This is a genomic window from Actinoplanes sp. NPDC089786 (assembly GCF_040684855.1).
GTDB lineage: Bacteria > Actinomycetota > Actinomycetes > Mycobacteriales > Micromonosporaceae > Actinoplanes.
Map to the genome: position 1 here is coordinate 398,335 of NZ_JBFBGU010000001.1, position 211,159 is coordinate 609,493.

General features: G+C 70.2%; 198 protein-coding genes, 3 tRNA genes, 1 other RNA gene, 2 pseudogenes and 1 riboswitch (1 of these 205 cut by a window edge). Of the genes and pseudogenes, 115 read left to right on the forward strand and 89 right to left on the reverse strand.

Annotated features, from left to right (window positions below):
- Positions 1-1,008: the 5' portion of a D-arabinono-1,4-lactone oxidase gene (locus AB0O15_RS01875; RefSeq protein ID WP_364312704.1), read on the reverse strand. 237 nt of this gene lie to the left of the window's left edge; 1,008 of the gene's 1,245 nt are visible here — the first part of the coding sequence; its start codon is at positions 1,006-1,008; the stop codon falls past the left edge of the window.
- A 9-nt stretch (positions 1,009-1,017) separates the two neighbouring features.
- Entirely contained in the window at positions 1,018-1,803 is a 786-nt protein-coding gene (locus tag AB0O15_RS01880; protein WP_364312706.1) for an NYN domain-containing protein, read from the reverse strand.
- 2 nt (positions 1,804-1,805) lie between these two features.
- Here AB0O15_RS01880 and AB0O15_RS01885 point away from each other — a divergent pair, with 2 nt between their 5' ends.
- Positions 1,806-2,156, forward strand: a complete 351-nt coding sequence (locus tag AB0O15_RS01885) for a nucleotide pyrophosphohydrolase (RefSeq protein ID WP_364316953.1) — start codon at positions 1,806-1,808, stop codon at positions 2,154-2,156.
- Positions 2,157-2,173: 17 nt separating this feature from the next.
- Here the strand turns inward: AB0O15_RS01885 and AB0O15_RS01890 are convergent, their stop codons facing one another.
- Both AB0O15_RS01890 and mgrA read right to left on the reverse strand, forming a co-directional pair.
- Positions 2,174-2,362: a hypothetical protein gene (locus AB0O15_RS01890; protein WP_364312709.1), complete on the reverse strand. Its 189-nt coding sequence runs from the start codon at positions 2,360-2,362 to the stop codon at positions 2,174-2,176.
- Positions 2,363-2,436: 74 nt separating this feature from the next.
- Positions 2,437-3,465 (reverse strand): L-glyceraldehyde 3-phosphate reductase, encoded by a 1,029-nt coding sequence (gene mgrA, locus AB0O15_RS01895; RefSeq protein WP_364312710.1) that lies wholly within the window; start codon positions 3,463-3,465, stop codon positions 2,437-2,439.
- An 89-nt stretch (positions 3,466-3,554) separates the two neighbouring features.
- On the opposite strand from mgrA, the gene AB0O15_RS01900 reads away from it, so the two are divergent.
- Both AB0O15_RS01900 and AB0O15_RS01905 read left to right on the forward strand, forming a co-directional pair.
- Positions 3,555-5,324 (forward strand): hypothetical protein, encoded by a 1,770-nt coding sequence (locus tag AB0O15_RS01900; RefSeq protein ID WP_364312711.1) that lies wholly within the window; start codon positions 3,555-3,557, stop codon positions 5,322-5,324.
- Between the two features lie 44 nt (positions 5,325-5,368).
- Positions 5,369-6,385 carry a serine hydrolase domain-containing protein gene (locus AB0O15_RS01905; RefSeq protein ID WP_364312712.1) on the forward strand — a complete coding sequence of 339 codons (1,017 nt, stop codon included), beginning with the start codon at positions 5,369-5,371 and terminating at the stop codon, positions 6,383-6,385.
- On the opposite strand, the gene AB0O15_RS01910 is transcribed toward AB0O15_RS01905, so the two are convergent.
- Positions 6,356-6,991: an AAA family ATPase gene (locus tag AB0O15_RS01910; protein WP_364316956.1), complete on the reverse strand. Its 636-nt coding sequence runs from the start codon at positions 6,989-6,991 to the stop codon at positions 6,356-6,358. The genes AB0O15_RS01905 and AB0O15_RS01910 overlap by 30 nt on opposite strands.
- A 25-nt stretch (positions 6,992-7,016) precedes the next feature.
- Between AB0O15_RS01910 and AB0O15_RS01915 the strand changes: the two genes are divergently transcribed.
- Positions 7,017-8,003: an alpha/beta hydrolase gene (locus AB0O15_RS01915; protein WP_364312714.1), complete on the forward strand. Its 987-nt coding sequence runs from the start codon at positions 7,017-7,019 to the stop codon at positions 8,001-8,003.
- Between the two features lie 289 nt (positions 8,004-8,292).
- Here AB0O15_RS01915 and AB0O15_RS01920 read toward each other — a convergent pair whose 3' ends face one another.
- Positions 8,293-8,664 carry a DoxX family protein gene (locus AB0O15_RS01920; RefSeq protein WP_364312716.1) on the reverse strand — a complete coding sequence of 124 codons (372 nt, stop codon included), beginning with the start codon at positions 8,662-8,664 and terminating at the stop codon, positions 8,293-8,295.
- 95 nt (positions 8,665-8,759) lie between these two features.
- Between AB0O15_RS01920 and AB0O15_RS01925 the strand changes: the two genes are divergently transcribed.
- The 7 genes from AB0O15_RS01925 to AB0O15_RS01955 all read left to right on the forward strand — a co-directional run bounded on the left by AB0O15_RS01925 (position 8,760) and on the right by AB0O15_RS01955 (position 15,898).
- Entirely contained in the window at positions 8,760-9,248 is a 489-nt protein-coding gene (locus tag AB0O15_RS01925; protein WP_364312719.1) for a MarR family winged helix-turn-helix transcriptional regulator, read from the forward strand.
- Positions 9,249-9,293: 45 nt separating this feature from the next.
- Positions 9,294-10,535 carry a ThuA domain-containing protein gene (locus tag AB0O15_RS01930; protein WP_364312721.1) on the forward strand — a complete coding sequence of 414 codons (1,242 nt, stop codon included), beginning with the start codon at positions 9,294-9,296 and terminating at the stop codon, positions 10,533-10,535.
- 200 nt (positions 10,536-10,735) lie between these two features.
- The gene (locus AB0O15_RS01935) at positions 10,736-12,127 is read left to right on the forward strand and encodes an Ig-like domain-containing protein (protein ID WP_364312724.1); all 1,392 of its coding nucleotides are present in this window, start codon (positions 10,736-10,738) and stop codon (positions 12,125-12,127) included.
- A gap of 5 nt (positions 12,128-12,132) precedes the next feature.
- Positions 12,133-13,530: an Ig-like domain-containing protein gene (locus tag AB0O15_RS01940; RefSeq protein WP_364312727.1), complete on the forward strand. Its 1,398-nt coding sequence runs from the start codon at positions 12,133-12,135 to the stop codon at positions 13,528-13,530.
- A complete protein-coding gene (locus AB0O15_RS01945) occupies positions 13,527-14,924 on the forward strand; it encodes an Ig-like domain-containing protein (protein ID WP_364312730.1) in 1,398 nt (465 codons plus the stop codon). The genes AB0O15_RS01940 and AB0O15_RS01945 overlap by 4 nt, the downstream gene beginning before the upstream one ends.
- A 21-nt stretch (positions 14,925-14,945) precedes the next feature.
- Complete coding sequence (locus AB0O15_RS01950; protein WP_364312733.1) at positions 14,946-15,449, forward strand: alpha/beta hydrolase; 504 nt, start codon at positions 14,946-14,948, stop codon at positions 15,447-15,449.
- Between the two features lie 2 nt (positions 15,450-15,451).
- A complete protein-coding gene (locus AB0O15_RS01955) occupies positions 15,452-15,898 on the forward strand; it encodes an HAD domain-containing protein (protein WP_364316959.1) in 447 nt (148 codons plus the stop codon).
- A 210-nt stretch (positions 15,899-16,108) separates the two neighbouring features.
- On the opposite strand, the gene AB0O15_RS01960 is transcribed toward AB0O15_RS01955, so the two are convergent.
- Together AB0O15_RS01960 and AB0O15_RS01965 are read right to left on the reverse strand one after the other, a co-directional pair.
- Complete coding sequence (locus tag AB0O15_RS01960; protein WP_364312735.1) at positions 16,109-18,673, reverse strand: family 78 glycoside hydrolase catalytic domain; 2,565 nt, start codon at positions 18,671-18,673, stop codon at positions 16,109-16,111.
- Positions 18,674-18,721: 48 nt separating this feature from the next.
- The gene (locus AB0O15_RS01965; protein WP_364312738.1) at positions 18,722-19,627 is read right to left on the reverse strand and encodes a DUF6282 family protein; all 906 of its coding nucleotides are present in this window, start codon (positions 19,625-19,627) and stop codon (positions 18,722-18,724) included.
- 267 nt (positions 19,628-19,894) lie between these two features.
- On the opposite strand from AB0O15_RS01965, the gene AB0O15_RS01970 reads away from it, so the two are divergent.
- Positions 19,895-20,017, forward strand: coding sequence for a hypothetical protein (locus tag AB0O15_RS01970; RefSeq protein WP_364312740.1), 123 nt, complete (start codon positions 19,895-19,897; stop codon positions 20,015-20,017).
- Between the two features lie 51 nt (positions 20,018-20,068).
- On the opposite strand, the gene AB0O15_RS01975 is transcribed toward AB0O15_RS01970, so the two are convergent.
- Positions 20,069-20,947, reverse strand: a complete 879-nt coding sequence (locus AB0O15_RS01975; protein ID WP_364312743.1) for a Ku protein — start codon at positions 20,945-20,947, stop codon at positions 20,069-20,071.
- Positions 20,948-21,011: 64 nt separating this feature from the next.
- Between AB0O15_RS01975 and AB0O15_RS01980 the strand changes: the two genes are divergently transcribed.
- From AB0O15_RS01980 to AB0O15_RS02000, 5 genes are all read left to right on the forward strand, one after another.
- Positions 21,012-21,560, forward strand: a complete 549-nt coding sequence (locus tag AB0O15_RS01980) for a TetR family transcriptional regulator (protein WP_364312746.1) — start codon at positions 21,012-21,014, stop codon at positions 21,558-21,560.
- A complete protein-coding gene (locus tag AB0O15_RS01985; RefSeq protein ID WP_364312748.1) occupies positions 21,557-21,904 on the forward strand; it encodes an SMR family transporter in 348 nt (115 codons plus the stop codon). Before AB0O15_RS01980 ends, AB0O15_RS01985 begins: the two co-directional genes overlap by 4 nt.
- On the forward strand, positions 21,901-22,227 hold the full coding sequence (locus tag AB0O15_RS01990; RefSeq protein ID WP_364312750.1) for a multidrug efflux SMR transporter: 327 nt from the start codon (positions 21,901-21,903) through the stop codon (positions 22,225-22,227). Before AB0O15_RS01985 ends, AB0O15_RS01990 begins: the two co-directional genes overlap by 4 nt.
- A 50-nt stretch (positions 22,228-22,277) precedes the next feature.
- Positions 22,278-23,381, forward strand: coding sequence for a pyridoxal-phosphate dependent enzyme (locus AB0O15_RS01995; protein WP_364312752.1), 1,104 nt, complete (start codon positions 22,278-22,280; stop codon positions 23,379-23,381).
- A 153-nt stretch (positions 23,382-23,534) separates the two neighbouring features.
- A complete protein-coding gene (locus AB0O15_RS02000; protein WP_364312755.1) occupies positions 23,535-23,693 on the forward strand; it encodes a hypothetical protein in 159 nt (52 codons plus the stop codon).
- Positions 23,694-23,740: 47 nt separating this feature from the next.
- Here the strand turns inward: AB0O15_RS02000 and AB0O15_RS02005 are convergent, their stop codons facing one another.
- The 5 genes from AB0O15_RS02005 to AB0O15_RS02025 form a co-directional block, all read right to left on the reverse strand.
- Positions 23,741-27,334 (reverse strand): family 78 glycoside hydrolase catalytic domain, encoded by a 3,594-nt coding sequence (locus tag AB0O15_RS02005; protein ID WP_364312758.1) that lies wholly within the window; start codon positions 27,332-27,334, stop codon positions 23,741-23,743.
- Between the two features lie 480 nt (positions 27,335-27,814).
- On the reverse strand, positions 27,815-28,810 hold the full coding sequence (locus tag AB0O15_RS02010; RefSeq protein WP_364312761.1) for an amidohydrolase family protein: 996 nt from the start codon (positions 28,808-28,810) through the stop codon (positions 27,815-27,817).
- Complete coding sequence (locus AB0O15_RS02015; protein ID WP_364312763.1) at positions 28,807-29,856, reverse strand: DUF1932 domain-containing protein; 1,050 nt, start codon at positions 29,854-29,856, stop codon at positions 28,807-28,809. The genes AB0O15_RS02010 and AB0O15_RS02015 overlap by 4 nt, the downstream gene beginning before the upstream one ends.
- Positions 29,853-31,430 carry a PrpF domain-containing protein gene (locus AB0O15_RS02020; protein ID WP_364312766.1) on the reverse strand — a complete coding sequence of 526 codons (1,578 nt, stop codon included), beginning with the start codon at positions 31,428-31,430 and terminating at the stop codon, positions 29,853-29,855. The genes AB0O15_RS02015 and AB0O15_RS02020 overlap by 4 nt, the downstream gene beginning before the upstream one ends.
- Positions 31,427-32,134, reverse strand: coding sequence for a 4-carboxy-4-hydroxy-2-oxoadipate aldolase/oxaloacetate decarboxylase (locus tag AB0O15_RS02025; protein WP_364312768.1), 708 nt, complete (start codon positions 32,132-32,134; stop codon positions 31,427-31,429). The genes AB0O15_RS02020 and AB0O15_RS02025 overlap by 4 nt, the downstream gene beginning before the upstream one ends.
- A gap of 129 nt (positions 32,135-32,263) precedes the next feature.
- Between AB0O15_RS02025 and AB0O15_RS02030 the strand changes: the two genes are divergently transcribed.
- From AB0O15_RS02030 to AB0O15_RS02080, 11 genes are all read left to right on the forward strand, one after another.
- Entirely contained in the window at positions 32,264-33,202 is a 939-nt protein-coding gene (locus AB0O15_RS02030; RefSeq protein ID WP_364312771.1) for an ABC transporter substrate-binding protein, read from the forward strand.
- Position 33,203: 1 nt separating this feature from the next.
- Positions 33,204-33,962, forward strand: a complete 759-nt coding sequence (locus AB0O15_RS02035; protein WP_364312774.1) for an ABC transporter permease — start codon at positions 33,204-33,206, stop codon at positions 33,960-33,962.
- Complete coding sequence (locus AB0O15_RS02040) at positions 33,959-34,726, forward strand: ABC transporter permease subunit (protein WP_364312777.1); 768 nt, start codon at positions 33,959-33,961, stop codon at positions 34,724-34,726. Before AB0O15_RS02035 ends, AB0O15_RS02040 begins: the two co-directional genes overlap by 4 nt.
- Positions 34,727-34,728: 2 nt before the next feature.
- On the forward strand, positions 34,729-35,508 hold the full coding sequence (locus AB0O15_RS02045; RefSeq protein WP_364312780.1) for an ABC transporter ATP-binding protein: 780 nt from the start codon (positions 34,729-34,731) through the stop codon (positions 35,506-35,508).
- 13 nt (positions 35,509-35,521) lie between these two features.
- Positions 35,522-36,154: a GntR family transcriptional regulator gene (locus tag AB0O15_RS02050; protein WP_364312783.1), complete on the forward strand. Its 633-nt coding sequence runs from the start codon at positions 35,522-35,524 to the stop codon at positions 36,152-36,154.
- 23 nt (positions 36,155-36,177) lie between these two features.
- Positions 36,178-36,561: a PPOX class F420-dependent oxidoreductase gene (locus tag AB0O15_RS02055; protein ID WP_364312785.1), complete on the forward strand. Its 384-nt coding sequence runs from the start codon at positions 36,178-36,180 to the stop codon at positions 36,559-36,561.
- Between the two features lie 177 nt (positions 36,562-36,738).
- Positions 36,739-37,446, forward strand: a complete 708-nt coding sequence (locus AB0O15_RS02060) for a 2-phosphosulfolactate phosphatase (RefSeq protein WP_364312788.1) — start codon at positions 36,739-36,741, stop codon at positions 37,444-37,446.
- A gap of 387 nt (positions 37,447-37,833) precedes the next feature.
- The gene (locus AB0O15_RS02065) at positions 37,834-39,228 is read left to right on the forward strand and encodes a M14 family zinc carboxypeptidase (protein ID WP_364312791.1); all 1,395 of its coding nucleotides are present in this window, start codon (positions 37,834-37,836) and stop codon (positions 39,226-39,228) included.
- 211 nt (positions 39,229-39,439) lie between these two features.
- Positions 39,440-40,570 carry an Ig-like domain-containing protein gene (locus AB0O15_RS02070; RefSeq protein ID WP_364312794.1) on the forward strand — a complete coding sequence of 377 codons (1,131 nt, stop codon included), beginning with the start codon at positions 39,440-39,442 and terminating at the stop codon, positions 40,568-40,570.
- A gap of 98 nt (positions 40,571-40,668) precedes the next feature.
- Positions 40,669-40,880: riboswitch (cobalamin riboswitch) on the forward strand.
- 134 nt (positions 40,881-41,014) lie between these two features.
- Positions 41,015-43,339, forward strand: coding sequence for a ribonucleoside-diphosphate reductase subunit alpha (locus AB0O15_RS02075; RefSeq protein ID WP_364316962.1), 2,325 nt, complete (start codon positions 41,015-41,017; stop codon positions 43,337-43,339).
- Between the two features lie 38 nt (positions 43,340-43,377).
- Entirely contained in the window at positions 43,378-44,373 is a 996-nt protein-coding gene (locus AB0O15_RS02080; RefSeq protein WP_364316965.1) for a ribonucleotide-diphosphate reductase subunit beta, read from the forward strand.
- Between the two features lie 28 nt (positions 44,374-44,401).
- Here AB0O15_RS02080 and AB0O15_RS02085 read toward each other — a convergent pair whose 3' ends face one another.
- The 3 genes from AB0O15_RS02085 to AB0O15_RS02095 all read right to left on the reverse strand — a co-directional run bounded on the left by AB0O15_RS02085 (position 44,402) and on the right by AB0O15_RS02095 (position 46,078).
- The gene (locus tag AB0O15_RS02085) at positions 44,402-44,968 is read right to left on the reverse strand and encodes a GNAT family N-acetyltransferase (protein WP_364312796.1); all 567 of its coding nucleotides are present in this window, start codon (positions 44,966-44,968) and stop codon (positions 44,402-44,404) included.
- The gene (locus tag AB0O15_RS02090) at positions 44,965-45,513 is read right to left on the reverse strand and encodes an N-acetyltransferase (protein WP_364312798.1); all 549 of its coding nucleotides are present in this window, start codon (positions 45,511-45,513) and stop codon (positions 44,965-44,967) included. The genes AB0O15_RS02085 and AB0O15_RS02090 overlap by 4 nt, the downstream gene beginning before the upstream one ends.
- A 325-nt stretch (positions 45,514-45,838) precedes the next feature.
- A complete protein-coding gene (locus AB0O15_RS02095) occupies positions 45,839-46,078 on the reverse strand; it encodes a hypothetical protein (RefSeq protein ID WP_364312801.1) in 240 nt (79 codons plus the stop codon).
- 139 nt (positions 46,079-46,217) lie between these two features.
- On the opposite strand from AB0O15_RS02095, the gene AB0O15_RS02100 reads away from it, so the two are divergent.
- Complete coding sequence (locus tag AB0O15_RS02100) at positions 46,218-47,057, forward strand: phosphoribosylaminoimidazolesuccinocarboxamide synthase (protein ID WP_364312803.1); 840 nt, start codon at positions 46,218-46,220, stop codon at positions 47,055-47,057.
- Here the strand turns inward: AB0O15_RS02100 and AB0O15_RS02105 are convergent.
- The 3 genes from AB0O15_RS02105 to AB0O15_RS02115 all read right to left on the reverse strand — a co-directional run bounded on the left by AB0O15_RS02105 (position 47,035) and on the right by AB0O15_RS02115 (position 47,910).
- Positions 47,035-47,325: a DUF3040 domain-containing protein gene (locus AB0O15_RS02105; protein ID WP_364312806.1), complete on the reverse strand. Its 291-nt coding sequence runs from the start codon at positions 47,323-47,325 to the stop codon at positions 47,035-47,037. The two genes, AB0O15_RS02100 and AB0O15_RS02105, sit on opposite strands and share 23 nt — an antisense overlap.
- A 91-nt stretch (positions 47,326-47,416) precedes the next feature.
- Complete coding sequence (locus tag AB0O15_RS02110) at positions 47,417-47,617, reverse strand: hypothetical protein (protein WP_364312809.1); 201 nt, start codon at positions 47,615-47,617, stop codon at positions 47,417-47,419.
- A complete protein-coding gene (locus tag AB0O15_RS02115) occupies positions 47,614-47,910 on the reverse strand; it encodes a hypothetical protein (protein WP_364312812.1) in 297 nt (98 codons plus the stop codon). Before AB0O15_RS02115 ends, AB0O15_RS02110 begins: the two co-directional genes overlap by 4 nt.
- A gap of 225 nt (positions 47,911-48,135) precedes the next feature.
- Here AB0O15_RS02115 and AB0O15_RS02120 point away from each other — a divergent pair, with 225 nt between their 5' ends.
- Positions 48,136-49,077: a helix-turn-helix transcriptional regulator gene (locus AB0O15_RS02120; RefSeq protein WP_364312814.1), complete on the forward strand. Its 942-nt coding sequence runs from the start codon at positions 48,136-48,138 to the stop codon at positions 49,075-49,077.
- A gap of 53 nt (positions 49,078-49,130) precedes the next feature.
- On the opposite strand, the gene AB0O15_RS02125 is transcribed toward AB0O15_RS02120, so the two are convergent.
- Entirely contained in the window at positions 49,131-49,370 is a 240-nt protein-coding gene (locus AB0O15_RS02125; RefSeq protein ID WP_364312817.1) for a DUF397 domain-containing protein, read from the reverse strand.
- Positions 49,371-49,623: 253 nt separating this feature from the next.
- On the opposite strand from AB0O15_RS02125, the gene AB0O15_RS02130 reads away from it, so the two are divergent.
- On the forward strand, positions 49,624-49,860 hold the full coding sequence (locus AB0O15_RS02130; RefSeq protein WP_364312819.1) for a hypothetical protein: 237 nt from the start codon (positions 49,624-49,626) through the stop codon (positions 49,858-49,860).
- On the forward strand, positions 49,838-50,191 hold the full coding sequence (locus AB0O15_RS02135; protein WP_364312821.1) for a hypothetical protein: 354 nt from the start codon (positions 49,838-49,840) through the stop codon (positions 50,189-50,191). The genes AB0O15_RS02130 and AB0O15_RS02135 overlap by 23 nt, the downstream gene beginning before the upstream one ends.
- Positions 50,192-50,390: 199 nt before the next feature.
- Here AB0O15_RS02135 and AB0O15_RS02140 read toward each other — a convergent pair whose 3' ends face one another.
- The 5 genes from AB0O15_RS02140 to AB0O15_RS02160 all read right to left on the reverse strand — a co-directional run bounded on the left by AB0O15_RS02140 (position 50,391) and on the right by AB0O15_RS02160 (position 55,627).
- Positions 50,391-50,675, reverse strand: coding sequence for a diguanylate cyclase (locus AB0O15_RS02140; RefSeq protein WP_364312824.1), 285 nt, complete (start codon positions 50,673-50,675; stop codon positions 50,391-50,393).
- Positions 50,676-50,805: 130 nt separating this feature from the next.
- Positions 50,806-52,410 (reverse strand): GGDEF domain-containing protein, encoded by a 1,605-nt coding sequence (locus AB0O15_RS02145; RefSeq protein ID WP_364312827.1) that lies wholly within the window; start codon positions 52,408-52,410, stop codon positions 50,806-50,808.
- Between the two features lie 198 nt (positions 52,411-52,608).
- On the reverse strand, positions 52,609-53,673 hold the full coding sequence (locus AB0O15_RS02150) for a nucleoside hydrolase (RefSeq protein ID WP_364312829.1): 1,065 nt from the start codon (positions 53,671-53,673) through the stop codon (positions 52,609-52,611).
- Positions 53,670-54,890 carry a hypothetical protein gene (locus tag AB0O15_RS02155; RefSeq protein WP_364312832.1) on the reverse strand — a complete coding sequence of 407 codons (1,221 nt, stop codon included), beginning with the start codon at positions 54,888-54,890 and terminating at the stop codon, positions 53,670-53,672. Before AB0O15_RS02155 ends, AB0O15_RS02150 begins: the two co-directional genes overlap by 4 nt.
- A gap of 8 nt (positions 54,891-54,898) precedes the next feature.
- A complete protein-coding gene (locus AB0O15_RS02160) occupies positions 54,899-55,627 on the reverse strand; it encodes a dienelactone hydrolase family protein (RefSeq protein ID WP_364312834.1) in 729 nt (242 codons plus the stop codon).
- Positions 55,628-55,714: 87 nt separating this feature from the next.
- On the opposite strand from AB0O15_RS02160, the gene AB0O15_RS02165 reads away from it, so the two are divergent.
- On the forward strand, positions 55,715-56,275 hold the full coding sequence (locus AB0O15_RS02165) for a helix-turn-helix domain-containing protein (protein ID WP_364312836.1): 561 nt from the start codon (positions 55,715-55,717) through the stop codon (positions 56,273-56,275).
- Between the two features lie 2,134 nt (positions 56,276-58,409).
- Here AB0O15_RS02165 and AB0O15_RS02170 read toward each other — a convergent pair.
- From AB0O15_RS02170 to AB0O15_RS02185, 4 genes are all read right to left on the reverse strand, one after another.
- Entirely contained in the window at positions 58,410-60,797 is a 2,388-nt protein-coding gene (locus AB0O15_RS02170; RefSeq protein WP_364312839.1) for a carboxypeptidase regulatory-like domain-containing protein, read from the reverse strand.
- Between the two features lie 117 nt (positions 60,798-60,914).
- Positions 60,915-61,352, reverse strand: coding sequence for a VOC family protein (locus AB0O15_RS02175; RefSeq protein WP_364312843.1), 438 nt, complete (start codon positions 61,350-61,352; stop codon positions 60,915-60,917).
- 39 nt (positions 61,353-61,391) lie between these two features.
- Positions 61,392-61,742: a hypothetical protein gene (locus AB0O15_RS02180; RefSeq protein ID WP_364316967.1), complete on the reverse strand. Its 351-nt coding sequence runs from the start codon at positions 61,740-61,742 to the stop codon at positions 61,392-61,394.
- Position 61,743: 1 nt separating this feature from the next.
- Positions 61,744-62,352: a UDP-N-acetylglucosamine 2-epimerase gene (locus tag AB0O15_RS02185; protein ID WP_364312846.1), complete on the reverse strand. Its 609-nt coding sequence runs from the start codon at positions 62,350-62,352 to the stop codon at positions 61,744-61,746.
- A 326-nt stretch (positions 62,353-62,678) separates the two neighbouring features.
- On the opposite strand from AB0O15_RS02185, the gene AB0O15_RS02190 reads away from it, so the two are divergent.
- From AB0O15_RS02190 to AB0O15_RS02200, 3 genes are read left to right on the forward strand one after another with little or no spacing between them, the layout of a single operon-like run.
- Positions 62,679-63,284, forward strand: a complete 606-nt coding sequence (locus AB0O15_RS02190; protein ID WP_364312848.1) for a hypothetical protein — start codon at positions 62,679-62,681, stop codon at positions 63,282-63,284.
- 22 nt (positions 63,285-63,306) lie between these two features.
- The gene (locus AB0O15_RS02195; RefSeq protein ID WP_364312851.1) at positions 63,307-65,205 is read left to right on the forward strand and encodes a flotillin family protein; all 1,899 of its coding nucleotides are present in this window, start codon (positions 63,307-63,309) and stop codon (positions 65,203-65,205) included.
- Positions 65,202-70,025, forward strand: a complete 4,824-nt coding sequence (locus AB0O15_RS02200; RefSeq protein WP_364312853.1) for a DNA repair ATPase — start codon at positions 65,202-65,204, stop codon at positions 70,023-70,025. The genes AB0O15_RS02195 and AB0O15_RS02200 overlap by 4 nt, the downstream gene beginning before the upstream one ends.
- Positions 70,026-70,038: 13 nt before the next feature.
- On the opposite strand, the gene AB0O15_RS02205 is transcribed toward AB0O15_RS02200, so the two are convergent.
- The 8 genes from AB0O15_RS02205 to AB0O15_RS02240 form a co-directional block, all read right to left on the reverse strand.
- Positions 70,039-70,740, reverse strand: a complete 702-nt coding sequence (locus AB0O15_RS02205) for a hypothetical protein (RefSeq protein ID WP_364312856.1) — start codon at positions 70,738-70,740, stop codon at positions 70,039-70,041.
- 93 nt (positions 70,741-70,833) lie between these two features.
- Positions 70,834-71,481, reverse strand: a complete 648-nt coding sequence (locus AB0O15_RS02210; RefSeq protein ID WP_364312858.1) for an ATP/GTP-binding protein — start codon at positions 71,479-71,481, stop codon at positions 70,834-70,836.
- Complete coding sequence (locus tag AB0O15_RS02215) at positions 71,459-71,893, reverse strand: DUF742 domain-containing protein (RefSeq protein ID WP_364312860.1); 435 nt, start codon at positions 71,891-71,893, stop codon at positions 71,459-71,461. The genes AB0O15_RS02210 and AB0O15_RS02215 overlap by 23 nt, the downstream gene beginning before the upstream one ends.
- Positions 71,890-72,360 carry a roadblock/LC7 domain-containing protein gene (locus tag AB0O15_RS02220; RefSeq protein WP_285686133.1) on the reverse strand — a complete coding sequence of 157 codons (471 nt, stop codon included), beginning with the start codon at positions 72,358-72,360 and terminating at the stop codon, positions 71,890-71,892. Before AB0O15_RS02220 ends, AB0O15_RS02215 begins: the two co-directional genes overlap by 4 nt.
- A complete protein-coding gene (locus AB0O15_RS02225) occupies positions 72,357-75,083 on the reverse strand; it encodes an ATP-binding protein (protein ID WP_364312862.1) in 2,727 nt (908 codons plus the stop codon). Before AB0O15_RS02225 ends, AB0O15_RS02220 begins: the two co-directional genes overlap by 4 nt.
- Entirely contained in the window at positions 75,070-76,182 is a 1,113-nt protein-coding gene (locus tag AB0O15_RS02230; protein ID WP_364312865.1) for a hypothetical protein, read from the reverse strand. The genes AB0O15_RS02225 and AB0O15_RS02230 overlap by 14 nt, the downstream gene beginning before the upstream one ends.
- Positions 76,183-76,533: 351 nt before the next feature.
- Positions 76,534-78,204, reverse strand: a complete 1,671-nt coding sequence (locus AB0O15_RS02235; protein WP_364312867.1) for a DUF885 domain-containing protein — start codon at positions 78,202-78,204, stop codon at positions 76,534-76,536.
- 10 nt (positions 78,205-78,214) lie between these two features.
- Positions 78,215-79,291: a PHP domain-containing protein gene (locus AB0O15_RS02240; protein ID WP_364312869.1), complete on the reverse strand. Its 1,077-nt coding sequence runs from the start codon at positions 79,289-79,291 to the stop codon at positions 78,215-78,217.
- 18 nt (positions 79,292-79,309) lie between these two features.
- On the opposite strand from AB0O15_RS02240, the gene mtnA reads away from it, so the two are divergent.
- The 3 genes from mtnA to AB0O15_RS02255 are packed head-to-tail and all read left to right on the forward strand — an operon-like array spanning position 79,310 to position 82,002.
- Entirely contained in the window at positions 79,310-80,278 is a 969-nt protein-coding gene (gene mtnA, locus AB0O15_RS02245) for an S-methyl-5-thioribose-1-phosphate isomerase (RefSeq protein ID WP_364312871.1), read from the forward strand.
- A 9-nt stretch (positions 80,279-80,287) separates the two neighbouring features.
- Positions 80,288-81,334: a hypothetical protein gene (locus AB0O15_RS02250; RefSeq protein WP_364312874.1), complete on the forward strand. Its 1,047-nt coding sequence runs from the start codon at positions 80,288-80,290 to the stop codon at positions 81,332-81,334.
- Between the two features lie 20 nt (positions 81,335-81,354).
- Positions 81,355-82,002, forward strand: a complete 648-nt coding sequence (locus AB0O15_RS02255) for a hypothetical protein (RefSeq protein ID WP_364312876.1) — start codon at positions 81,355-81,357, stop codon at positions 82,000-82,002.
- 225 nt (positions 82,003-82,227) lie between these two features.
- On the opposite strand, the gene AB0O15_RS02260 is transcribed toward AB0O15_RS02255, so the two are convergent.
- Together AB0O15_RS02260 and AB0O15_RS02265 are read right to left on the reverse strand one after the other, a co-directional pair.
- Entirely contained in the window at positions 82,228-82,812 is a 585-nt protein-coding gene (locus AB0O15_RS02260; protein WP_364312878.1) for a DinB family protein, read from the reverse strand.
- 32 nt (positions 82,813-82,844) lie between these two features.
- Entirely contained in the window at positions 82,845-83,816 is a 972-nt protein-coding gene (locus AB0O15_RS02265; protein WP_364312881.1) for a prephenate dehydrogenase/arogenate dehydrogenase family protein, read from the reverse strand.
- 88 nt (positions 83,817-83,904) lie between these two features.
- Here AB0O15_RS02265 and AB0O15_RS02270 point away from each other — a divergent pair, with 88 nt between their 5' ends.
- Positions 83,905-85,053 carry a hypothetical protein gene (locus tag AB0O15_RS02270; RefSeq protein ID WP_364312884.1) on the forward strand — a complete coding sequence of 383 codons (1,149 nt, stop codon included), beginning with the start codon at positions 83,905-83,907 and terminating at the stop codon, positions 85,051-85,053.
- A gap of 48 nt (positions 85,054-85,101) precedes the next feature.
- Here the strand turns inward: AB0O15_RS02270 and AB0O15_RS02275 are convergent, their stop codons facing one another.
- Positions 85,102-85,854: a M23 family metallopeptidase gene (locus AB0O15_RS02275; protein WP_364312886.1), complete on the reverse strand. Its 753-nt coding sequence runs from the start codon at positions 85,852-85,854 to the stop codon at positions 85,102-85,104.
- A 128-nt stretch (positions 85,855-85,982) separates the two neighbouring features.
- Here AB0O15_RS02275 and AB0O15_RS02280 point away from each other — a divergent pair, with 128 nt between their 5' ends.
- The 4 genes from AB0O15_RS02280 to AB0O15_RS02295 all read left to right on the forward strand — a co-directional run bounded on the left by AB0O15_RS02280 (position 85,983) and on the right by AB0O15_RS02295 (position 87,738).
- Positions 85,983-86,393 (forward strand): hypothetical protein, encoded by a 411-nt coding sequence (locus AB0O15_RS02280; RefSeq protein WP_364312889.1) that lies wholly within the window; start codon positions 85,983-85,985, stop codon positions 86,391-86,393.
- Between the two features lie 67 nt (positions 86,394-86,460).
- Positions 86,461-86,670 (forward strand): hypothetical protein, encoded by a 210-nt coding sequence (locus AB0O15_RS02285; protein ID WP_364312892.1) that lies wholly within the window; start codon positions 86,461-86,463, stop codon positions 86,668-86,670.
- 82 nt (positions 86,671-86,752) lie between these two features.
- Positions 86,753-87,289 carry a tRNA adenosine deaminase-associated protein gene (locus AB0O15_RS02290; RefSeq protein WP_364312895.1) on the forward strand — a complete coding sequence of 179 codons (537 nt, stop codon included), beginning with the start codon at positions 86,753-86,755 and terminating at the stop codon, positions 87,287-87,289.
- 26 nt (positions 87,290-87,315) lie between these two features.
- On the forward strand, positions 87,316-87,738 hold the full coding sequence (locus AB0O15_RS02295) for a nucleoside deaminase (RefSeq protein ID WP_364316970.1): 423 nt from the start codon (positions 87,316-87,318) through the stop codon (positions 87,736-87,738).
- Here the strand turns inward: AB0O15_RS02295 and deoD are convergent.
- Positions 87,710-88,435 carry a purine-nucleoside phosphorylase gene (deoD, locus tag AB0O15_RS02300; protein ID WP_364312898.1) on the reverse strand — a complete coding sequence of 242 codons (726 nt, stop codon included), beginning with the start codon at positions 88,433-88,435 and terminating at the stop codon, positions 87,710-87,712. The genes AB0O15_RS02295 and deoD overlap by 29 nt on opposite strands.
- Before the next feature lie 102 nt (positions 88,436-88,537).
- On the opposite strand from deoD, the gene AB0O15_RS02305 reads away from it, so the two are divergent.
- Positions 88,538-88,624 (forward strand) — tRNA-Ser (locus AB0O15_RS02305).
- 57 nt (positions 88,625-88,681) lie between these two features.
- Here AB0O15_RS02305 and AB0O15_RS02310 read toward each other — a convergent pair.
- A pseudogene (locus AB0O15_RS02310) lies at positions 88,682-89,525 on the reverse strand (LysR family transcriptional regulator).
- Positions 89,526-89,621: 96 nt separating this feature from the next.
- Between AB0O15_RS02310 and AB0O15_RS02315 the strand changes: the two are divergent.
- The 8 genes from AB0O15_RS02315 to AB0O15_RS02350 all read left to right on the forward strand — a co-directional run bounded on the left by AB0O15_RS02315 (position 89,622) and on the right by AB0O15_RS02350 (position 95,542).
- The gene (locus AB0O15_RS02315; RefSeq protein ID WP_364312901.1) at positions 89,622-90,347 is read left to right on the forward strand and encodes an SDR family oxidoreductase; all 726 of its coding nucleotides are present in this window, start codon (positions 89,622-89,624) and stop codon (positions 90,345-90,347) included.
- A 20-nt stretch (positions 90,348-90,367) separates the two neighbouring features.
- Complete coding sequence (locus AB0O15_RS02320) at positions 90,368-91,597, forward strand: SLC13 family permease (protein WP_364312904.1); 1,230 nt, start codon at positions 90,368-90,370, stop codon at positions 91,595-91,597.
- On the forward strand, positions 91,594-92,052 hold the full coding sequence (locus AB0O15_RS02325; protein ID WP_364312907.1) for a universal stress protein: 459 nt from the start codon (positions 91,594-91,596) through the stop codon (positions 92,050-92,052). Before AB0O15_RS02320 ends, AB0O15_RS02325 begins: the two co-directional genes overlap by 4 nt.
- 378 nt (positions 92,053-92,430) lie before the next feature.
- Positions 92,431-92,640 carry a hypothetical protein gene (locus tag AB0O15_RS02330; RefSeq protein ID WP_364312910.1) on the forward strand — a complete coding sequence of 70 codons (210 nt, stop codon included), beginning with the start codon at positions 92,431-92,433 and terminating at the stop codon, positions 92,638-92,640.
- Positions 92,641-92,753: 113 nt separating this feature from the next.
- A complete protein-coding gene (locus AB0O15_RS02335) occupies positions 92,754-93,242 on the forward strand; it encodes a DUF6886 family protein (RefSeq protein WP_364312913.1) in 489 nt (162 codons plus the stop codon).
- Positions 93,243-93,362: 120 nt separating this feature from the next.
- Entirely contained in the window at positions 93,363-93,704 is a 342-nt protein-coding gene (locus AB0O15_RS02340; protein WP_364312917.1) for an STAS domain-containing protein, read from the forward strand.
- Positions 93,705-93,743: 39 nt separating this feature from the next.
- Positions 93,744-94,319 (forward strand): helix-turn-helix domain-containing protein, encoded by a 576-nt coding sequence (locus tag AB0O15_RS02345; RefSeq protein WP_364312919.1) that lies wholly within the window; start codon positions 93,744-93,746, stop codon positions 94,317-94,319.
- Entirely contained in the window at positions 94,316-95,542 is a 1,227-nt protein-coding gene (locus tag AB0O15_RS02350; RefSeq protein ID WP_364312922.1) for an MFS transporter, read from the forward strand. Before AB0O15_RS02345 ends, AB0O15_RS02350 begins: the two co-directional genes overlap by 4 nt.
- Here the strand turns inward: AB0O15_RS02350 and AB0O15_RS02355 are convergent.
- A complete protein-coding gene (locus tag AB0O15_RS02355) occupies positions 95,492-96,442 on the reverse strand; it encodes a glycerophosphodiester phosphodiesterase family protein (protein ID WP_364312926.1) in 951 nt (316 codons plus the stop codon). The two genes, AB0O15_RS02350 and AB0O15_RS02355, sit on opposite strands and share 51 nt — an antisense overlap.
- Before the next feature lie 18 nt (positions 96,443-96,460).
- A complete protein-coding gene (locus AB0O15_RS02360) occupies positions 96,461-97,171 on the reverse strand; it encodes a hypothetical protein (protein WP_364312929.1) in 711 nt (236 codons plus the stop codon).
- 284 nt (positions 97,172-97,455) lie between these two features.
- On the opposite strand from AB0O15_RS02360, the gene AB0O15_RS02365 reads away from it, so the two are divergent.
- The 3 genes from AB0O15_RS02365 to AB0O15_RS02375 all read left to right on the forward strand — a co-directional run bounded on the left by AB0O15_RS02365 (position 97,456) and on the right by AB0O15_RS02375 (position 101,080).
- Positions 97,456-98,280 (forward strand): hypothetical protein, encoded by an 825-nt coding sequence (locus tag AB0O15_RS02365; protein WP_364312931.1) that lies wholly within the window; start codon positions 97,456-97,458, stop codon positions 98,278-98,280.
- Entirely contained in the window at positions 98,258-99,412 is a 1,155-nt protein-coding gene (locus AB0O15_RS02370; protein ID WP_364312934.1) for an XRE family transcriptional regulator, read from the forward strand. The genes AB0O15_RS02365 and AB0O15_RS02370 overlap by 23 nt, the downstream gene beginning before the upstream one ends.
- Before the next feature lie 1,482 nt (positions 99,413-100,894).
- Positions 100,895-101,080, forward strand: coding sequence for a hypothetical protein (locus AB0O15_RS02375; protein WP_364312937.1), 186 nt, complete (start codon positions 100,895-100,897; stop codon positions 101,078-101,080).
- A gap of 348 nt (positions 101,081-101,428) precedes the next feature.
- On the opposite strand, the gene AB0O15_RS02380 is transcribed toward AB0O15_RS02375, so the two are convergent.
- From AB0O15_RS02380 to AB0O15_RS02400, 5 genes are all read right to left on the reverse strand, one after another.
- The gene (locus tag AB0O15_RS02380; protein WP_364312940.1) at positions 101,429-102,022 is read right to left on the reverse strand and encodes a hypothetical protein; all 594 of its coding nucleotides are present in this window, start codon (positions 102,020-102,022) and stop codon (positions 101,429-101,431) included.
- A gap of 202 nt (positions 102,023-102,224) precedes the next feature.
- The gene (locus AB0O15_RS02385) at positions 102,225-102,536 is read right to left on the reverse strand and encodes a hypothetical protein (protein ID WP_364312941.1); all 312 of its coding nucleotides are present in this window, start codon (positions 102,534-102,536) and stop codon (positions 102,225-102,227) included.
- A 133-nt stretch (positions 102,537-102,669) separates the two neighbouring features.
- Positions 102,670-103,620, reverse strand: coding sequence for a UTRA domain-containing protein (locus tag AB0O15_RS02390; RefSeq protein WP_364312942.1), 951 nt, complete (start codon positions 103,618-103,620; stop codon positions 102,670-102,672).
- A gap of 4 nt (positions 103,621-103,624) precedes the next feature.
- A complete protein-coding gene (locus tag AB0O15_RS02395; protein WP_364312945.1) occupies positions 103,625-104,557 on the reverse strand; it encodes a DMT family transporter in 933 nt (310 codons plus the stop codon).
- 13 nt (positions 104,558-104,570) lie between these two features.
- Positions 104,571-105,353 carry a GntR family transcriptional regulator gene (locus AB0O15_RS02400; protein ID WP_364312948.1) on the reverse strand — a complete coding sequence of 261 codons (783 nt, stop codon included), beginning with the start codon at positions 105,351-105,353 and terminating at the stop codon, positions 104,571-104,573.
- A 158-nt stretch (positions 105,354-105,511) separates the two neighbouring features.
- Between AB0O15_RS02400 and AB0O15_RS02405 the strand changes: the two genes are divergently transcribed.
- From AB0O15_RS02405 to AB0O15_RS02440, 8 genes are all read left to right on the forward strand, one after another.
- Positions 105,512-105,751 (forward strand): DUF6284 family protein, encoded by a 240-nt coding sequence (locus AB0O15_RS02405; RefSeq protein ID WP_364312951.1) that lies wholly within the window; start codon positions 105,512-105,514, stop codon positions 105,749-105,751.
- Entirely contained in the window at positions 105,751-106,461 is a 711-nt protein-coding gene (locus tag AB0O15_RS02410) for a hypothetical protein (RefSeq protein ID WP_364312954.1), read from the forward strand. The genes AB0O15_RS02405 and AB0O15_RS02410 overlap by 1 nt, the downstream gene beginning before the upstream one ends.
- 67 nt (positions 106,462-106,528) lie before the next feature.
- Positions 106,529-108,670, forward strand: a complete 2,142-nt coding sequence (locus AB0O15_RS02415; protein WP_364312957.1) for a cell division protein FtsK — start codon at positions 106,529-106,531, stop codon at positions 108,668-108,670.
- A gap of 134 nt (positions 108,671-108,804) precedes the next feature.
- A complete protein-coding gene (locus tag AB0O15_RS02420; protein ID WP_364312960.1) occupies positions 108,805-109,077 on the forward strand; it encodes a hypothetical protein in 273 nt (90 codons plus the stop codon).
- Entirely contained in the window at positions 109,077-109,415 is a 339-nt protein-coding gene (locus tag AB0O15_RS02425) for a hypothetical protein (protein ID WP_364312962.1), read from the forward strand. The genes AB0O15_RS02420 and AB0O15_RS02425 overlap by 1 nt, the downstream gene beginning before the upstream one ends.
- Positions 109,416-109,449: 34 nt before the next feature.
- Entirely contained in the window at positions 109,450-111,402 is a 1,953-nt protein-coding gene (locus AB0O15_RS02430; RefSeq protein ID WP_364312965.1) for a DUF3987 domain-containing protein, read from the forward strand.
- A 149-nt stretch (positions 111,403-111,551) separates the two neighbouring features.
- Entirely contained in the window at positions 111,552-111,830 is a 279-nt protein-coding gene (locus tag AB0O15_RS02435; RefSeq protein ID WP_364312968.1) for a helix-turn-helix domain-containing protein, read from the forward strand.
- Between the two features lie 15 nt (positions 111,831-111,845).
- Positions 111,846-113,108: a tyrosine-type recombinase/integrase gene (locus AB0O15_RS02440; RefSeq protein ID WP_364312971.1), complete on the forward strand. Its 1,263-nt coding sequence runs from the start codon at positions 111,846-111,848 to the stop codon at positions 113,106-113,108.
- 86 nt (positions 113,109-113,194) lie between these two features.
- Here the strand turns inward: AB0O15_RS02440 and AB0O15_RS02445 are convergent.
- Positions 113,195-113,282 (reverse strand) — tRNA-Ser (locus tag AB0O15_RS02445).
- Positions 113,283-113,362: 80 nt separating this feature from the next.
- Between AB0O15_RS02445 and ffs the strand changes: the two genes are divergently transcribed.
- From ffs to AB0O15_RS02490, 9 genes are all read left to right on the forward strand, one after another.
- Positions 113,363-113,458, forward strand: an RNA gene (ffs, locus tag AB0O15_RS02450) — signal recognition particle sRNA small type.
- A 75-nt stretch (positions 113,459-113,533) separates the two neighbouring features.
- Entirely contained in the window at positions 113,534-116,977 is a 3,444-nt protein-coding gene (locus tag AB0O15_RS02455; protein WP_364312974.1) for a DNA polymerase III subunit gamma and tau, read from the forward strand.
- Positions 116,978-117,071: 94 nt separating this feature from the next.
- Entirely contained in the window at positions 117,072-117,371 is a 300-nt protein-coding gene (locus tag AB0O15_RS02460) for a YbaB/EbfC family nucleoid-associated protein (protein ID WP_364316973.1), read from the forward strand.
- Complete coding sequence (gene recR, locus AB0O15_RS02465) at positions 117,372-117,965, forward strand: recombination mediator RecR (RefSeq protein WP_364312977.1); 594 nt, start codon at positions 117,372-117,374, stop codon at positions 117,963-117,965.
- Positions 117,966-118,333: 368 nt separating this feature from the next.
- Positions 118,334-119,332 carry an ABC transporter permease gene (locus AB0O15_RS02470; protein ID WP_364312980.1) on the forward strand — a complete coding sequence of 333 codons (999 nt, stop codon included), beginning with the start codon at positions 118,334-118,336 and terminating at the stop codon, positions 119,330-119,332.
- A 70-nt stretch (positions 119,333-119,402) separates the two neighbouring features.
- Positions 119,403-121,160, forward strand: coding sequence for an ABC transporter substrate-binding protein (locus AB0O15_RS02475; protein ID WP_364312982.1), 1,758 nt, complete (start codon positions 119,403-119,405; stop codon positions 121,158-121,160).
- A 171-nt stretch (positions 121,161-121,331) separates the two neighbouring features.
- The gene (locus AB0O15_RS02480) at positions 121,332-122,345 is read left to right on the forward strand and encodes an ABC transporter permease (protein WP_364312984.1); all 1,014 of its coding nucleotides are present in this window, start codon (positions 121,332-121,334) and stop codon (positions 122,343-122,345) included.
- 1 nt (position 122,346) lies between these two features.
- Positions 122,347-123,387 (forward strand): ABC transporter ATP-binding protein, encoded by a 1,041-nt coding sequence (locus AB0O15_RS02485; protein ID WP_364312987.1) that lies wholly within the window; start codon positions 122,347-122,349, stop codon positions 123,385-123,387.
- A complete protein-coding gene (locus AB0O15_RS02490) occupies positions 123,387-124,433 on the forward strand; it encodes a dipeptide ABC transporter ATP-binding protein (protein ID WP_364312990.1) in 1,047 nt (348 codons plus the stop codon). Before AB0O15_RS02485 ends, AB0O15_RS02490 begins: the two co-directional genes overlap by 1 nt.
- On the opposite strand, the gene AB0O15_RS02495 is transcribed toward AB0O15_RS02490, so the two are convergent.
- The 5 genes and pseudogenes from AB0O15_RS02495 to AB0O15_RS02515 form a co-directional block, all read right to left on the reverse strand.
- Positions 124,420-125,910, reverse strand: coding sequence for a beta-N-acetylhexosaminidase (locus tag AB0O15_RS02495; RefSeq protein WP_364312993.1), 1,491 nt, complete (start codon positions 125,908-125,910; stop codon positions 124,420-124,422). The two genes, AB0O15_RS02490 and AB0O15_RS02495, sit on opposite strands and share 14 nt — an antisense overlap.
- Positions 125,911-125,945: 35 nt before the next feature.
- Positions 125,946-126,158, reverse strand: a pseudogene (locus AB0O15_RS02500) (hypothetical protein); the annotation flags it as partial.
- A gap of 29 nt (positions 126,159-126,187) precedes the next feature.
- Entirely contained in the window at positions 126,188-126,844 is a 657-nt protein-coding gene (locus AB0O15_RS02505) for an HNH endonuclease family protein (protein ID WP_364312996.1), read from the reverse strand.
- 155 nt (positions 126,845-126,999) lie between these two features.
- On the reverse strand, positions 127,000-128,748 hold the full coding sequence (gene leuA / locus AB0O15_RS02510) for a 2-isopropylmalate synthase (protein ID WP_364312998.1): 1,749 nt from the start codon (positions 128,746-128,748) through the stop codon (positions 127,000-127,002).
- Positions 128,749-128,887: 139 nt separating this feature from the next.
- Positions 128,888-129,691 (reverse strand): hypothetical protein, encoded by an 804-nt coding sequence (locus tag AB0O15_RS02515; protein ID WP_364313001.1) that lies wholly within the window; start codon positions 129,689-129,691, stop codon positions 128,888-128,890.
- Between the two features lie 162 nt (positions 129,692-129,853).
- Here AB0O15_RS02515 and AB0O15_RS02520 point away from each other — a divergent pair, with 162 nt between their 5' ends.
- The 3 genes from AB0O15_RS02520 (at position 129,854) to AB0O15_RS02530 (ending at position 132,806) form a co-directional block, all read left to right on the forward strand.
- A complete protein-coding gene (locus AB0O15_RS02520) occupies positions 129,854-131,119 on the forward strand; it encodes an aspartate kinase (protein WP_364313004.1) in 1,266 nt (421 codons plus the stop codon).
- A 7-nt stretch (positions 131,120-131,126) separates the two neighbouring features.
- Positions 131,127-132,185: an aspartate-semialdehyde dehydrogenase gene (locus AB0O15_RS02525; RefSeq protein ID WP_364313006.1), complete on the forward strand. Its 1,059-nt coding sequence runs from the start codon at positions 131,127-131,129 to the stop codon at positions 132,183-132,185.
- A 72-nt stretch (positions 132,186-132,257) separates the two neighbouring features.
- Positions 132,258-132,806, forward strand: a complete 549-nt coding sequence (locus AB0O15_RS02530; RefSeq protein ID WP_364313008.1) for a hypothetical protein — start codon at positions 132,258-132,260, stop codon at positions 132,804-132,806.
- An 8-nt stretch (positions 132,807-132,814) separates the two neighbouring features.
- On the opposite strand, the gene pyrE is transcribed toward AB0O15_RS02530, so the two are convergent.
- Positions 132,815-133,339, reverse strand: a complete 525-nt coding sequence (gene pyrE / locus AB0O15_RS02535; RefSeq protein ID WP_364313010.1) for an orotate phosphoribosyltransferase — start codon at positions 133,337-133,339, stop codon at positions 132,815-132,817.
- Positions 133,340-133,431: 92 nt separating this feature from the next.
- Here pyrE and AB0O15_RS02540 point away from each other — a divergent pair, with 92 nt between their 5' ends.
- From AB0O15_RS02540 to AB0O15_RS02550, 3 genes are all read left to right on the forward strand, one after another.
- Positions 133,432-134,592 (forward strand): FIST N-terminal domain-containing protein, encoded by a 1,161-nt coding sequence (locus AB0O15_RS02540; RefSeq protein WP_364313013.1) that lies wholly within the window; start codon positions 133,432-133,434, stop codon positions 134,590-134,592.
- Position 134,593: 1 nt separating this feature from the next.
- A complete protein-coding gene (locus tag AB0O15_RS02545) occupies positions 134,594-136,786 on the forward strand; it encodes an EAL domain-containing protein (RefSeq protein WP_364313016.1) in 2,193 nt (730 codons plus the stop codon).
- A 74-nt stretch (positions 136,787-136,860) separates the two neighbouring features.
- Positions 136,861-137,166 (forward strand): hypothetical protein, encoded by a 306-nt coding sequence (locus AB0O15_RS02550; RefSeq protein ID WP_364313019.1) that lies wholly within the window; start codon positions 136,861-136,863, stop codon positions 137,164-137,166.
- A 192-nt stretch (positions 137,167-137,358) separates the two neighbouring features.
- Here the strand turns inward: AB0O15_RS02550 and AB0O15_RS02555 are convergent, their stop codons facing one another.
- Positions 137,359-138,252, reverse strand: a complete 894-nt coding sequence (locus tag AB0O15_RS02555; RefSeq protein ID WP_364313022.1) for a glycoside hydrolase family 19 protein — start codon at positions 138,250-138,252, stop codon at positions 137,359-137,361.
- Positions 138,253-138,444: 192 nt separating this feature from the next.
- On the opposite strand from AB0O15_RS02555, the gene AB0O15_RS02560 reads away from it, so the two are divergent.
- A complete protein-coding gene (locus tag AB0O15_RS02560) occupies positions 138,445-139,734 on the forward strand; it encodes a methyl-accepting chemotaxis protein (RefSeq protein ID WP_364313024.1) in 1,290 nt (429 codons plus the stop codon).
- A 34-nt stretch (positions 139,735-139,768) separates the two neighbouring features.
- Here the strand turns inward: AB0O15_RS02560 and AB0O15_RS02565 are convergent, their stop codons facing one another.
- The gene (locus tag AB0O15_RS02565) at positions 139,769-140,467 is read right to left on the reverse strand and encodes a phytanoyl-CoA dioxygenase family protein (RefSeq protein ID WP_364313027.1); all 699 of its coding nucleotides are present in this window, start codon (positions 140,465-140,467) and stop codon (positions 139,769-139,771) included.
- 72 nt (positions 140,468-140,539) lie between these two features.
- On the opposite strand from AB0O15_RS02565, the gene AB0O15_RS02570 reads away from it, so the two are divergent.
- Genes AB0O15_RS02570 through AB0O15_RS02580 form a run of 3 tightly spaced genes read left to right on the forward strand, consistent with a single transcriptional unit; the run spans position 140,540 to position 142,437 of the window.
- Positions 140,540-141,442, forward strand: coding sequence for a GntR family transcriptional regulator (locus AB0O15_RS02570; RefSeq protein WP_364313030.1), 903 nt, complete (start codon positions 140,540-140,542; stop codon positions 141,440-141,442).
- Between the two features lie 16 nt (positions 141,443-141,458).
- On the forward strand, positions 141,459-141,629 hold the full coding sequence (locus AB0O15_RS02575; protein WP_364313033.1) for a CPBP family intramembrane glutamic endopeptidase: 171 nt from the start codon (positions 141,459-141,461) through the stop codon (positions 141,627-141,629).
- 46 nt (positions 141,630-141,675) lie between these two features.
- A complete protein-coding gene (locus AB0O15_RS02580; protein WP_364313036.1) occupies positions 141,676-142,437 on the forward strand; it encodes a tetratricopeptide repeat protein in 762 nt (253 codons plus the stop codon).
- Positions 142,438-142,489: 52 nt separating this feature from the next.
- Here AB0O15_RS02580 and AB0O15_RS02585 read toward each other — a convergent pair.
- Together AB0O15_RS02585 and AB0O15_RS02590 are read right to left on the reverse strand one after the other, a co-directional pair.
- Positions 142,490-142,563 (reverse strand) — tRNA-Pro (locus AB0O15_RS02585).
- A gap of 74 nt (positions 142,564-142,637) precedes the next feature.
- Positions 142,638-143,531 (reverse strand): metallophosphoesterase, encoded by an 894-nt coding sequence (locus tag AB0O15_RS02590; RefSeq protein ID WP_364313039.1) that lies wholly within the window; start codon positions 143,529-143,531, stop codon positions 142,638-142,640.
- A gap of 25 nt (positions 143,532-143,556) precedes the next feature.
- Here AB0O15_RS02590 and AB0O15_RS02595 point away from each other — a divergent pair, with 25 nt between their 5' ends.
- Positions 143,557-144,009, forward strand: a complete 453-nt coding sequence (locus AB0O15_RS02595; RefSeq protein WP_364313041.1) for a GatB/YqeY domain-containing protein — start codon at positions 143,557-143,559, stop codon at positions 144,007-144,009.
- Between the two features lie 65 nt (positions 144,010-144,074).
- Here AB0O15_RS02595 and AB0O15_RS02600 read toward each other — a convergent pair whose 3' ends face one another.
- Positions 144,075-146,492, reverse strand: coding sequence for a transglycosylase domain-containing protein (locus AB0O15_RS02600; RefSeq protein ID WP_364316976.1), 2,418 nt, complete (start codon positions 146,490-146,492; stop codon positions 144,075-144,077).
- A 319-nt stretch (positions 146,493-146,811) separates the two neighbouring features.
- Between AB0O15_RS02600 and AB0O15_RS02605 the strand changes: the two genes are divergently transcribed.
- The gene (locus AB0O15_RS02605; protein ID WP_364313044.1) at positions 146,812-147,114 is read left to right on the forward strand and encodes a WhiB family transcriptional regulator; all 303 of its coding nucleotides are present in this window, start codon (positions 146,812-146,814) and stop codon (positions 147,112-147,114) included.
- Between the two features lie 17 nt (positions 147,115-147,131).
- Here the strand turns inward: AB0O15_RS02605 and AB0O15_RS02610 are convergent, their stop codons facing one another.
- From AB0O15_RS02610 to AB0O15_RS02620, 3 genes are all read right to left on the reverse strand, one after another.
- The gene (locus AB0O15_RS02610; RefSeq protein ID WP_364313047.1) at positions 147,132-148,277 is read right to left on the reverse strand and encodes an ArsA family ATPase; all 1,146 of its coding nucleotides are present in this window, start codon (positions 148,275-148,277) and stop codon (positions 147,132-147,134) included.
- 25 nt (positions 148,278-148,302) lie between these two features.
- Positions 148,303-149,262, reverse strand: coding sequence for an ArsA-related P-loop ATPase (locus tag AB0O15_RS02615; RefSeq protein ID WP_364313049.1), 960 nt, complete (start codon positions 149,260-149,262; stop codon positions 148,303-148,305).
- Between the two features lie 68 nt (positions 149,263-149,330).
- Entirely contained in the window at positions 149,331-150,407 is a 1,077-nt protein-coding gene (locus tag AB0O15_RS02620) for a hypothetical protein (protein ID WP_364313052.1), read from the reverse strand.
- A 78-nt stretch (positions 150,408-150,485) separates the two neighbouring features.
- Here AB0O15_RS02620 and AB0O15_RS02625 point away from each other — a divergent pair, with 78 nt between their 5' ends.
- The 5 genes from AB0O15_RS02625 (at position 150,486) to AB0O15_RS02645 (ending at position 157,096) form a co-directional block, all read left to right on the forward strand.
- Positions 150,486-150,641 carry a DUF4177 domain-containing protein gene (locus AB0O15_RS02625; protein ID WP_185038204.1) on the forward strand — a complete coding sequence of 52 codons (156 nt, stop codon included), beginning with the start codon at positions 150,486-150,488 and terminating at the stop codon, positions 150,639-150,641.
- Between the two features lie 85 nt (positions 150,642-150,726).
- Complete coding sequence (locus tag AB0O15_RS02630) at positions 150,727-151,212, forward strand: RidA family protein (RefSeq protein ID WP_364313055.1); 486 nt, start codon at positions 150,727-150,729, stop codon at positions 151,210-151,212.
- Positions 151,213-151,315: 103 nt separating this feature from the next.
- Entirely contained in the window at positions 151,316-152,101 is a 786-nt protein-coding gene (locus AB0O15_RS02635; protein WP_364313058.1) for an MBL fold metallo-hydrolase, read from the forward strand.
- Entirely contained in the window at positions 152,098-155,745 is a 3,648-nt protein-coding gene (locus tag AB0O15_RS02640) for an adenylate/guanylate cyclase domain-containing protein (RefSeq protein WP_364313060.1), read from the forward strand. The genes AB0O15_RS02635 and AB0O15_RS02640 overlap by 4 nt, the downstream gene beginning before the upstream one ends.
- 31 nt (positions 155,746-155,776) lie before the next feature.
- On the forward strand, positions 155,777-157,096 hold the full coding sequence (locus tag AB0O15_RS02645; RefSeq protein WP_364313062.1) for a serine/threonine-protein kinase: 1,320 nt from the start codon (positions 155,777-155,779) through the stop codon (positions 157,094-157,096).
- Position 157,097: 1 nt separating this feature from the next.
- On the opposite strand, the gene AB0O15_RS02650 is transcribed toward AB0O15_RS02645, so the two are convergent.
- The 4 genes from AB0O15_RS02650 to AB0O15_RS02665 all read right to left on the reverse strand — a co-directional run bounded on the left by AB0O15_RS02650 (position 157,098) and on the right by AB0O15_RS02665 (position 161,981).
- Positions 157,098-157,496, reverse strand: coding sequence for a VOC family protein (locus AB0O15_RS02650; RefSeq protein WP_364313065.1), 399 nt, complete (start codon positions 157,494-157,496; stop codon positions 157,098-157,100).
- A 21-nt stretch (positions 157,497-157,517) separates the two neighbouring features.
- Positions 157,518-159,524 (reverse strand): biotin carboxylase N-terminal domain-containing protein, encoded by a 2,007-nt coding sequence (locus AB0O15_RS02655; RefSeq protein ID WP_364313068.1) that lies wholly within the window; start codon positions 159,522-159,524, stop codon positions 157,518-157,520.
- Between the two features lie 59 nt (positions 159,525-159,583).
- Positions 159,584-161,020, reverse strand: a complete 1,437-nt coding sequence (locus AB0O15_RS02660) for a carboxyl transferase domain-containing protein (protein WP_364313071.1) — start codon at positions 161,018-161,020, stop codon at positions 159,584-159,586.
- 283 nt (positions 161,021-161,303) lie between these two features.
- On the reverse strand, positions 161,304-161,981 hold the full coding sequence (locus AB0O15_RS02665; RefSeq protein ID WP_285686067.1) for a Crp/Fnr family transcriptional regulator: 678 nt from the start codon (positions 161,979-161,981) through the stop codon (positions 161,304-161,306).
- Between the two features lie 203 nt (positions 161,982-162,184).
- Here AB0O15_RS02665 and AB0O15_RS02670 point away from each other — a divergent pair, with 203 nt between their 5' ends.
- The 5 genes from AB0O15_RS02670 (at position 162,185) to AB0O15_RS02690 (ending at position 166,781) form a co-directional block, all read left to right on the forward strand.
- A complete protein-coding gene (locus AB0O15_RS02670; RefSeq protein WP_364313074.1) occupies positions 162,185-163,369 on the forward strand; it encodes a CapA family protein in 1,185 nt (394 codons plus the stop codon).
- A 35-nt stretch (positions 163,370-163,404) separates the two neighbouring features.
- A complete protein-coding gene (gene nth / locus AB0O15_RS02675; RefSeq protein WP_364313076.1) occupies positions 163,405-164,223 on the forward strand; it encodes an endonuclease III in 819 nt (272 codons plus the stop codon).
- A 131-nt stretch (positions 164,224-164,354) separates the two neighbouring features.
- Positions 164,355-164,912, forward strand: coding sequence for a TlpA disulfide reductase family protein (locus AB0O15_RS02680; protein ID WP_364316978.1), 558 nt, complete (start codon positions 164,355-164,357; stop codon positions 164,910-164,912).
- Positions 164,909-165,571 carry a CoA pyrophosphatase gene (locus AB0O15_RS02685; RefSeq protein ID WP_364313079.1) on the forward strand — a complete coding sequence of 221 codons (663 nt, stop codon included), beginning with the start codon at positions 164,909-164,911 and terminating at the stop codon, positions 165,569-165,571. The genes AB0O15_RS02680 and AB0O15_RS02685 overlap by 4 nt, the downstream gene beginning before the upstream one ends.
- Positions 165,572-165,602: 31 nt before the next feature.
- Entirely contained in the window at positions 165,603-166,781 is a 1,179-nt protein-coding gene (locus AB0O15_RS02690; RefSeq protein ID WP_364313081.1) for a MarP family serine protease, read from the forward strand.
- Between the two features lie 425 nt (positions 166,782-167,206).
- Here the strand turns inward: AB0O15_RS02690 and mycP are convergent, their stop codons facing one another.
- Both mycP and eccCa read right to left on the reverse strand, forming a co-directional pair.
- Positions 167,207-168,445, reverse strand: coding sequence for a type VII secretion-associated serine protease mycosin (gene mycP / locus AB0O15_RS02695; RefSeq protein WP_364313083.1), 1,239 nt, complete (start codon positions 168,443-168,445; stop codon positions 167,207-167,209).
- Positions 168,446-168,705: 260 nt separating this feature from the next.
- Positions 168,706-172,662: a type VII secretion protein EccCa gene (gene eccCa / locus AB0O15_RS02700; RefSeq protein WP_364313086.1), complete on the reverse strand. Its 3,957-nt coding sequence runs from the start codon at positions 172,660-172,662 to the stop codon at positions 168,706-168,708.
- 129 nt (positions 172,663-172,791) lie between these two features.
- On the opposite strand from eccCa, the gene eccD reads away from it, so the two are divergent.
- Positions 172,792-174,228: a type VII secretion integral membrane protein EccD gene (eccD, locus tag AB0O15_RS02705; RefSeq protein WP_364313088.1), complete on the forward strand. Its 1,437-nt coding sequence runs from the start codon at positions 172,792-172,794 to the stop codon at positions 174,226-174,228.
- A gap of 68 nt (positions 174,229-174,296) precedes the next feature.
- Here the strand turns inward: eccD and AB0O15_RS02710 are convergent, their stop codons facing one another.
- Together AB0O15_RS02710 and AB0O15_RS02715 are read right to left on the reverse strand one after the other, a co-directional pair.
- Positions 174,297-174,800, reverse strand: coding sequence for an inorganic diphosphatase (locus AB0O15_RS02710; protein WP_364313091.1), 504 nt, complete (start codon positions 174,798-174,800; stop codon positions 174,297-174,299).
- Positions 174,801-175,037: 237 nt separating this feature from the next.
- The gene (locus tag AB0O15_RS02715; protein ID WP_364313093.1) at positions 175,038-175,568 is read right to left on the reverse strand and encodes a hypothetical protein; all 531 of its coding nucleotides are present in this window, start codon (positions 175,566-175,568) and stop codon (positions 175,038-175,040) included.
- 114 nt (positions 175,569-175,682) lie between these two features.
- Between AB0O15_RS02715 and dacB the strand changes: the two genes are divergently transcribed.
- The 7 genes from dacB to AB0O15_RS02750 all read left to right on the forward strand — a co-directional run bounded on the left by dacB (position 175,683) and on the right by AB0O15_RS02750 (position 183,090).
- Positions 175,683-177,065, forward strand: a complete 1,383-nt coding sequence (dacB, locus tag AB0O15_RS02720; protein ID WP_364313096.1) for a D-alanyl-D-alanine carboxypeptidase/D-alanyl-D-alanine-endopeptidase — start codon at positions 175,683-175,685, stop codon at positions 177,063-177,065.
- 54 nt (positions 177,066-177,119) lie between these two features.
- Positions 177,120-178,178, forward strand: a complete 1,059-nt coding sequence (locus tag AB0O15_RS02725) for a zinc-dependent metalloprotease (RefSeq protein ID WP_364313099.1) — start codon at positions 177,120-177,122, stop codon at positions 178,176-178,178.
- Entirely contained in the window at positions 178,179-179,129 is a 951-nt protein-coding gene (gene tilS / locus AB0O15_RS02730; protein WP_364313102.1) for a tRNA lysidine(34) synthetase TilS, read from the forward strand. It abuts the gene before it with no gap.
- Between the two features lie 106 nt (positions 179,130-179,235).
- Positions 179,236-179,811 (forward strand): hypoxanthine phosphoribosyltransferase, encoded by a 576-nt coding sequence (hpt, locus tag AB0O15_RS02735; protein ID WP_364313105.1) that lies wholly within the window; start codon positions 179,236-179,238, stop codon positions 179,809-179,811.
- 224 nt (positions 179,812-180,035) lie between these two features.
- On the forward strand, positions 180,036-182,060 hold the full coding sequence (gene ftsH, locus AB0O15_RS02740) for an ATP-dependent zinc metalloprotease FtsH (protein ID WP_364313107.1): 2,025 nt from the start codon (positions 180,036-180,038) through the stop codon (positions 182,058-182,060).
- Positions 182,060-182,695, forward strand: a complete 636-nt coding sequence (folE, locus tag AB0O15_RS02745) for a GTP cyclohydrolase I FolE (protein ID WP_364316981.1) — start codon at positions 182,060-182,062, stop codon at positions 182,693-182,695. Before ftsH ends, folE begins: the two co-directional genes overlap by 1 nt.
- The gene (locus AB0O15_RS02750; RefSeq protein ID WP_364313110.1) at positions 182,692-183,090 is read left to right on the forward strand and encodes a RidA family protein; all 399 of its coding nucleotides are present in this window, start codon (positions 182,692-182,694) and stop codon (positions 183,088-183,090) included. Before folE ends, AB0O15_RS02750 begins: the two co-directional genes overlap by 4 nt.
- 20 nt (positions 183,091-183,110) lie before the next feature.
- Here AB0O15_RS02750 and AB0O15_RS02755 read toward each other — a convergent pair whose 3' ends face one another.
- From AB0O15_RS02755 to AB0O15_RS02765, 3 genes are read right to left on the reverse strand one after another with little or no spacing between them, the layout of a single operon-like run.
- Complete coding sequence (locus AB0O15_RS02755) at positions 183,111-183,371, reverse strand: hypothetical protein (RefSeq protein ID WP_364313112.1); 261 nt, start codon at positions 183,369-183,371, stop codon at positions 183,111-183,113.
- Positions 183,372-183,381: 10 nt separating this feature from the next.
- Positions 183,382-184,053: a hypothetical protein gene (locus AB0O15_RS02760; RefSeq protein ID WP_364313115.1), complete on the reverse strand. Its 672-nt coding sequence runs from the start codon at positions 184,051-184,053 to the stop codon at positions 183,382-183,384.
- Positions 184,050-186,269 (reverse strand): FtsK/SpoIIIE domain-containing protein, encoded by a 2,220-nt coding sequence (locus AB0O15_RS02765; RefSeq protein WP_364316984.1) that lies wholly within the window; start codon positions 186,267-186,269, stop codon positions 184,050-184,052. Before AB0O15_RS02765 ends, AB0O15_RS02760 begins: the two co-directional genes overlap by 4 nt.
- A 614-nt stretch (positions 186,270-186,883) precedes the next feature.
- On the opposite strand from AB0O15_RS02765, the gene AB0O15_RS02770 reads away from it, so the two are divergent.
- Positions 186,884-187,324 (forward strand): hypothetical protein, encoded by a 441-nt coding sequence (locus AB0O15_RS02770; RefSeq protein ID WP_364313117.1) that lies wholly within the window; start codon positions 186,884-186,886, stop codon positions 187,322-187,324.
- 3 nt (positions 187,325-187,327) lie between these two features.
- Here AB0O15_RS02770 and AB0O15_RS02775 read toward each other — a convergent pair whose 3' ends face one another.
- The 7 genes from AB0O15_RS02775 to AB0O15_RS02805 all read right to left on the reverse strand — a co-directional run bounded on the left by AB0O15_RS02775 (position 187,328) and on the right by AB0O15_RS02805 (position 196,018).
- Positions 187,328-187,843, reverse strand: coding sequence for a hypothetical protein (locus tag AB0O15_RS02775; protein ID WP_364313120.1), 516 nt, complete (start codon positions 187,841-187,843; stop codon positions 187,328-187,330).
- A 92-nt stretch (positions 187,844-187,935) separates the two neighbouring features.
- Positions 187,936-189,051 carry a M23 family metallopeptidase gene (locus AB0O15_RS02780; protein WP_364313123.1) on the reverse strand — a complete coding sequence of 372 codons (1,116 nt, stop codon included), beginning with the start codon at positions 189,049-189,051 and terminating at the stop codon, positions 187,936-187,938.
- A complete protein-coding gene (locus tag AB0O15_RS02785; RefSeq protein ID WP_364313126.1) occupies positions 189,048-189,533 on the reverse strand; it encodes a hypothetical protein in 486 nt (161 codons plus the stop codon). Before AB0O15_RS02785 ends, AB0O15_RS02780 begins: the two co-directional genes overlap by 4 nt.
- A gap of 69 nt (positions 189,534-189,602) precedes the next feature.
- Complete coding sequence (locus AB0O15_RS02790) at positions 189,603-191,546, reverse strand: MFS transporter (protein WP_364313129.1); 1,944 nt, start codon at positions 191,544-191,546, stop codon at positions 189,603-189,605.
- A 4-nt stretch (positions 191,547-191,550) separates the two neighbouring features.
- Entirely contained in the window at positions 191,551-195,318 is a 3,768-nt protein-coding gene (locus tag AB0O15_RS02795) for an ATP-binding protein (RefSeq protein ID WP_364313131.1), read from the reverse strand.
- 40 nt (positions 195,319-195,358) lie between these two features.
- Positions 195,359-195,721 carry a hypothetical protein gene (locus tag AB0O15_RS02800; protein WP_364313133.1) on the reverse strand — a complete coding sequence of 121 codons (363 nt, stop codon included), beginning with the start codon at positions 195,719-195,721 and terminating at the stop codon, positions 195,359-195,361.
- 3 nt (positions 195,722-195,724) lie between these two features.
- Positions 195,725-196,018, reverse strand: a complete 294-nt coding sequence (locus AB0O15_RS02805; protein WP_364313136.1) for a hypothetical protein — start codon at positions 196,016-196,018, stop codon at positions 195,725-195,727.
- A gap of 371 nt (positions 196,019-196,389) precedes the next feature.
- Between AB0O15_RS02805 and folP the strand changes: the two genes are divergently transcribed.
- From folP to AB0O15_RS02840, 7 genes are all read left to right on the forward strand, one after another.
- Positions 196,390-197,214 carry a dihydropteroate synthase gene (gene folP / locus AB0O15_RS02810; protein WP_364316986.1) on the forward strand — a complete coding sequence of 275 codons (825 nt, stop codon included), beginning with the start codon at positions 196,390-196,392 and terminating at the stop codon, positions 197,212-197,214.
- Complete coding sequence (gene folB, locus AB0O15_RS02815; RefSeq protein WP_364313139.1) at positions 197,211-197,588, forward strand: dihydroneopterin aldolase; 378 nt, start codon at positions 197,211-197,213, stop codon at positions 197,586-197,588. Before folP ends, folB begins: the two co-directional genes overlap by 4 nt.
- Entirely contained in the window at positions 197,585-198,112 is a 528-nt protein-coding gene (folK, locus tag AB0O15_RS02820) for a 2-amino-4-hydroxy-6-hydroxymethyldihydropteridine diphosphokinase (protein ID WP_364313142.1), read from the forward strand. Before folB ends, folK begins: the two co-directional genes overlap by 4 nt.
- A complete protein-coding gene (locus AB0O15_RS02825; RefSeq protein WP_364313145.1) occupies positions 198,109-198,633 on the forward strand; it encodes a DUF3180 domain-containing protein in 525 nt (174 codons plus the stop codon). Before folK ends, AB0O15_RS02825 begins: the two co-directional genes overlap by 4 nt.
- Positions 198,634-198,744: 111 nt before the next feature.
- Entirely contained in the window at positions 198,745-199,968 is a 1,224-nt protein-coding gene (locus tag AB0O15_RS02830; RefSeq protein WP_364313148.1) for an ABC transporter permease, read from the forward strand.
- A 16-nt stretch (positions 199,969-199,984) separates the two neighbouring features.
- On the forward strand, positions 199,985-200,266 hold the full coding sequence (locus tag AB0O15_RS02835) for a hypothetical protein (RefSeq protein WP_364313150.1): 282 nt from the start codon (positions 199,985-199,987) through the stop codon (positions 200,264-200,266).
- Positions 200,267-200,319: 53 nt separating this feature from the next.
- Positions 200,320-200,811, forward strand: a complete 492-nt coding sequence (locus AB0O15_RS02840; RefSeq protein WP_364313152.1) for a hypothetical protein — start codon at positions 200,320-200,322, stop codon at positions 200,809-200,811.
- A 258-nt stretch (positions 200,812-201,069) separates the two neighbouring features.
- Here AB0O15_RS02840 and AB0O15_RS02845 read toward each other — a convergent pair whose 3' ends face one another.
- The 4 genes from AB0O15_RS02845 to AB0O15_RS02860 form a co-directional block, all read right to left on the reverse strand.
- On the reverse strand, positions 201,070-202,101 hold the full coding sequence (locus AB0O15_RS02845) for an ABC transporter permease subunit (RefSeq protein ID WP_364313155.1): 1,032 nt from the start codon (positions 202,099-202,101) through the stop codon (positions 201,070-201,072).
- Positions 202,098-202,985 (reverse strand): ABC transporter ATP-binding protein, encoded by an 888-nt coding sequence (locus tag AB0O15_RS02850; protein ID WP_364313158.1) that lies wholly within the window; start codon positions 202,983-202,985, stop codon positions 202,098-202,100. Before AB0O15_RS02850 ends, AB0O15_RS02845 begins: the two co-directional genes overlap by 4 nt.
- Entirely contained in the window at positions 202,982-203,371 is a 390-nt protein-coding gene (locus tag AB0O15_RS02855; RefSeq protein WP_364313161.1) for a GntR family transcriptional regulator, read from the reverse strand. The genes AB0O15_RS02850 and AB0O15_RS02855 overlap by 4 nt, the downstream gene beginning before the upstream one ends.
- Before the next feature lie 72 nt (positions 203,372-203,443).
- Positions 203,444-204,442, reverse strand: coding sequence for an ATP-binding cassette domain-containing protein (locus AB0O15_RS02860; protein ID WP_364313163.1), 999 nt, complete (start codon positions 204,440-204,442; stop codon positions 203,444-203,446).
- A 2-nt stretch (positions 204,443-204,444) separates the two neighbouring features.
- Between AB0O15_RS02860 and AB0O15_RS02865 the strand changes: the two genes are divergently transcribed.
- The 4 genes from AB0O15_RS02865 (at position 204,445) to AB0O15_RS02880 (ending at position 209,198) form a co-directional block, all read left to right on the forward strand.
- Positions 204,445-205,164: an ABC transporter permease subunit gene (locus AB0O15_RS02865; protein ID WP_364313165.1), complete on the forward strand. Its 720-nt coding sequence runs from the start codon at positions 204,445-204,447 to the stop codon at positions 205,162-205,164.
- Positions 205,161-205,880: an ABC transporter permease gene (locus tag AB0O15_RS02870; RefSeq protein ID WP_364313168.1), complete on the forward strand. Its 720-nt coding sequence runs from the start codon at positions 205,161-205,163 to the stop codon at positions 205,878-205,880. The genes AB0O15_RS02865 and AB0O15_RS02870 overlap by 4 nt, the downstream gene beginning before the upstream one ends.
- A gap of 146 nt (positions 205,881-206,026) precedes the next feature.
- A complete protein-coding gene (locus tag AB0O15_RS02875) occupies positions 206,027-207,025 on the forward strand; it encodes a glycine betaine ABC transporter substrate-binding protein (RefSeq protein WP_364313170.1) in 999 nt (332 codons plus the stop codon).
- Positions 207,026-207,164: 139 nt separating this feature from the next.
- Entirely contained in the window at positions 207,165-209,198 is a 2,034-nt protein-coding gene (locus tag AB0O15_RS02880; RefSeq protein WP_364313173.1) for a hypothetical protein, read from the forward strand.
- Here the strand turns inward: AB0O15_RS02880 and AB0O15_RS02885 are convergent, their stop codons facing one another.
- Together AB0O15_RS02885 and AB0O15_RS02890 are read right to left on the reverse strand one after the other, a co-directional pair.
- The gene (locus AB0O15_RS02885; protein ID WP_364316989.1) at positions 209,199-210,323 is read right to left on the reverse strand and encodes an NADH-quinone oxidoreductase subunit D; all 1,125 of its coding nucleotides are present in this window, start codon (positions 210,321-210,323) and stop codon (positions 209,199-209,201) included.
- A gap of 14 nt (positions 210,324-210,337) precedes the next feature.
- On the reverse strand, positions 210,338-211,159 hold an 822-nt coding region (locus AB0O15_RS02890; RefSeq protein ID WP_364313176.1), incomplete at its 5' end, for an SAM-dependent methyltransferase.

The following is a 211,159-nucleotide window of genomic DNA, read 5'->3' on the forward strand; positions in this document are numbered from 1 at the left end:
ACTGTCCTGCTGGTAGTTCATGCTCAGCCACAGGTCGTCGGCGGCCACCGTGCGGATCTCGTTGACCTGCAGGACCGGGGCGATCTGGTCGCGGACCGAAGCCACCGCGTCGATCGCCGCCAGCGCGTGTGACCGGGGCACCATGTATTCCGACTGCAGTTCGGCGCCCGAGCTCGGGGTGAACTCCAGCTTGAAGTGGGGCAGGCGGGCGTGCCACGGGCCGGGGACGCCGCCCTGGTCGGTGGCGTTCGTCGGGTCCATGCCGGGGATCGGGCCGCGCTTGCCGTCGGCGGGAGCCGCGCCGAAGAACGGGCCGGCCGGCATCTCGTCGAGGCGCTTCACCCAGGCGTGGTTGATCGTGGTGGTGGCCCAGTTGGTGAACAGGCTGACGCTGTAACCGGCGCCCAGCACGGCGTCCAGGTGGTCGCCGAGCGAATCGCGCGTCAGGTCGTCGTACACGTACTGCCGGATCTCGAAGGCCGGGACGAGATCGAGGGTGAGCGCGGTGATCACGCCCAGCGCGCCCAGGCCGACGACCGAGCCGGCGAAGCCGGGCTCGCCCCGGCGCAGCACCACCCGCTCACCGTCGGCCCGGACCAGCTCGATCGACGAGACCGTGGCGGCCAGGTTCTGATGGCGCTCGCCGGAGCCGTGGGTGGCGGTCATGATCGCGCCGGCCACCGAGATGTGCGGCAGCGAGGCCGTGTTGTGCAGCGCGACGCCGGCCGCGTTCAGCTCGCCGACCAGGTCGCCGTACCGGATGCCGCCGTCGACCCGGACCTGGCTTTTGTCCGCGGCGATCTCGATGACGCGGGGCAGGTTCGCGAGCGAGACCAGGTCGCCGCCGGGCGCGTCGGCGATGCGGTTGAACGAGTGGCCGCTGCCCAGCACCCGGACGCGCTCGGCCCCGGCCACCAGCTTCTGCAGTTCGGCGACGGACGCGGGGCGATGCACCCGATCGGCCGCGAAGACGATGTTGCCGGCCCAGTTGGTGACTCGCTCGCTCATGCTGCCACGTTAGCTTTTTTCGGTACGGCGGCGCCGGTCCCGCACGTAGATGACCGCGTGCTTGCCCGAGCCGGCCTCCCGGCGGTCGAGGTCGAACAGCTTGATCGCGGTCACCAGGTCACTCAGCTTGCCGAACCCGTACGTGCGGGGGTCGAAGTCGGGGCTCTGCTTGGTGAGGATCTGCCCGACATGCGAGAGCATGGCCCAGCCGTCCTCGTCCGAGGCCGCCTCGACCGCGTTGCGCACCTGCTTCACCACGGACGGGCTGACCTTGGCCGGTTCCGGCGGCTCGGGCTGCGTCAACGGCTCCTGGAGGTTCTCGACGTAGATGAACTTGTCACACGCGGAGACGAACGCCTTGGGGGTCTTGCGCTCGCCGAAGCCGTAGACGATCAGCCCCGACTCCCGGATACGGGAGGCCAGGCGGGTGAAGTCGCTGTCGCTGGAGATGATGCAGAAGCCGTCGAACCGGTCCGCGTAGAGCAGATCCATCGCGTCGATGATCATGGCGGAGTCGGTGGAGTTCTTCCGGTGTGTGTACGCGAACTGCTGCATCGGCTGGATCGACTGGGCCAGCAGCTGGTCCTTCCAGCCTTTGAGGTTGGGCGCGGTCCAGTCGCCGTACGCCCGCTTGACGTGCGCGGTGCCGTACGTGGCGATTTCCGCCAGCAACGCTTCGACAATGCCCGGTTGGGCGTTGTCAGCATCGATGAGCACTGCCAGCTTGGCAGCATTGTCGTTGGTGGGTGCCAAAGCATTCCCTTGATCGAGGTGAGGAGCAGAAGTCGTTGTCATCGATCATCGAACTGACCGCACGCGTCCGCGTCTTCGCGCAGGAGCGTAACTGGGAACAGTTCCACACGCCGAAGAACCTGGCCATGGCCTTGGCCGGCGAGGTGGGCGAACTCCTGGCGGAGCTGCAGTGGCTCACGCCCGAACAGTCCGCGGCCGTGATGGCCGACAAAGATCTGGGTCCGAGAGTACGCGCGGAGATCGGCGACGTCACGATCTATCTCACGCGCCTGGCCGACGTCCTCGGCATCGACCTCGTCGAGGCCGCCCTGGACAAGCTGGCCGACTCGGCCCGCCGCTACACGGTCGAGGCCGCGCACGGCTCAGTGGCCAAGATCAGCCACGAGGACCACTGAGCAGGACGGCGTCGTGTCTAGTTCTGGTTCTGGTTCGCCGGCGGCTCGGTGTCCGGCCGGTTGGCCTTGGTTTCATTGATGCCCGCGTTGCTGCTGCCGTCCGGCGGGGTGTCCGAGCGCGGCGGCTTGTCCGTGGTGAACTCGCCGGACTCGGCCACGCCGGTGACGTGCTGGTCGGTGCTGGGGCCCGCGTTCTCGGTGGTCATGACCGGTCGGATACCCGCGAGCTCGGGGATGATGCACGGATGGTCACCGACTCGCGGCGCCGTGAGGTGGCGGGTCAGGCGTCGCTGGAGCCGGCCCAGAGGTTGATGCCGGACTCGGTGGCGTACTTGTCGATCTCGGCCAGCTCGTCGTCGCTGAACGAGGTGTTCCGCAGGGCCGCGACGTTCGCCTCGAGCTGCTTGACGCTGCTCGCGCCCAGCACCGTCGAGGTCATGCGCCTGTCGCGCAGCGCCCACGCGATGGCCAGCTGGGCCAGGGTCTGGCCGCGGCGCTCGGCGATGCTGTTCAAGGCCCGGATCTTATCCAGGTTGTCGTCGCTGAGCAGGTCGGTGGAGAGCGACTTGTCGGCGCCGGCGCGGGAGTCGGCCGGTACGCCGCTGAGGTAGCGGTCGGTCAGCATGCCCTGGGCCAGCGGGGAGAAGGCGATGCAGCCGGCGCCCTCGCGCTCCAGCGTGTCGAGCAGGCCGCCCTCGATCCAGCGGTTCAGCATCGAGTACGACGGCTGGTGGATCAGCAGCGGCGTGCCCAGGTCGCGCAGGATCGCGGCGGCCTCGGCGGTGCGTTCCGGCGAGTACGACGAGATGCCCACGTACAGCGCCTTGCCGGCCCGGACCGCCGCGTCGAGCGCGCCCATCGTCTCCTCCAGCGGAGTCTCCGGGTCGAAGCGGTGCGAATAGAAGATGTCCACGTAATCCAGGCCCATTCGCCGGAGCGACTGGTCCAGCGACGCGGTCAAGTACTTGCGGGAGCCGTGGTCACCGTACGGACCGGGCCACATGTCGTACCCGGCCTTGGTCGAGACAACCAGTTCGTCCCGGTACGGACGGAAGTCGGTGGCCAGGATCCGGCCGAAGTTCTCCTCCGCCGAGCCGTACGGCGGCCCGTAGTTGTTGGCCAGGTCGATGTGCGTGATGCCGAGGTCGAAGGCCCGGCGCAGGATCGCCCGCTGCGTCTCCAGCGGTTTGTCACCGCCGAAGTTGTGCCACAGGCCGAGCGACACGGCGGGCAGCTTGAGGCCGCTGCGACCGGTACGGCGGTATTCCATGGCGTCGTAGCGGGCGGGTTCGGCGGAATAAACGGTCATGCACCCCAGCCTGACGCATCTCGCCCCGCGCCACCCCGTAATCGATGACCAACGTCACGGATTTATGGACGAACGTGGGGTGGCCGATCATGGAAATCGCCAGTTGGATGACCTCCATCATGGACATGCTCAAGAAGCTCGCAACCGGGTTCACCGCCGGTATAAGCCTTGTGGCACTCGCCGTCCCCGCGAACGCGGCGGCCCTGGCTGAACCCCCAAAACCCCACAAGATGGGCATTGACCCGTTGTCACTCGACGACCCGGCGGCGATCCGTGCCGTCTACGGGCCGGCCGACAAATCGACCCAGAAGGCGGCCCGCGCCGCGGCCGACGACCCCACCGCCGACGCGCGGTGCGGCAACCCGGCGGCCGACCCGGTGCCGGACGGTGAGCCGATCGTCGTCACGATGGCGCCCGCGGCGCCGTTCACGGTCGGAAAGATCCCGGCCTCGATGTGGCGCAACCCGCCGGTCACCGACCCCACCTGGCGCCTCAACTTCGAGGGCCTGATGTGGATGAAGCCGCTCGCCCGCCGAGCGGCCCAGGACGGCCAGACCGAGTCGCTGAACGCGCTGATCCAGCAGGCGATCGCCTTCCACACCCAGAGCCCCGACCCGCAGACCAACGACTACGGCTGGGACGAGGGCACCGCCCTGCGCCGGCTGGAGACGCTGAACTGCCTGTTCGCGCTGGCCAAGCCACCCGTCACCCTGCTGATGTCCAGCATGACGGCCAACGTGAACGTGCTGTTCGGGTGGCGCTACTACGGCCCGCCCAACTACCCGGTGCACAACCACGGCCTGATGGCCAACCTCCAGCTCATCCGGGCCAGCGAACTGGTCGGCAACCGGCCGACCTGGGCCCAGAAGGGCGTCGACCGGATCGTCGACGAGGCGCCCGAATCATTCTCCAAGATGGGCATCTCGTTCGAGCAGTCGTCGGCCTACCAGGGCGGCAACGCGGTGCTGTGGGAGCAGGCCGCGGTCGCGCTGGAGGCTCGCGGCGACAACCCGGCCGCCGCCACGGCGATCCGCAAGACGGTCAACGACGCGCTCCGGGCGTACAGCTTCATGACCGAGCCGGACGGGATCATCCCGCAGATCGGTGACTCGGACGAGGTGGCCGGCCGGCCGCTCGACCTGAAGGCGAACCGCGGCCTGCTCGACACCGACGCCGGCTGGGCGATCGGCCGGTTCAAGAGCTGGACCGACCCGACCGTGCCGCATTACACGGTCCGCTTCGGCCCGCCCCGCCGGGCGCACGGCCACGAGGACCGCGCGGGCGGCCTGACCTGGTCGAACCAGGGCGTACGGATCCTGGTCGGCCCGGGCCGGTACAGCTACGACAAGACCGACATGTACTCGCAGTACCAGACCCGCGCGGACGGCCAGAACGTGGCGATCCCGAACGGCGGCACGGTGCAGGGCGGCACGTCGACCATCGCCAGCTCGTACTCGGAGACCAGTCACGTCTTCACGGTCACCGACACGGTGTACGGCACCCCGCACACCCGCGGCGTCACGGTCAACTCGGACGTGCCGCGCCTGGTGGTGTCGGACGCGTTCAGCGCCCAGTCGAAGTGGCGTCAGCAGTGGCACCTCGACCCCGAGTGGGTCAAGTCGTCCGGCAACGTCGGCGAGAACAAGGTCGTCTACCGGCACCCGACGTCGGGCAAGTTTCTGACTGTCACGACGACCGGAACCGTGGTCAGCCTGCTGCGCGGCAGCAACGACCCGCGGGGCCCGTACGGCTGGCACTTCCCGAAGTTCCAGGTCCGTGAGCCGGCCTGGCAGATGATGATCGACAACGTCTCGAACCGGACCGTCACCACGTTCTGGATCGCCGACGCGCCCGTCTGAGAAAGCGATCGCCGTCCCCTCGGCCGTCAGGTAGGACTGTCGCCATGCGTGAGCGTGTGGAACAGGCCATGAAAGCGACGGTCGAGGAGGGCGGCGCCGCCGTCTGCGTCATCGTCGACGGCGAACCGGTCGTCGACGCGTGGGCGGGCGACTGGGAACGGGACACGATCGTCAACGTCTACTCGACGACCAAGACGATGGCCGCCGCCACCGCCCTGCTCCTGGCCGACCGGGGCGAACTCGACGTCACGGCGCCGGTGGCCCGCTACTGGCCCGAGTTCGCCGCGGCCGGCAAGCAGGACGTGACCGTGGCCCAGGTGCTGAGCCACTCGTCCGGCCTGTCCGGCTGGCGCGAGCCGCTGGCCACCGCCGACCTGTACGACTGGGAGAAGGCCACCGGCCTGCTCGCGGCGCAGGAGCCGTGGTGGAAGCCGGGCACCGCCTCCGGTTATCACGCCGCCACCCAGGGCTACCTGATCGGCGAGGTCGTCCGCCGGATCACCGGCCGCACCCTCGGCACGGTGTTCCGCGAGGAGATCGCCGAACCGCTCGGCGCCGACTTCCACATCGGGCTGCCGGCCGCCGAGGACCACCGGGTGGCCGCCCTGATCCCGCCGGCCACCCCGATCAGCGGCTTCGAGCAGAGCGAGATCCAGGTGAACGCGGCCACCAACCCGCCCATCCCGGTGTCCGAGACGCAGACCCGGGCCTGGCGCGGCGCCGAGATCCCGGCCGCCAACGGCCACGGCAACGCCCGCTCGATCGCGACCGCGCTCACCGCCCTGACCACCGGAACCGTCATCTCCGAGGCCGGCGCCCGGCGCGCCCTCGAGGTGCAGGTCGAGGGCACCGACCTGGTGCTCGGCTTCCCGATCCGCTGGGGCCTGGGCTTCGCCGTCGGCGGCTTCAGCCCCGAGACGCTGGCCTGGGGCGGCAACGGTGGCTCGCTCGCGATCGCCGACCTGGGCGCACACAGCACCTTCGCCTACGTCACCAGCCGGATGGGCTCCGAGATCGTCGACACCCGGGCTCTAGGCGTCGCCATGGCCATGCGCGAGTGACGCCTTCTCGGCACAGCGCGGGCAGGTCACCGGGCACGGCGTCCGCGCTGCCTCCCGGTCCAGCCCGCTCACCCGCATGATCGTCGCCACGCTCCGCGCCAGACCGCTGCCCTCATCAAGAACAACCTCATCGGGTACGCCCAGCAGATCGCGTTCCACGTACCAATCACGCATGTCCTCCGTGGTGAACCCGCGGTCTCCCCGCGTCGCGTGCCGCCGCACGGTCTCCTCGAAGCTGATGTCCAGGTAGAAGACGTGGCCGGGCCCGGGATGCGTGGCGAGCAGGTCGAGCAGGGCGGCCCGGTACCGCGCGCCGTGGAGGATGCCTTCGAGCACCACGTGGTAGCCCAGGCCCAGCGCCGAGCGCACGGTCGCGGTGATGAAGGCGGGCGCCACCGCTCCCGGCTCGTCGTGCTCCCGCAGGATGATGCGGCGCAGGTGATCCTGCTCGACGAGAGCGCACCCACGCCCGTACCGCGAGCGCACCTCCCGCGCAGTTGTGGTCTTGCCGCTCCCGGAGTTCCCGCGAATCACCACGAGCGTCGGCGCGCCGGCCGTGGTGCTGGCACCCCCTTCGGAACGGGAGTCAGCACGATGTTCTCGCACCGGTTCCCGGCGGGATGCTCGACCCATGTCGATATCCACCTCTCGTCGCGGTTTCGTCAAGCTCGGCGCGGCCGTGGTCGCCGGTGTCGCGGTGGCCGGGCACACCCCGGCGGCCGCGGCCGGGCAACCACCTCTTTCCGACCTTCGCATCCGGACCGCTGCCGGCACGTTCGACGCGGTCGCGGCCGGACCACGACGCGGCCGTCCGGTGCTGCTGCTCCATGGCTTTCCCGAGTTCGGCATCGCCTGGGAGCACCAACTGCGCGGGCTCGCCGCGGCCGGTTATCGAGCGGTCGCGCCCGACCTGCGGGGCTACTCGCCGGGTGTCCGGCCGGTCGGCGTGGACCATTACCGGCTCGATCATGCCGTCACCGACGTCCGGGCGATGGCCGACGCACTCGGCTGGCGACGGTTCGACCTGGTGGGACATGACTGGGGTGCGGCGGTCGGCTGGGTCGCGGCGGCCCGGTACGCCCGGCGGGTGCGCAGCCTGACGGCGATGTCGGTGCCCCATCTGGGCGCGTTCGCCGAGGCGTTGCGGACCGACCCGGTGCAGCAGGAGGCCTCGCGCTACATGGCCGGCTTTCGGCGGCCGAGCCCGTTGCCGGAGAACGACATTCTCGCGGCCGGCCCGCCGAAGCTGCCCGGCGTGCCGGCGGAGAGATGCGCCGAGTACTTCCGCCGGCTCTCCGAACCGGGCGCCTTGACGGCCGCGCTGAACTGGTACCGGGCCAACGATTTCACCGGCTATGCGGAGCCGGTGACCGTGCCGACGTTGTTTCTCATGGGCGCGCTCGATCCGTTCGTGGCCCCGTCCGGCGTGCGGGCGACCCGTCGATGGGTCACGGGGCCGTTCCGGCTGGTGAGCCTCGACGGGGTCGGGCACAACGTTCCGGAGCAGGCCGCCGCGACGACGACCAGGCTGCTCCGGATTCACCTCGGCGACTGCGGTGGGCCGGGCGGCGCGGTGGCGGGGGCCGGCCGCGCCGCCCGGCGGGGGAGCGGGACCTGACGTCAGCCGTTGACCTTGGCCGCCGCGAAGGTGGCCGCCTGGCCGATCGCGCCGTTCGAGGTGTAGGACAGGCGGCCACCGGTGATGTTGCCGTTGCGCGCCCTGCGAGTAGCCGCCGATCACGAACTCGACGTCGGCGCAGTCGCCCGCGGCCGTCGTCTGGTGGCGCCGCCGCGGCGGCTGGACCAGAAGTCCAGCCACCGTTCCACCCCGGACGGCCGGGCGCCGGCGGACGTGCCGCCGGTCTCGGCGGCGGAGGCGAACGGGGTAGTGATCGCGCCGGCCAGGCTCAGAAGGCGTACGGCCCGAACCGGCCCCAGGCCACGACGGCCAGGAGCACCAGCAGGACGACGTTGCCGATGACCATCGGCGTCTCGCCGCGCCGGCCGTGCGTGATGATCGCGCCGAGCATGACGACGATCAGGCCGACCGCGGCGATCGGCACCAGGATCGGGGCGACCCCGAGCAGCGCGGGCAGCACCAGACCGAGCCCGCCGAGCAGGTCGGCCAGGCCGATCAGCTTGACCTGGCCGGCGCTGTAGCTGTCGACCCAGCCCATGTTCTCGCGGAGCTTCTCCTTCGGCTGCACCATTTTCGCCAGCCCGGATCCGACAAAGGCCAGCGCCAGCACCGCGGCGATGACCCAGAGCGCGACGTTCATGTATCTCTCCCGGCTCGAATTGACTTAACGTATGAAGTGAACCGTAGTGGTTCGTGACTTAACGGTGCAAGTGACCGATGAGCTAGCCTGGCCGGATGGAACCGCGCTGGCTGGACGACGACGAGCGGAAGACCTGGATCACCGTGGCCTCGGTGCTGACCCGCCTGCCCCAGAAGCTGGAGGCGCAGCTGCAGGCGGACGCCGGCCTGACGCTGTTCGAGTACCTCGTGATGTCGGTGCTCTCGATGCGCCCCGACCGCACCTTGCGGATGAGCGAGCTGGCCGAGATGGCCGAGGGCTCGCTGCCCCGGCTCTCCCAGGTGATCTCCCGGCTGGAGAAACGTGGTTGCGTACGCCGCGAACCCGACCCGGCCGACGGCCGCTACACCCTCGCGATCCTCACCGACGACGGGTACGACAAGGTCGTCACCGCCGCTCCCGGCCATGTCGAGACCGTGCGCAGCCTGATCTTCGACCCGCTCACCAAGGCCCAGCGCCGCCAGCTGGGCGACGTCAGCCGCCGCATCATGCACGCCGTCGACCCCGGGGCGCACTGCCTCAAGGCGGACTGGAAAATAAGTTAACAATTCCCTTGTGGAGGCATGCATCGACGTTTGATGATGAATGCCATGTCCCCTAAGATGCTCGTCCGGGCCGTCGCTCTGGCGTTGATGCTCGTGACCGGAATGGCCGTCCCCGCGGCCGCCGCCGAACCGTTCAAGGTGCTCGCCTTCTACAACGGCACCTGGGACGCCGCCCACATCGACTTCGACAAGGAGGCGAAGGAGCAGTTCCCCCGGCTCGCCGCCGCGAACGGCTTCACCTGGGAAGCCACCACCGACTGGAGCCGGCTGAGCGCGTCCGGCCTGGCCGCGTACAAGGTGATCATGTTCTTGGACGACGGCCCGCCGGCCGACCGCCGGGCCGCCTTCCAGACGTACATGCAGAACGGCGGCGCCTGGATGGGCTTCCACGTGAGCGCCTACACCGACAACGCCAACGCGTGGAGCTGGTACCACAACACGTTCCTGGGCTCCGGGAACTTCGCCACCAACACGTGGCTGCCGACGGCCGAGACGCTGCGCGTGGAGGACCGGTCGCACCCGTCGATGGCCGGGCTGCCCGCCACCTTCCCGAGCTCGGTCAGCGAGTGGTACTCGTGGAGCCGTGACCTGCGTCAGAACCCCGACATCGACATCCTGGCGTCGATCGACAGCTCCAGCTTCCCGGTCGGCACCAGCCAGCAGTGGACCAGCGGCTTCTATCCGCTGATCTGGACCAACCGCAACTACAAGATGCTGTACGCCAACTTCGGCCACAACGCGATGAACTACGACACGAACACCCGCACGTCGTCCACGTTCGCCAGCGCGCAGCAGAACCAGTTCCTGGTCAACGGCATCAAGTGGCTGGCCGGCGCCGACGGCGGGACCACACCGGCGCCCGACCCCGCGCCCTGGACGTCGATCACCACCGTGAACAGCGGCAAGTGCGTCGACGCGAGGTCCGCCGGCACGGTCAACGGCACCGCGATCCAGCAGTACGCCTGCAACGGCAGCAACGCGCAGCAGTACCAGCTGGCGCCGACCAGCGGAGGCTTCGTACGCATCAACAACCGTGGCAACAGCGCGCAGGTCCTCGACGTCAAGGACGTCTCCGCCGCCGACAACGCCCTGATCCAGACCTGGTCCTACGGCGGCGGCGCCAATCAGCAGTGGCAGCCGGTCGCCGAGCCCACCGGCGCCTACCACTTCGTCAACCGCAACAGCGGCAAGTGTCTCGACGTCCCCGCCGCCGCCACCGCCGACGGCGTCCAGCTGGTCCAGTACGCCTGCAACGGGTCGGCCGCGCAAAGCTTCCGGCTGCAATAACCAGATCAAGATCGAGGTCGTAGCGGGGTGGGTGGTGCAGACCGCTGCTCCCGCCGAGGGTCGCTTCGCTCCACGTGCGGGAGTGGTCACCCTCGAACCCCTCGAAACCGCCCGGGGGTTGCCGCTTCCGCCGCTTTCCTTTTCCGCGCAAGGGAAAGCGGGTCGCCTGTGGACGGAACGGTGCCGTATCATCCCCGCTCGTGAATACACGGGGATTCGCCTCTGTCGTTGTCTTGGCGGGGCTGCTCATCGCCGGCGCCGCCACCCCGGCGTCCGCCGCCGACGAACCACTGATCACGTCGACCGGCCTGGTCGACGGGCAATATCTCGGACTTCTCAACCAGCTGCACCCGATCGTCAGCGACGACGTGGCGCGGATGGACGTGCTGGTCGACGGCGCAAAACGCTGGGGCAGCACCGGGTGGCCGATCGCGAACTTCCGGGTGCCGTTCCGGCTCGCCGAGCAGGACCACGAGGTGAGCCTGACCCTGCGTGCGTTCGACGTGGACGGCGCCAGCGCCGAGGCCACCACCCGGGTGCGCGTGGACGTCCTGAGGCCGGTGCTGACCACCAATCCCGCCCGGGGCACCGTGATCCACGGCCGGACCGAGATCACCGTGCTTCCCGACGTCGACGACCTCGCCCAGGTCGTCATGACCGATGCGAGCGGCGCCGAGATCGCCCGGCGTACCGAGGCGCCCTGGGTCTTCTCCTGGGACGCGATCGGGAAGAGCGGCGACGTGCGCTTCATCGCCACCGACCGCGCCGGCAACGCCTCCGACATCTACCCCGCCCGCTACTCCGTCGACGACCAGGGCCCGGTGCTCTCCATGGCCTACGGCATCTACCAACGGCCGGGCCTGCAGTATCTCAACGCCGACGTCTCCGAGAAGTCGAAGGTGAAGCGCATCGAGTGGTACGTCGACGGCGCCTTCCGCGGCACCGGCACGCGGATCCGGACCGACCTCGGTACGAAGATCCGCACGGTTCCGGTCGAGACGCGTGCCTGGGACGAGTGGGACAACTACTCGGTCCAGAAGTTCGGCATCCGGCTCGACGCCTCCGCACCGGCCGTCACCGCGGCCAGTCCCGGCCAGAACGCGCTGGTCCGCGGCAGCAAGATCAGCGGCCGGATCACGGTCGCCGACCCGGCCGGCATCCTCCAGGTCGACATGCTGGGCTACCCGGTGGTTGTGGACCACCCGAGCACCTACTCGACCCGGCTGCCGGTCGGCCGCGACGGTGGATACACGTTCTTCTGGTACCTCCGGGACCGGCTGGGCAACGAGGGTTCCTTCCGCCGGACGGTGATCGTCGACAACACGCCGCCGAAGATCACCAAGGTGACCGCGCCGGCGAGCAACGCCAAGGTCCCCGCCACCGTGAAGACGACCGTGGCCGCGACCGACAAGAACGGCATCACCCGCGTCGAACTCCGGGTCAACGGCAAGCTGGTGCTCTCCGACGCGAAGGCGCCGTACAACCTGAACCTCAACGCCACCAAGTACGGCACGTCGTTCACGGTCGCCTTCTACGCGATCGACCGCGCCGGAAACATCGTCAGCACCTCTCGCCGCACCTGGAAGCGATAAGACACATGAAGACACGGGGATTCATCACGATCGTGGCCGTGGCCGGCCTGCTCGTCACGGCCGCCGCCACTCCGGCCGCCGCCGCGGACGCGCCGGTGGTCAGCGCGACCGGCCTCACCGACGGCGAGCTCGTCGGCCGGGTCAAGGACTTCACGCCGATCATCAGCGACGACGCCGTCCGGGTGCAGGTGGTGGTGCCGGGCCGGTTCTCCGCCACGGTGCCGTGGCCCAACTCGGCCGTGCGCGCCGAGTTCCCGGCCGACCTGGACGGCAAGGACGCCGACGTCACGGTCCGCGCCTTCAACGAGACCGGCGACAGCAGCGCGTTGACGACCCGGGTGCGCGTCGACGGGAAGGCGCCGAAGCTGTCCTTCCGTACCCCTCTTGACGGCGGCGTGGTCCACGGCCAGACCGCCCTCTACCTCACGCCGGACGCCGACGACGTGGCCGAGATCGTGATGAACGCGCCCGACGGCACCGAGCTGGCCCGCGTGACCTCGAAGCCGTGGGTGATCAACTACGACTTCACCGGCCACGACGGCCGCGTCACGTTCCGGGCGACGGACAAGCTCGGCAACGTCTCGGAGATCTACGAGGCCGCCTTCGTCGTGGACGAGCAGGGCCCGACCATCGCCCTGGCCGCGCCGCCGGTCACCCGGCCCGGCAAGCACTGGATCGGCGCCCGGGTCGACGACGCCACCAGTGTGGCCAAGATGGAGTGGCACATCGACGGCGCCCCGCGCGGCAACGCGGTCGCCGTCGAATACGACTTCGGCACCCAGATCCGCGCCGTCCCGGTCGAGATTCGCGCCTGGGACCCCTGGGGCAACGCCACCACCGAAACCTTCTCGATCCAGGTCGACAACACCGGCCCGGTCGTCACCCGGGTCAGCCCCGGCCACCTGGCCCTGGTCCGCGGCACCAGCCTGACCACCACGCTCACGGCCACCGACCCGGCCGGCCTCGACACCGCATACCTCAGCGCCCCGCTGAACGTCACCGGCCAGCGCACCGGCACCACGTTCTCGGCCCCGCTGAAGCTCGGCCGGGACGGCGCCACCTCGTTCACCTGGGTGGTCCGCGACTACGCGGGCAACCCGACCTCCTACTACCGCACCGTGGTCGTCGACAACACCCTGCCCAAGATCACCTCGGTGACCGCTCCGGCCAGTGGCGCCACGGTTCCCGCCACGGTCAAGACCGCGATGACGGCCACCGACCTGAACGGCATCGCCCGGGCCGAGCTGCGCGTCAACGGCACCCTGGTCCTGTCCGACTCGAAGGCGCCGTACAACCTGAACCTCGACGCCACCAAGTACGGCAAGTCGTTCACGGTCGCCTGGTACGCCCTGGACAAGGCCGGCAACCTGGTCAGCACCTCCCGGCGTACGTGGAAGCGATGATCCGCCGTCTCACCGCGGTCGTCGTCGCGGTCATGATGCTGACGGTCGGGTCCGCGACGCCCGCGTCCGCCGCCGACGAAGGGCCGGTCGTGCTCTCGACCGGCCTCACCGAGGGCCAGCTTGTCCCGGCGTGGTTCCGGCTGGACCCGGTCGTCAGCGGCGACATCGTCCGGGCGTACATCTTCGTCAACGGGTCGCTGCGGCGGACCGTCCCGAGGTGGCCTTCGACGAGCACCGGCGTTTACATGTACGAGAAGGACGGCCCGGAGGCGACCGTGCGCGTGCGGGTCGTCGACACGGAGGACCGCGTGGCCGACGCGACCACCCGGGTGCGGGTCGACGCGACGAAGCTGGCGATCGCCATCCAGCCGCCCGCGCGCACGATCGTGCACGGACCGACCACGATCACCGTGACACCGGACGCGGAGGACGTCGCCGAGATCGTCATGATGGCTGGCGGCGTTTCCGGCGAGGTGCTCGAGCGGCGTACCGAAGCGCCGTGGGTCTTTGAGCGCGACTTCACGGCGACGCCCGGCGACGTGCGCTTCCGGGCCGTCGATCGGGCCGGCAACTACACGTACCAGGACCCGACCTTCATCATCGACAACGAGGGCCCCTCGATCGGCCATGACGAATGGCTCTTCACGCGGCCGGGCCCCAATCACCTCAAGGCCGTGTTCCCCTGGCCGGGCGACGCCGTCCGCGTCGAGTGGTGGGTCGACGGCGTCCGGTGCGCGACCCAGGACGACGTGATCTGCGACTTCGGCACGACGATCCGCGTCGTCACGGCCGAGATCCGCGCCTGGGACCGGCTCGGCAACATGTCCAGCCGGGTGTTCCAGGTCCAGCTCGACAACACCGGCCCGAGAGCGTCGAGTGCCACCCCCACCCAGCGGACCCTGGTGCGCGGCACCTCGTTCACCAGCACCATCACGGCCGCCGACCAGACCGGGATCGAGTCGGTCTACGCGGACGGCCTCACCTATTGGGTCAAGGGCAACAACGGCGTCTACTCCCACGTGTTCAAGGTGCTGATCCAGGACGGCGTCTACGTGTACTCCTGGATGCTCCACGACAATCTCGGCAACAAGAGCGAACTCAACCGCATGGTGATCATGGACAACACCCGGCCGAGAATCACCAAGGTGACCGCCCCGGCGAGCGGCGCCAAGGTCCCCGCCACGGTCAAGACGTCGATGAGCGCGACCGACCTGAACGGCATCCAGCGCGTCGAGCTGCGCGTCAACGGCAAGCTGGTCCTCTCCGACACCAAGGCCCCGTACGCCCTGAACCTCAACGCCACCAGGTACGGCAAGTCCTTCACGGTCGCCTTCTACGCCATCGACCGGGCGGGCAACATCGTCAGCACCTCCCGCCGCACCTGGAAGCGCTGACCGCGATGGCCGGTGTGCCGCATGCTCTCTGGCGGCCACCGGCCGCAGCCGCCCCCGCGCCGCTGGTGCTGCTCGGCCACGGCGGCAGCGGCCACAAGCGAGATTACCGCCGACTGGCGCGCCACCATCGACGAGGTCGGCGCCTCGGGTGCCGTGGACACCGGCCGGCTGGCCTACATCGGCCTGTCCATGGGCGCACGGTTCGGCCTGCCCCTGGTCGCGGCCCTCAACGACCGTTTCCGCTGCGCCGTCTTCGGCAAGTTCGGCCTCCGGCAGAGCACCCTGATGCCGGCGGGCCTGGAGTCCGGCGCCCGGATCGAGAGAGACGCACGCCGGATCACCGCTCCCGTCCTGCTCCACGTCCAGGAGCAGGACGAACTCTTCCCGCTGGCCGGCCAGCTGGAGCTGTTCGACGCGTTCGGCTCCAGCGACAAGCAACTGGCTCGCTACCCTGGCCGACATGGTGAAACCGATCCCGCCGCGCCCCCGCGCTGGCGCGACTTCATCGCCCGCCACCTGACGTGACGCTGCTGTTTCTCGACGTCGATGGGACGATTCTGCCCTTCGGCGGAGGCGCACCCATCACGTCGCCGGAGCGCGGCGGCAACCCCCTGCTGGCGCGGCTCGACCCCGAGCAAGGGTCTCGGCTGGCGGCTCTCGGATGCGAGATCGTCTGGGCGACCACCTGGATGGGCGAGGCCAACGAGGTGCTGTCACCTCTGCTCGGGTTCGGGCCGCTCCCGGTGGTCGAGTGGTCAGACTCCGACGACGACCCGCGGCTGCACTGGAAGACCCGCGACCTGGCGCGATGGGCTGCGGGCCGGCCGTTCGTGTGGGTCGACGACGAGATCGGCGAGGCCGACCGGGCCTGGGTGGCGGCCCACCACCCGGCGCCGGCGCTGCTGCAGCGCGTCGACCCGGCGGTGGGCCTGACCGCGGCCGGCCTCGCGGCGATCAGGTCGTGGCTCCAGTAGCCCGGCCTGCACAGCGAGAGCTGCCTAGGCGCCGGGCTGGATCTCGCTCATGGTGCCGTCGGGGTTGAAGGTGTAGCGGCGCGGCGGGCCCATGTGGCGGACGAACTCCTCGAGGGCGGCCCGGCGGCCTGCTCGGCGCCGGCAGCACCGTGGCGTAGGTAACGTCCTCCGGCGGGTAGGTCTCGAACAGCGTCGAGCCGTCCGCCGCCGTCAGCCGGTGATCGTATGCGTTCCCGACCCCACCGTGGCCACGGTCGCGCCGACGCGGATCGTCGCCGTGACGTTGGTGGGGATGGTCGCGGTGACGCTGGTGCCCGACCAGGCGACCGTGATCGGGCCGGACTGGGTCCAGACCGTGCCGGAAGCGCTGGTCAGGGTGGTTCCGGTGGGTGGGGCGATCTCGACGGTACGGGCGGCGGGAGCCGTCGGGCGGACGCCGAGCAGGTCGGACAGGACCGACGTCAGGGCGGCGCTGCCCCAGCCGTGGGACATGCTGTCGCCGCGCTCCGGCGCCTCCCAGGACTCCCACGTGAAGGTGCCGCCCCGGGACAGGACGTTGGCCCAGCCCAGGGTGGACGGGTCGGTCAGCCGGGCGAGCGCCGCCCGGTCGCGGCCGGCCACATGCAGGGCCTCGATCAGGGTGTCGGCCGTCATCGGGCCCATCTGCAGCTTCAGGGACTCCAGGTGGTCGGCCAGCACGGGGTGGTCGGCGGCGGGCGCGACGCCGTACGCGATGGCGTAGGCGTTGGCGATCTGGGAGGCGTGGGTGCTCTGCGTGCCGTCCGCGGCGAGGCCGTCGATGTAGATGCCGTCGGGGCGGCGGAGGCGGCTGTTCACCGCCGCGGCGATCGCGTCGGCGTCCGTACGCAGAGCATCGATCTCGGTCTGCGGCCGGCCGAGCGCCGACGCCTGCTGGGCGGTGCTGCGCAGCACGTCGACGGCGAGGATGTTGACCGTGGTGCGGGCGACCGTGTCGGTGTCGTAGCCGTAGCGGTTGGGCCAGTCGATGATGCCGTACTGGTAGGCGCCGCTGCCGCCGTCGAGGCGGGTGACCAGGCCGGTCGCGGGGTCGACATAGCGGCGCACGTAGCCGGCGATGGCCGAGGACGCCCCAAACGCGTCGGCCAGCACGGCACGGTCGCCGGAGGCCTGGTAGTAGTCCCACACCCAGCCGGGGAACATCTCGGTGAAGTCGGGGATGTCCCGCTTGCCGTCGCCGTTGGGGTAGACCGCGTTCAGCCGGCCGTCCGGCCAGTAGCGCTGCTGCGACGCGATGAACTCGCGGATCGCCCGGGCCGTCGCGTTCCGGTCGCCCGAGCCGGCCATCAGGGCGCGGGAGATGTTCACCGCGTCGGCCAGGAACTGGCCCTTCTCCCGGGTCGGGGTGTCCAGGAACTGCTCCTGCGTGGAGTAGAGCGCGGACCGCCGCATCAGCTGGAAGACCGCGTTCAGGGTGGCATCCGAGCTGGTGAAGGTGGCCGACCGGGCGGGGTCGGCGTCGGTGTGCTGAACGACGCCCGAGATGTCCGCCGGCGACGACACCTGCAGGTAGCGGAAGCCTTCATAGGTGAAGGCCTCGAAGGTCTGGTCACCGTCGCGCTGGGTGTAGCGATAGGTCAGATCGGTGTCCTGGTTGGTGTCGGGGGTGTTGGCCACCGAGCCGTCGGCGTTGAGCACGAACCCGGCCACCAGGTCGACGACCCGCCCGGCCAGGCCGGACGCGAACGAGACCCGCGGCACGGCCGGGATGACCCGGCCGAAGTCGGCGACCACGGCGCCCGACGGCAACGTCGTCACCGACACGGGAGCAACGGAGGTGTGCGCGAGCCGTGTGCGTTGGGCCCGCAGCGGACCGGGCGACGCCACGACCGAGGGCGCGGTCCAGCCGGTGGCCGTGAACCCGGGTGACGCCCAGCCGGACGGGACGGGCAGGCCGTGCTCGATGTAGTCGCGCCCGTCCCCGTTGCGGTACGCCGCCGGCAGCCACGGCCCGCGGGCCACCAGCCAGGTCGCGTCGGTGCCGATCACCTGCCGCGAGCCGTCGGCGTGGTTCACCTCGAGCCGCGCGAGCAACCCGGGCGCACCGGCCGGACGGCCCTGCCCGGGCCCGTACCAGTGGTAGAGCACCCCGATCGCGGCCCGGCTGTCCGCCGCCAGGTCGGCCGTCACGTCGGTGACCTGGTAATACCCCTCGCCCGGGTACGCGAACGCCGGCCCGTCGTCGACCCGGCGCCCGTTGACGTACGCCTGGTACTGCTGCCCCGCCGACACGAAGAGCCGCGCCCGCACGACCCGGCTGCCCGTGACCCGGAACTCCTTGCGGGCCAGCGTGTAGTCGTCGGCCTCGGCCGTGGTCCGCCGGATCCACGAAGCCTGCCACTGGGTGTCCGGCAGCGCGGTGTCGAAGTACGCGTTCGACGACCACACCGACACCGCGTTGGCCCGGTCCCAGGTCCGCATCGCCCACCGATACGTGGCGCCGGGCGTGAGCGCCGGGCCGCCGTACGGCACGTAGGCGGTTTCCCGTGAAACGACCTTGCCGCTGTCCCACACCTGCGTCTGGGTGTTCCCGGTGAAGACCCTGATCTGGTACGCCGACTGCACCTCGCCGGGGTCGGCGTCGACCGGCAGCCAGCCGAACTGCGGCGCGCCCTCCACGCCCAGTGGATCGGCCCGATCGCCCACGGTCAGCCCGGTCGGCGCCTGCGGGGCGTGGTTGTCCACCGCGGGAGTCGGCGCCAGCAAGATCAGAATCGTGGCAATTCGGGCAATCATGCATTGAAATGTTTCACTCGAACGAGCGGTCTGTCAACGTCGCCGTGGTCAGCCGACGACGGCCAGGCGGCGGCTGTTCACCACGGCCATGGTGTGGATCTCGTCCTCGGTGAAGCCGTTGTCCAGAAGCCGGTCGGCGAGCAGGGCCAGGCCGTCCTCGACCGGCGGGTTGAACGGCTGCCCGAGGTCGCTGGAGAGCACCGAATGCTCGGGGCCGACCTCGCGGATGTGGGCGTACCACTGCTCCCAGGAGATCTTGCCGCTGTGCGGCGTGGTGAAGCAGCGCTCCATCAGCGCGCCGCGTTCGGCCAGCTCGCGCTGGGCTTCGACGGGAATGCGCTGCGAGGTGAACTCGGGGTGGGTGACCACGATCCGGCGTACGCCCGCGTCCGCCGCCGCCTCCACGGCCGCCTTGATCTCGGGCCCGGAGAGGTGCCCGGTCGCCAGCACCATGTCGTGCTTGGCGATCAGCGCCAGCACCTGCCGCAGCGCCGGCACGACCTGGCCGTCCTCGCCCACGACGTCGATCGCCGGCGCCATGATGCCCTGCTCGGCCAGGTCGTCCTGGAGCTGCGCCCACATCGGCGGCACGGCGCCCTCGGGGGCCTGGGCCCGGCTCTCCCGCTGGTTGCGGCAGTCCACGGTGGGCAGCCACACCACCCGGGCGCCCTGCCGGCCGGCGATCTCCACGGCCACCGGGTTGAGGCCGCCGACCGACGCGTTCAGGGTGATCGCCCCCAGCACGTCGACGCCGGGCACCGTGCCCCGGACCACCTCGGCGCGCTCGGCGGTCGGCACGTAGTGCGACTTGAGGACGAAGCCGGCCAGCCCGGTCTCGGCGCAGCGCTGGGCCAGCGTGACGTCGTCGACCAGGCGCTTCATCACGTCCGGGGCGACGTGCACGTGGGTGTCGTAGGCGCCGGCGGTGATCCGGCGCGCGGTTTCGGAGGGCACGGTTTCCCCTTCAGTTCTCATCGCGAGTTTCGCGCAGGGTACTGGTCACGTGGGCGAGGTGGAGCCGCACGCTCGTACGCGTCCTCCGACCTGACCGGATTGTTGGCAAGGCTGTTGACAAAAGTCAAGCGCGTACGACGTGGAGCACGGCCCGCTTCCGCCGCCTGGGACTGTCCGACCTGGACACCTACTTCGCCATGACCCGTGGGGTCGACGCCGAGCCGGCGCTCGAGCTGACCAAGTGGTTCGCGGGCGCTGCGGCTCGCGGTGGCGGCGGTGCCCGCGTCGAGGTTGTGGGTCAACCCCGACTGCGGCCTCAAGACCAGGGGGTACGCCGAGGTGGAGGCGTCGCTGCGCCACCTGGCCGCGGCGGCCGTGTCGTTGCGCTGACCTCTTGGCCCACAGGGCGGGGGCGGTTCAGGCGCCCGCCCTGTGGGGACCTCAGGCGGCCTTCTTCTTGGCTGTCGTCTTCTTGGCCGTCGTTTTCTTCGCGGCGGTGCTCTTCTTTTTGGTCGGCGTTGACTTGGCGGCGGCGCCACGGCGGGTCTTGGCCCGGTCCACGCTGGCCCGCAACGCCTCCATCAGGTCGGTCACGTCGGTGGCCTCGGGCGCCGGTTCGGCCACCGTGACCTCCTTGCCCTTCTTCTTCTCGGCGATCAGCTTCTGCACCCGGTCGGTGTAGCTGTCCCGGTAGTCCTTCGGCTTCCACTTGCCGGACATCGACTCGATGAGCTGCACGGCCATCTTCATCTCGGCCGGCTTGGCCGTCGCGGACGGGAGGCCGCCCAGTTCGTCCTCGGGCTCGCGGACCTCGTCGGCGAAGAACATCGTCTCGAGGACGAGCAGTTTGCCGTCGGGACGGATCGCCGCCAGGTATTCCTTGCCCCGCATCACCAGCGTGCCGATGGCGGCCCGGCCGACCTTGGCCATGGCGTCGCGGAGCAGCGCGTACGTCTTGGCCGACTCGTCGCTGCCGGGGGCGAGGTAGTAGCTCTTCTGGTAGAAGATCGGGTCGATCTCCTCGAGGTCGACGAAGGCGTGCAGGTCGAGGCTCTTGGACCGGCCGGGCGCCACCGAGTCCAGTTCCTCCTGCTCGAGCATGACCAGCTTGCCGCCGCCGGTGTCGGTGCCCTTGACGATGTCGGCGTAGTCGACCTCCTTCCCGGTGCGCTCGTTGACCCGCTGGTAGCGGATGCGATCGCTGGTGCCCTTCTCGTACTGGTGGAAGGACACCTCGTGCTCGTGGGTCGCCGAGTACATGCCGACGGGCACAGAGACCAGCCCGAACGTGATTGCCCCGGTCCAGATGGGTCGCGCCATGCCTACGTGATACCCGTCACCCGCGCGTTGAATACTTTACCTTCCGGAAGGTAAAGTTTGCCCGGTGAGGCAGAGTTCGAAGACCGTCATCCTCGACGCGGCGCTGGCCGTGGTCTCGGTTCCGGACGGCGCCGACATCACCCTCGACGCGGTGGCCCGCCAGGCCGGCCTGACCAAGCCGGGTCTGATGTACCACTTCCCGACCCGCGAGGCGCTCCTGCTGGCCATCATCGAGCACGCGGCCGGCCGGATGGAGGCCGCTATGCACGACCAGTTGCGCGCCTGGGGCGTGACCTTCGAGACCGCTTCCGCGGCGCAGCGGGTCGGCGCGTACGCGAAGGTCACCGCGACCGGCGACATCAGCCGGGCCGAATACGCGATCTTCACCGAGGCCGCCTACCGCCCCGCCCTGACCGAACCGTGGACGACCCGGATGGCCGCCTGGTTCGCGCTGCCCGACGACCTGCCCGCCGCCGAACGCGCCCGCCTCACCCTGGCCCGCCTCGCCGCCGACGGCCTGTGGGGCGCCGCCGCGACCGGTGTCTTCCCGCCCGCGCCCCGCGACCATGACGCGGTCCTGGCCCTCATTCACGATCTGACGGGTACGAAGTGAGCTGGCTTTTTCTGGCCGCGGCCATCGTGTCCGAGGTGAGCGGCAGCCTCGCCCTGCGCGCGGCGCTCGACCATCCGGCCTGGTACGCCTGGGTCGCCGTCGGCTACTCGGCGTCGTTCGTGCTGTTGGCCCTGGTGCTGCGCTGCGGCCTGCCGGTCGGCGTGGCCTACGGCATCTGGGCCGCCTGTGGCGTCGCGATCACCGCGGTGGCCGGCGCGTTCCTCTTCGACGACCCGCTCAACTGGACCATGGGCGCCGGCTTCGCCGCGATCATCGGCGGCGTCCTGCTCATCGAGATCGGGTCCCACCCCGCCCCGGCCGACTCCCCCGGAGATGGCGCATGAGCTGGCTCTTCCTGTCGTTCGCGATCGCGCTGGAGATCGGCTCGACGATGGCGCTGCGCGCGTCCGACGGCTTCCGCCGCCTGCGCTGGGTCGGCGTCTCGGTCGCCGGCTACATCGTCTCCTTCGGCCTGCTGTCCCTCGCTCTGAGCGAGGGCATCCCGCTGGGTGTCGCGTACGGCGTCTGGGCCGCCGTCGGCATCGCGGGCACCGCGATCATCGCCCGCTTCGCCTTCCAGGAGCCCCTGACCCGCACCATGGGCGCGGGCATCGCCCTGGTGATGGCCGGCGTCCTCCTGGTCGAGATCGGCAGTCACGCCGGATGAGTCGAGGTCGGGAGTCACCCCGGATGAGTCAAGATCGGCAGTCACCCCGGATGACCAGCCGGCTGAGTCTCGACCGCATCGAGCGTGCGGTGGACGTGATCGACCCGGTGTTCCTCGGCACCCCGGCGCTGCCGGCCCGGTCGCTCGGTGAACTGCTCGGGTGCACCCTGACACTCAAGGTCGAGACGCTCAACCCGGTGCGCAGCTTCAAGGGCCGGGGCACCGAGACCGTGGCCACCCGGGCCGGCGAGGCGGGCGCGTCGCGGATGGTCTGCGCCAGCGCCGGCAACCTCGGGCAGGCACTGTCCTACAGCGGCGCCCGTCGCGGAATGGCCGTCACTGTGGTGGCGAGCCACTCGGCCAACCCGCTCAAGCTGCGCCAGATCACCGCCTTCGGAGCCACGGTCGAGCTGACCGGCGAAGACATCGAGGACGCCCGGCTGCGAGCGCGAGCCCTCGCCACCGAGCAGGACATGTACCTCGTCGAGGACAGCCTCGACCTCGCGACCTGCGAGGGCGCCGCCACCATCGGCCTGGAGCTGCTGCGGAACGGTCCGCGGCCCGAGGTCGTGCTGGTCGCGCTGGGCGGCGGGGCGCTCGCCAGCGGAGTCGGTCACGTCGCGCGCAGTCTCGCCGACGACGTCGAGGTGATCGGCGTCCAGCCGCTGGGCGCCCCCGCGATGGCCCGGTCGTGGCAGCAGCGGACGGTGATCGAGACCGACTCCCTCGACACGATCGCCGACGGGGTGGCGGGACGCTGCCCGATCCCCGAGGTGCTCGACGATCTGCTGCTCGTGCTCGACGACGTCAGCCTCGTCCGCGAGGAGTCCATCAAGTCGGGCATGCGCCTGCTCTACGAACACGCCGGCCTGGTCGTCGAGCCGTCAGCCGCCCTCGGCATCGCCGCGCTGCTCGAGAACCCGGCGCGATTCGCCGGCCGGCGCGTGGCCACCATCATCTGTGGCAGCAACGTCGTCCCGGCCGACCACGCCCGCTGGGTCCTCGAACCGGCAAAACCGACATTTAACGCGCACACCGCCACCGCCCCCGCCCACAGGGTGGGCGAGAAATGTATCGCGCGGATCAGCGGAATCGACGGTTGTCCACAGTCGGATGGAGGCGAGGCTCATCACAGAACGCCTCGATCCAGGTGACGTCGCCGGGCTTTGCGGGTGCGGCTGCCCGTCCGTCGACTTCCGGCCGACTTCGGCCGGGGATGGAGGTGCGGGTCAACGCCTGGTGTCCGGGGCTCGGTGGACGGGCACCATCGTGGACGCGCGGCGGGGTGAGCTGCTCGGCGGCATCGAGTGGACCGGGGCCGGTTCCTCCCGGCGCACCTGCGCGTCGGCACCGAACCCAACGCCTTCGGCAAGGCGATCGACGAGCAGATCCGCTTCTGGCCCGCCGGCAGCGAGTGTCCGGCCGAGCTTCCGTCGCCCGATCGGCTCGATATCCGGCCGGCCTGACGAAACCGCCGGGGGCGGCGCTGCCCCCGGCGGTCATCGTGTGGTCGTCAGGCCGGGGTGGTGAAGGTGTAGCTGCCTGACGGGAGCGCGTACGACGAGCCGCCCAGCGGCACCGCTTGCGGCGGGGCCGTCACGGTGGCGCCGGGTACCCGTACCGTCGCCGTGGTGTTGGGTGGGATCGTCACGCGCAGGGTGAGCGTGCCGCCAGACCTGGACCACGCGCTGGCCGTCGGGCCGTAGGCCGTGGTCAGCTCCGACGATGCCGTGGTCAGGGTGCCGCCCGGCCGGGGCGCGATCAGGATGCGCTGGTAGCCGGGTGAGGCGGGCGCCACGCCGCCGATGGAGCGGTAGAGCCAGTCGCCGACCGAGCCGAGACCGTAGTGGTTGAAGGAGTTCATGCCGGGGTCCTGCAGCGACCCGTCGGTCCGGATACCGTCCCAGCGCTCCCAGATGGTGGTCGCGCCGCGGCTGTTCATATAGCCCCAGCCGGGGTATCCGGGCTGCTGAAGAACCTGGTACGCGGTGTCCAGGTGACCGTGCTCGGCGAGGACCGGCAGCAGGCCCTCGACGCCCATGAAACCGACCGACAGGTGGCCGCCCCGTTCCGCCACCTTCGCGGCCAGCCGATCGGCCACCGCCTGGATCCGGGCGGCCGGGACCAGCTCGAACGCGAGCGCCAGCACGTACCCGGTCTGGCTGTTGCTGCCCACCGTGCCGTCGGCGCGGACGAAGCGTGCGGTGAACGCGGCCGCGATCTGGTCGGCGAGCTGGCCATATCGGGAAGCGTCGGCGGTACGGCCGGTGGCCGCCGCCATCCGCGATACCAGGCGGGCCGACCAGCCGAAGTACGCCGTGCTGGTCAGATCGTTGGCGGTGCCGTCGTCGACGTTCAGCCAGTCGCCGAACGTGTCCTGGTTGCGGATCAGGTCGGCGCCGGCGGTGGACCGCAGGTATTCGACCCAGCGCACCATCGCGGGGTAGTGCTCGTCGACCACGCGCAGGTCGCCGTATCGCTGCCAGGTCTGGTAGGGCACGATCACGCCCGCGTCGCCCCAGCCCGCCTTGCCCGCCCCGCCCAGCACGTCCGGCGCGACGTCGGTGAACGCCCCGTCCGCGTGCTGGGCGTCGACCAGGTCGTCGGAGAACTTGTCCAGCAGCCCGTACGCGTCGAAATTGAACGTGGACGTGGCCGCGAACGCCGCGATGTCGCCGGTCCAGCCGAGCCGCTCGTCCCGCTGCGGGCAGTCGGTCGGCACCGAGAGCAGGTTGGAGCGGGCGCCCCACAGAATGTTGTGCTGCACCTGGTTGATCAGCGGATCCGAGGTGGTGAAGGTGCCGGTGGCGGCGCCCGCGGTCCAGGTCGCGAGCCCGGTCAGGGTGGCCGTCGTCGGCGCGGCGGGCAGGCCGGTCAGCTCCACGTACCGATAGCCGTGCACGGTGAACCGTGGCTCGAACACCTCGTCGGCGCCCGTCCCGGCCAGCGTGAACGTGTCGGTAACCTGGGCCGCCCGCAGGTTGGCGGTGTAGAGGGTGCCGTCGGCGTTCAGGATCTCGGCGTGCCGCACCGTCACCCGGGTGCCGGCTGCTCCGCGTACCCGCAGCCGGTTCCAGCCCGCGAAGTTCTGCCCGAGATCGAGCACGTAGACGCCGGGCTTGGGCTGGGTGATGGCGCGCGGCGTCAATTCCTGCTGTACGACCACACCGGGATCGACCGCGGCCACCAGCCGTGGCTTCGTGGCGGTGGACACGGTGACCGGCGCCCAGGCCGCGTCGTTGAAGCCGGGCGTGTTCCAGCCGGCGATGGCCAGGCGCGCGTCCTGGTCCTCACCCGCGTAGAGGTCGTCGGCGCGGATGTCGGCCGTCGATGTACGCCAGGACGAATCGCTGCTGATGGTCGACGACGTGCCGTCCGAGTACTGGATGACCAGCTGCGCCGAGTACCAGGGCGACGTGCCGTAGCGCTGGCTGCCCGCGAAGCCGATGTTCCCGCTGTACCAGCCGTTCCCGATGACCGCGCCGAGCGCGTTGCGCCCCTGCTTGATCGCGCCGGTGACGTCGTAGCCGCGGTATTGCAACCTCTTCGTGTAGTCGGTCCAGCCCGGGTCGAGCCGCTCGGCGCCGACCCGCGCGCCGTTCAGATAGGTGTCGTGCAGCCCGAGCGCCGTGGTGAACAGCCGCGCCCGTGCCACGGTCTTGGTGACATCAAAACCTTTGCGCAGGTACGGGGAAGCGTTCGGAACCGCCACCTGCGTGCCCCAGGGGCCGCCGCCGTAGGCCGCGGTGTTCTTCGCCGCCGGCCATGCGCTGTCGTTGAATCCCGGCTGCTCCCAGCCTGTTGGTCCGCTCTGAGAGGCTTTCCAGGTGGCGTCACTGACGATGCCGCCGATCTTGAGGAGCAGTCCGGCCGGGCTGGCCGTGGTGTTGGTCGCGGCGACCGCGATCGTGTTGGTTCCCGCGACCAGCTGCACCTCGGCGGTCTGGGCCCGCTTCCACGAGTCGTTGACCCGCGGCGAGCTGGTGACCGGCCGGCCGTTCACCCACACGTCGGCCGTGTCGTCCCCGGTCGCCGCGAGCGTCGCCCGGGTGGCGGTGGCGCTGGTGAACGTACGCCGGAAGTAACGCGTTCCGGCCGGCGCCTCGACCGCCGGATCGCCTTCCGGGTACCAGATCCACGACGCGCCGGTGACGTTGGCCGTGCCCGGCTTGCCGATGAAGTCCGCGGTCCAGCCGCCGGTCAGCCCCGTGTCGAAGCGGGCCGTGGCGCTCCAGCCGCTCGGCCGTCCCTGGCCGTCCCAGACGCGAACGCGCCACTGGTAGGTGGTGTTGGCCGTCAGCGCCGGACCCTTGTAGACCACATCGGACGACTGGGTGCTCGGCACGATGCCGCTGTCCCAGACGTCCGCCTCGCTGGCCTTGCCGATCTGCACCTGGTAGCGGGCCTGGGACTGGCCCGTGGTCGCGGTCTGCAGCCGCCACCCGAAGCGCGGCTGCGGCGCGTCGATGCCGACCGGGTTCGTGCGCCGCTCGGTGGTCAGCCCACCGACGGCGACGGGCGAGGCCGCGGCGGGATCCGGGCCGGTGACCGTCAGCCACGGCCCGATGCCGTACAGGCCCAGGTCGCGCGCCCCCGTGAAGGTGCCCGCGAGCTTCTCGTTGACGGCCTGGCTCGCCTGCCACTGACCGTCGGTGACGAACTCCTGGCCATTGATCCTGACCCGGCCGACCACCCCCGCCGGGCCGCCACCGTTGCGCGCCGCGATCACCAGGGTGTTGTCGCCGGCCATCAGGGAGCCGGCGAGATCCACATAGATCGCGGTACGCCACGAGTCGGCGCCGCGCTGGGAGCCGGCGAGCCAGGTGCCGTTGAGCCAGACGTCCACCGTGTCGTCACCGGTGACGACGAGCTGGGCGTCGGTGTAGGGGGCGGCCGGGGCGGTGAAGGTCCGTCGCAGGTAGCGGGTGGCGGCCGGGGCGTCGACGGTGGGGTCGCCCTCGTTGAACCAGATCCAGTGCGCGCCGGTGAGAGCGACCGGGGCGGTGACGGTCTTGGCCTGGGCCGCTTGAACCGGGGACGCGGCGAGGACCGGCAACAGGGAGACGATGGCTAGTAGGGACAGTCTGCGCAGGGCTGAGGGACCCATGCGGTTCCCCTCTCGGTGGTGAGAGTAGCGCCGATCGGCAACGTCAAATTGAAACGTTCAAAGTGACGTACTTCGATACTATGGACAACTTGTGATCCAGACAACACCCGATCCCGACTGCTTTGATATCTCTTGCCGCCTTTCCGCGGGACGGGCTGGCTGTCGTCGGCCGGGTCGCTGGGTGTGCACGTTTCATCGAGCTGACCCCGGCGCGCCGGTTACCACGGCCGCGGGGCGGTGGTAGGCGAGCGCGGAGTTGCGGTCCCGGATCCCGTCAGGGCCTGCCACTGCCCCGAGCGGTGGTTGGGCAGCGTGGTGTTGCGGTCCTGGATTCCGTCAGGGCCTACCGCTGCCGCGGGCGGTGGTTGGGCAGCGCGGTGTTGCGGTCCCGGATCCCCTCAGGAGCTACCACTGCCGCGAGCTACAGCCCGCCGCAACCGGGTCTGCTCGTACCGCTGGCTCCAGCCGTTGAATCGCCTTTCAGAGGGGAAGCCGGGGATACACGCGGCGGGCGTTCGAGGCGTACACCTGCTCCTGAACCTCCGGTGGCAGGTCGAGCGCCCGCACGTACCGCAAGGTGTCGTCGAAGTGGTGACCGCTGAGCGGGTCGATACCGCGCACCGCGCCCACCATCTCCGAGCCGAACAGGATGTTGCCCGGGTCGATGACCGAGAACAGCAGGTCGATGCCGGGCTGGTGGTAGACGCAGGTGTCGAAGAAGACGTTGCCGAGCAGCGAGTCCAGCGGCGGCCGGCCGAGCATGTCGGCCAGCCCGCGGAAACGCCCCCAGTGGTACGGCACCGCGCCGCCGCCGTGCGGGATGACGAACCGCAGGCCGGGGAACACCTTGAACAGGTCCGACTGCAGGAACTGCATGAACGCCGTGGTGTCCGCGTTCAGATAGTGCGACCCGGTGGCGTGGAAGTTGTCGTTGGTCACCGCCGACACGTGCACCATGGCCGGCACATCGAGCTCGACCATCGCCTCGTAGAGCGGGAACCAGCTCTCATCGGTGAGCGGCGCCGCCGTCCAGTGCCCGCCGCTCGGGTCGGGGTTGAGGTTGCAGCCGACAAAACCCAGTTCGGTCACGCAGCGGCGCAGTTCAGGGACGGAGCGAGCGATGGGTACGCCGGGAGACTGCGGCAGCTGACACACGCCCGCGAACCGGGTGGGGAACAGCCGCACCACCCGCGCGATCAGGTCGTTGCAGGCCCGGGTCCAGGCCAGGCTGACCGCCTCGTCGCCGAAGTGGTGCCCCATGGCCGAGGCGCGCGGCGAGAAGATCGTCAGGTCCACGCCGCGCTCGTCCATCAGGCGCAACTGGCTGCCCTCGACCGAAGAGCGAATGTCAAGGTCCGAGATCTCCGGGTACGCCGGGGGCGCCGAACCGTCGCGGAAGGCGTTCTGCTGAGCCGTACGCCAGGCGGTGTGCGCCTCCGGTGCGGTCGTGTAGTGACCGTGACAGTCGATAATCATTTCGCCTCCCCTTCATCCGGCTGACTTAGCTCGATCAGCAGGTCACGCGCCGCCGCCGCGATGCGCGGCTCAACTCCCAGCGACCGCAGCTGCTCGGTCGCCGCGGCCATCTCGTCGGCCCGCCGCCGGGCGTGCCGATGCGTCCCGTCCACCAGCCGTTCGATCGTCCGCTCGTCGAACCCGGCCAACTCAGCCGAGATGTTCCCGCGCAGCCAGTCACCGCATCCAGCCGCCTCGGCCGCTGCGAGCGCCTCCACCACGGCCGCCGCAAGTCCTTTGTAGAACACGCTGCGCAGCAGCTTGCGCCCGATCGCCGCCCCCGCCGGCCCGTCCTGAACCGTGATCACGGCCCCGAGCGGAGTCAACATCTCCGAGAAGCCCCGCACCGCGCTCCCGGACACGAGCATCGGCGTGCGCAAGCCTTTCCCGGGCACCGGAGACATCAGCGCGACGTCGACCACCCCGACCTCCCGAGGAGCGGCCAGCGAGGCAAGCGTCTCCTTGACGGAAGGCGCCGCGGTGTTGAGATCCGCCCAGATCGTGCCCGGCCGCAGCGCCCCGAGCGCCGCCAGCAATGCGGGCACAGCATCGTGCGAGCTGTTAACACTGAGGACAAGATCAGCGTCCCGAACCGCGTCGGCGTCGCTCGACCGCCCATCGACTCCCGCGGGTGGCGCGAGCAGAGGATCAAATCCACACACCGAAGCACCGGCTGTGACCAGGTCCCGAGCGATCTCCGAGCCCGCCTCGCCCAGCCCGAGCACCGCGATTCGGCCGGTCCCGAGAGAAAGAACGTTCTTTCTCTCACGGCCGTCCGTGCTCTCAGGCTCGCTCGTGTTCTCGCGGCCGTTCGTGCTCTTACGGCCGCTCGTGCTCTCACGCCCGCCCGCGCTCTCACGGCTGTCCGTGCCGTACGGGAAGAAGGTTTGCTGGATCGCGTGTTTGTGGGGGCCGGTCTCGATGTGGACGCCGGCGTCGAGGCAGACGTCGGCGGCGCCCGGGGCCGTCGTTGGTGTGCCGGCGTCGTCCATGGCTCGTCGAGTCATGCGACTTCCCCTGGGGTGCGCGGCCAGACCAGGCCATCCGACAACTTGCGTGCTGTCCTTACCACCGAGCTCTCCCGAAGGCGCGTCGCCGCCCCCAAGACATCAAGCGCAACCGTGACGTCGAACGTCCCACTTGGATGCTCAATCCGAACCGGTTGGTCACGGCCCGGTTTGTCACGGCCCGGTTGGTCACGGCCCGGTTCGCCACGGCCCAGTTCGCGAGGGCCATTTTCCTTGCGGTCTTGTTCGTGTGGGATGTGTTCGTCACGGCGCTGTTCGTTACGAAGGTGTCCGCTGCGGATGCGTTCGCTACGAACGTGTTCGTCACGGCCCTGTTCGTGAGGGGCGTGTTCGTCATGGCCCTGTTCGTGAGGGACGTGTTCGTCATGGCCCTGTTCGCGAGGGACGCGTTCGTTGCGGCCTCGTTCGTCGGGGATGTGTTCGTCACGGTCTTGTTCGTGGAGGACGTGTTCGTCTCGGCTTTGATCGTCACGGCGCTGGTCGTTGCGAACGTGTTCGTTGTGGGGGACGAACGCGTTCGTTCCGGGGGTGCGGATGGCGGCGGCGACCGAGACGGCCCCCAGGACGCCGATTGCGGTGTGCACGCGGTGTGGGATGAACGTGCGGGTGGTCACGGTGCCGTTGTTTCGCGGGGGTGACACGATGCTGATCTTGGGGACCGTCGTCTCGGCCACGTTTCCTAGGCCCATTGCTGGGCCGGCCTCCAACCGCAGCTCCTCGATGCGTTTCCGCAGCAAAGCGTCATCCTCGAGAGTGGACGGCGGTTCGTCGCCGGCTAGGCCCAGGTCGGCCGCGCGGACCAGCACCACCGGCATCCCGCCGTGCACGCAGGTCACGTCGAGGCCGGCGAAATGGTCCACGAGGCGGCCGGTGGGAAACAGCGGGGAGCCGTCGCCGGGGAAGGTCAGGTTGATCGGCGCGGCGGGAAACGGCGTGCCGGCCATGACCGTGTCGCCGGCGTAGGTGACTCGGCCGCCCGGCGTGCGGACCGTTGCCCGGGCGAACGCGTTCGTCGGGTTCAGCATCCGGATGCGCACGTCCGTGGTGTCGCCGGTCGGTCGGACCAGGCCGCGCTCGATGGCGAACGGCCCGACGCCGGCCAGCAGGTTGCCGCAGGTCTGGGCATCCGTGACGACCGGGCGGTCGGGGACGACCTGCAGGAAGAGATAGTCGACGTCGGCCGAGGGGCCGGTCGATGGCGAGACCACGGCGACCTTGCTGGTCAGGGGATGGCCGCCGCCGAGACCGTCGATCTGCCGCTCGTCCGGTGAGCCCATGATCCGCAACAGCACATCGTCGCGCTCGGCCGGGTCGGACGGCAGGTCTTCGGCGAGGAAGTACGCGCCTTTGGAACTGCCGCCGCGCATCTGCATGCAGCGCACACCGTCAGCCGCACCGGAAAACGGCGTCGGTGGAAGTGGAGCCGTGGCTGAGGCGGTGGACAGCGGCGTCGGTGGAAGTGGAGCCGTGGCGGTGGCCTGCGGTGACAACGGCGCGACCGACGTGGAGGTCTCCACCTGCGTTGCGGTGGCCGATGGGCGGGCCGTGGTCATGGTTGGTCGTGGTCGGGTGGGAGGCGGTCGACGTACTCGACGCCCAGGTCGGCCAGGAGGGGGCGGAGGTTGTACATGTCTACGCCGAGCACGCCGGCGGCCAGTTTCTCGCGCTTCTCGGCCTCGTTGGCCAGGCGCTTGGCGGCGGCCGCGGCCACGGTGGCGCCTCGGGTGGCGGGCAGGACGCACACGCCGTCGTCGTCGGCTATCACGATGTCGCCGCCCCGGACCAACTGGCCGGCGGCCACCACGGGGATGTTGACCGAGCCGGGGCTGGCCTTGACCGTGCCCTGGGCGTGCACCGCCCGCGACCACACCGGGAACTCCATGCCGCGCAGCGAGGTGATGTCCCGGACGCCGGCGTCGATGACCAGGCCCACGACGCCGCGGGCGACCAGGGAGGTGGCCAGCAGGTCGCCGAACATGCCGTCGGTGGACGGGGACGTCGTGGTCACCACGAGCACGTCGCCGGGGTGGCAGATCTCGACGGCCGCGTGGATCATGAGGTTGTCGCCGGGGTGGCAGGAGACCGTCACCGCCGAGCCGGCGATCGCGCTGCCGGGGAGGCGGGCCTCGATCGACGGGCCCAGCAGGCCGATCCGGCCGGCCGCCTCATGCGCGGCGGCCACCCCGGCGGTTCGAAGATCGGCGATCACCGATGGATCCGCCCGGTTCACCTCGCGTACGACGTAGTGAGTGGCCATCCCGTCAAGCTAAGCAGTGTCAACAAATGTGTCAACAATCGTGTATACCATTGGCTTCAATTTTGTCAACAATGTGTGTAAGGTGCGCACATCGGTTCTCCGTACGCCACCGTCCAAGGAGGATCCATCGTGCGCGCGAAACTTGCTCTTGTCGCGGCATTTACCCTGCTCACCGCCGCGTGCGGGGGTGGCGGCGGTGCCCAGACCACATCTGATGGCACGACCAAGGTGACGCTCGGGCTGATTCCGATCGTCGATGTCGCACCGGTCTATCTCGGCATCAAGAAGGGCTTCTTCGCCGAGCAGAAGCTCGAGCTCACCATCCAGACCGCCCAGGGCGGCGCCGCGCTCATCCCAGGCGTGGTCAGCCAGCAGTACCAGTTCGCCTTCAGCAACACCGCCTCGCTGCTGCTGGCCGGCTCCCAGGGCCTGCCGCTCAAGGTCGTGTCGGCCGGCAACGCGTCGACCGGCGTGGAGGACAAGGACTTCGGGGCCGTCCTGGTCAAGAAGGACAGCCCGATCAAGTCGGTGAAGGACCTGGCGGGCAAGCGGGTCGGGGTGAACACCCTGAAGAACATCAACACGCTGACCGTCAGCAACAGCGTGCGGGAAGCCGGCGCCGACCCGACGAAGATCACCTTCGTCGAGCTGCCGTTCCCGCAGATCCCGGCCGCGATCGAGAAGGGCGACATCGACGCCGGCCAGGTCGTCGAGCCGTTCCTGACGATCGGCAAGGAGCAGGGCCTCACGCCGATCGGCAACCCGCTGAACGGGCTGATGGTCGGCCTCTACTTCACCTCCGAGCAGTTCGCCGCGCAGAACCCGACGGCGGTCACCGGCTTCACCACGGCGATGAAGAAGTCGCTGGAGTACGCGAACGGCCATCCCGAGGAGGCCCGCGCCGTCCTCACCGACTACCTCAAGCTCGAGCCGGCCGTACAGCAGAAGCTGGTTCTTCCGAAGTGGCCGACCGAGATCGACCGGCCGGCCGTGCAGCGGCTGCTCGACATGGCCAAGAAGGACGGCCTGATCACCAAGGACCCCGACCTGACGAAGCTGATTCCCTGACATGAGGGTGCTGGCGCCTCTCGGCGGCGTGGCCATCCTGGTCGCCGCCGCCGAGATCCTGCCGCGCGCGGGCCTGGTCGACGATCGGTTCCTGCCGCCGTTCAGCACGACGGTCGCCGCCCTCGGCCGGCAGACCGTCGAGGGCGACTTCTGGCTGGCCCTCGGGCAGACCCTCGGCGGCTGGGCGCTCGGCCTGGCCATCGCCATGATCGCCGGGGTGGTGGCCGGCGTGCTGATCGGCAGCGTCCCGATCCTGCGCAAGCTCACCGCCTCGACGATCGAGTTCCTGCGGCCGATCCCGTCGGTCGCGCTGATTCCGCTGGTGGTGCTGATCTACGGCAGCCGGATCCAGTCGGCCCTGGTGCTGGTCGTCTATGCGGCGTTCTGGCAGGTGCTGGTGCAGGTGCTGTACGGCGTGGCGGACATCGACCCGGTGGTGCGTGACACCGCCCGGTCGTTCCGGTTCACCCGCTGGGGCGTCGTGCGCAACGTGGTCTGGCCGACCGCTCTGCCGTACGTGATGACGGGCTTCCGCCTCGCCGCCGCGGTCGCCCTGATCCTGGAGATCACCGCCGAACTGATCGTCGGGGTGCCCGGACTGGGCCGCTCGATCGGCGTGGCGCAGTCGTCCGGCGCCGTTCCCGACACGTACGCGCTGGTCCTGGTCGTGGGTCTGATCGGCGTCGCGGTCAACGTGGGCGCGCGGGCGGTCGAACGCGGCACCCTGCGCTGGCACACGAGCGTGCGGAGCGAAGCATGAAACGCCTGCTGTACGCGGCTGCGTTGCCGGTCGTGCTGGTGGCCGTCTGGTGGGTCGTCTCGGCGTACGCGCAGAGCTTTTTCTGGCCCCCCTTGCCGAGCGTCATCAAAGCCTTCCCGGCGACCTGGACCGCCGACCGGCTGGTCAACGACGTGCTGCCCAGCCTCGCGCGGCTCGCCATCGGCTACGCGATCGCGCTGGTCGGCGGCGTGGCCCTGGGCGTGGCGATCGGCTCGAACCGGACCCTGCGCGCGATGGCCGAGCCGGTGCTGGAGTTCTTCCGGGCCATCCCGCCGCCGGTGCTGATCCCGGTGATCGCGCTGTTCGCCGGCTACACCGGGTGGACCAACAAGGTCATCACGATCGCGCTGGGCTGCCTGTGGCCGATCCTGCTGAACACGGTGGACGGGGTCCGATCGGTGGACGAGGTGCTGCGTGACACCGCACGCTCGTACCGGCTGGGCCCGGCGGCCCGGCTCCAGCACGTGGTGCTGCGCGGCGCCAGCCCCCGCATCGTCACGGGCGCGCGCCAGGCCCTGTCGATCGGGGTGATCCTGATGGTGATCAGCGAGCTGTTCGGGGCCAACCGAGGGCTCGGCGCGTCGATCGTGCAGTTCCAGCGCGGGTTCCAGGTGCCCGAGATGTGGACCGGGATCATCCTGCTGGGCCTGCTCGGCGTCGTGTTGTCGGTGCTGTTCCGGCTGGTCGAGAACCGGACGCTGGCCTGGTACCACGGCCAGCGGCAGTTGGAACGGAAGGGATGAAGGTGCCTGACACCAACGCCGTCAGCCTCGACGTCGACGGGCTCGCCAAGACGTACACCGGCCACGGCCGGGACGTCGAGGCGATCCGCGACCTGACCTTCAAGGTGCAGCAGGGCGAGCTGCTGTGCGTGGTCGGCCCGTCCGGCGCCGGCAAGACCACGCTGCTCCGTTGCATCGCCGGGCTGCTCGACGCGACCGGCGGGCAGGTGCGACTGGACGGCGTGCCGGTCACCGGGCCGCCGGCCGGGATGGCGGTGGTCTTCCAGGAGTACGGGCGCAGCCTCTTCCCCTGGCTGACCGTACGCAAGAACGTGGAACTGCCGATCAGGTCTCGACCCGGCCACCGGCAGTCGGCCGACGCCGCCCTGGCCGCGGTCGGCCTGCTCGACAGCGCCGACGCGCACCCGTGGCAACTCTCCGGCGGCATGCAGCAGCGGGTGGCGATCGCGCGGGCCATCGCGTACGAGCCCAGCGTGCTGCTGATGGACGAGCCATTCGCCGCCGTCGACGCGCAGACCCGGGCCGACCTGGAAGATCTGGTACGCGCCCTGTGGCAGCGCCTCGGCATCACCATGGTGTTCGTCACCCACGACATCGACGAGTCGGTCTACCTGGGCCAGCGGGTGCTGGTGCTCTCCAACCGGCCGACCACGGTGCTGGCCGATGTACCCGTCGATCTCCCGGCCGAACGCACCCAGCTGGAGACGCGCTCCTCGCCGGCCTTCGCCGACATTCGTGCCCAGGTCTGGACGCTGGTTCAGCGGGCCAAGAACTCGTCTTGAATACGATCTCACCATGAGTGACGTCCTGTCGGAGTTGCGCGCGGCGATCCTGCGCGGGGAATACGCCCCCCGCCAGCGGCTGATCGAGAACGAGTTGGCCGAGCGCTTCTCCACGAGCCGCTTCGTGTTACGGAACGCGTTCACGAAGCTGGCCACCGAGGGGCTCGTCGAGCTTCAGCCCAACCGCGGCGCCCGGGTCCGGGAGATCTCCCTCGACGAGGCCATCGAGATCACCGAACTGCGCCGGGCCATCGAGGGGCTGGTCGCCGCCCGCGCCGCCGAGCGGGTCACCGACGAGGAGATCGCCTCGCTGCGCTCACTCGGCCAGGAGATGCAGTCGGCGGTCGGCCGATCGGACATGTTGCGCTATTCCGAGCTCAACGCCCAACTGCATTCCCGGGTACGCGCGATCGCCCGTCACACCTCGGCCAGCCGGATCATCGAGCAGCTGCACGGGCAGATGGTCCGCCACCAGTTCCGGCTCTCCCTGATGCCCGGCCGCCCGTTCACGTCCCTGCCGGAACACCTGGCCATCATCGAGGCCATCGCGTCCCGTGACGCCGCCGGCGCCGAGGAGGCCATGCGCACCCACCTGAGCAGCGTGCTGACGGCGCTGACGACGTTCGCCGCGATGCCGCACGCATGAGATGCACTCTGAAAGGGCCCACCATGATCGACCCGTCCGTACGTCGAGTCCTCGACGGCACCCCGATCGCTCACCTGGCCACCGTCGGGCCCGACGGCTCGCCCCACAGCGTCCCGATCTGGGTGGGCACCCACGACGACCACATCGTGTTCCTGACCGGCCCGGACTCCCGCAAAGCCCGCAACCTGCGCCACGACCCCCGGGTGGCGTTGTCGATCGCGCCGGCGGACGACCCGTTCACGCCGGTGGTCATCCGCGGCCGGGTGGTCGCCTGGCTGGACGGGGACGCGGGCTGGCAGGTCGTCGACCAGCTGGCCATGAAGTACATCGGAGCGCCCTACGCCCGCGACCAGGCTCGCGTCGTGGCCATGATCGAGCCGTCAAAGCAGACCGTCGGCATCGGCTGATCTTGAAATTTTCCACGCGTCCGCCACCCCCACCCCCACCCCCATGGGTGGGCGTGGAATGTAGCGCGCGATTGTGACGAACCGTGGCGTTATCCACAGGCGACCGGACCGACTCCCCCGAGCGATCCCGCCACGGTCCACCCGACCGAGCACGCGCCAGGTGAATAATCCCCAGTCGTGCAAAAGGGAAGAGTCCGTTTCGACTGGGGTCTGACCGGTGGTCGCGCGATCAGCACGGACGCCGACATCGTCGTAGTCGTGGACGTCCTGTCGTTCACCACATCAGTAACCGTCGCGCTGGACGCCGGGATGGTGGTTCTCCCGTACCGCTGGAACGACGAGACCGCCGCACGCTTCGCGCAGGACAAGAACGCGGCGCTGGCTGTGGGGCGGCGCGCGGCCGGCCCGCGCGACTTCAGCTTGTCGCCGGTCACTCTTCGCCAGTGGGGTACGCCCGGAGCACGCGTTGTCCTGCCTTCGCCGAACGGTTCGACGATCGCGCTGACCCTGGGCGCCGGCCACGCGAGGACGGTGGCCGCGTCCTTGCGCAACGCCGGCGCGGTCGCGAGGTGGATCTCCCGGCAGGGCGACGTGACAGTGGCCGTGGTCGCGGGCGGCGAGCACTGGCCGGACGGCACGCTGCGCCCTGCCGTCGAGGATCTCTGGGGCGCCGCCGCCGTCCTGCGTGGCCTCGACCTGACCGACGCCAGCCCGGAGGCGCGCACCGCGGCCGCCGCGCCGTCCGGCGACCTGGCCGGAACCGTCAGCGGCCGCGAGCTGATCGAGGGCGGCTTCCCGGACGACGTGGCGATCGCGGCCGAGTCCGGCCACAGCGACGTCGTGCCCGTGCTGACCGACGGCGAGTTCCACCCGGCCCTGGCGTGATGCATCGAGATGCTCAGAGCAAAGGTCCGAGGTGACGACCGGATCGGCCGCAGCCCGTCCAGGCCAGCGCGCCGACCAAGCCCCGCGGCAACGCGACCAGCCGAGGGGCGACCAGGCACTACGGTCCGTGCCGGCCATCCCGCATGGCGAGACATAGTGACGAGCATCTATCAACCAGATACGGCACGTGATTACCCGGTCACGAAAGGGCGGACGTTTGACCCGGTCGGGGGCTGCCGGGCGTACGGTCCAACGGGTTCGGCGGGATCTTGAGGGGATCACAATCGGACTCGGAGCGGTGTGCCGTCGCGGTTTCCGGCTTGACACGCGGGGCTCGCCGACGTGACCGTCTGGTCTCACGGGCGGACTCTTCGTAAGGATGGGCGGATGATCGACGCCCTCCCGGCCTGGCTCCTCGCCGAACTCACCACGGTTCCCCACTACGAGGCGTTTGCCGGGGTGGACGAGTTGCACGCCGGATTGCGCCGGATCGCCGAGCGCTACCCGGACGTGGCGACGCTCCGGCGCTGTGGCAGCTCACGGCAGGGAGACCCGCTCTGGTGCCTGACCGTGGACCGGCGGCCGGACGAGGCGCCCGGCTCGGTGCCCGAGGCGCTGGCGTTCGGGCTGCCCCACCCCAACGAGCCGATCGGCGGGCTGACCGCGCTGCATCTGGCCGAGCGGCTGTGCGCCGACGCCGGGTTACGGGAGCGGCTGGGCTTCCGGTGGCGGATCGTGGACTGTGCCGATCCGGACGGGCTGCGGCTGAACGAGGGCTGGCTGCGCGGGCCGTTCACCCGGGCGCACTACGCGCGGCACTTCTACCGCCCGGCGGGCCGGGACCAGGTCGAGTGGACGTTCCCGATCAACCACGAGGACGCGTACTTCGACGACCCGATCGCCGAGACGCAGGCGCTGATGCGGCTGATCGACGAGTACCGGCCGGCCCTGGTCGCGTCCCTGCACAACAGCGAGCTGGGCGGCGCGTACTACTGGCTCAGCCGGCCCGAGCCGGCCCTGCACCCGGTGCTCCAGGGAGTGCCGCAACACCTGGGCATCCCGCTCGACCGGGGTGAGCCCGAGGCGCCCGACCTGGTGGTGCTGGACGACGCCATCTACGAGGCGACGGCCCTGGCCAAGGTGTACGAGCGGACCATGGCGCGCGGCGAGCGGTGGGCGATCCGGGGCGGCAGCACCACCTGGTACGCCGACCGCTGGGGCGCCCTGATGCTGGTCAGCGAGCTGCCGTACTGGCACGACCCGCGGGCCGGGGACACCTCGCCGGCCGGCGTCACCTACCGTGACGCGCTGGCCGCGAACGCCGCCGAGCTGATCGACGTGGCCGACCTGCTGACCCGCACCCTGTCCGCCGTGGAGCACAACCTGCTCGCCCCGGACTCGCCGTTCTGGCGCGCCGCCCGGTTCTTCACCCGCTTCCTCGCCGAGGCCGGCCCGGCCCGCAAGGAGCGCAGCCTGCGGCCCACGGCGGACCGGCCGGCCACCGTTGCCGAGGCCACGTCGCTCGCCCTGAACGTGCACGAGTGGCGCCTGCGCTACGGCGGTGTCCTGCTGCGGGCGTTACGCGGCGAGGCGGCGGTGGGCAATGTCCGTGCGGCGGCCCGGTCGGCGCTGGCCGAGATCGAGCAGCGGTACGCGGACTGGCTCGTCGCCGACGCGCGGGCCGCCGAGCTGGCGCCGATCGAGATCCGCCGCCTGGTCGGGTCGCAGTACGCCGCCACGATCGCCGCGGCCGCCCACCTGAGCGGCACGCTGACCGGGTGAGCCGTTGATGGCACGAGTCTGCTGGCGCGCTCGGGCAACCGTCTGGCGGCGATCGGACGTCGCGCCGTGCCCGAAGAGGAAGCCGGGCGTCGCCCCATGATGCCGACTGTCGCCGGCTGCCGGAAAGTTGACTGATCGGCCAGCGCGTCGACTGTGGACGCTGTCCTAAAGTCAGGCGGCGGGACCGACGGCGACGAAGCGGGGGCGCAACGTGAAGGCACGGCGATGGACCGCGGCTACGGCCATGGGTCTGATGGTGGCGGCGGGAACGGCGACCCCGGCCGCGGCGGCCGGCACCCTGGTGTTCGGCACCGGGCTGCTCGAGGGCCAGCTGGTCGGCTCCAAGCAGTACATCTCGCCGACCTACGCCCCGACCGCCGTCCAGGTCGAGCTGCTGATCGACGGCGTGGTCCAGGTGCGCCAGGCGGTGAAGGACGGCCCGCTGCTGCTCCAGCCGGCCGTGGCACAGAACAATCTCGAGGTCTCGGTGACGGTCCGGGCCTACGACGCCCGGGGCGCCGGCGACCAGGCGTCCACCCGGGTCAAGGTCGACACCGATCCGCCGCAGGCGACCTTCTCGCCCGCGCTGACCGACGTCGTGCACGGGCCGACGACGATCACCGCCACGCCGGTCACCGACGATCTGACCGAGGTCGTCCTCTATGACACCGCGGGCAACGTGCTCGGCCGCCGCACCGAGGCGCCGTTCACGATCACCTGGGACGCCACCGGCAAGGACGGCCGGCTGCTGGTCAAGCTGGTCGACAAGGCCGGCAACACCGCGTCGGTGCAGACCCAGTTCCAGGTCGACGACCAGGGCCCGGTGGTCACCTCGATCGAGCCGGCCGAGCGGGCGCTGGTCCGCGGGGCCAACCTGAACACCACGGTCGCGGCGACCGACCTCTCGCTCCCGATCTCGGCCCAGCTCACCGGCGCGGCCGCCCCCGACACGGTTCCGCCCTATTCGGCCACCGTGCCGATCGGCGGCGACGGCGCTCGCGTGCTGACCTGGACGCTGACCGACCGCTGGGGCAACCGGTCGGTGACCCGGCGGATCGTGGTGGTCGACAACACCCTGCCGACGATCTCGATCACCGCGCCGGCGTCCGGCTCGCAGCTCTCCGGCATCTGGACCATCCCGGTGCGGGTGGCCGACCTGAACGGCATCGACCGCGTCGAGATGCGGGTCAACGGCCGGACCAAGGCCATCGACACCACGTCGCCGTTCTCGGTGAAGCTGAACACGCAGATCTACGGCGACACGTTCACCGTGGTCTTCTACGTCTTCGACAAGGCCGGCAACGTCGCGAGCACCAGCCCCCGCACGTACCGCAAGCTCTGAGCGGCGGCCGCCGACCAGCCGGCCGGCCCGGCGGTAAGCCGCCATGAACGACACGCCGCGCCACATGTTGTGTTGTGCTTCCGTCGAGTCCGCCATATATGGTGTTGCTCGCAGCTGGTTCGATCTTCCGTCCGGAGGGTCGAGGCAACAGGGAATCCGGTGTGAATCCGGAACTGCCCCGCAGCGGTGAGCAGGAACGACCGCCGTCATGAAGCACTGGGCTCCGGCCTGGGAAGCGACGGCCACTAGGTGACCCGGCGACGGGTCGTGCCCGCGAGTCCGAAGACCTGCCAGCGCGCCGCGCATGAGTGTGCGCGGCGGTCGAAGGCCGCGTGGGACGGCCGACGCCATCAGCCGGGCCGCGTCTCGCGGGGTTCCCCGGTGGCGTCCTCCTGCGCGTCCGACGGCCTCGGGGTTCGGGCTGAGGAGGGGGACATGACCGGGATGCGGGTTCGCAAACGCAACGGCGACCTGGAGACGGTGGACGTCAACAAGATCGTCAAGGCGGTCGAGCGGTGGGTCGCCGACCTGGACGAGGTGGACCCGCTGCGGGTCGCGACCAAAACCATCAGCGGCCTGTACGACGGCGCGACGACCGCCGAGCTGGACAAGTTGTCGATCCAGACGGCGGCCGAGCTGATCGGCGAGGAGCCGCAGTACTCGAGGCTGGCGGCGCGGCTGCTCACGGCGTACGTCGAGAAGGAAGTTCGTGGTCAGGGTGTGGCGAGCTTCTCCCAGTCGATCCGGTACGCCCACCAGCAGGGCCTGATCAGCGACAAGACGCTGACCTTCGTCACGCTGAACGCCCGCAAGCTGGACGACGCCGTGGACAACGCCGGTGACCTGCGGTTCGAATACTTCGGTGTGCGTACGGTGGCCGACCGCTACCTGCTGCGGCACCCGTCGACGCGGCTGGTGGTCGAGACGCCGCAGTACTGGCTGCTGCGCGTCGCCTGTGGCCTGTCGGAGACGCCGGCCGAGGCGATCGGCTTCTACCGGCTGATGTCCTCGCTGGCCTATCTGCCCAGCTCACCGACCCTGTTCAACTCGGGCACGTCGCACACGCAGATGTCGTCGTGCTTCCTGGTGGACTCGCCGCGCGACGAGCTCGACTCGATCTACGAGCGCTACCAGCAGGTGGCGAAGCTGTCCAAGTTCTCCGGCGGCATCGGCATCTCCTGGTCGCGGGTCCGCGGCCGGGGCGCGCTGATCCGGGGCACCAACGGCAGGTCGATCGGCATCGTCCCGTTCCTCAAGACGCTGGACGCCGGGGTGGCGGCGGTCAATCAGGGCGGCCGCCGCAAGGGCGCGGCCTGCGTCTACCTGGAGCCGTGGCACCCGGACATCGAGGAGTTCCTCGAGCTGCGCGACAACACCGGCGAGGACTCGCGCCGCACCCACAACCTCAACCTGGCCAACTGGATCCCGGACGAGTTCATGCGCCGCGTCGAGGCCGATGGCGAATGGTCGCTGATCGACCCGTCGGACGCGCCGGAGCTGCCGGACCTGTTCGGCGAGGCGTTCGACGAGGCCTACCGCGCCGCGGAGAAGAAGGCCGTCAAAACCGTCAAGGCCCGCGACCTGTACGGCCGGATGATGCGCACCCTGGCCCAGACCGGCAACGGCTGGATGACCTTCAAGGACCGCTCGAACCGCCTGTCCAACCAGACCGGCGCCCCGGGCAACACCATCCACCTGTCCAACCTGTGCACCGAGATCCTCGAGGTCAACTCCGACGCCGAGACCGCCGTGTGCAACCTCGGCTCGATCAACCTGGGCGCCCACGTGACCGCCGGCGGCGTCGACTGGGAGCGGCTGCGTGACACGGTCCGCACCGCGGTGGTGTTCCTGGACCGGGTCATCGACATCAACTACTACCCGTCGGATCAGGCGGCGGCGTCGAACCCGCGCTGGCGTCCGATCGGCCTGGGGCTGATGGGTCTGCAGGACGCGTTCTTCACGCTGCGGCTGCCGTTCGACTCGGCCGAGGCGAAGGAGTTGTCGACGCGCGTACAGGAGGAGATCTTCCTGACCGCCCTGGAGTCCTCGACCGCGCTGTCCGAGCGGTTCGGCCCCCACCCGGCCTTCGATGAGACCCGGGCCGCGAAGGGCGACCTGCACCACGAGCTGTGGGGCGCGCCGGCGACGCAGACCGAGCGATGGACGGCACTGAAGGCCCGGGTGGCCGAGCACGGTCTGCGTAACAGCCTGCTGATCGCGATCGCCCCGACGGCCACGATCGCGTCGATCGCCGGCTGCTACGAGTGCATCGAGCCGCAGGTGTCCAACCTGTTCAAGCGCGAGACCATGTCCGGCGAGTTCCTTCAGATCAACACCTATCTGGTACGCGAACTCAAGGCGCGCGGCCTCTGGACCCCGGCCATCCGTGAGCAGATCAGGCGGGCCGAGGGCTCGGTGCAGGGCCTCACCGACCTGCCCGGCGAGGTGCGCGAGCTGTTCCGTACCGCCTGGGAGCTGCCGCAGAAGGCGCTGATCGAGCTGGCCGCGGCCCGGCAGCCCTTCATCGACCAGTCGCAGTCGCTGAACCTGTTCCTGAGCTCGCCCACCATCGGCAAGCTCTCCTCGATGTACAACTTCGCCTGGAAAGCCGGGCTGAAGACCACGTACTACCTGCGGTCGCGGCCCGCGACCCGGATCCAGCAGGCCACCGTGTCGATCGCACCCGTCGTGCCGGTTCCGGCCGTCGACGAGGTCGAGGCCGTGGCCTGCTCCCTGGAGAACCCCGAGTCCTGTGAGGCCTGCCAGTGACCACCGTTCCTGCCCCGCGCGAGACCACCGACCAGCGGATGCTGCTGGACCCGGGCATGGACCTGACGCTGCGGCCGATGCGCTACCCGCACTTCTTCGACCGCTTCAAGGACGCCATCAAGAACACCTGGACCGTCGAGGAGGTCGACCTGCACTCCGACCTCGCCGATCTGGCCAAGCTCTCGCCGGCCGAGCAGCACCTGGTCTCGCGGCTGGTCGCGTTCTTCGCCACCGGCGACACCATCGTGGCCAACAACCTGGTGCTCAACCTCTATCAGCACGTCAACTCGCCCGAGGGCCGGCTCTACCTCTCGCGGCAGCTGTTCGAGGAGGCCGTCCATGTTCAGTTCTATCTGAACCTGCTGGACACCTACGTCCCCGACGAGAGGGAGCGGAACGAGGCGTTCGCCGCGGTCGAGAACATCCCCTCGATCGCCCGCAAGGCCGAGTTCTGCTTCAAGTGGATCGACTCGATCTTCGAGCTGCGCTCGTTGCGGACCCGCGAGGACCGGCGGGCGTTCCTGCTCAACCTGATCTGCTTCGCCGCCTGCATCGAGGGCCTGTTCTTCTACGGCGCGTTCGCGTACGTCTACTTCCTGCGCTCCCGGGGGCTGCTCAACGGCCTCGCCTCGGGCACCAACTGGGTGTTCCGCGACGAGTCGATGCACATGGCTTTCGCCTTCGACGTCGTCGACACGGTCCGCGCGGAAGAGCCGGACCTGTTCGACGCCGAGATGGAACAGCAGGTCAAGGACATGCTGGCCGAGGCCGTCGAGTGCGAGGTGCAGTTCGCCGCCGACCTGCTCGAGCAGGGCGTCTCCGGCATGTCCCTGACCGACATGCGGGAGTACCTGCAGCACGTCGCCGACCGCCGCCTCGGCGTCCTCGGCATCGACCCGATCTACGGCAGCAGGAACCCGTTCGCCTTCATGGAGCTGCAGGACGTGCAGGAGCTGTCCAACTTCTTCGAGCGGCGCGTCTCGGCCTACCAGGTCGGTGTCACCGGAAGCGTCAGCTTCGACGACGACTTCTGAGCCGCCTTGGTTGTGCGGCCGGCCGGGCTCACCGGCCGGCCGACGACCGTTCCAGGAAGGCCAGCTGTGCGGTCTTGTGGGGCAGCGTGACCTGGGCGTCGAAGACGAAACCGAGGCGCTTCCAGCGGCGCAGCGCGCGCTCGTTGCGGGCGTCCGGCTCGACCACGATCCGCTGCCGCGCCGGCACCTGGAATACGAAGCGCAACAGCGCCGCGGAGACCGTACCCGTGAAGTCCTGGATCTCTTTCTCGGCCGGGGCCAGGAAGAGGTGGATGCCGAAGTCGCCGGCCCGCACCGGGTAGTACTCGCCGATCGGATCGTGCTCGGGCTCGTAGGTCTGGAAGATGCCGATCGGTGTGCCGTCCAGCTCCATCAGGTAGGCGTGGTGGGTCTCCAGGCCGTCCAGGAACTCGTAGATCTCGCGGACCTCGTCGCGCGAGTTCTCGGTCATGCCCCAGAACTCGGCGCGCCGGGCGCTGACCCAGGCGTAGATCGTGTCCAGGTGTGCCGCCGGGTCGAGCCGGACCAGCTCGAACGTACCCAGACCGGGAAGTTCCTCGGTGTACACGCTCACGATGCTCTGCCGCTGCGTCATGACGCTCGTTCCGCTCGGTCATGACGCAGCGGGAGCGAGCGGACCAGCATCCGGTGTGGACGCCAGCCCGGGAACGGGACCACGTCGCCGACGTGTTCGAAGTGGCGGCTCTCCAGCGCGTGCCAGACCCGGGTGTTGGTGTCGGCGACGGCCATCGTCGTGCGTTCCTCGGTGCGGGCCGCAAGCAGCTCCACGATCATGCGTACGCCGAGGTCGGAGCGCCGCGCGCCGGGCAGCAGGAATGCCTCGCAGAGCGCGAACGTGCGGCCCCGCCACTCCTTCACCAGGGCCGGGTCGGCGTCGCCGAGGTCACGCCACCACAGCGTCTCGGGCGGCAGCGGGCAGCCCACGACCGCGCCGACGACCTCGCCGTTCGCGTAGCCGACCGCGGCCTGGAACCCGGGCGCCTCGGCGGTCCAGCGGAGCCGGTCCTCGGGCGACGGGTCACTGTGGTCGGTCAGGTGCAGGTCGCCGGCGTGGACCCGGCGGTAGACGGCGGCCAGCGTGGCCAGGTCGACCCGGTCGGTGATCTCTATGGTGCTCATGACAAGGCCTTCCCATGTCCGAGATTAGCTAAGGCTAACCTAAGACGAAGTCAGTAGGAAGGCGTCAGGGTGTACGTCACGGTGCCGGTGTAGGTGCCCGGCCTGGGCAGATAGTTGATCTTGCCGCGCATGGTGGGTTGATCGTGTCGGTGGTTGCGGCCACGGTGGCGCCGGCGATCTGCTCGGGCGCGGCCGAGAACCCGGCGTAGCCACCTTTGACCGTCACCGCCGTCGAGTTGTCCGATGCCCACCCCGATCGGCCGCCTTGAGAACCGAGATGGGTTCTGCTGAGCTGCGGCTTGGTAGCGGCTGGCGCTGACCGTGCTTACCGCGAGATGCCTGGGAACGCCTTGACGAGGATGTCGATCAGTTCCTGCGCGCGGGCGCGGTCGAGCTGAATGCTCTGACTGGACTTGGGCTGGCTCTTGCGGGTGTCGCTCCCGAAGGTGGAGAGATGCAGGACGCGGTCATCTCCTCCGCCGACAACAGCCCACTCGCAGTCGACGTCGGTCGAGTGCCGCTTGACGTTCTGGCTCGATGCTCGAAACGACCTGATGATCGCCATTGGTATCCCCCCAGTAGGAAGTCTGTCGCCGATTTTAGGATGAATGCCGGGGAGTCGGGCGCACGAGCGCCGAGCCGGGCGAGCCGACCACGTCAGCTAGTCTTCGGCCGACCCCACCTATCGATCGCTGGGAGAACTCGTGGAGCTGTTGCACTCGGGGAAAGTTCGGGACGTCTACTCGGACGGGGACGATCTTCTTCTGGTGGCCAGTGATCGGGTGTCGATTTTTGATGTTGTCCTGCCTACACCTATTCCCGACAAAGGGAAGATTCTCACCCAGCTGAGTCTCTGGTGGTTCGAGCAGCTCAAGGACGTCGCGCCGAATCATGTGCGGTCGGCGGGGGATGTGCCGGACGAGTGGCGGGGGCGGGCGGTTCGCTGCGAGCGGCTCCGGATGGTCATGGTGGAGTGCATCGCTCGGGGGTATCTGGCCGGCTCCGGGGTCAAGGACTATGCCAAGGAACGGGCCGTGGGGGGCAACCCGCTGCCGGACGGGCTGGTGGAAGGGTCACGGCTGCCTGAGCCGATCTTCACGCCCTCGACCAAGGTTGCGCCGGGGCAGGGGCATGACGAGACCGTCACGTACGACGCGGTGGTGGCCCAGGAAGGGCCGGACGTGGCGGCTGAGCTGCGGCGGATCACCATGGAGGTGTACCGGCTCGGGTCCGAGATCGCGAAGGAACGCGGGATCCTGATCCTGGACACCAAGATCGAGGTGGGGTTCGGGGAGCGCGGCCTCACGATCGCCGATGAGCTGCTTACGCCGGACTCGAGCCGGTTCATGCTCAGCGAGGACTGGCAGCCGGGCACCTCACTGCGGTACCTCGACAAGCAGTTCCTGCGGGACTGGGCGATCACCGAGCGCGCCGACTGGGACCGCACCGCGCCGGGGCCCGAGATCCCGGAAGCGGTGGTCGAGGCGACGCGTAACCGGTATGTCGAGGCCTACGAGCGCCTCACCGGGGATCGCTGGACCTGAACCGCTGGGTGCGGCCGGCGAGGGGGGCGCGCTTCTTGACCAGGTGTACGCCGTAAGCGGCGCCGACCACGGCCATGAAGAAGCCGGTCCAGCCGCCGAGCCAGATGCACACCGGCGCCAGCGTCCACAGCAGAACCGCCAGGGCCAGGCGCAGCCGTCGCCGGGGCGGGCGGGTCAGCTTGTCGATCCGGCGGTTGAACCGCGGGTCGCCGGCTCGCAGGCCCGCCACCAGACTGTCGAAGGACTGCTTCTCGTGTGGTTCCAGCACCTGACACCTCCACGATCAGAGCGCTGACGACATCGACTACCCGCGAGTCGGGGCGTCAAAACGTCAGACGCGCTCCAGCGGAGGGGTGAGACTAGCGCGCGTTCTCGGGCTCCCGAGTCGTCGTCGCGTGGGGGCGGGGCCAGCCGGCTCGCTTGCCGCAACCGGCGCAGCTGAGCTGGTCGCCGCAATGCGTGCACCAGTCGTTGGTGCGTCGCAGGTACCAGCCGAGGGCGACACCGGCCAGGAGGCTGGCCAGGCCGATGATGGCGGCGAGCGCCACCGCCCCGGTCACGCGGCGTTCCGCACTTCGGCGGGTACGCGCTTCACCAGCAGAGAACGGTTGTCGAGCGCCGGGTCCTCGTCGGCGCGCTTTTCCACGCAATCGGCGGTGAACGTGTCGACGCCGGTGCCGAGAGCGGCGCCGGGCCGATAGGTGACCGTGACGGCGCGCGCGGAGGCGGCCTCGATGACACCGGCCCGCCAGCCGTTGCGGTAGACCCACACGGGGTCGGCCTTGTGATAGGTGTCAGCCGGCAGAACATCCTGAGGGTCGCGCTCCGGCGGGGCGATGGTCGGAGTGGACATCGGGGAAGCCTCCAAGATCAAGTGCTTCAACGTCGGCGGGGGAGCACCTCGGTCGAGAAATCGAACTTTTCAGCACGCTGTGTCAGCAGGTCGATACGCGCCTGTCAGCTATCATGCTCGCGAACCAGTGCAATCGCAAGGCCGGATGCACGTGCATATGGCTCGTGCGAGTTCCATGAGATGGATGCATCGGACGGTTTCGTGCCGGACGATCACACCCCTAAGATGCGAAGGGACTGCGTGCCGGCAGCCCTCATCAATGGAGATCAAGAGGCGGGAAGTCACGTGACTGCGGAGGAGGCGCCGGGCAGCGGCCCGACCGTGCTGCGCATCCTTCTAGGTGCACAACTTCGGCGGCTGCGCGAAGGCAAGGCGATCACCCGCGAGGACGCGGGGTGGGAGATCCGCGCGTCCGGCTCCAAGATCAGCCGCATGGAACTCGGCCGGGTCAGCTTCAAGGAGCGTGACGTCGCCGACCTGCTGTCCCTCTACGGCGTCACCGATCTCAAGGAGCGCGAGGCGCTGCTGGGCCTGGCCCGGCAGGCCAACAACCCCGGCTGGTGGCACCACTTCGGCGACATCCTGCCCGGCTGGTTCCAGTCCTACCTCGGCCTGGAGGCCGCGGCGACGCTGATCCGCACGTACGAGATCCAGTTCGTGCCCGGCCTCTTGCAGACCCCGGAATACGCCCGCGCGGTCATCATGCTCGGCCACGCCGGTGCGAACGCCGACGAGATCGACCGTCGGGTGGAGCTCCGCCGGCAGCGGCAGATGGTTCTCAACCGGCCCATGCCACCGCAGATCTGGGCCGTGGTGGACGAGGCCGTGCTCCGCCGCCCGATCGGCGGCGTCGAGGTGATGAAGGCTCAGATCGAGGCCCTGATCGAAGCGGCCAAGCAGCCCAACGTACGGCTCCAGATCATCCCGTTCGACGCCGGCGGCCACGCCGCGGCGGGCGGACCGTTCTCGATCCTGCGTTTCCCGGAGCCCGAGCTGCCCGACGTGGTCTACGTCGAGCAGCTCACCAGCGCCATCTATCTCGACAAGCGCGAGGACGTCGATCAGTACGCCATCGCGATGGAACGCGTCTGCATCGACGCCGACCCGCCGAACCACACGCCGGAGATTCTCGAGAAGCTCCTGCACGAGGTCGGCCGGCCGGGCTGAGCCTGACCCCCGTCTGAGGCTGACCCGGGCGGCGGGACGAGCCTCAGCATGTCTCAGCGGGGGAGCAGGTTGTCGAAGTCGCCGTCGCGGACCCCGCCGATGAAGGCCTCGATCTCGGCGGGCGTGTAGATCAGAGCCGGGCCCTCAGGGTCCCGGGAGTTCCGCACGGCGACGCTGCCGTCCGGCAGGGCGGCGCATTCGACGCAGTTGCCGCTGGGGTTGCTTCGGCCGCTCTTCTGCCAGGTCACTCCAAGCAACTGGCTGGCCGACATGCCGTTGACCATGCGCGACATTTGTTACTCCCTACGTTGCCCTTCCGGCCGGGTCTCGGCCGGTGGTGGTACTACCCTCCGGCCCGATCAGGCGACAGGCTGTGCAGATGCACGTGCATTTGGCCTTGCGCTATCACGGGATTGTGAGCATGATAACGCACGCACCATTAGAAAAAAGGTCACCGAGGGTGACATCTTTAAGTGACCATACGGTCGCAGAACGACCTCAAGCGAGGCTCCTTGGCGGGGGCGTCCAAGCGGGAGGTAACAGAGCATGTGGGTCCCGAACATCGGTCCGGAGCTTCCTGACCCGTCCGATCCGCGTGCGACGGACCACGCGCGGAAGGGCAACCCAGCACTCTTGTATCGCGACGACCTGCTCATCGACGACTTCTACGCGGCCTCGTCCCGCGCGAGCGTCGTCACTCACCGTTTCGGCGGCGTACGCTACGCATTGATTCGGTCGACCCGTCGGAAGCAGGACGGTGGTGAGTCCGATCCGCACGCTTGAGGCCCTGCGCTGCATGTGGCACGGTCACCCGACCTCGTGGGTGGCCGAGTCGCCGGCGATGCGCGGCGGGCGGCTCCAGCCGGCTCTGCGCCGCCACCTGATCTGCGAGTTCGCCGAGACCGACTATTGCTACGGCATCGGCCCGCTGACCATCAAGCTGGACCGCATCGACTGGGACCGGCCGGTACCGTTCGAGGGCGACACGTGGCTCGAGGTCGAGGGCGTGCTCATCGATGGCTCGGGTCGCGAGGGCGCGCGCCGTGAGGTGCTCGTCCGGGCCCACTGCCTCCCGCCTCGCCCGATCCGCAAACGTCCGCGGCTCCGCCCCTGAGACCCCGGTCGGGCGGTCGGGTTCCCCCGTGCCAGGCCGCTCGACCGGCTTCAAACGATCATGAACGCCGTGAGTGCATTCTGCATCAACAGGGCGTGACCACCCGGGACAACCCGGCGGTGGGGCACCGAGGGTGACCAGCGACGGCCCGGCGTGAGTGCCCCGCCGGCCTTTCCGTCGCTCGTACTCGAAAAAGGGTCTAGGCCGCCGGCCGGAAGACCACCCGGTCGCGCCCGGCGTGCTTGGCCGCGTAGAGGTTGCGATCGGCCTCGGACAGCAGCTCCGGGAGCGACGACGAACCGCTCGCGACGCCGGCGCTGATGGTGACGGCCAGCTCGCCGGCGAGCAGGTGCCAGGGGTGGGCGGCGACGGCCCGGCGGATGTGATCGAGGCAGGTGGTGGCGTCCGCGGCCGCGACATCCGGCAGATCTGCCGCGCGGCCGTGGCCAGCTCGCCGGTCCTCATCAACATCGCCACGGCGCACAGCCGGGCCCGCTGCACCAGCAGCTCGTCGCCGAGCGCCAGCGCCTCCTGCTCCAGTCGGCGGGCGGTGGCGAGGGCCTCCGGGACGTCCCCGGGCGTACCGTCCTCGATCTCCAGCAGAGCGTCCATCGTCAGGCGGCCGTCGCAGCGTCTCGGTAGGAGCGATTCCGCAGGTCACGCGTCATGTTGAAGACCACCCGGTCGCGACCGGCGTGCTTGGCCGCATAGAGGTTGCGGTCGGCGATGGACAGCAGGACGGGCTGGGTCGGCGCGGGCGTCTCGGCCCGGGTCGCGACCCCGATGCTGACCGTGACCGGCAGCTCGCGGGTGATCGGTTGCCACGGGTGCGCGCCGATCGTCGCCCGGATCACCTCGAGCAGGCGGGCCGCGGCGAAAACCTCGATCTCCGGCAGCACCAGCAGGAACTCCTCGCCACCCATGCGCGCCACGAAGCCGTCGCCGCAGACCTCCGCCAACGACGTCTCCAGCAGCCGGGCCACCTCGATCAGCACCTGGTCGCCGACGTCGTGCGAGAGCTGGTCGTTGATCTGCTTGAAGTGGTCCAGGTCGACGATGGCCAGGGTGAGGTCCCCGTCCCGCTGGATCAGGGCGGGCAACTGCTCGTCGACGTACCGGCGGTTGCGCAGGCCGGTGAGCGGGTCGCGGCGCGCCTGCTCGCGGAACCGCTCCGCCTCCTCGCGGGCCTCGGCCGTCTCGTACATGGCCTGGCGGGTGCGCGCCTGCGCCTCCCGCTCGGCCGACCCCAGCGCGAGGTGGGCGGTGAAGAACTGCTTGTGCTCGGCGAACGCCAGGGCGAACTCACCGCGGGCGGCGTACAGCTCGGCCTGGTCCTGATGGACCCGCACCATGACGTGGCCGAGTTCCCGCTCCACGCAGATCGCCCGGCACTCGTCCAGCGTCGTCTGCGCGCGGTGCACGGCGCCCATGCCGCGCTGGGCCCGGGCCAGGGTGAGCAGGTACTGCGCCATTGAGTCGGCGTCCTCGAGCCGGCCGTCGCCATGCCGCCGGACACACTCCAGCAGGGTCTTCTCGGCCTGTGCGTACTGCCCGTTCTCGATCTCGATGGAGCCGATCGTGTCCAGGATCGTCGGGTGCAGCTCGAAGCCGTACGTGTCGGCCAGCGGGCGCAGCCGCTCGATGATCCGCTCGGCGCGGACCGGCTCGCCCATCAGGCACTCGGACCACGCGTAGTTGTTCAGCACCCAGAGCTCGAGCACCGGGTGGTGGAAGCGGCGGGCCGCGTCCTCGGCCTGCTCGTAGCGCTCCCGGGCCGCCGCCCGCGAGTCGACCAGGCCGAACGCGCCGCCCAGCCGGGCCAGGTGCCAGATGCGCATGAACGGGGTCGAGTCGTCGTCCAGGAGCTCGACCGCGAGCAGCGACTGCTCCAGGTTCTTCGAGTAGTCGCCGAGCAGCCGGTGGATGTTGGCCCAGACGAGATGGGTGCGGGCGAGCAGCTTCCGGGACTCGTTCTCCTCGGCCCAGCGGTGCACCGCCCAGATCCGGGTGGCCGCGCCGGCCAGGTCGCCGGCCCGCATGAGCACGGCGATCTGGCACAGCCGGGCGCGGTGCACGAGCAACTGGTCGCCGAGTTCGACGGCCCGCTGCTCGTATCCGTCGGCCAGGTCACGGGCCTCGATGGCGTCGAAGACCAGTTCGTCCTCGATCGCGAGGATGGCGGCCGAGAGCTCCTCCGCGTCCAGTGCGCGTTGCGACACGTTGCCATCCCCTCCTCTCGCACCTTCCCTTCGACCAGGGGAGGCGGGAGGTGAGGTTTCGGGCTGCGGCTTTTCCGCCATGCCGACCGCGAGGCTGCCGAGGATGGCGAGGTCGGTGGTGCGCGGGCGCACGATCGGAGCGGATGGGGTACGCCGACGAAGAAGCCGGCGTGACCCACACGCCGGCTCCGTCGCCGGTCACCCCCGGTGCCCCACCGCCGGGTTGTCCCGCGGGGAGACGCCGTTCAGCCCGTCGAGGAACATCTGCTCGAACGCGGCCCGGTCGGCCTCGGTCACCACGGTCACCGGGGTGCCGTGGGCAGTCTCGACGGTCCGCCCCGACTGCGCGCCGTCCTGGACGATCGCGATCCGGGCCGGCCGCGACGCCGTCACCACCGACGGATGCACCAGCGACACCGCGGCCAGGGCGTCCCACCAGAACATGATGTCCAGATCGATCAGCGCGGCCAGATCGGGCTGACTGGCGATCCGGTACGCGATGCGGGCGCCCGGCGCCCGGGCCGAGGCGCCGATCCGGGCCACGTACTCATCGGTGATCGGCACGAAGCGGGTCGCGTCGAGCGGCACCAGGTGGATGCTCCCCGGCCGGGCGCGGCGCAGCAGGTCGCGGGCGGCCGGCGGGTCCATCCACAGGTTGAACTCCTGCGAGTTGTCGAACCCGGGCAGCGCCGACCCGTAGAGGTTGCCGCCCACCGCGATCGCCCCGCCCATCAGCTGGACGCGCCCGATCCGCGCCGGCACGCCCGGGACGGCCAGCGCGTCGGCCACGTTGCTCATCGGTCCGGTCGCCAGCACGGTGATCGGGTGACGCGAGGTCAGCGCGGTGCGCGCGATCAGCTGGGCGGCGGTCAGCCGGGACGGCGGCGACGTGCGGCCGGCGTCGTCCAGCGCGCCGGTCAGCACGGTCTCGATGGTGGCGACCAGCTCGGGTGGCGCCGGGTGCACGCCCTCACCGGTGGCGCCGTCGGCCACCGGGATGTCCGGCCGCCCGCACTGCTCCAGCACGCTGTGCGCGTGGCGGCGGGCCCGTCCCGGCATCCCGAAACCGTCGTTGGCGACCGTCACCGCGCGCAGGTCGATCCGGCCGAGCTTGTGCTCCTCGCAGAGCAGCGCGAGCGTCGACGCGTCGTCGAAGTCCATGTCGCTGTCGTAGACCACGGCCGGCCGCTCCGGTGTCGCGGCCGTTGGCGTCACGACGGTCGGCACCAGGAACACACCCAGCAGCGCAAGCCCGCGAATCATCCGGGCAGGCTAGAAGGCCCCTGCTTCACGGATGCTTCATGCGCTGCGAGGTAGACCGCGCGTACCGCGAGGGTGCTTTCGACCTCGTCGAGGATCGGGGCGAAGAACTGGCGGCGGTTCTCGGTGTCGATCATCGAGGTGACGGCGAAGTACATGCTGCCGAAGCCGGCCAGCAGCGCCGCGTTGCGGAACAGCGCCGACGGCACGTCCGGGAACACCGGCGAATAGTGCGGCGGACCGCCGATCCACTGCTCGGCCGTCTCCGGGCTGACCACGAGCAGACCGACGATCAGGAAGAACGCGAACAGCCAGAGCCCGACCACCATCGCCTGGACCAGTTGCCGGGAGGCGAGCATGACCAGCAGGTTGCCGACCTGCCGGCTGTTCAGCGGCGGCGGGTGGGCCCCGCCGTCCGGCACCAGCTCACCGATCGGCAGGTGCTCGAGCGGGGTGTCCTTGCAGGCGGCCTCCAGCGTGGGCGTACTCAGATCCTGCTCGACCCGGCCGATCTCCTCGCGCAACCGACCGGCCGCGGCGAACACAGTGACCGCGGCGAACAGCGTGGGCACCCCGCTCAGCCGCCACCAGGAGAGCCGGTTCATGGCCTGCCACAGCTCGCCGGTGAAGAAGAAGAACAGCGTGACGAACAGCAGCATCGGCAGCGCCCGGCTCTGCAGCCGCACGGTGTTCCGCAGGTCCCGCACGGCGTGCCGGACCGCGCGTTCCAGCATCGGCAGGGCGCCGTAGGTGGTGGCCAGCCGGGACACCTCGAACAGCGCCACGAAGATGGCCAGGAAGGCGACGAACGCGCGCAGGAAGGTCGTGCTGCCCTCGGTGATCGCGCCGGCGTGCAGTTGCGGCGCCGACGCCCGATGCCAGACGGCCACGTCCAGCAGCGGGATCAGGAGCGGCATGATGCCGTACGCGACCACGACGGTGACCGCCATCCAGCGCGGGAACGTGGGCAGCCGCCGGAACCGGTTGAGCAGGATCCCGGCCACCACCCCGCCGACCAGCACCACCGCCACGGTGATGAACCGGCCGACCGGGCTCAGCTCGTCACGCAGCGGCCACAACAGTCCGGTGACCGCGACCAGCGCCAGGAACGGCACCATGCGCGGCAGGATGTGTCCGGTGAAGCTGTAGTCGGCGATCAGTTGCGGCAGCCCCTGCCGGATCAGCCAGCTCTCGGTGCGCCGTACCGTCGCGTCCGACACGTTCCCGCTCAGCCGGCCGGGTGGACGCGGTCGAGCAGCTCGAACAGCCTCATCCAGTGCCTCTTCTCGCCCTCTTCGTGGTACATCGCGGTGTCCGACATAGTGAAGCCGTGCGGCGCCCCCGGGTAAAGCTCCGAGGTGTAGGTGACCCCCGCGTCGTCCAGCGCGGCCTCCAGCGCCTTGATGTTGTCGGCGGTCATCGAGCGGTCGTTGTCGGCGTGCCCGAAGTACAGCTCGGTGCTCCCGGCCAGCGCCGCCACGTGCAGGTGCGGGCTGTCCGGCTGGTCGGTGACCACACCCCCGGCGTGGAAGCTGGCGACGGCCTTGATCCGGTCGGGGTGACCCTCGGCGGCCACGAGCGCGTTCCGCCCGCCCATGCAGTAGCCGACCGCCACCACCGCTTCTGTTCCCAGGGCGTCCAGGTAGGACTCCGTGTCGCTGATGACTTTGTCCCGGCTCAGGTCCTGAATCATCGGCATGACCGTCCCGAAGATCTCACCGCGCCGGTCCGGGTCGCTCATTCCGGCCAGGTCGACCAGCGGGGTGCGGCCGAAGCGATAGAACAGATTCGGTACGAGTACGGCGTAACCGCGCTCCGCGATGCGGTCGGCCATCTCCTCCAGCCGCGGCCGGAGCCCGAAGGCATCCATGAAGAGCAGCACGCCCGGGAACGGCCCGTCCCCCGGGGGTCGCACCAGGTAACTGTCCGCCACACCGTCGCGCGTCTGGATGTCCACCGAGAGGCCTCCTTGTGGTCTTTTCGTCGTTCGTCACGCTACCGCTGAACGGGGACTTATCCCCGTTAGCGTCGGTACGCTGTGTAGATGGCTGCCGTACGATTGCGCGCTGACGCGGAGCGCAACCGCATCGCCCTGCTCGCCGCCGCCCGCGAGGTGTTCAGCGAACACGGCCTGGAGGCGTCGCTGGACGAGATCGCCCGCCGCGCCGGCGTCGGCAATGCCACGCTGTACCGCCGTTTCCCCACCCGCCGCGACCTGATCGCCGCGGTCTTCGCCGACCGCAAGGCCACCCAGGTCGAGCTGGCCGAGCACGCGCTGGCCCAGCCCGACCCGTGGCCGGCGTTCGTAGGCTACGTGACCGCGTTGTGCGAGCTGCAGGCGGCGAACAAGGGCCTGGGCGAACTCCTGGTGGCGGTGAACTTCGACGGCGACGACCGCCTGGCCCAGCTCCGGGCGGCGTCCCAGCGCCGCGCGCGCGAGGTCATCCAGCGGGCCCAGGAGGCCGGCGCCCTACGAGCCGACTTCGACCTGGAAGACCTGTGGCGCCTCTTGATGGCCAACGCCGGCGTCATCCAGCGTTCCCCCGACCCCCAATCCTGGCGCCGCCAGCTGTCCCTCCTCCTGGACGGCCTGGCCACACGCTGACCGCCCTTGTTTCGACTCCCATCGCTGCACGAAGCGTAACGAATACCTGTGAACTTGCTGTGACCTTTCACTCCATGGTGGAGCCACCATTCCCGGCGAAACGGGCGCGGCGCCGGGGTGGGGGTCCCGGCGCCGCGCGCTCCTGGTGGGGCAAGCCTCCCTGTCCGTGATCAACCCAACGTCACGGCGTCGGTTGCTTCGCCGCCTTCCGTCTGCTGGTCGCTCAGCTCTTCGCCGGCTGCCCGTCTACCGGGTCGGCCCGCGCTTGTCGGCCGGTCAGTCGAGCTTCCCCTGTCCGAATCCCGGCCGGTCAGCCCAGCCGACATCCAGGTCACCCATGACACGACCGCCCGACACGGCCCGACCGGTCACAGTGGCCCGTCCAGTCAACGTGTTCCGCCCCGAGATCGCACCTCGGCCCACCAACTCTCACCGAACCCATCGCGCCACCTCGGAGCAACACGACCGCCCGCCGCCACCCACCACTCACCCGACGCGCCGCCGTCAGCCACCGCCGCGTGCCCACCGACGTTCCCAGCCGCATCCCGGCCGCTGCTCGACATGTGTTCGCGTCCGCCCGCGGGTGCTTCCCGGCCGCTCATCGGCGCCGATCGAGGCCACCCAGCGAGTGCCGCGCGCCCGGTGCGATCGGCGAGCATCCCGCTCCCGATCAACGCGGCGGCGCCGTCTGGTGACGCCGAGCGCGCGAAGTCCGCTGTGGCCGCCGCTTCCATTGCGGCGAAGCCATCCCCGGCCGCTCAACCCCAAGACGGAACGGCCGCCGAAAGACCCCTCCGAACACCAGGAATCCCGGAACAAGATGCGGCGGCAACCCGCTGTCCGCCTCGGACGCCTCACCACCCGAGCGAGGCGACAACGGGTCAGCTTCAGAGCCGGACGACATACATTCTCCGATCGCGGGGGGGTTACGACGGGAACCGAATCTTGACTCGCCCACACCCTCCACGGCGACACTTCAAGGCTTAATTTTCCTTGAAAAGCCTCTACGTAGCCGCCACATCCACACCAGGTTGCCAAACTCCCACCCGGTAACCCTCCGTTGTGGCCACCCCACCACCGCACCAAGACGCGTCCGCGCGACCGCGCCGATCAGCTAGGCACCTCCGTCGTCGCGCCGCGCCGCCGCGCCGATCAGCCAGGCGCCTCTGCGCCGACCGGCCGAGGCGCCTCCGCACCGCCGCCCAGATCCAGCGTTCCGCCGGGCGGCCGCGCAGATCGGCCGCCGTACCGCCGTACCGCCGCTGACCAGAGAGCTTCGGGTGGAAATCTGCTGCATCGCTCGCGCTAATCATGGATGGAGCTTCAGGCGCATCAGGCACCCGACCTGCCCGCTCGCCCTCCCTGCCGCCGCTCACTCTCCTACCGAGCCGCGCAGCAGCAGAGCCGCGGGCCATGTGCCGTCCGCCCCTACCACCCCCGCGAACAGTGGTAGAGCATCACGGCATTACGGCCCCGAATACCGTCAGGACCTACCACCGCCACGAACAGCGGCAGAGCATCACGGCATCGCGGCCCCGAATACCGTCAGGACCTACCACGACCGCAAACAGTGGTAGAGCAACACGGCACTGGCCGCCCGGAAACCGTCAGGACCTACCACCGTTGCTGGGCAGCCAGAGTGAGTGGCGGCAGCGAGGGTGAGCGGGCAGCCCGGGCGCATGGCAACCCAGCTCAGCCCACGATCAGCGCGAGGGCCGGCACCCAGCGAAACCAGGCACCGACGCGACGGCCGGCATCGACGCGAAACCAGGCACCGACGCGACGGCCGGCATCGACGCGAAACCAGGCACCGACGCGACGGCTGGCACCGACGCGAGATCAGGCACCGACGCGAGGGCCGGCACCCAGCGAGGCGGGCACCACCGCGGCCCGGCGGGCGCAGATGGCCGGACCTTCACCCTCAAAGCTGTCCAAAGCCCCGGCCTCGCAAAGCGCGAGCGAAAAACGAAAATCGCCCCGCGCACCGCCACCTGCCCCCGCCCTGTGGGTGGGCGTTGAATGTAGCCGTCAAATGTGACGATCCATGACGTTATCCACAGGCACTCGTAAACAAAGAGAAGGGGCGAGCCGCCGAAAACCCCCGGCGCCCCGCCCCTCAGCAAACCAATGTGGATCAGCGACCAACAACCAAATCCACCACCGTGCCACTCCGAGGAACCGGGATCTTCACCGCCGACCCCAAATCCACCGCGTCCACATAAAACCCTCGCTGGTCAACCCCAGCCTCATCGTCATAGACACTCCACCCGAGCTTGATCTGCTGCCCCGGCAGAACAGCCATGCGATACCCCCCGTCCGAAGCCTCAGAGCCGTCGAACTCAGCCAGCTGATCCCCGGTAGCCGCATTGAACGCCGTGAGATTCCAGCGCGCGGTGGGCAGCCCGGGCGCCACCGCCACGGTTCCGGTCACGGGCACACCGGGCTGCAGGGCGATGTCGTAGGCGGCGGTGGCCCCGGCGGTCACCGCGATGGCGGCGGCCTGGTTGCGGTTGGCCGTGTTGCCCGACCACTGGCGGGGGTGGGTGCCGGTGGTGAAGATGAGGGGCCATGCGTACGGCCCCAGGCGCCCGATCGTGTAGCGGCCCTTCTCGTCGGTTTCGACGTCGTTGGAGCCGCCGACCCGCAGGCCCCAGGCGCTGTACGCCACGTTGGCCCCGGGGAGGGGTGCGCCGTTTTCGTCGGTGACCGTGCCGGTGATGGCGCCTGCCTTGTCGAGGCGTACGTCGGGGGTTCTGGCGACTTTGCCGGGCTTGACGGTGATCTTCGCGGCGAGTTTCTGTTCGCCGGTGCCGCCGGTTGCCCCCAGCCACTGGTGGCCGTAGCCCTCGGGGGCGAAGACGAAGACCTGGTAGGTGCCGGGCGCAGCGGCTTTGGTGGTGATTTTGCCGGCGATGTTGGTGCATTCGCCGCCGCCGTCGCCTACGCCGCCGTTGGCCGGCTTGATCAGGACGAGGCAGGCGCGCCGCAGGGGTGTGCCGGTGGCGGCTTCGACGGCTGAGGCGGTGACCTTGCCGCCCAGGGTCAGCGGGACGGTTATGGCGGTGTTCTGGCCGGCGGTCAGGGTCACCTCGCGGGGCGCGTCGGCGGACAGGTAGAAGCTGCCGTCGGGGGTGCTGAAGCTGAGGTGGGCCGGGCCGGCGGCGAGGTCGTTGACGACCAGGTCGCCGGTGGCGGCGCAGTCGCTGGTGTCGGGGCCGGAGACCATGACGCAGACGCCGTCGACGGGGGCGCCGGTGGTGGCGTCGACGGGGTGCACGGTGAGGGTGGCGCCGGGGAGCCAGGTGTCGTCGACCGTGACGGCGTGGCCGGAGGCGACCGTGATCAGCTGGGCGTCGTCACGGGTGGTTTTGCCGTACGCCCATTGGGTTCGGTTGCTCTTCTCCTTGGTGAACGACACGGCGTAGCCGGCGGGGCGGACGCCGGGGATGGCCCAGGTGCCGTCGGCCTGGGTGACGGCTTCGCGGCCCTCGTCCCATTCGTCGCTCGCGACCTGGGCCCGCACGGTCACCCCGGCCACGGGGGCGCCGCCGGTGTCGACCAGCTTTCCGCTCAGCGAGCCGTTGGTGACCTGCCGGTCGTCGGCGACCGTGTGTTCGCTGCCGACCACGGTGAACGTGGTGGCCAGGGCCGGGTCGGTGGTCTCGTGCATCCACTGCAGGGTGTCGGAGCCGTCGGCCCGCCAAGCCACCTTCCAGCGGCCGGGCAGGAGCTGGGGGAAGGCCCAGGTGCCGTCCTCGGCGGTCCACTGGAGGGCGAGGGGGCTGTCGCCGCCGGGGCGGTAGAGGCCGACCTCGGCGTTGACCAGCGGCTCGCCGGTGGCCGTGGTGATCGTGCCGCCGAGCGAGCCGCTGGTCAGCAGCGTGTCGTCGGCCGTGGTGGTCTGGCCGGCACGGACCACGATGGTCTCGGCTTCGGCGGGGTCGGTCTTGCCGGGCCACCACTGCTGGACGGCGCCGCGCTGGAGGTCGAGCTTGTATTCGCCCTCGGGCAGGTCGATGGCGAACCGGCCGTTCTCGTCGGGGCTGGCCGACGAGACCGCCAGCGGGTCGTCGGCGCGGGTGATGGTCGCGGTGTATTCGACCGAGGGCTCGCCGTTCGGCTCGCGGACGGTGCCGGCCAGGGTGCCGACCGGCACCTGCTGCTCGTCGACGGTGAGCGTGGCGCCGTCGCCGAGCGTGAACGTGGTCGCGGCGTCGTAGGTGAGCTTGCGTTGCGCCCACTGGATGATGCCGTTGGTCTGGAAGACCAGACGGATCGGGCCGGCGGGTACGTTGCGGAAGGTGTACCGCCCCTGGGCGTCGGTGTTCCCGTCGCGCAGCCAGGTGTAGTCGTCGTCCCAGACCTGCACGTACGCGTCCCGGATGGGTGCGCCCGCGTCGGTCGTGTAGGTGCCGGTCATGGTGCCGCGCCCGGCGGCGAGGGCCGGGGCGGCGAGGACGCCCACGAGCATGAGGCCCGCGGACGCGGCAGCACAGAGGCGTGCCCGGAAGGCAAGGGTCATCGATGGTTCCTCGGTCGGAAGAGTGCATGGCCGACCAGAGGTCACACCCGTTGTGCACCCCCGTGCGCCATGCGGTGAGCGGATCATAGCCGCACGTCGATGGCCTGTGGGGGATGATCAACTGAGGCAGAACTCGTTGCCCTCGGGGTCGGTCATCACGAACCACGAGAACGGCCCCTGGGAGTGGCTCGACTGATATGCCGCGCCCCGGGCGACCAGCTTGTCGCGCTCGGCCTCGCGCTGCTCGTCGCCCACCCAGACATCCAGGTGTACGCGGTTCTTCACGGTCTTGGCCTCGGGCACGATCTGGAACAGCACGCGCTGGGGCCGGCCGTTGGGCAGTGGGTCGGGGTGACGGATGCCGGCCCCGATCGCCCACACCAGCACCCCGTTGTGGGTCTTGGTGTCTTCTTCCTTGGCCAGTCCTCGGCCGACGAGATCTCTGATCATCGCCTCGTCGGACGGCTCGACCTGCCAGCCGAGGGTCTCGGCCCACCAGTCGGCCTGGGTGTGTGGATCGGTGGAATCGACGACGACCTGGAAGTTGTAAGTCATCCCTCGAACCTAGCCAGCGGGTGTGACAGAAACCGCCGGTCAGTTCAGGTAGAGCCCGGGGAAGTAGCGGTCGATCGCGACCACGTCGTAGACCTGCCGGATGTGCGTGATCCGGCCATCCTCGACGGTCAGGAACTCGGCCACCCGGGCGGTGCCGAACGGCGCCACCAGATCGTAGATCAGGGCGGCGCCATCCGCGCGTCCGGCCTTGGCCACCACGGTCACCGAGTCGGCGAAGACGGCGACCCGATGCAGCGTCTGCACCAGTTCCTCGTCGTCGACCGGGGCGTCCAGGTTCCACTCGACGTCGACATCCGGCGCCAGCACCTGGCGTACGCCGTCCCGGTCGTCCCGGATCCACGAGTCGGTGTAGAAGTCGATCACGTCCATGTCAGCCACCGAACCGCACCGCCGCCGGGGGGACGGTCACCGGCATCGGCGCCGGCCGGGGTGCGAGCCCGGCCACCGAGGCGACGGCCTGCGCGGCCCGGCGCGGCGCGAGCGTGTCGTCGCCGCTGATCATCAGGTCGCCCGCCGGCACACCCTCGTCCAGCAGGTTCATCGCGTCGACCGGGTGGGCGACCAGATGCACCCGGGCCACCTGGGTGATCAGCCGAGCATCCGCTTCATCACCATCAACGGCGGAGTCGCTTCGTACGCCGGCGCCGAGATGGGCGACCGGGATGCCGCGCCACGCGGCGGCCAGCGCGGCGGACAGACCGGCCGGGTCGGACCCGGCGACCAGCACGGCGGTCGGCGCGCGGTTGGCCCACATCCGGTCGAAGCGGGCCAGCAGCGCGGCCGCCGGCCCGGCCGGCAGGGTGAGGTCGGCGACCAGGTCCAGGTCGGCGAACGCGGTGCCGACGGCGCCCGGGTCGGCGCCGGCCACGACCAGCACCGGGACCAGCAGGCCGGCCAGGCGCATGGCCTGGGCCACCGGTCCCAGCGCGGTCGCGGTCGCGGTCCGGCCGGCGACAACATGGATCTCGGGGAGCGCCATCGCGGTAACCGTCTCCTCAACCTCAGGGCTCGCACGACCTCCGGTGTCGCGTCACAGATCGGCCAAAACCTAGTCAGCTACTCTGCGTGAAACAAGGTCCGTGACCGAACGATCGCCAACACTGGCTCATCGGCCCAGCTCATCGCGCTCAACCAGGCGCAAACGCCGAGGATCTGCCCATCACGGTGAGTAGTGCATAGTCCGAACAGATGACCATTTGTGGTCGAGGGCGGGGCTGCGCGTGATTGACCCCGGCTGTCATCATCAGAGTCACCTCAGGGCGGGCGGCCCGGAGGACATCTCGGCAGGCGGGGGCGGGTTTGTCCATGCGTGGGTTCGTCGAGGCTGCGATCAGCTTCCCCACCGTGGTGTTCACGCCGTTGCTGATCGTGGTGATCGGCTACTGGATCGTCGTGATCGCCGGCGGCGCCGACCCCGACACCGATGTCGACAGCGGCGAAGCCGGGGACGGGCCGCTCGCGTTTGTGGGGCTGTCGGGCGTACCCATGTCGGTGGTCTTCTCGCTCCTGGTGTTGTTCGCCTGGTTCGGCAGCCTGGCCGGGGCGGAACTGCTGACCATCCCGCTCTGGATCGTCCTGGTCGCGGCCCTGGTCGCGGCGTTCATCATCACCCGCGTCCTGGTCGCGCTGCTGGCCCGCGTGTGGCCGAACGGACCGTCCGCCTCCCGCGCCGACTTCATCGGGCTCACCTGCGTGATCCGCACCGGCACGGTGACCCGCACCTTCGGCCAGGCCGAGGTGCACGCCCCGGACGGGTCGTCGGCGATCGTCCAGGTCCGCCAGACCGGCGCCGACACGCTCACCGCCGGCAGCCGAGCTCTGCTCTACGACGTCGATGTCGAGGGCGAATTCTTCTGGGTCGTCCCGGCCGATGTCGCGCTCCGGCCGGATGAGCCCGAAAACCCCCGCTGAACCGAAACAAAGGGAATAGCCCATGGATGTGATCACCACCGGCTTCGGCATCGTGGTCGCCGTAATCGTCCTCGTCGTCCTCGGCGTGCTGTTCTTCCTCAGCCGCATGTTCCGCAAAGTGGAGCAGGGCAAGGCCCTGATCGTGTCGAAGGTGCGCCGGGTGGACGTCACGTTCACCGGCGCGGTCGTGATGCCGGTTCTGCACAAGGCCGAGACCATGGACATCTCGGTGAAGACCATCGAGATCACCCGGACCGGGCGTGAGGGCCTGATCTGCAAGGACAACATCCGGGCGGACATCCGGATCACGTTCTTCGTGCGGGTCAACAAGACCACCGAGGACGTCATCAAGGTGGCCCAGGCGATCGGCACCGAGCGGGCCAGCAGCGAGTCCACGCTGCAGGAGCTGTTCAACGCCAAGTTCTCCGAGGCGCTCAAGACGGTCGGCAAGCAGCTCGACTTCGTCGACCTCTACACCCGGCGCAACGACTTCCGCGACCAGATCATCGACGTGATCGGCACCGACCTCAACGGCTACAGCCTGGAGGACGCGGCGATCGACTTCCTCGAGCAGACGCCGCTGAGCTCGCTCGACCCGAAGAACATCCTGGACGCGCAGGGCATCCGGAAGATCACCGAGCTGACCGCGATCGAGGCGGTGAAGACCAACGACTACCGGCGCAACGAGGAGAAGGAGATCACCCGCCAGGACGTCGACGCCAAGGAGACGATCCTCGAGCTCCAGCGCCGGCAGGCCGACGCGGAGATCAAGCAGCACCGCGAGATCGAGACCATGCGGGCCCGCGAATCGGCCGAGATCGAGCTGGTCCAGGCGCAGGAGCGGCTCAAGGCGCACGCCGCCGCGCTGCGCACCGACCAGGAGCTGGGCATCCAGCGGGAGAACCTGCAGCGTGAGGTCGCGGTGGCCGAGAAGAACCGCGAGCGGGTGATCGCCATCGAGACCGAGCGGATCGAGAAGGACCGCATGCTCGAGGTGGTCATCCGGCAGCGCGAGGTCGAGCTTTCCACGATCGCCAAGGACAAGGACCTGGAGACCGAGAAGCGGGCGATGGCCGAGGTGGTCCGGGAGCGGGTCGCGGTGGACAAGACCGTGGCCGAGCAGGAGGAGAACATCAAGCGCCTCCGGGTCGTCGAGGAGGCCGAGCGCACCCGCCAGGCGGTCATCATCGCGGCCGAGGCCGAGGCACAGGAACACCTGGTCAAGGACATCAAGGCGGCCGAGGCGGCGGAGACCGCGGCCGGCTTCAAGGCCCGCGAGGCGATCGTGCTGGCCGAGGCCCGGCAGCAGGCGGCCGAGCTGGACGCCCGCTCGAAGATCCGGCTGGCCGAGGGCACCCAGGCCGAGGCGGCCGCCGCCGGCCTGGCCGAGGTGCAGGTCAACGAACGCAACGCCGAGGCGATCGAGAAGGTCGGCCGGGCCGAGGCCACCGTGTCCCGCGAGAAGGCGCTGGCCCAGGCCGAAGGCCTGCGCGAGAAGCTCAAGGGCGAGGCCGAGGGCCTCACCGACAAGGCCGCCGCGATGGCCGCGCTGGACGACGCGTCCCGCGGGCACGAGGAGTACCGCCTGCGGCTGGAGATGGAGAAGGAGATCCGGCTGGCCGGCATCAACGTCCAGAAGGACATCGCCGAGCAGCAGGCCATGGTGGTCGCGGCCGGCCTGGCCAAGGCCGACATCGACATCGTCGGCGGCGACTCGGTCTTCTTCGACAAGCTGCTCGGCTCGATCACGATGGGCAAGAGCATCGACGCGCTGGTCGGCAACTCGACCGTGGCGACGACCCTGGTCGAGAACGGTGACCTGAGCAAGCTGGTGGGGTCCGCGACCACCGCCGACCTCAGCAACACCGCGCTGGCGGCCTACCTGGTGAAGCAGCTGCAGACGGAGAACGGCGAGAAGTGACCCTCGACGCCGGGACTTATGAGGTCCTCCAGAAAAGGCTCGGCGAACAGAGCGCTGAGCTGGCGCAGCGGGCCGAGGCCCTGAACGAGCGGCGGATCAGCACGTTCGGCGGTGCCGAGCTTCGGCTGCTCGGCACCGAGCGGATCCGCACCGAGAACAACTGCGTCCCGCGGGACGTGGCGCAGGTCGGCGGCGCGATGCTGTTCGGCTACAACGTGTTCATCGGCCTGCGCTCCGAGACCACTGTGGACGACGTGTTCGCCGTGCACGGGTTCTCCCGGGACGGCGACGCGTTCCGCTTCGAGCCGTCGTCGAGCCTGCCCGGGCTGCTCACCGATCCCGGGTTCCAGCGCGACTTCGGCGAGATGTACCGGTACTACCAGCAGGCCAAGCTCCTCCAGCTGCGCCGGCTGGAAGGGTTGCTGCTGGCCGTCTTCCAGACCGGGCCACGGGCCGACGACCTGCGCGTGCTGCGCTGGCGGGTGGACACCGGCGGCAAGGTGTCCTATCTGGACAACCGGGGCGAGCGCGACCACGTGTTCCCGCCGGCGCACGACTTCGAGTGGATCGAGACCACCCGCGAGCAGCACGTCCAGGGCAAGCACCCACACATCTCGATCGACGACGCGGTCTTCGTCGAGACGGTCGGCGGCACGCTGACCATCAAGGTGGAGAACAACACCTCGGACGGCGAGGGCATCTACTCGGAGCCGGTCGACGAGCCGTTGCAGAGCCTGGCCGACGCCGACGTCCGGTACACCCGGATCGGCCCGCTGATCCTGCTGAAAGTGTTGCCGTACAAGGAAACGACGTACCGCTACCTGGTCTTCAACACCCGGACCCGGGACGTGGTGCGGCTGGACGGGATCGGGCAGGCCTGCCAGCGGCTGCCCGAGGACCACGGGATCATCTTCCCCGGCGGCTACTACCTGGCCACCGGTGTGCACAAGACATTCGACGCGGACGTGTCCGATCTGGAGTTCGAGCGGACCCTCCGGTCGGTGAACGGCGAGGACGTGCTCTACGTCTTCCACGCGCGGGTGGCCGGGGCCTATCTGCTGCTGCCGTACAACATGATTCGTAAGCAGGTGGCGACGCCGATCCCGTGCCACGGGTACTCGCTGTTCGACGACGGGACCCTGGTCTGCTTCCGGGAGATGTCCGACGAGCCGGCCCGGGTGCACCCGATGCAGGTGTGGCGGACGCCGTTCGTCTCCGACACGTACGCGGCCCAGCAACCGGTCGGCACCGGCCCGCTGGAGCGGATCGGCAACGCCGAGCTGGTCCGGGGCATCTCCGAGTGCCTGTCGGTGGCACGGATGACCGACGAGATGGCGCCCTCCGGCCCGGTCTTCGAGGCGATGGTCGCGGCGTGCACCCGGATCTTCGACCACTACCACTGGCTCGGCGAGGCCGACCTCGGCGATCTGCGTACGCCGCTGTCCGAGGTCCGGGCCACGGCCGCGCAGGTGCTGGACGAGTTCGAGACCGTTCAGGAGCTGACCGCGCAGGCCGCGTCGTCCGTGCAGGATGAGGCCACCGAGGTCGAAAGCCTGATTCGCCGGGTACGCGGGGAGACGCCGACCGGCACCGACGGCTGGGTCGCCCAGCTGGCCGAACTGCGCCGGCACCAGGGCAAGCTGGTCGGTCTGCGCGAGATGCGGTTCGTCGACGTGGCCCGGCTCGACGAGCTGGCCGGCCAGGTCTCCGCCGAGGTGGACGCGACCGCCCAGCGCGCGGTCGACTTCTTCCAGCGGCCGGACGCGTTCACCGGCTACCAAAGGGTGGTCGACGACCTGGTGACCGAGGCGGGCGGCATCGCCACGGTGGCCGCGGCGGCGCCGGTGGCCGAGCGGGTCACCGAGCAGTCCGACGGACTCCAGGTGGTCACCGGGGTGATCGGCGGGCTGGACATCGCCGACGCCACCGTCCGGGTGGCCATCCTGGAACGCATCGGCGAGGTGCTCGGCGGCCTCAACCGGGCCCGCGCCACCCTGGACGCGCGCCGGCGTGAGCTGTCCGCGGTCGAGGGCCGGGCCGAGTTCGCGGCCGAGTTCGCCCTCCTCGGGCAGGCGGTCAGCAGCGCGCTGGCGACGGCCGACAGCCCGGAGAAGTGCGACGAGCAGCTGGCCCGCCTGATGCTCCAGATCGAGGCGCTGGAGACCAGGTTCGGGGACTTCGACGACTTTCTCGATCAGCTCGGGGCCAAGCGCACCGAGGTGTACGAGGCCATCGCCGGCCGTCGCCAGTCGCTGCTCGACGAGCGGGCGCGGCGGGCCGACCGGCTGGTCGACTCGGCCCGGCGGATCCTGGACGGCGTGCACCGGCGGGTCGCCTCGCTGGACAGCGTCGACGAGGTCAACACCTACTTCGCCAGCGACCCGATGGTGAGCAAGCTGCGCTCGCTGGCCGGCGAGCTGCGTACCCTCGGCGACTCGGTCCGCGCCGAGGAGCTGGACGGCCAGATCAAGGCCGCGCGGCAGGAGGCCGGGCGGGCCCTGCGCGACCGGCTCGACCTGTACACCGACGGCGGCAACACGATCCGGCTGGGCAAGCACGCGTTCGCGGTGAACACCCAGGCGATCGACCTGACCCTGGTTCCGGACGGGGAAAGGCTGGCCTTCGCGGTCACCGGCACCGACTACCGCGCGACCGTGCGGGACGCTGCGTTCGAGCTGACCAGGCCGTTCTGGGACCAGCCGCTGATCTCCGAGACGAAGACCATGTACCGGGCCGCGCATCTGGCGGCGGCGGTGTACGCGGCCGACCCGGCCGCGGCGGCCGCGGCGCTGCCCGAGGGCACGCTGCGCGATCTGGTGCGGCGGGCGGCCGAGGCGCGCTACGACGAGGGGTACGAGCGCGGCGTGCACGACGCCGACGCGGCCCTGATCCTGGGCGCCCTGATCCGGCTGCACGCCGGCGCCGGCCTGCTGCGGTACCGGCCGTCGGTCCGGGCCGCGGCCCAGCTGTTCTGGGCCTTCGGGACCACCGAGGAGCAGCGCCGGCTGTTGTCCGTGCGGGCGACGTCGCTGGTCCGGGCGCGGGACGCCTTCGGCGCCAGCGAGGCCCTGCGGGAGCTCCAGGCCGAGATCGGGGAGTACCTGGTCGAGGAGCTGGCCGCCGAGCCGGCCGGGTTCGTCACCGGCGCCGGCGCGCGCACCCTGCTGGATCGCTTCCACCGGGCGCTCGGCGGTGGCCAGGCGCCGGCCGCGCGGCAGTTCGCCGACGATCTGCGGACGCTGGAGGACGACCTCGATTCCCGCCGGAAGATCGTCGAGGCCTGGCTGACCGCGTTCCTGGCCGCCACCCCGGACGCGGGCGCCGAGGCCGATCTCCCCGAGGCGGTGGCGATCGAGCTGACCGGCACCGCGATCACCCGCTACGACTCGTCGGCGGCGACCACCGAGACGGTCACCGGCCTGCTCGGGGTGCATCCGACGATCAACGGCGGGTCGTTCACCGTACGGCTGGAAGACCTGCTCGCCGACGCGCGCGAGTTCCGGGAGGAGCGGGTGCCCGCCTACCGCGCTTACCAGAAGCAGCGGTCGGCTCTGGGCGCGGCCGAACGTGCCCGCCTCCGGCTGGACGAGTTCAAGCCGCGGGTGATGACCTCGTTCGTCCGCAACCGGCTGCTGGACGAGGTCTACCTCCCGCTGATCGGCGACAACCTGGCCCGGCAACTGGGCGCGGCGGGGGACGCGAAGCGTACCGATCAATCAGGTCTGCTGCTCTTGATCTCACCGCCCGGTTACGGCAAGACGACGCTGATGGAGTACGTCGCCGACCGCCTCGGGCTGGTCTTCGTCAAGGTCAACGGCCCCGCGCTGGGGCACGGGGTGACCTCGCTCGACCCGGCCGAGGCGCCCAACGCCACCGCGCGGCAGGAGGTCGAGAAGATCTCGTTCGCCCTGGAGATGGGCAACAACGTCCTGCTCTACCTGGACGACATCCAGCACACCTCACCCGAGCTGCTGCAGAAGTTCATCTCGCTCTGTGACGCGCAGCGGCGGATGGAGGGCGTCTGGGACGGCCGGACCCGCACCTACGACCTGCGGGGCAAGCGCTTCGCGGTGTGCATGGCGGGCAACCCGTACACCGAGACCGGGCAGCGCTTCCGGGTGCCGGACATGCTGGCCAACCGGGCCGACGTGTGGAACCTGGGCGACGTGCTGGCCGGCCGGGAAGACCTGTTCGAGCTGTCATACCTGGAGAACTCGCTCACCGCGAACCCGGTGCTCGCGCCGCTCTCCGCCCGCGACCGGGGTGACCTGCCGCTGCTCGTGCGGCTGGCCGAGGGTGACGACGCGGTCCGCCCGGACCAGCTGTCCCACCCGTACTCGGCCGCCGAGCTGGAACAGATCCTGTCGGTGCTGCGGAAGATGCGCCGGGTGCAGCGGGTCGTGCTGCGCAACAACCAGGCGTACATCGCCTCGGCCGGGCAGGCCGACTCCTCCCGGACCGAACCGCCGTTCCGCCTCCAGGGCTCGTACCGCAACATGACCAAGCTGGCCGAGCGGATCGTCCCGGTGATGAACAACGAGGAGCTCGAGGCGGTGATCGACGATCACTACCTGGGCGAGGCGCAGACGCTGACCACCGGCGCCGAGGCCAACCTGCTCAAGCTGGCCGAGTTGCGCGGGCGGCTGACCCCGGAGCAGGCCGCCCGCTGGGCCGACGTGAAGGCCGCCTACCTGCGTGAGCTGGCGCTGGGCGGGGCCGAGGACGACCCGATGACCCGGGCCGTGGGCGCGGTGGGCCTGCTCGCCGACCGGGTCGGCGGGGTCGAGGACGCGATCAGCAAGCTGCGTCCGCTCGACTGAGGCGTACGGCCGCCTACTGCCGGTCCTGCCGGAGCAGGGTCGGGTCGTCGCGGAGCAGGGCGGCCAGTCGCTTGGCCGCCTGCTCGGTCTCCTGGGTGTCGACGTCACGCAGCGGGATCGGCTCGGGCAGCGGTGTCAGGCCGCCGTTCTCGGGCTCGGGCTCGGGTTCGGGGGCGGCCTGGCGTGGCGGCGCGTACTGCGGCGGGACCCGCGGCGGCGGGGTGGGCGCGAACGGGCTGCGGAACTGGGCCGCGTCCAGGGTCTCGGTGTGGTCCTCGTCGTAGCCGGCCGGCTGCGGGTGGGGGTAGCCGCCGGGCATGTCGTAGCCCGTACCCGGGTCGTAGCGGTCTCGATCGTCGTAACTCACATGCGCCGTGCGGGGCTCGGGCGGCGGTGGGGCGACGGTGTGCTCCTCGGGATCGAGGTCGAAATCGGCGTGCCGGTGAGCGGCATCGCCGGCCCGCGCCGCCACCGACTGGTCCGCGGTGACCCGGACCGTGCCCTCCTCGACGTAGAAGTGGAGCAGCGTCGGGTCACCGACACCCTCGACCCCGACCGTCACCTCGAGCTTCGGGTTCCGGCCGACAACCGTGGCGATCGCCTCGACCAGTTCCTGCACCGCGAGTGGGGTGGCATCCGCCTCCCCGGTCGCCCGCCGACGCAGCTCGTCACGACGCGCGAGCTTGTCCAGCGCGTCGTCCAGTCCGCCTCGCACGACTCCGCCCCTCCGTCTGGGATCTGCCCGGTACAACTCTGCCCGTTCGAAGGCCGTTTTGGAAACCGCGAACCTGTGCGATCAGATGCACACTCAGTGAGAATTCATCTTGATCGACTTGTGCAGTGCCTGGTCGAGGACCACAAGCAGGGCGTCGCGCACCGAACCACGGAATCGTGCGTCAAAGGAGAGGACGGGCACGTCTTCCCGCACTGCGAGAGCCCAGCGCACCTCGTCGAGGTTGTAGGCCAGCTGACCGTCGAACGTGTTGACCCCGACGACGAACGGCAGACCGGCCCGCTCGAAGTAGTCGACGGCCGGATAGCAGTCGTCGATCCGGTTGGTGTCGACCACCACCAGGGCGCCGAGCGCACCCCGGATCAGGTCGTCCCACATGAACGCGAACCGGGACTGACCGGGCGTGCCGAACAGGTAGAGCTTCAGCGTCTTGTCGATCGTCACACAGCCGAAGTCCATCGCGATCGTGGTGGTCGTCTTGGACGTCGCCGGCCCCGGATCGTCCACGCCGATCGACTCCATGGTCATCTCGGCCTCGGTGGTCAGCGGCGAGATCTCCGAGATCGCGCCGACCGTGGTGGTCTTGCCGACACCGAAGCCACCGGCCACGATGATCTTGACGGGGACCGGAGGGGCGCTCCGCCGCTGCTCGTCGGGCACCCGCGCGGTGCCGACGATGCGGCTGTCCGGCAGGCCCGGCTCACGATATGGCTCGTAGTCCACGGATCACTCGCATGATGGTCTCGGGTTTCGGGAATTCGTGGTTCAGCACGTGCACCTCGAGCTGGCCGGCCGCCCGAAGGTCGCCGACGAGGATGCGGGTGACGCCGAGGTGCATGCGCAGGCGGGCCGAGATCTCCGCCACCGACAGCGGCTCGACGCACAGGGTCACGATGGCGCGCTTCTCCGGCGGCAGCCGGGTCGGCACGGCGCCCGGGTGGGCCGTGACCTGGGTCTCCATGCCGATGTCGGGGTCGGGACCGTCCACCCGCCCGGACGTGATGACGAACGGGCGCAGGGTGGAGTTGGAGTCACCGGCCTCGGTCGGCCGGGGTGACGGTTTCATCCGCAGGAACGGCCGTACCCCGGGCGCGGGCTCGCGTCCGGGGTGATCGGGGCCGCCCGGGTAGGTCATTGCTGAACGGCGTTTTTCAGTTCCGCGATCAGGCGGGGGCTGAGTGCGCCACCGGCCCGGGTGGCGAACAGCGTCATCTCGTACGCGAGCGTGCCCAGGTTGGCCGTGCGGTCGGCGATCACACCGAGCACCGAGCCGGCGCTGATCGCCGTGACCAGCAGGTAGCCGTCCTGCATGTCGATGATCACGCGGTTCAGGCTGCCCAGGTTGTACCAGCTCGCGGCGCCGCCGGAGAGGCTGGTCAGGCCGGAGACCACCGCGGCCAGGCGCTCGGCGTTGGGCCGGTCCTTGATCGCCGACATGGCCATCAGCAGGCCGTCGGAGGACACGGCGATGGCCTCGATCACCCCAGCGGTGCCGGACGTGAACGAGTCCAGCAACCAGTTGAAGGTTTTCGCCTCCGCACTGAGCTGCGAGTGCGCGTAGTCGCGACCGCTGTTGGTTTCGGTGCTATAGGGGGAAGTCATCGCGATTGTCCCTCGTGTTGGCTCTTCGACTCATTCAAGGCGAGTGCGACTCCGTACTCGAACTGCTCGACCAGGGCGCGCGCGGCGTCCGGGTCCAGGGGCTGGCGCGGCGAGGCGGCTGGCGTGTGGTTCTGCGGCTCGGGAGCCGGCAGCGAGGCGCCCGGGACCCGGCGGGCCAGCGGCGGGTTGCCGTCGGCCGACGGGGCGGTCATCCCGGCCTCGATGACGTCCCACTGCGCCCTGGTCACGCCGGCCTCGAAAGCCTCGAACGCGGCTCGGGCGGCGAGCGCGTCGTCGGTGGACGGCGGTGCGGCGGGCGTCTGGGGACCGGTGTCCTGCGGCAGCTGACTGCCCGGCACCCGCCGGCGCAGACCGTTGCCGTTGCCATTGCCGTTGCGGGCCGGCTGTTCCGGGCCGGTCCGCTGCCGGGGGATGGTGACCGGCTCGAACTGCTGCGGCTCGACCTGGTGCGGCTCGAACCGAGGTGGTGCGGCCGGCGGCGGGGGGACCGGCGCCGGGGTCATCTCGATCGGCACCGGCAGCAGCTCGGGCATCGCGGCCGGGTGCCGGCCGGCCACCGGGGTGCCGGCGTCGTAGGGCCGTCCCGGCTCGTCCCGGCCGTACGGCAGGTCGTCGACGATCTCGGCGTCGATCGGCGTGGCCGACGAGGTCAGCTCGGGGTGGGGCGAGGCGAACGCGTTCCAGGTCTGCGCGCTCTGCAGGGTCCGGGTCGCGCGGTCGAGCACGTTCGCGTCGAACGGCTGGAAGCTGCCCGGCGCCGATCGCCGGACGCCGCCGGCCAGCAGCGCCCCGAACTCGCTGGTCGGGCTGGTCACGATGGCCTGGATCGGCGTGCCCGGCGGCAGCGTCTCGGCCGCCGGGACCAGGTGGGCCGGGCGCAGGTCGATCCACGCGGTGACGCCGCCCTCGGGCGTGTCGGTCAGGGTGACCTCGATGCCGTGCCGGCGGGCCAGCCGGCCGACCACGAACAGGCCGAGCACCTCGGTCGGCGCCAGGTCGAGGCGCTCACGGCGGGTCAGCCGGGCGTTCTCCTCGGCCAGCCGCTCGGGGGCCAGGCCCAGGCCGTGGTCGACGATGGCCAGCCGGGCGCCGCCGCGCAGCTCGGCCGCGGTGACCATGACCTGGGTGTGCGGCGGGGAGAAGGCGGTGGCGTTCTCCATCAGCTCGGCCAGCAGCAGGGTCAGGTCGGCGACCAGGGCCGGCACGACCACGATCTCCTCGGGCACCTCGACCTCGACCCGGGTGTAGTCCTCGATCTCACCCAGGGCGAGCCGGACCACGTCGGAGAGCGGCAGCGGCGCCATGTGCTCGTTCGTGCCGGCGCCGCCGGAGAGCACCACCAGGCTGGACGCGTTCCGGCGCAACCGGCTGGACATGTGGTCCAGGCGGTAGAGCTCGCGCAGGCGGTCCGAGTCGGTCTCCCGGCGCTCCAGGTTGTCGATCAGCGCGAGCTGACGACCGACCAGGTTCTGCGTACGCCGGCCGACGTGCCCGAACATCTGCGCCACGTTGCGCCGGCCGCCGACCTGGCGCTCCACCAGCCGGACGGCGGTGGTCTGCACCCGGTCGAAGGCCCGGGCCAGGTCGCCGATCTCGTCCCGGGCCGCCACATCCACCGGGTCGAGCCGGATCGGTCTGGCCACCTCGGCCTCGTCGTCGGCGACCCGCTCGAGCTCGGTCTCGGCCGCCCGGGCGATGCGGTCGGCCGAGCTGGTCAGGCGCTGCAGCGGCCGGGCGACCGCGCGGGCCATCACGATGCTCAGGCCGAACACCATCAGCAGCAGCAGCAGCGACGCGCCACCGACCCAGTACGCGGTCCGCAGGGCGTCGTCCCGGTTCGTGGTCACGGCCGCGTTCACGTCGGCCGAGACCCGCTTCTCGACGAAGCCACCGAGCACGTTCACCGACTGCAGCGACCCGAACAGCGAGTCGCGGTTGAGCAGCCCGATCGCTTTGGCCGGGTCGGTCGCCGCCAGCGTCAGGAACTGCACGCCGACCCGGGACGACCAGGCGTCCTGGGCCGAGAGGTAGAGCTTGTACTGCGAGGGCGTGAAGAACACCTGCGCGGTGAGGATGTCGTTCTGGAGCCGGATCAGCAGCGACGCGAACAGCCCGACGAACTGCGGGTTGTTGGCGATCGCGGCGGTGGTCAGGTACGACGACGACTGGCTGATCAGGTCGTTGGTGCGCAGGGCGTAGTCGAGCGCGTAGAGCTGGCGGCCGACCGAGGTGGTCAGGTCGGCCTGGGTGCGCAGCTGGAGCCCGTCGATCAGCGGCTGCACCACCGCGTTGAAGTCCTGCACGAGCTTGTACGGGTCGGTCTTGCGGCTCAGGACCGCGGCGCGGGTGTCGTTCAGCCGTGCGGCGTTGGCCACCGCGCCCTTCATCGTGGCGTTCAGCGGCTTGTCGCGGCGGGTCAGCGCGGCCAGCTTGTCCTGCACCTTGGCGCTCTGTGCGACCAGGTCGGGACTCTGCACCAGGCCGAGGAAGTAGCCGGACGAGAGCAGGCGCTCCTCCTGGAGGTCCTGCACGGCCGAGCCGACCGCGTTGGCCAGCTCGACGGTGTCCTTGATCCGCTGGGCGTCGCGCGCGGCGTCGACCCGGTTGATCACGATGGGCACGGCCAGTGCGACCACGCCGAGCAGCGGTACGAGAACCAGCAGGGTCAGCTTGCCGAGGATGCGGAACTTACCGAAGAGCACCGGAACGCTCCCGCCGATCGGGCCCGGCCTGTGTGCCGTAAGGCGGCGCGGGATCATGGGCGTGGGCGGCGGCGAACGGGTCGCGGGCGCTCGGCAGCGAGTCGGCCAGGCTGACCGGCTCACGCTCGGGCACCGCGCGGCCCCGGCGCCGCCCGGTGGCGATCAGCAGCACGACGGCCAGCACCAGCAGCACGACCAGGGCGCCCATCACGATGGTTTCGATCCGCCGGCTGTCCAGCCGGTCCATCCGGCTGTCCAGCAGGCCGCGCATCTCGCGGACCAGCACACCGGAGAGGCTGGACAGCGAGGTCTGCAGCTGGCTCTGCGCGGTGGCCATCGCGGCCGCGTTCGGGGCGCTGCTGCCGCCGGGGCTGGCGCCGCGGATGAACGCCTCGACGCCGCGGCGGAACGCGTCCACCGTGGTCACCAGGCTGCCGCTGAGCGTGGTGCTCTCGGTGTCGTCGACCGCCGCCTGGAGGTTGTCGGTGAGCGAGGCGACGTTGGTGTTGACCGCCAGCACCGCCGCGCCGAACTGCGGCAGCAGCGCGGCCTGGGCCTGCGCCCGGGCCTGGGCCGAGCCGCTCGGGTTCTGCAGCATCAGCGCGAGGTCGCCCATCCGGCTCACCATGACGGTGGTGTTCGGCAGGTCGAGCGCGAACGCCTGCTGCAGGTGGGACAGGTCGTTGTCCGGGTCGCGGCTCAGCGTGGAGTTGTCGGCGACGCTCTTGAACAACGCCAGCGTCAGGTTGGTCACCTCGACATGGGCCTGGTAGATCTGCAGCGGCTGGCCGGTCACCGAGCTGAGCCGGTTGATCCGGTCGCGCAGGCCGGTCCACCGCTCGCGGGTGCCGAGGTCGTCACCGATCCGCTCGTCGATCGCGGCCATCCGGCTGACCGCCGTGGTCAGCGAGGCCGGCGCGGCCGTTACGCCCTGCATCGACGAGGACTGCGCCTCGGTCAGCGCGCTGACCAGCGGCGCCAGGCCGCCCAGGTATTCGACGCCCTGCTGTTCGCTCTGCGCGTCGTCACGCTCGCCGGCGTTCTGCTGCCAGGACCGGAAGAAAAGCGTGCCGGCCGGCGCCAGAATCAAGATCGTCAAAACGACCGCGAGCGCGGAGCGTAGACGCGACGGGCCATTTCCGTCCGATGCTGCCATTGCCTCTTCCTCCGCCACGGGCACTACTGAGCCGCCGCCCGGCCATCGATCACCCTCTGTAATCGCACAGACGCGCGGATCCGGGCCAATCTATCCCGAGAAATACTCAAGGGACCCCTTACCGCTGGTCAGTCTTGAATCGTCTGATCGGGGGATGCGCCGCGGGCAGGGTCGGTTGTATCGAGAGGAAAGGCATGGATATCGGTCAATTATTAGGCCGATAGTGACGGGATAACAGCGGAGAGTGCCGAAACTGCGGACGGTAACGCAGCGGACACAAAGTCCGTCGCGTTTCTAAATGCGAGAGAGGGCTTTTCTGAGTGGGTCGAGCCCGAGAACGCCCAGATTTAACGCGTCCTGATGGAAGGCTTTCAAGTCGAATTCGGAGCCTTTGCGGGCCTTGGCGTCGTCACGCGCCTGCAGCCAGATTCGCTCGCCCACCTTGTACGCCGGCGCCTGTCCCGGCCACCCCAGGTATCGGCGCCACTCGAAGCGCAGCACGTCCTCGTCGACCCGGCAGTGCGCCCGCATGAACTCCCAGCCCAGCTCCGGCGTCCAGCGCTCGCCCGGGTGGAAGCCGAACGGGTTGTCCCGGGGGATCTCCAGCTCCAGGTGCATGCCGATGTCCACGATCACCCGCAGCGCGCGCAGCGCCTGGCCGTCCAGCATGCCGAGCCGGTCGCCCGGGTCGGCGAGATAGCCGAGGTCGGCCATCAGCCGCTCGGAATACAGCGCCCAGCCCTCGCCGTGCCCGGAGCACCAGGCCAGCAGCCGCTGCCAGCGGTTCAGCCGGTCGGTCAGCAGCTGGACCCCGCCGACCTGGAGGTGATGGCCGGGCACGCCCTCGTGATAGACGGTCGACGTCTCGCGCCAGGTGGAGAACCGGGTCTGCCCGGCCGGCACCGCCCACCACATCCGGCCCGGGCGCGAGAAGTCCTCGGTCGGCGCGGTGTAGTAGATCGCCCCGTCCGAGGTCGGCGCCAGGCAGGCTTCGAGCTTCCGCAGCGGCGGCGCGATCTCGAAGTGGGTGCCCGCGAGCTCGTCCATCGCCTTGTGCGCGACCTGCTCCATCCACTCCCGGAACGCCTCCTTGCCCGGCACCCAGCGGGCCGGATCGGCGTCCAACGTGGTCACCGCGTCGTCGATGCTCGCGCCCGGTCCGGCGATCTCGGCCGCCACCGCGCGCATCTCGGTCTCCAGCCGGTGCAGCTCGTCGAAGCCCCAGGCGTACGTCTCGGCCAGGTCGATCTTCGCGCCCAGGAAGTACTGCGAGGCCAGCGCGTAGCGCTCCGGACCGGCGGCCTCCTTGTCCCGCCCGCGGGGCGCCATCTCGGCCCGGAGGAACTCGGCGAAGCCGGCCACCGACGCGGTCGCGGCCGTGGCCCCGCGGTCGATCTCGGCGCCCAGCGTGCCGCTCGCGCCGACCCGGCGGGCCAGGCCGCGGAAGAAGTCGTCCCGCTCCGGGTCGGCCCAGGCCTCGCACAGGTCGGCCGCGGCCAGCAACTGGGCCCGGGCGCTGACCTGGCCGGCCTCGGCCGCCTCGGTCAGCGTGCGCTGATATTCCTGCACCGCGCGGGGGAACGCCGCGAGCCGGGCGCTGATGTTGGCCGCCGCCTCCTCGCCCTGGGTCGGCATCAGGTCGAACACCTGCCGCAGGGCGGCCACGCCGTGCGAGATGACGCTGACCTCGCTGGCCGTGTAGCCGGCCTCGTAGCGGGACAGCTCCAGGCCGAGCCGCTCGAGCATGGCCTCCTTGGCGACCTGCTCGGTCTCGGACTCCGGGTCGATCAGGGTGAGCTCGGCGATGGTCCGCCGGGCCAGCTCGCCCTGGGCGGCGTAGCCCTCCGGCGACAGATCGTCCAATTTGTCGTCCTGGCCGGGAACACCGATGAAGGTGGCGCCGGTCGGGTTCAGCGGAGCCCAGGCGGCGATGTACCGGTCGGCAAGGTCAGCTACGTCTCCCACCGGCCCGACACTACCGCTCGTGCGACGCCGTCCAATCGAGCAGGCGCGACGTCGTCCAGGTGTTCACGACCCGTTCGACCGGTACGCCGCACAGCGCCGCCCGCTCGCAGCCGAACCGCAGCCAGTCCAGCTGGCCCGGGGCGTGCGCGTCGGTGTCGATGCTGAACAGGCAGCCGGCCTCGACCGCCGCGGTGAGCATCCGCTTCGGCGGGTCCAGCCGGTCCGGCCGGCAGTTGATCTCCACCGCCTTGCCGTGCTCGACCACCGCCGCCAGCACCTTGGCCAGGTCGAAGTCGCTCGGCGGCCGGGTCGGCGAGCGGCGGTGGGCCCGGTCGCCCTCGGCCTTCACGCCGGCCGCCGCCGCCGACACCTTGCGCCCGGTCATGTGCCCGAGGATGTCCAGATGGGGGTTCTCGATCGCCCGCAGCATCCGGCGGGTCATCCGCGGCGCCTCGTCGCGCAGCTTGCTGTGCACCGAGCCGACCACCACGTCGAGCCGGGCGAGCAGCGCGTCCTCCTGGTCGAGCGAGCCGTCGTCCAGGATGTCCACCTCGATGCCGGTGAGGATCCGGAAGCCCTCCGGTAGCGCGTCGTTCACCCGGGCCACCCGGTCGAGCTGCTGGCGGAGCCGGGCCGGCGACAGGCCGTGGGCCACCGTCAGCCGGGGCGAGTGATCGGTCAGCACCAGGTACTCGTGGCCCAGCTCGACCGCGGCCAGGGCCATCTCCTCGATCGGCGAACCGCCGTCCGACCAGTCCGAATGCGAGTGGCAGTCGCCCCGCAACGCCTCCCGCAGCTTCGCCGCCGCGCCCTGCAGGTCGGTGCCCTCGGTCGCCTCCATCCGGCGCAGATAGGCCGGGACGGTGCCGGCCAGCGACTCGCCCACGGCCAGCGCGGTCACGTCACCCACGCCCTTCAGCTTCGACAGCGTGCCCGAGGAGACCCGTTCGCGTAGTTCGTCCGGGGGCAGCGCGGCGATCGTCGCGGCGGCCGAGCGGAAGGCGCGCACGCGGTAGGTGGCCTCGTTGGCGCGTTCCAGCAGGAAGGCGATGCGGCGGAGGTCGGCGACCGGATCTCTGGCGGGCATGTCTGCAGAATAGGAGGCATGCGGACGATCGACTGGGTGGACGGCGCCATCGAGATCATCGACCAGACGGCGCTGCCGGCCGAGGAGCGGGTGCTGCGGCTGACCACCGTGCCCGAATTGATCACCGCGATCCAGACGCTGGCCGTGCGGGGCGCGCCCGCCCTGGGGGTGGCCGGCGCGCTCGGGGTCGCCCTGGCCGCCCGCCTCCATGCCGAAGATCCCGAAGATCTTGCTCTGTGCGTACGCGCGATAGAAAGCGCCCGGCCCACCGCGGTGAACCTGGCCCGCGGAGCGCGACGCACCGCCCAGCGACTGCCCGAGGGTCCGGGCGCCGCGCTCGCCGAGGCGTTGCGGGTGCGCGACGAGGAGATCGCCGCGTCCGAGGCGATGGCCACCCGGGGCGCCGACCTGATCACCGAGCTGTGCGGCCGCGCGCCGCGGATGCTGACCCACTGCAACACCGGCGGGCTGTGCGCCGTGGTCGGCGGGACGGCCCTCGGCGTGGTGCTCGAACTGCACCGGCGCGGAACGCTGCGGGACGTGCTGGCCAGCGAGACCCGGCCGCTGCTGCAGGGTGCCCGGCTGACCGCGTGGGAGCTGACCCGGGCCGGTGTCGACTTCCGGGTGGCGGTGGACGGGGCCGGGCCGTTCCTGATGGCCCGCGGCGAGGTGGACGCGGTGGTCGTGGGGGCCGACCGGATCTGCGCCAACGGCGACACGATCAACAAGATCGGCACGTACGCCCACGCGCTCGGCGCCCGCCGGGCCGGCCTCCCGTTCGTCGTGGTGGCGCCGGAGTCCACGATCGACCCGGACACCCCCGACGGCGGCGCGGTGGAGATCGAGGACCGGGCCGCCGCCGAGGTCAGCGCCGGATTCCCGGCCGCCAACCCGGCCTTCGACGTCACGCCGTACGACCTGATCACCGCGATCGTCACCGACAGGCGCGTAATCAGACCGGCCTCCGGCGAGCGCCCCGACGCGTAAAATCCGTACGTGACACGGGGATTGGCGGCGCTTCTCACGCTCACGGCCGGCCTCGCCGCACCGGCCTCCGCAGACACCACACCACCGGAATACCACTCCGTCACGTTCTCCCGGAGCACCGCCACCGTGGCCGGGCTGGAGACCGAGTTGCTCTCGGTCAGCGTGCGCCTGACCGACGACGACTCCGGTGTGGAGGTGCACCCGGGCCTCCCCGGCTGGGAGGGCTATTCGCCCGCCGTCCGGGTCGGCTCGCGCTGGGTCCACCTGACCCTCGGCTCCGGCACCCCGCGGGACGGCGTCTGGACCGGCGGCGTGGCGATCACCTCCGACTGGGCCACCGGCGCCTACCGGCCCGAGAGCGTGGTCGCCTACGACGTGGCCGGCAACACCCTCGAGACCGACCCGCGAACCGCCGGCGAGGTGCCGTCGATCGACGTGCACAGCTCGAACAAACCGCGGCTGACGCTCACTTTCACGCCGAGTCCGGCCACCGTGGACGCGCCGCTCACCCGGATCGTCCGGGTGGCTGACGGAACCACCGGCCGGCCGCTGGCCGGCGCGCCGATCGGCCTGGGCTACGACAACGTCTGCGCCGAAGACCCCAGCCGCACCCCGGCCGGGCACACCGACAGCGCCGGCGAGTTCCGGTCGACGCTGCCCGCCGCCACCTACGACCAGGGCCACTGTGCCTGGATCTCCGGCGACAACGTGCCCCGGCAGAACCCGACCCTGATCGCGCCGACCTTCCAGGCCCCGGCCTACCGCTGGTCGGTCACCGGTAAGCCGGCGCGGGCATCGGCCCCGGCCGGCACGAACGTCGCCGTGACCGGTTCGCTGGTGCCGATCGCGCCATTCGGCACGACGGTCCAGCTCCAGCGCCGCTACAGCGACAACACCTGGCACACCGTCAACACGGCGCGGACCGACGGCAACTCGCAGTACAGCACTCTCGCCACCCCACCGGGAGTGGCCACGTACACGTACCGTGTGTTCGTCCCCGCCATCGAGTCGCGCGCGGCGGGCACCTCGGCGACGTTCACCATCCGCGGCACCTAGAACGGGGAGGTTCTCCGGTCGTGCGACGGGCGTTTGTGGCGTTGACCCTGGTCCTGGTGACCGTTCTCGGCCTGGCGGCGCCGGCCCAGGCGGCCCCGGTGATTCGCTTGTGGAATCCGGGCTTCTTCTTCCCCGGTGACTTCGTCATGCAGGGGGTGACGGTGTCCGCCCCGGGCGTCCCGGTGGCCATCGGGTACGGCGACGAGTGCGCGACCGGCTCGGGCAGCTACGCCGCGGGCCACACCGACGAGCGGGGCGACTTCCGCATGACGTTCCCGGCCGGCCGCGACTACACCGGGGAGTTCTGCGCCTGGCTGACGGACGGCGACCCGGCCGCCCGCCTCGGCGAGGTCCGTGGCCACGTCGGCTACTACTACGTCCTGCAGGCCGCGCCGGCCCGGCGGGTGGTCCTGGCCGCCACGGATGTCGCCGTGGCCGGCGTCCTGCAACCGTTCCAGTCCGGCAAGGAGGTCCTCCTCCAGCGCCTCTACCGGGACGGGCAGTGGCGCACGGTCAACCAGGGCCGGACCGACACGACGGCCGGCTTCAGCGTGGTGGCCACCCCGCCGACCTCCGGCACCCACCGCTACCGCGTGGTGGCCGCGGAGGAACCGCACCGGGCCACCAACCACTCGCCCGAGTTCACCATCCGCAGCGTCGAGGCCTAGCCGCCGACCTCGGTCGCCAGCCGGACGGGATGTTTGGGGGTTGGCGCGAAGCGCCGGGAGGGTGACCACGCACGCAGAATGAAGGTCGCGCGGCTCTGTTTTGGCCGCGCCAGCGGCCTGGAGCCGGGTGGCCGGCCTCGGCGGGAGCGACGGTCAGAACCACCCACACAGCTACGACATCAAGCTCTTGATCTTGATGTGGATCGAGCCGAAAAGAGGGGCTCGTCAGGTTGTTGGTTGCGTCGCCGGCTTCCACGGCTTGACGAAGTCGTTGGCGGGCCAGCCCTCGGCCGCGGACATCAGGCTGTACGCGGTGGCGCCGTCGACCGTCTGCCGGATGATGTCGGCGTGCCCGGTGTGGTGGGCGTACTCCTCGATCAGGTGCATCAGTACCCAGCGGAGGCTCCAGTGGTCGTGGTCCTGCGGGTTCCACGGGACGCTCTTGTCGATCGGGATCTGGTGATCGAGGTCGAGGCCGGCGACGACCCGCGCGGTCTCGGCCGCCACCCGGTCGGTGAAGGCGAGGATGTCGTCCAGGGTCTCGCCCTCGGCCACGTCGAAGTGCTGGTCCCACTGGTGGGCGCCGGGGTAGGACGGCGGGCGCTGGAGGACCGTGTCGATCCAGCCCGCTTCGGTGTACGCGCAGTGCCGGATCACGCCGCCGACGCTCAGCTCGCTGGCGCTGGGAGTAGCCCGCAACTGCGAAGGGGTGAGGCCGTAGCCGGTGAGCTTGAGCAGGTAGCGCCGCTGCTCCAGGAAGGCCATCAGGCCGTCGCGCTCGTCGCTGACCGGACGGGTCTGACCAGGCATGTCGTGCTCCTTCGTCGTTGTTGAGGACAACGCTAGGGGCTATTGCGGTCAGTTTCCGGCCGCATGGCGATGACTTTTCGGCGCTCGCGGTCGATGCCGGTGACCCAGCCGCCGACCCGGCCCAGCCGCAGCAGCACGTCCTTGCGAACGGGCAGCTCGGCCTGCTCGCCGGGGACGGGTGGCCAGGCGGCGCGGGCGGCGCTGGCCGGTGCGAGCAGCGGGCCCAGGGCGGCCACCGGGTCCTTGGCGCTCAGTTCCGTACGCATCGCCTGCAAGCTCCGCAGCACCTGGTCGAGGGCCTCGGTCACGGCGGCCGCGTTACCGCCGCACATCGCCGCGATCAGCTCGGGCCGGGTCGCCGCCACCCGGGTGCCGTCCCGGAAGGACCCCGCGGCCAACGCGGCCGCGAGCGGGTCACCCTCGATCGCGCCGGTCAGGGCCGCGGCGAGCAGATGGGGTACGTGACTGACGCCGGCCACCACGCGATCGTGCTCGGCCGCCGTCGCCGGCACCACCCGCGCCCCCAGCCCGGTGATGATCTCGGCCAGGTCGAACCACTCGGCGGTCTCGGTCTCCGGCTCCAGGCAGAGCGCCCAGGCGCAGCCGACGAAAAGCCCCCGGTCGGCGGCCCGGAACCCGGACGTCTCCTTGCCCGCCATCGGGTGCCCGCCGACGAACCGCAGGTCGCCGGTCAGGTCGCGGACCGGCGCCTTGATCGACGTGACGTCGGTGACCAGCCCGCGGTAGCCGGTCATCTCGTCGAGCACCGAAGGCAGGGCGGGGAACGGCACGGCCAGCACGCACAGGTCGGTGTCCCGCACCGCGTCCCGGATGGTGCCCGCCACCTCCCAGCGGGAGCCGGATCGGGCGCGGGCGGCCGCGGTGCGCGCGGTGGCCCGGGTCGCCGGGTCGGCGTCGAAGCCCACCACCCGATGTCCGCCGGCGGCCAGCGCCTGGAGCACCGAGCCGCCGATCAGGCCGAGTCCCAGCACCGCGACGTTCACGAAGAGGCACTCTATCGGCCATCCGGCTGGTGGGGGATTAGTACGTTTCGCAGTAGAACGCAGCTTATCTTCGCGTTACTGTCACTTCGTGACTTACACGGGCAAATCTGTCAATCGGGGGATTATCGGCGCCGGGATTGTGGCGGCGCTGGTGGCCGCGGCCACCCCGGCGTGGGCGGCCCTGTCCGCGTCGCCGGACGTGCTGCCCGGCTTCAACGGGACGGTGCTGGCGGTGGCGTACTCGGGAAACACGCTCTACGCCGGCGGGGACTTCACCTCGGTCGTGGTCAAGGGAAAGACCATCGCCCGGAGCCGGCTCGCCGCGGTCGACGCGCGCACCGGTGAGTTGCTGAGCTGGGCGCCGTCCGCCGACGGGCGGGTCAAGGCGCTGGCCGTGAGCGGGTCGGCGGTCTACGCGGCCGGTGACTTCGGCGCGGTCAGCGGACAGACCCGCGACAGCCTCGCCAAGCTCGACGCCGTCACGGGGGCGGTCGGGAGCTTCGAGCACAGCGTCAGCGGCCGGCCGTACGCGCTGGCGGCCGGCTCCGGGCGACTCTACGTCGGTGGGGCGATCACCGCGGTGGACGGGCAGACCCGCACCCGCCTCGCCGCGTTCAGCCTGGGCCGCGGCGACCTCGACAGCACCTGGAAGCCGGCCGTCGACGACCAGGTCGAGACCATCGCGGCCACGACCGGCCGGATCTACGTCGGCGGCAAATTCCACAAGGTCAACAGCACGTCCGGGTACGACCGGCTGGTCGCGCTCGAGCCGGCCAAGGGCTCCGTCGTCACCGGGTTCAAGCCCAAGGCCTCGGTGATCACGTACGCGATCACGGCCGCACCGGACGGCGTCTACACCGCGCACGGCGGGCAGGGCGGCAAGGCGAACGCGTACTCGGCCGGCGGGACCCTCAAGTGGACGGCCACGTTCGACGGTGACGCGCAGGCCATCGCCTCGTACGGCAACACGGTCTACGTCGGCGGGCACTTCGACCGGGCCTGCAAGAGCGCGCGGACCGGCGACCACGGCGTCTGCCTGGACGGGTCGAACTCGCGGATCAAACTGGCCGCGCTGGCCCCGGCCGACGGGAAGCTGCAGTCCTGGACGGCCAACGGGAACGGCATCGAGGGCGTGCTGGCCATGGCCACCACCTCGAGCTTCGGCGCGATGGCCGCGGGCGGCGCCTTCACCACCATCAACGGCAAGTCGGTGAAGCGCCTCGCCCAGTTCAGCTGAAAGTCTTGGGCCGCACCTCTCGGGCGAGGGTGCGGCCCTCCTCTTCGATTACGGCTTGCAGTGGTTCTTCTTCTCCCAGGCCTTCACCGTGGCGACCGGGCTCTTGCCGCCCTTCTTGCGCCACGAGTCGAGGAAGGTGGCCGGCCAGACCACGCCGCGCCGGGTCTTCCAGTCGCCGGTCCGGGCGCACGGCGGCGAGATGCCGAAGTGCAGGTGGCAGACGTTGTTGGCGTTCCCGGTACGGCCGACCTGGCCGAGCAGCTGACCGGCGGTCACGCGTACGCCCGCCTTGATCGCGCTCTGCACCTTGCTGAAGTGGGAACCGTAGTAACGGACGCCGTCGTCGCCCAGCAGCGACACCGAGAGGCCGCCGTTGTTCGGGCCGTCCGGTGACCCCTTGACGTAGCTGTCCTTGCGGCTGACCTCGAGGACCACGCCGCTCGTGGCGGCCACCACCGACTCACCGCAGTCGGCGAAGATGTCCGTCGCCGGGTACTTGCCGTGGGTCGGGTGGTAGGCGACGTTCGACGCCTTGACCGGGAAGACGTACTTGACGTTCTTGGGCGTGGCCGGCGTCGACGTCTTGGCCTTGGGCTTCGGCGTCACCGACGGCTTGGCCGGGGTCGGCGACGGCGCCGTCAGGGCCGCGGGGGGATCGGCGGCGGCGGGCGACGACGGCTCCACGAAGATCGGCGTCGCGGCCGCCGGGGCGGTCTCGGTGCCGTCGCTCGCGGGAGCGCCGCAGCCGGCCAGCACGAGGGCCAGAGCGGTCAGTCCGGTGAGGGTACGGAGGCGAAACACCGCGCCATCCTGACAGAAGTCGTCCGATCCCGCTGCCCTGGTCATCCCGGCTAGTCTCATTCGGTATCGGCTCTCATCCGGCGTGCAGAGGCCGGGAGCGGCTCTCATTCGGCGTGAAGGGGTTTGGCATGGGCGAGCGGCACGGCATCTGGCCCGCGGCGCAACCGCCGCCGCCCGGGTGGCTGCCGGTCGGCGGCGACACCCCGCCGGCGCCGCCGCCCGGCCTCCCCGCCGGCGCGCCGCCACGCCCGGTCTACCGCGAACCCCACACGATCTCGGCCGCGCCGCTGCTGTCCGGCATGGCCGCCGCGATGGTGTGGTTCGCCGCCTTCGGCTTCCTCGGCCGCGACCTGGTCAGCTATGCCTGGTGGACGGTCGGCGCCGCGGTCGGCGCCTGGGCCGTCGCGCTCATCCTGAGCCTGCTCGGCGACCGCGGCGTGGCCACCGGGGTGGCGATCGTCTCGGGGCTGGGCCTGTCCATCGCGATGGGCTTCGTGACCCACCGATGGGTTACCACCCTCGACTGGCCGCTGTGGTGAATGTCCTGGTCTGGCGATACTTCTCATAGACGTACGGTGTGTTCATGGTGGCGCTGCGCACTTGGCCTTGACGAACATCGCCGCGCTCGGCAACCTCTGCCTCATGGCCTCTTCCCCACAGCGGCTTGACCCCGACCGGCGCCGCCGGCGGCTCGAACTGTTGGCGGCCCTCGCCGACGCCAAGGCCGCGCGTGAGTTCACCCAGCCCGAGCGGCTGCGCGGCGCCCGCATCCGCGAGTTGATCGCCAACCGGCGCCGCCGCCGCGTCGTTTCCTGACACTCATTCGGGGCGTGGTGCTTCGCGCCCGCGCGCGCACCCGATAGCTTTGTTCGCGCCAGGACATCGCAGTGGGGGAATCGTGTCGACTTTTGCTGCCGCCGTCGCCCGGGGCAAGAACGGTTGGACGGCATCCGAGATCGAGCTGAACGGCCTCGCTGACCTCGACGAGGTCGCCGACCGGCTGCTCGACGCCGAGCCGGAGGCCGAGGTCTCCCTGCTGTTCGTCGAGGCCGACGATCTGTACCTCGTGATCCTCCGCCTGGACGAGGGCGAAGACCTGCGGGTCTTCGGCTCGGACTCGGCCTTCGCCGAGGAGTCGCGCCTGGGCGCGATGCTGCTCGGCGACATCGAGGCGCCCGCGCTCGACATCGACGAGGTCGCCGAGCCGTCGTCCGGCGCCGAGGAGGACGAGGACGACGACGAGGACGACCCGCCGGTCGCCGACCCCGACGCCGACCCCGTGGGCGACACCGAGATCCTGACCGACCTGGGCCTCACCTCGTCGCGGCTGCTGGCCCTGTGCGCCCAGGAAGGACTGCTCCCGGCCGACGTCATCTCGTCGGTGGCCGAGAAGCTGGGGTTCGTGGACGAGCTGGAAGAGCTCCGCGAGGCGTGAGCAGCCGGCCGCTCCACCTCGCGTGGATGCGCCGCGCGCTCGAGGTGGCCGCGTCGTACCCCGAGGACGTCCCCGTCGGTGCGGTGGTCCTCGGTCCGGACGGCGCCGAGCTGGCGGCGGCCGGCAACGAACGGGAGGCGGCCGGCGACCCGACCGCGCACGCCGAGATCCTGGCCCTGCGCCGGGCCGCGGCCGCGCTGGGCACCCGGCGGCTCGAGGGCTGCACGCTGGTCGTGACGCTGGAGCCGTGCACGATGTGCGCCGGGGCGCTGGTCCTGGCCCGGGTGTCGACGCTGGTCTTCGGCGCCTGGGAACCGAAGACCGGCGCGGTGGGGTCGCTTTGGGACGTGGTGCGGGACCGGCGGCTCAACCACCGGCCCGCGGTCTACTCCGGGGTGCTGGAAGCGGAGTGCGGGGCCCTCATGCGGGAGTTCTTCCGGCGCCCGTGATGGTGTCGAGCCCGATCTGCACCATCGCCGAGAAGCCGGTCTCCCGCTGGGCCGACTCCATCGCCTCGCCGCGCTTGATGTGGTCGCTCACGGTCAGGATGGTCAGCGCCCGGGCCTTGTAGCGGGCCGCGATCGTGTAGATCGCCGCCGACTCCATCTCGACCGCCAGCACGCCGTAGTCGGCCAGCGTGTCGTAGAGGTCGGGGCGGTCGGTGTAGAAGGCGTCGGCGGCCAGGATCGGGCCGACCCGCATCGCGGTGCCCCGGCGTTCGGCGACCTCCACGGCCGTACGCAGCAGCGTGAAGTCCGCCACCGGCGCGTAGTCGACCAGCCCGTCGAACCGGACCCGGTTCATGTTCGAGTCGGTGGCCGAGCCGATCGCCGCCACCACGTCACCCAGCTGAAGCTCCTCGGCGAGCGCGCCGCACGACCCGATCCGGATCAGGTCGCGGACGCCGTACTCGTTGATCAGCTCATGGGTGTAGATCGACGCCGACGGCATGCCCATGCCCGACCCCTGCACCGACACCGGCACGCCCTGCCAGGTCCCGGTGAACCCGAGCATGCCCCGCACCTGCGTGTAGCACTTCGGGTCGTCCAGGAAGGTCTCGGCGATCCACTTGGCCCGCATCGGGTCCCCGGGCAGCAGGACCCGCTCCGCGATCTCGCCCGGCTGCGCCCCGATGTGCACGCTCATGCTTTTCCCTCCGTCGACGGTTCCCTCACCGCCGATCCTGCCAGCCACCGAGGTGCCAACCCGGCGGTGGGCCGGATCCGCCGGTCGGGTAATCTACTTCGCGGTGGTGTGTCCGAGCGGCCTAAGGAGCACGCCTCGAAAGCGTGTGAGGGTGCAAGCCCTCCAAGGGTTCAAATCCCTTCACCACCGCTCTTCACCCGAAGCGCCCGGCGACCCGCCGGGCGCTTCGTCGTTGTTGTCGTCCGGCTAGAGCCGGGTGGCGGTCCGGACCAGGGCGGCCAGGGCGCGGGATGTGCTGTGCGGCGGCCAGGCGATGACCGTGGTCACCTCGGGGGCGTCGGACACCGGCACGATGGCGTGGCCCTCGCTCAGGTAGGGGCGGACGCTCTCGGGCAGGACCACCACGGCCCGGCCGAAGGGAGATCAGTTGCAGCAGCTGGGCCTGGTCGTGGATCTCGGGGCCGGGGCCGGGCGGGTACGAGCCGTCCCGCCGGGGCCAGCGCGCCATCGGCAGGTCGGGCAGCGAGTCGACGTCGGCGATCCGCAACCGCGTTCGCGTGGTCAGCGGGTGTCCGGCCGGCAGCACCGCGACCTGGGTCTCGGTGTGCAGTTCCTCGACGTCCAGGCCGGTCGTGGAGTCGAAGGGGGTGTGCAGCAGGGCCACGTCGGCCCGGCCGTCGCGCAGCATCGCCTCCTGCTCGCCCACCCCGCACAGCACCACATCGACCGGGACCGCGCCGGGCTCGGCGGCGTACGCGTCGAGCAGCTTGGCCAGCAGCTCGCCGGCCGCCGCGGCCTTGGTCACCAGGACCAGGCCCGCGGCGCCACCGGGCTGGGCCCGGCGGGTGCGGCGCTCGGCCGCCGCCACCGCGTCGAGGGCGGCCCGGCCCTCGCGGAGCAGCACCTCGCCGGCCTCGGTGAGCGTGACCGACCGGCTGGTCCGCCGCAGCAGGGCCACGCCGAGCCGCCGTTCGAGCTGCCCGATGGCCCGGGACAGCGGCGGCTGCGCCATGCCGAGCCGCTGAGCCGCCCGCCCGAAGTGCAGCTCCTCGGCGACCGCGACGAAGTACCGCAGCTCCCGCGTCTCCATACCGGCCAATCTACTAGCGGATCGATACCCGGGGGATATTGATCCGTACCCAGACGGTGTTGGAGCCGTCACCGGGCCGCGGCCAGGCTTCCAGGCATGAGCGAATCCATCACCGCGCTGGTCACCGGCGCGAACAAGGGCATCGGGTACGAGATCGCGGCCGGCCTGGGCGCCCTCGGCTGGAGCGTCGGCGTCGGCGCCCGCGACGAGGAGCGCCGCGAGGAGGCGGTGGCGAAGCTGCGCGCGGCCGGCGTCGACGCGTTCGGCGTACCCCTGGACGTGACCGACCAGGCCACCGTGACGGCCGCCGCCGAGCTGATCGAGAAGCGCGCCGGCCGGCTCGACGTGCTGGTCAACAACGCGGCCATCACCGGCGGCATGCCGCAGGCGCCGACCGTAGTCGACCCGGCGACGGTGGCCCGGGTGGTCGACACCAACGTGATCGGCGTCGTCCGGGTCACCAACGCGATGTTGCCGCTGCTGCGGCGCTCGGCGTCGCCGCGGATCGTCAACATGTCGAGCAGCGTCGGCTCGCTGACCCGGCAGACCGGCCCGGACGATGTCACCGGCCCGATCTCCGGCGCCTACGCCCCGTCCAAGTCCTTCCTGACCGCCATGACCGTGCAGTACGCCAAGGAGCTCCACGACACGAACATCCTGGTCAACGCGGCCTGCCCGGGTTTCGTGGCGACCGACCTGAACGGCCACCGCGGCGTGCGCACCCCGCGGCAGGGCGCCGCGATCGCCATCCACCTGGCCACCCTCCCGGACGGCGGCCCGACCGGCGGGATCTTCGACGACCAGGGCGTTGTTCCGTGGTGATCGCTGGGTAAGGTCCCGCCGTGAGCACCCTGGTTTCGCTGTTACTGCTCGCCGGGGTGCTGGGTTTCGCGGTCGCGCGGCCCCGCGGGCTGCCCGAGGCCGTCGCCGCGGTGCCGGCTGCCGTGATTGCCGTGGTGGCGGGGCTGGTGCCGTGGCCGGACGCGTGGCGGGAGATCCGCGGCTTGGGCCCGACCGTCGGCTTCCTGGCGGCGGTGCTGCTCCTGGCCCATCTGGCCGACCGGGCCGGCGTCTTCCGGTGGGCGGGCGCGCTGGCCGCCCGGTCCAGCCGCGGGTCGCCGACGCGGCTGCTCGGCCTGGTCTTCGCGATCGCGGCCGTGGTGACCGCGGTGCTCAGCCTGGACGCGACCGTCGTGCTGCTCACGCCCGTGGTGTTCGCGACCGCGGCGCGCCTGAGGATCAGACCCAAGCCCCATGTGTACGCGTGCAGCCACCTCGCCAATTCGGCGTCCATCCTGCTGCCCGTCTCCAACCTCACCAACCTGCTGGCGATGGGCGCCGGCGGCCTGTCGTTCCCGCAGTTCGCCGGGCTGATGGCGGCGCCCTGGCTGGCCGTGGTGGCGGTCGAGTTCGCGATCCTGCGCTGGTTCTTCGCCGGCGACCTGCGGGTACGACGCGCGACGGAGCCGGCCGAGCTCGAGCCCGCGCCGCGGTACGCCCTGGTCGTGCTGGGCGTGACGCTGGCCGGGTTCGTGGTGGCCGGGCCGCTGGGCGTGCACCCGGCGTGGGTCGCGGCGCTCGGGGCGATCGCTCTGGGCGTACGGCAGAAAGGTCTGACGCCCCGATCGGTCCTGGCCGCCGCCAATCCGTGGTTCTGCCTTTTCGTGTTCGGTCTCGGCATCGTCGTGCTGGCGGCGGGCCGGAGCGGTTTCGGGCGGCTGATCGATCGGCTGGCGCCGCACCATTCCGGAATTCTGGGTCTGCTGGCGATGGCCGGATTGGCCGCGGTCCTCGCCAATCTGCTCAACAATCTGCCCGCGACGCTGATGTTGTTGCCGCTCGCCGCGCACAACACCGGTCTGGTTCTGGCGGTTTTGCTGGGCGCGAACATCGGGCCCAATCTGACCTATGTCGGTTCGCTGGCGACGCTGCTGTGGCGACAGATTCTGCACCGCCGCGGCGAACCGCCGGTCACCGGCGAATTCCTCCGGCTGGGTGCGCTTACGGTGCCGGCGTGTCTGCTCGTGGGGGTGGCGGCGCTGTGGCTCAGTCTGCGAGTGTCGGGCGCGTGAGGACGCTCGTGTGGCTCGCCGACGACACCTGGGAGGCGTGCGTTGACGCCGCGCGCGAGCAGGGCGGCGAGATCACCCTGCTGTACGTGGTGGACAGCGACACGATGGCCGCGCTGAGCGGCCGGGCCGGTCTGCTCGGCCGCAACTGGCCGGGTTCGCCGGCGCGGGACGGGCCGCCGGCCGCCGGCGACCCACCGGAGCCGGGCGGGGAACTGCTGGCCGAGGCGGCGGAGTCGGTGCTGACCGCGGCGGAGCGCCGGCTCGATCGCCAGTGCCGGCGGGTGACGCGCTGGGGCCGGCCCGAGCGTGAGGTGGTCGCGGCCTGCGCCGACGCCGATCTGCTGGTGCTGGCCCGGGACGGCGATCGTCTGGCCCTGGGCCCGCGCAGCCTGGGTCACGCGACCCGCTTCGTGGTCGACCACGCCCCTTGCTCAGTGCTGCTCGTCTGGCCCTAGTTCAGCGCAGGGTAGTGGCACGATCACGGTTCGACCTGGGCGGCGGACGTCCCACCTCACGGATTGTGAAAAATTGTGTCGGCCCCCGAATCCTCGTGACGGGGCTCTCAGGGAGCTCACAGCATGATCAAACGGGCCGCTGTCGTGTCGATGACGTGACGGTGCCGTTTCGTCCCGACGGATGCATTTTCGCGCGGCGCTTCGACCTGCGGTTACTACGAATAGTGACGACTCCGAGACTGCCCTAAGACATAGGCGTCCAGGCAAGATGTGGCGGCCAAATCCGACCTGTCGGCCGATGGTCCCTGACCTGGTGGTGAAGAAGTTTCACGAATCTGGCCCGGTCGCATTGGTCGATGTCTGTCTTAAAGTTGACCCGTGAGAGTTGAGCATCACTGGTGGAATGGTGACGTCCGGCTTGCACGGCGGGACGTCTTTGTCCGGACCGACGGCAGAGCCTGGGAAGTCGAAGCCCAGATGGGCGGACCCGAGGGGAGATCGAAGGTCCAGCAGTGTCCAGGAAAGGCTTCGGCCATGATCCTGGCGGACGCGTGGCGCGGTTCACGCTGGCAGTGGCGCAAGCTTTAGGCGCCGGATGCCGGGCTGAGCCTCCTGCTTGACCTCTTCTGGCTTGGCCCCAATACCTTGATCGGGCCGGATTCCCTTTGCGGAGTCCGGCCCGATTGCTTTAGGCAGGAACCATGCTGCCCGATCCCGGCCAGGTTCTGCATTTCTCGGAAGATCCGACGCTCACCCTTTTCCGGCCACACGTCGCACGGACGGCGCGCGAGGCCGAGGCGTACGTCTGGGCGGTCGACGCCGAGAACGCGCCGTCCTACTGGTTCCCGCGCGACTGCCCCCGGGTGTGTTCCTGGTCCCGGCCCCATCGCGTGCACGCCATCGAGTACGGCTGGCTGGACCGCCTGCGTACGGTCCGCCTCTACGCCTACCGCTTCGCGAGCGACGCGTTCCGCCCGTTCGGGACGCCGCACCCGCACGCCTGGGTGAGCACCGAGGAGGTGCGTCCGCTCGGCCCGCCCGACGAGGTCGGCGACCTCCTGGCCGCGCATGAGGCGGCCGGCGTCGAGTTGCGGCTGCTGGCGAATCTCTGGCCGCACCTGGACGCGGTGGCTGCGGGCGACCAGCGCTTCAGCGGCATCCGGCTGCGTAACGCCCATCCTCGGATCTGAGCCCATCCACGGAATCTGACGGACCGGACGAACGGACCTCGTGTCCGGCCGTGCCCGTTTGTGACGTTCTAGCCTGTATTGGCAGTGAACTGACCTGTCCGGAATCCGAAAGAGAATGGGATGTTGGCCACGATTTCCGACGACCGCTCCGACATAGCGGTGCTCAAACTGTCCGGCGAACTCGACGCCGAAACCACGGCCAAGCTGCATGCCACGCTGGCCGACCTGTTGGACCGGCCGGTGCCACGGATCGTGGTGGACCTGGCCGATCTCAAGTTCTGCGACTCCGTCGGGCTGAGCGCGTTCATCACCAGTAAACAGGTGATCGCGGCCCGCGGCGGCTGGCTCAGCTTCGCGTCGGTCAGCCCGTTCCTGGCCGGCCTGATGCAGACGGTGGGCCTGAGCCGCTACTTCGCCGTGTTCCCCACGGTCGAGGACGCGATCGCCGCCGCCGAGATCTGAGAGGTTGCTTTCACGAACGTGAGAGATTAGTTTCGAAAGATGCCTCTCACGAATCCCCTGGGCGATGTCCCGCTCACCGATCCGAAGGCGATGCGGGCGCTGGCCCACCCCGTACGCCTGGCGATCCTGAGTTTCCTGCAGCGCAGCGGCCCCGCGACCGCCACCGTGCTGGCGCCGCACGTGCAGGCCACACCCTCCGTAGTGAGCTGGCACCTGCGGCACCTGGCCGAGTTCGGCCTGGTCACCGATGCCGACCCGGCCGACGTGCCGGGCGACCGCCGGCAACGCTGGTGGGTCTCGGTGGGCCAGGGCTTCCGCTTCGAGGGCAGCCACGACCCGGCCGCCGAAATGCTCGCCGACCAGATGTACGCCACCGCGAACACCCAGGTCGAAGCCTGGATGGCCGAGGTACGCCCGACCCTGCCGGCGGAGTGGCTGCGGCACGCCGGCCCGTCCAACACCCGTGTGGCGCTCACCGCGGACGAACTGGCCGGCCTGGCCGACGCGATCGACACCCTGCTCGCCCCGTACGTGCACCGGGAGACGCCGCCCGACGGCGCGCGCCCGGTCCGGATCCTCCGGCACTACCTGCCGCTCGAGGAGGAGGACCGGTGAGCCGCTTCGGCAAGTACTGGGCCGGCCAGACCGTCTCCGAGTTCGGCGACCGGGTCAGCGAGCTCGCCCTGCCGCTGATCGCGGTGACCACGCTCGCCGCCACCCCGGTCGAGGTCGGCCTCCTGACCGCCGCGGTGTGGACGCCCAACCTGCTGTCGATCCTGATCGGCGCCTGGGTGGACGGCCAGGCCCACCGCCGGCGTCTGCTCATCATCGGCGACGTGATCAGCGCCGCCGCCATCCTCAGCCTCCCGTTCGCCTACTGGTTCGGCGTGGTCACGCTGGCGCAGCTGTTCGTGGTGGCGTTGCTGGCCGGCTTCGGCCAGGTGCTGTTCCAGGCGGCCGGCCCGTCGTTCTTCGTCAAGCTGGTCGACCGCGAGCGGTACGTCGACGCCAACAGCAAGCTCAGCACCAGCCGGTCCGCGTCCTTCGTGGCCGGCCCGGCGATCGGCGGCGTCCTCATCCAGGTGCTCACGGCCCCGGTGGCGATGCTCGCCGACGCACTGTCGTTCCTGGTCTCGGCGCTGTTCATCAGCCGGATCCGGGTCGAGCCGTCGGTGCCGGCCGCCTCGTCGTCAGCGCGGGACGGGCTCGCCTACGTGCGCCGGCACCCGTACCTGAGGTCGGCCCTGGCCTGCGTGACCACGATCAACTTCTTCACCTTCATCGCGCAGGCCCTGCTCGTCCTCTTCGCCAGCCGTGACCTGGGGCTCTCCGCCGGTCAGATCGGCCTCGCCTTCGGCCTCGGCTCGCTCGGTGGTCTGCTCGGCGCCGTCGTGGCCCCGCGGCTCTCCCGGCGGTACGGGGTGGGCCGCGGCGTGGTGGCCGGCGCCATCCTCTTCCCGGCCCCGATCGCCGTCCTGGCCCTGGCCCACGGGTCCGGCTGGTCGACGTTCGCGCTGCTGGCGGCGGCCGAGGCGCTGTCCGGGTTCGGCGTGATGATCTTCGACATCAACCTGAACGCGGTGCAGGCCGCGGTCACCGCCGACGAGATGCGCGGCCGGATGGTCGGCGTCTTCGGCACGATCAACTACGGCATCCGCCCGCTCGGCGCGGTCATCGGTGGCCTGCTCGGTTCGGCCGTCGGCGTACGCCCCGCGTTGCTCATCGCCGCGGCCGGCGGGGTGCTCGCCTGCCTGTGGTTGCTGCCCTCGCCGATCCCCAGGATCTTCCTACTGAGCGACGTCGATGAGGTCGACCCGGTTGCTCCACAACCAGCCTGACCAGCCGTCCGGAACATCCTTCAGGTCCTCGGGACGGTCCCAGCCCTCGGACCACGGCCCGTCGCCGGCGACCAGGATCACCCGGGTGTCGGCGGCGCGCATCCGCTCGACGAACCGGTTCGGCCAGCCCCAGAGGAACCGGCCGTAGCGTTGCGGCAGGTGCAACTCGGTGTGGCGGCAGGCGTCGGGCACGTGGCCGGTCCAGCCGATTCCTTCGTACGCGATCAGGCAGCTCTTCATCGTCTTCTTGGACGCGGCGCGTACCTGCGGCAGTCGTTCGGACACGGCGGCGACCGGCGCGTCCCCGCCGTACACGGAGATGGTCTTGAGGCGCTCTGGTTTCTCGCCCCGCAGCAGGTCGGCCAGGCGCGCGCCCTCGGTGGCGTCGTCGTTCTTCAGATCGATCAGCAGCTCGCGGTCCGGGAAGGCGGCGAGCACCTCCGGAACCGTGACCAGCAATCCGACGCCCTTGCCGCGTAACGGGAACGTGGCGCCATGGTCGGCCGTGTAGCCGTACCCCAGATCAAGCTTGCGCAGCTCGGCCAGCGAATGGTCCTTGATCGCGCCGGTGCCGTCGGTCCGGCACTCGAGCGTCGAGTCGTGGAAGACGACCAGCGCGCCGTCCCGCGACACCTGCAGGTCGAACTCGAGCATGTCGGCGCCGGCCGCGAACGCCGCCCGCATCGACGGCAGGGTGTTCTCGATGAACGCGTGGTCCGGCGGGTCGATCCGGGTCGCCGTGCAGGTGTCGTTGCCGACGCCGGCCAGCGGGAAGGTCTGCGCGATGCCACGGTGGGCCAGCAACCGAGGGTGGCCGGCGCCGCCGCCCGACCGGTTGCCGGCGTAGAGACCGGCAGCGAGCAGGACGACGACGCCCGGAATGACCCAACGTTTCTTCACGAGGACATTCTGGCGGTCCTACCAGGACCAGGGCCACCAGATGTTGTTCTTGAAGCCGGTCGACCACTGATGCTCGGCGCACGAGGCCTTCGTGGCGAACCGCTGCTCGTCCAGGATGGAGACGGTGCCCTCGTTGTAGGTGCCCAGGCCGAATCCGATTCCGGTGACCGTCATCTTCGGGTTCTTCGTGACCACCTCGGCGAAGGTCAGCGTCGCCGGGCCGCCCGCGGTCTTGTCGATGCCCTCGATCGTGTTGGCCGACGACGTCCACAGCTTGCCGTCGAGCACGTTCCACTCGGTGCGGAGCTGGCGCTGCGGGTTACCGCCGCCGATGTCCATCAGGTAGTAGTAGGGCTCGTAGATCAGGACGCCGTCGCCCTTGGGCGTGCGCACGTAGAGGTGGTAGGCCGGGAGCGCGGCGTCGTTGACACCCACGCCCTTCTTGTCGAGCTTCACCGTCTCGTACGTGACCTCCTGCACCGAGGAGGCGAGAACCGGCGAGAACGAGGTCTTCCACGAGACCTTGTCATTGACCTCGCCCGGCTGCGTGGTGAGCTGAACACCGTCGGCGACCAGCTTCGCCTTGCCGCCGGCCGTCTCCACCACCCCACTCGTGCTGGAGTGCTTGACGACCTTGCACGGCCGGTGGGTGGAGGCCTGGGCCGGAGCCGCCGCCCCCAGAACAGAAACCAGGGTGATACCTGCCGTTGCCGCAATCATTCGACGCATATGTCCAGTTTATCCCATTAGGGGCGGCGCCAAACACGACGAAGGCCGGACCCGATCGGGCCCGGCCTTCAGCGTCTGAACTGCTCGCTGAGTCAGTGCTGCTCAGTGGCGGAGGATACGAGATTCGAACTCGTGAGGGTGTAAACTCAACACGCTTTCCAAGTCTGTGGACCATCGTCTGGCGAAGATCAGCACCGTCCATGACCTGCGGCTACCGCTCCGCCTGGACACCGGTGAACGGCCCCGATCGACGGCGAATGAGACCACAACTGAGACCGCGACGGGTGTATCGGCAGATCGGGCGCGCCACGCAGGACGGCGCTGCCGAAAACTGCCGCACGGGTCTGGGCCCCGAAGAGTTGTGCGCCGGCGGCACGGCCTCGTTGGCCCGCCGGAGCGAACACTTGGCGCGCCGCAGACCAAACGTGCAGGCCGTTAACTTTCTGCCTGATAATATCCAGGCCATGGCTAACGAGGACGTCGAACGCATCCGGGAAGCACTGCTCCCCCTCTGCGAGCCCTTGCATGATGTCTTCACCTGGGCCGATCAGAGGCGTCGTAAGGCGTTCCCTGAATTGGTCGATGACGCCGAGTACCGCTGGTTTGTTACACATTCGGTGCGAGCCATGGCTCACCTACGCCTGGGAACGACCAGGACAGCGCCCTGGAGCTTGGCGGGGAACCACGCCCGCAACGGAGAACTCTGGCTCACCGATGGCGGATACAGCGTTCGCATCCTTCATGCAGTGCGCGACTCTGACGTGCCTCCGCCTGGCAGCACCCTCGCCAGGCAGGCGTACTACCGCAACCAGCCACTTTTCGAGATGGATCCCCAAACCAGGCTCTTCGGCCCCGCCGACGACAGACTGCTCTTCATCTGGCGCATCGACCCGAAGACGAGCGTGCCGGCCTTCAGGGTCGTCCGCCCTGTCGGAAACTGGAAGTGGGGCGACCATGCACAAACTGACATCGACTTCGTGCTTCCAGAGACCGCTGAGGATCTTGCTGCCCTAAGCTTCGAGCCATCGGATGAAGAGATGGAACTCGACATCCCAAACGAAGAAGAGACGGAAGGCGGAGCAGGCAATGCTGGCGGCAGCGCCGGGTGAGCGACTGAAGACTTTGCGTGACATTCTCGGCCTGACGCAGATACAGCTGGCCGAAGTGTCGGGTGTGAGCCAGCCGTGGATCTCAGACGTCGAGACATCCACAAGAGACGCCGCCGCCGACAAGCTTGCCCAGATCGCAGAGGCTACTGGGACACCGCTTACCTTCTTTAGCGTCCGACCATCATCCGTTCCACTCGATAGCCTCCGCTTTAGAAAGAATTCTGCGGCGAGGAAGAGTACGACTCGGCGAGTTCATGCCATTTACGGCGAGAGCTATCGGGTAACTGAAGATCTCATAGAGCTTGAGAACTATCCTACTCCATCGCTGCCGTTCGCTACCGGTGACGATCCATTAAAAGATGAGGCCGTAGAGCAATTCGCATCAGAAGCTCGTGAGGCGCTCAGGCTTGCTCCCGATAAGCCTATCCCGCATCTGACGCGTGCTCTCGAAAGAGCAGGCATTGCCGTTGCGCCGATGGTCCTGCCAGATGCAGACGGCGAAGAGCACACAGCGGTTGGACACTTTGGCGTCTCATACTGGGCAGGCAAGGGTGCTACAGCCCTAATTGGATACTTCCCCGGATATCAGGGCGACCGCGATCGGTTCACGTTGGCGCACGAGTTGGGCCATGTTGTGCTGCATACGTTCCGTCCACGGCTTCCTCTGCCTCAAGCCGAGGCCGAAGCCAACCGATTCGCGACAGCCCTCTTAATTCCACTGAGCCGCGCCGAGGCAGAGCTTTCCGATTCTTTGTCATTGACGGATTATGCTCGCCTGAAGTCGACATGGGGCGTCTCCATGCAGGCCATCATCATGAGAGGCAGCGCGCTTGGGGCGGTAGGCGAGACAAGAAAGAAGTCACTGTTTGTTCAGCTATCAGCAAAGGGCTGGCGGAAGATAGAGCCAGTCACGGTCGGACACGAGGAACCCAAGCTGGTTTGGACTCTCTTAAGCCGGAGATTCGGCGACCGACCATACATGCGGGGTGCAGAGAAGCTCGCTATTCACCCGACTGTGCTGAGGTCAATCGCTCCAACGCCTCTCACCAAAGACTCGGCGAACCAAATTTTTCCAAGTGGCCAACCACCGTCGGGCAAGATCGTGGAGTTTCGGAAACGCCACTCGGGCTGACTAATCATCCAGTCCGCGTAATCGACCGGAAGTCCGAAGATGCCATGCCATCTCACGCCGTCCGGCGATCTTTTTCGCGGTGTCGTGGACGAGGTCCTGAGACGTCGGCGGCTGGCGGCAGGCCAAGCCCTGGTCCGGCCGGCACGAGCGGCCTCCCTTCAATCTGTGCAGAAACCAGCACCGGCCTTCAAGACCGTGCACTGCGCGCTGCGGCTGTCATGGCGTGGGCCTCAGCCTTTTCGCCCGTTTTGCGGGGACTGCGAGCAGCGCAGACTCTCGAAACCCGCAGCGCGTTCGGCCGCATGTGGGCAGCAGCGGTACACGTCTTCAACCGCAGCGCACTTCCAGGCCTGGTTGGAGGACGTTCCGTCCATACGGCTTTCGTCCCACCTTCCGTGACTGATCGATTCCCGGCGTTAGATCAACAATCCATAGCCGCAAGTCAGAAGCTTCTAGGCCGAGCTAGGCAGCGGCCGTCAGTCAAGTGCTGTACCTCTGTGCTGTACGGGCAGCAGACCCATCAACCTTCTTGCCGACGCCATAGCCGGCGGCGAGGCATGGTCAAGGACAGCGCTGGCCTCGTAAAGTCACCTTCTGTGACCTCGAACCTAGTGTTTCCCGAGCCGGCTCATGAACGGCTCAACTGGCTCGCAGCCGGAGAGCCACAAGTTAATTGGTATTTGGAGTGCAGCCACCCAGAGGCGCAGCGCGGGCGCCAGCAGATCAATGACTGGTATGAAAAGTTTAATGACCCGGACGGTCACTTCCGAGCACGACTACGGAGTCAGGTAGACGAAGAGCACTCTGGTGCCATTGACGAACTGTTCATATACGATCGGCTTTCCACGCGTTTCCTCGTCACCTACGAGGAAGACAACGTTGGGCCGGATTTCCGACTGTACGGCGACGGGGTTCTTGTTGGATCGGTCGAAGTGTTCTCATTGTTCATGCGCTCAGATTGGGCAGCCGAGCAAAGACGTGAGCACATCATCACTCGCGCGCTCAACGACAACATCCAACTTCAGTCCTGGTTTCTGCGGTTCGAGATAGTGAACTGGAGCAATAGCCCCTCCACCAACTCCATCGTGACTTGGACTCGACAACAGATAGCATCCCTTCCAGCGCCTGAGACCGTCGGTACACGTCTCGCCGAAGCTCCTCATGCCACTTACCAAGATCGCGCTGTAACTCTGAATTTCACATTCATCCCTAGGCGTGCAACGAAACCTCCGGCAGCCACCGACCGGATTGTCGGAGTCGGTGGAATAATCGGTGGCTTCGGCAACTCTCAAGGGCGGCTTCGGAGAGCTCTGGACAAAAAGGCGGGTGGGCGCTACGACTTGCGAGGGGCACCCTTCGCGATTACCGTTGGAGTCCACGACCCGTTTTGCTCCGTCGATGACGTTGAAGGTGCGCTCTACGGGAGTGAGCGAGTAATCGTCAACATCGGCGACGGTTCCGTCACGCCGAACCTCGGGCTCGATGGCTTCTTTTCGCCGTCACGAAAGTTCGCTAGAGGAAAGAACACTCGCGTTTCCGACGTGTACGGGCTCCTGCCGTGGTCACCGTGGGATCCAGAGGATGCCCGCTTCATTAGGTTGGAAAATCCCTTTGCCGAAAGGCCGTTCGGTACCAGCGTCCTACCCGTCATTGCAGGCATCGGTGTGACCAACGCTGATGAACGCGGCCTAACTCTGGGGTGGGTACCTGAACGCCCACACTTCTAGCCCGCGCGTTGTGCCGGGCTGCTTGCGACCCATTCCAGAGATTGAAGACCCTCCGGAGGCTTGTCAGGCCGATCGTTGGTTCTCGCAAGAACATATTGCCCTTCGCACCGTCCGCTGCGCAGGGGACACGTCTACCGCACCGTCCGGCAGCGGGCCGGCAGGCCGGGCCTTGGTCTGGCCGACGCGAGCGGCCCCAGTTAAGGAGCCGCTCAAGGCCGAAGCGAAAGGACTCATAGCCTTGAGCGTTCTGCGAGACGGAGCCGGCGAACGAAGCGGCACGGACTACAGTTCAATTCCGGCCCTGACTCTCGCTCAAGTTAACTGCGTCGATATCTAGGGCTCTCCGAATCAGGTTGGCTTGAGGACCGATTACCATCGCCGCGTTGAGCCCAACCGAATAGACGTTGAAGCGCGCCCAGTCCCGAACGGATTGGGGCATTCCCGCAAGCCACCTTCTTTTGTCCTCATCCAGGTGGAACATCTCTCCATACGCCACCGCGAAGAAGAAATCGATTGCGGCGTAGGTCACCCCGTTAATGTTGAAAACCTCAACGCCTCGCTTGACGAGGCTCCACTGCTTGCGGTTGTTTTGGCAAATATTCTTTAGGTTCTCGTCGGATAATCTCTGGTACAGGAGATTGTGGACGGATTCGAAGTGAACCGACTCGTCATTAAGTAAAAAGGGTCGGAGATCCATGAGGAAAGAGCGGTAATCCTCTTCGTCCGGCGCGGAAAGTTCGAAGAAGTGCCGACGTCCGCCTAAATTAGTCTTGTATGCAATTCGAGGGATCCCGTGTGCGAATATGCGACGCTTCTTCATCTTCTCGGTTTGCTCGATGAAGAGTCGGAACACTTCCTCAGGACTTCGAGAGTCTTTGGGCATGCCCTCATTTCACCACCACAAGTTTGCCCGCGCGAGCGACTATCTACCCGCTTCCTCGTTGACCTCCGTCCAACCTCCACGGAGCAGACGGAGTCCGGCTGGGGGAAGGTCGAGCACCCTTCGGCTGACCGACCTTGCCAGGCAGGCCCTGTCTGCTCAGCACGCCTAGGCGAAGAGTCGCGGGTGTACAGCATTCGAATCTTCAAGGCGGAGTGCCGGGCAGGAGCCATCGGCCCGGCTCAGTTTGCAGGTTCCTCTTCTCCAGGGCTGTGAGTAGTTCGGCCATCACTGAACGCTGCTCGGGTGGGCTTGCGTTGTTGGCGGCGGCGACGATCTGTTCCCGCTGTTGAGCTGGAAGGTTCCACTCCAGCAGGACATCGAGCAGGTCGGACGAGTGGCATTGGAGGTCCACGAAGCCTTCGTCGCCCCACGGTGTCAGGCTTACGGCGTCGAGGTGTTGGTCGCCGATTTGCACGCCGATGGGTGTGTCCTCGGGCAGTGCAATGAGCTGCATTATGAGCGCGTTTCGCATCATTAGCGTCGACCCTAACTCGCCTTGGCGCATCGATTACGGTTCGTCAATCGTCTCCGACCCGAGGCATGTCAGGCGGTTTTGGACTGTCGGCTGAGCAGTGGCGGACGACGGGCTAATCGTCCACAGTCATTTCGTAATCGAGGACAGTGAGGTCGGCTCGGATCGTGAAGCGTGTGACTTCGAATGGTCGGCCGTGGTTGTCGTAGCTGGTGTGCAGGATTTCCAGCACTGGCACGCCTGGCGGGATCTTCAAGCTTGCGGACTCGGCCGGCGTCGGCAGGCGGGTTGTGACTTGCTCTCGGATGCGGGCGATGTCGTAGCCCAGTTCTTCGAAGCGGGAGTAGAGAGAGCCGCGTCCGAGTGCTTTGGTCGCGACGTGCGAGTCGCTGCCAGCGACGCTGATCGGAATGTACGTGGTGCCGTTCTGGACGGGCTCGTCGTCGGCGTAGTACCGATTTTCGCGGCAGACGACCATGGTGTGCGGGTCGATCAACAGCCTGCCGGCGACGTCAGGCGGTGCCGGCTGCTGGGTGACGGAGCGGCATTCGGCGTGGGGAGTTCGGCCTTGGCGGCTGACTTCCATCCGGAAAGGCGACGCCCCAGTGTCTTCACGCATCCGGCGGGAGTACCGCTGCGCTCCGAGTCGCCGTAGCGCCGGACGATTGCTGACGAAGGTGTCGTACAGCCACCTGGCGAACTGGGTCCATTGGGTTGCCTCGGCGCGGGCCTGAATGTCGCCAGGTGCGGACCAGCTCTGCCGGGCGAAGTCGGCGATCTGCGCCCGGTTGGCATCGAGTACCTGCATCGCCGCGGTGAGTGGGGTTCTGTCGCCGGGCTCGTCTTCGACATCTTCGGTCACCAGCTCCGCGAGCATGCCGTTGGCGGACAGCGCCGTGTCGACCGCGTCGGCGAACTCCGAACTGGGTTGCTTCCGGCCGATCTCGATGTCCCACAGGTAGGTATGGGAGTAGTGCATGCGCGTTGCCAGCTCCCGCAGCGACAGGCCGCGATCATGGCGAAGATCCTTCAAGAGGTGCGGAAACCGGGGGTCCACCTTGACCATCGGGTTACTTCCCTGGGCGGGTCGAGGTGTCGGTTTCGGTGTGGCTGGGTGCCTCGGTGGGCGCTCGGCTGGTCCGGCGTTGGACCAGGGCGACGCCGCCGAGGACGACGATCATTCCCGCGATCATCGGCAGAGTCACCCTCTCGTTGACGACCAAGGCACCGAGACCAACGGCGACGAGCGGCAGCAGGTATGTCGTGGTGGACGCGACAGTCGGCCCCTCGTCGCCGATCAGCCGGTAGTTGAGGACGTAGGCGAGGCCGGTTCCGAAGATGCCGAGGATGATCAGGCTTCCGACCGCGTCGAGACGCCAATGCGGTGCGACCAGGCCGCCAAACGGTAGGGCGAACAGCATCAGAACTGCGCCGGCCGCGAGTTGCGATGCGGACAGCATGATGGGCGGGATTCCTTTGTTGGTAAGGAATTTGCCCATGTAGACGTACGAAACTCCGTAGCTGGCCGACGCCGCCAGGATCGCCACGCCTCCCCAACTGGCGATCTCATTGGCGGACTCCCACGGGGTGAAGATGAGCACCGTGCCCGCGAATCCGAGCGCGAGGCCGATCCCGCGTCGCCAGCTCACGGAGCGGTCGGTACCCGCGAGGAACGCCACGAGCACCGTCCAGAGCGGGGTAGTGGCGTTGATGACACCCGCGACGTTCGACCCGACGGTGCGTTCGCCGATGCCGAAGAGCGTGTAGGGGATCGCGTTAGCGACCAGCGCCGCGACGAACAGGTGCACCCACGTCATGCGGCCGGTCGGGAAACGCATGCCGCGCGCGAGCGCGATCGGGGCGAGAACCAACGCGCCGAGGGTGAGCCTGACGAGCACGATCTGCGTCGGGGTAAAGCCGCGTAAGGCGAGCTTGATCCAGAGGAATCCGGACCCCCAGAGCAGGGCGAGTAGGGCGAGCCTGGCCAGGCTGCTGCGGCTCATCAGGTGCCTCTCGTCAGTCTTCGACGGGCATGTCATAGTCCAGGCCGTTGAGGTCGCCGCGCATGACGAACCTGGTGACCTCGAAAGGCCGGCGCTGCTCGTCGAAGCCAGTGTGCAGGACCTCGATGACGGGTACGCCGGGCGGCATGCCGAGGCCTGCCATCTCGTCCGGGTTGGGCATCCGCGCGGAGATCTCCTCCCGGATGCGGGCGATGGTGTAGCCGAGTTCTTCGAAGCGGGCGTAGATGCTGCCCTTGCCGAGCGTCTTCGCCGAGGCGAGCGGCGAGTCGCCGGCCACCTCGACGGGGATGTAGGTGACGCCGACCTGCACGGGTTCGTCGTCGGCGAAATACCAGTTCTCGCGACGTACGACCGTGGCGTTATCGGAGTCGAGACCGAGGCGCTCGGCCACATCTTCGGGAGCCTGCTCCTTGGTCACGGAGCGGCATTCGGTCTTCGGCGTACGGCCTTGCTTGGTGACCTCGATGCGGAACGGCGACAGGCCGGTCTCGCCGCGTAGACGCCGTGAGTAGCGGTTCGAGCCCAGGCGCATGAGCGGCTGTTGCGGGCGCACGAAGACGCCGCGTCCGTGCTGGGCGACGACCAGGCCCTCACCTTGCAAAATGCTGATCGCCTCACGGGCGGTGTTGCGCGCCGTGCCGTACTGCGCAGCAAGGTCGCGCTCGGAGGGCAGCTTCGCGCCGCTGGCCAGGTCGCCGCGTTCGATGCTGGCGCGCAGGTCATCGGCTATGCGGCGGCTCGGAAGTCGCTTGTCGGATTCGGGCTCCTGCTTCATGGGCTCTGCCTGTCCTTGTCTGGGGATAGGTCCCTCTCGCCCAGCGTATCGCAACTGGCTCAAGCCAGCTCTTGACAGAGATCACCTTGCGCTCCAAACTGGCTCAAGCCAGTCAGCTGGCTCAAGCCAGTTGAACCGTTGATGCAGGGGAGCTTTGCGTGCAGACCCATCTGTTCACCCAGGACGGCCCCACACCGGACGACCTCGCCGAGATCGAGCGCGAGATGCCGCTCATCGAAGCCGGCATTGATCTGGTTGACGCCGAGATCCGCATGTTGACCGCCAACGGAGGACCGTCGCCGCTGGACTGGCGGCGACTGCGCCGGGCCGAGGCCCGCGTTACCCGCATCGCCGCCGAACTGGCCGCGCGTCCCATCGACTTCAAGGCGGTGGCGTGATGCGCAAGCCGTACGTGTCGGGCCGTGGCTGGGCCTACATCGGTGCCGCTCTTGGTGGCTCGGTCTCGATCGCCGCAAACGTCGCTCACTCCTACGTCCCGCCCATCTACGGTTCGGCCGACTGGACGCCGCAGACCGGGGCGGTGATCGGCTCGGTGTTCTGGCCGGTAGCCCTGTTCGTCGCCACCGAGATCCTTGCTCGTGTCCCATGGCCGACTGGGCGCCGCTGGATGGCTTTGCGCTTTCTCGGCCTGCTGCCCGTCGCCCTGGTCGCCGCGATCGTGTCGTACAAGCACGGTTCCGGTCTGCTCCGGTTCTACGGCGAGGACGTGCTCACCGCGCACCTCGGTCCGCTCGCTGTCGATGGCCTGATGGTCATGGCGTCGGCCGCGCTGCTGGCCACCGCCCGACCCGCCGCCGCGCTCGCTACCTCGGTTGCGTCGGCCGTGTCACCCGTCCCGAAACCGGTTGCTGCGCCGGTGAACGCAGCCGAGAAGACGCCCGCCAAGCGTGTCACCCCGCGTCCGGCGTCGGCCGAAAAAGTCGCCAAGGTTGCCGCCAAGATGCCCGGCGCACCGGTCGCGCAGATCGCCGCCAAGGCCGGAGTCAGCGAGAGCACCGCGCGCCGATACCTACCTGCTCCTGCCGCCACCGTGGCGTCACCATCCGCCCCGGTTCCTGCGGAAACGCCTGCTCTCGCCGCCGCCTGATCCCAACCAACGGTTCCTGTTCGTCGCCGCCCTCGTGATCGCCGCCTGAGACCGGAGGACCGACACCGTGAACACCCCCAACCCGAACCCCGAAAACTTCGACTGGAACGCCGCCGAGGCCGACGTGACTGACGCCAACGTGGTGAACCTGGACGCCGAGCGGACCCGCCGCACGGCCGCCGAGTCGAGCACGCACTTCGAGGTGGCCCTGGACGAGACCGCGACTCGTGGCGGGATGCCTGTCGACGCTCCGCCGGTCGGGCCGTCCGGGCGACGCCCGATCGTGCCGGCCAACTGGTCGACATGGCCGAACATCCGGCACAGCCTCGTGCAGGCCGCCGAACTGACCGCCTACCGCGCCGGCTTCCACGCGTTGCGTTCGCCTTGGTACGCCACCCTCGCCACCTTCTGGGCCGTCGTCGGAGTGTTCCGGCTGGCCGGCCGCCAGCTCAAGTGGTGGTGGGTCACCGAGCAGTACGGGCTCCGGCAGGCTGCCGCTGACGCCAACGACCCGCAGATGTGGCTCAAGTTGCACCGTGAGGTCAAGGCCACCCGCATGTGGCGCGCCCTGGTCCTGCTCGCCGAGCTGCTGACCGCAGCGATCGGCGGGCCGATCCTGTACGCGACCGCGCCCACCTGGGCTCTCGGTCTCTGCCTCGCTGCCGTGGTCTTCTTTCTGGCCCACATCGGCCGCCCGGAAGACCGGCGCATCATCACCCCCGCGACCGTCGCGGGCCGGTTCCGCCGGGTCAACCCGGACATCATCCTGCGCGCCTACTACGCCGCTGGTCTCGGTCACCCGGACAAGCCGCACCAGCAAGTGAGCTTCGGCTCGACCATGGCCCGCGACGCGTCCGGCACCGGCTCTCAGGTGTCGATCGATCTGCCGTACGGCAAGACGTTCGACGACGCGGTCAAAGCCCGCGGTGCCGTCGCCTCCGGCCTGGACGTCGCGGTGTCGCAGGTGTTCATCACCCGCGATCCCAGCTCGCACCGTCGGCACACGTTGTGGGTCGCCGACCGCGACCCGCTCGCCCAGGGCGCCGGGCGTACGCCGCTGCTGCGCGGCAAGGCCACCGACATCTGGCAGGCCGCCCCGTTCGGGCTGGACGAGCGCGGTAACAAGGTGTCCATCGCCCTGATGTGGACGTCGATGCTGATCGGCGCGCAGCCGAGGCAGGGCAAGACGTTCGCCGCCCGCACACTCGCTCTCTACGCCGCGCTTGACCCGTACGTGAAGCTCACCGTCCTGGACGGTGGCGGCAAGCCGGACTGGCGCAAGTTCGCCCTCGTGGCCGACCGGTGCTCGTTCGGGCTGGCGATGACCCGTGACGGCGACCCGGCCGAGATCGTGTTGGAGGCGCTGCGGGAGATCAAGGCCGACGTGCAGGACCGTTACGAGCGGCTGTCGGCACTGCCGGTCGACGTGTGCCCCGAGGGCAAGCTCACTCGGGAGATTGCCCGTGATCCGAAGTACCGGATGCCGGTGCGGATGGTCGTCCTGGACGAGTTCCAGGAGTACTTCGACCTCGGCGAGGTGTCCAAGGAGATCGCCGGTCTGCTGGTCTACCTGGTCAAGGTCGCGCCGGCCGCCGGGATCATCTTTGTCGACGCCACCCAGCGCCCGTCCGGTGTCGGGACGGGACAGGTCGCCCAGCAGTTCATCTCCTACCGCGACAACCACCAGGTCCGCTTCGCCCTGCGCACCGGCTCGTGGCAGGTATCCGACCTGGTGATGGGCTCCGGCGCGTACTCCGAAGGCCACGACAGCTCGACCCTGCTGCCCACCTACAAGGGCGTCGGAATCCTGCGCGGCGCGTCCGACCACACCCCGACCGTGCGGACCTACCTCGCCGACCAAGAGGACGCCGAGAAGATCCTCATCGCCGCCCGCAAGCTGCGCGAGGCCGCCGGAACCCTGGCCGGCATGGCCGCCGGTGAGGACATCGTCCGGGAGTCCCGCGACGTGCTCGCCGACGTCCGGTCGATGTTCGAAGCGTCCGAGCGCGGGTTGCAGTGGGAGGACATCGCGGCCCGTCTCGCCGACCGGCTCGCTGAGCACTACGCCGACGTCACGGCCGAGTCGGTCTCGGCTCAGGTCCGATCGTTCGGTGTACGCAGCGTAGACGTCAAGCGTGCCGGTAAGGCCCTCAAGGGAGCCAAGGCCGACGACATCGACACCGCGATCAGCCGCCGCAAAGCCGCCTGACGGTCGCGGTCCACCCGCGACCGGTCGCGTTACCGCGACCCGACCCGCGACCGGCCTGGTCAGCACACTCTTTGACCGGTCGCGGGTCGCGCCGCCAGCCCTTCACACCCAGAAATCGTCCCAGGAGGCTTTCCGTGCCTGCCCTCGCCGCGACCGCAACCCCCGAAACCACCCTCACCGGCCTACTCGCACTCGCTCTCCTGCTGATCACGCTCGGTTACGCGCTGGGATGTTGGCTCTGGCCGTTCGGAGTCTGCCGCCGCTGCAAGGGCAGCGGCAAGCGCCGCTCACCGTTCGGCCGCGCGTTCGGGCTGTGTCGCCGCTGCGGCGGCGACGGCCGCCGCCTGCGGGTCGGCCGCCGGATCATCAACAGCCTGCGGGAGCTGCACGACAAGGGCACCCGCTGATGGCCGCCCGGACCGTGCGCCGATTCCACCGCACCGGCACCCCACACACCGACTGGTGCGCCCGCGATCACCGCTGCGGCATCAACGAGCACCGCTCCGCCGACCTCATCGCCGCCGCCCTCGGCGGGCGGGCCGTTATCACACGCGTCCGCGCCGGAGATACCGAGTACGCCGAGATCCGCGCCCGGATCCCGTTGCACAGCAACGAAAACGCCGCTCGATGGCAACTCGCCGCAGCCCTACGCCTGATGCGACACCTGCTCGACACGGTCGCCGTCCGACCTGGCGCGCTGCGGTCCCGGACTGAACGGCTCGCCCTCGGCACCGCACGACGCTGATCGCCCTACTCCCGAGACCCAAGAAGGAGGCCACGTGACCCACGTTGCCGCGTTTGACCTGGCCGCCGAGCAGGCCGTCATCGGTGCCGCCCTACTCGCCCCCGACCTGATGGCCGATCTGGCGGCCACTCTCGCCCCGAGCGATTTCTGGCGTCCGGCGCACGCGGTTCTGTGGGAGTCGATGTGCGCCATGCACGCCGCCGGTACGCCCACCGATCCGATCACCGTCACCGCGCACCTTGCCGAGGCTGGCGACCTAGGCAGGTTTGGCGGTGCCCCGTACCTGCACACGCTGACCGCCGAGGTGCCCTCGGCCGCGAACGCCGGGCACTACGCGGGCATCGTGGCCGGGCACGCCAAGCGCCGCAAGGTCGCCAACCTCGGCACCCAGCTCGCCGACCTCGCCACCTCCGGCGCCGACCCGGCCGAGGTGGTCGCGACCGGCCGCGCCCTGCTCGACAACGCAGACACCCCCGGCGGCTGGACGCCGCTGATCCCGCTCGGCCGTGGCCGGCACCTGCCGCCGTTCCCCGCCGAGCTGCTACCCGGCTGGCTCGCCGAGCAGGTGTTCGCGGTGGCCGAGTTCACCCAAACCCCGGTCGACCTTGCCGGGAGTATCGCCCTGGCGTGCCTGTCCACCGCCGCCGGTGGCCGCGCCGAGGTGGAGGTACGCGGCTCGTGGCGCGAACCCACCAACCTCTACACCGTCGTCGTCCTACCGCCCGGCTCCCGCAAGTCGGCCGTGTTCGCCGCGATGGTCGCGCCGATCCTGGCCGCCGAAAAGAGCCTGATCGAGCGAAGCGCACCAGCCATCATCGAAGCCGAACTGGCGTCGAAGGTCGCCGGTAAGACGGCCGAGAAAGCCGCTCTCGCAGCCGCGAACGCTGACCCGTCCGGGCGGGACACGTTGATCGCCGAGGCGACGGCCGCCGCGATGAACGCCGAAGCCATCACGGTGCCGGTCAAGCCCGTCCTGATTGCTGACGACGTGACCAGCGAGACCGCCACCTCATGGCTCGCCGCGCAAGGTGGCCGGCTGGCCGTGCTCTCCCCGGAAGGCGGGATCTTCGCCACCATCGCGGGCCGGTACTCCGGCACCCCGAACCTCGAAGTGTTCCTGAAAGGCCACGCCGGGGACATGCTCCGGGTTGGCCGCCAGTCCCGCGATACCGAGCACGTCGACAAACCCGCGCTCACCATGGGTTTGGCCGTGCAGCCGGAGATCCTGCGCGACATCGCGAACATGCCCGGCTTCCGCGGCCTGGGCCTGCTCGCCCGAATCCTGTTCGCCCTGCCGGAGAACACCGTCGGCCGCCGCAAGATCGGAGCCGACCCGATCCCTTCCCCGGTCGCCGCCGACTACCTGGCGAAGCTGCACGCCCTGGTCCTCACCCTCGCCGAGTGGACCGATCCGGCCGTGCTGGTCCTCACCCCGGACGCCAACACGCGCGTGCTGGACATTGAACGCGCGGTAGAGCCGAGGCTCGCTCCGGGCGGGGCGTGGGCGCATGTCGTGGACTGGGGATCGAAGTACACCGGGGCCGTGGTCCGGATCGCCGGGCTGATCCACCTCGCCGAGCACCTGCGCGACGGGTGGGGACACCCAGTCGATGCCCACACGGTCGAACGGGCGGCGATGATCGGCGACTACTACGCCGCGCACGCCCTGGCCGCGTTCGACGACATGGGAGCCGATCAGAGCACTCGCAACGCCCGGCACGTGCTCGCCTGGATCGAACGCACCACTACAACGGCGTTCACCAAACGGGAGCTGTTCCGAGCTGTGCAGTCCAGCCAGCTCAAGACGATGGCTGACCTCGACCCCGTGCTCGCCGTCCTGGAAGCCCACGGCTACCTGCGCCAGCTCGACCCGCCCGCACCCAAACGGGCCGGGGGCCGGCCGCCCTCGCCGAGCTACCTCGTGCACCCCGACGTCCACCGACCCGCTGCGACCGTGCACTCCATCACCGCGCGGCGGTCCGCGTGAAGGCCCTGACAGAACTGACACAACTGACACAACCCCACCGCGACCGAGGTTCTGTCAGTTCTGTCAGTTGTGTCAGGCCCGCTTCCGGCAGGAGCCCGCCTCCCCATGGCGACCTTCGGCCGGCACACCGGATCGCTCCACGGCGACGAATGGCGCTCACCGCGCCGATGAGAAACCGCTCCCAGCAACATCGCTCGTATCGGAATGGGGAAGCCGAAGTGGAAACGCAGAGCATGGACTTCGTTTACACCGTCGCCGAGGCTGCCCGGCACCTCAAGATTGGCCGGACCGCCATGTACGAACTCGTGATGAGTGGACAGATCCGTTCGGTCACCATCGGTCGATCTCGCCGCATTCCCGCCAGTTGTATCGCCGAATATCTATCGCACTTGCTGGACCAGCCCGCAGATTTCCCCACTGCCGCCTGATCGAAGGAAACGACAATGCCTCGCAAGCCAAACGGAGCATCCAGCATCTACCAGGGAACTGACGGTTCGTGGCACGGCCGAGTAACGGTCGGCATCAAGGACGATGGCACCTCGGACCGCCGTCACGTGCGGGGCAAGTCGGAGGCGATCGTCACGCGGAAGGTGCGTGCCCTGGAACGGGAGCGCGACGCCGGGACAGTGCGCAAGGCGGGTCAGACTTGGACAGTGGCCAAGTGGCTGACGTACTGGCTGGACAACATCGCCGTCCCGCCGAACGTGCGCGAGAACACTCATGATGGGTACCGCGTCGCCGTCAACGTGCACCTGATTCCCGGCCTCGGTGCGCACCGCCTGGAGCGGCTGCAACCCGAGCACATCGAGAAGCTGACGCAGAAGATGCAGAAGAACGGCAGTGCACCGGCAACCGCGCACCAAGCACACCGGACGATTCGAACGGCACTCAACGAGGCGATGCGCCGTGGTCACATCGGGCGTAACCCGGCCACCCTTGCGAAATCGCCGACCTTGACCGACAAGGAAATCGAGCCGTACAGCGTGGATGAGATTCAACGACTGTTGACCAGTGTTTCCGAGCGCCGTAATCGGGCGCGGTGGGCCATGGCCTTGGCGCTCGGCATGCGTCAAGGAGAGGTACTCGGACTCAAGTGGGAAGACGTCGACCTGAGTAACTTCTCGCTCCGCGTGCGTCGTGGCCGGCTACGTCCCAAATACGCGCACGGATGCGCGCAGCAGCCGTGCGGGCGCAAGGCGGGTTATTGCCCCAACCGGAAGAGGACTCGGGCCGACACGAACGACACAAAGTCTCGGGCTGGCCGACGCAGCATCGGACTACCTCCCGAGATCGCCGAGCTGCTGGAACTGCACAGAGTCGAGCAGGAGGCCGAGCGCAAGACGGCAGCTCAACTATGGGAAGAGGGGGAATGGGTCTTCGCGACCCCGATCGGTCGTCCCCTGAACCCGAACACGGACTACCACGATTGGAAGCAGATTCTCCGCGATGCCGGACTCCGTGACGGCCGCCTTCACGACGCCCGGCACACTGCCGCGACCGTGCTCCTCATCCTCCAGGTCCACGAGCGCGCCACGATGGGCGTCATGGGCTGGGCCACCACGAGCATGGCCGCCCGCTATCAGCACCTGACCGACCCGATCCGGGCAGACATAGCCAAGCGGGTCGGTGGACTCATCTGGAAGCCAGCCGAGCGCGCGTCGACGGACCCGCCGGGGGAGCAGGACAGCGGCTCAGAGGCCGCCTGACGGCCAACTGAGACCAAAATTGAGACCACTAACGCAGAAGGGTCGATCCCATGAGGGGTCGACCCTAGCGTTTTGCCTGCTCAGGCTGGCGGAGGATACGAGATTCGAACTCGTGAGGGTGTAAACCCAACACGCTTTCCAAGCGTGCGCCCTAGGCCACTAGGCGAATCCTCCGTACGCCAGGATACAGACCGTCGCAGCCCGGTTTCGTGGGAGGGCTGCGCGGGTGCGTGTCGGCGTTGGGTAAGCTGGCTGGCAGCCCCTCGTGCGGCGTCATCTTGTGAACCTCCCCAGGGCCGGAAGGCAGCAAGGATAAGCGAGCTCTGGCGGGTGCACGGGGGGTCCTTTCGTGTCGCCACCCGGGCACGTTTGTTTCTGTCACACCCTCGGCGGACAATGGCGCGGTCGTCGAGGAAGGGGCAGGCGTGGCACTCGCGCTCTACCGCAAGTACCGTCCGCGGACCTTCGCCGAGGTCATCGGTCAGGAGCATGTCACCGAGCCGCTGTCGCAGGCGCTGCGCAGCGGGCGGCTCCATCACGCCTATCTCTTCTCCGGGCCCCGCGGCTGCGGCAAGACCTCCAGCGCGCGCATCCTGGCCCGGTCGCTGAACTGTGAGCAGGGTCCCACCCCCGAACCGTGCGGGGTGTGCGCGTCCTGCCGGTCGCTGATGAACGACGGCACCGGGTCGATCGACGTCATCGAGATCGACGCGGCCAGCCACGGTGGTGTGGACGACGCCCGTGAGTTGCGCGAGAAGGCGTTCTTCGCGCCGGCCAGCAGCCGCTACAAGATCTACGTCATCGACGAGGCCCACATGGTCTCGTCGGCCGGCTTCAACGCGTTGCTCAAGCTGGTCGAAGAGCCACCGGAATACGTCAAGTTCATCTTCGCCACGACCGAGCCCGAGAAGGTGCTCGGCACGATCCGGTCGCGGACCCATCACTACCCGTTCCGGCTGATCCCGCCGGCCGTGCTCCGGCCGTACCTTCAGCAACTCACCGAGGCCGAGGGCGTCCATGTCGACCCGGCGGTCCTGCCCCTGGTCGTCCGGGCCGGCGGCGGCAGCGCGCGTGACTCGCTCTCCGTGCTCGACCAGCTCATCGCCGGCGCCGGCCCCGAGGGCGTCAGCTACCCGCGCGCGGTCGCCCTGCTCGGCGTGACCGACGTCGCGCTGATCGACGAGATGTGCGACGCGCTGGCCGCGGGCGACGGCGCGGCGGCCTACGCCACCATCGACCGGGTCGCCGAGGCCGGCCACGACCCGCGCCGCTTCGCGTCCGACCTGCTCGAACGCTTTCGCGACCTGATCATCCTGCAGCAGGTCCCCGACGCCATCACCAAGGGCCTCATCGACGGCCCGGCCGACCAGCTCGAGGCGATGGGCGCCCAGGCCACCCGGCTCGGCCCGGCTCAGCTCTCCCGCAGCGCCGACATCGTGCACAACGGACTGGTCGAGATGCGCGGCACGACCGCGCCCCGGCTGCTCCTCGAGCTGATCACCGCCCGCATGCTGCTCCCCGGCGCCGACGACTCCCACGGCGCGCTGCTCCAACGCCTGGAGCGCATGGAGCGGCGGCTGACGCTCAGTTCCGAGGTACGCCCGGACGACACGACTTCGTCGCTCCCCGACGCCAGTGCCGGTGGCGGTGTCCAGGCCGTCGCCCCGGGCTCGAGCGGTGGCATCTCCGCCGCCCGAGCCGCCGCGGCCGCCGCGGCCCGCCGCGCCCCCGCCGGCGGCCTCGCCGCAGGCCAACGCCCCGCCTCTCCCGAGCCCACGCCGGCCGCCGCCTCTGTTTCTCCCGCGGCCGTGTCAGCTCCGCCCGCGGCCGGCCCTGCGTTTCCCGAGCCGGCCGCTCCGGTCTCTCCCGCGCCGCCCTCCGGGGCCGTCGCGCCGGTCAGCGAGCCCGAGCCGACGGGTTCCTCGGTGGCGTCCGGGGGGCCCGCCTCGCCGTCGGCGCTTGCTGATCCCTCCGCGGCATCTGCGACACCCGCGGTCTCGTCGGCCGCGCCTGCTTTGGCCGCTCGTGCTTCGACCGGGGCCGTGGCTTCCGCTGCGCCTGCGTCGGCTTCCCCGCGGCCGACGTCGGCGCCTCCCGCGCGCCCGGCCACCGCCGCCTACGACGAGGACGAGTGGCCGGAGGAACCCCCGCCCTACGACGATGAGCCCACGCCTGCCTCGCGCCCGGTGCCGCCGCAGGCCGCGCGTACCTCGGGCGGCGCTCAGCCGCCGAACCGTCCCGACCCCGGCGCGATCCTCCCCGACGCGCCCGACGACGGCGTGGAGCCGGTCTCCTCCGGCGCCCCCGGCCAGTTGACCGCCGCGGCGGTCCGCGAGGTGTGGCCCGAGATCATCACCACGGTCAGCCGCCAGAGCAAGAAGCTGGCCGCCTTGGCCTCCGGCGCCACCGTCCGCGATCTCGAGGGCCAGACGGTGGTCCTGACGTTCCGCTTCCCGGCCCACGCCAAGATGGTCGCCGACCAGCCTCAGCTGCTGGCCGACGCCCTCTACGAGGCGTTGGGCGGCCGCTGGCAGATCCGCTGCGAGGTGGCCGGCGAGGCCGGCGCCATCCCCCAGCCCGGCGGCAACCCCAACCGCGGCCCGGCCCAGCAGGGCCCGCCGCAGCAGGGCCCGCCCCAGACCGGTCCGTCCCGCAACGGCCCCGCCCCACGCGAGCAGTCCGCCCAGCCGACCCGCCAACGCGAGTCCCCACCGAGGCGCTCACCGCAACCGTCCTCGGACGACAGCGACGACTGGCCTGACCCGGCCCGCCCCGCCACCCCGCAGCCCGCCGCCACCCGGCCGGAGCAACCCGCCACCACCGGCAGCGCCTCGCCCCAGGCGCCCGGCGCCCCGGTCGGCGCTCACCCACGGCCGGTCGGCGCCGATGGCAGCCTCCATGCGGAGGCGTCCGTCACCCGTGCCGGCGCGCAACCGCAGGCTGCCAACACCCCTGCCGACGCCCGTTCGGCACGCCAATCCCATGACGGCGCTTCGTCGGCACGCCCAACTCATGACGGCGCCCAGCCGAACACGCCAGACGTTCGCGCCGCGAGCAGTGCCCCAGCCGGCGAGCAGCCGGGAGCGGCCAGCTCCGCGTCTACGTCCGACGACGACTGGCCCGAGCCGGCCCGCCCGGCCACCCCCACGGCCCAGCCGAGCGCGACCCCTTCCACCACGGACGCCGACGACGACGGCTGGCCCGAGACCGCTCGCCCCGGTGGCGGCGCGGCGCCCGCCCCCGCCCCACCGGCTGACGAGGCGTGGCCGGTGCCGGCCCGCCTTGGCGGCGTACCCACTCAACCCCCGCCACCCGACCCACCAAGGCCAACCACCGCCCCGGCAACCCCCGCGGCGGCCGCCCCCCAGCAGCCCGCACCGCCTTCCCGCTCGAGCGGCCTGGCCGCCGCCCGAGCCGCCGCCGCGGGTCCCACTGCGGGCAGCGCGGCCACCGGCGCCACTTCTCAGCCGTCCGCAGCCAACCGCCCGGCGACCCAGACCCGCCCGGCGACCCAGGCCCGCCCGGCCGACCAGGCATCGCGCCCCAACGCCGCCCCCGCCGCGGCCACACCGGACGCCCGCCCCACGGCGAGCCCGGGCCTGGCCGCCGCCCGTGCCGCCGCGGCCGCCGGTGCCAGTCGCCAGGGCGCCCCGAAGACCGCCTGGTCCGACGGCTCACCGACCGAGGAAGCACCCTTCGACCCGGAGTTCGACGACTCGGCCAAGCCGTTCGACGGGTTCGACCCGGGCGACGAGCCGCTGGACGAGGTCATCGACGAGAAGAGCGCACGCCAGAACAGCGAGCAACAGGCCATGGACCTGCTGCGCGAGGCGTTCGGCGCCGAGAAGATCGGCGAAACCCAGGGCTGACCCCGGCGGTGGTGCTGCAGGGACCACTACGCTGGACGGGACTTTGAGCCGACTGAGTAGGAGCAACGCGATGCGCCCCGGTGGACAGCCGAACATGCAGCAGCTGATGAAGCAGGCGCAGAAGATGCAGCAGGAGATGGAGAAGGCGCAGGCCGAGCTGGCCGACGCCGAGCTGACCGGCACGGCCGGCGGCGGGCTGGTGTCCGTCGTGGTCACCGGCCTGGGTGAGTTCAAGTCGATCAAGATCGACCCCAAGGCGGTGGACCCGGAGGATGTCGAGACGCTGGAAGATCTGGTGCTCGCCGCCCTGCACAACGCGGCCGAGGCGCAGCGTGAGCTGACCAGCCAGAAGATGGGGCCGGCCGCGGGCGGGCTCTCGCTCCCGGGGTTCTAGGTGTACGAAGGCGCCATCCAGGATCTGATCGACGAGCTGGGCCGGCTGCCGGGCGTGGGCCCGAAGTCGGCTCAGCGGATCGCTTTCCACATCCTGTCCGCCGACCCGGCCGACGTGAACCGGCTGGCCACCACGCTCCGCAAGGTCAAGGAGCTGGTGCGCTTCTGCACGACCTGCTTCAACGTGGCCGAGTCGGAGCAGTGCCGGGTGTGCCGCGACCCGCGCCGTGGCGGCGAGGTGCTGTGTGTGGTCGAGGAGCCGAAGGACGTGGTGGCGATCGAGCGGACCGGCGAGTTCCGCGGCCGCTACCACGTGCTCGGCGGCGCGATCAATCCGCTGGAGGGCATCGGCCCGGACAACCTGCGGATCCGGGAGCTGATGGTCCGGCTGGGCACCGGTGAGATCAAGGAGCTGATCCTGGCCACCGACCCGAACACCGAGGGTGAGGCCACGGCCACCTACCTGGCGCTCATGGTGAAGCCGATGGGCATCGCGGTGACCCGGTTGGCAAGCGGGCTTCCGGTTGGTGGTGACTTGGAGTACGCCGACGAGATCACCCTGGGCCGGGCCTTCGAAGGTCGGCGTGCGGTGTAGGTGTCCTGTTGGGGCCGTTGATCACAAAGTGCCGAAACGCACCTCGGCGATACGACTGTGCGTTACCGTGAGTTCGCGGAGGGCTTTGTCACGCTGCCGTCACGGCCCGGCCAGGAAACGATAAACGGACCGAAAGCCTATTGACCGATGGACGGGATTACGTGAGCGTTCCTCTCACGGCGGCGGCGTAACCCGTCCGCTGGTTCGTGTCCGCATCGACGACCATCCTTGTCGAGGCGGTCCGCACCACCCCACGTACGCGAACAACCGATCGGTTGCCCGCGCTGCGGGGCCGGTCGATCTCGCGGCTTCGTGCCGTGACGGCGGCGGCGCCGTGGCCGGTGGCCGGGGAGAGGACCGGAAGCTTCATGGTCGTTGGACCCGGCACGGTCTCAGACCAGATCCCGCTGGCGCCCGATCCCGCGCCCGGCGGCGCGATCGTGACCAAGCAGATCGAGGGCCGTTCGCTCGGCCGCATCGCCTGGAACCGCCTGAAGCGCGACAAGGTCGCGATGGGCGGTGGCATCGTTGTCATCCTGCTGATCCTGGTCGCGATCTTCGCGCCGCTGCTGGCCGACTGGTTCGGCTCGCCGCCCAACGAGTTCCACCAGGACCTGATCGACACCAACACGCTGGCCCCCAAGGGCGGCACCGGCATCTCGTCCGAGCACCTCTTCGGCGTCGAGCCGCAGAACGGCCGGGACATCTTCAGCCGGATCGTCTACGGCGCCCGGATCTCGCTGCTGATCGCGTTCTTCGCCACGCTGCTGTCCACCCTGATCGGCACGACGCTCGGCGTGATCGCCGGCTTCTTCGGCGGCTGGGTCGACACGATCATCAGCCGCGCGATGGACGTCTTCCTGGCCTTCCCGCTGCTGGTCTTCTCGATCGCGCTGGTCGGCGTGGTGCCCGACAACGCGTTCGGGTTCACCGGCGACGGGCTGCGGATCTTCCTGCTGATCTTCATCATCGGCTTCTTCAGCTGGCCGTATATCGGCCGGATCGTCCGTGGTCAGACCCTGTCGCTGCGCGAGCGTGAGTTCGTCGACGCGGCCCGCAGCCTGGGCGCACGGTCGCCGCGCATCATCTTCAAGGAGATGCTGCCCAACCTGATCGCGCCGATCCTGATCTACGCCACGCTGCTGATCCCGACGAACATCCTGTTCGAGGCCGCGCTGTCGTTCCTCGGCGTGGGTGTGCGCCCGCCGACGGCCAGCTGGGGCGGCATGCTCTCGGACGCGTCCAGGTTCTACACGATCTGGCACTTCATGTTCTTCCCGGGCATGGCCATCTTCATCACCGTGCTTGCCTTCAACCTCTTCGGTGACGGCCTGCGAGACGCCCTCGACCCCAAGGGCCGGCGCTGATGCGCCACATGACTTCTACTCCAGCCAGGCGGTCCGGACCCGGACCGTCCCACCAGGGAGGTTGCTACAAGTGATCCGCAAGAACAGGGTGCTGGCGGCCGCGACGGCCGTCCTGGCACTCGGATTGACCGGCGCGTGCGGCGGCGGTTCTGACGATGATTCGGACGGCGGCACGACTTCCGCGAAGCCGGAGTTCAATGCTGCTCTGACCAAGGTGTTCAACCCTTCTGACAAGAAGGGCGGCACGATTCGCATGGCGAACTCGGGGGACTGGGACACCCTAGACCCGGGCGAGACCTACTACGGCTACTCGTGGAACCTGCTCCGGCTGTACGGCCGCAGCCTGCTCACCTTCAAGGTGCAGCCGGGCAAGGTCGGCAACGAGCTGACTCCCGACCTCGCCGAGGGCGTCGGCACGCCGTCGGACGGCGGCAAGACCTGGACGTACAAGATCCGGGCCGGCATCAAGTACGAGGACGGCACCGTCATCAAGGCGGCCGACGTCAAGTACGCCGTGCTGCGCTCGATCGACAAGGAGACGTTCCCGAACGGCCCCGCGTACTTCGAGCAGTTCCTGAACCTGCCGGCCGGCTACAAGGGCCCGTACAAGTCGAAGGGCGTGAACACCGACTCGGCGATCACCACCCCGGATGACACGACGGTCGTCTTCCACCTGAAGCAGGCCTTCGGTGGCTTCGACTACCTGGCCGCGCTGTCGCAGACGGTTCCGGTGCCGGAGGCCAAGGACACCGGCGCCAACTACAAGCAGCACGTCGTCTCGTCCGGTCCGTACATGTTCGACACGAACAACCTGGGCAAGGACTTCGCGCTCAAGCGGAACCCGAACTGGGACCAGGCCAGCGACCCGGTCCGTAAGGCGCTGCCGGACCGCTTCGAGGTCCAGCTGAACGTCAACGCCGACGACCTGGACAACCGGCTTCTCTCCGGTGACCTGGACATCGACGTGGTGGGCACCGGCGTGCAGCCGGCCGCTCTGGGCCGCGTGGTCGGCGACCCGACGGTGAAGGCCAGCACGGACAACGCGTCGCTCGCCCGCCTCTGGTACACCTCGATCAACGGCAACGTCGCGCCGTTCGACAAGGCCGACTGCCGCAAGGCCGTGGAGTTCGCCGCCGACAAGACCGGCTACCAGACCGCGTACGGCGGCCCGCTGGCCGGTGGCGACGTCGCGACCACGCTGATGCCGCCGATCGTTCCCGGTTACCAGAAGTTCGACCTGTACCCGTCGCAGGACGGCAAGGGTGACGTCGAGAAGGCCAAGGCGGCCCTGGCCGCGTGTGGCCAGCCGGCCGGCTTCGAGACCAACATCGCCTACCGGGCCGAGCGTCCGAAGGAGAAGGCGGCCGCCGAGTCGCTGCAGCAGTCGCTGGGCCGGGTCGGCATCAAGCTCACGCTGAAGCCGTTCCCGCAGGGTGACTACTTCTCCCAGTACGCCGGCAACCCGCCGTACGCGAAGAGCAACAAGCTCGGTCTGATCGTGAACGGCTGGGGCGCCGACTGGAACGACGGTTTCGGCTTCCTGTCGCAGATCGTGGACAGCCGGGTCATCCGGGAGACCGGTGGCTCGTCCAACACGAGTGTCCGGGACCCGGACGTCGACAAGATGCTCGACGCCGCGATCGCGAACACCGACACGGCCGCTCGTGAGAAGGCCTGGGGCGAGATCGACAAGAAGGTCATGGAGGACGCTTACATCCTCCCCGGCGTCTACGCGAAGTCGCTGCTCATCCGCCCGAAGAAGCTGACCAACGTGTTCGTCAGCGAGGCGTACAACATGTACGACTACACCGCGCTCGGCGTGGCCTGATCCAGGCCGGAACACACCTGACAGGTAGGTGAAGGCAGCAGACGGCCGGTCCGGGGATGTCCTCGGGCCGGCCGTCCAGCCGAGCACCGATGAGATTTATTCACGACGGTGGAGACCGAGTTGCAGCACTTTCGCATGTCGCTAGTCAAGGAAGGTCGTGAATAAACCTCAGTGATCACGTACATCATCAGGCGCCTTTTCGCGGCCGTCCTGCTGCTCTTCATCGTCAGCGCCGCCACGTTCTCGATCTTCTACCTGTTCCCGCGGCTCGTCGGTGGGACGCCGGAGACGCTGGCCACCCGCTACGTCGGCCGGGCGGCGACGCCCGAGACGGTCACGCTGATCGCCCACAAGCTGGGCTTCTACGAGCCGATCTGGGTCCAGTACGGGCGCTGGATCAAGGGCATCTTCGTGGGCGCCGACTACAACATCGGCTCGAGCCTGGAGCACTGCCCGGCGCCCTGCTTCGGTTATTCGTTCATCACCCACCAGCCGGTCTGGCCCGACCTGCTGGACCGCCTGCCGGTGACCCTGTCGCTGGCGATCGGCGCGGCCATCCTGTGGCTGCTCCTCGGACTGTCCGCCGGCACCATCTCGGCGCTGCGCCGCGGGTCCCTGCTGGACCGCGTCGCGATGGGCATCTCGCTGGCCGGCGTCTCGCTGCCGATCTTCTTCACCGGCCTGATCGGCCTGCTGGTCTTCAGCTACACCCTGAACTGGACGGCGGACGGCGGCAGTTACACGCCGTTCACCGAGAATCCCGGCGAATGGTTCTATTCGCTGCTGCTGCCATGGGTCGTGCTCGCTTTCCAGTTCTCCGCCCAGTACGCCCGGCTGACCCGGGCCGGCATGTTGGAGACGTTGAGTGAGGACTACATCCGGACGGCGCGCGCGAAGGGACTGAAGGAACGCGACGTCAACGTGCGACATGGTCTGCGCGCGGCGCTCACCCCGATCCTGACCATCTTCGGTCTCGACTTCGGCCTGCTGCTCGGCGGCGCGGTGCTGACCGAGACGGTCTTCTCCCTGCCCGGCCTGGGCAAGTACGCGATCGACGCGATCACCAACAACGACCTGCCGAAGGTGCTCGGCGTGACGTTGATGGCGGCGTTCTTCGTGGTCATCGCGAACCTGGTCGTCGACCTGCTCTACGCGGTCGTCGACCCGAGAGTGAGGGTGGGCTGACATGACCGACCAGACACAGCCATTCCTCGAGGTCAAAGACCTGAAGATCCACTTCCCGACCGACGACGGTGTGGTGAAGAGCGTCGACGGCCTGACCTTCTCGGTCGAGCGCGGCAAGACGCTGGGCATCGTCGGCGAGTCCGGCTCGGGCAAGTCGGTGACCAGCCTCGGCATCATGGGGCTCTACAACAAGCGCAACTCGAAGATCTCCGGCCAGATCTGGCTGGACGGCGAGGACGTGGTCAGCAGCGACGACGAGACGGTTCGCAAGCTGCGCGGCAACAAGATGTCGATGATCTTCCAGGACCCGCTGTCCTCGATGCACCCGTACTACACGGTGGGCCAGCAGATCGTCGAGGCGTACCGGGTCCATCACAGCGTCTCCAAGAGCGTGGCCCGCAAGCACGCCGTGGACATGCTGGGCCGGGTCGGCATCCCGCAGCCCGACCGCCGGGTGGACGACTACCCGCACCAGTTCTCCGGCGGTATGCGGCAGCGCGCGATGATCGCCATGTCGCTGGTCAACGACCCGCAGCTGCTGATCGCGGACGAGCCGACCACCGCCCTGGACGTGACCGTGCAGGCGCAGATCCTCGACCTGATGCACGACCTGCAGTCGGAGTTCAACTCCGCGCTGATCGTGATCACCCACGACCTGGGCGTGGTGGCCGAGCTGGCCGACGACGTGCTGGTCATGTACGGCGGCCGGTGCATCGAGTTCGCCGATGCCACCACGATCTTCGACCGGCCGGAGCACCCGTACACCTGGGGTCTGCTCGGATCCATGCCCCGCATGGACCGTCCGCAGATCGACCGGCTGGTTCCCATCCCGGGTCTGCCGCCGTCGCTGATCAACCTGCCGACGGGCTGCTCGTTCCACCCGCGCTGCCAGTTCGAGCCGCGCACCGGCGGACTCGGCTCGACCACGATGCCGGAGCTGAGCCCGGCCGGTGGCAGCAAGCACCTGGTCCGTTGTCACATCCCCACCGGTGAGCGGCAGCGGATCTGGTCCGACGAGGTCAAGCCGAGGCTGGAGGCGTGATGAGCGACAAGAAGACCGCGCTTCTGTCGGTGCGGGGCCTGGAGAAGCACTTCCCGATCACCAAGGGCCTGCTGCGGCGCAAGGTCGGCGCGGTGCGCGCGGTCGACGGCATCGACTTCGAGGTCTACAAGGGCGAGACGCTGGGCCTGGTCGGCGAGTCCGGCTGTGGCAAGTCGACCACCGGCCGGCTGCTGACCCGCCTGCTGGAGCCGACCGGCGGCAAGGTCGAGTTCGACGGCCGGGACATCACGCACCTGGGACAGGGCCGGCTGCGGCCGATGCGCCGGGACATGCAGATGATCTTCCAGGACCCGTTCTCGTCGCTGAACCCGCGGCACACGGTCGGCACGATCGTCGGGGCGCCGTTCCGGATCCAGAACGTGAAGACCGAGCACGGCGTCAAGCGCGCGGTTCAAGACCTGCTCAAGCTGGTGGGCCTGAACCCGGAGCACTACAACCGCTACCCGCACGAGTTCTCCGGCGGCCAGCGGCAGCGCATCGGCATCGCCCGGACGCTGGCGCTGCGGCCCAAGATGATCGTCGCCGACGAGCCGGTGTCCGCGCTCGACGTGTCGATCCAGGCTCAGGTCGTCAACCTGCTCGACGACCTGCAGAACGAGTTCGGCCTGACCTACGTGTTCATCGCGCACGACCTGTCCGTGGTGCGGCACATCTCCGACCGGGTGGCCGTGATGTACCTCGGCAAGGTGGTCGAGATCGCCGACCGGGAGTCGCTCTACAGCAACCCGCGCCACCCGTACACGGTGGCTCTGCTCTCGGCCGTGCCGGTGCCCGACCCGCGCCGGCGGGACCGCCTCCAGCGCGAGCGGGTGCTGCTGACCGGTGACGTGCCGAGCCCGATCAACCCGCCGTCCGGCTGCCGGTTCCGCACCCGCTGCTGGAAGGCGCAGGACATCTGCGCGACCGAGGAGCCGCCGCTGGTTCCGCGTCTGGACGACCCCGACTCCCACCAGACCGCGTGTCATTTCCCGGTGGCGGAGGGCGAGGCCGTCCAAGGACGGAAGACGGCTCTTACTCCCAGCTGATCTGCGGGGACGGGTAGAAGTCGACGCCGCGTGCGGTCCACTGTGGGCCGTGCGCGGCCAGCCGCGACCGGAACGACTCCCAGTCGTGTGTCGAGGCCGGCGACCAGGCGAGCTCGGCGATCGCGGCCAGCCTCGGGAACGCCATGAACTCGATGTCGTCGATGCTGCGCAGCGTCTCCGACCAGAGGGCGGCCTCAACCCCCAGAACCGCTGATTCGGGTACGCCGGTCAGGTGCGTTCCGGGATCCCAGTCGTACGCGGTCCGCACCTCGATCAGACCGGCCCAGGTCAGGCCGAGCCGGGTGTTCCGGTCGTACTTCATGTCGAGGTAGGCCTTGTTGGCCGGCGACATCACCACGCGCGTGCCGTTCGCCACCGCGCCGGCCAGGACCGGGTTGCTGCGCGTCGTGCCCCAGTACTGGGCGACGGAGGAGTGCGCGGCGGGGGACTGGGCGATCTCGTTCCACCCGTACGCCGTCTTGCCGTACTTGGCGACCAGCGGGATCACCCGGTTCTGGAACGTCAGGTAGTCGGCCGGCGGGGTGGCGTGCGCCTCGTCGCCGCCGATGTGGATGTACGGCCCGGGGGTGATGGCGGCGAGCTCGCGGATCACGTCCTCGACGAACCGGTAGGTGGTTTCCGACGAGATGCACAGCGAGCTGTAGCCGACCGCGGTGTCGGTGCGGGGCGGCGGCGCGACCCCGTCACAGGTCAGCTCGGGATAGGCGACCTGGGCGGCGTTGACGTGTCCGGGCATGTCGATCTCGGGCACGATGGTGACGAACCGGGCCGCCGCGTACGCGACCAGGTCGGCGTACTGCGCCTTGGTGAGGAAGCCGCCGCCGACCCCGTCCACGCCGGTGCCCGCGGCCCCGCCGATCTCGGTGAGCCGGGGCCAGCCGTCGATCTGGATCCGCCAGCCCTGGTCGTCGCTGAGGTGCAGGTGCAGATAATTGATCTTCAGGCGGCGGATCTCGTCGATGTACTTCTTGACCTCGTCCGGGGTGTGGAAGTGCCGGGCCAGGTCGAGGTGGGAGCCGCGGTAGGCGAACCGCGGCCGGTCCTGGACGGTCCCGCCGGCGATGGCCCGGCCCTCGCGCAGCTGCAGCAGCGTCTGGGTTCCGTTGAAGAGCGCTTCCGGGTTGCCGCCGGTGACCTCGACGCCGCTCCGGTTGACGGTCAGCTGGTAGCCGTCGCCCAGACCGCCGGCGATCCTCAGCGAGATCTTCCGGGCGGCCGGCGCCGCGGAGGTCGTCACCGGGAGCGTCAGCCCGGTGGCGGCGGCGAGGTCCGACGCCAGCAGGGTGCCGACCGCCGGGGTCCGGGTCTGGATCACGGTGTTGCGGTCGAGGTGGAAGTCAGCGCCGCTGGGAACCGCGGAGACGGGCGCCGGGATGACATCGCCGAAGGTGGATGCCGACAGAACGGGCACCGGAGCCGCCAGGAGGGCGGCGGTCAGAATCTGAGGCAGGGCCATGCCCGACGCTACATCGAGGACTGTAAATAAAGCTACTACTCCGGGCGGTGCAGCAGCGCCACCGCGAAGTCGTGCAGCACGTCGGCGTCGGCCGCGTCGGCCAGCTTCACCTTGCCGCCGGTCACGTGGTACCACTCAGCGGCGTCCTTGTACTGCACGGTCAGCGTCACGTCCTGGCCGGACACCTCGCTGATCAGCGTCACCTCGCCGGTGATCACGCCGACCTCATCGGTCATCACGCCGCCCGGCGCGTTCAGATCGCTGCGCTTGCCCGCCATCAGCACTCCTTGAGCATCGTGCTCAGCGCCTTCTTCTCGGCGCTGGTCACCGTCAGCTTCCAGTAGCTCTTCACCGTGATCCAGTCCCCGGCGTAGCCGCACCACTCGGCCTTGACCGAAGGCTTCCACGTCGATGGATCCTGATCGCCCTTACCCCGGTTCGAGGTCTGCGACACCGCCACCAGCTGGGGACGTTCCAGGTCGTTGGCGAAATCGCCGCGCCGATCCTTGGTCCACGCCGCCGCGCCCGAACGCCACGCGTTGGCCAGCGGCACCATGTGGTCGATGTCGACCAGGGTGGGCTTGGTCAGGACCTTGCCGTCGTAGCTGCTCGTCCAGGTGCCGCCGACCACGTTGCAGCCGGAGAACTTCACCTTGCGGCCGTCCCGCTTGAGGACCGAGTCGCGGACGTCGCAGTTCTTTCCGGTGTCGCGCCAGTGCGGGAACTCGTCCCGGGTGTAGCCGCGCATCGATCCGGCCTTGGCCTCCTTGAGGCCGGCGAGCAGCTTCGCGGGGTTGCCGCTGGTGCTGCCGCCGGCCTCGCCACCGCCCGGAGTCGTCGTCGTGGGAGCGGGCTCGAGGGGAACCACTTCACAGCCGGTGGTGAGGGTCGCTGCCGCGATCAGGACAAGAGCGAGGGGGGTACGTGTGAGCACCCCCCAAGCCTAGGAGGGTTGTGCCCGTTTCTCGCCCTGGAGAGCGGGGTGTCCGCTTTGTGTGGCGCGCCGTCGTTCAGTGGTAGCCAAGATCAGTGGTAGCCAAGACCGGCATCCGAGGCCCGGATGGCGCGCTCGGCTACCACTCGGAGGGGTTAGCGGACCCGGTTGACCGCGCTCGTCACGGCCTTGATCGAGGCGGTGACGATGTTCGCGTCCAGTCCGACGCCCCACACCGTGGTCTCGCCGACCTCGCACTCCACGTACGCGGCGGCCTGCGCGTCTCCACCGGAGGACAGTGCGTGCTCGGCGTAGTCGTGCACCCGGACCTGGATGCCCAGCGGCTGGAGCGCCTGCACGTACGCGTCGATCGGGCCGTTGCCCACCCCGGTGAGCGTCTTCTCCTCGCCCCGGTCGGTCACCGTGACGTCGATCTCGACCTTGCCGTCCACCGTGGCCGTCGTGTAGCGCTGCATGACGATCCGCGCGAAGGCCTGGTGATCGGGGAGGTACTCGCCGGCGAAGATGTCGTACATCGCCTGCGGGCCGACCTCGCCACCCTCGCTGTCGGTGACCCGTTGCACCACGCCGGAGAACTCGATCTGCAGCCGTCGCGGCAGGTCGAACTTGTGCTCCTCCTTCATGATGTACGCCACGCCGCCCTTGCCGGACTGCGAGTTGACCCGGATGACCGCCTCGTACGTGCGGCCCACATCCTTCGGGTCGATCGGCAGGTAGGGCACGCCCCAGGTGAAGTCGTCCACCGGCGTCCCGGCCGTCTCGGCGTCCTTGGCCAGCGCGGTCAGGCCCTTGTTGATCGCGTCCTGGTGCGAGCCGGAGAAGGCGGTGTAGACCAGGTCGCCCACGTACGGGTGCCGCTCGTGCACCGGCAGTTGGTTGCAGTACTCGACGGCCCGCTTGATGTCGTCGATGTCCGAGAAGTCGATCATCGGGTCGACGCCCTGGGAGAACAGGTTGAGGCCCAGCGTGACCAGGTCGACGTTGCCGGTCCGCTCGCCGTTGCCGAAGAGGCAGCCCTCGACCCGGTCGGCGCCGGCCAGCACGCCCAGCTCGGCCGCGGCCACCGCGCAGCCGCGGTCGTTGTGCGGGTGCAGGCTCAGCACCACCGACTCGCGGCGGGGCAGGTTGCGGTGCATCCACTCGATGGAGTCGGCGTACACGTTGGGGGTGGCCATCTCGACCGTGGCCGGCAGGTTGATGATCAGCGGCCGGTCGGGCGTCGGATCGATCACGTCGATGACCGCCGAGCAGACCTCGAGCGCGTAGTCCAGTTCGGTGCCGGTGTACGACTCGGGGCTGTACTCGTAGAAGATCTCGGTGTCCGGCGTGTGGATCTCGGCGTACTTCTGGCACAGCCGCGCGCCCGTGGTCGCGATGTCGGTGATGCCGGCCTTGTCCAGGCCGAACACCACCCGGCGCTGCAGCGTCGAGGTCGAGTTGTAGAAGTGCACGATGGCCCGCTTGGCGCCGCGGATCGACTCGAAGGTGCGGTCGATCAGGTGCTCGCGACATTGGGTCAGCACCTGGATGGTGACGTCGTCCGGGATCAGGTCCTGCTCGATGAGCTGGCGGACGAAGTCGAAGTCGGTCTGGCTGGCGGCCGGGAAGCCGACCTCGATCTCCTTGTAGCCCATCTGCACCAGCAGCGTGAACATGCGCCGCTTGCGTTCGGGGGACATCGGGTCGATCAGGGCCTGGTTGCCGTCGCGCAGGTCGACCGCGCACCAGCGCGGGGCCTTCTCGATGCGTTGCGAAGGCCATTGCCGATCGGGCAGCTCCACCGCGAACTGCTGGTGGTAGGCCTGGTAGCGCTGGAACGGCATCGCGCTCGGGCGTTGGCGGGCGATGGCGTCGTCAGTCACGACTGAGTCGTTCGAAGACATGGGATGTGCTCCTGCGAAAAGGGGAACGGACCTAGGGCGGCCGCGCGCACATCAACTCCGCGACGAGGTGTCGGCCTAGAAACGGGCCTCGTCGCGGCAGCGAAGGAGAAGTGCGTTCCACATGTCGTCGGAAACACTATCAGCCTTGCGGCTGAGCGCTAGGGGCGATGGATCCGTTCGAGGGATCGACGGTGGGCGCGGGCGGCGGACTCTTGGTGCCGAGCGGCTCGCCGCCGGTCAGCGGGCCGGGCAGGTCGATCCGCGGCGGCGCGGCCGCGACGCTGACCAGGGTGAGCATGCCGAAGTCGACCCGGGCCGCGGTGAGCAGGCCGTTGTCGGCGTAGCAGTAGATGCCGACGTCGACCGGCGGCTTGAGCGCGGCCGAGATGCCGTCCACCGCGTAGCACGCGCCCTGCGCCGCCGGACCCTGCGTGGCCAGCGGCTTCGCGGCCACCACGGACAGCGGCGACTGCCGGTCCTGGAAGACGCTCAGCCACTGCCGGAAGATCCGCTCCACCCCGGGGTCGAACTCCCGGGGCAGGCGCTTGTCCGGATCGGCGACCCGGACGCAGGAGGGGTTGATCGGGTTGCTCGCCGACGGCATCGCGCATTGGAAGACGCCCTCGGGGGTCTGCACGACGGACACGTCCGCGGCGCCGCCGAGCGCGCCGCCGGGGATGTCCACCCGCCACGAGCCGTCGGTGGCGACCGTGGCCACCACCGAGCGGGCACCCTGGCCGTCGCCGGGGTCGTAGTCGTAGAGCGCGGAGTAACGGTGGTCCTGGGCCAGCGCCGCGCGCGCCGCCAGCTCGCTGCGCGCGGCCGAGGTGTCGGTGATGACGTCGTCGCTCGGCTCCGGCGACGGGCCGGCCGCGGGCGCGTCGGACCCACAGCCCGCGGCCAGAAGGGTCAGCAGGACGACGGGTACCAGGCGTGGACGCACCGAGACATTCTCGCCTCTGTGCCGCACATCGGTCGCGGTCCGCCGCCGGGCGTGTCGCGGCGCACAGGCCGGATTCTGGGATCGCCATCCAGCGTGATTCTGAGTTCCCACTAAGCTGGTCCGCGTCCGTTCCCGCCCCATGCTGAGAGGAAGTCCGCGGCCGTGGCCCTGGTGGTGCAGAAATACGGCGGTTCGTCCGTCGCCACGGCGGAACGCATCAAGCGGGTGGCGGAACGGATCGTGTCCGCCCGCAAGGCCGGCGACGACGTCGTCGTGGTGGTCTCCGCGATGGGTGACACCACCGACGAGCTGATGGACCTGGCCAACCAGGTCAGCCCGCTCCCGCCCGGCCGCGAGCTCGACATGCTGCTGACCGCCGGCGAGCGCATCTCGATGGCGTTGCTGGCGATGGCGATCCACAACCTGGGCTATGAGGCCCGGTCGTACACCGGCTCGCAGGCCGGCGTGCTGACCACCTCGGTGCACGGCAAGGCCCGCATCATCGACGTCACGCCCGGCCGGCTGCGCACCGCGCTGGACGAGGGCGCGATCGCGATCGTGGCCGGCTTCCAGGGCGTGTCACAGGACACCAAGGACATCACCACGCTGGGCCGCGGCGGTTCCGACACCACGGCGGTCGCGCTGGCCGCGGCGCTGCGGGCCGACGTCTGCGAGATCTACACCGACGTGGACGGTGTGTTCACCGCCGACCCGCGGATCGTGCCGAACGCGCGACACATCAAGAAGATCACCTACGAGGAGATGCTCGAGCTGGCCGCCGGCGGGGCGAAGGTGCTGATGCTGCGCTGCGTCGAGTACGCGCGGCGCTTCGGCGTCCCGATCCACGTACGCTCGTCGTACTCACTCAAGCCCGGCACCATGGTCACCGGATCGATGGAGGACCCTTCCGTGGAACAGGCGCTGATCACCGGGGTCGCCCACGACCGCAGCGAGGCCAAGATCACGATCGTCGGGGTGCCCGACGAGCCGGGTGCCGCCGGCCGGATCTTCGAGACCGTCGCCTCGGCCGAGATCAACATCGACATGATCGTGCAGAACGTGTCCACCGAGGGCACCGGCCGCACCGACATCTCGTTCACGTTGCCCAAGGCCGACGGCCCGACCGCGATGGCCGCGCTCAACAAGATCCAGGGCCAGATCAAGTTCAAGAGCCTGCTGTTCGACGACCACGTCGGCAAGGTCTCGCTGATCGGCGCCGGCATGAGGTCACACCCGGGTGTGGCCGCCTCCTTCTTCGCCTGCATCGGCGCCGCCGGCGTCAACATCGAGATGATCTCCACGTCCGAGATCCGGGTCTCGGTGGTGTGCCGCGACAGCGACCTCGACAACGCCGTCCGCGCCGTGCACGACCAGTTCGAGCTGGGCGGCGACGAGCAGGCGGTCGTCTACGCCGGCACCGGACGTTAGCCCGGCGATGGCGAAGCAGCCCACGCTCGCCGTCGTCGGAGCCACCGGCTCCGTCGGCACGGTGATGCGTGAGCTGCTCTCCTCCCGGCGCAACGTGTGGGGCGAGATCCGGCTGATCGCATCGGCCCGCTCGGCCGGCAAGTCGTTGCGCTGCCGCGGCGAAGACCTCTCGGTCGTCGAGCTGACGCCCGAGGCGTTCGACGGCGTCGACGTGGCCATGTTCGACGTGCCCGACGCGGTGTCACTGGAGTGGGCGCCGATCGCGGTCGAGCGCGGCGTCACCGTGGTCGACAACTCGGCCGCCTTCCGCATGCACCCCGACGTCCCGCTGGTCGTGCCCGAGGTCAACCAGGACGCGATGCGCCGCCGGCCGCGCGGCATCATCAGCAACGCCAACTGCACCACGATGGCGATGATCATGGCGATCGCGCCGCTGCACCAGGAGTACGGCCTGCGCGAGCTGGTCCTGGCGTCCTACCAGGCGGTGTCCGGGGCCGGGCAGATCGGCGTCGACGTCCTGCACGACCAGCTGATGAAGGTGGCCGGCGACCGCACGCTCGGCTCCCGCCCCGGCAACGTGCGGCAGGCGGTCGGCGACGACCTCGGCCCGTTCCCGGCCCCCCTGGCGCTCAACGTGGTGCCCTGGTCGGGTGATCTGGCCGCGAACGGCTGGTCGTCCGAGGAGCTGAAGATGCGCAACGAGTCGCGCAAGATCCTCGGTCTGCCCGCCCTCAAGGTCTCCGCCACCTGCGTCCGGGTCCCGGTGGTGACCGGCCACTCGGTCGCGGTGCACGCGGTCTTCGGCTCCGAGCTGACCGCCGAGGACGCCCGCGCGGTGCTGCGCAACGCCCCCGGCGTGATCCTGGTCGACGACCCGGCCGCGGGCGAGTTCCCGATGCCGATCGACGCCGTCGGCACCGACCCGTCCTGGGTCGGCCGGATCCGCCGGGCGATGGACGACCCCCGGGCGCTCGACATGTTCATCACCGGCGACAACATGCGCAAGGGCGCGGCGCTCAACACGGTGCAGATCGCCGAGCTGCTGGCCGCGGAGGCCGCCGCCTAACGCTCAAGTGCTCGGGGTGCGCGTCGATCCTTACGGCCGCAGATTCTGAACACCCCCCGAGGAGACCCACCGATGGCTTGCCCGAACTGCGGCACCGGCGTCAGCGTCGGCGCGCCCTGCCCGGCCTGCGGCTTCACGTCCCCGGCCCCGGCGGCCGACCAGTTCGGCGGCCCGATGCCGTCCGGCCTGACCGGCTACACCCCGCCCCCGACCGCAGCCCAGCTCTACCCCGAGCCGGCCCCCGCCTACAGCGCGCCGCCACCGCCGCCCGGCCACCCCGCGGCCTACTCGGCTCAGGGCTACCCGGCTCAGGGCTACGCGCCCGGTTACCCGCCGCCGCCCGGCAACTACCCGGTCGGCGTGCCGTACAACGCCTACTTCGCGCCGCAGGCCGACGTCGGCAACGGCTTCAGCATCGCCGGCATCGTGCTGGGCGTCATCGCGCTGGTCGTCTGCCCGCTGCTCTTCGGCCTGGCCGGCGTGGCCATGGCGCAACGCGCCCACAGGCGGGGCGAGAGCCTGTCGAAGGTGTCCTTCGGCGTGGCGATCGGCGGGCTCGTGGTCGGCATCATCGGCACGATCGTCCTGAGGGCGACCACGAGCCTCTACGACTTCAGCTGACGCCCCGGTCAGACCGCCGCGTCGAGGGCGGCTCGGTTGAGCAGGGCCCGCAACGTGATCCCGTGCTCGGCCAGCGCCTCGCCGCCGCCTTCCTGCCGGTCGATCACGCACAGCGCGTGGTCCACGTGTGCGCCCAGCTTCCGCAGCTCGCCGGTGGAGATCACCACCTGGCCACCCGAGGTCACCACGTCCTCGACCACCAGCACCCGCCGCCCGGCCACCTCCGCGCCCTCGGAGAGCCGGGCGGTGCCGTACTGCTTGGCCTGCTTGCGGACGAACGCGCAGGGCAACCCGGCGTGCCGGGCGACGGCGGTGACCACCGCGATGCCGCCCATCTCGAGGCCGGCCAGCACCTCGGTGCCGCCCGGGATGAGCGCCGCCATCTGCTCGGCCAGCTGGTCGAGCAGCACCGGGTCGGACTCGAACTGGTACTTGTCGAAGTATTCGGTCGCCGCGCGGCCGCTGCGCAACGTGAACGTGCCGGTCAGCCGGGCAACGCGGTTAACCTGCCGCGCCAGGTCGGAGTCAGTCACAAGGTGACAGCCTGTCAGGTCAGCCCCAGGGGAATCACGGCACCCCAGCCGCAACCGCTCAGCAACCGTGGGTACCCGCCGATCAGAAGATCATGCAGACACCGCACCGCTGGTTCGGCGCCGGTCACAGCATCGCCGCGGACAGCGCCAAGGCGGGCGCCGAGGCGGCGGCATCCGCGGTCGGTGGGCGTACCCCCGCGGTGGTTTTCGTCTTCGCCTCACACCAACATGACCTGCCGGCGCTGCTGATGGCCGTCCGCGACGAGGCCGGACCGAACGCGCTGGTGGTGGGCGCGTCCACGCTCGGCGAGCTGGCCTACGACGGCGCGAGCGCGGGCGGGGTGTCGGTGGCCGCGCTGGGCGGTGAGGGCTTCACCGTACGGGCGAAGGTCGCCCACATCGGCGACGCCGGGCACCGCCGGGCCGGGGCCGAGGCGGCCGAGGCGATGGCCGGCGTGACCAGTCCGCACAGCGTGCTCATCCTGCTCGCCGACGGGCTGTCCGGCGACCCGCACGAGGTGGTCCGGGGCGCGTACTCGGTGCTCGGCGCCGCGGTGCCGCTGGTCGGGGGCTTCGCCGGCGGCGGGTCGGACAAGTCCCGGACGTTCCAGTTCATCGGCGACACGGTCTACACCGACGCGGTCGTGGGCGTCGCGCTGGGCTCGGACGCCCCGATCGGCATCGGCGTCGCGCACGGCTGGCACCGGGTCGAGCCACCGATGATCATCACCAGCAGCCGGGGCGGCCGGATCTTCGAGCTGGACGACGAGCCCGCGCTGGACGTGCTGCTGCGCCGCAACGACCTGGCCGGCCAGCGGGCCGCCGACCTGTTCCACGGGGTGGACGCGCTCCAGGCGCTCGGCCTGTCCCGGCGCAACGGGGAGGACATCCGGGTGATTCACGACGGCGACGACGCCGACCGGTCCATCCTGGGCATGTCCGACGTTCCGCAGGGCGCGCTGTGCTGGCTGATGGAGGCCGACCACGACGCGCTGATCCGGGGCGCGACCGACTCGTGCCGGGAAGCTCTGGACGGCCTCGGCGGGAAGGTGCCGCTGGGCGTGCTCGCCTTCGACTGCGGCGCGCGGCGAGGCCGGCTCGGACCCGACGGCATGCAGGAGGAGATGGCCGCGATGCGCTCCGCTCTGGGCAGCACGCCGTACGCCGGCTTCTACACCGCCGGGGAGATCGCCCGGGTCCGCGGCGCCCTCGGCACCCACCACCTGACCCTCGTCACCCTGGCGCTGGCCTGACATGTCCCACTCGTCGTCACATCAGCTCACCGAGTTCTTCTCGGTGGTCAACGCGGCCGCCGACGAGGAGACCGCCGTCGCCGCCGCCGTGGAGCGGGCCGCCGAGATGGTCGAGGCCGAGGTCGCCGCCGTGGTGCTGGCCGACCAGGTCCGCGGCGCCTGGGGCTTCGGGACGGAGGTGCCGTCGGCCGGGCTGCTCCGCGCCGACAAACGGCTGGGCGTGCCCGCCCTGGGCGCGCTGCACACCTGCTACACCGCGCTCGGCGAGGACAAGAAGCACGGCGCGCTGATGGTCGGCCGGCTCAGCGCCGAGTTCAGCCCCGAGGAACGGCACGTGCTGCAGGGCATGGCCCAGGTGCTCGGCCTGGCGCTGCGCGGCATCCGGGTGCTCTCCGACGAGCGCAACCTGCGCGCCGACTCGGAACGCGTGGCTCAGGTCGCGCGGACCAAGCAGATGCTGGTGGAGACGCTGCTGACGATCCAGCGGACCATCTCCAACCGGCGCCCGCTGCCGGAGATCCTGGACGCGGTGACCAGCGGCGCCGCGGCCCTGCTGGGCGCCGACTCGGTGGCGCTGATGCTGGCCGAGGAGGGCCGGGCGCGGCGGCTGACCGTGGCGTCCACGGCCGGCACACCCGAGGCGTCCACCCACGACGGCGATGCCCGCGAGGCGATGGCCGGTGGCCAGGTGGTGATCCGCCCGCTCGCCCGGGACGCCGTGATCGCCGCCCCGGTGCAGGTCACCGGCGAGATGACGGGAAGCCTGGTGGCCCGGCTGCCCGGACCGGTCGAGCGGCACGCCGAGCACCGCGAGCAGCTGGCCGCGTTCGCCCAGCAGGTGAGCGTGGCGCTGACCGACGCCCGTACCGCCGAAGCCGCTCACGAAGCGCACCATGATCCGGTCACCGGCCTGCCCAACCGGGGCCTGTTCCTGAAGATCTTCAACCGGGTGCTGGCGTCGCGGGACGTGGCGACCGACCCGACCAGCGTGCTCTTCGTCGACCTGGACCGGTTCAAGGCGGTCAACGACAGCCTCGGCCACGAGGCCGGCGACCAGTTGCTGGCCGCGGTGGCCGGTCGGATCCGCGGCTGCGTCCGGGCCAGCGACACCACCGCCCGGCTCGGCGGCGACGAGTTCGCGGTGCTGCTGCACGATTCGCCGATGGACGCCGCGACCGGCGTCGCCGAGCGGATCGTCCAGGCCGTGAAGGACCCGTTCCGGTTGGCCGGGCGGGACATCTTCATCGGGGCCAGCGTCGGCGTGGCCATCTCGCGGGAGACCGCCGAGCACTCCGACGTGCTGCTGAACAACGCGGACGTGGCGATGTACCGGGCCAAGAAGGAGGGCCCGGGCAAGGTCATCGTGTACGAGCCGTACATGCACACCGAGGCCCTCAACTATCTGAGCCTGCGCGGCGACCTGCAGAAGGCCCTGGACGCGGGCGAGTTCGCGCTGCAGTACCAGCCGCTGATCCGCCTGGCCACCGGCGAGGTGACCGGGGTCGAGGCGCTGATCCGCTGGCACAGCCCCGGTCGTGGCCTGGTCAGCCCGGTCGACTTCATCCCGATCGCCGAGGAGTCGGGCCTGATCGTGGAGATCGGCCAGTGGGTGCTGGAGACCGCCGCGGCCCAGGTCGCCACCTGGCGCCGGACGTTCCCCGACCTGACCCTGAACGTGAATGTCTCCGGCCTCCAGCTGGTCAACCCGCGCTTCGCCGACGACGTGATGCGCGCGCTGGCCCTGGCCGGCCTGCCGTCCAGCGCGGTCACCCTGGAGCTCACCGAGTCGGTGCTGATGAGCGAGCCCGATCTGGCCCGGTCGTCGCTGGCCGCGCTGCGTACGCTCGGGGTTCAGCTCTCGATCGACGACTTCGGCACCGGCTACTCGTCGCTGGCGTACCTCCGCGAACTGCCGGTCGACGAGCTCAAGATCGACCGTGCCTTCATCGCCCGCGCCGAACTCACCGCCGAAGACCTGGCCCTGGTCCGCACGATCGTGCAGCTCGGCCAGATCCTGGGCCTGCGGGTGGTCGCCGAGGGCATCGAGAACGCCGCCCAGCTCGAGGCCCTGCGCTCGCTCAGTTGCGCCTGCGGCCAGGGCTACCACCTCTGCCGCCCCGCCGACGCGGCCGACCTACCACCGTTCCTCGAGCGCGCAAGCCTCCGTCACCCGAACGCGTCACTCATGGCTTAGTTACGGCCGGTTCTGTCGGGTTTCGCGTATTTTGCACGTCAATGGGAGATTCGCTGCTCTCGAGAGGACGGACCATGACACCCTTCGCGCTGCTGTTCCTCCTGGCCCTCGCCGGCTCCTCCTGCTTCGCCATCGGCCGCGCCCTGGGCCGCGGTGAACGCTACGAGAAGGGCTACCGGGCCGGCTTCCGCGACGGCGAGACGGGTTCCCTGGCCCGCGCCGCCCGCCTGATCTCACTCAACGAACGCCCGGCGATCGCGCCCGCGGTCGAGTCCATGATGCTCCCGGCCTCCTACGCGGTCCCCCAGCAACTGCCCCCGCAGCGCGCCGCGGCGCCCGCGGTGGTGGGGGTTCCGGCCCGTCCGCAGCTCGCGCTCTAACCCTTGGGAAGTACGCCGAACACCCGGTCCCGCCATCTCGGCGGCCTGACCGCAACTCCAGGCCGTCCCCCGCCATCCGGCCCGGTGGGTCGTCACCCCAAGACCAAGGACAAAGTCATCGAGAGGGGTACGGCCGCCGCCCGGCCGTACCCCTCTCGGCCCCTCTTCCGTGTTGAAGCCTGTGGGTGGTGATCAGCAGTACAGGTTGCCGCCCGGGTCGACGCCGAGCAGTTGCGTGAAGCGCAGGTAGGAGTTGACCCGGCTCTGCACCTGGGCCGGGTTGCCGCCGTCGCACTCGCGCGACCCGTTGATGCTGCGGATCGTGCCGCCGAAGCCGGAGCCGCCGGTGATCGCCTGATGCGCGGTCATCGTGTTCGGGCCGTTCTGGCTCATCCAGTACCAGAAGGCGGTCTGGAAGGTGATCGACGTGTCGGTCTTGACCAGGTCGGGGAAGTGCAGCAGGTCGACGCCGAGGTAGTCGCCGGCCGCCTTGTAGTTGTAGTTCCAGCTCAGCTGGATCGGACCGCGGCCGTGGTAGGCCGTCGGGCCGGCCGGGCAGCCGTACGGCCGGCTGAGGTCGCAGTACTCGCCCCAGGGTTGGTGTTCCTCGGCGTACTGCAGCTGGCCCGACTCGTGGTCGATGTTGGCCAGGAACGCCGCCACCTCGCGCTTGCGGGTGGTGTCGTCGCCGGCGGCGAAGGCCGGAAAGTGGCCGGCCGCGTCGACCAGGCCGGCGTACGTGTAGATCGGCAGCCGGTTGGGGAAGTTCTGCTCGAACTGGGTCTGGCTCAGCGGGAAGCCGCCGGCCGGGGGCGGGTCCTCACCGCCGCCGCCACCGCACGCGCCCTGGTCGGCCCAGACGTCCCACTGGCCGCTGTGCGTGGCCGGGCTGTCGTTCTGGGTCCACCACTTGGCGCGGTAGTTGTGGCCGCTCTGCGAGGCGACGTTGTCGGCGACGTACACCTGGGAAGCGTTCCAGGCCGCGGCGCAGGCCGCGGCGGCTTGGGAGGCGGTCATCGGGACGAGGGCCGCGGCAGCGCCGGCAAGAGCAACGCCGAAGCACGCGAGCAGACGGTTCTTGCGCATGGGGGGATCAGCACCTTCAGGCTGGGGGGCCGTGAGGACACATTGAGCCAACCCGATGTCTGAGGCTGCGTCAACTACTGTTAGGAAACTTCAAGGAATGAACAAAGCTCCCGTTTTGCACCCTCCGAACGCGCCGATGGGAGACCGCGGAGACGAAGTAGGGATGGTGACCCGATCCCGAAAGGTGCAGTGATGTCGGCACTTGCCCGCCTGATCCCCGACGTGCCGCTCTCCGACCACGCCTTCGACGCCCGGCACCGGGTGCTCCGGGTGCTGCTCTGGGTGCACGTCCCGGTGATCCTGGTGATCGGCTTCTTCGCCGGCCAGCTCAGCCCCGGTCACCACGCCCCGCTGCTGCTCACCGTCCTCGGCGGCGTGATGGTCTGCGGCGTGATCGCCGGCCTGGCCGCCTCGCAGCGCGGCCGCGCCATCTCGACCAGCGTCGGCTTCCTGCTCGCGGCGGACGCCCTGGTGCACGCCGGCGGCGGCATGATCGACCTGCACTTCCACTTCTTCGTGGTGATCGCACTGATCGGCCTCTACCAGGACTGGCTGGCCTTCGCGCTGGCCGTCCTGCTGGTCGCCGGCCACCACTTCGGCATCGGCCTGCTCGCCCCGGGCCTGGTCTTCGGCGAGCACGGCGACCACAGCGCCGGCGCGGTGTTCAACCGGGCCCTGCTGCACGCCGGCTTCGTGCTGGCCATGTCCGCCGCGCAGATCACCTACTGGTACTTCGACGCCGCCGTCCGCCGCGAGAACGAGGCGCGCCAGACCCAGCTGGCCGAGGAGAGCGCCACCCAGCTGCGCGAGGCCGCCGAGCAGGCGAGCCGCCGCGAGGAGTCGGCCCGGGCCGAGGCGCGGGCCCAGCTCGAACGCTCCGAGCAGATGGCCGTACGCCTGGAGGACGTGCTCCAGCGCACCAGCGCGACCGGCGCCCGCCTCCGCACCGACGCCGACGAGGCGCTCGGCGGCTTCGAGTCGGCCCTGTCCGACGTCACCCGCACCGTCACGCACGCCAGCGACCAGGTCACCACCACCCTGAGCGACGCCGACGCCGCCCTCAAGTCCCTGGAGGAGCTGCGTACGTCGGTCGCCGACATCGCCACCATCGCCAACCTGATCCAGGCCGTCGCCGACCAGACCAACCTGCTCGCCCTGAACGCCACCATCGAGGCGGCCCGGGCCGGCGAGGTCGGCAAGGGCTTCGCGGTCGTCGCCGGCGAGGTCAAGCAGCTGGCCGGCCAGACCGCCACCGCCACCGCCCGCATCGAGGCCACGCTCGCCGAGGTGACCACGGGCGCGGCCGCGGTCGGAACCGCCGTCAGCGGCATGACCAGCCGGCTCGGCGCGGTCGCCGACGCCCAGCGGCTGGCCGCCTCGGTCATGGACGAGCAGGTCGCCATGGCCGCCCACACCCGAAGCCTGGTCACGTCGGCCGCCGACCAGGTCGCCAACTCGGCGTCCGAGGTCTCCATCCGCTGACCCCGCTCCTGACCTGCGTCCGCGCGGAGGATGTCTAAAGCTTGTCGATAATCTCGACGAGCATCATGCGCGGCGTGGGGTCGGCGTTGGGGGCGGCCGCGTGGAGGGTGCGCGGGTGCATGAGGACGACGTCGCCGGGGGCGCCGGTCAGTTCGCGCACGGTGACCGGGATCCCGTCGAGGACGGCCGTGTCGCCGACCGCTCGCCGGCCCCGCAAGACCTCGCCCAGCCACGGGTGGGCGTCGGCCAGCGCCGTCCGCACCTCGCCGGACGCCCAGACGCCGGTGCGGGCGATGTGCCGGTTGACCAGCTCGTGCGAGCCCTCCAGCACGACTGTGCCACCGCCCCGCGGGCTGGCCGGGAGCAGGAACGTGAAGACCGTGACCCCGGGCAAGGCGGGTTCCGGCCGCCACGAGTCGAGATGCCAGCCGGTGGTGGGCACGCTCCAGCCGTCGCCGGGAAACGTGATCAGCGGCAGGCCCCAGGCCTTCGGACGCTGCCACGCGCCGAGCAGGTCGTCGAGGGCGGCGACCACGGCGGGCGCGGCCATCGCGGCGAAGGCCCCGGAGCGGCGCAGCGCCTGCAGATGGCGGGGCCGCTCGACGGTCCAGGTCTCCGGCCGGTCCGGCCGCAACCCGTGGCGATCGGCCAGGAACGCCCAGAATCGTTCGCGCATGGCCGCCACGTCGGCCTCGGGAACGGCGCCGGGCAGGTGGCGCAGGGCGAAGGTCATCGTCCTTGCGTACGCCCCGGGGTGGCGAGACCACCAGCGGATTCTTGTCGTCCTATGACATAGAGTGATCAGATGAGCGAGCTGACCGTCGACTCGACGTCGGCCACGCCGGTCTACCGGCAGATCGTCGAGCAGATCCGCTACCTGGTCGAGGGCGGTGGTCTGCGGCCGGGTGATCGCCTTCCGCCGGTCCGCCGGCTCGCCGACAATCTGGGCGTCAACCGGAACACCGTCGCCAAGGCGTACTCGATGCTCCGGGAACTGCGGCTGATCGAGACCAAGGGCGCGTCGGGGACGACGATCGCCGGCCGTCCGCCACGCGCGCGGGCCGATCTGCGGGAGGCGGTCCTGGAGGCGGTGCGCGGCGGGATGACCCCCGAGGCGGTTCGCGACGCCGCGTACGCCATCGCTCAGCAAGCCGGGTCCGATGTGCGGGCGGTCTTCGCCGAGTGCAACGAAGAGCGCGCGTCGGCCTTCGCCAAGGAGCTTTCCGACCGGCTGTACGCCGACGTGCGCCCGAGCCTGCTCACCGAGCTGGACGCCGCGACGGCCGATGCCGAGCTGGTCATCACCACGTTCTTCCACCTGGCCGAGGTCCGGCGCTGGGCGCATGCGGCCGGTCGCGAGATCGAGACCGTGGCGATCGTGGTGGCGCCACACATCCGGACCCTGATGAAGGTGGCCGAGCTGCCCGAGGGGGCCCGGGTCGGCGTCCGCTACTCCACCCTCCACCAGGCCGAGCAGGTGCGGGACTGGCTGGCCGCGGCCGGTCGGGCCGAGGTGGTCGTGGTGCCCTACGCGGCCGCCGAGCCCCGTCCCGACCTGGCGGTGCTCGTCGTCCCGAGCGAGGAGCCGGCCCTGGCCGCGGTGGCCGGGCCGGACACCGAAGTGGTCGAGTTCGGCAACGTCCTGGACGAGGGATCGATCCAGATGGTCGGCACGGTTCTCGACGACCTTCGTAGCCGCCCCGTTTGACCTAGGACAAGATGGCTTGATCTTCGCCCTGATGCACGGCCTCAACGCGGTGTTCGTGACCGCGCTGGTCGTCGGCCTGGTCGCCGCCGAACTGCGCCGGCGCAGCGGTTCGGTCTGGCCCGGCGTCGTGGTCCACGTCACCAACAACCTGATCGGCCAGGGCCTGGTCCTGTTCCTGGCGAGCTGAGGGGAAACAAGCCCCGTCCGGCGCCCGGGGTGCGACGCTGAGCCACATGGGTGGCGGGACAACAACCAGGGAAGTCGTCGACGCGCGTACGCTGCTCGACCGGTCCTTCGAACTCGGCCGGTCCGGCCGCCACGAGGAAGCCGTGGTCACCTGCCGGGAAGCCATCGCGGCCTACCGCCGGGAGGCCGAGGTCAAGATCGTGGTCCACGAGCCCGGCCTCGCCCTGACCCTGATGGGCCTGGCCCTGTCGTTGCAGAGCCTGGCGCTGTGGTCGATCGCGCTGGACGCCCGCGGCGAGGCCGTGAAGGCCGACCTGGAAGCGGTGGCCGTCCACCGCCAGCTGATCGAGCTCAACCCCGCGACCGACCGGTCGAGCTTCGCGTCGGCCCTCGACCGCCTTTCCGCCCTCCTGGCCGAGCAGGGCGACCACGATCAGGCACTGATCGCGTGCCAGGAGGCCGTCGCGCAGTACCGCCAGGTAGCCGACCTGCCGTCACTCGCCCACGCGCTCTACCACGTCGCGGTGCGGCTGGGCGCGGTCGACCGCCACGACGAGGCGCTGGCGGCGTGCACCGAGGCCATCGGCTACTTCCGCGAGCTGGACCCGGCCGAGTACCTCCCCGAGCTGGCCGACGCCCTCCACAACGGCGCCGCCGAGCTGTACGAGCTGGGCCGGTACGACGAGGGCCTGGCCGCCATCAACGAGGCCATCACCCTGCGCCGCCACCGGCCCGACGACGACGGCGGCGCCAAGCTCGCCAAGTCGCTGCGCGTGCGGGCGGTCATCGTGGCGAAACTGAACCACTAGCACCGAACGAACAAGGGCCGGTCTTCATGAGAAGACCGGCCCTGCATGCGCGTCGGGGTGGCCGGATTTGAACCGACGGCCTCTTCGTCCCGAACGAAGCGCGCTACCAAGCTGCGCCACACCCCGCAACGTGCTGAGCAATAGTATCCGACGCCCCGCCCAGGGTGAAACCGGTATACCGCTCCGGACGAAACCGCAGGTCAGCGCGGTATCAAGGTGAGCACGGTGGCTTCCGGGCGGCAGGCGAAGCGGATCGGGGCGGTGGGGTGGGTGCCCAGGCCGGCCGAGACGTGCAGCCAGCTGTCGGTTCCGGGCCAGCGGTGCAGGCCGCGGGCCATGTGGTGGGGGAGGTCGCAGTTGGTGGTCAGGGCGCCGTAGCCGGGGACGCGGACCTGGCCGCCGTGGGTGTGGCCGGCCAGCAGGAGGCTGAAGCCGTCTTGGGCCATCGGGGCGAGGACCCGGCTGGCGGGGGTGTGGGTGACGCCGATGTGCAGGTCGGCGCCGCGGGAGACGTGGCCGGAGACCGACGGGTAGTCGTCGCGCTCGACGTGCGGGTCGTCGACGCCGGCCAGCTCGACCGAGCGGCCGCCGGCCTTGATCACGGTGCGGGCGTTGTTCAGGTTGATCCACCCGGCGCCGGTGAAGGCGTCCCGCAGGTCCTCCCACGGCAGGTCGACGCCCTGCACGTACTCGCGCTCGGACAGCAGGTACCGCAGCGGGTTCTTCCAGATCGGGCCGCGGTAGTCGTTGCTGCCGAAGACGAACGCGCCGGGCACGTCGAAGAACGGATCGAGGGCGTTGAGTACGCCGGGGACGCCGCCGGGCGACGACAGGTTGTCGCCGGTCACCACCACCAGGTCGGGGTCGGTGCCGCGCAGCGCCGCCACCCAGGCCTGCTTGCGCCGCTGCTCGGGCATCATGTGCAGGTCCGAGAGGTGCAGGATGCGCAGCGGCTCGGCATCCGGTTCGAGCACGGGCACGTCGAAGCGCCGCAACGTGAACAGGTTACGCTCGACCAGCGACGCGTACGCGAAGGTGGCGCCCCCGAGGGCGGTGAGACCGGCGGCCAGCGAAATTACGGTGCGCTTACGCATGAGGGCAAGGGTAGTTTCTCGGTTCATGGGATCGCTCAAGGACCGCCTGAACTCCGACCTCCGCTCCGCCATGAAGGGGCGGGACGAACTCACCACCTCGACCCTGCGCCTGGCCATGGCCGCCGTGCAGACCGCCGAGGTCGCCGGGGACGCGGCGCGGGACCTGTCCGACGACGAGGTCACCGCCGTGCTGACCAAGGAGGCGAAGAAGCGGCGCGAGGCGTCGGCCGCGTTCGCCAAGGCCGGTCGTGGTGACCAGGCGGCGCGAGAGAGCGCCGAGGGCGAGATCCTCGACCGCTACCTGCCGAAGCAGCTGTCCGACGAGGAGATCGCCGAGATCGTGGCCGGCGCGCTGGCCGCGGGCGGCTTCACCGGCAAGGGGCAGATGGGCCCGGCGATGAAGGCGGCCCAGGCGGCGGTCGCCGGCCGGGCCGAGGGCGGCCGGGTGGCCGCCGCGGTCCGCCAGCGGCTCGGCTGAGGTTCGCCGGCAGCTGGGCTGAGACGAACGAACCCCCAGGGCGAGTGCCCTGGGGGTTCGGCCGATCAGTTACGTCTCGGTGGGTTCTGACCGCCCGGTGGGGCGGGACCCCCGTTCGGCGGCAGCGTCACGCCGCCCTTGCCGTTGCTCACCTCGATGCCGATCGGGCTGCCCTTGATCGACTGGCCGCTCGGGTTGGTGCCCGCGGCGGTGCCGGCCGGGCACTTCGAGTCGACCTGGCCGCCGACCACGTACGGGTCGAAGTCGGCGCCGGCCAGGCGGGACTTCGCCTCACCGATCGACGAACACTCGACGTTCGGCACGCGGCGCTGGTCGCCGACCGTGAGTTTCTTGTTCCCCGGTTTCTTGAAGCCCTTCGACGGTTTGCCCTTCATGTAGTCGGCCACGGTCTTGTACACTGCGGGGTTGATGACGTCGTGGCTGATCCGGTCGTTGTGGTTGGCCCAGTCCGGATTGACCTCGTAGCCCGCCACCACGATCGACGTGGTGCCGACGATCAGCGAGGCGGTCTTGGCCGAGTCGGTGGTGCCGGACTTGCCGAACACCGGGTGGCCGACGTCGCGGCGGACGTTGCCCGCGGTGGCGCCCTTGCAACGGCCGAGGTACGACTGGTCGCCGACCGGGCAGCGGGCGGCGTCCAGGGCCGATCGGGCCACCTCGGCCGACGTCGCCCGGGTGCAGTGCGGCTTGCCGACGTCGATCTTCTGGCCGCGCTGGGTCTTGATCTCCTGCACCGGGGTCGGCTCGCAGTACATGCCGTCGCCGGCCAGGGTGGCGTACGCGTTGGCCATCTCGAGTGGCGTGGACGAGGAGACGCCGAGCGTGAACGCGCCCCAGTCGTGGGCGTATTCCTTGTTGTTGGCCAGGCGGGCGTCGTTAGCGGCGCGGAACTGCACGCCGAAGCGCTTGGCCACGTCGACCACGTTCTCGGCGCCGACCCGTTCCTCCAGCGGCACGAAGAACGTGTTGCGGGAGGTGCCGAAGCCGGTCCACATGTTCGTCGGGCCGGCGTCCGCCCCACCGGCGTTCTTCGGGCAGTACTTGTTCGTGCCGGGGCAGGCGGCCGGGCTGCCGTACTGGACGATGTAGTTGGTCTTGGCCACCGGACCGGCGTTGATCGTGGTGCCGAGCGGCATGCCCTTCTCCAGGGCGGCGACCATGGTGAACATCTTGAACACCGAGCCGCCCTGGTAACCGGTGATGTCGCCGCCGCCACTGAACAGCGGGTTCACCGTGTTGGGGGCGCTGCCCCGGAGGCCCTTTTTCTTCTTCTTGGGGTCGGAGGACAGCTTGTTCTGCGGCTTGGCCGGATCGTCCAGCTTGAACTTGCGGTTGGCGGCCAGGAACTTGACCTGGCCGGTGCCGGGCTGGATGCCGGCCAGCAGCACCGCGTTCTGGTTGGTGTCCCTGATCTTCTCGGTGGCCCGCTTACGCGCCTGGTCCTGCGCCTTGGTGTCGAGCGAGGTGACGATGCGGTAGCCGCCGCTCTTGAGCTGGCGCTCCCGGTCGTAGTTGTTGACGCCGAACGCCGGCTGGCTGTTCCACCAGCGGTAGAAGTAGTCGCAGAAGAAGCCCCAGCTGTTGGTGCGCACCGACGTGCAGCCGTTGCCGACCCGCTTGATGTTGGTCGGGATCTTGGTGGCGATCGCGTCGGTGTATTCCTTGGGCGTGATGTAGGCCATGTCGCGCATGTTGCCGAGCACCCAGGTGCGGCGGTCCTTGGCCTGCGGGTAACCGGTCTTGGTGGTCGGGTCGAACGCGGACGGCGCCTTGACCATGCCGGCCAGCAGCGCCGACTCGGCCACGGTGAGCTTGCTGGCCCGCTTGCCGAAGTAGACCTGGCTGGCCGCGGCGATGCCGTACGCCCCGCTGCCGAACGGCGCCGTGTTCAGGTACCGCTCGAGGATCTGCTGCTTGGTCATCTCCTTCTCGACCTGCAGCGCGTACTTCATCTCGTTGACCTTGCGCTTCGGGGTGTCCTTGGTCGCGTCGACGACCTCCTGCGGGCTGGTCGCCGTGTAGGCCAGCGACATCCGCACGTACTGCATCGTCAGCGTGGACGCGCCCTGCTGGGACTTGCCGGTGTTGTTGTTCACGAAGGCACGCGCGACGCCCTTGACATCGACGCCCTTGTGCTTGAAGAACTGGTGGTCCTCGGCGGCGACAATCGCGTCCTGCATGTTCTGCGCGATGTCCTTGAGCCGGACGTCGCTGCGGAACTCGTCGTACATCGCGGCGATCTGGGTCTTGCCGTCGCTCGCGTAGACCCGGCTGACCTGTGGCGCGGTCGCGGTCTTGAGCGTGCTCGGGAGCTGGGCGAAGGTGTCGCTGCCGGCCTTGGCGGCCAGCCCGGACATCGCCACCGCCGGGAACGCGGCAGCCGCGACCACCACCCCGGCCAGCAGACCGCAGATGAGCAGCGAGGTCGCGTTGGCGAAGATGTTGTGATCGCGTCGGCGCATCCAGGAACTCACGCGCACAAGTTACCTGACCGGTGCACGCGTCTGCTCGGCGAGAAGGTCACGGTTCGCCGAGAGTGATTCTGCACGCTCAGCGCGCCATCCGCTCCGTTTTCCCCCAAGACGTTCACCCAGATGGTGCGATCGGCTGACCGGACTTGCCCGACTGTGCCCACCTATGCCGATTTTGAGGGTGAACGTTGCGTAATCGCCCGACTACAGAGCATGATGGTCCGGCGAGCTATCGCACGACGTCAGCGCGGCTTGGGGGACACATGAGCCCGCAGACGTCAGGGGGTAAAGCAAGGGGGGACGTTTACAGATGGGAATGATCAGCGACTGGCCCAGCATGGCGGCGTGTCAGAGCGGCGACCCGGACGCGCTGTTCGTGCAGGGTGCCGAGCAGAACGTGGCGAAGAGGATCTGCCGCAGCTGCCCGGTTCGCTACGAGTGCCTCGCCGACGCGCTGGACAACCGCATCGAATTCGGGGTCTGGGGCGGGATGACCGAGCGGGAACGCCGCGCGCTGCTGCGCCGGCACCCGCACGTGGCGAGCTGGCGGAAGATGTTCGAGGCCGCGCTCAAGGAGAAGAACGCCGACAAGGTGCTGGTCTCGGCACGCTGACCTGAACCATCAGGGGTTCATGGCCGCCCGGTCGTGGCCAGGGCCGCGCCGATCGTGCGCAGCCCGTCGACATCGTGCACGTCGGCGGGCTGGGCCACGATCGCGGCCGTGGGCACGACCGGGAACGCGTCGGTGAACGTCGCGGCCACCCGGGTCTCGCGCTCGGTCTGCCGCAGCAGCGTGGCGTGGATCCGGAGCGCGTCGGCGGTGACCTCGTTGCCTTCGGTCGCGTCGAGAGCCGCCGCGGCCCGCTCGGCCTCGTCGGCGCTCAGGCCGGGCAGCTCGGACCGGTGCACCCGGTTCAGCACCAGGCCGGCCAGCGGCATCCGCTCGGCGACCAGCCGCTCGGCGAAGTAGGCGGCCTCTCGCAGCGCGTCCCGTTCCGGGGTCGCGACCAGCAGGAACGCGGTCTGTGGGTCTTGCAGGATTCGGTACGTCTCGTCGGCCCGCTGCCGGAACCCGCCGAACATCGAGTCGAGCGCGGCCACAAAACCCGACAGGTCGGTCAGCAGCTGGGCGCCCAGGATCTTCTGCACTGCCCGCGAGAACAGCCCGAAAGACGCCGTGACCAGCGAGAACATGCTCCGGCCGCCGGTTCGGGCGGGCGCCAGCAGCAGCCGCAGCATGCGCCCGTCGAGGAAGCGGGAGAGCCGGGCCGGCGCGTCCAGGAAGTCGAGCGCCGAGCGCGACGGCGGCGTGTCGACCACGATCAGGTCCCACTCGTCGGTGGCCCGGAGCTGGCCCAGCTTCTCCATCGCCATGTACTCCTGAGTACCGGCGAAGGTCGAGCTCATCGCCTGGTAGAAGGGGTTGGCGAAGATCTCCGCGGCCCGCTGCGGCGTGGTGTGCTCCTGGACCACGTCGTCGAAGGTCCGCTTCATGTCGAGCATCATCGCGTGCAGCTCGCCGCCGCTGGCCTCGGTGTCGATGCCCTTGACCTGCCGAGGCGTGTTGTCCAGCTCGGTCAGGCCCATCGACTGCGCCAGCCGGCGGGCCGGGTCGATGGTCAGCACCACGGTGCGCCGGCCGTGCACCTCGGCGGCGCGTACGCCGATCGCGGCGGCGGTCGTGGTCTTGCCGACACCGCCGGAACCGCAACACACCACGATCTTGGTGACGGGATCGGCCAGCACCGCGTCGAGGTCGAGGCGCGCAACGGTCACCACCCGAGCGTAACCAGTCCGGTCGTCAGGCACCCATCAACGCCTCGGCCAGTGCGTCCAGGCCGGCCCGGTCGACCCCACGGGCGAGCAGCGACAGCTCGACCATCGGCAGACCCAGCTCGGCCAGCTCGCCGCGCAGCGACTCCTCCAGCCCACGGCGGGTCAGATGGGCCTTGGCCTCGTCCTGGAGCACCGCGACGGTGCCCGCGTCGGTGGCCAGCCCGGCCGCGGTCAGCCCGCGCTTCAGCTCGGCCTTGGTGACTTTGCCCTCAGTGAGCAGAGGCGGGCGTACGGCGTTCAGAATGACCCGGCCGACCGGGATGTCCAGGGTGCGCAGCTCGGCGATCGCGTCCAGGGTCTCCTGGACCGGCATCTCCTCGAGCAGGGTCACCACGTGCACCGACGTGATCGGCGAGCGCAGCAGGGACGCCACGCCCTCGCTCTGGTTCTTGATCGGGCCCATCTTGGCCAGCCGCGCGGTCTCCGCGGTCACGTTCAGGAAGCGGCCGATGCGCCCGGTCGGCGGCGCGTCGAGCACCACCGCGTCGTACACCCGGCGGCCGTCCCGCGACCTCGTCGTGGACTCCTTGACCTTGCCGGTGAGCAGCACGTCCCGCAGGCCGGGGGCGATCGTGGTGGCGAAGTCGATCGCGCCCACCTTGCGCAGCGCCCGCCCGGCCGCGCCCAGTCGGTAGAACATCTCGAGGTACTCGAGCAACGCTTCCTCGGCGTCCACGGCCAGCGCCCGCACCTCGCCGCCACCCGGCACGCTGGCGATCCGCAGCTCTTTGTAGGGCAGCGGCTCGACGCCGAACAGCTGAGCGATGCCCTGCCGGCCCTCGACCTCGACGAGCAGGACCTTGCGCCCGCCCTCGGCCAGGCCGAGCGCGAGCGCGGCCGCCACGCTGGTCTTCCCGGTCCCGCCCTTGCCGGTCACCACGTGCAGGCGAGCCGGCCAGCGCGAGGTCCGCAGTTGGTCACCCATGGTTCGAGAGTACGGCGAGGCTGTGCTTACCCAATCAAGGATGTAACCCCGATGTGAGCGCGCTCAAGTCAGCCCTTGATCTCGCAGACCAGCCAACCCGATTTCCGTACGGTCGTGAAGGTCAGCGTCTGCTCGGCCGTCTTCTCGTCCTCGGTCGCCATGGTGAGCTGAACCGACACCGTGGCGCGCTCGTCGGTCCGCCCGTCCACGGCCGGCTCGTCCCAGCGGAAGGTCGGCGCGTCGTACTCGGCGGCGTAGCCCTTGATCTGTTCGACCTTGGCGGTCAGCTTGTCCTTGTCGCGCGCCTCGCGGCAGACCAGCTCACCGGCCGCGCCCGGGTCCTGGCGGGTGTAGACCGCGGTGAGGAACTCGTTCACCGCGGTGGCCGGGTCGGGTGCCCCGCCGGTGTCGCTGTCCCGCAGCAGCAGGTAGGCCGAGGCCGCGCCGCCACCACAGAGCAGCAGCGTGGTGGTCAGCGTCACCGAGATCCACAGCCCGTTGCGCCGGCGGCGGTCGCTGTCCTCGGCCTTGAGCGGCACCTCCCACGGCGGGGCCGCCGGCACCGGCACCGCGGCCGCGCCCAGCAGCGACGGGATCTGCACCTCGGCCGGCGGCGAGTGCTCGAACGAGAGGTGCTCGGGCGGCACGTACTGCCACTCGCCGGGCTTCTCGTGCCGCGCGTGCCACGGCCCGCTCGGCACCGGCTGGTGCCACACGGTCGGCGCCTCGCCGCCGGGCACGGCCGGGAGCTGGGTGGTGTCGTCCGTGCGTACCGCCGGCATCTGTTCGGTCTGGTCGGACACCGCGGGCAGCAACTGGGTGCCGGCGTCGCTCGAAGCGGCGGGCTCGCTGGGTTCGGCCGCCGCACCAGGTTCGGCCGATGCGCCAGGCTCAGACGCGCCAGACTCGTCGGCGAAGGCGCCCGGCGGCGGGTACGGAGCCTCGATGGCGTCCGGACCCGCATCGATGAAGTCCGCCCCGTAGGAAGCCAGGGCGGACTTGTGCGGCGGTTCCGGAGCGGGCACCGGCTCGGGCGGCGGGATCGGCTGAGGCGGATCGGAGTCCGGAGCCGGGACCGGCACGGGCTCCGGATGACTGGGCGCCGCCGTCATCTCGGGCCCGTCGTCCTCGGTCTCGTGTGACATCGCGCTCAGCCTAACCAAATCGGGACTCGCGCGAGCCCTAAGCTGTCGCGGTACCCGAATCGAAGGAGCACATCGACGATGCAGAAGTGGGAGTACGTGACCGTGCCTCTGCTGGTGCACGCCACCAAGCAGATTCTCGACAACTGGGGTGAGGACGGCTGGGAACTGGTCCAGGTCGTGCCCGGTCCCAATCCCGAGCAGCTGGTCGCGTACATGAAGAGGCCCAAGTCATGACCGACCGCACCGAGCCGCACACGCCGGCGGCGGCCGGCGGCGCCGCACGCGAGGGCCGGAAGGGCATGACAAAGGACGGCACAGCATGACCGTTCCGGTCAGCGGGGAGGGCGGGGCGGCGATCTACGCCCGCCTGGCCGAGCTGGGCCTGACCCTGCCACAGGTGGTGCCGCCACTGGCCGCGTACGTGCCGGCCGTGCAGTCCGGCAACTACGTCTACGTCTCCGGCCAGCTGCCGATGGTCGAGGGCACGCTGGCCGCGACCGGCAAGGTCGGCGCCGAGGTCTCGGCCGAGGAGGCGACCGGCCTGGCCCAGATCTGCGGGCTGAACGCGCTGGCCGCGATCGACGCGCTGGTCGGCCTGGGCCGCGTGGTGAAGATCGTGAAGATCACCGGGTTCGTGGCGTCCGCGCCCGGGTTCACCGGGCAACCGGGCGTCGTCAACGGCGCCTCCGAGCTGTTCGGGAACGTGCTCGGCGAGCTGGGCCGGCATGCCCGGAGCGCGGTCGGCGTCGCGGAGCTCCCGCTCGGCGCTCCGGTCGAGGTGGAGGTCATCGCCGAGGTGGCCTGAGCGGGCAGGTCCGTGTGCGTTTGTGCACGAGACCTGACCGAAAGTGACCGGATCGCACATCCGGTCCCTGCCACGTGGCACGAAGCGACGTACCATCCGTGACGTGGGTCGTGCTGCTCAGGAGGGTCTGCCCGGCTGGGTGACGCTGGTGCGCGCGCCCAATCCGGGCCCGATGACGCTGGATGGCACCAACACCTGGGTGTTGCGTGCGCCGGGGGCCACCGACGCGGTGGTGATCGACCCCGGTCCGCGCGACGACGGTCACCTCGCGAGGCTGGCCGAGCACACCCCGGTGAGCACGATTCTGATCACGCACGGCCACGGTGACCACGTGGAGGGCGCCGCCAAGCTGTCCCGGCTGCTCGGCGGCGCTCCGGTCCGGGCGGCCGACCCCCGGCTCTGCGTGAACGGCGAGCCGCTGACGCCGGGCCGGCTGTCGCTGGCCGGGCTCGACCTCGAGGTGCTGGCCACGCCCGGGCACACCGCCGACTCGGTGTGCTTCGTGACCGAGGACGCGGTGTTCACCGGCGACACGATCCTGGGCCGGGGCACCACGGTCGTCGCCCACCCGGACGGCGACCTCGGCGCCTACCTCGACAGCCTGACCGTGCTCACCGCGTACCCGAGGATGTTGCTGCCGGGGCACGGCCCGGCGCAGGACGACTGCGCCCGGGTGGCACGGGCCTATCTCGCGCATCGGCGTGAGCGGCTGGCGCAGGTGCGCGCGGCGATTGCGGAGGGTGCCGACACTCCGCAGGCGATTGTCAACTCTGTGTATCGAGACATCGACCCGAAAGTACGGTTTGCGGCGGAGATGTCCACCCGGGCTCAGCTCGAATATCTGAGGCGGGAATCACAACCGGGTGCGCAACAGTTGGACCCGCTGTGACTTGTCCCGTGTGTGGAACCGTCGCCGTTCCCGGTGCCCGTTTCTGCCACAACTGCGGCGCCGCCCTGCCCGCCGCGGCCACCCTGCCGGCGGCCGAGCGGCGGATCGTCACCGTACTGTTCGGCGACCTCTCCGACTTCACCTCCTGGTCCGAAGACCTCGACCCGGAGCGGGTCGGCGCGGTCACCGACCGGGTGCTGGCCGCGCTCGCGGGCGCCGTCAAGACCTTCGGCGGCCACGTCGACAAGCTCACCGGCGACGGGATCATGGCCGTGTTCGGCGCGCCGGTGGCCCACGAGGACGACGCCGAGCGGGCCGTCCGCGCCGCGCTGAGCATGCAGCGCGCGGTCCGCCGGGTGCTGGACGACGAGCGCGGCGGCGGCGCCCCGCTGGGCCTGCGCGTCGGGCTGAACACCGGCGAGGTGGTGGCCGGCATCCAGGCGTCCATCGAGTACACCGTCATCGGCGACACCGTGAACACCGCCGCCCGGCTGGCCGACGCCGCCGCGGTCGGCGGGGTCTACGCCGGTGCCCGCACCACCGGGGCCACCCGGCACGTGGCGGCCTGGCGGCAGCTGCGCCCGCTGCGGCTGAAGGGCAAGCGTGAGCCGGTGCCCGCGTTCGAGCTGCTCGGCCTGCACGACGCGCCCGGCATGCGCTCCGGCGTGGGCGACGAGGCGCCGTTCGTGGGCCGGGAGACCGAGCTGGGCCGGGTGTCCGGGCGGCTGTCCGAGGCGATCGACACGCTCACCCCCCGGGTCATGGTGATGACGGCCGAGGCCGGGATCGGCAAGACCCGGTTCGCGACCGAGATCAAACGCCTGGCCGCCGGGTACGACGTGAGCAGCCACGGCCGGTTCGCGGCACACACCGGCGCCCGGGTGCTGCGGGTGCGCTGCCGCGCGTTCGGCGAGCGCCGCCGCTTCGCGCCGCTGGCCGACCTGGTCCGCAAGTCGGCCGGACTACCCAAGGACGTGACCGCCACGATCACCCGCCCGGTGGTCGAGGAGCGGCTGAAGAAGCTGGTCAACCGGCTGGGCCGAGACGGCGAGCCGGCCCGGGTGGACATCGACCGGCTGCTCGGGCTGCTCGGCTACGGCGAGGCGCCGACCGTCCCGGTGGGCCCCAACGCCACCGCCGACTGGGCGCCCAGCGGCAAGCGCACCGACGCCGAGGCGATCTCGATCGCGGTCGCCGACCTGCTCAACGCGCTGGCCACCGAGGCGCCGCTGGTGGTGATCGTGGACGACCTGCATGACGCCACGGCCACCACGGTCGACGCGCTCGGGATGACCCTGGCCCGGCTCGACGGCCCGGTGGTGGTGCTGCTGCTCGGGCGGCCCGAGCTGGTGCGTACGGCCGGCGCGCTGACCCGCCTCTCCGAGGCCGAGGTGCACACGCTGCCGTCGCTGCGCGGCGCCGACGCCGCCCGGCTGCTCACCTCGTACCTGAACGGCGGCAAGCTGCCCCAGCCCGACGCGGACCGGCTGCTCGCCACCGCCCAGGGCAACCCGTTCTACCTGGCCGAGCTGGTCACGCTGCTGATCGAGCGCGGCGCGCTGATCCCCGCGGTGGGCGCCAACGCGGCCGGCAAGTGGCAGCTGGCCGCCGGCTCGATGGGCAGCCAGCTGCTCTCCCGCGACCTGGCCGCGGTGCTCGCCGCCCGCATCGACGCGCTGCCGGCCGAGCCACGCTCGGTGCTGCGGGACGCGGCGGTGGTGGGTGACACGGTGCCGACCGGCGTGGTCGAGGCCCTGCGTGAGCGCCGCGCCGCCAGCGACGCCCGGCCCGGCGCGGTCGCCGCCGTCGAGCTCGAGCGCGCGGTCGACGAGCTGCTGCAACGCCGCATGCTGCACCGGGTTCGCGGCGGGTTCGCGTTCACCACGCCGCTGATGCGCGAGGGCGCGTACGCCGGGATCGGCAAGGCCGAGCTGGCCGACAAGCACGCCTACCTGGCCCGCTGGGCGGCGCCGGAGTCGGTCACCGAGCTGGGCTACGACGCGGCCGGCCGGCTCAGCCTGACCGAGAACGAGCGGGACGCCTTCGTGGCCACCCACGCCGAATGCGCGGTCGAGCTGGCCGACCAGGTCCGCCTGCGCGCCGACGCCCCGGCCCGGCAGGTCGGCCCGCTCGGCATGAACGCGCTCAGCCGGCTGGCCCGGCGGGCCCTGGCCAACGTGGAGCCGGGCGCCACGATCGAGTACGGCGAACGGGCCACCGCCCTGGCCAAGGGTGACCTGCCGGTCGCCGACCAGCTGGTCCAGGCCCGGGCGTTGCTGCGGCTGGGCCGGGCCGACGAGGCTCTGGCGTACGGCGAGAAGATCGCCGGGGTGGCCGACGACGACCCGGTCGCGCGGGCCGAGGCGCTGCTCGTGGCCGGCCGCGCGCACGAGGCGCTCGGCGACATGCCACGGGCCACGGTGTCCTGGCAGCGGGCGCTGGACGTCGCCACCGAGGCCGAGCTGGCGCCGGAGCGGGCCAACGCGATGCGCCGGCTGGGCATGGCCGACTTCCTGGCCGGGCGGCTCAGCCAGGCCAGTAGCCGGTTCGCGGCCGCCTACCAGGTGACGCTGGCCGCGGGCGACCGGCACGGCCAGGCCTGGGCGCTGCAGAACCTGGCCTGGGTCACCACCACCCGCGGCGACTTCACCGGCACCGACGCCGTCCTGGGCCGGGCTGCGCGGCTCTTCGCCGAGCTGGGCGATCCGGTCGGGCGCTCCTGGCTGCGCGGCACCACCGCGTTCGCCCGGCTGCTCTCCGGCCGGCTGACCGAGGCGCGCCGGCTGGCCCAGGTTTTCCTGCCCTTCGGCGAGCGGGTCGGTGAGGGCTGGGCGGTGGGCACGCTTCGTGCGGTCGAGGCGTACGCGGCCAGCGAACTGGGCGACCTCGGTGAGGCGGACCAGGAGGCGCGCCGCGCGTACAAGGAGTTCAGCGCGGTCTCCGACGACTGGGGGCGTGGCCTGGCGCTGGTGGTGCGGGGCGCGATCGCCCGCGGCCTCGGCGAGTGGGACCACGCCGCCGACCTGTTGACCGACGCGCTGGGTTACGCCGACCGCACCGGGCACCCGCTGCTGCTCGGCATGGCCGGGACGATCCGCGGCTTCGTCCACCTGCACCGGGGTGACACGGCGGCGGCCGAGGCCGATGCCCGCCGGGTGATGAGCGCGGTCGAGCCACACAATCCGCTCGCGCCCGCGCAGGTGGGGCCGCGGGTGCTGCTGGCCGAGGCGCGGCTGCGGGCCGGTGACGCGTCCACCGCGGTCGGGCTGCTGGCGCCGATCGCGAGTGACACGGGCACGCCGTCCCTGCTGTTCTCGCGGCGGCAGGCGCTGGCCTCGTACGCATCGGCCCTGTTGGCCGAAGGCCGGGGTGACGCCGCGCTGACCTGGATCGTCCGGGCCCGCGAGGTGAACGCGGAAGACGTCCGCAGCAGCGTGGTGGCGGCCGGGGTGCACGCGAGGGTGCTGGCGGCGGCCGGTTGTCTCGACGAGGCCCGGGTGGCCGCCGACGAAGCGGTCCTGCTCGCCCGCTCGACCGAACAGGCAGGTGAACGCCTCGCGGCGGAGGAATTGCGAGACGCTCTCGCCCTGCCGCTGACCGGTCCGGCCGAATCAGTTGTCCTTACCTCTGACGTGCCTGGATGATCTCAGCCGCTCCTGGGTTATTTTCATAGCCGTGACGGACACCCCGCCTGGCGCCCTGCCCACACCCTATGTGCCAGGCATGTCCGGATTGTCGGTCATGGCCCGCGGCGGATACGCCACTGTCTACAAAGCCACTCAGGATTCGGTCGGCCGCGAGGTCGCGATCAAGGTCGAGAACCGCACCCTGGACAACCCCCGTGATCAGGCCCGGTTCCTGCGCGAGGCGCGCGCGGCCGGTCGCATGTCCTCGCATCCACACGTGGTCGACCTGTTCGACGTCGGTGTCACGGTCGACCAACACCCCTACCTCATCATGGAACTGTGCGACGGCTCGTACCTCGACCGCATGCGCGTCTCGCCGCTCGGCGCGGTCGAGGCCCGCGACCTCGGCGTCAAGATCGCCGACGCGCTGGTCCACTCGCACGCCAACGGGGTGCTGCACCGCGACGTGAAGCCGGCCAACATCCTCTACTCCCACTTCAACCCGGCCGTGCTCGCCGACTTCGGGCTGGCCGTGCTGGGCGAGATGCGCGACTCGTCGGTCACCCTCGAGGTGCTGACCCCGGCGTACGCGCCGCCGGAGATGTTCCGCCACGACACCCCGTCCGGCGCGGTCGACGTCTACGCGCTCTGCGCCACCCTGTACGCGGTGATGAAGGGCCACCCGCCGCGCTGGGAGGGCGACCGCAGCCCCAGCCTGATCACGTTGATGGACCTGTTCAACCGGCCCATCCCCGACCTGCCGCACATCCCGCAGTCGATGACCGACGTGCTGCGCTACGGCATGACCAACGACCCGCGCGCCCGGCCCACCGCCGAGCAGCTGCGCGAGATGCTCGGCGGCCTCCAGCTCGCCCCCGGCGGCACCCCGCCCGTGCCGCCGACCCTGTACCGCTCGGCCCACAGCTTCGGCACGCCCCGCCCGGTCCCGCCGACCAGCCAGACCCAGCCCGACGAGACACCCACCGTCAACACCGAACGCAAGAAGCGCAGGTGGTTCCTCGGCGGCTTCGGCGTGTTCCTGCTGGTCGCCGTCGCCCTGGCGGGCGCCTGGCTGGCGTCGTCGGCGCCACCCGCCGGCGTGCGCACCCTGGCCGGCAAGCTCCGCGTCCCGGTCTCCTCGGCCTCACCGATCGGCTGGCGCACCTACGCCACCGGCCGCCTCCCGGCCGGCGTCGACCCCGCGAACCGAGCGGCCGTGACCGGCGACGAAACAGTGCGCGAGGTGTGCAGCGTCCGATCGTTCCGCCGCGCGACCGAGGTGACCGACCTGCACGGCTGGTCCTTCGCCGTGCGCCCACCCACCGGCGACGACCGCACCTTCCACTGCCTGGCGGCGCCGAACCGCTGAATCAGTTGTCGTTCGCTCCGAGGAGGTCCCAGCGGTTTCCGGCCAGGTCGAGGAAGACGGCGACGCGACCGTAAGGCTCGGTACGCGGTGCGCGAACGAACGTGACACCGGCCTCGGTCATCCTCCGGTACGTCGCGTCGAAGTCGTCGGCCCGGAGGAAGAACCCGACCCGGCCGGCGGTCTGGTGGCCGGCGGCGGCACGCTGGTGCTCGCCGTCGGCGCGGGCAAGAAGGATTCCGGTCTGCGCCCCGGGAGGGCGAACCACCACCCAGCGCTTCGGCCGTCCGTCGTTGGTCAGCGACGGCGTGTCCTCGACCAGGTCGAAACCGAGCACCCCGGTGAAGAAGGCGATGGCCGGGTCGTAGTCGTCGACGATCAGGGCAACCAGGTCGATCTGCACCCCGAGAGCGTACGAATGGATCTACTCGGGGTCGAGGACGGCCAGCAGTTCGCCGGTGTCCACTTCGGCGCCGGGGTGCACCGGGACTGACGCGACGACCCCCGCGGACGGGGCGTGCACGGGATGCTCCAGCTTCATCGCCTCCAGGGTCAGGAGCAGTTCGCCGGCGCGTACTCGCTGGCCCGGCACCACCAGGACGCGCCGCACGGCGCCCGGCAGCGGGGCGATCAGCGAACCCTCGGCCGCCTCGGGGGCGGGCAGCGGGAACCGTGGCACCTCGCGCAGCGTGACCGAACCCTCGGGGCTGTCCACGTAGGACACCTCGCCCACCCGGTGCACGTGGAAGGTCAGCCGGATGCCGCTCACGTCCAGTGCCACCTTGTCGCGGGAGGCGTACACGACCGTGGTCGGCGGGTGGTCGTCGATCGTCGGCTCCTGCCCCAGCCCGGCCAGGTCGAGCTCCTCCGGGTCGACCGCACGCACCCACCAGCCGGCCAGCTCACCGTGCCGGTTCATCCGGTAGCCCACCTCGACCGGGCCTGCCGGGCCGTCGTAGACCGAGGTCTGCGAGCCGGAGGGCACGTTGCGCCAGCCGCTGGGCAGGGAGTGGAGCACGCGGGCGGACGAGCGGCGACCGGCGGCGCCGGCCAGGGCGGCGGCCAGGCAGGAGATGCGTACGGCGTCGACCGACGAGAGCAGCGGCGCGAAGACCTCGGGGTGCCGGTCGAGGAAGCCGGTGTCCACCTCGCCCATCCGGAACGACGGGTGCCGCAGCACCCGGACCAGCAGGTCGCGGTTGGTCACGACGCCGTGCAGCTGGGCCCGGGCGAGCGCCGAGCCGAGCATCCGGGCCGCCTCGGGCCGGGTCGGCGCCCACGCCACCAGCTTGGCCAGCATCGGGTCGTGGTGCGCGCCGACCACCGAGCCGTCGGTGACCCCGGCGTCGAGGCGGAGGCCGGGCTGTGGCAGCGGGCGGAACGAGCCGGCCACGTCGGGGACGGCGAAGCGGTGCAGGGTTCCGGCCGCGGGCAGCCACGCGTACGCCGGGTCCTCGGCGCAGATCCGCACCTCGATCGCGTGCCCGCGGATCGGCGGCGGGCCGGGCATCGGCAGCGGGCCGCCCTCGGCGATCAGGAACTGGAGCCGGACCAGGTCGTACCCGGAGACGCACTCGGTGATCGCGTGCTCCACCTGAAGGCTCGGGGTCAGCTCGAGGAAGTGGAAGTCGCCGGCCGCGTCGAGCAGGAACTCGACCGTGCCGACGCCGACGAAGCCGAGCACCTTGACGCTGACGATCGCCGCGCGGCACAGCTCCTCGCGCAGCGCCGGGTCCACCGCCGGGGACGGTGTCTCCTCGACGATCTTCTGGTAGCGGCGCTGCACCGAGCACTCCCGTTCGCCGAACGGGACCACGTTGCCGTGCGCGTCGGCCAGGATCGGGATCTCGATGTGCCGGGCGTCCTCGACGTACGGCTCGCAGAACACGTCCGAGCCGACCTCCTGGCGGGTGGTGGCGACCGCCTCGGCCAGCGTGACCCTGTCGCGGACCACGCGCATGCCGGTGCCGCCACCGCCGATGGCCGGCTTGATCAGCACCGGGAAGTCAGTGACCTGCGCCGGGTCGGTGTGCGTGGGCAGCACCCGTACGCCCGCCTCGGCGACCCTCGCCTTGCTCTCGATCTTGCTGTGCAGCGTGCCCAGGATCTTGGCCGGCGGGCCCACCCAGATCATCCCGGCGTCCACGACCGCGGCGGCGAAGTCCGGATCCTCGGCCATCACACCGTTGCCCGGATGCACCGCGTTGGCGCCGGCGCGGCGGGCCGCGGCGATGATCAGATCGCCGCGGAGGTAGGTCGACGACGGCGAGTTGCCGGGCAGGTGGACGGCGTAGTCGGCCTCCGTCACATGCGGCGCGTCGGCGTCGGCATCGGAGTAGACGGCAACCGTCTCGATGCCGACCAGGCGGCAGGTGGCGAACACCCGGCGGGCGATCTCACCACGGTGGGCCACCAACAGACGTCGGATCACTGCTTCAGAGTCTCCTTAGTGCATTGCGGCGGAGCCGCCTTCGGCGGCACAGCTCGCTTTCAGGGTCTGAACACGCCCACGTGCTCGGCACCCTGCACGGCCGCGCTGTGCACGGCGGAAAGGCAGAGACCAAGCACCGTACGCGTGTCGCGGGGGTCGATGACGCCGTCGTCCGGAAGCTTGCGCCGCTGGTCCGGCTCCTCGGCGGGTCGTTCCACCGGCCAGCTGAAGAGGAACCGTGGCTCGTACGCCCGACCGTAGATGCCGCCCAGCTGCTCGGCCGGTGTCCCGCCGATCATCAGCGTCAGGTGCGGCACGGCCGACTTGGCCACCGCGTGCACCAGCGGCGCGCCGTGCCGGACGTCGGCCGCCTCCCGGTCCTCCACCTGGGCGTCGCCGGTGTACTGCACGAAGAGCAGGGTGGTGTCGGTGGCGTTGGCGAGCTGGATGAAGTGCACGGCCTTCTGGGTCTCGGCCGGGGTGAACGTGCCGCCGAGGTTGGCCACCACGCCGATCGGGTAGCCGTGCAGCTCGCCCCAGCCGGTCACCACCGCGGTGCCCTGGGTTGGCTTGAACTCGTCGAAGTCGCTGTCGTCGAGGATCCGGGCGAGCACCTCGCGCGGGTCGAAGGCGTCCGCCCCGCCCATGGTGAGCAGGGCGTCGGCGTCGTAGCGGGGCGGGCGCGGGGGAGTGGTGCGCGGTGCGGGGCCGCGCTTGCGCCAGTTGAAGCGGCGTACGCACTGACGGGCCAGCCGCAGGCCGTCCCGCTCGTCCTCGGCGAGCTGATCGGCCGGTCCGGTGACACCGGCCGGCACGGTCGGGGCGCTGCGCACCTCGGAGCCACGGCCGTTGGTGGTGGCGCGTACCGGCTGGGGGTGGATCGTCAGCACCTTGGCGTGCCCACGCACCATGATCGTGTAGTCGGAGAGCGCCGGCAGGTAGGCGGCGTCACCCGTGGTCGCGCCGAACACCACGCAGACGGTCGGCACCCGGTCGGCGGTGAGCTGGCTGAGGTCGCGGGCGATGGCGCCGCCCGGCGGTGGGCCCGCCGGGGCGGCCGCGCCGGTCGATTCGACCAGGTTGACCAGGGGCAGCCGGTTGACCGCGGCGATCCGGGCGGCGCGACGGATCTTCTCCACCGTGTACGGGTTGACGGCGCCCCCGTCCACCGTCGGATCGTTGGCGATCACCACGCACTCGACGCCCTCGACCACGCCGATGCCGGTCACCACGCTGGCGCCGACCGGATAGCCGGAGCCCCAGGCCGCCACCGGGGAGAGTTCCAGGAACGGGCTGTCCCGGTCGAGCAGCATCTCGACCCGCTCGCGGGGCAGCAGCTTGCCCCGGGCATGATGCCGCGTCACCCACTTCTCGCCGCCACCGGCGCGGGCCTCGTCCAGCGCCGCCTCGAGCTCCGCCAGGCGCTCGAGCATCGCGGACCTGCCCTGCAGGAAAGCGGGAGTACGCGGGTCGATCGCGGACTCAAGGACGGTCACGTGCTCACCCCGCTGTGCCCGCCGGCCCGTGCGTTGCTCAAGTCCGCGCCCTCTCGCTGTGGTGTCGTGCCTCTCGACCACCTCCACAACGAACATCCGACCAGGTGCGACACGGATCTTGACGTCCTTCTCCCGGGTGGCCTTCCGGCCGGCCGGGCCCGTCTCCGAGCGGCCAGGCACATCTTCCGGCGGAAGGGCCGTCCGGGCACATCTTCCGGCGGGAGGGCGTCCGGGCATGCGAAAGGGCCGCCCGGGCGGGCGGCCCTTTGTCAGCTGTTCGGGGTCAGACGCGCGCGCGACGCGCGAGACGCTCCGGGTCGAGGATGATCACGCTCTTGCCGTCGAGCCGCAACCAGGCGCGCGAGGCGAAGTCGGCCAGGGCCTTGTTCACCGTCTCGCGGGAGGCGCCGACCAGCTGGGCCAGCTCTTCCTGGGTGAGGTCGTGGGTGACCCGCAGGACGCCGCCGTCCCGGGTGCCGAACCGGCCGGCCATCTGGAGCAGGTTCTTCGCCACCCGGCCGGGCACATCGGTGAAGATCAGATCGGCCAGGGCGTCGTTCGTCCGGCGCAACCGGCGGGCGAGCACACGCAGTAACTGCTCGGCGATCTCGGGCCGGTTGTTCAGCCACGGACGCAGCGACGACTTCTTCAGCCGGGCCAGCCGGGTGTCGGTCACCGCGGTCGCGGTCGCCGTTCGCGGACCCGGGTCGAACAGGGACAGCTCGCCGAGCATGTCGGACGGGCCCATGATCGAGACGAGATTCTGCCGGCCGTCGGCCGCACGGCGTCCCAGCTTGATCTTGCCGGAGAGCACGATGTAAAGGCTGTCGCCCGCCTCGCCCTCGTTGAAGACGATGTCGCCCTTGCGGACCTCGATCGTGTCCATCTCCTTGGCGAGCGCCTCGGCCGCCTCCGGGTCAACGCCCTGGAAGATCCCGCTGCGCGCCAGCACCTCATCCATCGCCGCACCTCCACCTGCGCGTTTGCCCGCGCTCGATCAGTCTAGGCGCACGCGTGCCGGAAACGGGCGGGCACCCCTTGATCCAGATCCCGCAGCGTAACCGCTACGGGCCGTCTCGCTCGAAAATCCGTCGCTCTCGGTGATTGATTGTCGGCTGAACGACCGTCGTCCGTAGTCGCCCCCTGACGGTATCGTCGCCGTCGATGAATGCCCACCCCCGGACCGGTCTGTTCGGCCGTCCCGTCCTGACGGCGACGATCGTGGTCGCGGTGCTGGCCGGCGCGGGTATCGGCGGGGTTGCTCTGGCCAATCGCGACAAATCGGACCCGCCGCAGTGGCAGTCCGCGCCCGCCGCCGCGCCCTCCTCCGTACCGAAGAAGAGCCCTGCGCCCAAGGGGCAGGAAGAGGAGCCGGCCGCCGCCGACGCGATCTCGATGTCGGCCACCGGGGACATCATCATGGGCAGCGCGCCCAACAAGCTGCCGGCCCGGGGCGGTGACGGCTTCTTCGACTCGGTCCGCGACGGGCTGAAGGCCGACCTGGTCATGGGCAACCTGGAACAGCCGCTGACCGGCGACACCGGTTCCTCCAAATGCGGGTCGCCGCCCCGGGCCAACTGCTTCGCGTTCCGGGCTCCGCCGTCGTATGCGAAGCATCTGAAAGAGGCCGGCTTCCAGCTGCTGAACACGGCCAACAACCACTCCAACGACTACGGGCGGCAGGGCTACAAGAACACCGCCCAGGCGCTCGAGGACGCCGGGCTCAAGCACACCGGGGCCCAGGGTCAGATCACCGTGGCCGAGGTCAAGGGCGTCAAGGTGGCGGCGGTGGGCTTCTCCTCGTACGCCGGGGCGAACAACCTGAACGACCTCGACGCCGCGCGTGAGGTGGTCGCCAAGGCCGCCGAACAGGCCGATCTGGTCGTCGTGCAGGTGCACATGGGCGCCGAGGGCTCGGACAAGAACCACGTGCGCTCCGGGCACGAGCTGTTCTTCGGCGAGGACCGCGGCGACCCCAAGGCGTTCAGCCGGGCGGTCATCGACGCCGGCGCCGACGTGGTGGTCGGGCACGGTCCACACGTGCTGCGCGGCATGGAGTTCTACAAGGACCGGCTGATCGCCTACAGCCTGGGCAACTTCGCCGGCGGCGGCAAGACGCTGTCCAACACCGGGGTGCTCAAGTACGGCGCCATCCTGCACGTCTCGCTGAAGCCGGACGGTTCGTGGGCCGGCGGCAAGGTGGTCTCCACCTTCATGAGCCCGGTCGGGGTGCCGACCGCGGACGAGGACGGTAAGTCCCGCGATCTGATCGCCGACCTGTCCGCCGACGACTTCGGCGACACCGCGGCGAAGATCGGTGAGGACGGATCGATCTCGCCGCCGGGGTGAGTCGGCCTGTCGTACCGGCGACGTACTCTTTGTCGGTGACTCCGTCCCCTGCCGCTGTCCTGGCCCGCGCGGCCAAGCGTTTCGCCGGTGAGACGCCGATCGGGCGCAAGCGCCGGGCCCGCAAGATGGCTCGCGAGCTGGCCGAGACACATCCCGACGCGCATTGCGAGCTCGACTTCACCAACCCGCTCGAGCTGGCCGTCGCCACCATCCTCTCCGCGCAGACCACCGATGTCCGGGTCAACGAGGTCACGCCGCGGGTGTTCAAGCGCTACCTGACGCCGGCCGACTACGCGTCGGCCGAGCGCAGCGAGATGGAAGAGATCCTCCGGCCCACCGGGTTCTTCCGGGCCAAGACCGACTCGCTGATCAAGCTGGGCCAGGCGCTGGTCGAGCGGTACGACTCGGTGCTCCCCGCCAAGCTCGACGACCTGGTCAGCCTGCCCGGCATCGGGCGCAAGACGGCCAACGTGATCCTCGGCAACGCGTTCGACGTCCCCGGCATCACCGTCGACACCCACTTCCGGCGGCTGACCAACCGGTTCGGCTGGGTTCACGAGGACGACCCCGTCAAGATCGAGTTCGCGGTCGCCGACCTGATCGAGAAGCGCGACTGGACCATGCTGTCGCACCGGGTGATCTTCCACGGGCGGCGGGTGTGCCACGCCCGCAAGCCGGCCTGCGGGGCCTGCACGCTGGCGCCGATGTGCCCGTCGTACGGCACCGGCCCGACCGACGCGGCCGGCGCGGCCCGGCTGCTCAAGGGTCCGCGGGCCCGCGACCTGGCCAGCCACGCCGGCGTCGACCCCGACCTGGTCCCGGCGGCCGCGATCGTCACCCCGGAGGCCCCGTGAGGCGTGGTCCGGCCCTCCCGGCGCCGCGACCGGCCTCTTCCGCCCGTCGTGCGCCGCGACCGTCCGTACCCTCGATCTCTCCTGGTCCTTCGCCTGCAAGCCGCGGGCTGACGTGGCTGGCCGTGCCCCTGGTGCTGGCGTTGGCGGCGTGCACCTCGCCGCCCGAGACCTCGGCCACGGCCGCCCCCGAGACCCCGTCGCCGTTCGCTGACTGTGCCGCGTTGACCGCGCCGCCTGCCTCGGCGACCCCCTCCTCTTCCTCGGCCGCGACCTCCCCCCTGCCTGATTTGTCGCTCCCGTGCTTCACCGGCGGACAACAGGTGGCATTGAACGATTTGCGCGGACCAGCCGTCATCAACATGTGGGCGTCGTGGTGCGGGCCGTGTCGCGACGAACTGCCGGTCGTGCAGAAGCTGGCCGATCGGGCCGGCGGGCGGCTGCACGTCCTGGGGGTCGATGTGGGTGACAGCCGTGCGGCGGCCGCGTCGTTCGGTGAGGGCCGCTCGGTCACCATGCCCACGCTGTACGACCGGGACCGCCGCCTGCTCACCGCCCTGGGCCGGGCGAACCTGCCGGTCACCGTGTTCGTCGACGCGGCCGGCCGCACCAACGTGCACCCGCTGCCGGTGGACGCCCGCACGCTGTCCGAGCTGGTCCGCACCCACACCGGTGTGACGGTGGCGCCGTGACCGGGCTGCCCGGCTGGTGGGAGCCGTTGCGGAGCCGGGCGGCGACGCTGCGTACCGAAGACTTCACCACCCTGCGCGCACCGCACGGCGAAGGGCGACCCAGCGCCGTGCTCGTGCTGCTCGGCGAAGACCGACCCGGCGAACCCGACCTGCTCGTGCTGCAACGGGCCGCGACCATGCGCAACCACGCCGGTCAGCCCGCCTTCCCGGGCGGCGCCTCCGACCCCGGCGACGCCGACCCGGCCGCCACCGCGCTGCGCGAGGCCCACGAGGAGGTCGGGCTCGACCCGGCCACCGCCACCGTGGTCGCGCGGCTGCCCGAGCTGTACATCCCGGTCAGCGGTTTCGTGGTGACGCCGGTGCTGGCCTGGTGGCACGCACCCCATCCGGTGCGCCCGTGCCAGCCCGCCGAGGTCGCCCGGGTCGAACGGCTGCCCGTGGCCGAGCTGGTCGACCCGGCCAACCGGCTGCGCATCCGCCATCCGAGCGGCTGGATCGGCCCGGCCTTCCTGGTCCGCGACATGCTCGTCTGGGGTTTCACCGCCGGTGTCACCTCGACCCTGCTCGACCTGGCCGGCTGGAGCCGGCCGTGGGACACCGACCGGGTCGAGGACCTGCCCGCGGAGGTCTCGCCGGTCCCCGATCAGGTGGTCCCGTGAGCGAGTGGTCCGTCACTTCTACGCTGAGTTGGTGCATGTGGTCGACGCGATCCTGATCCTGCTGATGCTGGTCTTCGCGATCAGCGGATACCGGCAGGGTTTCGTCATCGGTGCCCTGTCCTTCGGCGGCTTCTTCAGCGGCGCGCTGATCGGCCTTCAGGTCGGCCCGCTGATCGCCAACCAGTTCGCGGACGGCGCGGTCCGCGTCGTGGTGTCGCTGGTCTCCATCTTCGCCCTGGCCGTGCTCGGTCAGACCCTGGCCGGCTGGTTCGGCACCAAGCTGCGCCGGTCGATGACCAGCAAGCCGGTGCAGCGGCTGGACGACGCCGGCGGTGCCCTGGTCTCGCTGGTCGCCGTCCTGCTGGTGGCCTGGCTGGTGGCCATCCCGTTGAAGTCGACGTCGTTGCCGTGGCTCAACCGCGAGGTCCGCAGCAGCTCGGTCCTCGACGCCATCAACGGCCTGATGCCGCAGGAGGCGCAGGCGCTGTCCTCGGCCCTGCGGTCCACCCTCGACACCAACGGTTTCCCCGAGGTCTTCAGCGGCCTCGCCCCGACCAACGCCCGCGAGGTCGCCGAGCCCGACCCGGCCCTGGCCAAGTCCGGCGTGGTCGTCAACAGCAAGCGCTCGGTCCTCAAGATCCTCGGCACCGCGCCCAGCTGCTCGCGCCGCATCGAAGGCTCCGGTTTCGTGTACGCCGACGAACGCGTGATGACCAACGCGCACGTGGTCGCCGGCACCCGCGAGATCGAGGTCGAGACGTCGAACGGCCGCCTCGACGGCACCGTCGTCGTCTACGATTCGAAACGCGACCTGGCCGTCATCTACGTCCCCGGCCTGCGGGCGCCCCGCCTCAGCTTCGTGGACAAGCCGGCCGCCACCGGCCAGAGCGCGATCGTGCTGGGCTACCCCTTGGACGGCCCCTACGACGCCCAGTCGGCCCGGGTCAGCGACGTCGGCAACGTGCCCGGCCCCGACATCTACGAGGCCGGCGAGGTGAACCGCGAGATCTACACGATCCGGGCCCTGGTCCGCAGCGGCAACTCGGGCGGCCCCTTGGTCTCCACCAACGGCCGCGTCCTCGGCGTGATCTTCGCCGCGGCCGCCGACGACCGCAAGATCGGCTTCGCCGTAACCGCCCGCGAGGCCGCCGGCGTAGCCCAAACCGGCCGCGACCGCACCCGAGGCGTCCGCACCGGGGATTGCGCCTGATCCCCACCAAGTTCAAATTCAAGGTCAAGCGCCGGTCGTAGCGGGGTGGTGGGTGCAGACCGCAGCTCCCGCCGAGGGTCGCTCCGCTCCACCTGCGTAAGTGGTTGCGCCCCGCCGCCCCGCCGCCCGCCGCCCCGCCGCCCGCCGTGTCCCGCCGTCAGTGGTAGCCCAGCGCGGCTTCGGAGCCGGGGATACCGCCTTGCTCTACCACTGGCAGGCCGCGAGCCACGACGGCTCGCGGCGGCGGCAAGCAGGGCGAGTCGGCACCCCGGCCGCATGGTGCACCCAGGGCCGCAGCCAGGGTCGGCCCGCACTCGCCCCGCACACAGAAACCGACGGGGCGGCCGCGCACCCAGCGCATCAACCCGCCGCCCGGACACTCCCACAACGGTCTCCCCGCGCAAATAGGGCGGAGTGGCGGGCAGCTAGGTGACTGTGGCGAAGCGGCGGATTATGAGGAAGGCGACGCCGGCGGAGAGGGCGAAGAAGGCGGCCGCCGCCCACCAGCCTCGGGACTTCTGCTCGTCGTCGGCGGGCGGGGCGGCCACGACGCCGCCGGCGTTCTTGCCCGGGGCTCGATTGTTGTTTCGGGCCGCGTCGCCGGCGAGCTTGTTCGGGGCCGACTGGGCCGAGCCGGAGACCTTGGCGGCGCCCAGGCGGGCCACCCCGGGCGGCGGCGACGTGTCGAGCGGGTTGCCCGCCACCTCGGGAATCTCCGCGGTCAGCGCGCCGGTCGGGTCGATCAGGCCGAAGCCGTACTTGTCGTCGCGGCCCTCGGGGCCCCGGTCACGGGCGGTCTTGATGATGCGGTTGACCACCTCGCCGGCCGGCATCGTGGGCCAGCGGGAACGGATCAGCGCCGCCGTCGCCGACACCATCGGCGCCGCGAAGCTGGTGCCCTGCACGTTCCAGTAGCCGCCGCGCCCGGCGCCGACCAGCTTGGTCGCGGGGGCGGTCACCACCGTCTCGGCCCCGGTGATCGAGCCGGACCAGAGCACGTCGCCGGAGCGTTCCATGCCGGCCACAGCGAGCACGCCGGGCTCGCGAGCGGGGTACCACACCCCGGTCGACGACGAGGCGCTCGCGTTGCCGGTGCAGGCGACCACCACGACATCTTTGGCGAAGGCGTAGTCGATGGCCGCGGCCAGCGCCGCGCTGCTGCCGCTGCCGCCCAGGGACAGGTTGATCACGCGGGCGCCGTGGTCGACGGCCCAGCGGACGCCCTTGGCCACGATCAGCGCGTCGTCATAGCGATTTTCCTGGTCGAGGACGCGGACCGGGAGGATCTTGGCCTTGGGGGCGATGCCCACCACGCCGGCGTCGTCGTCCTTGCCGGCGATCAGCGCCGAGACCGTGGTGCCGTGGCCGACCAGGTCGGTGTCGCCGTCGCCCTTGGTGTCGACCAGGTCGAGGCCGGGCAGCACCTGGCCCTGCAGGTCGACGTGCTTGGAGTCGACCCCCGAGTCGATCACCGCGACCGTGACACCGGCGCCCTGCGACCAGTTCCAGGCGCCGGCCACGTTGAGCGTCCGCAGGTGCCATTGCTGGGCGCGGATCGAATCTTCGGTGATCGGCCGTGGGGCGGCCTGGGCCACCGTGGCGGGCAGCCCGATCGCGGCGACCACACCGGCGAACAGCCCGGCCAGCGCCCGAAGGTCTACCAAAGCGCACCACCGCGCGCGGGGCAGGGCGAAGGACGACGTGCGAGGAAACGGCCCTGGGAGGAGGTGCTCGCTGCGCTCACGGGTCGACGATGCCTATCTGGAGAGGTGAACAGGGTCGGTCGATGCAGGGAGATTACTCCGAAAAAGCAGGGTGCGGCTGAGGTGTGGACAACTCAATCGCACCGTTCGTCCGATCGCCCCAGGACCAGTCCCAAATTCGGCCCAGATGAGGCGCCCGGGAGGCGAATATGGGACAGGTTCTAGTAAGGCGGTTGGTGGGCCAGCTGGACCAGGCGTACTCCTTCACGCCGGGTGATGAGGCGGCCACGTCCTGCTGGCATCGGGACGGCCTTGACCGGGCCGATGAGCGCGCCCTCGTCGGTCGGCCCGGACATCACCAGGCCGGGCGACGACAGCTCGCGCAGCCGCTGGATGATCGGCTCGTAGAGCGCCCGGCTGGCGCCACCGGCCCGCCGGGTGACCACCAGGTGCAGGCCGACGTCGCGGGCCTGCGGGAGGTAGGGCAGCAGCGGGGTGAGCGGGTTGGTCGGGCCGGAGACGACCAGGTCGTAGTCGTCGACCAGCACGAACAGCTCCGGTCCGGTCCACCACGAGCGTTCCCGCAGCTGCTGCGCGGTCACGTCGGGGCCGGGCAGCCGACGTTCCATGTAGCCCGCCACCGACTCGATCAGCTCCAGCGTCTTCTGGGCCTGCATGCCGTACCCGATCCGGTGTTCGGTCTCGGGCAGGTCCATCAGGCTGCGCCGGTAGTCGACCAGGATGATCCGGGCCTCCTCGGGCTGGAACCGGTGCATCACGGTGCTGGCCATGGCCCGCAGGAACGACGACTTGCCACACTCGGCGTCGCCGAACAGCAGGAAGTGCGGGTCGGTGGCGAAGTCGATCTCCACCTGGGACAGGTCCTGCTCGGACAGCCCGATCGGCAGGCGCAGGCCGGTGCTGCGGTTCAGGTCCATCGCGGTGTACGGGTACGAGTCGGGCAACATCCGCACCCGCGGCGCCAGCGGGCCACGCCAGTTGGTCGCGATCTCCTTGACCAGCTCGGACGTCTCGCCGATGGTGCTGAGCTCCGCGCGTACGGTCAAAAGGTGGTAGCTCTTGTTCTTGTCGGTCGGGTGTTCGGTGATGCCACGGCCGGCCTGTTCCGGCACGTTGACGGCGGCGCGGCGGTTGATGTTGGAGTCGCTGGGGTCGCCCAGCCGCAGCTCGAGCTGGGAGCCGAAGAGGTCGCGGATGGCCGGCCGGAAGTCCATCCAGCGGCTGGCGGTGGCCACCACGTGGACGCCGTAGGACAGGCCGCGGGTGGCGATGTCGGTGATCACGCCTTCCAGCTCGTCGAAGTCCTTGCGTAGCGTGGTCCAGCCGTCGACCACCAGGAAGACGTCGCCGAACGGGTCGGCCGCCACCGCGGACGGGTTCGCCCGCCGCCGCCGGTAGGACGCCATCGAGTCGACGCCCATCTCGGCGAACCGCTGCTCCCGGTCGGTCAGCACGGTCAGGACCTCGCCGACGGTCCGGCGCACACCCACCAGGTCGGTGCGCGCGCTGACACCGCCCACATGCGGCAGATCCCGGAGTACGCCGAGAGCGCCGCCACCGAAGTCGAGGCAGTACACCTGCGCCTCGGCCGGCGTATGGGTGAGCGCCAGCCCGGTGATGAGTGTCCGCAGCGCCGCCGACTTGCCGGACTGGGTCGCCCCGACCACGGCCAGGTGCCCGGCCGCGCCGCCGAGCTGGATCCACATCGCGTCGCGTCGCTGCTCACGCGGCTTGTCGATGAGCGCGATCGGCACCTGCAGGGCGCCGTGCAGCTCGGGGTTGGCGAACGACAGGCCGCGCACCGGGTCGACCACGACCGGTCCGAGCAGCTCGTCGAGCACCGAGGACTGGTTCAGCGGCGGCAGCCACACCTGGTGGGCCGGTGGTCCCTGGCCGGCCAGCCGGGCCACCATCACGTCCATCACGCTCTCGCCGGCCGGGGTGTTCTCCTCGGGCTTCGGCTCGACCGGTTTGACGGTTTTCGGCACCGGCACGTAATGGGTCGAATAGGACAGTACTTGGGGTGCGGCGCTGGCCCCGGTCGCGCCGGGGCCGCGGCTGCCGGGCCTGCGGTAGGTGCCGGAGACGTACGCCGCCTTGAACCGGACCAGCGGCTCGGTGCCGAACTTGAGGTAGCCGTGGCCGGGCGAGCGCGGCAGCTCGTACGCGTCGGGCACCCCGAGCACCGCCCGCGATTCGAGCGCGGAGAAGGTTCGCAGACCGATGCGGTACGAGAGATGCGTGTCCAGTCCCCGCAGCCGCCCCTCCTCGAGGCGCTGGCTGGCCAGCAGCAGGTGGACGCCGAGCGACCGCCCGAGACGTCCGATCTGGACGAAGAGGTCGATGAAGTCCGGTTTGGCGGACAGCAGCTCGGAGAACTCGTCACAGATCACCAGCAGCGACGGCAACGGCGGCAGGGCCGAGCCACTGGCCCGCGCCTTCTCGTAGTCGCGCAGGCTGGCGAAGTTCCCGGACTTCCGCAGCAGCTCCTGCCGGCGCAGCATCTCGCCGTCGATCGCGTCCACCATGCGGTCGACCAGCGGCAGCTCGTCGGCCAGGTTGGTGATCACGGCGGCGGTGTGCGGCAGCCGGTCGAGCGAGGCGAAGGTCGCGCCGCCCTTGAAGTCGACCAGCACGAAGTTCAGCGTCTCGGACGAGTGCGTGCCGGCCAGCGCCAGCACCAGCGTGCGCAGCAGCTCGGACTTGCCCGACCCGGTGGCGCCGATCAGCAGGCCGTGCGGGCCCATGCCGTCCTGGGCGGACTCCTTCAGGTCCAGTTCGATCGGGCCGCCATCACCGCCGATTCCGATGGGTACGCGCAGCTTGTCCCGGTTGGGCCGGGGCTGCCAGCTCTGCCCGACGCTGAAGGTCTCCAGGTCGGCGATGCCGAGCAGCTCGGTCAGGCCCATCTCGGCGGCCAGCGGGGTGTCCGGCGACTTCGAGGCGGCGGCCAGCCGGTAGGGCGCGAGCCGCCGGGCGATCGCCTCGGCGTCCGGTTCGCTCAGCCGGTCGGGCAGGCCGACCTCGGCGGCGTGCTCGGTGGCGTACGTGTGGAGGGCACGCCTCCCGGCACCCGCCCGGACCTCCAGCACGAGCAGCGACCGGTCGAGCAGCTTGGGTGGGGTTTCGTCGAGATCGAGCACGGTGACGCCGTCGATGCCGTCGTCGAGTTGGGTCGCGCCGCGCAGGTCGACCCCGTCGAGCACGATGATCACGTGTGGGGTGGTGGTGCCGATCGCGGCCGGGCTGAACCGCGGCCGGTTGCCGATCACGTCCTCGATCATCCGCTCGAGGTCGGGGCCTGAGCTGGCCACCATCCGCACCTGGCCGAGCGCGTCGGTCCGGGACGGGTGCAGGTTGTGCGGCAGCCACTTGACCCACTCCCAGGCGGCCCGCCGCTCCGGCCCGGCGGCCACCGCGATCAGCAGGTCGTCGGGGGCGTGGAAGACCGCCAGCTGGGCCAGCACCGCCCGGGTCAGCGCCCGCGCCTCGGCGTCCGGCCCGCGCATGAAGACCCGGGCGAAACCGCGCAGGGAGACCGCCACCGGCAGCTCCGGGACCACGGAGTACGCGTCCAGGAAGCGCCGCAGCGCCCCCGCCGTCATCGGCTCCAGGTCTTCCAGCGGCCGGGTCACCGGCGGAACCAGCGGCGTGGCCAGGGTCTGCGGCCCGACCGCCAGCCGGACCACCCCGAAATCGGGATCACTCGGGCGGCGTTCCCACACCCGGTGGCTGCCCGCGGTCGACCAGAGCTGACCCGGCTCCGGGTGCCGGTAGTAGAGGCCGGTGCGTTGCTTGCCCGCCGTCTCGCGGACCCGGCGCCGCAGGTTGGCCAGGTGGCGCAGGTATTCCCGGCGGGCGGCCATCATCTCGGCCTTCTTCGGCGAGCCGTTGCTGCCGAAGGAGGTGGCCAGCATCGCCAGCGAGGACACCCCGAACAGCCCACCGACCACGTAGGACATCGCGCCGCCGCTGCCCCGGCCCATCATCATGGCCATGGCGACGGACCCGCCCAGCATCGGCAGCGCCATCAGCGCCTGCTGCCAGCGCCGGCCACCGTCCTGCGGAATCTCCGGCGGCGCGTCGACGGCCAGCTCACCGGTCGGAATCTCCGGCGCCGGTCGTCGCGCGGACCGTTTGATCACGGTCGTACTCATGGCGGGCTGTCCCTTTCCTCCCCGTCACCCGCGGCAGAACGTCATCCACAGGCGGGCATCGCGCCGCGCCCAGGATAGGTAAAGTCCCCTCCGTTCCGCAGCACCGCTGCCTGTCGATGGGTTTCATTCATGAGTGTCGGTCTGGCGCGAATCACGATCAGCGCTCCGCAACGTCGCGTCGATGTGGCGCTGCCCGAGCATGTCCCGCTCGCCGAGCTGCTGCCCGAGGTGCTGCGCCACGCCGGCGAGGGCCTGGCCGACGACGGCGAGCGCCACGGCGGCTGGCTGCTCCGGCGCACCGACGGCGTGCCCCTGGCCACCGCGCAGGGCCTGTTTCCCCAGGGTGTGCGCGACGGCGAGGTGCTCCATCTGGTGCCCGCCCGCGACGACTGGCCCGAGCTCGAGTACGACGACGTGGTCGAGGCGATCGCCGATGGCGCCCGCCGCCGCGGCACGGTCTGGACGCCCGCCTCGACCCGCACGGCGACCGTGCTCAGCGGCGCCCTGCTGCTCGGCCTGGGCCTGATCGCGGTGCTCGCGGCCGGTCCGGCGTGGGCCGGTTCGGCCTATGTGGGGCTCGGCGTCGGCCTGCTTCTCGCGCTCGCCGGGGTGACGGCTTCTCGGGCGTACGGGGACGCGCGAGCCGGCACGGCCCTCGGCGCGTGTGCGATGCCGTACGCGTTCGCCGGCGGCGCCGTCCTCGTCTCGTCCGGCGCCGGCGACCGCGTGGGCATGTTCGCCCTGCTCCCGTGGCTGGGCGGGGCCGAGCTGCTGACCGGCTCGGTGGCGTTGCTGCTGGTCGCGGCGCTCGGCGGCATCGGGGTGGCGGCCGGCCTGCGGGTCTTCGCCGCCGGTGGCCTGGTCGGCCTGCTCGCCGCGGCGACCGCGCTGATCAGCATCTGGTCGTCCGCCGCGGCCGGCGCCGCGGTGCTGATCTCGATCCTGGTCTGCGGCATCGGCCTGATCCCGCTGCTCGCGATCCGGTTCGGCAAGGTGCCGATGCCGCCGGTCACGCTGCCCACCGGCAGCGGCGCCGAGGGCTTCACCGCGGCACAGACCGCGGGCGCCGCCGACCTGGCCCGCGAGCGTCCCGACCGGGCGACCGTGTTCGCGGCGGTGACCCGCACCGAGGAGCTGCTGGCCGGCATGCTGCTCGGCCACGCGATCCTGGCCGCCGGGGCGTTCGTCGTGCTGGCCAGTGCCGGCAGCCTCTCGGCCCGCATCCTCACCACGGTGGCGGCGGCCGCGCTGCTGCTGCGCTCACGCCTGTTCGTGACCCTGCGGCAGCGGGTGCCACTGATCTGCGCGGGCATGTTCGGGGTGGCCGCCCTCGGCGTCGACCTGCTGACCGGCGCCAGCACCCCGGTGCGCCTGGGCGTCAGCGCCGCCGCGGTCATCCTCGCGTTGTCCACGATGGCGGCGGGCGCCACCTATTCCCGCAAACCGCCGTCGCCCTACCTCGGCCGCGCCGCCGACCTGGTCGACACCCTGGTCGTGGTCTCGGTGATCCCGGTCGCCTGCGCGGTGGCCGGCCTCTACGACGCGGTCACCAACATCTCCTTCTGACCGCCCTGATGCCGACGGCCGGCCTTCCGCGCTGCGGAGGCCGGCCGTCCGGGCTGAGTTTGGGCTGGTCAGTGGCCGTCGGGGCCATGTTCGAGGGCTTCGGCGCGCTTGAACGACGCGCGGATCTCCTCTTCGGCCTCGACGCGGCCGGTCCAGGTGGCGCCCTCGACCGACTTACCGGGCTCGAGGTCCTTGTACACCGTGAAGAAGTGCTGGATCTCCATGCGGTCGAACTCACCCAGGTGGTGGATGTCGCGCAGATGTTCCTGGCGCGGGTCTTCATAGGGGACGCAGAGGACCTTGTCGTCGCGGCCCTTCTCGTCGGTCATCCGGTACATGCCGATCGCCCGGGCGCGGACCAGGCAGCCGGGGAACGTCGGTTCCTGGATCAGGACCAGGGCGTCGAGCGGATCGCCATCCTGACCGAGGGTGCCCTCGATGAAGCCGTAGTCGGCCGGGTACTGCGTCGCGGTGAACAGTGTGCGGTCCAGCCGGATGCGGCCGGTCTTGTGGTCGACCTCGTACTTGTTGCGCTGACCCTTGGGGATCTCAACCAGAACGTCGAAATCCATGCTGTGCTCCCTCGGTCGTCTTGCCGGGCGTGTGTAAGCCCTATCACGATGCGCGCGGGCGAACTCGCGCTCGGCAAGATCCGCGCGCCGCGATGTGCGGGATTTCAGTAGTCTCCCCTAAGTCTGACGCCGCGAACGAGGGAGGGGCCGGTGGGGAGGGAAGACTCACATAGAGGACGGGCATCGGTGCCCGCAAACCCTCCCGAGACGGGCTCGGACGCGCCGGCGACCCACCAGTCACCACCGGCCCAGCAGGCACAATCCGCGGAATCGGGCGTCGGGCAGCCCGGTCGGGGCCAGGCCATGGCGCCGGCCGCGACGGGTGACGGGGACGACCAGGGTGACGGCCGGCGCGAGGACGGCGCCGGGCCGGGCGGGCCGGAAAGGGCTTCGGAATTGGCACGGGGTGGAACGGCGCCTGAGGGCGCCCGGGGTTCGGCGCGCGTCGGTCCGCCGGCCGAGAGCGAGCAGGGCGCGGGTACGCCGCCACAGCCGGCCGCCGCGAGCCCGCAGCCCCCGGGTGCAGAGCCGCAGCCCCCGGGTGCAGAGCCGCAGCCCCCGGGTGCAGAGCCGCAGCCCCCGGGTGCAGAGCCGCAGGCTCCGGGCGTCGGGCCGCAGGCTTCGGCGGCCGCGGCGGGCGCGGAGGAGGCAGTCGGGGGATTGCGGCCGGCGGTGGGACGGGTCAGTGTTTCGCGGCCGGTCGGGATTGACCGGGCCGGCGCGGGCGCGGGTGGGCCGGGCGGGGGACCGGCCGATGGGCCGGGACAACCCGCAGGTGGCCCACCGGGCGGGAGCGGGCAGCCGGCCGGTTCGGTGAGCGCGGGACCGTCTTCCGCTCGGCGTATCTTATGGGTTTCCGGGTTGTTGGTGTTGATCTTGGTCGTGGGGCTCGGAGCGGGCGCCTTCATCATGCGGCCGGGGCCGATCGCGGGGTGGCTCGCGGACAAGCCGGCGCCGACGCCCTCGGCGACCCTCCCGCCCGAGCCGACGCCCACGCCGGTGCTGGCCGCGGCGGGCGAGGTCGGCACGGCGCCCACCGCGGCCGGCGTCCAGAAGGCGATCGGCAGCCTGGTCACCGCGCCGGCGTTGGGCTCCCGGGTCCGCGTCTCGGTGGTCGACGCGGCGACCGGCGCGACGCTGTTCTCCCGGGACGCGGCCACCCCGGCCACCCCGGCCTCGACGACCAAGCTGGTCACCGCCGCGACCGTGCTCGCCGCGCGCGGCCCGGCCCACCGGCTGACCACCCGCGCGGTGGCCGGCGCCAAGCCTGGTCAGGTGGTGCTGATCGGCGGCGGCGACCCGTCGCTGGCGGCCAACGCGAAGGGCCAGTTCCCGGGCGCGGCCCGGCTGGACAAGCTCGCCGCCCAGGTCAAACGGGCGATGGGCGACACACCGGTCACCCAGGTCGTGATCGACACGTCGCTGTTCACCGGGCCGACCACGGCCAAGGGCTGGACCGGCACGATCATCGCGCCCGAGGGGCAGGTCTCGGCGATCATGCCGCTGATGATCAACGGCGGGCGTCGGCAGCCGGTGCACCGCGAGGCCGGCGGCGATCCGCGGTCGTCGGATCCGGCGCTGGCGGCGGGGCAGGCGTTCGCGAGGCAGCTCAAGGTGAAGGCGGCCGTGGTTCGTGGCACGGCGCCGTCCAGCGCGGGCGGGGCCTCGTCGGCGCCCCCGATCACCCTGGAGCCGGGCTCCGAGCTGGGCCAGGTGCAGTCGCCGCCGCTGGTGCACGTCGTGGACTGGATGCTGGAGCAGTCCGACAACACCATCGCCGAGGTGCTGTCCCGGCAGGTGGCGCTGGCCGCGGGGGAGCCGGCCACGTTCGACGGGTCGACCCGGGCGATGATCGCCAAGCTGACCGAGCTGGGCCTGCCGGCCGACCGGATCAAGCTCTCCGACGCCAGCGGGCTGTCGCGGCTCAACCAGATCAGCCCGGCGCTGCTCACCCAGCTGCTGGCGCTGGCGGCCAAGGGCGACCACCCGGCGCTGACGCCGATGTTCGGCGGGCTGCCGGTGGCCGGCTGGTCGGGCACGCTGCGGACCCGGTTCGTGACGCCGGCGCCGAACCGGGCCGGTCAGGGGCTGGTCCGGGCCAAGACCGGGTCGCTGAGCGGGGTGAACACGATCGCCGGTCAGCTCGTCACCAAGGACGGGCGGCTGCTGGTCTTCGCGATCATGGCCGATAAGAGCGGCGAATCGACGTCGGCGCGGCAGGCCCTGGACAAGATCGCCACCCGGCTGGTCGCCTGCGGCTGCTGATCTCGGGGTTTGTTCAGGGGCCACCGGCTGGTGAGCCGCGAGTACTGTCGATTCATGGCGCAGTTCGTTGACTGGGATCTGGCCGCCGCGACCGCGGGGGCGTTGTCCAAATCCGGCCCCGCGGTCTCCTATGAGGAAGCCATGCAGGTGGTGACCCAGCTGCGTGAGCTGACCGACGAGGCGGCCGGTCACGTGGCCGACTACACGGGGCTGACCTCGCAGGTCGAGGTTCCGCCGGTCCAGGTGGTCGACCGCAAGGACTGGGCGGCGGTGAACATCGCGGGCCTGCGACAGGTGATCAGCCCGCTGGTCACCCGGCTCTCCGGCGACCGGCAACCGGGCGGGGTGGCCGACGCGATCGGCTCCCGGGTCACCGGTGTGCAGGCCGGCACGGTGCTGGCCTATCTCTCCGGCCGGGTCCTCGGGCAGTACGAGGTGTTCTCCGGCGAGCCCGGCCAGCTCCTACTGAACGCGCCGAACATCGTCGAGGTCGAGCGCAAGCTCGATGCCGACCCGCGCGACTTCCGGCTCTGGGTCTGCCTGCACGAGGTGACCCACCGCACCCAGTTCACCGCGGTCCCGTGGATGCGCGGCTACTTCCTGGGCGAGGTGCAGGCCTTCGTCGACGCCTCACAGAGCGGCGGCGAACACATCCTGGAGCGGCTGCGGCGCGGCGTGGCCACGCTGTCCGACGCCCTGCGCGACCCCGACAGCCGGTCCTCGGTGCTCGACATCGTGCAGACGCCGGCCCAGAAGGCGGTGCTCGACCGGCTGACCGCGCTGATGACGTTGCTCGAGGGGCACGCCGAGTTCGTCATGGATGGCGTCGGCCCCGAGGTCATCCCGAGCGTGGAGTCGATCCGGGCCAAGTTCAACCGGCGCCGCGAGACCGGCAACCCGCTGGAGAAGGCGATCCGCCGGGTGCTGGGCATCGAGGTCAAGATGCGGCAGTACGCCGAGGGCCGCAAGTTCGTGCACGGCGCGGTCGAGCGGGTCGGCATGGCCGGCTTCAACAAGATCTTCGAGTCGCCGCTGACTCTGCCGCGGCTCGACGAACTGGGCGACCCGGATGCCTGGGTGGCCCGGGTGCACGGCGGCGTCTCGGCGGGATAGGTGGCGTACCTTCCGGCGCCGGTCGCGGCCACCCGCCGGGCGGTCCGGGCGGCGCTGGCCGGGTTTCCGGCCGAGTCGCTGGTGCTGGTGGCCTGCTCGGGCGGGGCAGATTCGATGGCGCTGGCCGCGGCTTGTTCTTTCGTCGCGCCGCGGCTGGGTTTGCGGGCCGGGCTGGTGACTGTTGATCACGGACTCCAGGCCGGGTCGGCAGCGCGCGCGGCCGCAGTCGTGGCGTGGGCCTCGGGATTTTCGCCCGTTTTGTCGATGGAAGTCTGCGTCACCGGCCCCGGCGGGCCCGAAGCTGCCGCCCGAAATGCGCGATATGCGGCGCTGGAGGCGGCGGCCGAGGAGCACGGCGGCGCGGCGATCCTTCTCGGCCACACCCGCGATGACCAGGCCGAGACGGTGCTGCTGGCGCTGGCCCGGGGGGCCGGCCCGCGCGGGATGTCCGGGATGCCGGCTCGGCGTGGGCGGTTGCTGCGCCCGTTCCTCGGGGTGGCCCGCTCCGACACGCGGAAGGCCTGCGCGGCGCTCGGGCTCGAGATCTGGGACGACCCCCACAACCAGGATTCCGCGTACGCCCGCGCGCGCGTCCGCGCCGATCTGCTCCCCGCGCTGGTCGCCGCCCTGGGCCCGGCCGTGGTCGACAACCTGGCGCGTACGGCCGGCCAGCTCGCCGCCGACAACGCCGCCCTGGACGCGCTGGCCGCGGCCGAGGTCCACGACGAGCTCGAGGTGACCGACCTGTCCGTCCTGCCCGACGCGATCCGCACCCGGGTGCTCCACCAGTGGGCCCGGCGGCTGGGCGTCTCCGGCAGCGCGCTGTCCCACCGGCACGTCGCCGCGCTCGACGCCTTCGTCACCGACTGGCACGGCCAGGGTCCGGCCGCGTTACCGGGCGGGGTGCTGGTGGCCCGGCGGGAGGGACGCCTGAGGCGGGTCGACCTGTGACGGTCGACACCCCGTGTCACGACCGCCTCGGGTTTAGCCGGATTTGCGCTGGTCCGAGCAGTGACCCCGGCCGCCGCTCGCAACCTTCATCAGGCAGGCTAGGCGCATGGCAGACGGCTCCTGGTACGACGCCGACATCGACCACGTGATCCTCTCTGAGGAGCAGATCCGGGAGAAGACCGAGGAACTGGCCAAGCAGGTCTCGGCCGACTACGCCGGCGCCGACGGCGGGCTCCTGCTCGTCTGCGTGCTCAAGGGCGCGGTCATGTTCATGGCCGACTTCGCCCGGTCGCTGGGGCGGACGGGTCCGTCCGTCGAGATGGAGTTCATGGCGGTGTCGTCCTACGGCTCCGGAACCACCTCGTCGGGCGTGGTGCGCATCCTCAAGGACCTCGACCGCGACATCGCCGGCCGACACGTGGTGATCGTCGAAGACATCGTCGACTCCGGCCTCACCCTGTCCTGGCTGATGAAATACCTGCAGAGCCGCTCGCCGGCCAGCGTCGAGGTGGTCGCCCTGGTGCGTAAGCCCGACGCGGTCAAGGTCAGCATCCCGGTGAAGTACATCGGCTTCGACATCCCGAACGAGTTCGTCGTCGGGTACGGGCTCGACTTCGCCGAGCGGTACCGCGAACTGCCGTACATCGGGGTGCTGAAGCCGGACGTGTACGCCCGTAGCTGAACGGGTTCCTCAGCGTCTTCTCAGGAATGCGGCGATTCGCCCGGTTTTCAGCGTCCTAGGGGGTAAACGGTCGGTGTCGGGCGGGTGGGCTCACGGAGTCGCGACCGGCACCCACGGTGTACCGTCGAGTGACCAATGGCGTAGCCCCACGCTCGCCGGAGCAAGTCAGGTGACCAGGACGCCGATCAGGAGGGTCCGGGCGCGCTAATCGCCCGACAGACAGTATGGAACGTACGCGTTTCTTCCGCCGCCCGGTGGTCTGGATCAGTCTGGTGATCATCGGTGCGATTGCGCTGAGCTCAATCTTCACCAGTGGTCCGAGCTACCAGCGAGTTGACACGTCGGTCGCCCTCGAGCGGCTGAACCAGCCGGGCATAAAAAAGGTCCTGATCAAGGACAAAGAGCAGACACTGCAGATCGATCTGGTCTCCGACGAGCGATTCGCCGGCAAAGAGACCAAGCTGATCGAGACGCAGTATCCCTACGAGGCGAGCAACCAGATCCTGTCCGCCGTCCAGCAGGCCAAGGCCGCCGGGCGCGTCCAGGAGAACTTCAACGTCACCGTCTCGGGCGACAGCATCCTGCTCAGTCTGCTGGTCAACCTCCTACCGATCGCGATCCTGGTGATCCTGCTGCTGCTGTTCATGTCGCAGATGCAGGGCGGCGGGTCCCGGGTGCTCAACTTCGGCAAGTCCAAGGCGAAGATGATCACCAAGGACACTCCGAAGACCACGTTCGCCGACGTGGCCGGTGCCGATGAGGCGGTCCAGGAGCTCTACGAGATCAAGGACTTCCTGCAGAACCCGGCCAAATACCAGGCTCTCGGCGCCAAGATCCCCAAGGGTGTGCTGCTGTTCGGCTCGCCCGGAACCGGTAAGACGCTGCTGGCCCGCGCGGTCGCCGGCGAGGCCGGGGTGCCGTTCTACTCGATCTCCGGCTCCGACTTCGTCGAGATGTTCGTCGGTGTCGGCGCCAGCCGGGTCCGTGACCTGTTCGAGCAGGCCAAGGCCAACGCGCCGGCGATCGTCTTCGTCGACGAGATCGACGCCGTCGGCCGCCATCGCGGCGCCGGCATGGGTGGCGGTCACGACGAGCGCGAGCAGACGCTCAACCAGCTGCTGGTCGAGATGGACGGCTTCGACACCAAGGGCGGCGTGATCCTGATCGCGGCGACCAACCGGCCCGACATCCTCGACCCGGCGCTGCTGCGCCCGGGCCGCTTCGACCGGCAGATCCCGGTGGACAACCCGGACATGGAGGGCCGCAAGGCGATCCTCCGGGTGCACGCTAAGGGCAAGCCGTTCACCCCCGACGTCGACCTCGACGCGGTGGCCCGCCGGACGCCCGGGTTCTCCGGCGCCGACCTGGCCAACGTGATCAACGAGGCGGCGCTGCTCACGGCGCGTAACGAGAAGCGGGCGATCAGCAACTACTTCCTCGAGGAGTCGATCGACCGCGTCATCGCCGGCCCCGAGCGCAAGACCCGGGCGATGAGCGACAAGGAAAAGAAGATCACCGCCTACCACGAGGGCGGGCACGCGCTGGTGGCGTACGCGCTGCCACACTCCGCCCCGGTGCACAAGGTGACGATCCTGCCGCGCGGCCGCTCCCTGGGCCACACGCTGGTGCTGCCGACCGAGGACAAGTACACCCAGACCCGGGCCGAGATGATCGACACCTTGGCCTACGCCCTGGGTGGCCGGGCCGCCGAAGAACTCGTCTTCCACGAGCCCACCACCGGTGCCGGCAACGACATCGAGAAGGCCTCCGGGCTGGCCCGGGCCATGGTCACGCAGTACGGCATGAGCTCCAAGCTGGGCGCGGTCAAGTACGGCACCAGCGGTGACGAGCCCTTCATGGGTCGCAACATGGGCCACGAGAAGGACTACTCCGACTCGGTCGCCGCCGACATCGACGGCGAGGTCCGGGCGCTCATCGAGCTCGCGCACGACGAGGCGTGGGAGATCCTGGTGGAATACCGGGATGTCCTCGACGATATGGTGCTCGAGCTGATGGAGAAGGAAACCATCACCCAGGACGACATGAACCGCATCTGCGCCCGGGTGCAGAAGCGTCCTCCGATGGCTCCGTTCAACGGCTTCGGCAAGCGCCTGCCGTCCTCGGCGCCGCCGGTCCTCACCCCGTCCGAGCAGTCCGCGCTGAAGGCTCAGGCCGAGGCGGACGGCCAGGCAGCGGTCGGTCCCGGCCCTTCCGGCAACACCAGCAATGGCTCGGAAGGCGGCCACTGATCGGCGAGCTCGACTATCTCGCGGCGCGACTGGTCGACGGCAAGCTCAACGGGTCTCCCGTCGAGGACGCCGTCGACCTGCCGCGGATCGAGAACGCGGTCCGGGAGATCCTCATCGCGATCGGTGAGGACCCGGACCGTGACGGCCTCCAACGCACCCCGTCCCGGGTCGCGCGGGCCTACGCGGAACTCTTCGCCGGCCTGCGGGTCGACCCCTCCCTGGTGGTCACCACGACGTTCGAGGCCAACCACGAGGAACTCGTGCTGGTCCGCGACATCGAGGTCCAGAGCGTGTGCGAGCACCACCTGCTGCCCTTCATCGGCAGCGCGCACATCGGCTACATCCCCGGCGCCGACGGCCGTATCACCGGCCTGTCCAAGCTGGCCCGCCTGGTCGAGGTGTTCGCCCGCCGCCCGCAGGTGCAGGAACGCCTCACCTCGGAGATCGCCGATCTGCTGATGAAGCAGCTGGCGGCGCGCGGCGTCATCGTGGTGCTGGAGTGCCGGCACCTGTGCATGGAAATGCGTGGCATCCGCAAGGTCGGCGCCCGTACGGTCACCTCGGCGGTCCGCGGCGCGTTCCAGCGCGACGGCAAGGTCCGCGCCGAAGCGATGGCTCTGATAAACGCGAGGTGACCTTGCTACATCGATCCAACCCACCAGGTCTGCACCAGCCGGACGGCTACTCGCACATCACCGTCTCCGACGCCGGCCGCATGATCCACTTTGCCGGTCAGTGTCCCCTCGACATCGACGACAAGGTGGTCGGCGACGACTTCCTTACCCAGACCGACCAGGTCATCTCCAACTGCCTGGCCGTCCTCGCGGCCGCCGAGGTCAGCGCCGCCGACGTGGTGCGATCCGTCGTCTACGTGGTCAGCACCGACAGCGACGACCTCGGGGCGGTCTGGCGCCGGCTGATGGCCTCGCCACTGGCGCCGGCCTTCACCACGGCCAGCACCCTGCTCGGCGTCGCCGCCCTCGGCTACCGCGGCCAGCTCATCGAGGTCGACCTGACTGCTGTCGGTTAGGCCGGGTTATGAAACACGGCCTACACGATCATCCGGTAGGTGTTGCCGGAGTCGATCGCACCGCGGGCCAGCGTCGCCGCCTCGTCCAGCCGCATCCGGGCCTGCTCGAGCTGGGCAATGGCCGACGCCACGGACGGGTGGAACGACCCGATCGCCGTCATCCGGAGCAGCGTCAGCGCGTCATCGAGCTGCTGCGTCACATGCTGGATGCCGGTGACCGCCCGCTCCGCGCCGTCGACCGACGCGGCCACGTTCGCCTTGACCTCTTCGACACTGGCCACCGAGCCGCCCCTAGTTCACGAACTGCAGCAGGCCGACGGCCATGCAGGTCAGCAGCACCGGCGTCAGGCACGCGACCACGCCGACCAGCGGGGTCCGGTCCACCTTCTCCGGGCCGCCGCCATAGACGAACCCGATCGTCACCCAGCCCATCCCGAACGCCAGCAGCGGCATGCTCAGCCCGCACAGCAGCGCGTAGGTGGGCACCGAGCCGGCCGGCGCCACCAGGTAGAGCACGATCTGCACGATCAGCACGGCGGCGGCGAACGGGCCGTAGACCAGCAGGTTCCGCGCCCACGGCCGCAGCGACGAGATCCGCTTGGCCGGCGAGTTCAGCATCGCCGCGTCGGCCGCATCCGCCGTACCCCGGGCCTGCCGCAACGCCGCCAGCACGGCGACCGGCCCACCGGCCATCGCGAGCACCTGGTCACCGGCCTGCGGCACCAGATCCTGATCGGGTACGCCGAACTCCTGCGCCAACCGGGCGCGCTGCGGTGCGAGCCGCGCGCGTACCCCCGAAAGCTCCTGCCTCGCGGCCTGCAGAGCCGCCGCCTGCTCACCCGCGGTGACGCTCGCCTCGCGCCGCACCGCGTCCAAGCGTTGCGCCGCGGCCAGATAGTCTGCCCACGGCCCATGGGCGGGCGTCTTCTGGGTCGGTATCTCGTGGGTCGTCGGCTCGGTCATCCGTCCGCCTCCGGCAGCACGAACGGCACCACGACATCGGACCGGTCGGTCTGCCGGTCGTAGAGCAGCGCCCGGTTCGCCCGCGGGTGCCAGTCGACCGTCCGTCCCAGCATCAGCGTGACGTCCTGCTGCGTGCAGTTCAGGAACAGCAGGCCGGCCACGTCTTCCCGGCCCATGCTGCCGCCCGTCTCCTCGGTGAACCGCCGGGTGCCCCGCCACCACGACAGCAGGTGCACGCCGCGGCTCGGTCCCTCACGCAACACCTGACGCAGCGACGGCAGCGTCCCCGGGCTGGCCGCGTCCATCCCGAACACCACCAGATAGCCCGGCTGCTCCAGGGTGAGCTGGGCGGCCAGGCCGGACGCGCCGACCGCCACCACCTCTTGCCGGTGGCCGATCTCCACCGCCAGGTCCTTGGCCAGCTCATCGCCTTCGGCGACCAGGGACGAGATGACAAAGCGGGCGGTACGCGGCGCGTGGAAGGCCGCCACGCTCAAGGCGGCGGCCTGCAACACCTCGGCGCCGTCCGGCCGCGACCCGAAGATTGCCAGGTGCCGCCCCGGGGACGCGTCCAGCGGGAACGACGCCGTCGACAGCTGCACGTCGATGGACCGGCCGACCAGCGCCGCCGGGCGGCCCGCGCGCCCGGCCAGCGCCGCGCGGTAGGTGGGGTCGTCGGCCAGGTGCTGCTGGGCGTACCCGGCGAAGATCCGCGGCGCCGGCGACTCGGGGTCACGGGCGCCCCACAGCTTGTGCCGCAGGTCGCTGAGCGCCTCTTTGTCGGCGTGCGGGTCGGGGAAGCGCACGATGCGTTCGTGGGCGCGGGTGGCGCCACGCGGGCCACCCAGGCCACCGGCCGTGTTCATCACCGCGGTGCCCAGGGCCAGGCCGGCCGCCGAGTCGTTGGTCGGCTCCAGCACGTCGCCGCCGCCCGGCAGGGCGACCCGCACCGGGAACTGGCCGAAGATCGAGTCACGCTTGGTGTAGAGCGCCTCCACGCCGAGCACGGTCTGGCTGGCCAGGACCAGATGGATGCCGTACGACCGGCCCTTGCGCGCCAGCGACTCAAGCAGGCCGACCGCCTCGGAGGCGATCGGATCGTTGCCGGACAGCAGCACCTGGAACTCGTCGATGACGCAGAGCACCCGGGGCAGCGACTTGCCCCGGCCCTCCTCGGCGGCCACCGCGCGCAGATCGGCGAACTTCGTCACACCGGCCCGCTTGTACGCCACCGACCGGCGGGTCATCTCGGCGTCCAGTTCACGCAGGACGGCCAGTCCGTACTCCCGGTCGGACTCGACACCGACCGCCCGCGCGTGCGGCAGCCAGGTGCGGTCGCGCTGGGTCGGCACGAACTCGGCGAACGAGACGCCTTCCTTGAAGTCGAGCAGGTAGAGGGCGAGCTCGGCCGGGCTGAACCGGGCGCACAACCCGTACAGCACGTTGATCAGGAAGGCCGTCTTGCCGGCGCCGGACCGGCCGCCGACCATCCAGTGTGGCGTCAGGTCGTTGAACTGGAGCATCACCGGGTTGTCGCCGGCCTGCCCGACCGGGGTGCTCAGCCCGTCGGCGGCGTCCCCCGCCCAGATCTCCTCGCCCGGTTCCGGCAGCAGATCGGCCAGCGTCACCTGGGCGGCCTGCGCCGAACTCGCGGCCAGTTCCTGGCAGACGGCGTCAATCAGGTGGGGCGGTGGGTCGTCGTCGAGGAACACCGGCACGTCGAAGAACCCGTCGACCCCGGCGGTGAACGCGCCGGCCGGGGTGTTGCCGATGCGTACATCCGGGTTGAGCAACGCGATCGCGGTCGAGTGAGGCAGCATCCCCTGCTGACTGTCGCCGGTGTTCTCCGGCGGCGGTGGCCAGCCCGCGACGATCAGGTGCAGTCCCGCCTCGGGCCCCTGCTGGGCCAGCAGCGCGATCTGGCTCAACTCGCCCCACGCGGTCGGCGGCAGGCTGGCGATGACCAGCAACATCACCTTGTCGCGGCGGCTGCGCCGAGACCCTTCACCCCGACGGGTACGAAGCCACTTCTGCACTTCGTTCAGGGTGTCCCGCAGCCCCGCCTGGTCGGTCGCCACCGGTTCCATCACGCCGGCGTCGGTCAGCGGCTCGAACGGCGCGAACACCGTTCCCCCACCCGCGCAGTCAACCGCCCGCACCAGCAACGACCCGGCCGGCGCCGCGGCCAGCAGCCGCAGCACGACGCTCCGCAGCATGCCGCCGACCCGGGCATCGCGCGCATCCTGGTCGATGGTCAGGTTGCCGGTCCCCAGCAGCGGAACAATCGCCGGGAACGTGGCATCGTCGAGTGGCTGCGCCACACCCACCCGCACGAACTGAGGCAGCCCAGCACCACCCAGCGGCGTATTGGCCGACCGAGCCTCCAGCGGCGCACCCAGCCACCCCGGGGCGAGCGCCTGCGCCGCGACCCGCAACTCTTCCGCCAGCGCATGCTGCTCACGCGGATCGGCCGCGGCCGGCCCTTGCGCGTCAAGCGCGGCGGCCGCCGCAGCGACGGTGGCCTCGGCCTGCCGGTGCAGGGCAGCGGCCTGATCGATCCGGGAACTCGATTCCGCCACCGCCTCACCTCCCTGTGTGCGCTCAAACCGTATCCCAGCCACGCCGCCGCTTCGCGTTCCGTAGCCCAAGCGCCTTCCGTGGCGCAGGTCGATCAATCCCCACACGCACTAAAGTCGACACCGTGCACCCACCGGAGCCCCCCACCCCCCCGGCGCAGCCACCCCCAGCCGCGCCTCCCCAGGGCGCCCCACCACCCCCACCCCCCGGCGTGCCGCCCCCCGCACCCGCCACACCTTCCCGAAACCGCCGCATGCGCCTCTTCCTGGCCATGGCAGCAGGCATCGTGGCGTTGCTCTGCCTAGGCGGCGTAGGCGTCTTCGTCTCCCTCTACGACGACGCAACCAAGATCAAGCGCACAGAGCCCGACGCGGTCGTCGACTCATACCTGCGGGCCTACCTGGTCAATCGCGATCCGGGGGAGACGTCTCTGTTCACCTGCTCCTCTGGCGGAGACTTCACGCAGATCGAAGCGTTTCGAGGCCAGATCGAGTCGACTGAAAAGCAATACACGGTCGGCGTTCGGGTGTCGTGGACGAGCCTGGAGGTCACCGCCGTCAACGGGCAGACGACCGTGTCGACCGATGTGATCCGCACTCTCACCGACAACAGCGAACGGGATACTCAACGTTGGTCGTTCACGATGGTCGACCAAGATGGTTGGCGCGTCTGCAAGGCCTCTCAGCTTGCCTGAATCTCACTCCACCCAAAGTTGGATGACCGGGACCTCGAGAGTGCTCGGAGCGCGGCCGCTCCAACTCCACCGATACCACTCTAATTCGGTGGTGACGCGTACACAGATGTCGCCACCACCGTTTGTGTGGATCTCGGTGACACCTCGGAGGTCACGTCGCTCGCCGCCACCATCGAGAATCTGGATCACACGGCGTCCTGTGATGACATCGGCGTCGAGTGCAGCCACCGGATTGCGACGTGGCGGCCCGTCCAATGAGACAAGGCGCGAGGTCATGTCCCCGTCCAAGTTCGTCGTTCCAGCAAGACCATATTCTTCTGCCCAGACCCGCTCGACTGGAACCATCGGTGCGAAAACCTCGGTCTGTTCGGCTTCGGCGCGATACCACTCTGATTCGGACATGACCGGCACATAGGTTCGGCTGCCCTGGACGACTTTCTCATCCGCGCGCATATCAGTACGCCACCCCATGCCTGGCAAGCCAATGAGCACACGGCGGCCGCGCAACGCCCCAGCCATGATGGCCGGCGTAGGCACGAGAGGTCGAGGGCCCTCATGCTCCCAACCGCCGGCTTGACCGCCGAAGGGATCAGGCATCGCGCCGCCACTGCTCACTCGTCGCCTCCGAGGGGCGCGCCCTGCTCCCGCATGAAGCGAACAGGGTCGATCGCACCATTGCTCGTCCGGTCATTGTTCAGGTGCACTTCGAAGTGGAGGTGCGGCCCGGAGGAGTTGCCGCTCGTGCCCACCCGTCCGATGATGTCGCCGGCGGTCACTTCCTGTCCGACCGTTACGAATGGCCGCTGCACCATATGGCAGTAGCGTGTCATCACTTTGTTGGCGTGCACGATCTCCACCATCCATCCGCACCCTCCCTTGCCCGGGTAGCCGTCGACGTCGCAGGTTCGCCGTCCGCGGTGGTCCTCGTTGCATTTGACCACCGACACCACGCCGCTCGATACGGCGGCGATCGGTGTGTAGCGTCCGATGATCAGATCGACGCCTTGATGGGTGGGGCGCTGCGGGGTACGGAAACCGGAGCCCACCACCGCCTTTAGTGGGATCGTGTAGCCGGAGGCCGCGACCTGTCCGCCCGCAGCGCAGGCCATGGCCAACGAATTGCCAACCGCATTGGCCGCTCCGTGAGCGAGTTGGTTGACGATAATGGCGGCGATCGCCTCATGCTTGGCATAGGCATTCGGGTAAGCGCTCCGTTGAACCTTTTGCGCCGCCTTGGTAAGCGACATCTTGTCCCAATTTTTGACGGTCTGGAGCTTCTCGTAAAACTTTCGGCTCGCGTAAACCGGATCTTGGACCTGCGCCGGTGTACCCCACCCAGCGCTTGGCCGCTGCTGGAAGAGCCCGAGGGAGTCGTGGTCGTTCGCCGCGCCCAGGTTGCCATAATTGTGAAGCGTTGACTCTTGCATGGCCGTGGCGACGGCGATCACCCAGGCACGCGGGGGTAGTTTGAGGTCTGCTCCGACGTTGATGATGATCGCAGCATTACGGATCTGCTCCGGACCGTAGTCGGAGATTGACGGCAGTTCGCTGTTCTCATCGATGGGACCGCCCTGACCGCATCCAAGCGTGGAGAACGCATTGGTATTTTCCTCGCTGCCTAAACCGCCGAGCAGGATGGCGCTGACGCTGCCGCCGCAACACAGCAGGACCAGCGTCGCGACCAGGGCGATCAGCAGGCCAAGACGAGACGGCCGTGGAATCCTCACGGCCCGTCCCAGTCGATGGCGCTCACCAGCCATCTTCCTTCTGGCGCGACCAGACGCAGAGTGAGTTTTCCGGAGTCCGTCTCGATGACGGCGTCGAGCAGGTTCTCTCCAACCGGTACCAGTTTCGGCTGGCCGTTCACCCGGTCGGCCGGTACATCGGCCGGATCGGTGCCGGTTAGATCGTCCGATAATTCCTTGGTGGCATTCGGTACCAGGCGGTCACGCCATTTCTTCGCGGAAACGTTGCGATGGTCGACCCACGCTCCGGCAAAGGCGTACGCGACTGCCGCCGGCTGCGCGGTACCGGGGCTCGTGCTGGGCTGCGGGGGCGGTTCCGGCGAGATGACGCTGTCCTCGTCCTCGGGCTTCGCGCTCAACGCTGGCTCCGGCGAACCAGCACCGACGGATGGGCGCGTCCTATTTGAGCCGTCGGAGAAAATGCGGCCGATCCCGACCACCGCCAGCACGATGATCGCGATCACGATCGCTACGCCCCATCGTGACCGGAATAGTCCGGTGAGTCCTCGTTCGAACAAGCGCGCCATCGAATGTCACTTCGCCTCGGTGCGCACTCGCGGCTCGGAAGGCTCCCGCGTCGTGCTGCCCGTCTCCGGACGGTAAATGGCGTAGGAGGCAGGGCGTTCGGCGACGTCAGGTTCGGACCAGGTGGGCGTCCGGCGCGGCTGAGCGGGTGCTCCAGTTGGCGGTCCGGTCGGCTCACGCTTGGCCGGAACGTCCTCGACCTTGGTTTCCGCACCGTCACGACGCGGCGTGGGTACGGCCGTTTCTGGCCTTTGATCGCGACGGCCCACCTGCGGGAGCTTCCGGCCCGGCTGGGTCTGCGAAGGGTCCTCGTTCCGCGACTCGGGCCGCTGGATGGCCGTCGGCCCGCCAACAGGATCGACCGAGATAGTCTTCGACCTTCCCTCGTCGTCATTAACGACGTAGTCGCGGCCACGCCGGAAAAAGACGCCTTCGAAAAGCCGGGAAAGCTGCTGCGTCGAGTTCTTGCCGCCGAGCTGGGTGATGCGCGTATAGGGTCGAAGCAATACCCATCCGACCACACCGCAAAGGAAGACCAGGACAACTTGCAGCCAACCTGCAAGGCTCGCGGTGTTCATGATCAGGTCGACGGCGAACAGATAGATCGCCGACCCGGTGCCGAAGATTGCGATGTTGAAGACCGCGGCGACGACGGCATTGCCCAGCCGCTTGATTCCCGCACTGGCTGGGCGAAGCAGCCCGATCGTGCCGAGAATGGGAGCCGCGATCACGGCCCACCGGAAGATCAGGAAGCCGAGCAGCACTAGCAGCGACGCGGTCAGGTCGAACAACGCGAACATCAGGGAAGCAAGCATCGCTATGAATCCAGCCCCGACACGGTCCATGCCGTTGATGCCTTTGAGGTACCCGTAAGCCTCTTGGTCCTCTCGGCTTACCTGCTCAGCGACCCTTTTCCACTGGTCCTTCTTGCCGTTCAGAACCGCGTCACGTGTGTTTGGGTTGTCGCGGATGCGTTTGGCTTCGTCCCAGGTCAACGAACGAGCGTCGTACAGCGCCGGACCATACTTCTTGGCGGTAGCGTTGTCTGCCGAGCCGAGCAAGCCGCGCAGCCAGTTGCGGTAGAGCATAGTTTCCGTAGCGGTATCGCTTGCCCGGACCGCGGGCGGGCGGTTGTCTTTGCACGAGGTACCGCTGAGCTTGCAGCGCGTGTTGGTGTTCTCGTTCGCTGGGCGTGGACCGACCGCGTCGTGGACAACGCTGAGAGTTGAGACCAGCGTTTGGTCGGCGAGCCGGGCGGACTGGACCGGCCACGACGCAATGGCGGTGACGATGACCATCACGAGAAGAGCCCAACCAGCCGTAGTTGTGGCGGCACCCATTTCTGCTTGCCTGGATCGCCAGATCAGGTACAGCCCGACGATCGCCAAGGTGACGACTCCGAAGACGCTGAAGACCTTTTCGTAGACGGCCCGGGTCGCTTCCTGCACCAGCGGATCCGCCCAGCCCCACAGAGCCTCGGGATCCCATGCCCGTTCCCGGAGCGCGTTCGAGGCGCCGATTACAGCCGTCGCGATCATGAACTCGCCGTTGGCAACGGTGGTCTCGAACTTGTACTCCGGATCGATAAGGGAAGACGCGCACCCGTTGTCCAGGTCGTAAGTCGTGTAGCTGTATCCCGCGTAGCCGTAGTCGCTGTATAAGCCTGGAAAGCCGCCGGACTTCGGTCGCTCCGCGAACCAGCCGGCCAGGCCAGAGTCAGGAGTGCTCGGTTGAGGAGCGTTGAGACATTGCGCCCGCCCTTCGCCAACTTCGGCGAGCCGCTTGACGCAGCCCTTCATGTCCTTCTGCCACTCTTCGAGGCTGCAAGCGCCCGCCGGGGCGCGCTCCAGGACCGGGGCCGCGGTCGCCGGGACTGGGGCCGCCACCGCCCATGCGATGGACGCCACCGCTGCGACCAGCAAAGTCAGCACCGTAGCCAGCGCCCGCCGCATCATCTCAACCCTCCAGGTCGGACATGCTCGGAATGGTGGTCACCGGGGGCGCCTGGGCCGCCGGCGTCGTGTCCAGGTGGTCGAGGAGGCCGTCGACGTACGAGACGTCGACCCGGACCTTCTGGACCCGGCCGTCCACGTCTCGCATGACGAACTCGCGGAAACCGAGACGCGACGACGACGAGGTGTCCACCTGGGACAACGAAGCCAGCGTGGCCTCGTAGCCGTCGTTCACCGGCACCCGCAGCAGGCGTAGCGCCTCGCTGGCGATCTCCTGGTCCTCGGCGATGCGGCCGACGAACACCGTGGACACCAGGTTCTGCACGTCCAGGCCGAGGATGTCGCGCGGGTTCTGGGAGGCGACCAGCGCCGCCAGGTTCCACTTGCGGGAGTCCCGGGCCAGGCGGACCAGGAACGAGCGGCCGGAACGCCAGCCCTCCATGAAGTGGGCCTCGTCCAGGCCGACCATCTTGCGGGCCGACATCGAGCCGCCGTACGACCGGCGGACGGCCAGGCGGTGGGCGGTGTGCAGCATCGGCAGGGCCAGGCTCTCCTCGGCCGACCAGTACTCCCGCTCGATCTTCAGGTCGGGCAGCCGCAGCCCGGCCATGGTGATCACGGTGAGGGTGGAGTCGGCGCCGAGCAGGTGTTTCGGCGGCGAGCCGAAGAACAGCAGGGCCAGGGGCATCTCGGCGGTGTCCAGGAGCAGGTTGGCCAGCTCCTTGCCGTCGTCGTCGAGGCCTTGCAGGGTACGCACGACGTCGTCCAGCGTGGACGTCTCCTCGGCCGGCACCAGGCGGACCGCGTGCCGCAGCAACGTCGCCGTCGACGCCTCCTTGGCGACCTGCGGCGGCACCAGCATCGAGCAGATGTCCTGCACCAGCATGCGGCGCTCGGCCCGCGCGTTGGAGACGCCGATCTCGTACTCGCGGTCACCACCGGGCCCGGCCGCGAACTCGCTGCGTACCGGCGTCGGGATCAGCGCATAGGGCGCCAGCGTCCCCTGCTCGGAGCCGGTCAGATTCAGGACGCGGGAGTACGGCCGGAGCTCCGGCATCTGGCACAGCCGGGCGAGCGGGCCGGACGGGTCGAGCAGCGTGACCTGCACACCCCGCCGCGCGTTCAGGTAGCCCAGGGCACCCATCAGCGTCGACTTGCCACCGCCGGGCTCGGCCACGAAGACGCCCAGGCCGGACCGCTCCCGCACCTCCATCGGGAAGTGCAGGTCGAGGAAGACCGGGCGGCGGCAGGTGCCGGCGGTACGCCCGATCAGGTCGCCCCGCCGGTCGCCGACCGTGGACGCGGCCTGGGGTAGCGCCGCCGCCAGCAGTTTCACCGGCATCCGGCGCACGTAGCCGGTGTTGGCGATCGGCTCGCCGGGGATGAACTCGCGCGCCAGCTGGTCCTGGTTCTTCGGGTGCTGCAGGGAGATGCGCAGCTCCCGCGAGTAGAGCTGGATGAGGCGGCGCGCCCTTTCCATACATTCTTCCCGGGTACGCCCACCGACCGCGATCCGGTGCCAGCCGTGCGCCCGGGCCGACTCGACGGGAAGGCCGGTCGTCATCTCGTCGCCGATCACCAGCGCCCGCTTGGCCAGGCGTTCCAGCTCCGGCGGGGCGTCGATCCCGTGCTCGGCGTAGTCGAGCTGCTGGGACCGGATCATCCGCAGCCGGTGCTCGAGGTTCTTGAACGAGCTGCCCGACCCGAGGATGTCGATCCGCGAGGACAGCTCCATCGGCCACGGCAGCCGCTCGTGGAAGTGCAGCCACGGCTCGTGCTTCTCGGGGATCTCCAGCGGCTCCATCCGCCCGACGGACAGGACGGCGACGTGCCGTTCCTCGCCGGTCATCCGGTTCACCAGCTTGACCGTCGACCCGTACGGCGTCCGGTAGCGCTCCACCTGCTCGGTCAGCGCCAGCAGGTCGCCGGAGTCCCACTGCCCGCTGGTCACCGGGGAGAGCGGCCCGGGCGGGGCCATGCACAGCGCGACCGAGCGGAACAGCAGCCACTCGAGCTCCTGCGGGCTGACCCGGCGCCCGCGCATGCCGAACGCGTTCAGCACCTCGTCGAACTGCTCGACCGTGCGGCCCAGCTTGCGCCGCTCGCCGTCGGACGTGCCCTTGCCGAACATCCGCAGGATGCGCTCGGAGAACGTGTCGCCGAGCGACCGCCGCGCGAACGTCACGCCCAGGTAGGTCTGTCCCTCGGCGTGGTTGACCGAGAGCAGGTGCCGCTGGGCGGCGACCAGGTGGTCGGACCACGAGGTCGCGCCGGCTACGTCGGCCAGCGGCCGGGCGGTCATCGAGTCGACCGTACGGGCCCACTCGTCGGCCGGGAACGGCCTGGTGGTGCGGCGCAGGTGGAGGCGGAACCCGGCCAGGCCGGCGTACTGCTCGGAGATCGCGGACAGCAGCGCCTCGCGTTCCGCGTCCGGCCGGAACGCCCAGCGCACCTCGGGCAGCCAGTACCAGGCGGTCACCGTCGACTGGGTGAAGGTGAGGTGGCCGGCTATCTCGCTGATCGCCAGCTCGATCGCGGGGTCCCGGTCGCCGAACTTGATCCGGTTCGGCTTGAGTGGGGCCGGCTTCACTTCCTTCTTGCGTACGGCCGGAAGGTTCTCGGGCTCCTTGCGCTTCCGCTTCTTGGCCGGCGCCTTCTCGGGCATGGTGGCCGGCAGGTCGCGCGGCTCGGGCTCGGCCAGCGCCCGCCCGGTGCGGATCGGCTCGAGGTCGCGCTCGGGCGAGCGGGGCACCGGGGTCACCCCGGGGTGCCCGGCCGGCGAGCCGTTGGCCCGGTGGGTCCGATCGGGTGTGGCGACGGTCTGCCACAGCGGCGGCGTCGAGACCGGCGCCGGGGAGACCGGCCGCGGCGGCGGCGCCGGGGAGACCGGTCGGGCCGGCTGCGCGTTACGCACCTCATCGGGCCAGTCGTCCAGCCCGGTGTCGAAGTCGTCCTCGACCAGCGCCGGACGCTGCGGCCGCACCGGCGGCGGCTGATCCAGCGGCCGATCCTGGGCCGAAGGCCGGTCGTAGACCGGCGGCTGCTCCGGCCCCGTGGGCTGGTCAAAGACCGGCGGCTGGTCATAGGCCGAAGGCTGGTCGTAGGCGGGAGGCTGCTCCTGCGCCGAAGGCTGGTCAAAGGTCGCCGAGGGCGCCGAAGGTCGGTCGAAGGTCGCCGGGGGCGCCGAGGGCCGGTCGAACGTCGCCGGGGGCCCCGAAGGCCGGTCAACGGGCGGCTGGACCGGCGGTGGCGCGTCGAACCGAGCGGCCGGCTGCTCAACCGTCGGCGCCGAAGCCGGATCGCCCACGGCGGGATCAGCCGAAGAGGGACCGGAAACGGGATCGACCGACGAAGGCGCCGGATCAGCGGGCGACGGGTCCAGGGCGGACAGTGCCCCGGCGGGCGTCCGCTCCTCGAACTCGAAGCCGAAATCGAAGTCGTCCTCGTCGCCCGGCGAGCTGGGTGGTTCGTCGGGCGGCGGCGGAACCGGCGGCGCCGACGCGGGCGCACCGCCGAACAGATCGAGGAACGGCGAGTCGATGTCCATCGAGCTGTCCAGCCCCGGACCGCCGTTCGCCCGCGGGCGCATCGGCTGGGGCGCCTTGAACACCCCGACCGCCCCATGCCCGGGGCTCGTCACCAACTCGGTGTCGGGAGAGTTGAACTCAGCAGAACCATCGGCAGCGTAATCATCCGAACGCACACCGTTACTTTGCCTGGCCGACTGGGGTGAACCGCCTCGGGGACGCCCCGGCGGAGGGGATGTCGTCATGAAGTGGCCCCGCTCGGGCGTGCGACAGGACTGTGGAAGCTCATATCAACTCCTCCCGAACCCGGATGCGAGAAGCGACGAGACGGGGGTCGCGCCGTTCGTCAGCCGGCTCGCGGGTACGCCGCCAGTCGGTGAGCGCGGTCCGGATCACCATCCGGGCGGGCCGGTCGGGGTCCACGTGTCGGAACACGAACGACGTCGTGACCATCGCGAGGGCGATCTCCCAGGCCGGGAAGGGGTCGATCTCGAACGAGATCAGATAGTGCAAGAACATGAAAAGCGGCACCAGGAGGATGAACATCCCATACTGCGCGTACGGCAGGTGCATCGGCAGCGTGTAGCCGGGCGGCCCGAGATAGACGAGCCGCGCCCGGTAGATGTCGTCATCCGTGCGTAGGCGCATGGCTCAGGTGAAGATCAAATCGATCAGGCGGTCGCCGACGAAGAACAGCGTGGCCGCGCCGGCGATGAACGCGAGGCCGACGATGGCGATCGCCGAGCTGGTCAGCACCTTGGAGATCTCGCCCCGGCTGGCCCGGCCGATGAAGATGACACCGAGCACGGCGAGAAGGATCGGCGCGACGTTGCTCGCGAAGAACGAGACGATGCCGTTGGTGTTGATCTGGCCCTGGTCGGCTGCGAGCACAGCGCCGTGTTGAAGCACCGTCGCAGCCTGAGCGGCGAAGTCGGTGGCGATCATCGGTTAAACCTCCCGGGTGACCGACGAGAAAGATCGATCACTGCAGTTGTGAAGCCTGACGGCAACCCCATATGGTGCTACTTCTGGCGCACCGGAGTCCAGTGAGCCGTAAGGGCGACCTGTCCTGCGCTAGCCCATCTGCTTCCTTCGGTCCTTCAAATGATGCCTGTCCGAAGCGTACGGGCCGCCCCTCTTACCTACAAGCTGCCTGATTCGTTACCCAAGGTAAAGGCGTGACTGAACCTGAGTGACGGGACGGATGAAGCCCAGGCAACCTGCGCGACTGTACACACGTTCTAAGATCGACTGTGGATAAGTTTGGAGCCGTGCCGAGCGGCGTCAGTTTGCTGCACCCGGGTCACCCGGTCGTGATGGGGGTCCTCAACGTCACCCCCGACAGCTTCAGCGACGGCGGGTTGTACGCCGACCGTGACGCCGCGGTCGCCCACGGCATCGTCCTCAGAGCAGAAGGCGCGGATCTGGTCGACGTCGGCGGTGAATCCACCCGTCCGGGCGCCGAGCGCGTCGACGCCCGTACCGAGATCGAACGGGTCGTTCCGGTGATCGCCGCGCTCACCGAGGCCGGCGTCCCGACCAGTGTCGACACCACCCGGGCCGAGGTCGCCGCGGCCGCCCTGGAGGCCGGCGCGGCCCTGGTCAACGATGTCTCCGGTGGACTCGCCGACCCGGACATGGCCCCGCTGGTGGCGCGGGCCGGCTGCCCGTACGTGGTGATGCACTGGCGTGGACACTCGCGGGACATGAACGCCCTGGCCCGCTACGACGACGTGGTCGCGGAGGTCGCGGCCGAGCTGACCCAGCGGGTCGAGGCCGCGCTGGCGGCCGGGGTCGCGGCCGAGCGGATCATCCTCGACCCGGGCCTGGGTTTCGCCAAGAACGCCGAGCACAACTGGGCCCTCACCCGCCGGCTCGACGTGCTGCTCGGGATGGGTCACCCGATCCTCTTCGCGGCCAGCCGCAAGTCCTATCTGGGCCGGCTGCTGGCCGACCCGGACGGTACGCCCCGCCCGGCCGCCGACCGGGACGCCGCGACGCTGGCCACGAGCGTGCTGGCGGTGGCCGCCGGCGTCTGGGGGGTGCGCGTCCACGAGGTGCGCGCGACCTACGACGCGATCAAGGTGTGGAGCGCGTCGGGCGCTCCGAGGTTGGCACAAAATCCGGGGGGTACGCCGTGAGCGATCGAATCCGGCTGACGGGTCTGCGGGTCCGCGGCCGCCACGGCGTGTACGACTTCGAGCGGGCCGACGGCCAGGACTTCGTGATCGACGCCGAGCTCGAGCTCGACCTGGCCCCGGCCGCGGCCAGCGACGACGTCACCCGCACGGTGCACTACGGCGAGCTGGCCGGCCGCCTCGCCGGGATCGTCGCGGGCGAACCGGTCGACCTGATCGAGACGCTGGCCGACCGCCTGGTCACCGAGTGCCTGGCCGATCGCCGGGTCGGCGCGGCCACGGTCACCGTGCACAAACCACAGGCGCCGATCCCGCACGAGTTCGCCGACGTGGCCGTGGTCCTGCGCCGGGAGCGGTCAGCCGGAGCCGCCTCGTGACGCGGGCGATCCTGTCGCTGGGCAGCAACCTGGGCGACCGCCTCGGGCACCTGCGGCGGGCCGTCGACCTGCTCGGCGACCGGGTGCTGCTCGTCTCCGGGGTGTACGAGACACCACCCTGGGGCGATACGGCTCAGCCGCCGTACCTCAACGCGGTGGTGATGGTGGTTGATCCTCAGGCCGGGCCGGACGAGTGGCTCGCGCTGGCCCGGACCTGCGAGGAGGACGCCGGGCGGGTGCGCGACCCGGAGCGGCGGTTCGCCCCGCGCACCCTGGACGTCGACGTGATCGAGGTCTACCGCGACGACGACGCGCCGGTGGTCCGCGACGATTCCGAGCTGACGCTGCCTCATCCGCGCGCCCACCTGCGCGCGTTCGTGCTTAAGCCGTGGCTCGACATCCAGCCGTACGCCCGGCTCGCCGGTCATGGCTGGGTGACCGACCTGCTCAACCAGCCCGGGCTCGCCGCGGATGCCGCCGCGATGAGCCCCCGGCCCGACCTGTTACTACAGTTGGACCCGTGAGCAACAACCCGAGCGGTGGTCCGCGCGCCGACCCCTCGATCCGCCCCACCAGCATCTCGGTGCTCGTGGTGGCGGCCCTGGTCGCCGCCGCGGTCGGGTGGCTGCTGCTCAGCTTCTTCTACAACGAGTGGCCGGCCCCGCCCTGGCTGCCGGTGATCGTGATCGCCGCGCTGGCCGCCGCCGAGGGCATCCTGGCCCAGAACACGGCGGCCCGGGTCCAGCGGCGGCGGGGCGCGCTCCCGGTCGAGCCGCTGGCCGTGGCCCGCTACGCGGTGCTGGCCAAGGCGTCGTCGCTGGCCGGCGCCCTCTACGGCGGGTACTGCGCCGGCCTGCTGCTGTTTTTCGCGCTGGACATGTCCCGCGAGTTCTCCAACGACGCGCTGCCGGCCACCGCGGGCGGCGTGGTCGCCGCGCTGGCGCTGGTCGGGGCGGCCCTCTGGCTCGAGCGGTCCTGCCGGGTCCCCGAGCCGCCAGACCGGGACGAGCCCGACGACTCGGACAATCGTCGCGACCACATCTGACCAGCCTCTTGGTCTTGAACCCTGGTGGTGGTACATCCGTATCCTGGGCTAGGTCCTCGCTCCCGCCCGGTCGGCCGGACCGGACCTCGGGGCAGGGCGGAGGCAGGGAAGATGGCGTACGACGAGCAGGTCAGTGATCCGGCGGCGTATCGCACGGGCTACGCCGCGCAGGACTTCCGGAGCCGCCACGGTCTCGACCCGGACCAGGACGGCGGCTCGGGCCAGCCGTTGCGGCTGGTCCCGAGCGAAGACTCGGGCCGCGACCGGCTGGGCATCCACATCGGCTGGGAGATCATCCTGCTGCTGACCGTGGCGGCGGTCGGCTTCCTGCTGTACCGCCTCGAGCCCGACGCGCTGCGCCGGCCCGCGCTGGACACGCTGCTCATCTGGGGCTCGGCGATCGGCCTGCTCGCCCTCGGGGCCGGGCTGACGCTCCGGGCCGGCGTACCCAACCTGGCCATCGGCCCGATCGCGGTCGCCGCCTCCCTGCACTACGCCGAGAACGGCGACAAGGGCCTGCTCCGGGCGGCCGTTCCCGCGCTGATCATTGCCGCGATCGCCGGCCTGGTCGTCGCCATCCTGGTGATCAGCCTGCACGTGCCCGGCTGGGCGGCGACGCTGGCTGCCGCGCTCGGCGTGGTCGTCTACAACCAGCTCCGCACCGCCCCGGTCAACGTGCAAGGCACCTTCGACCCCTCCGACCAGGCATTCTTCCTGTTCGGCGGGTTCGCGCTGCTGGCCGTGCTGGGCGGGGCGACCGGCACGGTGGCGCCGATCCGGCGGTTCTTCGGCAAGATGCGCCCGCTCGGCGACCCGGCCCGTCGCCGCGGCGCGGGCGTGACCGTACCCGTGGTCGCCGCCCTGGTCTTCTCCTCGCTGTTCGCGGTGGTGTCCGGCATCCTGCTGGCCACCGTCCAGCCCAACACGCCGGTCACGCCGGGGCCCGGCTTCGAGTGGACCGGCATCGCCATCGGGACCGCCATGCTCGCCGGAACCAGCGCCTACGGCCGGCGCGGCGGCATCTTCGGCACGCTGCTCGCGACCGCCGCGCTCACCCTGTTCCTCGACTACGCCGACCGGCGTGACTTCGACATCGCCCTCTACGCGATCGCGGCCGCGGTGGTCGCCGCCGGTCTGGTGGTCACCCGCCTGATCGAAACGTACGGTCGCCCGCAGCCCCTCGGCGGCACCGACGACGACTGGCAGATGACCGCGGCCAGCTCGGCCGGCACCTGGCACCCCGACCAGCCCGAGACCTGGTCACCGTCCCCCGCCCAGCCCCAGCAGCGCACCGATCGCTGGGACGACGGCCCCTGGGGCGGGGCGCGGCAGTAGCCAATATGCTCTGCTCATGACCTCTGCGAGCTTTGCCGAGCTGGACGCCCTGGAGACAGAGGAGTTGCGCGAGCGCGCCTTCGCCAAGGCGCGAGAACACCGCGACCTGGGCTTCTTCTGGTCCGTCTTCAAGCATCTGCCCGACTCCGACGAGGCCTCCTCGCTGGACGGCGCGCCCAACTCGGTCGGCCCGACGATCGACGAGGCGGTCGCGCTGTGGCGTGAGCTGACCGGCCACGGTTACGGCGAGCAGGAGCCGCTGCTCCGCGCCGCCTTCATCGACTACCTGCAGAAATAGGACATTCAGCGTCGTCGTTTGAAGCTGTACGCCGCCTGGGAAATAGGCGGCGCATGGCTCTCGGTAACAAGTACAAGTCCGCGCCCGGCGCGGGCACCGCCGCCGCACTGATACTGGTCCTGGTCTTCGGTAGCCCGTGGTACCGGGACTGGGCGGCGAACAACACAGATCCCGCCACGGCGGGCGGCTGGTTTCTCCGGCTGCTCGGCTGGCCGGCGTGGTTCATCGACTCCGGTGACTCGCTGCGCGAGATCCTCGTGCAAGATCTCCGGGCGATCCTGGTGGTCGTCCTGACCGCGCTCTTCCTCTTCATGCTGCCCGGTTCACAGCTCGCCCGGGCCCGCGGCACGATCAGCCAGTTCTTCGCCGGCTGGAGTGCGTACATCTTCTCCTGCGGTTTCGCCGCGCTGCTGACCACGCTGTTCCTGGCCAACCCGACGCTGCTCCGCGCGTTCGAGTCGGCCGCGTCCGGCGCCACCTACGGCATCTTCGTCGGCTGGCTGGTCGGCCTGGCCACGCTCGGCGGTCGACGAGGCACACGGTAGCCCGCTGTTTGCTATAGCAAGAAAGCAAATTTGCTACAGCAAAAGGGCCACTCCTCGGGCGCGCCGTTCCCTCCGTCCCCCGCGGCGCGCCCATGGCCGGGCGGTCCCCTCCGGGACCGCCCGGCGCAAGCCGTTCAGCTCCGCCGACGCCGGACCCACCCTCTGCTAAGCCGACGCCGGACCCAGCCGGCGGCGTTCCCGCCTTCAGTTCGGCCGGCGGCGTTCCCGGCTTCAGCTCGGCCGGCGGCGTTCCCACCTTCAGCTCAGCCGGCGGCGTACCCACCAGAAGGTCAGAAGTGACAGGAGCGCCGTGACCAGCAGGATCAGCCCGGACTCGACCCACTGCAGCGGCCAGTACCGGCTGGCCGGCTGATAGACCGCGTCCTGACGCAGGTTCTGCGACAGCACCCACTTCTCACACTTGCCCGGGCCGCCGGTCGCTTCACGTCCGCAGGAGGCCGGGTCGAACGGCCCGCGGAAGGTGGACCCGTCGGCGGTGACGGCCCGGTTCGACAGCACCCAGGCGCCCGGTTTCGCTAGTTTGGGGACGACCGAGATGCTGCCGTCCATGCTCATGATCATCTCTTCGAAGGAGTCCCCGCCGGCGCCGCTGGGCTGGGCGGTGAGCGCCGCGTTGTCGTGCAGCGGCGGGATCAGATGCCCCCGTACCAAGGTCGGCATGACCACCTGGATGGCCGCGAGCAGGACCAGCGTCAGCGCCATGGCCGGCACGGTCCGGCGAAGGACCACTCCGATGAGTACGCCCAGAGCGAAGGCCAGCCCCGCGTAGGCGATCGGCACGACGCCCCGGGCACCGAACACCTCGGGGATCAGCCGGTTGTCCCGGACCGTGTCGAACGGGCTGGAGAACCAGGTCACCACGAGGCTGAGCAGTCCCGCCGTCAGCATCGCGGCGGCCGCCCCGGCCAGCAGCTTGACCGCCAGCCAGCGGGTCCGGGTGATGCTCTGGCTCCACACCAGCCGATAGGTGCCGGACTCCAGCTCACGGGCGATGAGCGGCGCGCCCCAGAAGATGCCGATGATCGCCGGGACCAGATAGAGCACCGCGATGCCGACCAGGAAGAGCGGCGCGGCGGCGAGATCCTCGGACCGGAGGAGGAAGTCCTTGGCCTCAGCCTCGCAGTTGCTGCCGCAGGTCTCCATGCCGGTGGCGCGGAACAGGTCCATCAGGGCGGGCCGGGTCGCCACGAGCGCGATCGCGACCGCCCCGACCAGCGCGGCCACCAGGCCCACCGGCGTGCGCAACTGCCGCCACGTCAACCAGGTCATCGTTGTCCCTCCAGAACCGGGGCCGGGGTGATCCCGGCGGCCTCCGTCATGTACGCCAGCACCAGGTCCTCCAGGCCGAGCGGCTCGACCGTCCACCAGGGATCGTCGATCGGCGCCGAGCTCCGCACGATCATCGTGCTCTGCTTGCCGGTGTGGGTCTGGTAGATCACCTCGTGCCCGGCCGGCAGGCTGGCCGCCTCGCGCCTCGCGCCGGTGACCCGGTGGTGCTCGGCCAGCAGGTCGTCGACGTCGCCGGCCACCCGGATCCGGGAGTCGACCAGCACGATCAGGTAGTCGCAGGTGCGTTCCAGGTCGGCGACCAGGTGTGAGGAGAGGATCAGCGACGTGCCGTGCTCGGCGGTGTGTTCCATCAGGCCCTGCAGGAACTCGCGCCGGGCCAGCGGGTCGAGCGCGGCCACCGGCTCGTCGAGCAGCAGCAGCTCCGGTCGTTTGGCCATGGCCAGGGTGAGCGCCAGCTGGGCCCGCTGACCGCCGGAGAGCTTGCCGGCCTTCTGCTTCGGGTCCAGGCCGAGCCGCCGGATGCGCTCGTGGGCCAGGGCGTCGTCCCAGCTGTGGTTCAGCGCGCGGCCGAAGCGGAGGTGTTCGGCGATGGAGAGATGGGCGTACGTCGGGGTGTCCTGCGCGACGAAGCCGACCTTGGCGCTGTGTTCCGGGCTGCCCGGCCGCCGGTCCAGCACCTCGATCGTGCCGGCGGTCGGCCGCAGCAGCCCGCAGGCCAGCTGGAGCAGGGTCGACTTGCCGGCCCCGTTCGGACCGACCAGCCCGACGACCCGCCCGGTCGGGACGGTCAGCGTGCAGTCGTTCAGCGCGGTCTTGCGGCCGTACTTCTTGGTCAGGCCCCGGGTGGTGATCGCATCAGTCATGATCGGGCCTCCGCCTGGGCGCGAAACGCGCTGACGAACAGGGCCTCGATGCTCTCGTCGTTGAGCCCGGCCTCGCGCGCCTGAGCCAGCCACCGCTCCAGCTCGATGCGCAGCGGGGCGTGGGCGGCGAGGGTCTCGTCGCTGAGCGTACGGGCGATGAACGTGCCGACCCCGGTACGCAGCTTGACCAGGCCCTCGTACTCGAGCTCGCGATAGGCCTTGAGCACCGTGTTGGGATTGATGGCGATCTTGCCGACCACCTCTTTCGCCGTGGGCAACTGGTCGCCCTCGGTGAGCAGCCCCAGCCGCATGGCCCGGCGGACCTGGTGGATGAGCTGCATGTACGGCGCTACGCCGGACCGGGCGTCCAGATGAAAATCGATCACGGACAGCCTCCATTCAACTAACGTGCTATGACCCTAGCACCCTAGTTCAATATGGAGGCTCTCCGGCCCGGCCTAACCGGCGTTGGGCGCCTCGAAGATCGCCGAGCGGGAGACCGTGCCGACCGGTTTGTCATTCTCGACGGCCAGCACGTTCAGGGCGTCGGCGGTCAGCATCGCGGCCAGGGCGTCGTAGAGCGTGCCGTCGGCGCTCACGGCCGGCAGCCGCTCGAGGTCCTCCACCCGGCCCAGCGGTCGCAGAGCGGTACGCAGCGGCGTCACGGTCAGTCGCCGGATGCCCCGGTCGGCGCCCACGAAGTCGCGGACCGTGTCCGAGGACGGCGAGCCCAGCAACTCGGGCGGCGCGGCGTACTGCAGCAACCGGCCACCCTCACCGAGCACCGCGATCCGGTCGCCCAGGCGTACCGCCTCATCGATGTCGTGGGTGACCAGCACGATGGTCTTGCGAACCGCGGCCTGGAGCCGCAGGAACTCCTCCTGCAACCGGCCGCGCACGATCGGGTCCACCGCCGAGAACGGCTCGTCCATCAGCAGCACCAGCGGGTCGGCGGCGAGCGCCCGGGCCACCCCGACGCGCTGGCGCTGGCCGCCGGAGAGCTCGTTGGGGTAGCGGCCGCCGTAGCGACCCGGGTCGAGGCCGACCAGGTCGAGCAGTTCGTCGGCGCGTTCGTTGACCCGCTTCTTGGGCCAGCCCAGCAGGCGCGGCACGGTGCCGACGTTGGTCCGGATGCTCTGGTGCGGGAAGAGGCCGACGTTCTGGATCACGTAGCCGATCCGGCGGCGCAGGTCGACCGCGTCCTGACCGGTGATGTCCTCGCCGTCGATCAGGATGCGGCCCTTGGACGGCTCGATCAGCCGATTGATCATCCGCAGCACGGTCGATTTGCCGGAACCGGACGGGCCGATCAGCACGACCAGCTCACCCGCGGGTACGTCGAGGCTGATGTCGCCGACCGCCACGGTCCCGTCGGGATAGACCTTCCCCAGGTTCTCCAGCGTGATCGAGGCCGCGGTGCGTCCTGCGCCGGAGTCGGTGATCGCGGTAGCGTCCACGTATGTCCTTCCTGTCGTGGGGTCTCGCGGCGTCCCCGCTGGCCGCGCCCGCTGAAGACGGGCCTGGAAATCCGTGGTTCTCCTGGCGATACATCCACGACAACGCCGACGCCATCCTCGACAAGTTGGTCTTCCACGCCGGGCTCACCGCCGAGACGGTGCTCATCGCGCTTGTCGTCGCCGTGCCGCTCGCGGTCGTCGCCTACTGGATACGCCCGCTGACCGGCCCGATTCTTGCACTGTCCGGCGTCCTGTACACGATTCCGTCGCTGGCTCTGCTCGCGCTTCTCGCCCCGGCGCTGGGCACCACCAACGTGACGTCGGTCCTGGTCGCGCTCGTCCTCTACGCCCTGCTGGTGCTGGTCCGCAACTCGCTGGCCGGGCTCAGCGGCGTTTCCGACGAGGTCCGAGACGCTGCCGCGGGCATGGGGTACGGGCGGGTCGGCCGGCTGTTCCGGATCGAGCTGCCGCTGGCCCTGCCCGGCATCATCACCGGCCTCCGGCTGGCCACGGTGTCCACGGTCGCCCTGGTCACGGTCGGTTCGCTGATCGGGCAGGGCGGGCTCGGCGACCTCATCCTGGGCGGCTTCCGGAACAACTTCTACAAGGCACAGATCCTCACCGGCGCGATCCTCTGCGTCGCCCTGGCTCTGGTGCTCGACCTGGTGCTGGCCGGCGTCGGCCGGCTGCTCACGCCGTGGACCCGGGGCAGGACCTCATGAACTACTTCCAGCAGGGCATCACCTGGCTGAACGACCCGCTGAACTGGACCAACCCCGGCGGCCTGCTCGAACGGCTGGGCGAACACCTGGCCATCAGCGCGCTCGCCGTGCTGCTCGGCTGCCTGATCGGCTGGCCGATCGGCATCTGGCTCGGACACCGCGGCAAAGGCGGTGGCGCGGTGATCACGGTGGCCAACCTCACCCTGGCCATCCCCACGCTGGCGCTGCTCACCATTCTGCCGCTCACCCCGCTCGGCTTCGGCCGGCCGCCGGTGGTGGTCGCGCTCGCCGTCTTCGCCATCCCGCCGCTGCTGGCCAACGCGTACACCGGCCTGCGGCAGATCGACCCCGAGACCCGGGACGCGGCCAAAGGCATGGGCCTGTCCGGCGGCCAGCTGCTGCGCCAGGTCGAGCTGCCGCTCAGCGTGCCCTACCTGGCGGCCGGTCTCCGCACCGCCGCGGTGCAGGTGGTGGCCACGGCGGCGCTGGCCGCGTTCGTCAACGGCGGCGGCCTGGGCCAGATCATCAGCGCCGGGTTCGGCCTCGGCATGAGCCAGGGCGGCGGCGGCCAGATCGTGGCCGGCGGCATCGTGGTCGCGCTCCTCGCGCTCGTCGTCGAGGGTCTGCTGGCGATTCTTCAGCGAGCGGTCACCCCGAAGCCTCTGCGGGTTCGCCGGCGGCGCCGGTCGCCCGCGGCGGCGGTACCGGCTGGGTAACGGTCGCCACACCACCTGCGAACTTGTCATACCGAGCAGGTAGGAAGGGCAGTGGAAGATTCATACGGGCATCGGCCCCTACCGACTCGCCCGTCGGACACGCGGCCCGGCCTCATGGCCGAGCCGGGACACAGAAGGCGGCAGTAATGCGTCGACACCTGCTCTTGACGGCCACCTCGTTGACGGCGGCCGTCCTCATCCTCTCCGGCTGTGGCGACGCCGGTTCCTCGGGCACCGAGGCCCCGGCGGCGAGCGCCTCCGGCGCCGGCTGTGCTCCGGTGGCCGGTGACAAGCTCGTCGTGCTCGACGACGACAAGAAGCTCCAGAACACCGACAACGTGCTTCCGGCGATCAACGCCAAGTCGTCCAGCCCCGAGCTGATCGCGGCGCTCGACAAGGTCTCGGCCGCGCTCGACACCCCGAAGCTGATCGAGCTCAACAAGGCGGTCGACGTCGACCGCAAGTCGTCCAAGGCGGCGGCCCAAGAGTTCGCGACGGCCAACAACGTCACCGCGGGCATCACCAAGGGTAAGGGTGGCGCCCTCACCATCGGCTCGGCCGACTTCGCCGAGAACGCCACGCTGGGTGAGCTCTACGCGATCGCCGCGACCGCGGCCGGTTACACGGTCAAGACCCAGACGATCGGCAACCGCGAACTGTACGAGCCCGCGCTCGAGAAGGGCGACATCGACGTCGTCCCCGAGTACGCCGCGACCCTGGCCGGCTTCCTGAACGGCAAGGTCAACGGCGAGAAGGCGGCCGACCCGTCCTCGCCCGACCTCGACAAGACGGTGGCCGCGCTGACCGAGCTGGGCCAGAAGTCGGGCCTGGTCTTCGGCAAGCCGTCGACCGCGCAGGACCAGAACGCGTTCGCGGTCACCCAGGCGTTCGCCGACAAGAACGGCGTGAAGTCGCTGTCCGACCTGGCCGCCAAGTGCTCCGGCTCGGCCACCGTGCTCGGCGGTCCGGCCGAGTGCCCGCAGCGGCCCAAGTGCCAGGCGGGCCTGGTCTCCACCTACAACTTCCAGGCCGGCAAGTTCACCTCACTCGACGCCGGCGGCCCGCTCACCAAGACCGGCCTCAAGCAGGGCACGGTCAGCGTGGGCCTGGTCTTCAGCTCGGACGCCGCCCTGGCCGCCGGCTGACCTGACTGTGCACTCAGGCTGCGAGAACCGGGCCTGACCGCCGAACCCGCAGGCGAAACGGGCAGCGCTGGGCATGATCACCAAGATGCCCGGCGCTGCCCGTTTCGTGCCCGGTTGAGGGTGAGTAACATCGGCGTCCATGTCATCCGACCGGATTGCTGAAAACGGGCAGAACGCACGACTGCTGCGTGCGCTCGTCTGGGGCGGCGTGAGCCTGGCCCCGGTGGCGGCCCTGGTCGTGATGCTCGGCGACAGCCAGGGGCCGATCCGGTTCGCGGTCCTGCTGGTCGCGGTGTGCGTGGTCCTGGTCGGCGCGTCCCTACTGGTCCGCAACGACCCGGCGCTGCTGCAGATGCATGTCGAAGACCGGGTGGCCGAAGAGGTGGGCGCGCTCCGCGAGGAGATGCGCTCCGAGATCGCCACGGTCTCGGCCCGAGTACGAGCAATGCCGGCCGCGCCGCCCCGGGCCCTGCCGCCTCAGGCCCTGCCGCCACACCCGGGCGCGGCGCCGCCGCGCGAACCCGGCCAGCGCACCGGCGCACGCCCGGCACCCAACCCGGGCAGCGCCCACGGCGTCGGTCCGGCGCATGGCGCCCCGGCACACGGCGGGCCGGCACATGGCGCCCCAGCACACGGCAGCGGCTCGGTCCGCGGTGGCGCTGGTCATGGCGATGTTGCTCATAGTCGTGCGGTTGTTGGTGGCGCTGCGGTCGCCGGCGGCGCGGTCCATGGCGCGGCGTCCAACAGCAGCGGCGTGGTGGTGAGCGGCGGTGCTGCTCGTGGCGGTGCTGTAGTCGGCGGTGCTGCGGTCGGAGGTGCCTCGGTTGCCCGCGCTGCGCGGGTGGCCTCGTCGCCGGGGTGGCCTCAGGACGCTCCGGCGGTAAGCCCGGTCGATCCGCTGGGCGACTTTTCCGACTTTTCTGATGGGGCGGATCCGGCCGGTGTGCCGGGACTGTCCGGTGCGGCCGGGCGGCCGGGGTCGCAGGTCCGGCCGGTGCACGGTGGACGGTCGGCCGGTGGCGCAGCCGTCCCGGGCCAGCCGCCCGTCCCAGGTCAGCGGTCCGTCTCAGGTCAGCGTCCTGGTCCCGGTCAGCGGCCCGGTCCCGGTCAGCGCGGTGGCCGGGGCGCGGCCCAGGTGCCGCCGCCGATGGCACCGGACTTCCAGGCGCCGCCCGACGAATCTGTGCCGTCGCAGGGCGGCACCTATGGAGCCCCGCGCGGTCCGAGGCCCGGCCCAAACCCGCCCCACCCCGGCGGTCGCCCGATTCCGGGCCGTCCGCCGCAGTCCGGGCACGTCGTCGCACCCGGGCGTGTCACCGGTCCCGGCATGCGCCCGGCTCAGCCCCGGCCGCAGCCGGCCGTCCGCCGTGCCGGCGAGGTCTACGGCGCGGTGGAGGCCGCCGACGCGATCCACGGCTCCGGCGACGACTTCCACTCCGGCGAGATCTACGGGTCGGGTGACGCCGAGCGGTCCGGGGAGATCTATGGCTCGGGCGACGGTTACCGGTCGGGTGCGAGTTACCAGTCGGGCGAGGCCGAGCGGTCCGGAGACGTCTACGGCTCGGGTGACGGCTATCAGTCCGGTGACATCTACCAGGCCGGAAGCGTGGACCGGCCCGGGGAGATCTACGGTTCGGGCGACTCCTACCAGTCCGGTGACGGCTACCAGCCGGGCGAGGTCTACCGGTCCGGGGACAGCGAGCGGTCCGGGGAGGTCTACGGTTCGGGCGCCGACTACCAATCCGGTGACGGCTACCAGGCCGCCGACGCCTATCAGGCCGGCGACGACTACGCCGCCACTGACGGCTATCAGCCCGCCGACGCCTATCAGTCCGGTGACGCCTACCAAGCGGCTGACGCCTACCAGGCCGGCGAGGTCTACGGGTCGGACGGAAGCGGAGGCGCGGGCGGCGTCTACGGCGCGAGTCGCGGTGTCGACGACTCAGGCGCCCTGCCGGACGATCAGAGTGGCGGCAAGCGGCGCGCCGATGTCACCGCGGTCGACCTCGGCTACACCGGTAAGAGGGCCAAGCCCGACCCGAACGCCGTGGCGATCGAGGATGACGGCTACTACGGCAACGGGAACTACTGGGAGGCCGGGAACTTCGGGAACGTCGACGAGGGCTATCCGGGGTGGACCGAGGCCGAGGAGCGCCACGGCAAGAACTGGTGACTACTTGTCGATGTCGCCGACGACGAAGAACATCGAGCCCAGAATCGCGATCAGGTCGGGCACCAGGCAGCCGGGAATCAGCGTGGCCAGGGCCTGCACGTTCGCGTACGACGCGGTGCGAAGCTTGAGGCGCCACGGGGTCTTCTCGCCCCGTGACACCAGGTAGTAGCCGTTGATGCCGAGCGGGTTCTCGGTCCACGCGTACGTGTGACCCTCGGGCGCCTTGACCACCTTGGGCAGCCGCACGTTGACCGGGCCGCTGATCGTGTCCACCTTGGCCAGGCACTGCTCGGCGAGGTCGAGCGACGCGTACACCTGGTCGAGCAGCACCTCGAAGCGCGAGTGGCAGTCGCCGGCGGTCCGCGTCACCACGGGCACGTCAAGCTGGTCGTACGCCAGATAGGGCTCGTCCCGCCGCAGGTCGAGGTCGAGTCCGCTGGCCCGGGCGACCGGTCCGGACGCACCGTACGCCGCCGCCTGCTCGGCGGTCAGAACGCCGACTCCGACCGTACGCGCCAGAAAGATGTCGTTCTTGCGGATCAGGCGGTCGAGGTCGGGCATCCGGCGACGGACCTGCCCGATGGCCTCCCGCGCGCGCCGCGTCCAGCCGGCCGGAACCTCCTCCTTGAGGCCGCCGACCCGGTTGAACATGTAGTGGATGCGCCCGCCGGAGACCTCCTCCATCACCGCCTGGATGGTCTCCCGCTCGCGGAACGCGTAGAACATCGGCGTGATCGCGCCGATCTCCAGCGGGTACGAGCCCAGGAACATCAGGTGGTTGAGCACCCGGTTCAGCTCGGCCAGCGCCATCCGCAGCCAGACCGCGCGCTCCGGCACCTCGATGCCCATCAGCCGTTCGACGGCCAGCACCACGCCCAGCTCGTTGGAGAACGCCGACAGCCAGTCGTGCCGGTTCGCCAGCACGATGATCTGCCGGTAGTCGCGCACCTCGAACAGCTTCTCGGCGCCGCGGTGCATGTAGCCGACGATCGGCTCGCACTCGATCACCCGCTCACCGTCCAGGGTGAGCTTGAGGCGCAGCACACCATGCGTGGAGGGGTGTTGCGGCCCGATGTTCAGCACCATGTCGGCGGTGTCGAGCCCCGCGCCGGTGCCGACCGTCATCTCCCGCACATCACTCACCCGAGCATCGTGCCACGCGCGCTTTCCTGGAGACCGACCGCGCCTTCGCCGAGCCCACCCGACTGCGGCAGTCGCCCTCGTTCGTTCTCGCCCAGCCCGACCGACTGGAGCAGCCACCAGTGCCCGCCCAGCCCGTCCGGGTCGGTCAGCTCGGCCGCCGCCCCCGCCCCGCTCAGCGCCCGCAGGTAGGCCGCCGGGTCCCTGCTCGCAAGATCAAGCGGTGGTCGCGCGCCGTCGACCCCGAGCGCTCGGAGCGCCTCCCGCTGGGTGATCAGCGTGTACGGCCACCCGCCCGCAATCGCCACCGCGTCCATGGCGACATGCGCCGTGACATCGCACGACCCGTCGGGCACCGGCGCCACCTGCCGCCCACCCCGGAAACCGGTCAACGTCCCGTGCCGCGGCCTCTCACCCTTGCGGTGCCCATAGTCGACGGCCAGCGCCACACCCTTCCGCAGCGCCCCGACCGCCTCACTCCACGCCGCATCCCGCGTCCAGCCGATCTCCACCCGCTCGCCCGGGCGCGGATCGGGCCACCACCGCGCACACCAGAGCCGGTCATCCGCGCCCACCGCCGGCCCGGCCGTCTCCTCACCCGTGCCGGCATCGACGAGAACCCGCCGCAACCGCCCCGCGGCATCCATCTCGGCGACATCGAGCGGCACGTTGTCCAGCCATTCCGTGGCCAGAATCGCCCCGGTCACCTGGTCGGGGAGGGTCGATCGCCACGAGATCCGCGCATTGAGCCCGTCCGGCCGGGCGGCCTTCTCGACGCCCACGAGGCGCACCCGCTCGATCAGTGGCGCCGGCTCGGCCTG

Coding starts and splice junctions, on each gene's coding strand:
- AB0O15_RS02880 (WP_364313173.1), top strand. CDS start 207,165: ATGTCATCCGACCGGATTGCTGAAAACGGGCAGAACGCACGACTGCTG.
- AB0O15_RS02560 (WP_364313024.1), top strand. CDS start 138,445: ATGTCGGCACTTGCCCGCCTGATCCCCGACGTGCCGCTCTCCGACCAC.
- AB0O15_RS02870 (WP_364313168.1), top strand. CDS start 205,161: ATGAACTACTTCCAGCAGGGCATCACCTGGCTGAACGACCCGCTGAAC.
- AB0O15_RS02180 (WP_364316967.1), bottom strand. CDS start 61,742: ATGGACGTGATCGACTTCTACACCGACTCGTGGATCCGGGACGACCGG.
- AB0O15_RS02215 (WP_364312860.1), bottom strand. CDS start 71,893: ATGACCTACCCGGGCGGCCCCGATCACCCCGGACGCGAGCCCGCGCCC.
- mgrA (WP_364312710.1), bottom strand. CDS start 3,465: ATGACCGTTTATTCCGCCGAACCCGCCCGCTACGACGCCATGGAATAC.
- eccCa (WP_364313086.1), bottom strand. CDS start 172,662: ATGAGTACGACCGTGATCAAACGGTCCGCGCGACGACCGGCGCCGGAG.
- AB0O15_RS02765 (WP_364316984.1), bottom strand. CDS start 186,269: ATGCTGCGGAGCGTCGTGCTGCGGCTGCTGGCCGCGGCGCCGGCCGGG.
- AB0O15_RS01950 (WP_364312733.1), top strand. CDS start 14,946: ATGCTCTCTGGCGGCCACCGGCCGCAGCCGCCCCCGCGCCGCTGGTGC.
- AB0O15_RS02385 (WP_364312941.1), bottom strand. CDS start 102,536: ATGCAGCTCATTGCACTGCCCGAGGACACACCCATCGGCGTGCAAATC.
- AB0O15_RS02845 (WP_364313155.1), bottom strand. CDS start 202,101: ATGACCTGGTTGACGTGGCGGCAGTTGCGCACGCCGGTGGGCCTGGTG.
- AB0O15_RS02190 (WP_364312848.1), top strand. CDS start 62,679: ATGCGTGGGTTCGTCGAGGCTGCGATCAGCTTCCCCACCGTGGTGTTC.
- AB0O15_RS01990 (WP_364312750.1), top strand. CDS start 21,901: ATGAGCTGGCTCTTCCTGTCGTTCGCGATCGCGCTGGAGATCGGCTCG.
- AB0O15_RS02600 (WP_364316976.1), bottom strand. CDS start 146,492: ATGCGCCGACGCGATCACAACATCTTCGCCAACGCGACCTCGCTGCTC.
- AB0O15_RS02090 (WP_364312798.1), bottom strand. CDS start 45,513: ATGAGCACCATAGAGATCACCGACCGGGTCGACCTGGCCACGCTGGCC.
- AB0O15_RS02380 (WP_364312940.1), bottom strand. CDS start 102,022: ATGCCCAAAGACTCTCGAAGTCCTGAGGAAGTGTTCCGACTCTTCATC.
- AB0O15_RS02080 (WP_364316965.1), top strand. CDS start 43,378: ATGCTGCTGGACCCGGGCATGGACCTGACGCTGCGGCCGATGCGCTAC.
- AB0O15_RS02595 (WP_364313041.1), top strand. CDS start 143,557: ATGGGATCGCTCAAGGACCGCCTGAACTCCGACCTCCGCTCCGCCATG.
- AB0O15_RS02390 (WP_364312942.1), bottom strand. CDS start 103,620: ATGGTCAAGGTGGACCCCCGGTTTCCGCACCTCTTGAAGGATCTTCGC.
- AB0O15_RS02775 (WP_364313120.1), bottom strand. CDS start 187,843: ATGGCTGGGGCGTTGCGCGGCCGCCGTGTGCTCATTGGCTTGCCAGGC.
- AB0O15_RS02065 (WP_364312791.1), top strand. CDS start 37,834: ATGATCGACGCCCTCCCGGCCTGGCTCCTCGCCGAACTCACCACGGTT.
- AB0O15_RS02885 (WP_364316989.1), bottom strand. CDS start 210,323: ATGACGGTCGGCACCGGCGCGGGGCTCGACACCGCCGACATGGTGCTG.
- AB0O15_RS02115 (WP_364312812.1), bottom strand. CDS start 47,910: ATGTCCACTCCGACCATCGCCCCGCCGGAGCGCGACCCTCAGGATGTT.
- AB0O15_RS02370 (WP_364312934.1), top strand. CDS start 98,258: ATGCTGGCGGCAGCGCCGGGTGAGCGACTGAAGACTTTGCGTGACATT.
- AB0O15_RS02095 (WP_364312801.1), bottom strand. CDS start 46,078: ATGGCGATCATCAGGTCGTTTCGAGCATCGAGCCAGAACGTCAAGCGG.
- AB0O15_RS02075 (WP_364316962.1), top strand. CDS start 41,015: ATGCGGGTTCGCAAACGCAACGGCGACCTGGAGACGGTGGACGTCAAC.
- AB0O15_RS01960 (WP_364312735.1), bottom strand. CDS start 18,673: ATGATTGCCCGAATTGCCACGATTCTGATCTTGCTGGCGCCGACTCCC.
- AB0O15_RS02865 (WP_364313165.1), top strand. CDS start 204,445: ATGTCCTTCCTGTCGTGGGGTCTCGCGGCGTCCCCGCTGGCCGCGCCC.
- AB0O15_RS02035 (WP_364312774.1), top strand. CDS start 33,204: ATGAGGGTGCTGGCGCCTCTCGGCGGCGTGGCCATCCTGGTCGCCGCC.
- AB0O15_RS02670 (WP_364313074.1), top strand. CDS start 162,185: ATGAATGCCCACCCCCGGACCGGTCTGTTCGGCCGTCCCGTCCTGACG.
- AB0O15_RS02725 (WP_364313099.1), top strand. CDS start 177,120: ATGGCGCAGTTCGTTGACTGGGATCTGGCCGCCGCGACCGCGGGGGCG.
- AB0O15_RS01920 (WP_364312716.1), bottom strand. CDS start 8,664: ATGAACGTCGCGCTCTGGGTCATCGCCGCGGTGCTGGCGCTGGCCTTT.
- AB0O15_RS02055 (WP_364312785.1), top strand. CDS start 36,178: ATGATCGACCCGTCCGTACGTCGAGTCCTCGACGGCACCCCGATCGCT.
- AB0O15_RS02125 (WP_364312817.1), bottom strand. CDS start 49,370: ATGTCGCGCATGGTCAACGGCATGTCGGCCAGCCAGTTGCTTGGAGTG.
- AB0O15_RS01890 (WP_364312709.1), bottom strand. CDS start 2,362: ATGACCACCGAGAACGCGGGCCCCAGCACCGACCAGCACGTCACCGGC.
- eccD (WP_364313088.1), top strand. CDS start 172,792: ATGAGTGTCGGTCTGGCGCGAATCACGATCAGCGCTCCGCAACGTCGC.
- AB0O15_RS02010 (WP_364312761.1), bottom strand. CDS start 28,810: ATGATTATCGACTGTCACGGTCACTACACGACCGCACCGGAGGCGCAC.
- AB0O15_RS02015 (WP_364312763.1), bottom strand. CDS start 29,856: ATGACTCGACGAGCCATGGACGACGCCGGCACACCAACGACGGCCCCG.
- AB0O15_RS02830 (WP_364313148.1), top strand. CDS start 198,745: ATGGCGTACGACGAGCAGGTCAGTGATCCGGCGGCGTATCGCACGGGC.
- AB0O15_RS02460 (WP_364316973.1), top strand. CDS start 117,072: ATGCAGCAGCTGATGAAGCAGGCGCAGAAGATGCAGCAGGAGATGGAG.
- AB0O15_RS02260 (WP_364312878.1), bottom strand. CDS start 82,812: ATGCCTGGTCAGACCCGTCCGGTCAGCGACGAGCGCGACGGCCTGATG.
- AB0O15_RS02130 (WP_364312819.1), top strand. CDS start 49,624: ATGTGGGTCCCGAACATCGGTCCGGAGCTTCCTGACCCGTCCGATCCG.
- AB0O15_RS01915 (WP_364312714.1), top strand. CDS start 7,017: ATGTCGATATCCACCTCTCGTCGCGGTTTCGTCAAGCTCGGCGCGGCC.
- AB0O15_RS02345 (WP_364312919.1), top strand. CDS start 93,744: ATGCCTCTCACGAATCCCCTGGGCGATGTCCCGCTCACCGATCCGAAG.
- deoD (WP_364312898.1), bottom strand. CDS start 88,435: ATGAGCGTGCACATCGGGGCGCAGCCGGGCGAGATCGCGGAGCGGGTC.
- AB0O15_RS02280 (WP_364312889.1), top strand. CDS start 85,983: ATGGGCGAGCGGCACGGCATCTGGCCCGCGGCGCAACCGCCGCCGCCC.
- AB0O15_RS02020 (WP_364312766.1), bottom strand. CDS start 31,430: ATGACCACGGCCCGCCCATCGGCCACCGCAACGCAGGTGGAGACCTCC.
- AB0O15_RS02795 (WP_364313131.1), bottom strand. CDS start 195,318: ATGACGACATCCCCTCCGCCGGGGCGTCCCCGAGGCGGTTCACCCCAG.
- AB0O15_RS02710 (WP_364313091.1), bottom strand. CDS start 174,800: ATGGATTTCGACGTTCTGGTTGAGATCCCCAAGGGTCAGCGCAACAAG.
- AB0O15_RS02085 (WP_364312796.1), bottom strand. CDS start 44,968: ATGACGCAGCGGCAGAGCATCGTGAGCGTGTACACCGAGGAACTTCCC.
- AB0O15_RS02770 (WP_364313117.1), top strand. CDS start 186,884: ATGCGCCTCTTCCTGGCCATGGCAGCAGGCATCGTGGCGTTGCTCTGC.
- AB0O15_RS02620 (WP_364313052.1), bottom strand. CDS start 150,407: ATGTCACACGAGACCGAGGACGACGGGCCCGAGATGACGGCGGCGCCC.
- folP (WP_364316986.1), top strand. CDS start 196,390: ATGGGGGTCCTCAACGTCACCCCCGACAGCTTCAGCGACGGCGGGTTG.
- AB0O15_RS02615 (WP_364313049.1), bottom strand. CDS start 149,262: ATGGGTGACCAACTGCGGACCTCGCGCTGGCCGGCTCGCCTGCACGTG.
- AB0O15_RS01975 (WP_364312743.1), bottom strand. CDS start 20,947: ATGGCGCGACCCATCTGGACCGGGGCAATCACGTTCGGGCTGGTCTCT.
- AB0O15_RS02490 (WP_364312990.1), top strand. CDS start 123,387: ATGAGCGACAAGAAGACCGCGCTTCTGTCGGTGCGGGGCCTGGAGAAG.
- AB0O15_RS02400 (WP_364312948.1), bottom strand. CDS start 105,353: ATGAAGCAGGAGCCCGAATCCGACAAGCGACTTCCGAGCCGCCGCATA.
- AB0O15_RS02425 (WP_364312962.1), top strand. CDS start 109,077: ATGGCCGCCCGGACCGTGCGCCGATTCCACCGCACCGGCACCCCACAC.
- AB0O15_RS02790 (WP_364313129.1), bottom strand. CDS start 191,546: ATGCGGCGGGCGCTGGCTACGGTGCTGACTTTGCTGGTCGCAGCGGTG.
- AB0O15_RS02470 (WP_364312980.1), top strand. CDS start 118,334: ATGGTCGTTGGACCCGGCACGGTCTCAGACCAGATCCCGCTGGCGCCC.
- AB0O15_RS01995 (WP_364312752.1), top strand. CDS start 22,278: ATGACCAGCCGGCTGAGTCTCGACCGCATCGAGCGTGCGGTGGACGTG.
- AB0O15_RS02630 (WP_364313055.1), top strand. CDS start 150,727: ATGACCGTTCCGGTCAGCGGGGAGGGCGGGGCGGCGATCTACGCCCGC.
- AB0O15_RS02840 (WP_364313152.1), top strand. CDS start 200,320: ATGGCTCTCGGTAACAAGTACAAGTCCGCGCCCGGCGCGGGCACCGCC.
- AB0O15_RS02590 (WP_364313039.1), bottom strand. CDS start 143,531: ATGCGTAAGCGCACCGTAATTTCGCTGGCCGCCGGTCTCACCGCCCTC.
- AB0O15_RS02605 (WP_364313044.1), top strand. CDS start 146,812: ATGGGAATGATCAGCGACTGGCCCAGCATGGCGGCGTGTCAGAGCGGC.
- mtnA (WP_364312871.1), top strand. CDS start 79,310: ATGCGGACGATCGACTGGGTGGACGGCGCCATCGAGATCATCGACCAG.
- AB0O15_RS02120 (WP_364312814.1), top strand. CDS start 48,136: ATGCGAAGGGACTGCGTGCCGGCAGCCCTCATCAATGGAGATCAAGAG.
- AB0O15_RS02625 (WP_185038204.1), top strand. CDS start 150,486: ATGCAGAAGTGGGAGTACGTGACCGTGCCTCTGCTGGTGCACGCCACC.
- AB0O15_RS02550 (WP_364313019.1), top strand. CDS start 136,861: ATGACACCCTTCGCGCTGCTGTTCCTCCTGGCCCTCGCCGGCTCCTCC.
- AB0O15_RS02175 (WP_364312843.1), bottom strand. CDS start 61,352: ATGACTTACAACTTCCAGGTCGTCGTCGATTCCACCGATCCACACACC.
- AB0O15_RS02220 (WP_285686133.1), bottom strand. CDS start 72,360: ATGACTTCCCCCTATAGCACCGAAACCAACAGCGGTCGCGACTACGCG.
- AB0O15_RS02170 (WP_364312839.1), bottom strand. CDS start 60,797: ATGACCCTTGCCTTCCGGGCACGCCTCTGTGCTGCCGCGTCCGCGGGC.
- AB0O15_RS02165 (WP_364312836.1), top strand. CDS start 55,715: ATGGCTGCCGTACGATTGCGCGCTGACGCGGAGCGCAACCGCATCGCC.
- AB0O15_RS02295 (WP_364316970.1), top strand. CDS start 87,316: ATGCGCCGCGCGCTCGAGGTGGCCGCGTCGTACCCCGAGGACGTCCCC.
- AB0O15_RS01940 (WP_364312727.1), top strand. CDS start 12,133: ATGAAGACACGGGGATTCATCACGATCGTGGCCGTGGCCGGCCTGCTC.
- AB0O15_RS02005 (WP_364312758.1), bottom strand. CDS start 27,334: ATGGGTCCCTCAGCCCTGCGCAGACTGTCCCTACTAGCCATCGTCTCC.
- AB0O15_RS02540 (WP_364313013.1), top strand. CDS start 133,432: ATGCAGACACCGCACCGCTGGTTCGGCGCCGGTCACAGCATCGCCGCG.
- AB0O15_RS02850 (WP_364313158.1), bottom strand. CDS start 202,985: ATGACTGATGCGATCACCACCCGGGGCCTGACCAAGAAGTACGGCCGC.
- AB0O15_RS02360 (WP_364312929.1), bottom strand. CDS start 97,171: ATGCGTCGAATGATTGCGGCAACGGCAGGTATCACCCTGGTTTCTGTT.
- AB0O15_RS02800 (WP_364313133.1), bottom strand. CDS start 195,721: ATGCGCCTACGCACGGATGACGACATCTACCGGGCGCGGCTCGTCTAT.
- AB0O15_RS01930 (WP_364312721.1), top strand. CDS start 9,294: ATGTCCCCTAAGATGCTCGTCCGGGCCGTCGCTCTGGCGTTGATGCTC.
- AB0O15_RS02440 (WP_364312971.1), top strand. CDS start 111,846: ATGCCTCGCAAGCCAAACGGAGCATCCAGCATCTACCAGGGAACTGAC.
- AB0O15_RS02805 (WP_364313136.1), bottom strand. CDS start 196,018: ATGATCGCCACCGACTTCGCCGCTCAGGCTGCGACGGTGCTTCAACAC.
- AB0O15_RS02340 (WP_364312917.1), top strand. CDS start 93,363: ATGTTGGCCACGATTTCCGACGACCGCTCCGACATAGCGGTGCTCAAA.
- AB0O15_RS02525 (WP_364313006.1), top strand. CDS start 131,127: ATGGCGAAGCAGCCCACGCTCGCCGTCGTCGGAGCCACCGGCTCCGTC.
- AB0O15_RS02435 (WP_364312968.1), top strand. CDS start 111,552: ATGGCGCTCACCGCGCCGATGAGAAACCGCTCCCAGCAACATCGCTCG.
- AB0O15_RS02555 (WP_364313022.1), bottom strand. CDS start 138,252: ATGCGCAAGAACCGTCTGCTCGCGTGCTTCGGCGTTGCTCTTGCCGGC.
- AB0O15_RS02665 (WP_285686067.1), bottom strand. CDS start 161,981: ATGGATGAGGTGCTGGCGCGCAGCGGGATCTTCCAGGGCGTTGACCCG.
- AB0O15_RS02410 (WP_364312954.1), top strand. CDS start 105,751: ATGCGCAAGCCGTACGTGTCGGGCCGTGGCTGGGCCTACATCGGTGCC.
- AB0O15_RS02835 (WP_364313150.1), top strand. CDS start 199,985: ATGACCTCTGCGAGCTTTGCCGAGCTGGACGCCCTGGAGACAGAGGAG.
- AB0O15_RS01900 (WP_364312711.1), top strand. CDS start 3,555: ATGGAAATCGCCAGTTGGATGACCTCCATCATGGACATGCTCAAGAAG.
- hpt (WP_364313105.1), top strand. CDS start 179,236: ATGGCAGACGGCTCCTGGTACGACGCCGACATCGACCACGTGATCCTC.
- AB0O15_RS01880 (WP_364312706.1), bottom strand. CDS start 1,803: ATGACAACGACTTCTGCTCCTCACCTCGATCAAGGGAATGCTTTGGCA.
- AB0O15_RS01905 (WP_364312712.1), top strand. CDS start 5,369: ATGCGTGAGCGTGTGGAACAGGCCATGAAAGCGACGGTCGAGGAGGGC.
- AB0O15_RS01925 (WP_364312719.1), top strand. CDS start 8,760: ATGGAACCGCGCTGGCTGGACGACGACGAGCGGAAGACCTGGATCACC.
- AB0O15_RS02530 (WP_364313008.1), top strand. CDS start 132,258: ATGGCTTGCCCGAACTGCGGCACCGGCGTCAGCGTCGGCGCGCCCTGC.
- ftsH (WP_364313107.1), top strand. CDS start 180,036: ATGGAACGTACGCGTTTCTTCCGCCGCCCGGTGGTCTGGATCAGTCTG.
- AB0O15_RS02495 (WP_364312993.1), bottom strand. CDS start 125,910: ATGGCCCTGCCTCAGATTCTGACCGCCGCCCTCCTGGCGGCTCCGGTG.
- AB0O15_RS02185 (WP_364312846.1), bottom strand. CDS start 62,352: ATGGCGCTCCCCGAGATCCATGTTGTCGCCGGCCGGACCGCGACCGCG.
- AB0O15_RS01945 (WP_364312730.1), top strand. CDS start 13,527: ATGATCCGCCGTCTCACCGCGGTCGTCGTCGCGGTCATGATGCTGACG.
- AB0O15_RS02375 (WP_364312937.1), top strand. CDS start 100,895: ATGGCTTCTTTTCGCCGTCACGAAAGTTCGCTAGAGGAAAGAACACTC.
- AB0O15_RS02570 (WP_364313030.1), top strand. CDS start 140,540: ATGAGCGAGCTGACCGTCGACTCGACGTCGGCCACGCCGGTCTACCGG.
- AB0O15_RS02875 (WP_364313170.1), top strand. CDS start 206,027: ATGCGTCGACACCTGCTCTTGACGGCCACCTCGTTGACGGCGGCCGTC.
- leuA (WP_364312998.1), bottom strand. CDS start 128,748: ATGTCTTCGAACGACTCAGTCGTGACTGACGACGCCATCGCCCGCCAA.
- AB0O15_RS02050 (WP_364312783.1), top strand. CDS start 35,522: ATGAGTGACGTCCTGTCGGAGTTGCGCGCGGCGATCCTGCGCGGGGAA.
- AB0O15_RS02315 (WP_364312901.1), top strand. CDS start 89,622: ATGAGCGAATCCATCACCGCGCTGGTCACCGGCGCGAACAAGGGCATC.
- AB0O15_RS02240 (WP_364312869.1), bottom strand. CDS start 79,291: ATGCCCGCCAGAGATCCGGTCGCCGACCTCCGCCGCATCGCCTTCCTG.
- AB0O15_RS02580 (WP_364313036.1), top strand. CDS start 141,676: ATGGGTGGCGGGACAACAACCAGGGAAGTCGTCGACGCGCGTACGCTG.
- AB0O15_RS02395 (WP_364312945.1), bottom strand. CDS start 104,557: ATGAGCCGCAGCAGCCTGGCCAGGCTCGCCCTACTCGCCCTGCTCTGG.
- AB0O15_RS02545 (WP_364313016.1), top strand. CDS start 134,594: ATGTCCCACTCGTCGTCACATCAGCTCACCGAGTTCTTCTCGGTGGTC.
- AB0O15_RS02485 (WP_364312987.1), top strand. CDS start 122,347: ATGACCGACCAGACACAGCCATTCCTCGAGGTCAAAGACCTGAAGATC.
- AB0O15_RS02565 (WP_364313027.1), bottom strand. CDS start 140,467: ATGACCTTCGCCCTGCGCCACCTGCCCGGCGCCGTTCCCGAGGCCGAC.
- AB0O15_RS02025 (WP_364312768.1), bottom strand. CDS start 32,134: ATGGCCACTCACTACGTCGTACGCGAGGTGAACCGGGCGGATCCATCG.
- AB0O15_RS02150 (WP_364312829.1), bottom strand. CDS start 53,673: ATGATTCGCGGGCTTGCGCTGCTGGGTGTGTTCCTGGTGCCGACCGTC.
- AB0O15_RS02335 (WP_364312913.1), top strand. CDS start 92,754: ATGCTGCCCGATCCCGGCCAGGTTCTGCATTTCTCGGAAGATCCGACG.
- AB0O15_RS02760 (WP_364313115.1), bottom strand. CDS start 184,053: ATGACCGAGCCGACGACCCACGAGATACCGACCCAGAAGACGCCCGCC.
- AB0O15_RS02040 (WP_364312777.1), top strand. CDS start 33,959: ATGAAACGCCTGCTGTACGCGGCTGCGTTGCCGGTCGTGCTGGTGGCC.
- AB0O15_RS02195 (WP_364312851.1), top strand. CDS start 63,307: ATGGATGTGATCACCACCGGCTTCGGCATCGTGGTCGCCGTAATCGTC.